Source organism: Pseudomonas sp. Fl5BN2, from assembly GCF_009908205.1.
In the GTDB taxonomy this organism is placed as follows: domain Bacteria; phylum Pseudomonadota; class Gammaproteobacteria; order Pseudomonadales; family Pseudomonadaceae; genus Aquipseudomonas.
Genome location: NZ_JAAARL010000010.1, coordinates 57,672 through 250,648, shown reverse-complemented (window position 1 = coordinate 250,648; position 192,977 = coordinate 57,672). Strand labels below are relative to the sequence as shown.

Below are 192,977 nucleotides of genomic sequence, written 5' to 3'. Positions count from 1 at the left end.
GAACCGGGCACGGGAGGGTGGGCAGCGGCTCTTTGAGGCAGGCAAGGCTTGTGGGATTTGTTGACCTATAGGTCAAGAACTCGCACGTGGCGAATTATGCTTTTGTATACAAAGAAAGCAAATAATGTTTTTGTTTTTGTGTGCGAAAAATCTGAGGCCGCGGCTATATCGCATCCCAGTCTGGTGTCTGGAGGCCGGGAGACATGGCGCGGCTTGATCGGCGCCCACTCAGGTGACGCCGAGAGGGGGGAGGAATCAGTCTTCTGCAGGTTTTCCGGCCAAGGCCTGGTTTACTGCCAGCCAGCCACTGACCGCATTTTCTCCGGCCTCGGCGAAAGCCCGTTGCAGCAATTTGACTTGTTCGCGACGCAGCGACTGCTCAAGGTGCACACCATCGGCAGTCAATTCCAGCAGGCGTTTTCGCTTGTCGCTGGGCGGGGCAATACTGTCCACCAGGTGCATTTCCATGAGTTGGCGCAGGGGCGTGTTCAACGCCTGCTTGCTGACTCCCAGCAGTGTGAGCAGTTCTTTCACACTCAGACCGGGGTAGCGAGCGATGAAAAACACAATGCGTTGGTGCACGCGGCTCAAGCCTCGTCGCTCGAGCATTTCGTCGGCCTTGGCGGTGAAGGCCTGATAGCCAAAGAAGAAGGCTTCCATGGCGGCTTGTTGCGCAGTCTGGCTTTTAAGGTCAAGCATATTGACGTATCTACATAGGTCGGCGTAATTTCGGTCAAGTAGTTTGACGTATTTTCTCCAGCCTTCGCTAGCGGTGATCTCCATGGCCTTCTCTGAACGTGTATCGCGCCTCAAAAGCTCCTTGATCCGTGAAATTCTCGCTGCGGCGCAGCGCCCGGAAGTGATGTCGTTCGCCGGCGGCTTGCCGGCCGAAGTCATGCTGCCCAAGGTGCAGTGGCAAGACATGCCGTTATCCATGGGCCAGTACGGCATGAGTGAAGGCGAGCCGCAGTTGCGCGAAGTCTTGGCGGCAGAGGCGCGTAAGCTCGGGGTGCCCTGCGAGGCGAGCCAGGTGTTGGTGGTCAGTGGTTCCCAGCAGACCCTCGACCTGGCAGCCAAGCTGTACATCGACAAGGGCACTGAGATCCTGCTGGAAGCACCGACTTATTTGGCGGCGCTGCAGATTTTTCAACTGTTCGGTGCCGAATGCTTGACGGTGCCGCTGGAGGCCGACGGCCCGGACCTGCAGCAGATGCGTGCGCGCCTGGAGGAGCACAGTCCGGCTTTCGTCTACCTGATCCCGACATTTCAGAACCCGTCGGCGGTGCGCTACAGCGAGGCCAAGCGTGAGGCCGTGGCAGACTTGCTGGACGAGTTCGGCGTCACCCTGATCGAGGATGAGCCTTATCGCGAGTTGGCCTTCGACGGCGCTAGCGCTACGCCCATTGTCAGCCGGCTAAAAAAGGCCAGTTGGATCTACACGGGCACTGTTTCGAAAACCCTGCTGCCGGGGTTGCGCGTCGGCTACCTGATCGCCAGTCCGGATCTGTTCCCGCACTTGTTGCGCTTGAAACAGTCCGCGGACTTGCACACCAACCGCGTTGGCCAGTGGCAGGCCATGCAATGGATCGGCAGCGAAAAATTCCAGCAGCACCTGGCTGAACTGCGCAGCTTCTATCGCCAGCGCCGTGATGCCTTTCAGCTGGCGCTGCACCAGCATTTCGCCGATCTGGCGGATTGGCAGGTGCCGCAGGGCGGCTTGTTTTTCTGGTTGAGCTTGAAACAGCCCCTGGATACCCGCACTTTGCTGCAGCCGGCGTTGGCGCAAGACGTGACATTCATGCCCGGCGAACCATTCTTTGCTGAACCGGAGCACAATCATGGGCATCTGCGGTTAAATTTCAGCCATATCGATCCGGCGCGGCTGGACGAAGGCCTCAAGCGGCTGGCCGCCGTCGTACGTCAAGCACAGGCTGCACAGGCAGCCTAGGGGGAGGGCCATGTACAAGGTTTATGGCGATTACCGTTCGGGCAACTGCTACAAGATCAAGTTGCTGCTCAATCTTCTGCGGCAGCCCTATGAGTGGCAGGCAGTGGACATTCTCGGGGGGGGATACCCAGACCGAAGCCTTCCTGGCGAAGAACCCCAACGGCAAGATTCCGGTTCTGGAACTGGAAGACGGTACCTGCCTGTGGGAGTCCAACGCGATTCTCAACTTCCTCGCCGACGGCAGTGAGTTCCTTCCCAGCGAACCTCGTTTGCGCACCCAGGTCCTGCAATGGCAGTTCTTCGAGCAGTACAGCCATGAGCCCTACATTGCTGTGGCTCGCTTTATCGAACTGTATGAGGGGCTGCCTGAAGAGCGCCGAGAGGAATACCTCAAACTGCACAAACGCGGTTACAAGGCGTTGGATGTGATGGAGAAGCAATTGAGCCGAACGTCATATCTGGTGGGCGAGCACTATTCGATTGCCGATATCGCGCTTTATGCCTACACCCATGTGGCCCATGAAGGGGGCTTCGATCTGACTCGCTATCCAGCTATCCAGGCCTGGATACAGCGGGTGCAAAGTCATCCGCGACATGTGCCGATGTTCGATTGAACAATGCTGTTGATCCCCGCTGATGCAACCCGTTCGCGGGTCCTGATGTCAGCGGCAAATTCCCGGGGCGGCAACTGCCCCGGGACTGATCGGTTCCGGAAGAGACGTCAGGCAGCCGAGAAGCGTTGGTTCAGGTAGTCGATGATCACCTTGGATTCATACATCCAGGTGGTCTGGCCGTTTTCTTCGATGCGCAGGCACGGCACTTTGATCCTGCCCCCCTGTTCCAGCAGGGTCTGGCGGTCCTGCTCATTGTTCTTGGCGTCGCGCAGGGCTACCGGCACATTCAGGCGATGCAGGGTGCGACGGGTCTTCACGCAGAAGGGACAGGCGTGGAACTGATACAGGGTCAGGCCCTTGGCGGCCTCTTCGACTTGCGCCTGAGCAGCGGCGACACGCTGCTGTTTGCGTGGGCGAGTGATGAAATCGATGAAAATGATGAGTTGGCCCAGGCCGACTCGCAGCGCTTTGACGATCACGGTATTGCCTCTTGCCCATGAATGAAGGGCCGGCAGCTTACCTGATTTTTACCGGGCGAAAAAAACCGGCGATCAACGCCGGTCTTTTCACTCGCAGCCTGTTACTTGATCAGGCTGAGGAACTCGCTGCGGGTTGCGGCATTCTCACGGAATTCACCCAGCATCACCGAAGTGATCATCGACGAATTCTGCTTCTCCACGCCGCGCATCATCATGCACATGTGCTTGGCTTCGATCACCACGGCAACACCCAGGGCGCCAGTCACTTGCTGAACGGCGTCGGCGATCTGCCGGCTGAGGTTTTCCTGGATTTGCAGGCGACGAGCATACATGTCGACGATGCGCGCCACTTTCGACAGCCCCAGGACCTTGCCACTGGGAATGTAGGCGACATGGGCCTTGCCGATGAAAGGCAGCAGGTGGTGTTCGCACAACGAGTAGAGCTCGATGTCCTTGACCAGCACCATTTCGCTGTTGTCAGAGCTGAACAAGGCACCGTTGGTGACTTCTTCCAGGGTTTGGGCATAACCGCGGCAGAGGTACTGCATGGCTTTGGCGGCACGCTTCGGCGTGTCGAGCAGGCCCTCGCGGGAGACGTCCTCGCCCAGTTGGCCGAGGATCGCGGTGTAATTCTGTTCCAGGGACATGAAACTACCTGTGGGATTTTTCGCAAAGGGCAAGGGTACGGTGGCGGACACGGCGCTGCAAGCATGACTCAGCGGCTTTATTCGTCGCGACCTTCCATCATGGTGCGTTTGAGTATCACGTACAGCGCTCCGGTGCCCCCGTGTTTGGCCTGGCAGGAGGTAAAGCCCAGTACCTGTGGGTGCTGGCGCAGCCAGGTGTTGACGTGGCTCTTGATCATTGGCCGCTTGCCGTCCAGGCGCACCGCCTTGCCATGGGTCACGCGCACGCAGCGGATCTCGAATTTGGTGGCTTCGGCGAGAAATGCCCACAGGGTTTCACGGGCTTTTTCCACCGTCATGCCGTGCAGGTCGAGGCTGCCTTCAAAGGGGATCTGGCCGACCTTCAACTTGCGCATCTGGCTTTCCTGGACCCCATCGCGGGCCCACATCAGCTCGTCTTCCGGCCCTACGTCGATGACGAACTGGTCGGACAGTCCGTCCACCGTGGTGGTTTCGCTGCGCACGGTGGCAGCCTGGCGCAACTTGGCGATCTGCGCGCGGTCGGCCTTGGGTTTGCCTGTTTCGGCACGATCGTGCTTGATCGGCTTGACGCCGCGGATCTCGTTTTTGAACAGGGAAAAATCGTCGTCTTGCATGTCAGCCTCCGCGAAGGGCGGCTAGTTTACCCAACTCGGAACACCTTAAGGCGCGCAAATCGCGCCACTGGAATGTCAGTCGTGTTTTTTCATCAGGTGCGGCGCGATGTTCAGCGCCAAGGGCTGGCGCATGCGTCGCCGGCAACGGCGCCACAAACGCACGCCGATATACAGCAGTAACAGACCGCTCAGTAGAATCACTGTCGAGCCTGCCGGGTTGGCGTTGAGTTCCCTCAGTGCCGGAGCGCGCCCCAACAAGCTGGCGGTACCAGCCAGCGCCAGTAGTACACCGAAGGTCGCCAGCAGTGCGGAGAATGCCGCTCCCAGGCGCAGTCGCCAGTTTCGCGGGCTTTTGGGCCGCAATCGGCGTGCGTCAAAACCATCGGATATCTTCATTCCGACCTTCCTCAATGGGTATCGGCCCTTCGACCGGGAGTTGACCGGGTTGTTCCTGAGGCTAAGACAAATGCTGCACAGGCGAGGTGTTTATGGATGAGCGGCCTGCCAGCCGCTCACCGAGGCTGATCAGATCAGGCTTGCAGTCTGGGCAAGGGTGGCGAAGTTGTCGGCCATGATTGCCATTTCAGTCTGCTGAACGTGCTCAGCGCTGAGGATGCCGCCCTTGTAGGGCAGGTCGCGGGTGGCGCAGGCGTCTTCCACCAAGGTGCAACGAAAACCCAGGTTCTTCGCCGCGCGAACGGTGGTGCTGACGCTGGAGTGGCTCATGAAGCCGGCGACGATCAGGTCCAGGGAACCGAGGTCCTGCAGGCGCTTTTCCAGTTCGGTGCCGTGGAAGGCACTGGGCAGCAGCTTGCCGATGATGGTTTCGTCACCCAGGGGCTCAAGGCCGGGGATGAACTCGCCGCGCTCGCCCTGGGGGTCGAACAGCCCGCCCACGGTGCCGAGATGGCGTACATGCACAATGGGACGGCCCGCGGCCCGGGCCGCCGCCAGCAGTTTCCGGATATTGGCCACCGCCGCGTCCATGCCGGACAGGGCCAGTGGCCCGCTGAGGTACTCTCTCTGGGCGTCGATGATCACAAGGGTCGCGTGGCTCAAATTGGCCGCTGCATAACCACGACCGCTGAGTTGAAACATCGTCTTTGGAACGGACATTCTGGGGCTCCTGTGAGTGGGGCTTTTGCGACATTGTCCTCTGGCGGAGCGCTTCTGTGAATCGCTACTAACGTAAGGTGCGTCGTTATTGGTCTACAGCCTTGTCAAGAGGGGCAAGGTCAGAGGACTTCCAGGTTAAAACCGACTGGAAAGACGATTCTGCGGCGGCGGTTTTTCATTCGTCGTCGGCAAGCGCTTTGGCTGTTAGAATTGCCGGTCGTTTTGTCAGGAGTCTGTCCCGTGATCACTTCCCGCCTTCGCACCTTGCGAGACCATATCCGCTGGGCTGTCAGCCGCTTTCATGGGGAGGATCTGTTCTTCGGCCATGGCACTGACAATGCCTGGGACGAGGCTCGCCAATTGGTGCTCGGTGCCTTGCACCTGCCTTGGGAAATTGCCGACAGCTACCTGGACTGTGCGTTGGAAGACGACGAACTGGTCCATGTTCAGCATCTGCTCAAGCGCCGTATCGAAGAGCGCGTCCCCACCGCCTACTTGCTGGGTGAAGCCTGGTTCTGCGACTTGTCGTTCATTGTCGACGAGCGCGTGCTGATTCCTCGTTCGCCGATTGGCGAGCTGATCGAAAAACGCTTCGAGCCCTGGCTGGGCAACGAACCCGCGCGGATTCTCGATCTATGCACGGGTTCCGGCTGCATCGGTATTGCCTGTGCCTTTGAGTTCCGCGAGGCGCAAGTGGTGCTGGCGGACCTGTCCTTCGAAGCCCTGGAGGTGGCCAACCAGAACATCGAGCGCCACGGTGTCGATGAGCGGGTGTTCACCGTGCAGGGCGATGGTTTCGATGGCTTGCCGGGCCAGCGCTTTGACCTGATCGTTTCCAATCCGCCTTATGTCGATGCCGAGGATTTTGCCGACATGCCGGACGAGTACCAGCATGAGCCCGAGCTGGGCCTTGCTTGCGGGGATGACGGTCTGAACCTGGTGCGACGGATGCTGGCCGAAGCCGCTGATCACCTGACCGAGAAGGGCTTGCTGATTGTCGAGGTGGGCAACAGCCAGGTGCACGTCGAGGCCTTGTACCCGGAGGTCGACTTCGCCTGGTTGGACTTCGAGCGCGGTGGTCACGGGGTGTTCATGCTGACTGCCGAGCAGTGCCGCGCACATCAGGCGCTGTTCGCCTCGCGCGCCTGATTGGCTTGCGGGCCCGCATTACGCGGGCCTTGTTCCGTAATGGATGGCGACTCAGCGGTGAGTTGCAATCCAGATCAGCAACCCTGCCTGAAATACCGCAAAGGCCACCAGGCAGGTGATGGTGAAGCGCAAGCCTGTGTCTTCACGCTTGTACTTGGTCACTTTCTCTTCCTGCTTGCGCAGTTTGACTTCCAGCTCTTCGAGGTTTTGCTCGGCCTGCTGGAGCATTTGCGCCGCCTCGAGTATTTCCACGAACTGCAATTTTTCGCTGTTCCACTGGATCAGCAGCTCACCCACCTGAACATCCTTGACGCTGCCCTTAAGGTGCTGGGCGTCGGCATAGACCACGTCGAAGCCCTGGGTACGCAGTACATGATCACGACGCAGGCGGGTGCCTTCATTGAGGGCATCCTTGTTGGCCAGGTCAAAGCCGTCCACCCGGTAATGCGACCACTTCTTTTGTGCCCACTGCGCCGCTTGGGCCAACAGGAAGCGCCCGATACCACGGTTCAGTGGTTCGATCTGCAGGCCCCCTTCAGGTACGAAGTGCACCCGGCGAGTGTCGTGCTCGACCCACACATCAAGGTGATTTTGTTCCTTGCGGACCCTCTGGCCCGGCAGGCTGATGGTCATGCGCAGTAGGCTGTGCTCTTTGTTGTTGCGTTCGGCATAGCCGAACTCGACAAAGCGCAGGGGACGTCCGCCAGTGGCGCGGTCGGTCTGCAAGGGGGCCAGACGCAACATCTTGTGATGCTCTGCCTGAACCTCTGCCCAAGGCAGTGGCGGCGCTTCCGGGGCAGCGGTTTCCTGCTCGGTGGCGGGTGAATTCGGGGTATCAGTCATAACGGCGAGTCCTGTCCAATCGCTGCGCGCCGACAGCAATTGAACGGCCGGCAAAGGCTTATCGGCCGTTTTTTTCAGGACTGGAGGGGGAAAATAGCCTAACGGGTGTGAAGTCCGTCAATAAAACCGATGATCGCGCTGCCCAATTCGGCCGCCAATGGCAATTGCGGGTCCTTGTAAGACGCCAACTGGCGCTTGAGATCGTTGGGCACAATGCGCATCACATGGTTCATGCCGTCGATCAAGGTCAGTTGGGCGTCCGGTTTGGCAGCCTTCAGTACCTTGGCATCGTCAACACTGACCTGGATATCGTTGCTGCCCTGGATGATCAGGGCGGGCATTTTCAGCTGGGCGAAGGCGGCGGCCGGATCCTCGCGAAACAGAGTGATCAGGTAGGGCTGAACGCTGGGGCGGAAGATGACTTGCAGTGCCGGTGGCACATCGGTGTCGACTTTGCCGGCCTTGAGGCTGTCGAGTAATTCATTGCTGCGCACCATCAGCGCCGGAGGTAGGCGATAACTCAGCTGCTGGCGCAGTACCTGATCCACCGGGCGGGCGGTGCCGGAGATGGAAATCACTCCGGCGGCGTCCAGTTGCGGCGCTGCGAGGCTGGCGATCAATGCGCCCTCGCTGTGCCCCAGCACGATCAGTTGGCCCAGGCGCGGGTCAGCCTTGAGCTGCTTGCCCCAGGCGACCGCATCGGCGACATAGGCGTCCAGGGTCAGGTTGCGTTCATCGGGGGTCGCCGCGAGGCTGGCGGCCACGCCCCGTTTGTCGTAGCGCACGCTGGCGATATTGTGCTTGGCCAGCACCCAGGCCAGGCGCTTGAGGCTGTCGTTGCGCCCGCCATCGGGGTTGTTGCCGTCGCGATCGGTGGGGCCGGAGCCGGAAATGATCAGCACCACAGGCACCGGTTGATCGGATTTGGGTAGCAGCATCGAGCCATACAGCTCGCCGTGGCCGGTATCCAGGGTCACAGGGCGTTGCAGGACGGCCGCCTGGACCAGGCCGGTGAACAGGGAAAGGCTCAAGAGAAGAACTCGCAGCATCATCACGCCATCATGGATAAGGTGCCGGTTGGACTCGGCGACGGGCAGAAGGTTCGAGGATGAACTAGTTGGGTAGCCTGCGTATACTGGCGCGCTCAGTATTCCAGATTGAGTTATTTCGGCTGATTTCACGGAGCTCCCTGCATGTCCGGCAATACCTACGGCAAGCTGTTCACTGTCACCACCGCGGGCGAAAGCCATGGTCCGGCGTTGGTCGCGATTGTCGACGGCTGCCCGCCGGGCCTCGAGCTGTCGCAGCAAGACCTGCAGCGTGATCTGGACCGGCGCAAACCCGGCACCAGCCGTCACACCACCCAGCGTCAGGAGCCTGACGAAGTCGAAATCCTTTCAGGGGTGTTCGAAGGCAAGACCACGGGGTGCTCCATTGGCCTGTTGATCCGCAACACTGACCAGAAGTCCAAGGACTACTCGGCGATCAAGGATCTGTTCCGTCCGGCACATGCCGATTACACCTACCACCACAAGTACGGCATCCGCGACTACCGGGGCGGCGGTCGCAGCTCGGCGCGGGAAACCGCCATGCGCGTGGCGGCCGGGGCTATTGCCAAGAAGTACCTGGCCAGCCAGGGCATCGTGATTCGTGGCTACATGAGTCAACTGGGCCCGATCGAGATTCCCTTCAAGACTTGGGACTCGATCGAGGACAACGCGTTCTTCAGCCCTGACCCGGACAAGGTCCCGGAGCTGGAAGCCTATATGGATCAGTTGCGTCGGGATCAGGATTCGGTGGGGGCAAAGATCACCGTGGTCGCCGAAGGCGTGATGCCGGGCCTGGGCGAGCCGATCTTTGACCGCCTGGATGCCGAACTGGCCCATGCGCTGATGAGCATCAACGCGGTCAAGGGCGTGGAGATCGGCGCCGGTTTCGCCAGCGTCGCCCAGCGCGGCACCGAGCATCGTGATGAACTGACCCCGGAAGGGTTCATCAGCAATAACGCTGGTGGCATTCTCGGTGGCATCTCCTCGGGACAGCCGATTGTCGCTCACCTGGCACTCAAGCCAACGTCCAGCATCACCACCCCGGGTCGCTCCATCGACGTTGATGGCAACCCGGTTGACGTCATCACCAAGGGCCGTCACGACCCTTGCGTGGGTATTCGGGCCACGCCGATTGCCGAAGCGATGATGGCCATTGTGCTGATGGATCACCTGCTGCGTCATCGTGGCCAGAATGCCGACGTGCGCGTCAGCACGCCGGTACTGGGCCAGCTGTAATGGCGGTTCCACCAGTCGCCATGGTCTGATGGCCATGGCGGCGCTCCCGTACTGGCGGCTTTCCAGTTTCTACCTGTTCTATTTCGCGCTGCTGGGGTCGACTGCGCCGTTCCTGGCGCTGTACTTCGATCACCTGGGGTTTTCCAGTGCGCGAATCGGCGAACTGGTGGCGATCCCCATGCTCATGCGCTGCGTGGCGCCAAACCTCTGGGGCTGGCTCGGCGACTACACTGGCCGCCGCCTGGCGATCGTGCGTTTTGGCGCGGTCTGCACCCTGATCTGCTTCTGCTTGATCTTCGTCAGCAAGAGCTACGCCTGGCTGGCGATGGTCATGGCCCTGCACGCGTTTTTCTGGCACGCGGTCCTGCCGCAGTTCGAAGTGATCACCCTGGCACATTTGCAGGGGCAGACCTCGCGCTACAGCCAGATCCGCCTCTGGGGCTCCATCGGTTTCATTCTCACGGTGGTGGCACTGGGGCGTCTGTTCGAGTGGTTGAGCCTGGATATCTATCCGGTGGCCCTGGTGATCATCATGGGCGGTATTGTGCTCAGCAGCCTCTGGGTGCCCAATGCCCAGCCTTCGTACCAAGGGCAACGCTTGTTTGGAGAGGGTTTTCTCAAGCAACTGCGCGGTCCCGGTGTGCTGGCTTTCTATCTGTGCGTAGCACTGATGCAGATGAGCCACGGCCCTTATTACACATTCCTGACCTTGCACCTGGAGCACCTGGGGTATACCCGCGGCCTGATCGGCATGCTCTGGGCACTGGGAGTGGTGGCGGAGGTGCTGATGTTCCTCGCCATGAGTCGGATCCTCGCGCGTTTTTCCGTACGCCGGGTGCTGCTGGCGAGTTTTCTGCTGGCGGCACTGCGCTGGCTGCTACTGGGTAGTCTGGCGGAGCATCTCTGGGTGTTGCTATTGGCGCAGGTGCTGCACGCGGCGACCTTTGGCAGTTTTCACGCGGCAGCCATTCATTTCGTGCAACGCAGTTTCGGTGCTCGCCAGCAAGGTCAGGGCCAGGCGCTGTATGCGGCATTGGCGGGCACTGGTGGTGCGCTGGGGGCTCTGTATTCCGGTTACAGCTGGAACGCCCTGGGTGCGACATTGACCTTTAGTATTGCCAGCGTCTCAGCCCTGGCTGCAGCCGTTATCATTGCCACATGTATGCAAGAAGAGAGGCCATGAGCCTGACCAATGAATCGCTTGCCAGGCAGGTCAGCAGCACGGCCTATGGCATTGCCCCCGAGTCACCCAACCACCGTTAAGGCTTGCTTCGATAGAAGTAGCCGTTGCCTGTTGATGTGTATTGCCCGGGTGGCTCGTAAAAGCGCCGAGGGCGGTACTGAAACCGAGGAGTTGCCGTTATGAGCAGCCTGTCCGTCTACCACGTATCCAGTCCGGACCTGCCGAACAAGGTCTTGACCCACTTCGATGATATCGCTGCGACCCTGGCTGAGCAGGGGATCAGCTTTGATCGTTGGCAAGCCACGACCCGGATCGAGCCAGGCGCCAGCCAGGAAGAAGTGATCGTTGCCTATCAGGAGCAGATTGACCGGCTGATGACCGAGCGCGGTTATGTCACGGTCGATGTGGTCAGCCTCAATGCTAGTCATCCGCAGAAGGACCAGTTGCGTGCGCAGTTTCTCGATGAGCACCGCCACGCTGAGGATGAAGTGCGATTCTTCGTCGCCGGCCGTGGTCTTTTTTCCCTGCATATCGATGATTACGTATACGTCGTACTGTGCGAAAGGAATGACCTGATTTCAGTGCCGGCAGGTACTGCCCATTGGTTCGACATGGGCGAAAACCCTTATCTGGTGGCCATCCGCATGTTCAACAATCCCGAGGGCTGGGTTGCTCGCTTGACTGGTGACGACATCGCCAGCCAGTTCCCGCGTCTGGAGGATTGAGCAGGCGCTGCTCACCGGCATTGGCGGTGAGTTGGCGGGGCATCTGAAGGTCCAGAGTCTGCGTGAGGGCGATTCTGGAGTGTCGGAAAGCGTTTTCGGGCCGGGCCAACGCAAGGTTGGATCGGCCCGAGCAGACGAATCGAGGACGGCTTACGCGGAGTGGTAGGTCGGCAAGGCAAAGCGGTTCTGGCTTTGCAGCATTGAAATCTGTGGCAACTCGCTGGCTTGTTCGGCCAAATCACGACGAATCGCACTGATGACCCAGGACAGTTGGTCTGCGGCATGTAGCTGCGCGTAGGAAATCGAGCGCTTGAACTGTTTGCCTTCACCGTTGCGCAGGGTGAGCAGAATGCCACCGTCTGGGCGCGGCTGGGTGATCACTTCGAAGTTGGAGAACAGGGAGGAAAATTTTTCTTGAATCAGGCTCATGTCTATCAGCTCCGTTAGCTCTTGAAGGGCAAGGGTGGAGTGATAGTTGCAGTGATTGTGCCAGTATTGATTTTTAATAAAATCCTTTTAAATCAATAACTTGTTAATTAATAAGATTTTTTGTTTCGTGCAAATTGCATGAATGGCCATCGTGCATCCTGCATTTTGCAGGTTCGCGGCACAGCGCAGGCAATAACCCAGTCGGTGTTCCGACCGCAGGCATCCGGAGAAAATTCAGTCGCTGATAGCGCAGGGGCGGACACGACTGCAAAAAGCGTCAGGGGAGATACAAAAGTTTGCAAAAACTCCGTGTACAGGCCCGCAACGGCTGACGTACTTTTCAGCCAGTCACGCAGCTCCGGCGTTTGGGCAACCTTGCCCGAGGCGCTTCAGGCGGCGTTTCTGCGACATGGAATGGGTTGCGGCACGATCAAGCGATCCTGCCCGACGGATAATAAGAACATAGGACGCCCTTCATGAACGGTCCCTCCGCACGACTGCCGCTGCTCTCGGCATCGCTACGCCTGAATTGCCTCTGTTTCAGCCTGCGGGATATCCGCAGCCCCTGCCTGCCGGTCACCGAGCCTTGGGTCGCCACCCCGGGTTGAGTCTTGTGTCGCCTGTTGCCAATGCCCGGCCTGCCTGGCCCGGGTACAGACCCTTGTCGTCGAACCGGAGCAACCATGAACAAGCACAAGAGCGACATGATCACCTGGGGAATGATGCTGCGTAAGGTGCCGTCCATTGCCAAAGCACTGCCGCGGGTGGTGCGAGGCATGAAGGCGGGAAATATCGAGAAAGCCGACCAGCCCTGTGGCCTGGGCTGGAGCTTCGAGCAGGCGGTACGACGCAATCCCGACGGCCCGGCCCTGCTGTATGGCGACCGGATACTCAGCTACGACCAGGTCAATCAGTGGGCCAACCGCATCGCCGCCTATCTAGAGGGGCAGGGCATCGTTAAAGGCGATGTGCTGGCGATCTTCATCGAGAATCGCCCGGAGTTGCTGGTCACGGTACTCGCGGTGGCCAAGCTCGGCGGGATCTGCGCAATGCTCAATACCGCGCAGACCCAGAGTGTCCTGGTGCACAGCCTGGAGTTGGTGAAACCAGTAGCGATCATGGTTGGCGCTGAATTGCTGGCCGCTTATTCGGCGGTGCGCGACCAGGTGGGTATCGACCCGAGCCGTAACTGGTTCGTGGCTGATCAGGACACCTTTGTTGATCCCGGCCCGACCCCGGACGGGATGGTCAACCTGATGGCTGCGAGTGTCGGCTATCCAGCGGGCAATCTGCCGCAGACCCAGCACATCTTCCTCAATGATCCCTGCTTCTACATATATACGTCCGGTACCACCGGATTGCCCAAGGCGGGGATTTTCAAACATGGACGCTGGATGCGCACCTCTGCCGGTTACGGCACCATCGCCCTGGATATGCAGCCCGGCGATGTAGTCTATTGCACCTTGCCGCTGTACCACGCCACCGGGCTGTGTGTGTGCTGGGGCTCGGCAATTACAGGCGCCTCGGGCTTTGCCATTCGCCGCAAGTTCAGCGCCAGCCAGTTCTGGGAGGACGCACGGCGGTTCAAGGCGACGACAGTGGGGTATGTCGGCGAACTGTGCCGCTACCTGATCGACCAGCCGAGCACGGCACGCGACAGCGATCATGGGGTACTGAAGATGATCGGCAATGGCCTGCGTCCGGGTGTCTGGAGCGAATTCAAGCAGCGTTTCGGCGTCGCTCATATTTGTGAACTTTATGCCGCCAGCGACGGCAATATCGGTTTCAGCAATATCCTCAATTTTGACAACACCGTGGGGTTTTCCCTGATCCCCTGGGCGTTGGTGGAGTACGCCCACGAGACCGGGGCACCACTGCGCAACAGCCAGGGGTTCATGCAGAAAGTGGCCAAGGGCGGGCAGGGCCTGTTGTTGGCGAAAATCGACGACAAGGCGCCCCTGGACGGTTACACCGACCCGGAGAAGAACCTCAAGGTGATCCTCACGGATGTGTTCGAGAAGGGCGACTGCTACTTCAATACCGGTGATCTGCTGCGCGACATCGGTTTTGGCCATGTGCAGTTCGTGGACCGCCTGGGGGACACCTTCCGTTGGAAGGGTGAGAACGTCTCCACTACCGAAGTGGAGAACATTCTCCTGGGGCACCCGCAGATTGCCGAAGTGGTGGCCTATGGCGTCGAGATTCACAACACTAACGGCCGGGCGGGAATGGTGGCGATCACCCCCACCGAGTCCCTGGCAACCCTGGATTTCAGTGCACTGCTGCAGTTTGCCCGGCAGCAACTGCCGGCTTACGCGGTGCCGCTGTTCCTGCGGATCAAGGTGAAAATGGACACCACCGGAACCTTCAAATACCAGAAAAGCCGTCTCAAGGAGCAGGCATTTGACCTTGAGCAGATCGGCGATGACCCGGTCTACGCCTGGTTGCCAGGGGCGCAGACCTATGAGCGACTGACTCCGCAGATTCTTGAGCAAATCCAGGCCGGGCGCCTGCGTTATTGATTCTGTCTATGGCGGCTCTTGGGAAAAAAGGGATGACAGGCTGCGGCCGGCTTGGGGAAACTAGCGGCTTTCCGATTTGATCAACCTGGAGTTTCCGATGACCGACAACAGCCGCCAGATGACTGAAGAAGAGGCCGCCCAGTTTGTCGAGCAGGTATTCAATGTGGCTCGCCAGGGCGATGCACAGATGCTCGACAAGCTGGCGAACAGTGGCCTGCCGGTCAACCTGCGTAACCACAAGGGCGATACGTTGCTGATGCTGGCCGCTTATCACGGGCACGTAGACGCGGTGCAGGTATTGCTCAAATACCAGGCCGACCCCGAAATCCGCAATGACAATGGCCAGAGCCCGATTGCCGGCGCTGCCTTCAAGGGCGACCTGGCAGTGGTCAAAGCCTTGGTGGAGGGCGGCGCGCAGGTGGAAGGCTCGTCCTTCGACGGGCGCACGGCGTTGATGATGGCTGCAATGTTCAACCGCACTGAAATCGTCACTTACCTGATCAGCCAGGGCGCTGACCCCAAGGCCCTTGACGCCAATGGCGTCAGCGCCCTGGAGGCGGCCAAGACCATGGGCGCGGCGGACACCACTGCGCAACTGGAAAAAATCCTGGCCTGAGCCAGCCTGGTTCGAGCGGATGAGGGCACCGTGCCCTCGTCGCAACGATAGGTCTGGCCTGGCACTTTAGGCTATCCTTCGCGCCCTCGAAATTTCCTTGCCTTCAGGATGCGCCCATGAAAACCGCCCTTATCGAACTCATCAGCAAAATCAGCTCCGGGTGCATGGGCGACGCCGAGATTCAGCAGGTCGCCGATGAAGCGGTCCTGGCCTACGCCGATCCCCAGGTGTTCCTGGCGGCCAACCCGGACATCAACTACGACGACAGCTTCCCTATTCCCCTGGGCGAGTGGGTGGTGGTCGGCAGCCTGCCCGAGACGGTGCTGTTTCAGGCCGACACTTATGTCGACCTGTTCGCGCAGATCGTTGCTTCCTTCGGCAAGGAGGTGAGTTTCAATATCAAGCCCAAACAGCTGGCCAAGATCGAAGCACTGACTGCCCTGAACCGCATCCAGATCCAGATGGGCAGCATGAACCCGGAAAATGGCGGTTATGTGCTGATGAATTTCAGCCAGCTGCTGGATGACGAGTTGCAGGTGGTGCTGGTCTACGGCAATGACGTACCGCGGGTGTTGGAGCTGTGTAGCGAGGTCGGGATTGCGGCTGCGCCGGCCTTGGAAGCGCTGAAGGTTGCCGTGCACGTCTGAAATCTGCGCGCTAATAATACGGAACCCTGATTCAGCCCAGCTATCCTAAAGAGGCATACCTCATTTGGGAGCGAGACCATGGGTTCCACCTTCAATAGCCTGATTGGCCTGATCATCCTGGCCCTGGACATCTGGGCAATCATCAACGTGCTCAAAAGTGGCGCCGAAACCGGGATGAAGATCCTCTGGGTGCTGCTGATTATCTTCTTGCCGGTGCTGGGGCTGATTATCTGGGCGATCGCCGGTCCCCGAGGTAATGTGCGGCTCTGAGCCTGGATTCACCGCACCGTGGTTCGTAGGCGGTGAATCTTCTTGGCAATGGCTGATTAGGCAGGGAAAAAAAGGGTCATCAGGCCCTTTTTTGTGTGACTAAACATGCGTTGAACGAAATTTTCACAAACGCTCTAAGACAATTCGCTGGCGCTTTTTCCTCGGTTAATCCTCTGCAATCTCTTGTCCCAGAGCCGCTGGCAGTGGGTTCGGCGGTGCTGCCTACTAATCAATGGCAATGCCTTGAGTGATCGTGCAACATTTGCGCACCGCGTATTTCCCCGTCGCCCTGGCGGCAACAAGAGGGCAGAACGCAGCTGTATCTTTGCAACTTAAACTTCCAATGGGTCCTAAAACCACATGGCAAACTCGGATGCCCTGAGTCAGCAGCGATCCTCGAATCGCCTGCTGCAACCGACCGTTAAATCCCATCTGGCCTACACGCTGTTGTGTGCACTGGTCATGATGGTGATGCTCTCCCTGTTGCGCGTCGCGCTGCTGATCTACAACCGCGAGATGATCCTCGACACCCCGGCCTCGACCTTCCTCGAGGCGTTTGCCAACGGGCTGCGTTTTGACCTGCGGCTGGTGGTCTATCTCAGCGTGCCGCTGCTGCTGGCACTGTTCAGTGCCCGGGCCATGGCGGCTCGTGGGGTACTGCGTTTCTGGCTGACCGTCACTTCCAGCATCGCGCTGTTCCTCGGCCTGATGGAAATGGACTTCTATCGCGAATTCCACCAGCGCCTCAACGGCCTGGTCTTCCAATATGTGAAGGAAGACCCGAAGACCGTGATGAGCATGCTCTGGTACGGCTTCCCGGTGGTTCGCTACCTGTTGGCCTGGGCCGTGGGTACCTGGATCCTGAGCCTGGCATTCAAGGGCGCTGACCGCGCTACCCGGCCACGTGGTCCGTTCAGTGGCGGCAATGTCGGTACCCGTCAGATCGCGCCCTGGTATGCGCGTATCGCGGTGTTCGTGGTGTGCCTGCTGATCTGTGTGGTTGCCGCCCGTGGCACCCTGCGCCAAGGCCCGCCGATGCGTTGGGGTGACGTCTACACCACCGAGTCGAACTTCGCCAACCAGCTGGGCCTCAACGGCACGCTGCAGTTGGCGGCGGCGGCCAAGGATCGTCTGTCCGAAGACCGCACCAATATCTGGAAGGCCACCTTGCCCCAGCCGCTGGCGCAGCAGACCGTGCGCGACATGCTGCTGGTGCCGAGCGACAAGCTGGTGGATGCGGACATCGCGGCCGTGCGCCGCAACTACACGCCGGACGGGGAAAAGACCCTGCCGATCAAGAACGTCGTCGTGATCCTGATGGAAAGCTTCGCCGGGCACTCGGTGGGCGCCCTGGGACGTCCGGGCGAGGTCACACCGTACTTCGACAAACTGTCCAAGGAAGGCCTGCTGTTCGATCGCTTCTTCTCCAACGGCACTCATACCCACCAGGGTATGTTCGCGACCATGGCGTGCTTCCCCAACCTGCCGGGTTTCGAATACCTGATGCAGACGCCGGAAGGCAGCCACAAGCTGTCCGGCCTGCCGCAACTGCTCAGTGCTCGCAAGTACGATGACGTGTATGTCTACAACGGCGATTTCGCCTGGGACAACCAGTCGGGGTTCTTCAGCAACCAGGGCATGACCAACTTCATCGGCCGCAACGACTTCGTCAATCCGGTGTTCTCCGACCCGACCTGGGGCGTGTCCGATCAGGACATGTTCAACCGTGGCCTGGAAGAGTTGAAGGCCCGGGAAGGCAAGGCGCCGTTCTATGCCCTGCTGCAGACCCTGTCCAACCACACCCCGTATGCGCTGCCGACGCCATTGCCGGTGGACAAGGTCACCGATCGCGGCAGTCTCAACGAGCACCTGACCGCTATGCGCTACTCCGACTGGGCCCTGGGCCAGTTCTTCGAGAAAGCGCGCAAGGAGCCTTATTTCAAGGAAACCTTGTTCGTGGTGGTGGGCGACCATGGCTTTGGCAACGAGCAGCAGATCACCGAAATGGATCTGGGGCGCTTCAACGTGCCGATGCTGATGATTGCGCCGGGTATCCAGGAGAAGTTCGGCCAGCGTGACCACACCGTGGGCACCCAGATCGACATCGTGCCGACCATCATGGGGCGTCTCGGTGGCGATGTGCTGCATCAGTGCTGGGGCCGCGACCTGCTCAACCTGCCGGAAGGCGACAAGGGCTTCGGCGTGATCAAGCCTTCGGGCAGCGATCAGACCGTTGCGCTGTTGACTGCGGATCGGGTGCTGGTACTGCCCAAGGAAATGCCGCCAAGGCTGTACAAGTACGAACTGGGCTCGGCGCCGTCTGGCGAACTGATTCCCGACTCCGCGGATGAGGCACAACTCAAGCAGAAGCTGGAGTCTTTCCTGCAGACTGCGACCAAGAGCCTGATCGACAACACCGCCGGAGTGGTCAACGGCAAACCGGATTGATCCGCGCGTCTCCCGCCAATCCCTGTAGAGGGCTGGCGGGTTGACAGGGCTCGACTCGCTGCACATCGAACACCCCTCAATGAGGGGTGTTTTTTTTTGCATCGAATCAAGCAGTGTTCGCAGAGTTGCTTTGTCCACGGATTCCGCGTCGATTTTATAAAGAGATCATCTTTCCTGTTTTAAGGATTTCCTTGTGTTTGTTAGGAAGAATTCCTACATGAAAAGTCGATTTCTTGGTCGGATACGGGAAGTTTCTCGGGTTTTAGGATTCATCTCATATCGGCCATTCCAACAGACTGTAATGATCCCTCCCGCTTCGGCCCAGACAGATACGGATAACGCTCTAGATCAGGCTCGCAGCATCGGTTCTTGAATGGTGCGATCGGCAATGCGCCACGAAGATTGGTAACGGAGGAGATTAGTGAAAAAACTATTTGTGGCGGCGGGTATGGCTTCCGGCCTTTTGATGGCGGCGGGGAGTGCTTGGGCTGATGGCGTCGACGTGAGGTTGGAGTTTACGGGGTTTATCAGCACCGAAACCTGCTCCGTCGAAAACACCGCAAGTGGTACCTACGTTCATAAGGTTGATCTGCCCCCTGTCGGCTCAAGCGTGCTGGCTGAAAAGGGCACTGTTGCGGGATTGACCCCCTTCAAGCTCAAGTTCACCGGTTGCTCCGGCAGTACGGTGGGAGTCTGGTTCAAGCCCGACTTGACCAAAGTGGATGCTCTGAGCGGTGCTTTGATCAACACCTACTCTGGCGTGGAAACCGCTTCAAACGTTCAGGTGCAATTGCTCAACAGCCAGCAGCAGGCTCTCAACCTGAATACCATCACTCCTGACGATATTCAGAAAGTGAATGTTGATAAGGGCAGTAAGGACGCGACGCTGAATTTCTACGCCCAGTACCTAGCCGGTGCTGATAACACCACCGGTGGTCCAGTTGCTGCAAGCGTTGTACTGGACATGGTTTTTGAGTGAGCAAGGACGTCCCGGGGCTTAGGTTTCGGGGCTCCACGTAACGAGTGATGAGAGCCATGCCCCGCCGTTTTTCGTTTCTGCTGTGTTTCTGCTGTTCCCTTGCGTTGCTGCCCCCGATGGCGCAAGCCAACGTGGTAGTGAGTGGAACGCGGATCATCTATCCGGCTCAGGAGCGTGAAGTCAGTCTTGGACTCAGCAATAAGGGTGGGCAACCCGCCTTGGTGCAAGTCTGGATCGACGAAGGCAATCCGGATTCCAAGCCTGATGATGTGGACGTGCCGTTTGTGGTCATGCCGCCAATGGCCCGTATCAACCAGGGAAAGGGGCAGACCCTGCGCATCGCCTACATCCCTCAATCGGGTGTCCCACAGGATCGCGAGTCGGTGTACTGGCTCAACCTGCTGGACGTTCCGCCATTGGCTTCCGGGCCGGTCAGCAACCACATGCAATTGGCGTTTCGTACTCGTTTGAAGTTGTTTTTCCGTCCCGCGCAACTGTCGGGAAGTGTCATGGACGCGGCGGAAAAACTCCGTTGGAGCTTGGTCAAGTCAGGTGCTGAGACCGTACTGAGGGTACGCAATGACTCGGCCTTTCACGTTTCCTTCAATTCGGTGGATGTGAAGCTCAAGAGTGGCCCAAGTCTGAGTGCGCAAAGCCGGATGCTGGCACCGAAATCCTCTGCTGACTTCACGCTAGGGCAAGCACCGTCTCCCCCTGGGGGGCAGGGCAGCGTGGTTTACGAGTGGATTAACGACTACGGAACTGCGGTTCGTCGCGAAACCTCGCTTGAGCCCTAGGAGGCATTCCGGGCGTTTTGTTCTGTATTGGTCAACCTTCTTCGCGCTACTACGGCAGCCGTGATTTCGTCAGCTCTGACGCATGGTGCCTAACGTCTGGAAAGGTGTAGTGAGCACTTTGTCACCCCCACCGTTTTTATCGCTTAGCCGCCTCTTGCGTATGAGGTGCGGCCGTTTTGCTCTGCGTGCGGAAGTCATTTTCGGAGGTGCAACACTGTTGTCTGGACTGCTGAGTGCAGTCAGTGAGGCAGAGGAACTGATCCAGTTCAATCCTGCGTTCTTTGACAATAGTCGGGGACAGTCTGTGGACCTGTCGCAGTTTGAGCGCGGCAACCCCCTGACACCGGGCACTTACCGGCTTGACCTTTACCTGAACCAGAACTGGGTGGGGCGTCAGGAGATCTTGTTCAGGACCTCCACTGACGGTTTGAAGGTACAGCCCTGCCTGCCGCCAGGCGTACTGGAACAGTTGGGGTTGGATTTTTCCAGGCTGCCCTTGGAGCAAGCGGCGCGCGCCTTCTCCTCTGAATGTCTGGGCCCTGATGATCTGCCAGCCCATAGCCGTTTCGATGTGGATATGTCGGCGCTGCGGGTTGATCTGTCCATTTCCCAGCTGTACTTGAGCCAGACCAAGCGTGGTTATGTATCACCCAAGGACTGGGACTCAGGGGTCGATGCCGCTTTTCTCGGTTACAGCAGCAATTTGAACGACAACCGTTCCAGTGGACAGACCAGTCGACAGTTCTATAGCAGTCTCAATGGAGGAATCAATCTGGGGGATTGGCGCCTGCGGCACAACGGTTCCTACACCTACAACGATTCGTCCGCCAGCGGCCGACGCAGCCATTACAGCGCGCTGAGCAGCTATGTACAGCGGGACATGACGGCACTCCAGGCGCAGTTGACCCTGGGGGAGTTCTACACCCCCGGCAACTTCTTCGACAGCATGCCCTACACCGGTGTGCAGTTGAGCAGTGATGAGCGAATGCTGCCCGATTCCATGCGCGGTTTTGCCCCTGTGGTGCGCGGCGTTGCAGATACTACGGCCAAGGTCAGTGTGCGTCAGGGTGAAAGCCTGCTCTACGAAACCACGGTGCCCCCTGGCCCATTTGCGATCGATGACCTGTACCACTCCGGCTATGCCGGTGACCTCAACGTCACCATCACCGAGGCCGATGGTCGGACCAAGAGCTTTATCGTGCCTTACGCGTCAGTGGCGCAGTTGCTGCGCCCCGACAGTTCGCGTTTCAGCCTCAGTGCCGGGCGCTATCGCGATCAGAGTCTCGACACGCCTCCGACCTTCCTTCAGGGCAGTTATCAGCGCGGTCTGTCCAACCTGTTGACAGGTTATGGCGGCGGGATTGTTGCGCAGGATTATCGAGCCTTGTTGGGAGGCGTCGCCTTGAGCACTGCGCTGGGGGCTGTGGCCGCTGACGTGACTCATTCCCAGGCATCGGGCTTGAACGATTCGCTGCCTGACAGTCAGGCGCAGATGAGCGGACAAAGCCTGCGGGTGACTTACAACAAGCTCATTGAAACCACTTCCACCAACTTCAGCGTGGCGGCCTACCGGTTTTCCAGCGAGGGCTATCTGAACTTCGGTGAGTTTGCCCGCCTGCGCAGCACCGAGACACCCAGCCACCTGTTCAAGCAACGCAGCCGGGTGCAATTGAACCTCAACCAACCCCTGGGTGAGCGTCTTGGCTACCTCGCTTTTTCCGGTATGGCACAGAACTACTGGAACCGCGATCAGGGCAGCGACATCACCTATCAAGTGGGCTATTCCAACGGTTTCAACTGGGGCAGTTTCAACCTCAGCGCCAGTCGTACCCGCAGTGGCAGCGGGCGCATGGATAATCAATACCTGCTGAGCTTCAGCGTGCCCCTGGGGCGTACCCGGTACTCGCCTTACCTGAGTTCGTCGATCCGCTACGACGGTAATCGCAACTACGGCATCAACAACTCCCTGAGTGGCAGTGCCGGTGACCAGGGCGAGCTTGGCTACAGCCTGTATGGCTCCCGTGATAGCTACGGGGGGCAGAGCAGCAACAACTACGGCGGCAACCTGCGTTATGACGCAGCCCATGCCAGCTATAACCTCGGGGCCCGCCGCGGGGAAAACTATCGTCAGGCCAACCTCGGCATGCAGGGCACGTTGGTGGCGCATCCAGGCGGGCTGAACGCCACGGCGAACCAGGGTGAAACCATCGCGGTGCTCGAAGCGACGGGTGCCGAAGGCGCCCAGGTGCTCAGCAGTACCAATGCGCGAGTCGCCGATAACGGCTACGCGGTGGTCGCCGGACTGACGCCTTATCGTCGTAACGAAGTGGTCCTGGATCCAAAGGGCACTTCGAGAGATGTGGAACTGGAGATGACCTCGCAACAAGTGGCTCCTCGGGCAGGAGCCGTGGTCATGCTGCGTTATCCGACAGTAGTTGGACGGCCAATCCTACTCAAGCTGGTACGTGACGATAGCGAGAGTATCCCTTTGGGGTCACAAGTCCTCACTGCTACTGGCGAGACATTGACTCAGGTCGGGCAGAGTGGTCGGGCCTTTGTGCGGGGGCTAGAGGGGACGGGGCAGTTGTTGGTCCGATGGGGGCAAGAGAAGAGGCAGAGTTGTATCGCGCCCTACAGCATTGATGCTGGAATCTCCAGCACAGAGGACTACCACCAGCCGTTGAAGTTGGCTTGTCAGGTGTCTGTACAGAGGGAGGCGCTAAGGCAATAACCGTTTCGGCAGGGACGATAGCAGAGCCCTAGGTCATCGTGATGGTGAGCTTTTAGATAAGCATGATTAGTGGGTCAAACCCGGCGTTGTGTCATAGCGCCACCTATAAACCTGATAACCCTGTGCGCAATATGGGGCAGAGAGGCAGTTTATGACTCGGTTGGGACGAGCAGTGGTATTGCCTGCTGCGCTGTTGAGCGCTTGTTCCCTATGGCAAGGTACAGCTTGGGCGGCAATCTGCAGTGGAACAGCTCAGGAAACCCCTTACACGCTCTTGGAGCGCTCGATACCCCGTGATGCTCCTATAGGCACCACTATTTTCAAGGAGGAGATCAACAGGGGGAGCGTCATTGTCACGTGCGGATCCATCACGTCTTTCAATATGAGCATGGAGTTGATGGGCGCGGGCGCGGACACCGGTAACAATGTATTTTCAACCGGTATTCCTGGTGTCGGCGTCCGGGTGTTTTGGTTTAGCCCTCCGGAGGCCAAGTCCCCAGAAGGGACCTATATCGGCAGGAGAAGAATCGAGCCGCTAAGTCGTGGTTTCGAGTTCAACAAGAAGTTTGATGTTCCCCACCATTTCACCTTTGAGCTGATAAAAACCGGACCCATCACCTCCGGTAGTACGAAAAACCTGAAAATGGAGGTCTGGTACTCCGACTTCAGAAGCAACCTGATCAATCTCAGTAACTTTACCCTCACGCAAAAAAACATTGGCTGCCGTCCCGACAGGCCTGTAGACAACATCTTGTTGCCCACGGCCAGACAGCAGTCGTTCAACCAGATTGGCAGTGCTTCGGGTGCCAAGGCCTTCTTGATTGATCTCAAGTGCGACAAGGGGGTGAAGGTCGCTTATCTCATCGATAGTCCACACCGGCAGTCCGATATTTTGCTCAACGGCACAGGCGCCGATATGGCAACGGGTGTGGGCATTCAGTTGTTCAAAGGCGACACCAGCAGCAGCGTCCTGCAGCCGCTCGGGGTCCGTAGCAACCTCACTGCGGTGCCCTCCAATCAGGACGAAGAGCGGGTCGCCATTCCTCTGACCGCTCGCTACGTGCAAACGGATGCGTTGGTAACGGGGGGGTATGTCAAGGCCAATGCCATCGTTACTTTAATTTATGAATAGGCCGCTGGAGTTGTGCAATTGAAAGCGGCCTGTATTCACCCTAGTGGCTGTATCAAGCCATTTAGATTCTGCCAAGCAACAACAGCACCAAAAGCACCACCAAGACCACGCCAATAATCCCCGAAGGGCCATAACCCCAGCTTCTGGAGTGTGGGAAAACCGGCAGGCCGCCAATCAGCAGCAAAATCAGAATCACGATCAGAATGGTGCCCATGGTGGTTTCCTTATTTGAATAGAGTTGAACAACGCAGTTGTTCAAGGACAACTTGGCTTTATCGAGAAAGCCCAAGCGCTTAATAAATCCGACTCGGCGCCTAGCGTAAAAATTCCAAGTTTTTTTAAAGCGTTCCGCTTACGGGATTATTTCCTTTCGGTTGGGCAACGTTGCCCTTCGTTGGCGCGCCAGTGCTCACCCAGGCAGCGGTTTGCCTCGGGCATTCAGCACTCTGATGGTACGTGGGTGGCGCAGGGCCCTTCGCTACACTGCGGCTCATCTTCCCCGGAACAACAAGGCAACTCTTATGCAAAATCGCATGATGATCACTGGCGCCGGCTCCGGCCTGGGTCGCGAAATCGCTTTGCGCTGGGCTCGCGAAGGCTGGCGGCTGGCCTTGTCCGATGTCAGCGAGGCTGGACTGCAGGAAACCTTGAAATTGGTGCGCGCGGCAGGTGGTGACGGTTTTGTGCAGCGTTGCGATGTACGCGATTACAGCCAGTTGACGGCGTTTGCCCAGGCCTGCGAGGTCAAGTTCGGCGGCATCGATATCATCGTCAACAATGCGGGCGTGGCGTCGGGTGGGTTCTTCAGTGAATTGTCCCTGGAGGACTGGGACTGGCAGATCGCAATCAACCTGATGGGCGTGGTCAAGGGCTGCAAGGCTTTCCTGCCGCTGCTGGAGCAGAGCAAGGGCAAGATCATCAACATTGCCTCCATGGCCGCCTTGATGCAGGGCCCGGCCATGAGCAACTACAACGTGGCCAAGGCCGGAGTGGTGGCGCTTTCCGAGAGTCTGCTGATCGAGCTGGCGCAACAGGAAATCGGTGTGCATGTGGTTTGTCCGTCATTCTTCCAGACCAATCTGCTGGACTCTTTTCGCGGGCCGACCCCAGCGATGAAGGCCCAGGTGGGCAAGCTGCTGGAGAGCTCGCCGATTACCGCCGCCGAGATTGCCGATTACATCCATGCCCAGGTCAATGCCGGCCAGTTCATGATCCTGCCCCACGAGCAGGGGCGCATGGCCTGGGCCCTGAAGCAGAAAAACCCTCAGGCTCTGTACGATGAAATGACCTTGATGGCCGACAAGATGCGCGCCAAGGCCAAACCTGTCGCCGGTTAGACTTGCTCGCTAATCAAGGCGTGGTTAGGGTTGCCGCATCTGGCAATCCTGACGAGACCTTGCATGCTCAATTACCTGTGGTTCTTTCTCGCCGCGCTGTTTGAAATCGCCGGCTGTTTTGCTTTCTGGATGTGGTTGCGCCAGGGCAAGAGTGCCCTGTGGGTTGCTCCCGCGCTGATCAGCCTGACCCTGTTCGCCCTGTTGCTGACCAAAGTCGAAGCTACATATGCCGGGCGCGCCTATGCCGCCTACGGAGGCATCTACATCGTTGCGTCTATTGGCTGGCTGGCGGTGGTGGAGCGGGTACGGCCCCTGGGCTCGGATTGGCTGGGGCTGTTGCTGTGTGTGATCGGGGCCAGTGTGATTCTGTTTGGCCCGCGCTTTTCCAATGGTTGAGCATCCCGGCCCAGGCGCCTGAGCCGGGTGGCGGATCAGTCGAACAACTCCTTGGGCACGTCGTGCTTGAGCATCAGTTGGCACTGCTCGCTGTCCGGATCGAAAACGATCACCGCCTGCCCCTTGCTCAGGGCCTGACGGACCCTCAGGACCCGGGTTTCCAGCGGGGTTTCGTCACCGTTGTCGGTGCCCTCGCGGGTGACGAAGTCTTCGATCAGGCGGGTCAGGGTGTCGACTTCAAGTTGGTCGTGGGGAATCAGCATGGGGGCCTCCGGCAAACAATCCAGGATGCTACTGCGCCCGGGGCTGTGCCGCCAGCCACGACGTGCACAAACCCCGAGCCGAGGTTCAGGATTTGTGCCCCAGCAGGCTGTCTACCGAGGGCGCTCGGGTGTCGCTTTCCATCGGTGCATCGTGCTCCAGTTGATGGCTGAAACGGTCCAGGGAACCCTGGGCTGGCTGCGCATCGCTGGGCTGAGGATCTAGGCGCCGAGCAAGCGACCGAGTGTCGCCAGGCTGTCGATGTGGGTGCGTTCGTAGCCGTGGGTGGCGTCGCAACCGAAGGCCAGCAGCCCACTGGGGCCAGGGTCAGGCGGCCGTTGTCCTTCACGGCACGCTCGTTGGCTTCGATGAACACATGTTCTGGCTGCTCCGCTGCGCCGTCAAAATGGTGGCTACCTGGAAACTGACCTGTGCATGACTCGGGTCTTTTAAATCGACAGGTTATAAATCGGCGTGCGGTGCCGGCATCAGAGGCTTGGTTTGTCAGCTTCTCGGGCGACCATCGGCGGCATTCAAGGCTGAACGCCGCCGCTCTGGATCAAGCCTTGCCGCGAATCAGCCGGCGCAGGGCAAAGCGGTTCGGATGGCAGGCTTCGGCCACGCTCCTGGGCAGCGGCAGGGGTTCGTTTTCCAGCCAGGCGGCCAACAGCTCGCCGGACAAGGGGGCGGTGATCAGTCCGCGAGAGCCGTGGCCACTGTTGATGTACAGGCCATCGAGCCAGGGGCAGGGCTGGTCCGGTACCTGGCGCGCATCTTTGCCCAAGGCGGCGTAGGTCTCGGCGAACGCTGCCTGATCGGCCAGGGGGCCGACGATGGGCAGGTAGTCCGGGCTGGTACAGCGAAAGGCCGCACGACCTTGCAGCTGTTCCAGGGGCAGGTGCTCGGCGTTCAGCCGCTGGAGCAGGTCGTTGGAGATTTCCCGCAGCATCTCCAGGTTTCCGGCGTGTTCAGCTGCGGTGGGGGTCAGGTCTTCGCTCTTGAAGTCAAAACTGGCACCCAGGGTGTGTTCTCCCAGTCGCGGCGGGGCGACATAACCTTCGGCGCAGACCACTGTCGCCAGACTCTGGCTTTGCTCTGTCTGTGGCAGGCGAGTGATCTGCCCGCGAATGCGTTTGAGGGGCAGCTCGGCACTGGCCGGGAAGCGCTTGATCTCGGCGGCACCGGCGAGGATCACCACTGCCGCACAGGCCAGCATCTGCTCGCCATCCCAGGCTTGCCACTGTTGCTCGACTCGGCGCAACTCCAGCACGTTCCGGTGCGCCAGGACCCGGATCTGTGGATGGCTGGCCTGCCATTGGCACAGGGCCGGCGGATGCACCCAGCCACCTTCGGGATAGAACAGGCCGCCGTGCTCCAGGCCGATGCCCGCCCGGGCCTGGGCCGCGGGTTGATCCAGCACATGCAACAAGTCGGCAGGGAAGGCCTCGGCCAACTGCGCCTGGCGTTCGGCCTCCTTGGTATTGAACGCCAGTTGCAGCACGCCGCAACCGTCCCAATCCACACCGCGCTGCAGATGCTCCAACTGGCGGCGGGTGTAGCCAAAGCCGCTGAGGATCATCTGCGACAGCGCGGTGCCGTGGGCCGAGAGCTTGAGGTAGAGCACGCCCTGAGGATTGCCCGAGGCTTCCTCGGCCAGTTGCGAGTGACGTTCCAGCAATTGCACCTGCCAACCGCGAGCCGCCAGGCTTGCAGCGCTGGCGCAACCGGCCAGCCCGCCGCCGATCACCAGGGCAGTTTTTGCCTGCAGCGCCGGGCGGGCAAACCAGGGCTTGACCCTGGCCGGGGTCGGGGCCTCTTCGGGCCAGCCGAGAAACTCACCTCGCAGCACTTCCCACTTATGACCGATACCTGGGGTGCGCTTCATCTTGAAGCCCGCCGCGTTCAACAGGCGGCGCACCCAGCCGGTGCTGGTGAAGGTGCTGATGGTGGAACCCGGCGCGGCCAGGCGCGCCAGCTCGGCGAACAGTTCTGGGGTCCACATGTCAGGGTTTTTCGCTGGGGCAAAGCCGTCGAGAAACCAGGCATCGATCTGCGCATCCAGTTGCGGCAACTGCTCCAGTGCGTCGCCGATCAGCAACGTCAGGGTGACCCGGCCGCCTTCCAGGGTGATGCGCTGAAAACCGCCGTGTACGGCCACGTAGTGTTTGAGCAAGTCTTGCACCTGCGCCGTCAGTTCCGGCCACAGCGCCAGGGCACGCTGTAGGTCGGCGTGACTCAGTGGGTACTTTTCGACACTGACGAAATGCAGGCGTGCATCGGCGGGCGCCTGTTGCTGGAACAACTGCCAGGCGCAGAGAAAGTTCAGCCCGGTGCCGAAGCCGGTTTCACCGATGACAAAGCGCCCGCCGGCTGGCAGCGCAGCAAAACGCTCCCGCAGGCGGTTCTGTTCGATGAACACATGGCGGGTTTCATCCAGGCCCGACTCACTGGAAAAATACACGTCATCGAAGACCCGCGAACGCGGGCGTCCTTGGTCGTCCCAGTCGAGCTGGGCGTGGGGCAGTTCAGGTGTCATGTTCGGCTCGTCAACCACAAGGCGGCCATTCTAGCCGATCGCCATGCTGATGCTTGATCCATAGCAAGCCGACATCGGTTGGGGATTTGTTTTCCTAGGTGGAGGTCGATCCGCTAGTCTTGGGAAATTCTTGGAAGGAAGCCACCCATGTTCGAATCCGCTGAAATCGGTCACGCCATCGACAAAGAAACCTACGACGCCGAAGTGCCAGCCTTGCGCGAGGCGCTGCTCGAAGCGCAATTCGAGCTGCGTCAGAAAGCGACGTTTCCAGTGATTGTGCTGATCAACGGTATCGAGGGAGCGGGCAAGGGCGAGACAGTCAAACTGCTCAACGAGTGGATGGACCCGCGACTGATCGAAGTGCGCACCTTTGACCAGCAGACCGATGAGGAGCTGTCGCGACCACCGGCCTGGCGCTACTGGCGGATGCTTCCGGCCAAAGGCCGCATGGGGGTGTTTTTCGGCAACTGGTACAGCCAGATGCTCCAGAGCCGGGTGCATGGCGAGATCAAGGACCCGCGGCTGGATCAGGCGATCAATGGCGCCGAGCGCCTGGAAAAGATGCTCTGTGATGAAGGAGCACTGATCTTCAAGTTCTGGTTTCACCTGTCCAAGAAACAGATGAAGGCCCGTCTCAAGGCCCTGCAAGATGACCCGCTGCACAGTTGGCGCATCAGCCCGCTGGACTGGCAGCAGTCGGAAACCTACGACAAGTTCGTCAAGTACGGCGAGCGCGTGCTGCGCCGCACCAGCCGCGACTACGCCCCCTGGCATGTGATCGAGGGGGTTGACCCGTATTATCGTAGCCTCACCGTGGGACGGATTTTGCTGGAGGGGCTGCAAAATGCCCTGAACCGCCAACCGTTGAGGCCCGCCCAGGTCAATGCAGCGCCGCTGACGGCGGCAGTCGACCAGCGCAGCCTGCTGGACAGCCTGGACATGACCCAGCACCTGGACAAGGACGACTACGAGGAACAACTGATCACCGAGCAGGCGCGCCTGGCTGGCTTGCTGCGGGACAAGCGCATGCGCAAGCACGCCTTGGTGGCGGTCTTCGAAGGCAATGACGCGGCCGGCAAGGGCGGCGCCATCCGCCGGGTCGCCGCGGCGCTGGACCCGCGTCAGTACAGCATCGTGCCGATCGCCGCGCCCACTGAAGAAGAGCGTGCGCAACCTTATCTCTGGCGCTTCTGGCGGCATATTCCGGCGCGGGGCAAGTTCACCATCTTCGACCGGTCCTGGTACGGCCGGGTGTTGGTGGAGCGGATCGAGGGGTTTTGCCAGCCAGCTGACTGGCTGCGGGCCTATAGCGAGATCAACGACTTCGAAGAGCAATTGGCCGACGCCCGGGTGATCGTGCTGAAGTTCTGGTTGGCCATCGACAAGGATACGCAGTTGGAGCGCTTCCAGGCCCGGGAGGCCATTCCCTTCAAGCGCTTCAAGATCACCGAGGACGATTGGCGCAACCGCGACAAGTGGGACGACTACCGGGCTGCCGTCGGTGACATGGTGGATCGCACCAGCACCGAAGTCTCGCCCTGGACCCTGGTAGAGGCCAATGACAAGCGCTGGGCCCGGGTCAAGGTCCTGCGCACCATCAACCGGGCCTTGGAGGCGGCGTTCGAACGTTCCGACAAGCACGATAAAAAAGATAAGAAGTAGGCCGATGGTCACGCATATGCCGAGTGAATGATTGTCGCGGTCTGCGAGCAAGGGCATTTATGCTCGATGCTCCTTCCAGCCGACAACAACAATGAGGTGCGTCATGCGTGAAGTGGTGATCGTCGACAGCGTACGGACTGGCCTGGCCAAGTCCTTTCGGGGCAAGTTCAATCAGACCCGCCCGGATGACATGGCCGCTCACTGCGTCAATGCGCTGCTGAGCCGCAATGGCATTGACCCGGCCAGTGTCGAGGACTGCATCGTCGGCGCCGGGTCCAATGAGGGCGCCCAGGGTTTCAATATCGGTCGCAACGTAGCGGTGCTCTCGGCACTGGGCACCGGCACCGCGGGCATGACTCTCAACCGCTTCTGTTCCTCGGGCCTGCAGGCGATCGCCATTGCCGCCAACCAGATTGCTTCTGGCTGCAGCGACATCATCGTCGCCGGTGGGGTCGAGTCCATCAGCCTGACCATGAAGAGCGTCAATACCGACAACCTGATCAACCCGCTGCTCAAGGAGCAGGTGCCGGGCATCTACTTCCCCATGGGGCAGACCGCCGAGGTCGTCGCTCGGCGTTATGGGGTCAGCCGCGAGGCTCAGGACCGGTATTCCCTGCAAAGCCAGCAGCGTACTGCCCAAGCCCAGGCTGCCGGCCTGTTCAATGACGAGATCGTGCCGATGACGGTCAAGTACAAGGTCGAGGACAAGCAGAGCGGCCAGGTGCAGATACTGGATGGCGTGGTGGATCGTGATGACTGCAACCGCCCCGATACCACCCTGGATAACCTCGCAGCCCTGAAGCCGGTGTTTGCCGACGACGGTTCGGTTACGGCGGGCAACTCCTCGCAGCTGTCCGACGGCGCTTCGATGACCCTGGTGATGAGCCTGGAGCGGGCGCTGGCCCTGGGGCTTAAGCCCAAGGCGTTTTTTCGCGGTTTTACCGTGGCCGGTTGCGAGCCGGACGAGATGGGCATCGGCCCGGTGTTCTCGGTGCCCAAGTTGCTCCAGGCCAAGGGCCTGAGGGTGGATGACATCGACCTCTGGGAACTCAACGAAGCCTTTGCTTCCCAGTGCTTGTACGCCCGTGACCGGCTCGAGATAGATAACGCCAAGTACAACGTCAATGGTGGCTCGATCTCCATTGGTCACCCGTTTGGCATGACCGGATCACGCCAGGTAGGGCATCTGGTGCGTGAGTTACAGCGGCGCAATCTGCGTTACGGCATTGTCACCATGTGTGTGGGCGGAGGCATGGGCGCGACAGGATTGTTTGAGGCGGTGCGCTAGGTTCGTGGAACTGTGCGGCTGAGCCGGCCCCGGACGGGGCCGGTTTGCGTTTTGCGACCTGCACAATCCTGATTGCGCTTCGTCGCCAACTGTCTCTGTGTTGGCCTCAGGCCGGGGCCTAGAATGTGAGTCTCGCTGGTAGGGCTTTGTGGGGTTCGCATGCACGTTTCATCCGGTCGCTGGGTTTATGGCCTGTTCCTCGCCTTACTGACTGCACTGTTGTGGGGCATCCTGCCGATCAAGCTCAAGCAAGTGCTGCTGGTGATGGACCCGGTCACCGTGACTTGGTTTCGCTTGCTGGTGTCCGGCGGTTGCCTGCTGCTCTACCTCACGGCGGTGGGGCGCCTACCGCGCTGGCGCTTGCTTGGTCCACAGGGCGCCTGGCTGGTGCCGATCGCGGTCTGTGGCTTGGTGGGCAACTACGTGTTGTACCTGATGGGCCTGAACCTGCTGAGCCCGGGTACTGCGCAACTGGTGGTGCAGATGGGCCCGATCCTGCTGCTGATCGCCAGTGTGTTTGTATTCAAGGAGCGATTCAGCCTGGGGCAGGGCCTGGGACTGTTGGTGTTGCTGGTCGGTTTCGGATTGTTCTTCAATCAGCGCCTGACCGAATTACTGACTTCACTCAGTGATTACACCGCCGGGGTGTTGACCATCCTGGCCGCCTCTGCGGTCTGGACCTTTTATGCTCTGGGGCAGAAACAACTGCTGAGTGTATGGAACTCGCTGCAGGTGATGATGGTGATCTACCTGTTCTGTGCACTGCTGCTCACCCCGTGGGTCCATCCACTGGAAGCCTTGGAACTGAGTCCCTTGCAGGGCTGGCTGTTGCTGGCTTGCTGCCTGAATACCTTGATCGCCTATGGCGCCTTTGCCGAGGCCCTGGCCCATTGGGAGGCGTCACGAGTCAGTGCGACCCTGGCAATCACCCCTCTGGTGACTTTTGCCGCAGTGGCCTGGGCTGCCTGGCTCTGGCCAGAGTATGTACAAGCTGAAGAGATCAATGGGCTGGGTTATGGCGGGGCGCTGCTGGTGGTATTGGGTTCGGCGCTGACGGCGCTGGGGCCGTCGTTGATGGCCGGCCTCAGGGCTCGACGTCAGCGTATTAGCGTGGGCTGAGCTTCGCTGGCAAGCCAGCGCCTGCAGGCCGGTGGAGCTTTGCCAGGTGCTGGATCATCAGTAGATGAGTTGCCGTCTTAGCTCTGTTTTCCTGCCTCCAGCATGTTTTCCGGTCGGACCCAGGCATCGAACTGTTCATCGGTCAGGTAGCCCAGCTCCAGCGCCGCTTCCCGCAGGGTCAGGTTCTCGGCATAGGCTTTCTTGGCAATCTCGGCGGCTTTGTCATAGCCAATATGGGTGTTGAGTGCCGTTACCAGCATCAGTCCCCGCTCCAGGTGCTCGGCCATTTGCACAGGATCGGGCTCCAGTCCGGCGATGCAATGCTCCTGGAAGTTGCGGCAACCATCGGCCAGCAGGCGGATCGACTGCAGCAGGTTGTGAATGATCACCGGCTTGAACACATTCAACTGCAGATGGCCCTGGCTGGCGGCAAAACCAATTGCTACGTCGTTGCCCATGACCTGGCAAGCCAGCATCGACAAGGCTTCGCACTGGGTCGGGTTGACCTTGCCGGGCATGATTGAGCTGCCTGGCTCGTTGGCCGGCAGCTTGACTTCTGCCAGGCCGGCTCGCGGCCCCGAACCCAGCAGGCGCAGGTCGTTGGCGATTTTCATCAGGCCCACGGCGAGGGTTTTCAGTGCGCCGGAGAGCGTGGTCAGTGGCTCGTGACCGGCGAGGGCGGCGAATTTGTTGGGCGCGGTGACGAAGGGCAAGCCTGAGAGCGCTGCCAGTTCGGCGGCAACGGCTTCACCGAAGCCGTGTGGCGAATTGAGCCCGGTGCCCACGGCGGTACCGCCTTGTGCCAGCTCGCAGACTGCGGGCAAGGCGCTGCGGATGGCCCGCTCGGCGTAGCCCAACTGGGCGATGAAGGCGGAGACTTCCTGGCCAAAGGTGATGGGCGTGGCATCCATCATGTGGGTACGCCCGGTCTTCACCAGCTTCATGTGCCGGGCCGCCAATTCGGACAGGCCGCCGGACAGCTCGATGATCGCCGGCAACAGCTGGAACTGCACCGCCTGGGCTGCGGCGATGTGCATGGCGGTAGGGAAGCAGTCGTTGGAGCTTTGCGAGCGGTTGACGTGATCGTTGGGGTGCACCGGCGCCTTGCCGCCCCGGGGGTTGCCCGCCAACTCGTTGGCGCGCCCGGCGAGTACTTCATTGACGTTCATGTTGCTCTGGGTGCCGCTGCCGGTCTGCCACACCACCAGGGGGAACTGGCCGTCATGCTGGCCTGCCAGTACTTCGTCGGCGGCCTGCTCGATCAGGCGGGCGATGTCGGCGGGTACGTCGCCATTGCGGTCGTTGACCCGGGCGGCGGCTTTCTTGATCAGCGCCAGGGCATGTAGCACCGACAGTGGCATGCGTTCATTGCCGATGGCGAAATTGACCAGAGAGCGTTGGGTTTGTGCACCCCAGTAGGCCTCTTCAGGGACTTCAACCTGGCCCAGGCTGTCAGTTTCGATTCGATTCATCGTGGCAATCCTCCAAGTCTGACTGGCCAGTTTAGGCCGTGATCCGTGGCTCGGGTTCCCTGAAAGGTGTTTTTCCGTCCTGTACTTGAGCAAAACCCAAGGGTGTCCGGGTGTGGGGTTGAGGGACGCGGATTAATAGGCGCAGAATGGTCGCCCTTGGGGTTTTACCTCGCCTGCTAGAAAAGGAAACTCGATGACCCGTTTTCGTGCCATCTGTACCGCGGTTGTTCTGGTCTGTGCCAGCGGCCAAGTTCTTGCCGATACCGCCAGCCACAACGCCAGTGCCGAGTCCTTCCTGACCCTGGCCCATGCGGACAAGCTCGGTACTCCGGTGTACATGCAAGTTCAGCAAATGTTCGCCCAGCGTTTCGAGCAGACCAAAGCCCCGGAATCCAAGCGTGCCCTGCTGGAAACCTACCAGGCCAAGGCCAACGCCGCCCTGGACCAGGCCATTGGCTGGAACAAGTTGAAGCCGGACATGGTCAAGCTCTACACCAGCAACTTCAGCGAATCCGAGCTCAAGGACCTGGTGGCGTTCTATCAGTCGCCACTGGGCAAGAAAGTCCTGGAAAAAATGCCTCAGCTAACCCAGCAATCGGCGCAGATGACCCAGGCCAAGCTGGAAAGCGCAGTACCGGTGGTGAACAAACTGCTGGCTGACATGACGGCCGAACTCGAGCCAAAAGCAGCACCTGCGAAGAAGAAGTAAGCGGAGCCCGCAATGACCATGCAACAACGTATCGAATCGGCGCTGGGTGCATTGCAGCCCGAGCACCTGCAAGTGCTGGATGAAAGCCACATGCACAGCCGTGGCCAGGAAACCCACTATAAAGCGGTGCTGGTCAGCGAGCAGTTTGCCGGCCTCAACAGCGTCAAGCGCCACCAGAAGGTCTACGCCACTCTAGGTGAGCTGATGGGCCAGTTCCATGCGTTGGCGTTGCACACTTACACGCCTGAGGAGTGGTCGAAGATCGGTGTAGCCCCGGCCTCGCCGACCTGCGCTGGTGGCAGTAAGCATTAACCGCGGTTTTTTTGTTAGAATCCGCAACGCGCCGCTCAAGCCGGCGCGTTTTTTTTGCATCCGGTTCACCCTTTGCGAGGGTAGCCACCTGGAGATTACCCATGACACAACCGATTGTCGTGGCGGCACTGTATAAGTTCGTCACCCTCGAAGATTACGTAAACCTGCGCGAACCGCTGTTGCAGGCGATGCTCGACAACGGCATCAAAGGTACCTTGCTGATCGCCGAAGAAGGCATCAACGGCACGGTATCCGGCAGCCGAGAAGGCATCGATGGGCTGCTGGCCTGGCTGAAGAACGACCCGCGCATGCTCGACATCGATCACAAAGAGTCGTACTGCGACGATCAGCCGTTCTACCGCACCAAGGTCAAGCTGAAGAAAGAGATCGTCACCCTGGGCGTACCTGGTGTCGACCCCAACAAGAAGGTCGGGACCTATGTCGAGCCGCAGGACTGGAATGCCCTGATCAACGACCCGGAAGTGCTGTTGATCGATACCCGTAACGACTACGAGGTGTCCATCGGTACCTTCGAAGGTGCGATCGACCCGAAAACCACCAGTTTTCGCGAGTTCCCGGACTACATCAAAGCCCACTTCGACCCAAGCAAGCACAAGAAAGTGGCGATGTTCTGCACCGGCGGTATCCGTTGCGAAAAAGCCTCGAGCTACATGCTCGGCGAGGGGTTCGAAGAGGTCTTCCATCTCAAGGGCGGCATTCTCAAGTACCTTGAGGAAGTGCCGCAGCAAGAGAGCAAATGGCAGGGCGACTGTTTTGTTTTCGATAACCGGGTCACCGTGCGCCACGACCTGAGCGAAGGCGACTACGATCAATGTCATGCCTGCCGTACTCCGGTGAGCGTCGAAGAGCGCGCGTCCGAGCACTATGTGCCGGGTATCAGTTGCCCCCATTGCAGGGACACGCTGAGCGAAAAGACTCGCCGCAGTGCCGTCGACCGGCAGAAACAGATCGAATTGGCCAAGGCTCGCAACATGCCGCACCCGATTGGTTTCAACTACAAGCAATCATCCACCGAGGCCTGAGCCATGTCTGCCCGCCTGCTCTATGTGATGGACCCGATGTGTTCATGGTGCTGGGGCTTCGCGCCCGTGGCCCAGGCCCTGGCAGAGCAGGCGCAGGCTGCCGGCGTTGAATTGCATCTGGTGGTGGGCGGCTTGCGCACGGGGAGTGGTGCGGCCCTGGAACCCAACACCCGGCGCTATATCCTTGAGCATTGGCAGGCCGTGCATCAGGCCACCGGTCAACCATTCACCTTCGACGGCGCCTTGCCCGATGGGTTTGTCTATGACACCGAGCCGGCCTGTCGAGCCATCGTTACTGCTCGTGGTCTGGCATCTGACTGTGCCTGGAAACTGCTGGGACTGATCCAGCGGGCGTTCTATGTCGAAGGCCGTGATGTCACGCTGGCCAGTGTGTTGGTGGAGTTGGCTGAACAAGCCGGGGTGCCGCGCATCGAGTTCGCCGAAGCTTTCGATCGGGCCGAGCAGCACGCCGCCACCGCGGCGGATTTTACCTGGGTCCAGGACCTGGGTATCGCTGGGTTTCCGACCTTGCTGGCGGAGCGCAATGGCCAACTGGCGTTGCTGACCAACGGCTATCAGCCACTCGGTGAGCTGTCACCGTTGCTCGGCCGTTGGCTGGAGCGTGCTGCCTGTGCCTGACCCGGTTGATTCAAATGCTCCTGGCAAACGGGTTGATCGTCTGAGCTGGACAGAAATTCGCCGCCTGGCCCTGCATCACCGGAAGTCACTGTGGATCGCCAACGGCGTAGCCGTGCTGGCTACCCTGTGCAGTGTACCTATCCCGCTGCTGTTGCCCTTGCTGGTGGACGAAGTGTTGCTGGGCCGAGGCGACGCTGCACTGCAAGTGATGAACCGCTTTCTGCCTGAGGGTTGGCACCAGGCCGCCGGCTATATCGGACTGATGCTGCTGCTGACGTTGATCCTGCGAAGCGCAGCCTTGGTGTTCAACGTGATTCAGGCGCGGTTGTTCGCCGGCCTGGCCAAGGACATCGTCTATCGGATCCGAGTGCGCCTGATCGAGCGACTCAAGCGTATCTCCCTGGGTGAGTACGAAAGCCTGGGGGGCGGCACGGTCACCACTCACCTGGTCACTGACCTGGACACGGTGGACAAATTCGTTGGTGAAACCCTGAGCCGCTTCCTGGTCGCCATGCTGACCCTGGTGGGGACCGCGGGCATCCTGATGTGGATGCACTGGAAGCTGGCTTTGCTGATTCTGCTGTTCAACCCCCTGGTGATCTTTGCCACGGTGCAGTTGGGCAAGCGGGTCAAGCACCTGAAGAAGCTGGAAAACGACAGCACTTCGCGGTTTACCCAGGCGTTGACCGAGACCTTGGAGGCGATTCAGGAAGTTCGTGCCGGCAATCGCCAGGGCTACTTTCTTGGGCGCCTGGGACAGCGTGCCGAGGAGGTGCGGGATTACGCAGTGGCCTCGCAGTGGAAAAGCGACGCTTCGGGGCGGGCCAGTGGCTTGCTGTTCCAGTTCGGCATCGATATTTTTCGCGCCGCCGCCATGCTCACGGTGCTGTTCTCCGATCTGTCGATCGGCCAGATGCTCGCCGTGTTCAGTTACCTGTGGTTCATGATCGGTCCGGTGGAGCAGTTGTTGAATCTGCAATACGCCTATTACGCGGCGGGCGGAGCCCTGACTCGGATCAACGAGTTGCTGGCGCGGGCCGATGAGCCGCAATACCCCGGTGGCGTGGATCCCTTCCAGGGGCGAGACACCGTTGGTATCGAAGTGCGTGGGCTGAGCTTCGGTTACGGCGACGAGCGAGTGCTGGACAACATGAACCTGTCCATTGCTCCTGGCGAGAAGGTGGCGATTGTCGGCGCCAGTGGCGGTGGCAAGAGCACCCTGGTGCAGCTGTTGCTGGGGTTGTACACGCCGCAGACCGGGGTGATCCGTTTTGGTGGTGCGACCCAGCAGGAGATCGGCTTGGAAACGGTGCGGGAAAACGTCGCCGTGGTGCTGCAGCATCCGGCACTGTTCAACGACACTGTTCGCGCCAACCTGACCATGGGCCGTGAGCGCGATGATGGCGCTTGCTGGCAGGCCCTGGAAATTGCTCAGTTGGACGCCACGGTCAGGGCGTTGCCTCAGGGCCTGGACACCGTGGTTGGCCGTTCCGGCGTGCGCCTTTCAGGCGGACAGCGCCAGCGCCTGGCCATTGCGCGAATGGTCCTGGCTGAGCCCAAAGTGGTGATCCTCGATGAAGCCACGTCCGCCCTGGATGCGGCCACCGAATACAACCTGCATCAGGCATTGACGCGTTTTCTGCGTGGGCGGACTACGCTGATCATTGCTCATCGCCTGTCGGCGGTAAAACAGGCTGATCGGGTTTTGGTGTTCGATGGTGGACAGATTGCCGAAGATGGCGACCACCAGCAGTTGATTGCCGATGGTGGTCTTTACGCCAAGCTGTACGGGCATTTGCAGCAGGTTCGATAGTCTTGAGTTTTCCTCGGCTTTCTGTGCTTAGTGCTTGAATTTCCTGGTGGAATAACCGCTTCAGCATGAGACGGTGGCAGTTTCCTCCTACGGGGCTGATCCGGCCGGTATTCACCTTGCGCCGGATCTGCGGAAATTAGCCTAATCTGTGCTGTCTGAGGCGGGACTACTGGGTTGTTCATTTGGCAGTGCTGAAGCAAGGACCCTCATGAAGCAAAAGCGGACTTTCGCAACGCCGCGGTTGTTGGGCATCGTCTGGCCCTTTATTGCCGTGGTGTTATTTCAAGCGCTGTTGGGCGGCCTCAGCTTGTATGTCCTGTCGGCAGTACGCGGCTATGTTGCCGGTGAAAGCCTGTGGTCCAAAGGCCAGAAAGACGCCATCTACTACCTCAACCTGTATGCCGACAGTCGCGATGAGGGGGCTTTCCTCAAGTACCAGAACGCAATTGCCGTGCCTCAGGGCGGCCATGAGCTGCGAGTGGCCCTGGATCGTCGGCCACCGGATCTGGACGCTGCGCGCCAGGGCATCCTCAAGGGCGGCAACCACCCGGATGACGTTTCTAGCCTGATCTGGCTGTACCTTAATTTCCGTCATTTCAGCTACCTGGAAAAAGCCATCGACCTCTGGACCGTGGGGGATGGCTACCTGCTGCAACTGGACACCGTGGCTCGGGAGATGCATCAGGGGATCAGTAGCAACAGTGCCAGCGAAGCCGATGTGCAGCGTTGGAAAAACCAGATATTTGCCATCAACGACGGTGTTACTCCGGCCGCCAAGGCGTTCAGCGATGCCTTGGGCGAAGGCTCGCGAGTCATCCTGCGACTATTGCTGGTGACCAACCTGGCCACAGCGCTGATCCTGATTGCCTTGGCCTTGCTGCGTACCCACAAGTTGCTGGCCCAGCGCCATGCCTTTGCCGATGCCTTGCAACTGGAGAAGGAGCGCGCGCAGATCACCTTGCAGTCTATTGGCGACGGGGTGATCACCACCGATGTCGAGGGTGCTATCGCCTACATGAACCCGGCGGCTGAAGAGCTGACTCGCTGGAAGGCCGAGCAGGCCGTGGGGCTGCCCCTGGCGGCTCTGTTCAATCTGTTGGATGAAAACGCCCAGGCCGACGGTTTCACCTTGATTGAGCACATCCTCAGCGGCCAGCTCAGCGGTGGCAGCGAGCACTCCAAGCTGATCCAGCGGTTGGATGGCAGCACGGTGTCGGTGACCTTGGTAGGTGCACCGATCCGCAATGCGGGGAAAGTCAGTGGCACGGTGCTGGTACTGCATGACATGACCCAAGAGCGGCAATACATTGCCAATCTATCCTGGCAGGCGACCCACGATGCCTTGACTGGCCTGGCCAATCGCCGGGAGTTCGAGTTCCGCCTGGAGCAAGCCCTGCACAGTCTGGTGCGCCAGCCAGCCAGGCATGCGTTGATGTTCCTGGACCTGGACCAGTTCAAGCTGGTCAACGACACCTGCGGCCATGCCGCTGGGGACGAGTTGCTGCGGCATATTTGTGCGCTGCTGCAGTCGGGGTTACGTGAAGGCGACACTCTGGCCCGACTGGGGGGGGACGAGTTCGGCATTCTCTTGGAGAACTGCTCGCCGGAGGCGGCTGAGAAGATTGCCGAAGGGCTGCGCCAAACGGTACAGAACCTGCATTTTGTCTGGAAGGGCCGGCCCTTCGTGACCACCGTGAGTATTGGCCTGGTGCATGTCGCCCAGACTCCAACCACCCTCGAGGCTTCGCTGCGAGCGGCGGATATGGCCTGCTACATGGCCAAGGAAAAAGGCCGCAACCGGGTTCAGGTCTATCATGCCGACGACTCCGAGCTTTCCCTGCGGTTTGGCGAGATGGCCTGGGTCCAGCGCCTGCACATGGCCCTCGAGGAAAACCGCTTTTGTCTCTATTCCCAGGAAATTACTGCCTTGGGCCACGTCGAACACGATGGTGGCCATGTCGAGATTCTTCTGCGCCTGCATGACGAGGCCGGCAGGATGATCTTGCCGGACAGCTTCATTCCGGCGGCTGAGCGTTACGGCTTGATGACGTCCCTGGATCGCTGGGTGGTACAAAACGTATTCAAGATTATCGCCCAGTGCATCGAAGAGGGTCGCGAAGGGCCGATGGCGACGTGTGCGATCAACCTCTCAGGCATCACCATTGGCGATGATGAGTTCCTCGGCTTCCTGAGGGAGCAGTTTGTCGCCTATGGCGTGCCGCCAAAGATGATCTGTTTTGAAATTACTGAAACCAGTGCAATCGCCAACTTGGGCAGTGCAATCCGTTTTATAAATGAACTCAAGGGTTTAGGTTGTCGTTTCTCTCTGGATGACTTTTGTGCAGGAATGTCGTCGTTCGCTTATCTCAAACATTTGCCTGTAGACTTCCTCAAGATCGATGGAAGTTTCGTAAAGGATATGCTGGACGACCCGATTAACCGCGCCATGGTCGAGGTGATCAACCACATCGGGCATGTCATGGGTAAGCGCACGATTGCCGAGTTTGTTGAAACGCCGCAGATCGAGCAGGCCTTGCTTGAGATCGGTGTGGATTATGCTCAAGGCTACATTATTGAACGCCCGCAATTGTTCACCTGTGACAGTCTGCAGTGTCGACCCGTGCGACCACAGCCCCTGTTATTCAAGGCGCCCGGCACGTTCCGTTGAAACCTCTTTTGGATCCGTACATCACAATCAAAAGGAGCCCGACAGTGATCGACACATTCAGCCGAACCGGCCCGCTCATGGAAGCTGCCAGTTACCCCGCCTGGACCCAGCAACTGATCCAGGACTGCAGCGAGAGCAAGCGCCGCGTGGTGGAGCATGAGCTGTACCAGCGCATGCGCGATAACAAGCTCAGCGCCAAAGTCATGCGTCAGTACTTGATCGGCGGCTGGCCGGTGGTTGAGCAATTTGCCCTGTACATGGCACAAAACCTGACGAAGACCCGCTTTGCCCGTCATCCCGGCGAGGACATGGCGCGTCGCTGGTTGATGCGCAACATTCGGGTTGAGCTCAATCATGCGGATTACTGGGTGCATTGGAGTCGGGCTCATGGCGTGACCCTGGAAGACCTGCAGGCACAGCAGGTAGCGCCAGAGTTGCACGCACTGAGCCATTGGTGCTGGCACACCAGTTCGGCGGACTCGCTGATCGTGGCCATCGCAGCCACCAATTACGCAATCGAAGGGGCGACGGGCGAATGGTCGGCCCTGGTGTGCTCCAATGGCATTTATGCCGCGTCATTTCCGGAAGAAGACCGCAAGCGCGCCATGAAATGGCTGAAGATGCATGCGCAGTACGATGATGCACATCCCTGGGAAGCGCTGGAAATCATCGTTACCCTGGCCGGGTTGAGCCCGAGCAAGGCCTTGCAGGCCGAATTGCGCCAGGCCATCTGCAAGAGCTATGACTATATGTACCTGTTCCTGGAGCGCTGCATGCAACAGGAAAAGACCACCGTGACCCGCGAGCGCCTGGCGTTGGCTGAGGGATAGGGCTGGGGTTTGCGGGCTGCTCGATTGCCTCAAGCGGTTGACGTTTGTGTCGGTGGGTTGCCCGTGAATGATCTGCTGAGGCGGGGTTCGGTGTCTAACCCGCCATTGCCAGGCGATTGCGCCCCTCGCGCTTGGCTACATACAGTGCGCTGTCGGCGCGACGCAACAGACTCTCCGAAGATTCCCCCGGCAAAAGGGTCGAGCAGCCCAGGCTCACCGTAAGTTCGATCAAGTTGCCATCAGCCCAGTACTCCCGGGCCTGGGTGGCATGCCGCAGGCGTTCGCCAACCATCGCTGCAGCGTCGCGGCCGGTGTTGGAAAGCAGGATCAGGAACTCTTCCCCGCCAAAACGAAACACCATATCGACGTTGCGCAACTGTTCCTTGATCGAGGCGGCAACTGCTTTGAGTACTTCGTCGCCAGCGCTGTGGCCGTGGTTATCGTTGATGCGCTTGAAGTGGTCAATGTCCAGCATCAGTAGCGACAGCGGATGCAGGTGACGCTGGGCCATTTCGATTTCCCGTTCCAGGGTCTGATCCATGGCAATGCGGTTGCCAGTGTCGGTCAGTGGGTCGCGCAGGGCGCTGCGGGTGGCGGCACGGTACAAGAGCGCGTTGCGCATTGGGTACAGCAGGGTTGACAGCAGTGACTCCAGATAACCCTGTTCTGAATCGCTGAAACGTTGGTTGCGACGGAAGACCAGTTCACCCATCGGTTCGCCTTCGTGGCTGAGGCGATAGCTGATGGAGTGGTGTCCGCGTTGACCGAACTCCAGACGCAGATCACTCGGCGCGTGCTTGTAGAGCAGTGCGTCGAGCGGTACCAAGCGCTGAACCTCACGAAAGAACAGGCCGAGGATGCGCTGTGGCTCAAGGCTGGTCTGCAACTGCAGTCCCATCTGCTGGCGCAATTGTCCGAGGCTGACGGGCTGTCTGATCAGTGGCGACTGCTGGCCAAAGCCCAGGCGCTGCAATTTGGCGCTGTCGAAGTCAATTGCGTTGGTCTGGGTCGGTGTTTTCATCTAAGTGTGAGCCCCCTGAGCACGGTGTACGGTCTTACTGCTTGGGTGAGGGCGGCTCAGGGCTGCGCGTCATACTGTTCCATCAGCCCCGTAGGACAATCGCGCACATTTTATGCCGCTTCGCTGATGGCGATAAAGCCCTCGACGCAAGCTGTTTTTCACTGCGCCAATGCACGGTGTATTGAGTGGTGTTAGAGCGAAACTCGTGCCATTCGGTTCAGATAAATAAAATTCGTTCTAATTCAGTGGTTTGGGTTTTTATTCTGAGGGTCAATCAGTTGCGACCGGCATTTGTTTGGCTTGGAAAGCTTGGGGATAAGTTCTTTTTCGGGCATCGCGACGGTATTCCGTCGCGACGAACGGAAGGGGTTACTGCGCGTCGAAGGCCTGGCCATTGATCCCGGTGCTGTCCGGTCCCATCAGATACAGGTAGACCGGCATGATCTCTTCAGGTGTGGGGTTGTTGCTGGGGTTCTCGCCGGGGTAGGCCTGGGCCCGCATACTGGTCCGAGTGGCGCCAGGGTTGATGCTATTGGCGCGGACCGGGGCCACAGTGTCCAGCTCGTCGGCCAGGGTTTGCATCAGCCCCTCGGTGGCGAATTTGGATACACCGTAGGCGCCCCAATAGGCCCGGCCCTTGCGCCCAACGCTGCTGGAAGTGAAAACCACCGAAGCGTCCTGGGATAGCTTGAGCAAGGGCAGCAGGGTGCTGGTCAGCATGAACATGGCGTTGACATTGATTTGCATCACCCGCATAAAGTTCTCCCCTGAGAGCTGCTCCAGCGGTGTGCGCGGACCGATGATCGAGGCGTTGTGCAGCAGGCCGTCGAGGTGGCCGAACTCGGTTTCGATCATCGCTGCCAGTTCGTCGTACTGGTGTGGCAGGGCGGTTTCCAGGTTGAACGGAATCACCGCGGGCTGTGGATGGCCCGCCGCCTCGATGGCATCGTAGACCTCGGTCAGGTTGGCTTCGGTCTTGCCTAGCAGGAGCACCGTGGCGCCATGGGCGGCAAAGGTCTTGGCGGCAGCGGCGCCGATGCCGCGACCGGCTCCGGTGACCAGAATGACCCGATCCTTGAGCAGTTCGGGGCGCGCGGAATAATCAAACATAAAAGGCCTCAATATAAATTGGAACGTCCCCGGCGTTTAGTCGGGAATGCCACTGCTTAGCAGCTGCACAATGCGTTATCCAGAACCTGGCGCAGTTCCAGCGGATGATTGACCACTACGTCGGCACCCCAATGCCGGGGGTTGTCGTCCGGATGGATATAGCCGTAGGTCACGGCGGCGGTCTTGGTTCCGGCGTCCCGACCGGACTCGATATCCCGTAGGTCATCACCGACGAACAGAACGCTGGACGGGTCCAGCTTGAGCATCTGGCACGCCAGGATCAGTGGTTCGGGGTCGGGCTTGCTGTTTTTCACATGGTCGGGGCAGATCAGCAGCGCCGAACGCTCGGCCAGCCCGAGTTGCTGCATGATCGGCTCGGCGAAACGCAGGGGTTTGTTGGTCACCACGCCCCAGATCAGATTGGCCTTTTCGATATCAGCCAGTAGCTCGGCCATGCCGTCGAAAAGCTTGCTGTGCACCGCGCAATGCTTCAGGTAGCGCTCGAGAAACTCCAGGCGCAATGCCTCGAAGCCCGGGGATTCCGGGTCCATGGAAAAGGTCACGGCGACCATGGCTCGGGCGCCGCCGGAGACTTCGTCGCGAATATGCTGGTCGGCGATCGGCGGCAGGCCGCGATCACGTCGCATGCCTTGGCACACGGCGATGAAATCAGGCGCGGTGTCGAGCAGGGTGCCATCCATGTCGAAAAGAACGGCTCTGATAGCCATGTCTCACTCCTCTCGCAGCGTCTGGATCATGTAGTTGACGTCCACGTCCGCAGCCAGCTTGTAGTGTTTGGTCAGTGGGTTGTAGGTCAGGCCGATGATGTCCTTGACGCTCAGGCCGGCGGAACGGCTCCAGGCGCCAAGCTCCGAAGGGCGGATGAACTTCTTGAAGTCATGGGTGCCGCGAGGAAGCAGCTTCATGATGTATTCCGCACCGATAATGGCGAACAGGTAAGCCTTTGGGTTGCGGTTGATGGTGGAGAAGAACACCTGGCCGCCTGGCTTGACCATGCGGAAGCAGGCGCGGATTACCGACGAAGGGTCGGGGACGTGTTCGAGCATTTCCAGGCAAGTGACCACGTCGAACTGTTCGGGCATTTCCTCGGCCAAGGCTTCGGCGGTGATCTGCCGGTATTCGACGTTCACGCCGGATTCCAGTTGGTGCAGCTGTGCCACTGCCAGGGGGGCCTCACCCATGTCGATGCCGGTAACGGTGGCGCCGCGTTGGGCCATGGCCTCGCTGAGGATGCCGCCGCCGCAACCAACGTCGAGCACCTTCTTGCCGGCCAGGCCTACCCGCTCCTCGATCCAGTTGACCCGCAATGGATTGATGTCGTGCAGGGGCTTGAACTCGCTTTCGCGGTCCCACCAGCGATGGGCCAGGGCTTCGAATTTGGCGATTTCAGCGTGGTCGACGTTGCTCATGGGTAATACTCCAAAGCTAAAAAATTCTGTGTACGGCCTCAAGCTTCAGCTCAAGGCCCGGGTTAGTGGGCGTGGCCGCTGATGCGCTGGCCCCAGCGGCGGGCGGTTTCGCCGAGCTGCTGTTCATCCAGGCGAGTCAGACGCCGGTCATCCAGCAGTTGCTTGCCGGCGACCCATAGATGCGTTACGCAGTCGCGGCCGGTGGCGTAGATCAGTTGCGACACCGGGTCGTAAATCGGTTGCTGGGCCAGTCCGGACAAGTCGAAGGCCACCAGGTCCGCAGCCTTGCCGATTTCCAGGGAGCCCACTTGGTTATCCAGACCCATGGCCCGGGCTCCATTGAGGGTAGCCATGCGCAAGGCACGATGAGCGTCCAGGGCTGTTGCCGAGCCGGCCACGGCCTTGGCCAGGAGGGCCGCAGTGCGGGTTTCCCCCAGCAGGTCCAGGTCATTGTTGCTGGCCGCGCCGTCGGTGCCCACGGCGACGTTGACTCCCGCTTGCCAAAGGCGCTCCACCGGGCAGAAGCCGCTGGCCAGTTTCAAGTTGGATTCCGGGCAGTGAATGACGCTGGTGTTGGTTTCTACCAGTAAAGCCAGGTCGTCATCGCTGATTTGGGTCATATGAACGGCCTGGAAGCGCGGCCCCAATAGACCCAGGCGGGCCAGGCGGGCCAGCGGTCGTTCGCCGTGCTGCTCCAGGGACTGCTGCACTTCGAATGCTGTTTCATGCACATGCATGTGAATCGAGGCGTCGAGTTCTTCAGCGATGACGCGAATTTTCTCCAGATTCTCGTCACAGACGGTGTAGGGTGCATGAGGGCCGAAAGTGATCTTGATTCGAGGATGAAGCTTGAGGTCGCCGAACAGCTCCACGCCCTGGCGAATGGCTTCGTCGGCGTCATGCGCGCCGGGAATCGGGAAGTCGAGGATCGGTATGGCGATCTGTGCACGAATGCCGCTGTTGTGGACTCGCTCACTGGCAACCTTCGGAAAGAAGTACATGTCAGCGAAGCAGCTGATGCCACCTTTGATCTGTTCGGCGATGGCAAGGTCGGTGCCATCACGGACGAAGGCTTCATCTACCCACTTGGCCTCGGCGGGCCAGATATGATTTTCCAACCAGTTCATCAGTGGCAGATCATCGGCCAGGCCACGAAACAGGGTCATGGCCGCATGCCCGTGGGCGTTGATCAATCCTGGGCTGAGCAGCATGCCAGGCAATTCGCGGACTTCGCTGGCTGGCTGTTTCAAGGCCTCGGTCCGTGGGCCAATGAACGCGATACGGCCGTCGCGGATGCCCAGGCCATGTTCCTTGAGGACAACGCCGGCCGGCTCCACCGGTACCAACCAGGTCGGTAACAGGAGCAGGTCGAGCGCAGCATCACGGTTTGGCATCGAATATCGGTCCAGGGCGTCATATAAAGGATGGCGAAGTATACCCGAGCGTCTTCGCAGGGGGATCGCTATAATCGGCGGCTTTTGTTCATGAGTACGGGGTGAGGGATGCGCGATCGTCTGTTGGCTGCGGAGAAGGTCAAGGCCATTGATTGGCGGGATAACACTCTGTATCTGCTCGATCAGCGGATTTTACCCTTTGAAGAAACCTGGGTTGCCTACGATGAAGTTGCCGGAGTCGCAGAGGCGATCCGCTCAATGGTGGTGCGCGGTGCCCCGGCCATTGGCATCAGTGCAGCATATGGGCTAGTGCTGGCTGCGCGCGCACGTTTTGCTGCGGGTGGTGACTGGGTTGCGGCCCTGGAGGAGGACTTCGCTTTGCTGGCGGACTCGCGTCCTACTGCGGTCAATCTGTTCTGGGCCTTGAATCGCATGCGCGAGCGCCTGGGGCGGGTCAAGGATAACGCCGACCCGGTGGCGGCCCTTGAGGTTGAGGCGCTGGCAATCCATGAAAGTGACCGTGAAGCCAATCTGACCATGGCTCAGTTGGGTGTGGACCTGATTCGCAGGCACCAAGGCAACCCCCAGGCCCTGTTGACCCATTGCAATACCGGTGCCTTGGCCACCGGCGGTTTTGGCACTGCCCTGGGGGTGATTCGTGCGGCCTGGCTTGAAGGCATGGTGGAACGGGTCTATGTCGACGAAACCCGGCCTTGGTTGCAGGGGGCGCGCTTGACGGCTTGGGAGTTGGCCAATGAGGGCATTGCACTGACCTTGAATGCTGACTCCGCCGCGGCGCATATCATGAAGACCAAAGGGGTGACCTGGGTGATCGTCGGTGCTGATCGGATCACCGCCAATGGTGATGTGGCGAACAAGATCGGGACCTATCAGCTGGCGGTCAATGCCATGCACCACGGCGTGCGCTTCATGGTGGTGGCGTCCAGTTCGACCATCGACCTGAGCCTGGCCAGCGGCGAGGACATTCCTATCGAGGAGCGCGATGGCAAGGAATTGCTGGAGCTCGCTGGCAAGCGCGTGGGGGCCGAAGTCGACGTGTTCAATCCGGTGTTCGATGTCACGCCTGCGGACCTGATCGACGCGATCGTCACTGAAAAGGGCATAGTCGAGCGTCCGGATACGGCAAAAATAGCGCAGTTGATGTGTCGCAAGCGCTTGCATTGAGGTCATCGACGATGGCTTCCAACGAACGCCGCCTGGTCAGTAAAAAACACCGGAATGCGTGCGAATTTGTCCTCTGAGCCTCTCTCGTCCCTTATCAGGCTGTCACCGGTCAACTAACTATGTTCCATGCCCGTCAGAGGGATAGGTGCGTGGCGGCGATTGTGATAACATCCGGCGGTTTCCAAGGCGGTCCGATGCGGCCGTCTTTACTGCGCAAATCCATGGCATAACTTGTTGATTTGTCGTAAGTCGGTGCAGGGCACTAGGCCTGCAGCGGCGAGCTTCGTTCGTCCCATATGGATGTGACGAAGTTTCACCAGAAAAAGGAATCAGGCTTCTCATGGGCGAACTGGCCAAAGAAATCCTCCCGGTCAATATCGAAGACGAGCTGAAACAGTCCTATCTCGACTACGCGATGAGCGTAATCGTCGGGCGGGCACTGCCTGATGCGCGCGATGGCTTGAAGCCCGTGCACCGGCGTGTGCTGTTCGCGATGAGCGAGCTCGGTAATGACTGGAACAAGCCGTACAAGAAATCTGCCCGTGTTGTCGGTGACGTGATCGGTAAGTATCACCCCCACGGTGATACCGCGGTGTACGACACCATCGTTCGTATGGCTCAGCCATTCTCCCTGCGCTACCTGCTGGTAGACGGCCAGGGTAACTTTGGTTCGGTCGACGGCGACAACGCGGCGGCCATGCGATACACCGAAGTACGCATGACCAAGCTGGCGCACGAGCTGCTGGCTGACCTGCACAAAGAAACCGTGGACTGGGTGCCGAACTACGACGGCACCGAGATGATCCCGGCGGTCATGCCGACCAAGATCCCCAACCTGCTGGTCAACGGTTCCAGCGGTATTGCCGTGGGTATGGCGACCAACATTCCGCCGCACAACCTCGGTGAAGTCATCGATGGTTGCCTGGCGCTGATCGACAATCCCGAGCTGACCGTCGATGAGTTGATGCAATACATCCCCGGCCCGGACTTCCCGACCGCGGCAATCATCAATGGTCGTGAAGGCATCATCGAGGCCTATCGTACGGGCCGTGGTCGCATCTACATGCGCGCCCGTTCGATCATCGAAGACATCGACAAAGTCGGTGGCCGCCAGCAGATCGTCATCACCGAGCTGCCGTACCAGCTGAACAAGGCGCGCTTGATCGAGAAGATTGCCGAGCTGGTAAAAGAGAAGAAGCTCGAAGGCATCACTGAGCTGCGCGACGAGTCGGACAAAGACGGTATGCGCGTAGTCATCGAGCTGCGTCGTGGAGAAGTGCCGGAGGTGATCCTCAACAACCTCTATGCCCAGACCCAGCTGCAGGCAGTGTTCGGTATCAACATCGTTGCGTTGATCGACGGTCGTCCACGGATCCTCAATCTCAAGGATCTGCTGGAAGCCTTCGTCCGTCACCGTCGCGAAGTGGTTACCCGTCGTACTGTGTTCGAGCTGCGCAAGGCTCGTGAGCGTGGCCACATTCTCGAAGGCCAGGCCGTTGCGCTGTCCAACATCGATCCGGTTATTGCTCTGATCAAAGCGTCGCCAACACCATCGGAAGCCAAGGAAGCGTTGATCAGCACGCCTTGGGAATCCAGTGCGGTGGTGACCATGGTTGAGCGTGCGGGCGCCGATTCCTGCCGTCCGGAGAACCTCGATCCGCAATACGGCATGCGCGACGGCAAGTACTTCCTGTCGCCAGAGCAGGCGCAAGCCATTCTGGAACTGCGCTTGCACCGCCTGACCGGTCTTGAACACGAAAAACTGCTGGCCGAGTACCAGGAGATTCTCAACCAGATCGGCGAGCTGATCCGTATCCTCAGCAGCGCCACGCGCCTGATGGAAGTGATCCGCGAAGAACTGGAAGTGATCCGCGCCGAATACGGTGATGTGCGTCGCACCGAGATTCTCGATGCCCGTCTCGACTTGACCCTGGGTGACATGATCCCGGAAGAAGAGCGCGTGGTGACCATCTCTCACGGTGGTTATGCCAAGACCCAGCCACTGGCTGCGTACCAGGCTCAGCGTCGTGGCGGTAAAGGCAAGTCGGCTACCGGCGTCAAGGATGAGGACTACATCGCTCACCTGCTAGTAGCTAACAGCCACACCACGCTGCTGCTGTTCTCCAGCAAAGGCAAGGTGTACTGGCTGAAGACCTATGAAATTCCTGAGGCTTCCCGTGCTGCACGTGGTCGTCCACTGGTTAACCTGCTGCCGCTGGATGAGGGTGAATACATCACCACCATGCTGCCGGTCGAGGAATACACCGAAGGTCACTACATCTTCATGGCGACCGCCAACGGCACCGTGAAGAAAACACCGCTGGAATCCTTCAGTCGTCAGCGCAGTGTGGGTCTGATCGCATTGGAGTTGGATGAGGGCGACGTACTGATTTCTGCCGCGATTACCGATGGCGAGCGTGAAGTCATGCTGTTCTCCGATGGTGGCAAGGTCACTCGCTTCAAAGAGTCTGATGTTCGTGCCATGGGTCGTACTGCGCGCGGTGTTCGCGGCATGCGTCTGCCAGAAGGCCAGAAGCTGATCTCCATGCTGATTCCGGAAGAAGGCAGCCAGATCCTTACCGCTTCGGCGCGTGGCTACGGCAAGCGTACGGCGATCACCGAGTTCCCTGAGTACAAGCGTGGTGGTCAGGGCGTTATCGCCATGGTCAGCAACGATCGTAACGGTCGCCTGGTAGGTGCCGTGCAGGTGTTGGATGGTGAGGAAATCATGCTGATTTCCGATCAGGGCACTCTGGTTCGTACCCGTGTCGATGAAGTGTCGAGCCTGGGTCGTAACACTCAGGGCGTAACCCTGATCAAGCTGGCCAGCGATGAAACCCTGGTGGGCCTGGAGCGTGTGCAGGAACCGTCGGAAATCGACGGCGAAGAGTTCGAAGGTGAAGACGGTGCTGAGTTCGACGGGGCCGCGCTGGACGTGGCTGCCGAGCTGGATGAGGCAGTTGATGGCCAACAGGCAGACGCCGCAGGCGAAGAAGAGTCGAAAGACTAAATAAATCGTAGCAGGGCAGAGTGTTTGCTCTGTCCGCTACCGTGAATGCATAGCGAGAGTGGATGTGAGCAAACGAGCCTATAACTTCTGCGCAGGTCCCGCTGCGCTACCTGAAGCTGTCCTGTTGCGTGCCCAGGCCGAATTGCTGGATTGGCATGGCAAGGGCCTGTCGGTCATGGAGATGAGTCATCGCAGTGATGAGTTCGTCTCCATTGCCACCAAGGCCGAGCAGGATCTGCGTGACCTGCTGAATATCCCCTCGAACTATAAAGTGCTGTTTCTGCAAGGCGGCGCCAGCCAGCAGTTTGCCCAGATTCCACTGAACCTGCTGCCGGAAGGCGGCAAGGCCGACTATATCGATACCGGTATCTGGTCGCAGAAAGCCATCGAAGAAGCCTCCCGCTATGGGCAGGTCAATGTGGCCGCTACCTCCAAGCCGTACGACTACTTTGCAATTCCTGGCCAGAACGAATGGCAGTTGTCGAAAGACGCCGCCTACGTGCACTACGCGCCGAACGAAACCATCGGCGGCCTGGAGTTCAACTGGGTTCCGCAAACCGGTGATGTTCCCTTGGTGGCCGACATGTCTTCCGACATTCTGTCGCGCCCTGTGGATATCTCTCGCTTTGGTATGATCTACGCCGGCGCGCAGAAGAACATCGGCCCCAGCGGTATCCTGGTAAACATCATTCGCGAAGACTTGCTGGGACATGCCCGTTCGCTGTGCCCGACCATGCTCGACTACCAGGTCGCGGCAGATAATGGCTCGATGTACAACACCCCGCCGACCCTGGCCTGGTACCTGTCCGGCCTGGTGTTCGAGTGGCTCAAGGAGCAGGGTGGTGTAGAAGCCATCGCCAAGCTCAATGATGTCAAGCAGCGCACCCTGTACGACTTCATCGACGCCAGCGGCCTGTACAGCAACCCGATCAACAAGCCTGACCGCTCGTGGATGAACGTACCGTTCCGTCTGGCGGACGACCGCCTGGACAAGCCGTTCCTGGCCGGTGCTGAGGCTCGTGGTCTGCTGAACCTCAAGGGTCACCGTTCGGTGGGTGGGATGCGTGCCTCTATCTACAACGCCGTGGACATCAATGCAGTCAACGCGCTGGTGGCCTACATGGCAGAGTTCGAGAAGGAACACGGCTGATGTCTGAGCAAGAACTCAAGGCCCTGCGCCTGCGCATTGACGCCCTGGACGAGAAGGTCCTGGAGCTGATCAGTGAGCGTGCGCGGTGCGCCCAGGAAGTCGCCCGGGTCAAGATGGCCACCCTGGCAGAAGGCGAAGTGCCGGTGTTCTATCGTCCGGAGCGTGAAGCCCAAGTGCTCAAGCGCGTGATGGAGCGTAACCAGGGGCCTCTGGGTAATGAAGAGATGGCGCGTTTGTTCCGCGAGATCATGTCTTCGTGCCTGGCTCTGGAGCAGCCGCTGAAAGTGGCTTACCTCGGCCCTGAAGGTACCTTCACCCAGGCTGCGGCCATGAAGCACTTCGGGCATGCGGTGATCAGCAAGCCAATGGCAGCGATCGACGAAGTGTTCCGTGAGGTCGCTGCCGGGGCGGTGAACTTCGGCGTGGTGCCGGTGGAAAACTCCACCGAGGGTGCGGTCAACCACACCCTTGATAGCTTCCTCGAGCACGATATGGTGATCTGTGGCGAAGTTGAGCTGCGGATTCACCACCACCTGTTGGTAGGTGAGAACACCAAGACTGACAGCATCAGTCGTATCTATTCCCACGCTCAGTCCCTGGCCCAGTGCCGCAAGTGGCTGGACGCGCACTACCCGAATGTCGAGCGGGTGGCGGTGTCCAGCAACGCCGAAGCGGCCAAGCGAGTCAAGGGTGAGTGGAATTCGGCAGCCATTGCCGGCGACATGGCTGCGGGCTTGTATGGTCTGACGCGTCTGGCCGAGAAGATCGAGGATCGTCCGGACAACTCCACGCGTTTTTTGATGATCGGTAGCCAGGAAGTGCCGCCAACCGGCGACGACAAGACTTCGATCATTGTCTCCATGAGCAACAAGCCTGGTGCGCTGCATGAGTTGCTGGTGCCGTTCCATGACAATGGCATCGACCTGACGCGAATTGAAACCCGGCCTTCGCGCAGTGGCAAATGGACCTATGTGTTCTTCATCGATTTCGTCGGCCATCACCGTGACCCGTTGGTCAAGAGCGTGCTGGAGAAGATCAGTCAGGAAGCAGTGGCACTCAAGGTGCTGGGTTCCTACCCGAAAGCGGTTCTCTGAGGCTTTAACAATGAGTGGCGACTTCCTCGCACTGGCACAACCAGGCGTGCAACAACTCTCGCCTTACGTTCCGGGCAAGCCCGTGGACGAACTGGCCCGTGAGCTGGACATCGATCCGGCCACTATCGTCAAGCTGGCGAGCAATGAAAACCCGCTGGGCGCCAGCCCCAAGGCTCTGGCGGCGATCCGCGACGAGCTGGCCGAGCTGACCCGTTATCCGGATGGCAACGGTTTTGCCCTCAAGTCCCTGCTGGCCGAGCGCTGCGGCGTGGAAATCAACCAGGTGACCCTGGGCAACGGTTCCAACGACATCCTCGAGCTGGTGGCTCGCGCCTATCTGGCGCCTGGCTTGAATGCGGTGTTCAGCGAGCACGCCTTTGCCGTCTATCCCATCGTTACCCAGGCCGTCGGCGCCCAGGCTCGCGTGGTTCCGGCCAAGAGCTGGGGGCATGACCTGCCGGCCATGCTCAAGGCGATCGATGAGCAGACCCGCGTAGTGTTCATCGCCAACCCGAACAACCCGACCGGTACCTGGTTCGGCGCTGAGGCGCTGGACGAGTTTCTGCAGGATGTGCCGGCCCACGTGCTGGTAGTGCTGGACGAGGCCTATATCGAGTACGCCGAAGGCAGCGACCTGCCGGATGGGCTGGATTTCCTGGCGGCCTACCCGAACCTTCTGGTCTCGCGGACCTTCTCCAAGGCTTATGGCCTGGCGGCCCTGCGGGTCGGCTATGGGCTTTCGACCCCGGTGGTGGCAGATGTGCTGAACCGTGTGCGCCAGCCTTTCAACGTCAACAGCCTGGCTTTGGCAGCGGCCTGTGCCGCGCTGCAGGATGTGGATTATCTGGCAGAGAGCCGTCGTTTGAACGAAGCCGGCATGCAGCAACTGGAAGCGGGTTTGCGTGGCCTGGGCCTGGGCCTGGGCTGGATTCCTTCCAAGGGCAACTTCATTGCCGTGGATCTGGGGCGTGAGGCTGCGCCGGTATTCCAGGGCTTGTTGCGTGAAGGTGTGATCGTGCGTCCGGTGGCCAACTACGGCATGCCGAACCATTTGCGCATTACCATCGGCTTGCCGGCGGAAAACACTCGTTTCCTTGAGGCTTTGGCCAAGGTTCTGGCTCGTGGTTGATGTCATTCCAATGCAATCTGCTGTGCCTATGATCGGTCGCCTGGTGGTGATCGGCCTGGGATTGATTGGCGGCTCCTTCGCCAAGGGTTTGCGTGAAAGTGGCGTGTGCCGCGAAGTGGTTGGTGTCGATCTGGACCCGCAGTCCCGCCAGTTGGCGGTGGAGCTGGGGGTGGTAGATCGCTGTGAAGAGGACCTGGCCCTGGCTTGCCAGGGAGCCGATGTGATCCAGCTGGCGGTGCCGATCCTGGCCATGGAGAAACTGCTGGCCTTGTTGGCTGGCATGGATCTGGGGCAGGCGGTGCTGACCGATGTCGGCAGTGCCAAGGGCAATGTGGTGCGGGCTGCGAAAGAGGCTTTTGGCGGTATGCCTGCGCGTTTTGTTCCGGGGCATCCTATCGCCGGTTCCGAGCAGAGTGGTGTTGAAGCCTCCAATGCGCAGCTGTTCCGTCGGCACAAGGTGATCCTGACGCCTCTGGAGCAGACCGATCCTGCTGCATTGGACCTTGTCGACAAGCTCTGGTGCGAGCTGGGAGCAGATGTCGAGCACATGCAGGTCGAGCGTCACGACGAAGTCCTGGCGGCGACCAGCCACTTGCCGCACCTGCTGGCATTCGGCCTGGTCGATTCCCTGGCCAAGCGCAGTGAAAATCTCGATATCTTTCGTTACGCTGCGGGCGGGTTCCGCGATTTCACGAGAATCGCCGGCAGCGACCCGGTCATGTGGCACGACATCTTCCTCGCCAATCGCGAGGCGGTACTGCGCACACTCGATACATTTCGCAACGACCTCGACGCCTTGCGCGACGCGGTCGATGCAGGGGACGGGCATCAGTTGTTGGGCGTATTCACTCGCGCCCGGGTTGCCCGCGAGCATTTCGGTAAAATCCTGGCCCGCCGGGCCTATGTGGACGCTATGAACTCCAACGATCTGATTTTCCTGGCAAATCCTGGTGGCCGCCTGTCTGGGCGGATTCGTGTACCGGGCGACAAGTCGATTTCCCACCGTTCGATCATGCTTGGCTCCCTGGCTGAAGGCACCACCGAAGTCGAGGGGTTTCTCGAGGGTGAAGATGCTCTGGCGACGCTGCAGGCGTTTCGCGACATGGGGGTGGTCATCGAGGGCCCGCATCACGGGCGTGTGACTATTCATGGTGTTGGTCTGCACGGCCTGAAGCCGGCGCCGGGTCCGATCTATCTGGGTAACTCCGGTACTTCGATGCGCTTGCTCTCCGGTCTGCTGGCTGCGCAGAGTTTCGACAGTACGCTGACGGGGGACCACTCGCTGTCCAAGCGTCCGATGAATCGTGTGGCCAACCCGCTGCGGGAAATGGGCGCGGTGATCGAGACTGCGGCCGAAGGTCGTCCGCCGATGGTGATCCGTGGCGGTCACAAGCTCAAGGGGCTGACTTACACCTTGCCGATGGCCAGCGCCCAGGTTAAGTCTTGCCTGCTGCTGGCTGGCTTGTACGCTGAGGGCAAGACCACTGTCACCGAGCCGGCGCCGACCCGCGACCATACTGAGCGCATGCTGCGTGGTTTCGGCTATTCGGTCAGCGTCGACGGCGCCACCGCCTCGGTTGAGTCGGGCGGCAAGCTCAAGGCGACCCATATTGAAGTGCCGGCGGATATTTCCTCCGCTGCATTCTTCCTGGTGGCGGCTTCGATCGCTGAAGGTTCAGAGTTGGTGCTGGAGCATGTCGGGATCAACCCGACCCGGACCGGCGTGATCGATATCCTGCGTTTGATGGGGGCGGATATTCGTCTGGAAAATCAGCGCGAAGTCGGCGGTGAGCCGGTTGCTGATTTGCACGTGCGTGCCGCCAAGCTCAAGGGTATCGAGATTCCTGAGGAGCTGGTGCCTCTGGCAATCGACGAATTCCCCGTGCTGTTCGTGGCCGCCGCCTGCGCCGAAGGGCGTACTTTGCTGCGTGGCGCGGAAGAGCTGCGGGTCAAGGAGTCTGATCGTATCCAGGTAATGGCTGATGGTTTGCTGACCTTGGGGGTCAAGTGCGAGCCGACTCCAGACGGCATCATCATTGATGGCGGCCAGATTGGTGGTGGTGAGGTTCATGGTCACGGCGATCACCGTATCGCCATGGCATTCAGTGTTGCCTCGCTGCGCGCCAATGCGCCGATTCGTATCCATGACTGTGCGAACGTCGCTACCTCGTTCCCGAACTTCCTCGCGTTGTGCGCGCAGGTGGGGATTCGTGTCGCACAAGAGGCTCAGTCGTGAATATCAAGGCGCCTGTGATCACCATCGATGGGCCAAGTGGTTCGGGCAAAGGCACCATTGCTGGCAAGCTGGCCAAGCATCTGGGTTGGTGCCTGCTGGATTCCGGGGCTCTGTACCGGTTGCTGGCTTTTTCTGCGCGCAATCATGGTGTTGATCTGACTAACGAAGAGTCGCTGAAGCTGCTGGCGGCTCACCTGGATGTGCAGTTCCTTGGTGCCACTGAAAATCATCCGCAACGGATCATTCTGGAAGGCGATGATGTGACTGACGACCTGCGTAATGAGCAGGTTGGCGCCTGGGCTTCCCAGGTAGCGGCTCTGCCGGCTGTGCGTGATGCCTTGTTGCAGCGCCAGCGCGCATTCCAGGAACCGCCGGGCCTGGTTGCGGATGGTCGTGACATGGGGACGGTGGTATTTCCCGATGCGCCATTGAAGATCTTCCTGACTGCCAGCGCCGAAGAGCGTGCCCGGCGGCGCTACTTGCAGTTGAAGGGAAAAGTCGATGGTGTTAGTCTGTCGAGTCTGCTAGATGAGATTCGTGCGCGTGATGAGCGCGATACCCAGCGAGCGGTAGCCCCGCTCAAGCCGGCGGCTGACGCCATACAGCTGGATTCCACGGAGTTGTCCATCGATCAGGTGTTGCAACACATCTTGAGTGAGATCGCCATTCGCGATATTACCGGGTGAATAAGGAGGGTCGCGGGGGACCAGTCATAGTCCTGCGATTTTTCTTTTATATGAACGTAACCCACATCGTCTGGGATGTGGCAGATGGGCGTATTCTTCGCCCTTATCAACAGGAATTAAAATGAGCGAAAGCTTTGCGGAACTCTTTGAAGAAAGCCTAAAAACCCTGAACCTTCAGGCAGGCTCCATCATCACCGGTGTTATCGTCGACATCGACTACCAAGCGCGTTGGGTAACCGTTCACGCTGGTCTGAAGTCTGAAGCACTTATCCCGCTTGAGCAGTTCTACAACGATGCTGGCGAACTGTCCATCAATGTTGGTGATGAAGTTCACGTTGCTCTGGATTCGGTTGAAGACGGCTTTGGTGAAACCAAGCTCTCCCGTGAAAAAGCCAAGCGCGCTGAATGCTGGATCGTTCTGGAAGCAGCCTTCGCAGCTGAAGAAGTGGTTAAGGGCGTTATCAACGGTAAGGTTAAAGGCGGCTTCACTGTCGACGTTAACGGCATCCGTGCGTTCCTGCCAGGTTCTCTGGTTGACGTCCGTCCAGTGCGCGACACCACGCACCTGGAAGGCAAAGAGCTCGAGTTTAAAGTCATCAAACTCGACCAGAAGCGCAACAACGTTGTCGTTTCCCGCCGTAGTGTCCTTGAAGCCGAGAACTCCGCTGAGCGTGAAGCTCTGCTGGAATCCCTGCAGGAAGGTCAGCAAGTCAAAGGTATCGTCAAGAACCTCACCGATTACGGCGCATTCGTCGATCTGGGTGGCGTCGATGGCCTGCTGCACATCACCGACATGGCTTGGAAGCGCATCAAGCATCCTTCCGAAATCGTCAACGTTGGCGACGAGATCGATGTCAAGGTTCTGAAGTACGATCGCGAGCGCAATCGTGTTTCCCTGGGCCTGAAGCAGCTGGGTGAAGATCCATGGGTTGCTATCAAAGCTCGTTACCCAGAAAGCACCCGCGTTACCGCGCGCGTAACCAACCTGACCGACTACGGCTGCTTTGCTGAGCTGGAAGAAGGCGTTGAAGGTCTGGTACACGTTTCGGAAATGGACTGGACCAACAAAAACATCCATCCTTCGAAAGTCGTACAAGTCGGCGACGAAGTGGAAGTTATGGTTCTGGACATCGACGAAGAGCGTCGTCGTATCTCCCTCGGCATCAAGCAGTGCAAGTCCAACCCATGGGAAGACTTCTCTGGCCAGTTCAACAAGGGCGATAAAATCTCCGGCACCATCAAGTCGATCACCGATTTCGGTATCTTCATTGGTCTGGACGGTGGCATCGACGGCCTGGTTCACCTGTCCGACATCTCCTGGAACGAAGTGGGCGAAGAAGCCGTACGTCGTTTCAAGAAGGGCGACGAGCTGGACACCGTTATCCTGTCTGTTGATCCAGAGCGTGAGCGTATCTCCCTGGGTATCAAGCAGCTGGAAAGCGATCCGTTCTCCGAGTACGTACAAGAGAACGATAAAGGCGCAATCGTTAAGGGTGTTGTAAAAGAAGTTGACGCCAAAGGCGCCATCATCACCCTGGCTAACGACATCGAAGCTACTCTGAAAGCCTCCGAAATCAGCCGTGACCGCATCGAAGATGCGCGCAACGTTCTGAAAGAAGGCGAAGAAGTTGAAGCCAAGATCATCAGCGTTGACCGTAAGAGCCGTGTAATCCAGCTCTCGATCAAGTCGAAAGACGTTGAAGACGAGAAAGAAGCTATCCAGAGCCTGCGCGACAAGCCAGCTGCTTCGGATATCGCTGCTGGTCCTACCACTCTGGGCGACCTGCTGCGCGCACAGATGGAAAAACAGAACTAAGTTCTGTTAGACCATAAAAAAGGGCGACTTAGGTCGCCCTTTTTTGTGTCTTGAAATTGTCAGGGATGATACTGGTGTGGAGGGAAACCAACGTCTGCAATGAGTTGTCTCTTTAGTAAGCGAGCCAATTACATATTAAGGTCTAGGCTTTGTTTAACAGGTGCGGTGTTTGAGCAGCAGGGGCTGCCATAAGGAAGAGTATGACCAGGCTAGTTGTAGTTGTTTTGGTTCTTCTCCTGGCTGGGTGTACGACCAACGTAAAGACTCACGTGGTTCGTGGGGTCAGTGGCATAGAGATCGATTGTTCCGGGTTGGGGGCGGGTTGGGATAAATGTTACAAGCGTGCTGAGCGCGAGTGTAAGGCTGCTGGTTATAAGGTCATTACCAAGTCTAGCGATTCCAAGGAAGAGGAGGGTGATTACCCTTTTGGTTGGAATCCGGCCGGTTACTTGACTAGAACGATGCTCGTCATGTGTCGATAAGACGGGTTTGAGCTTTTTGCCGTCGTGCCTCTGGTAATGGAAAAGAGGTTTGTGCTGGCAAGTCGGCACTTGGGCTGTTCAAAACCTTCAGGGCATGCTAAAACCTTTTGAGCACTGACCTAGCTGCTTGAAAAAGAAGGGAAAAATATGACGAAGTCGGAGTTGATCGAACGAATTGTCACCCATCAAGGGCTGCTCTCATCCAAGGATGTCGAGTTGGCCATCAAGACGATGCTTGAGCAAATGTCTCAGTGTCTGGCTACTGGCGATCGGATTGAGATTCGAGGGTTTGGTAGTTTTTCGCTTCACTATCGTGCTCCTCGGGTAGGACGGAACCCAAAGACGGGTCAGTCTGTTAGCCTTGACGGAAAATTCGTTCCTCATTTCAAACCGGGTAAAGAGCTTAGGGATCGCGTTAATGAGGAGGAGGGAAGCGACTTTTGAATTTTGGATGTAGAAAACTATAATGTTTTGATATTTATGAGGATATGGCTTTCGGTATGGTTTTGCTGTGCTCCATTGAGAAAATTTAACGAATCTTCTTTGTGATAAACAATAGGAGATTTTTTGGGTTTTGGGTTTTGGGTTTTTTGGTTGAATGAAGGTCGAGGTCTGATTGACACTCCTTCAGCGGTACGGTGTTCGTGCTGGTCGAGTTACATTTTTTTAATTGTGCCTTTTGGAAGTCTTTTCTCCTCTGTCAACTATTGATGGAGTGGCTTTTATTTTTAGTTTTAGTGTTATGCCGAGTATTACTCGATAGCGAGATGGCTCATCTGAGCTCTACAAGTGCATAATGTCTTTTTGAGTGTTTCAGATACCACTCTGTAGCGCCGGTTTGAGAAGGTTCGCATAGGAAATGGGCAGGATACTTTTGACGGGGGCATCCGGTTTTGTAGGGAGAGCTGTCCATGACTGTTTGTCCAAGACCACAGCTCACGAGTTGGTGGTTGCGGTACGAAAGCATATCTATGGGTTACCAGTAACTACTAGTGTTGCGCAGATTGACCAGATCGACGGTGCCACGGATTGGATGCATATTTTAGTGGGTTGTGATGTTGTAATACATGCAGCCGCCCGTGTGCATGTAATGAATGACTCCTCTGTTGATCCTCTTGCCTCATTTCGAAAAGTTAACGTAGAAGGGACTCTAAATCTAGCGAGGCAAGCTGCGCAAAAAGGTGTACGTCGTTTCGTATTTATCAGCTCCATCAAGGTCAACGGAGAGGAGACATCTCTCGATGTTCCCTACACCGCTGATGCAGCCCCTGCACCGGTGGACCCTTACGGCATCTCCAAGATGGAAGCGGAAAATGGACTGATGATCATTGCCGCTCAAACTGGAATGGAGGTCGTGATCATTCGCCCAACGCTAGTTTACGGTCCTGGCGTGAAGGCCAACTTCTTGAATATGATGCGCTGGTTGCATAAGGGTATACCTTTACCTTTTGGTGCAATACACAATCGCCGTAGTTTAGTGGCGTTGGGTAACTTGGTTGATCTGATAATTGTTTGTATCGCGCACCCTAAAGCAGCAAATCAGAAGTTTTTGGTCAGTGATGGTGACGACCTCTCAACAACAGAGTTGTTGCAGCGAATGGCGCGCGCGCTGCGGAAACCTGCTCGTTTGTTGCCCGTGCCAAGTGTTTTTTTGACGGTTTGTGCATTTTTTTTTGGTAAAAAATCACTCTCCCAGCGATTGTGTGGGTCGCTTCAGGTTGATATTTCCAAGAATCGTGAGTTGTTAAGTTGGACCCCGCCGATCGCGGTCGATGTAGCTTTCGATGCTACAGCCAAATATTTTCTTGATGAGCAGGTCTGATTTTTTGTGCCTCTTGAAGATTGCATCAATAGATTGTTTTTATTGTTTAATGAGATCGATGCCTGTAGTGCTTGCTCTCTCATTCGGTTTTAGGAATTAGAATGTCCATGGCGATCTGGTGGTTGATGCTGGCAGTGGTCGGTATTTCGCTTCTGTTAACTTGGGTTCTGCGTCGTTATGCATTAGCACGCAGTTTGATGGACATCCCCAATAGTCGCAGCTCCCACTCCATACCTACTCCAAGGGGAGGAGGGGTGGCAATTGTCCTAAGCTTTCTTGCAATCGCCCCGATTCTAAGCCTTTTTGTTGATATTCCTTGGCCTTATATCTGGGCTCTGTGGGGGGCTGGAGCGTTAACTGCTGTAGTTGGCTTTCTTGATGATCACGGGCACATTGCTGCGCGCTGGAGGCTGCTTGCTCACTTCATTGCCGCGATTTGGGTACTGGTTTGCCTGAGTGGCTTTCCACCTGTTCGTTTGTTTGAGATTGACTTCAATTTTTCATGGGTGGGGCATATTTTTGCCACTTTCTATCTAGTCTGGATGCTCAATTTATACAACTTCATGGACGGTATTGATGGGTTAGCCAGTGTACAGGCGGTCAGTGCCTGCTTTGGCGCATGTGTCATCTATTGGTTAGCGGGAGACACATCGTTGATTTGGGCTCCACTGCTATTGGCGATGGCAGTGCTGGGTTTCCTCTACTGGAATTTTCCTCCGGCACGTATCTTCATGGGTGACGCGGGAAGTGGGTTTCTCGGGCTTGTGCTGGGAGTGTTCTCAATTCAAGCGGCCTGGACTTCTCCAAGATTTTTTTGGATCTGGCTGATTCTTCTTGGTGTGTTCATTGTTGATGCGACCTTTACTCTGACTCGTAGATTGTTACGAGGGGATAAAGTGTATGAAGCGCACCGCAGTCATGCTTATCAATTTGCGTCTCGTCAGTTTGGTCGGCATTTACCAGTGACCCTTGCAGTGCTGGCGATCAATGCACTTTGGTTGTTTCCCATAGCCATATGCGTTGGGCTGCTCGGCCTGGATGGTACTATTGGTCTAATGCTGGCTTATGTACCTTTGCTTTTCCTTGCTTTCAGGTTTCATGCTGGTGAGTTGGAACAGGCTGGCTAATCTAGCCCAGCGCCAGAAGCGGCCGAGTGGTGTGTAAGAAAGGTTGAGGCTAGGGTTCGAGGTTCGAAAAGGGATTATGGATAAAATACGAACATGCCTGTTGAGGCTTCCACGCAGACAAAAAAGAATTCTGCAGGTGATCACCGATATTTTGCTGGTGTGGGTCGCGTTGTGGATGTCGTTTGTCGTCAGGCTAGGGTTTGATGACCTGAATAACCCCTTCGTTGTGCACTTCTGGCTATTTGCCAGTGCGCCAATTGTTGCTATTCCTCTGTTCATTCGGTTTGGAATGTATCGTGCGGTCATGCGTTACTTTGGCAACGATGCCCTCATTGCCATAGTAAAAGCGGTGACGCTGTCTGCTTTGGTTCTTGCATTGATTGTCTATCTGTATAGCAATCATCAGACCCTAGTGCCTCGCTCAATCGTGTTCAACTACTGGTGGTTGAGCATGGTGCTGATCGGAGGTCTCAGGCTGCTCATGCGGCAGTACTTTCTGGGTGATTGGTTCACCACTGCCCAGCACGTACCGTTTGCCAATCGAGATGATGGTTTGCCTAAAGTCGCCATCTATGGTGCGGGGGCTGCTGGTAATCAGCTGGTTGCAGCATTGCGATTAGGACGCATGATGCGTCCGGTTGCGTTTATCGATGATGACAGCAGTATCGCAGATCGAATGATTGCAGGGATCCAGGTCTACAAACCCAAACATTTGCAGCAGATGATTGACGAAACTGACGCAGAAGAAATTCTTCTTGCGATCCCTTCGTCCACTCGTAGTCGTCGTAGAGAGATATTAGGTTATTTGGAGGGTTTTCCTCTTCATGTCCGAAGCGTTCCAGGCTTTATGGATCTCGCCAGTGGCCGAGTAAAGGTAGATGACATTCAGGAAGTAGATATCGCCGATCTGCTTGGGCGAGATTCCGTGCCTGCTCAAGGAGATCTGCTCGCCCACTGTATTAAAGGTCAAACTGTTCTGGTGACGGGGGCTGGAGGGTCTATTGGTTCTGAGTTGTGTCGGCAAATTCTGAACTTGGGCCCCACTACTTTAATATTACTCGATCATAGTGAGTTCAATCTTTATAGTATCTTGTCCGAGCTTGAGCAGCGACTTTCGAGAGAGTCTCGAGCGGTCAGGCTACTGCCGATTCTAGGTTCGGTGCGTAACTACGATAAACTGTTGTCTGTTATGAATTCCTGGCGTGTTGATACTGTTTATCATGCAGCTGCTTATAAGCACGTGCCTATGGTGGAACATAATATCGCTGAGGGCGTACTTAATAATGTCATGGGTACGCTTAATACTGCGCAAGCTGCATTGCAATCGGGTGTTGCTAACTTTGTGCTGATCTCCACTGATAAGGCTGTTAGACCAACAAATATAATGGGGAGCACCAAGCGTTTGGCAGAGCTCACTCTGCAGGCCTTGAGTAAAGAGTTGGCACCTGTATTTTTCAATGATTCGTCAAGCATATCTCGGGTTAATAAAACCCGGTTTACCATGGTCCGTTTTGGTAATGTATTAGGCTCCTCGGGTTCGGTAATCCCACTGTTCCATAAGCAGATAAAGTCTGGTGGGCCGTTGACCGTCACTCATCCCAAGATTACACGTTACTTTATGACCATTCCGGAAGCCGCACAGTTGGTCATTCAGGCCGGTTCGATGGGCCTGGGCGGTGATGTGTTCGTGCTGGACATGGGGGAGCCGGTAAAAATTATTGAGTTGGCAGAAAAGATGATTCATCTTTCCGGGCTGAGCGTGCGTTCAGAAAAGAACCCTCATGGCGATATATCCATCGAGTTCACTGGCCTGCGGCCTGGTGAAAAGCTTTACGAAGAGTTGCTGATTGGTGACAACGTAGTGGCTACTCGGCATCCCATGATTATGAGTGCTAATGAAGATCATCTGCCCTGGGATACGCTCAAGGAAAAATTGAACGAACTCCTTACGGCGCTTGAGTTGGATGATTATTCGAAGGTTCGTCAATTACTTCGTGAAACGGTAAGTGGCTATACGCCAGACAGCGAAATTGTCGATTGGATCTACCAGCAACGCCGATTGGAACCTTGAATCTACACAACCGGTAACCCTCCTGCCTTTGACTTGCCCCCTGCATCACCTAGGTTTGGAAGGCAGCTTCGGAAAGCTGCTTTCCTTATCGATGTCATGGAGCGTCATTATGCGTAACCCTTATTTTTCCTCACTGATCTTTGCCTTTCTAGCCAGCCTCTCGCTTGCCACCCATGCGGTGCAGGTCACTAAAACAGAGGTAACCCCGCCAGTAGTGGCAGAGCATTCAACTGTTCAAACAAGCAAGGTCAACCTGAATACTGCCGACGTGTCTTCGTTGCAGCGAGAGCTCTTTGGAATTGGCGAGGCTAAGGCCAAGGCAATAATTACCTATCGCGAAGAGAACGGTCCTTTCGCTTCGATCGATGAGTTGTTGGAGGTTAAAGGTATCGGCAAGACTATTCTGGAGCGCAATCGAGACAAGCTGACGGTCAACTGATCTGTGCTCGTCGCGATGAAGGCCGGTCTTTGACCGGCCTTTTATGTTTCGTAACCTTGTAGCCTGAAAGTGAGCGTGTATCGACGAGATAGATTTTTTTCATGAACTCATAAAATATTATTATCGTAATATTTTGTTGCGTCTCTGTTTTTCAAATCAGAGAGCGTCCATTACTTGCATGCACCGTCAGGAGTACAGCTATGAGTCCGATTCGATCACAAGGTACGGCGTTGATAACTGGTGCTTCATCCGGTATCGGTGCGGTTTACGCTGAGCGGTTGGCAGCGCGAGGTTTTGATTTGTTGTTGGTAGCCCGCGATGAAGCACGTTTGCAGACGGCAGCCAAGGTCCTGAGCGATAAGTATCAGGTGCAAGTCGAGGTGCTTAAAGCTGATCTAACGCTCAAGGATGATCTGCTGCAGGTCGAGCAACGCTTGCGCGAGGACTCGAGCATTAGTTTACTGCTGAACAATGCCGGGGTAGCTGCAAACGGACCTTTGGCTGGTGCTGATCTGGATCAGATGGAACGCATGATTCAGCTCAATGTGGTGGCCTTGACCCGTCTGGCTGGAGCGGCCGCCACTAGTTTTTCGGCTGCAGAACGAGGAGCAATCATTAATATTGCTTCGGTTGTAGCCTTGATCCCGGAGCGCTTCAATGCGACTTACAGTGCCACCAAGGCTTATGTGCTCAGCTTGACGCAGTCGCTGCAGGGCGAGTTGAAGGGCTGCGGCGTCCAGGTTCAGGCAGTCCTGCCGGGGATTACTCGTACCGAGATCTGGGAGCGATCAGGCCTGGATGCGACAACTATTCCACCTGAGATGGTGATGGAGGTTGGAGAGATGGTCGATGCTTCTTTAAGTGGCTTTGATCAGGGGGAATTGATCACCCTACCTTCACTGCCCGACGCGGCGGACTGGCAAGCGCTGGTAGCGGCGCGTCTGGCGTTGGGGCCCAACTTGTCGAGGAGTAGCGCTGCTGCACGCTACAAGTAAGGCATGCACTTGGGGCGGGTGCCTTACGCCCGTTCCTGGTCTTTCAAGCCCTCACGAACGACCTCCAGTATCTGCACGCTTAACTCTGGGCTTTCCACGCTGCGCGAGAGCATCAAGGCGCCGACCAGAGTCGACATGATCAACAGGCTGCGCTGACTTTTGTTTTCGCCTTCCAGGGTTGCCGCTACCTGCGTCACTCGGGCGGTGAGGACCGCATCGGTAGTGGGACTGGGTTGGCCTCGTTGACCTAGTTCCGAGCTCATTGTTGGCAGTGGGCAACCTTGATCAGGTGAGCTCTGGTGCCACTCGGAAAGGTAGTTGTCGATAAACGCCACCAAAGGATGCTCTTGTGCAAATAGCTTGGCGCAATGGGTGTCCAGGTCATCGGCCGCCACTGAAAGCGCCTTTTCTACTAACTCCTCCTTGGATTTGAAGTGGGAGTAAAAACCTCCATGAGTCAGGCCCAAGGCTTTCATCAGTGGTTGTAAGCCCGTTGCACCTATTCCATCACGACGAAAACGTTTCGAAGCTTCTTTGATAATGCGTTTATGTGTCTGGGCTTTGTGGTCTGCTGAATAACGCATCTGAGAAACCTCCGCAACTAGACCACTATTTTAACCAATGTTCATTGGGTTACGTCCAACTTCTGAGCGGGCTTTGGAACCTGGTTACAGCTTTCAGACAGGTTTTCATGTCATGAGTGGTCATTTGGAAGCTGGCACGATAAGTGGTTACTGCTTACTCAACAGTTGTTGAACAATCCTCAGGGGCCTCCATGAGCAATGGTTTATCCCTTGCGGATCATATTACGTTGGAGCTGCGTGCTGACATTATCGGTGGCCGGCTATTACCTGGGATGCCTCTGGTAGAGAGTGTGTTGGTCAACACCTATAACGCGTCTCGCAACACCATTCGTGAAGCGTTGCACCGCTTGGGGCAGGAAGGGCTTACTTCCTATGTACGCCATAAAGGTGTGGTAGTTCGTTGTCTTGGCAGTGACGACGTTCGCGATCTGTTCCGAGTGCGCCGCACCTTGGAGTTGCAGGCGATTCTCAATGCAAGACCGCTGCGTGAGTACCAGTCGGACCGCATGCTTGATGCTATCGAGGCGGCCGAGTTGGCCAGAGAGCGTGAAGACTGGCGCGCCGTCGGTACCCATGGGTTGCGCTTTCACCAATATGTAGTGGCGCTGCTGGATTCGCGACTGTTCGATGAGTTCTTCACCAATGTAGTGGCGCAGTTGCGTCTGGTGTTTTGTGTCGCGCCAGATGAAGCGCTGTTCCAGGCTCCCTGGCTGATGCGTGATCGGCAGATCCATGAGTCGCTGGTAGAGGGAGACAAAATCTCCGCTGGCGAGGCCATGGAGCTTTATCTGGACGACTCCGAGCGCTTGTTGTTGAACATACTCAGCCAATCCTTCCGTCACTGAGCGAGGGCGATACCCATGTACAAAGACTATCCAGCGGCTTATCAGGTCAGCAAAGGTTCGGCACTACAGGTGGATACGGCTTTTTATGAACGCATCCGCGCCAACCAGGCACAGCGCATATTGATTGAGCAATTCGAAGTACCGATTCGTACTGGTCGTGCCTGGACGGTGCCGGCGGGGCATGTGTTTCGAGTGACCACTCCGGAGGGGCCGCAGGTGGGAGACTTCAACGTCTGGAATGCCAATGACCCGCGAGAGCGACTGTGGGCCGCTCGTACCCGGCAGTTGCAGGGAGCACATGTCAGTACCTACGATCGGCTCTGGTCGAATCTACCCTTTCTGCGACCGCTGGTGACGATCACTGATGACAGCCTGGCGCATTACGGGATCGACGAGCACGGTGGGCGGTTGCATGATCTTTTGGGCACCCGTTGCGACCCTTATGTGAACCGCATGCTTACGGGCGAGGATTTTCATCATCACTGCCATTCCAACCTGACGCGGGCTGTCCTGCCCCACGGTCTCACCGAATTCGATGTGCACGACGTCTTGAACATTTTCCAGTGCACGGGCCTTAACCATGACGACATGTATTTCATGAAGGCCTGCCCGGCACAGAAGGGAGATTACCTGGAGTTTTTTGCCGAAATCGACCTGCTTTGTGCGTTGTCGACCTGTCCGGGAGGGGATCTGTCCTTGCCAATGTGGGGCCCAGAGGCTCAGGACCCATTAAGCGTGTGCCGCCCGCTGGGCGTAGAGGTCTATCGCCTTGAGGCGTCATTGCTCGAGGGTTGGAGCCCGCCGGAACGGGCAGCCTACAAAGGTCAGCACGGTTTGCACATCGCCAAGGCCGAGTGGGAAAAGTAACGCCTCAAACAGCCCCTTCATCCATGGGTGAAGGGGCTGGAGAGGTTAACGGTCCTGGGTTTCCTTGGCATCCATTTCCGCATTGCGTTCGGCCACGCGCTTACGTTGCTCATCGGTCAGCTCGACCTTGTTGGCTGTGTCGCGCAGCATCATCAAGCCGCCGACGATCGAACCGATAGCAACCACCAGAATCAGCCAGGCATACCAGGGCATAGGGCTCTCCTTAATCGGCAGTTTTCCGAGGGCGGAGGTTCGCCCCCGGCACTGCCTGTAACGCTTTGAGTTAAAGCGCTTCGCACTGGTTCCATTGTATGCCTGATCGGTCTTCTGGGCGCGGTCGCAGCCTAAAGACCGGTGAGCATGGCGTCCGCCGGAGCATTGGCGCGCAATTGCCCGGTGAGCTGGAAGTAGATAAAACCGAGCAGCATGAATCCGAGGAAGATCAAGCCGATCAGGGCGTTGAACCAGGCCATGGCCACCAGGCACACAACTGCCAGTGTCAGTGCGATGGCTGGTACCAGTGGATAGCCAGGGGCGCGGAAGGTGCGCAGCAGATTCGGCTCTGCCTTACGCAGTTTGAACAGGCTGAGCATGCTCATGATGTACATCACGATCGCCCCGAACACGGCCATGGTGATCATCGCTGCGGTGAGGGTCATGCCGCCAAGGTTGATCAGGCCATCGGAGTAGATCGCGGCGATGCCGATCAGGCCGCCGGCGATGATCGCCCGGTGCGGTGTCTGAAAGCGCGACAGCTTGGCCAAGTAGGTCGGCAGGTAACCGGCTCGTGCCAGGGCGAAGAACTGCCGTGAGTAGCCGAGGATGATTCCGTGGAAGCTGGCCACCAGGCCAAACAGACCGATCCACACCAGCATGTGCAGCCAGCCGGAACTGTCACCGACCACGGCTTTCATCGCCTGGGGCAATGGATCGTTGATGTTCGACAGGGTACGCCAGTCGCCCACGCCGCCGGCGAAGAACATTACCCCCATCGCCAGCAGTACCAAGGTCAGGATTCCACTGATGTAGGCTTTGGGGATGGTGCGCTTGGGGTCCTTGGCTTCCTCGGCGGCCATGGCCGCACCTTCGATAGCCAGGAAGAACCAGATGGCGAAGGGGATGGCCGCAAACATCCCGGCAATTGCTGGGGCGCCGAAGGTGTCAGCTCCAGCCCAGCCATTGAGGGCGAAATTGCTGAAACTGAACGCTGGGGCCACAACGCCCATGAACACCAGGAGTTCAGCCACCGCCAATATGCAGACCACCAGTTCGAAGGTGGCCGCCAGCTTCACCCCGAGAATATTCAGGCCCATGAAGACGATGTACGCACCAACCGCAGCATGCTTTGGGTCCAGCGCCGGGAATTGCACATTCAGGTAGGCACCAATGGCCAGGGCGATGGCCGGCGGTGCGAAGACGAATTCGATCAGGGTCGCCAACCCGGCAATCAATCCTCCTTTCTCACCGAAGGCGCGACGACTGTAGGCAAAGGGACCTCCTGCATGAGGAATCGCTGTGGTCAGCTCGGTGAAACTGAATATAAAGCAGGTATACATAGTCGCGACCAGTAATGAGGTCACGAGAAAGCCCAAGGTTCCGGCCACGCCCCAGCCATAGCTCCAGCCGAAATATTCCCCGGAGATCACCAGGCCGACCGCGATGCCCCATAAATGCAGCGTGCCCAAGGTGGGCTTGAGTTGTGTGTTCATTGGTTGCTCCCTGAACGGTTGGAAGTGCTCGGGACTGGCCCGTGCAGTGGCCATGCCAGTCTTGCGGCGACCGTCGTAAAGTCCAGAAAGCTGTCGTATCGAGGATGTTTCCCGGGTTTTTACCGCTGACTGCGTTCAACCTGGTGCATGGCTGCGCCTCCCATTAGGGCAGGGCGGCCGTTCGCATCCCTGGCCCCGTCCTATCGCCGCCCGCGTAAACGCCGCATAAAGCCAGTCTTTACGCTTTCTTTATGAGTCGCCCACCCCGTCGATCTCGTTCCTTTACAGGCACCCTGCGGACAATGTCTGCATTCGCGGCAAGCGCCGTACCTCGGAGACATTCCATGAACATTCTGGACGCGGTGTCGCTGCTGCTAGCAGTGGGCCTGTTCGTTTATCTACTGGTTGCGCTGTTGCGCGCGGATCGGAACTAGGAGCTGCGGCTATGCACAGTTATGACTATTGGCTGATCCTTGCCTTCTTTGCGCTGGTGCTGTTGCCCGCGCCCTGGCTTGGACGTTTCTACTACAAGGTGATGGAAGGTCAGCGCACCTGGCTGAGCCCGATACTGGGGCCAGTGGAGCGCATCTGTTATCGGATTTCCGGTGTCGATCCGCAGGTGGAGCAGAGCTGGCAGAAGTACACCCTGGCTTTGCTGGTCTTCAACCTGGCCGGATTTGTCCTGCTGTTCGCTATCCTCCTTTTTCAAGACCACTTGCCCCTCAACCCGCAGAATCTTCCAGGGCAGGAATGGACCCTGGCGTTCAACACTGCCGTTAGCTTCGTTACCAATACCAACTGGCAGTCCTACAGCGGCGAGGCTTCCCTGAGCTACCTCAGCCAGATGGTTGGGCTGACTGTGCAAAACTTCGTCAGTGCCGCCACCGGCCTGGCTGTGCTGGTTGCCCTGTGCCGGGGTATCGGCCGCCGTTCGGCGCGTACCCTGGGCAACTTCTGGGTCGACATGACCCGCGCCACCCTCTATGGCCTGTTGCCGCTGTGCCTGCTGCTGGCTCTGTTCCTGGTCTGGCAGGGTGTGCCCCAGACCTTTGCCCACTACGTGGATGCGCTGACTGTGCAAGGCAATGACCAGGTGATTCCCCTGGGCCCGGCGGCCAGCCAGATTGCGATCAAGCAACTGGGTACCAACGGTGGTGGTTTCTTCGGCGCTAACTCGGCGCACCCGTTCGAGAACCCGACGGCCTGGAGCAATTTGTTCGAGTTGGTGTCGATCATCCTGATTCCGGTGGCCCTGGTGTTCACCTTCGGTCACTACGTCAAGGACTTGCGCCAGAGCCGCGCGATCATTGCCTGCATGTTTGCCTTGTTCCTGATTGGTGGCGCTACCTCGCTGTGGGCGGAGTACCAGCCGAACCCGGCGCTGCAGAATGCCGCGGTGGAACAGACGGCGCCGCTGGAGGGCAAGGAAACACGCTTCGGTACTACCGCCACGGTGCTCTGGTCGGTCACTACCACCGCAGCTTCCAATGGTTCGGTAAACGGCATGCACGACAGCCTGAACCCTCTGAGCGGCATGGTGGCGCTGATCAATATGATGGTCGGTGAAGTGATCTTCGGGGGGGTTGGCGCTGGCCTCTACGGCATGCTGCTGAACGTGTTGATCGCGGTGTTCCTGGCCGGGTTGATGATCGGCCGCACTCCGGAGTACCTGGGCAAGAAGCTCCAGGCCAAGGAGGTGCAACTGCTGGTGGTGACCCTGATGGTAATGCCGATCGGCGTTCTGGTCCTGGGCGCCCTGGCCGCCAGCTTGCCTGGCCCTGCAGGTGCCATCAGCAACCCGGGACCTCACGGCTTCAGCCAACTGTTGTATGCCTACACCTCGGCCAGTGCCAACAACGGCTCGGCGTTCGGCGGCTTCAGTGCCAACACCCCGTTCCACAACCTGATGCTGGGCCTGGGCATGCTGATTGGACGCTTCGGCTACATTCTGCCGGTGCTGGCCCTGGCTGGCAGCCTGGGGCTGAAGAAGATCGCACCTATCGGCCAGAACAGCTTCCCCACCCACGGTCCGTTGTTCGTGGCTTTGCTGACCGTGACCATTTTGCTGGTGGGTGGCCTGACCTTCCTGCCGACCCTGGCGTTGGGCCCTATTGCCGAACAACTGAGCATGGGCTTCTGAGGACCTGATGATGAATATGCATGTTCCTGCCTCCAACAAGGCCGTTGACGCGGCCACCAAGGGCAAACACACACATGGCGAGGCCTCGAGCACTGCGATCTCGGCCTTGTGGCGCCCGGCGCTGATCCAGGCATTCGTCAAGCTCGACCCGCGCCAGTTGCAGCGCTCGCCGGTGATGCTGGTGGTCGAGTTGACGGCGATCCTGACCACCGTGCTGTGTTTCATTCCGGACCCTGCGGTACCGACTTTCGTCGCTGCACAGATAGCCCTGTGGCTGTGGTTTACCGTGCTCTTCGCCAACTTTGCCGAGGCTCTTGCAGAAGGTCGTGGCAAGGCCCGTGCCGACAGCCTCAAGGCTGGTAGCGAAGGCTTGAGCGCTCGCCGCAGGACCGCCGACGGTAGCTATCAAATGGTGCCTGCGGCCAACCTGCGCAAAGGTGATGTGGTGCGGGTCGAGGCCGGGGAGATGATTCCCGGAGATGGCGAGGTCATCGAAGGCATTGCCGCCGTCAACGAGGCGGCAATCACCGGTGAGTCGGCGCCGGTGATTCGTGAGTCCGGTGGTGATCGCTCGGCGGTCACCGGCAATACCCGTCTGGTCTCCGACTGGTTGTTGGTGCGCATCACCAGTAACCCTGGTGAGTCGACCCTGGATCGCATGATCGCCCTGGTGGAGGGCGCCAAGCGGCAGAAGACGCCGAACGAAGTGGCCCTGGATATCCTGCTGATCGGTCTGACCCTGATCTTCCTGCTGGTAGTGGTAACCCTGCAGCCCTTCGCCCACTTCGCCAACGGCAGCCTGCCGCTGGTGTTCCTGGTGGCGTTGCTGGTGACCCTGATTCCCACCACCATCGGCGGTCTGCTGTCGGCCATCGGGATTGCCGGGATGGATCGCCTGGTGCGCCTGAATGTAATCGCCAAGTCCGGTCGCGCGGTAGAGGCCGCGGGCGACGTGCATGTGCTGCTGCTGGACAAGACCGGCACTATCACGTTCGGCAATCGCCGCTGCAGCGCCATTCATCCGGCCCCGGGTGTCAGCGCCAAGGAACTGGCCGAGGCGGCACTGCTAGCCTCCCTGGCGGACGATACCGCTGAGGGCAAATCCATCGTCGAGTACCTGCGCGAACTTTATCCACAGCCTGAACCGGGCAGTGCGGTGTTGACTGCAGTGCCCTTCAGCGCGGAAACCCGTCTTTCCGGCGTTGACTACCAGGGCCGGATCTATCGCAAGGGCGCGGTGGATTCAGTGCTGAACTTCGTCGGTCTGAAGCGCAGTGACCTGGCACCGGCCCTGTCCCGGGAAATCGACAAGATCGCCCAGAGCGGTGGCACCCCATTATTGGTCTGCGCCGAAGGCCGGATGCTCGGCGCCATTCACCTCAAGGACGTGGTCAAGCCAGGTATCCGCGAGCGTTTTGCCGAGTTGCGCAAACTGGGGATCCGCACCGTCATGGTGACTGGCGACAACCCGCTGACTGCCGCCGCCATTGCTGCCGAAGCCGGGGTCGATGATGTGCTGGCCGAAGCCACACCGGAAAAGAAACTGGCGCGTATCCGTCATGAGCAGAACGACGGACGTCTGGTGGCCATGTGTGGTGATGGCGCCAACGATGCCCCGGCACTGGCCCAGGCCGACGTCGGCATGGCGATGAACGACGGCACCCAGGCGGCTCGCGAGGCGGCCAATATGGTCGACCTGGACAGCGACCCGACCAAGCTGCTGGATGTGGTGCAGATCGGCAAGGAGCTGCTGGTGACCCGCGGTGCCCTGACCACGTTCTCCATCGCCAACGACGTGGCCAAGTATTTCGCCATTCTGCCGGCGCTGTTCGCGGTGATTTATCCACAGCTTGGCGTGCTCAACATCATGCACCTGACCAGCCCGCAGAGCGCGATCCTCTCGGCGATCGTGTTCAACGCCCTGATCATTGTGGTGCTGATCCCCCTGGCTCTGCGCGGGGTCCGGGTCCAGGCGGCGAGCGCCGCCCACTTGCTGCGGCGCAACCTGCTGATCTATGGCGTGGGTGGGATAGTCGTGCCCTTTGTCGGGATCAAGCTGATCGACATGCTGTTGACCGCGCTGCATCTGGTGTAACGCCCCTCTTGCAGGAGCCGGCTCGCCGATGAAGGCGTCCATGCTGGTTCCTGCCGGAATTGAACGAATCGAGGATTGAGAGATGTCTAGCGTATTGCGTCCGGCCTTGAGCCTGATTGTATTGATGACCCTGATCACCGGTGTGGCCTATCCGCTGGTGGTCACCGGAGTGGCCCAGTTGGCGTTTGTGGACCAGGCCAATGGCAGCCTGGTGCGTGATGCCGACGGCAAGGTGCGCGGCTCGGCACTGATCGCCCAGGATTTTGTCGGTGATGCCTGGTTCCATCCGCGCCCATCGGCGGGTGCCTTTGCCACGGTTTCCAGCGCCGCCAGCAACCTGGCGCCGAGCAACCCGGCGCTGGCAACACGGGTGATTGACGATGCCAACAAGCTCCAGGTTCCGGGTCAAGGAGCGGTGCCCCTGGCATTGCTGACCACCTCGGGCAGTGGTCTTGATCCGCACTTGCCACCCGAAGCAATTGACTATCAACTGGCGCGTGTCGCGGCGGCGCGCAATCTGCCGCCAGCCAAGTTGGAGGCACTGGTTCAGGCCCATGTCGAGCGTCCGCTGGTAGGGCCGCCGGTGGTCAACGTACTGTCCCTGAATATGGCCCTGGAGCGTCTGTAGCCGGTGCTGGGTCTGCGAGGCTGCGATAAGGCCAATGCGGCTTTTGCGGCCCTCAAGAATGGCGTTTCCTTCAATGGAACGCATGGCCTGTCGCAGCAGCTAAAGTGCGAATTGAACTGAATATTTTGTTGCAGAGAGATAACCCATGAGTGATTCCGGCCGCGCCGACGCGCTGCTCGCTGATCTGCCTCGGGATGGCCGTGGCCGGCTCAAGGTCTTCCTCGGTGCCGCTCCCGGTGTCGGCAAGACGTACGCCATGCTCCAGGCTGCCCATACGCAATTGCGCCAAGGGGTCAAGGTGCTCGCCGGGGTCGTGGAAACCCATGGCCGTGCTGAGACCGAGGCGCTGCTGGGGGGGCTGCCGCAGCAACCCCTGGTGCGTTCGGAGTACCGCGGGGTGATGCTGGAAGAGATGGACCTGGACGGTCTGCTCAAGGCCAAGCCCAAGTTGGTGCTGGTGGATGAACTGGCTCACAGCAATGCACCGGGCAGCCGGCATGCCAAGCGCTGGCAGGATATTCAGGAGCTGCTGGCGGCGGGAATTGACGTGTTCACCACGGTCAATGTCCAGCACCTGGAGAGCTTCAATGATCAGGTGCGCGGTATCACTGGGGTCCAGGTGCGCGAGACTTTGCCCGATTGGGTGCTGCAGGAAGCCTATGAACTGCTGCTGGTGGACTTGCCACCGCGCGAATTACTGGAGCGGCTGCGCGACGGCAAGGTCTATGTGCCGGAGCAGGCGCGGGCGGCCATCGATGCTTTTTTCACCCAGACCAATCTCACCGCTCTGCGCGAGTTGGCGATGCAGGCCGCTGCGGCCCAGGTGGATAACGATCTGGCCCTGGGCTATCGCCAGTTGGGGCAGGCGGCGCCGGCAGTGCGCGGGCGTTTGCTGGTGGGGATCGATGGCGATGCCCAGGCCGAACGCCTGGTGCGCCATGCCAGCCGAGTGGCACAGCGCCGGCACCTGCCCTGGAGCCTGGTTCACGTAGACAACGGGAGCGTGCGTGATGAGCAGTCGCGCTTGCGCTTGCAGGCGGCCCAGCAACTGGCCGAGCGCCTGGGCGGGGAGGTGGTCCTGCTACGGGCCGGTGAGGTGGCCAAGACCCTGATCCGGCATGCTGCTGAGCGTCGCGCCAGCCTGTTGCTGGTGGGTCAGTCCAGTCGCGGCTGGCGTCGGCGCTGGTTGGGTGGCGGCCTGGCGGCGCGCTTGCTGCGCAATGCCGATGGCTTGGAAATCAACGTCCTGGACAGCGAGCCGCAGCCTCATCAGCCGGGCTTGCGGGCCAAGCGTTCGCTGGTATGGTTCGACTATGCCCTGGCGTTGGTGGCGACGGTGCTGGCCAGTGCCCTGGCTTGGGGCGTGGCCAGTGTCCTGCCGTTGCCGAACATCTCCCTGGTGTTTCTTGCCGCGGTGTTGCTGGTGGCAGTGCGCAGTAGCCTCGGGCCGTCTCTGGTCTGTGCTGCGTTGTCGTTCTTGAGCTATGACTTTCTGTTTATCCCGCCGAGTTTCTCCTTCGCCATTCAGCGCGAAGAAGATGTACTGACTCTGTTGTTCTTCCTGCTTATGGCCGCGCTTACCGGCAATTTGGCCGCGCGTCAGCGTCGGCAGTTGCAGGCCCTGCGCGATACCCAGGAGGAAACCAACGAACTGCTGGACCTGTCGCGCAAGCTCACCGCTGCCACCGACCGCCAAGCAGTGATCAGTGCCGCGGCCCAGCATTTGAATGGTCGTGATGAACTGCGTATTTGCCTGCTCAATCGTGACGCGCAGGGCGGCTGGAAAGTTGAAACCGGCAGCTCGCCGCAGTTTTCCGAGGCCGAGCGTGCCGCCGCCGACTGGGCCTGGCAGCATGATCAGCCTGCGGGGCTTGGCACCGGGACTTTGCCTTTGGGACGTTGGTGGTGGTGGCCTTTGTCGGTAGATGATGGCCCCCTGGGCTTGCTGGGTGTCTGCCCTAGGGAAGGCGAAGAGTTCAGCGGCCAGCGTCGGCGCCTGCTCACCGCACTCAGCCAGCCACTGGCCCAGGCGTTGGCCCGGGCACGTCTGGCCGAAGACCTGGAGGCGGCGCGGCTGCACGGTGAAACTGAGCAATTGCGTAGCGCCTTGCTGGCTTCGGTGTCCCACGACCTGCGCACGCCACTGACTTCGATGCGCGGCAGTATCGACAGCTTGCTGGCGCTGGGGGAGGCGATTCCTCTGGAGGACCGTCGTGAACTGCTCGAAGGCACTCGCGATGAGGCCGAACGCTTGGATCGCTATATCCAGAACCTGCTGGACATGACCCGGCTTGGCCATGGTGCGTTGAAGCTGGCCCGCGACTGGGTCGCGCCGGGGGACATCGTCGGCAGTGCACTGAATCGCCTGCGTGCGGTGCTGGCACCGTTGCAGGTGAGCACCGAGCTACCGCCAAACCTGCCATTGCTTTATGTGCACGCGGCTTTGATCGAGCAGGCCCTGGTCAATGTGCTGGAGAATGCCGCACGTTTCTCACCGCCCCAGGGCCGCCTGCAACTCAAGGTCAGTGCCGATGAGCAGGCGTTGAGCTTTGCCGTCAGCGATGAAGGTCCGGGAATCCCCGAGGACGAACGAGCGAAGATCTTCGACATGTTCTACACCGCTGCCCGTGGCGACCGGGGTGGGCAGGGCACGGGGCTGGGGTTAGCGATCTGTCAGGGCATGGTTGGCGCCCACGGCGGGCATATCAGTGTCGCTGAAGGCATCGGCGGCCACGGTACCTGCATTACTCTGCACTTGCCGCTGCAAACCCAGCCGGAGCTTGAGCATGACCTGTGAAACCCTGTAGAACGCGGTGCTTCCATGCAGTACAAGCGCTACCGGGATCATCGGCGGGCCTTGGGCTACTCTTTTGCCTCTAATTTGTCTTGAATTGAACCCATGAGCCAAACCGCAACCATCCTGGTCATCGACGACGAGCCGCAGATCCGCAAGTTCTTGCGCATCAGCCTGGCGTCCCAGGGATACAAAGTGATTGAAGCCGGTAACGGCGCCGAGGGCCTGGCCCAAGCGGCGTTGAACAAGCCGGACCTGCTGGTACTCGACCTGGGGCTGCCAGACATGGACGGTCAGCAGGTACTGCGCGAGTTTCGCGAGTGGTCGGCGGTGCCGGTGCTGGTGCTTTCGGTGCGTGCCAGCGAGCTGCAGAAGGTCGAAGCCCTGGACGGCGGTGCCAACGACTATGTGACCAAGCCTTTCGGCATCCAGGAGTTCCTGGCGCGTATCCGTGCCCTGTTGCGCCAGGCGCCGGCGGGAGACGTGCAGGAAGCGGCACTGCAAGTGGGGCCGCTGACGGTCGATCTGGCTTACCGTCGGGTGTTGCTGGAGGATGTTGAAGTGGCCCTGACCCGCAAGGAATATGCGGTGCTGGCGCAGTTGGCGCGGCATCCTGGGCGGGTGATCACCCAGCAGCAGTTGCTCAAGGATATCTGGGGACCGACCCACACCGAGGACAGTCACTATCTGCGCATCGTGGTTGGACACTTGCGCCAGAAACTGGCGGACGATCCGACCCAGCCGCGTTTCATCGTCACTGAAGCGGGGGTTGGCTACCGTCTAGTGGGTGGGGATTCCTGAGCCTTCCGGCTCAGGCTTTCAGGGCTGGCTACTGTTCCTGTTCGTAGCGGTCCAGGGTGTCACTGGCGATTTCCCGGCCCAGGGCGATCAACTCCGGTGCCTTGTAGAACTCGAAGAATCGACATACGCGCTTCGGTACGTTGATCAAGATATCCGGCGGATAGCCAGCGATCTTGTACTGCGCCAGGGAGGTCTGCATGACCTCGAAGCTCTGGTTCACCAGGTCCAGTAGCGAGGCTGGGCCGACGTTGTCGATGATGAATGAGCCACTGGCGGACTTGGGGGCGCCGTCGGATTCCGGCGCTGCGGCCGGCTGCTGGGATTCCGGCTCGGCGCCCTCGACCCAGGGATTGATCTCGGCCGCTTCGCTCCTGAAGGCTTCTTGTTCGAGCAGTAACAGTTGCTCGGCCTGTTTGCGCCGGAACGGCAGGTGCGAGCCAAGGGAATTGATCAGGCTGTCGAAGCGGCTTTTGAACGCAGGCGGGCGCTGGATCACCGGCAGTTGGTAATGACGCTGATTGGTCGAGTTGAGGTTGACCGCAATGATCAGGTCGCAATGACTGGAGACCACCGGAACGATTGGCAGCGGGTTGAGCAGGCCGCCGTCCACTAGCATCCGGTTGCCTTGCATCACTGGGGTGAACAGGCTGGGGATGGCGGCGGAAGCCCGCATGGCTTGATGCAGGCAGCCTTCCTGAAACCAGATTTCCTGCTGGTTGGTCAGGTCGGTGGCCACGGCCGTATAGGGAATGCGCAGGTCTTCGATGTTCACTTCGCCGACGATCTTGCGAATTTGCCCGAAGACCTTTTCGCCGCGAATCGCGCCCAGGCGAAAACTCACGTCCACCAGGCGCAGTACATCGAGGTAATCCAGGCTTTCGATCCACTCGCGGTACTCGGCGAGCTTGCCCGCCGAATAGATGCCACCCACCACTGCGCCCATTGAGCAACCGGCGATGCAGGCGATGTCATACCCGCGTCTTTCGATCTCCTCGATGACCCCGATGTGGGCATACCCGCGAGCGCCTCCTGAGCCAAGGACCAATGCGACACGTTTGTTCATGATTCATCCCTTCGCCAAACAGGCTGCAACAATGCACCCATAGCGCCTCGAGGTTCAATTGCTGATGCAGTGCAGGAACTGCCCGGTGGTTTTTCTAGGGCGTATCGGGCCGCGCGGCTATGCTCCTGCGGCTATATTTTCCAAGGGTTGGGTTTGGCACTTTTTGCTGTCGCCACCGTCTTAACCTGTACGACTGTTTCCTATTCTTGAGGTGTCATTGATGAAAGCCTGGATCTGCTTGCCCCTGATTGCATTGGTATTGACCGGTTGCGCGGGCAAGACCGCCTATCGCGACAGTTGTGGCACTCAGTTGGACGCCGCCTGGCATGAACTGGACCTGGCCAAGGCCGAAGGTTTCGCTGGCACCGTGAGTTACTCCAAGGCGTTGTCGCTGCTGACAGGCGCCAAGACCCAGCAGCAATTCGAAGCCTTTGAAGGCTGCACCAACAAGGCCGAGAAGGCGCGCTTCTATATTCGTGAGTCCCGTGCCGGGCGTTGAGCCGCTACAACCGCTACGCTGAAGCGACAATCATCACCGTGGGCCTGAATGACTTGGCGCAATGTCGGTCGCGGTCCAGCGGTGCCATTCTTGGAACTGGATGAGCCGAAACCAGGCTTGTGAGTTTTGTTGGGGAACCCGTGATGTCTGCCTTGGTCGACCGATTGGTGGCTCAGATCCTGAGCCTGGAAGTGAGTTTGTTGGCCTGTCAGGCACGATTGGCCGCCGCCACCGATGCTGAGGCCCTGCATGACTTACGTATCAGTGTGCGGCGCCTGCGCAGCTTGCTGCGTCCGCTGCGCGGGTTGCCCGGCGTCGAGCAGTTGGAGGCCGCCGCCAGTGAAGTGGGGCGCCTGACAACACCGATTCGTGATCGTGAAGTGTTGGCGGCCTATCTGCATCAGCATGGTCAGCATGCCGCCGCCGAGCACCGTACCGCCCAGTTGCTCGATGAATATTCGGCGGTGGCAGCGGGGCCTGAGTTGGCGCAGCTGTTTCTGGTGCTGGATGCATTCCCGCGATTTCTGCGAGCCTCCGGGCGAGAGGGGTTGCTCCGTGGTTTGCGTGGACGGATTGAAAAGCGCCTGGCCAAACAGTGGAAAGTCCTGGGTAAGGCGCTCCTGGACCCCGCCCATGACCGGCATCGCCTGCGGTTGTTGATCAAACGTGTACGTTATGCGGCTGATGCTTATCCCGAGCTGGATCGCTTGCCTGCCAAAGCCATGAAACGCCTCAAGGCCGCACAGGGTGCTCTGGGGGATTGGCATGACTGCTGGCAATGGCTGGCCCAGGCCGAACAGCAGGTGGATCTGCGGCCTTGTGTAGCACTCTGGCGTCGCACCATGCTCAAGGCCGAGGCGCGTGCTGATCAGGTGTTGGACCAGTTGCACGGAGATTGCTTCGGGCGCTGATCGCTGTTCGGCGGCTTATCTGTCCGCTGCTTTGGCCGGAATAGTTGCTGTACGGCTCTGCGACGCTGGTTAAGATTCCTCCGTCTATTTTCCCTTCCCCGAGGTTTTCATGCGTTTCTACGATTTGCTCGAAGCCGTTCGCGGCCAGCCCCAGTCGCTGACCATTCCGGCGGAGTGGGCTCAGGGTCGCGCCAGTTTCGGTGGTTTGGTGGTGGCCCTGCAGTATGAAGCGATGCGGGCCAAGGTTCCGGCGGAGCGGCCGGTACGATCCCTGGCGATTACCTTTGTCGGCCCAGTGGCGCCGGATGTACCGGTCAGTTTTGAAGTGGACGTGCTGCGTGAAGGCAAGGCCGTCAGCCAGGTACTGGGGCGGGTCATGCAGGAAGGTCAGGTGGTGACTCTGGTACAGGGCAGCTTTGGAGCTTCCCGTGAATCTTGCGTAACGGTTGGCGCCGAACCTGCGCCGGAGATGAAGCATTGGGATGATTGCCAGGAGTTGCCTTATATCAAGGGTGTGACACCGGAGTTCATGCGTCATCTGGCGATGCGCTGGAGCATTGGCGGCCTGCCATTCACCGGTAACCGTTCTCGGGACATGGGCGGCTGGGTGCGTTTGCGCGGGGATGTCAAGGAGGAACCGGTGACCGAGGCGCACATTCTGGCGCTGGTGGATGCCTGGCCGCCGGCATTGTTGCCGCACCTGAGCAAGCCGGCGGCCGGCAGCACCCTGACCTGGACCATCGAGTTCGTCCAGCCGCTGCTGCAGGTGAGTACCCTGGACTGGTGCAAGTACCGGGTGGAAGTCGAACATGCCCGAGACGGTTATGGCCACGCCGCTGCGGCGCTGTGGAGCCCCGATGGGCAGTTGATTGCCCTGAGCCGGCAGACGGTGACGATCTTCGCCTGAGCCTTCAGTGCCGGTGGCGTTGCAACCAGGCGCGCCACCAGTAGGCGTTGCACTGCATCTTTACGATCACTGAACGGCTCGGAGGTTTACGCCTCCAGGCTGTGGCCGTGACGCTGCAAGCCCAGAGCCGCCAGGATGCCGACCACGCCGATTGCCAGGCTCAGGAAGCTCAACGAAAACACCCCTGAAGCGACCAGCAGAAAACCGACGATGAACAGCGGCACGGCGATCAGCTGCAGTACCAGGTTGGTCGGATGCTGGTGGCTTTGCGGGTAGACGCGCCATTGCCAGGCAGGAAGGTTGGGGTGACGTTTGCCCATGTTGATCATCCTCTGGTTCATGGAAACTGATGAACCAAGAATAGGGCGCAGGCGGTCTTGCGGCGAATCGAAGCTGGCTATCGGGCTGATAGCCAGCGGGTAGGGGGCAAAGTGCTGGTGCTGAGCCTGTTGGGTGCGCTGCTCAGAGCTTCAACTGGCCGATGGCCTTGCTCAGCTCGCCGGCCAGGGTCGCCAGTTCACCGCTAGTGGTGGCAGAGGCGACGGTCTGTTGCACGGTGTTTTCGGTGACGTCTCGGATGCTCACTACTGCTCGGTTCATTTCTTCCGCCACCTGGCTCTGTTGTTCCGCAGCTACGGCGATCTGGGTGTTGCTTTCACGCATCTGTGCCACCGCGCTGGTAATTTCCGCCAGTGCCGCCCCAGCTTCCTGGGCCTGCTGCACGCAGTCGTCGGCCTTGAACGAGCTTTCCTGCATGAAGTCCACCGCGTCGCGGGTGCCCGCTTGCAGGGCAGATACCATGCTGGTGATTTCATCGGTGGAGGTTTGCACGCGTTTGGCCAGATTGCGTACTTCGTCTGCTACCACGGCAAAGCCGCGACCCATTTCTCCGGCCCGGGCGGCCTCGATGGCCGCGTTGAGCGCAAGCAGGTTGGTCTGTTCGGCGATGCTATGGATCACGTTGACCACACCGTTGATCTTTTGGCTGTCCTCGGCGAGTTTTTGAATCATCTCGGCGGTTTGCTGCACGCCATTGGACAGCCCGGCAATGGACTTCTGCACCCGGCCGACTACTTCGTGCCCGGTGCCAGCCAGCGCGTCGGCGGTTTGCGACAGATCCCGGGTGGCGCCGGCATGCTGGGCGATGTGGTAGACGGTGGCGGACATTTCATTGATAGCAGTGGCGGCCTGATCGGTTTCGCTCTGCTGGCCGAGCATGCCATGACGCACGTCGTTCATGCTCGAGGCCAGGCGGGCAGCGCCCTGGTCCAGCTGCCTGGCGGTGTTGGCCACGGTGTTTACCACTCGTTGATACCCGGCCTGCATGGCGTTGAAGGCGCTGGCCATCTGGCCCACTTCATCCTTGCAGGACAGCGGGACGCGGGCGGACAGGTCGCCAGTCTTTTCTACGTGCAGCATCACATCCTTGAGGGTGTTGAGTTGGCTGAGGAGAAAGCGGATCAGCAACTGCGAAGCACACAGCATGGCGAACATCAGGATGAACACGGCGACTGCATAGTGGGTGAAGCGATCACTGAAGACCTGAACGAGGCTTGGGGCGTGGGCCAGAACCGCGACCTGTTGGCCGTCGGCGCGATGGATGACTTCGGCGCCTAACAGTGGGTTGTCGCCGAACAGTGGCAAGTGATTGAGCTCGACCCAGCCATTGGCGCCGTTCAGCTCGGGCAATGCCTGTTCGTTGATACTGGGAGTCTGCCCCTGGGCGAAGTACAGCAGGTGCTCGTCACTGGGCAGGGGCTGTCCGGCAGGCCAGGATCCGAGCAAGTGGGCCTGGGTCTGGGCAGAGGCCTGTGCTGCCTGGCCGCGAGCCTGTTGCTCCAGTTGCACTGCGTACAGCACTAATAACAAGGTGGTGACGAAGGCGACCGCATTGACTGCCCAGAATTTGTATTTCAGCGAGATGTTGCTAAGCCAGGCACCCATAAGAAGGTCTTCTCTGATTGAGCGGAACAGTATTGGCAAGGTGCCATTATTGTGCCGCCATGCTCTCGGAAAAATCTTGATATGAGTCAAGCAATCTCAGGCAAGTGGAAAAATGCTCTGGCACAGGCGGTGCTGTGGCTTGCCAGGTGTTCTGGCGTCTCTTCGCGGTGCCGTGCCACTTCGCGCAAGACTTCCGTCAGGTAGGCCGGTTCGTTACGGCCGTTTTTCGGTTTCGGCCGCAGGCTGCGTGGCAGCAGGTAGGGGGCGTCGCTTTCCAGCATCAGGCGCCCACGGGGAATATTGCGCACCAGCGGGTGCAAGTGCGTGCCCCGGCGCTCGTCGCAGATCCAGCCGGTGATGCCGATGTGCAGGTCCAGGTCAAGGTAGCGGAAAAGCGCCTGCTGCTCACCGGTAAAGCAATGCACCACGGCTGTCGGCAAGCGGTCGCGAAAATCTCGCAGGATGTCCAGCAGGCGCTGGCTGGCATCACGTTCGTGGAGGAATACTGGCAGTTGCAGTTCGACAGCCAGTGCCAGGTGTTCTTCCAGGACCTTTTCCTGTTGTGGCCGAGGGGAGAAATCTCGATTGAAGTCCAGTCCACATTCGCCCACGGCACGTATCCGGGGTTCGCTGAGCAGGGCGCGCAAACGTCGGACGCTGTCGGCATTCCAGTCGCTGGCGCAGTGAGGGTGCAGGCCTGCCGTGGCGAACAGTCGTTGCCCAGCGGTGTCCAGTTGCTGGCACAACTCCAAGGCCTGTTCACTGCCTTCGACGCTGGTTCCGGTCAGGACCAATTGGCAGACTCCCGCTTCATAAGCACGATCGAGAACGGCTTGGTGTTTTTCGGCAAAAGAGGGATTGGTCAGGTTGACGCCGATATCGATGAGTTGCATGGTGCTATCTCCGCCTGCGGCCGGAAAGCATATCAGAGCTGTAGATTTATAAGAAAAACCAAGAACTACAACGAGTTAAAGCGGTCTTTTGCTGCCGGAAGAACGTGGCGGCCGGGATTTTGCCGTCGCTACGATTGTCTTTCGCACCTTGCCAGCGCTCAAGGCGCTCTGTTTCTGTCGATCAATCCTTCAAAAACGACGAAGGGTTGAACAGCATTCTTTGCGGAGAGCGGATGACCCGACCCTCGATATTGCTTGCGCTGTGCCTGTCGTTGTTGATGCCGTTGCCGGCCGTGGCGCGTTTGGCCGGTCCGCCGGAAACCTTGGCTGCTGCCAAGGTGCGCGATCTGGCGGAAATTCGCAGTAGTCGAGTGTTGCGAGTGCTGGTCAATCAGAGCCGTAATAGCTCTGGTGAAGTCCAGGGCCAGGCCATCGGTGTCGAATACCATCGCCTGCGCTCGTTCGAGCAGTACCTCAATGGGCATGCCCGTGATGGCCAGGAAATCAGTCTCAAGATCATTCCCAAGGCCAAGGATCAATTGCTGGGTGCCTTGCAGCGAGGAGAAGGGGATCTTGTGGCGCCAGGTGAGTTGTTGGAGGCTCAGCCAGGGCATGCGGTCAATTCCAGTGATCCAATTGTCAGCAATGTTCCTTTGATGCTGGTGGGGATCAAGGGTGAGCGTCGCTATACGCGGATCGAGCAGTTGTCCGGCAAGACCCTGACCTTGACCACTGGCAGCGCTGCGGGGGAGGCGGTAAGCCAGATCAATCAGAAGCTGACGCTGCACAAACTCGCGCCGATCAAGGTCGAGTGGGTCGATCCCAGCCTGGCGGTGGAGGATGTGCTGGAAATGGTCCAGGGCGGCATATTCCACCTGACCATTGTCGAGCAGCCGATTGCCGAGCGCTGGAGCAAGATTCTGCCCAGGTTGCGTTTCGACAAGCAGTTGAAGATCAGCGAGCCGGGCGAGGAGCATTGGTTTGTCCGGCGTGATGCATCGATGTTGCGCGCCAGTATCGATCGTTTCCTCAAGACCTATAAGGCACCTGCAGATCAGGATGTCGCATTCCTGCGCATCTATCGACGCCAGTATCAGGTGCATTACCCCTTGGCCCGGGCTGATCGCCAGCGACTGGAGAAACTGCGCCCGGTGTTGCAGAAACATGCGGGGGAGCAGGGCATGGACTGGCTGAACCTTGCGGCCCTGGCGTTCAAGGAGTCGGCCCTGCAGCCTAGTGACAGGAGTGGTGGTGGGCCTACCGGGCTGATGCAGATCACGCCCTCCGCCGCACAACGAGTCGGGGTCAGCAATATTCAGTCCGTGGACAGCAATGTGCAGGCCGGAGCCAAGTACCTGGCGATGATTCGCCGCAAGTTCTTTTCCAGTCCCAAGCTCAACGAACGCGAGCGCATGGCTTTCGTCCTGGCGGCCTACAACATGGGGCCGGAACGGGTTCAGGGGATGCGCAGCGAGGCCCGACGCCGGGGGTTGAATCCCAATCAGTGGTTCTTCCAGGTAGAGCGTATCGCTATGGAGCAGGTGGGCATGGGGGCGGTCAGCTATGTTAATAGTGTCAACAAGTACTATCTGGCCTTTGATCGTGAGCGAGGCTCCTTGGAGCCTCCGGAGCGAAAAGTTGCGTCTCGAAAATAATCGAAAATATTGATTGTTATGTCGGATAATTTCCGCTTTTAACATGATAAAAACTGATTAGTATGGCGGCCAACTTCCCTACCTTACACAGGACTACACAGCATGAGCACACTGATCAAAAACCTGCTGGGCACTCGCGCCGGTTATGGCTTGACCGTTTTGCGAATTTTCGTCGGCATCATCTTCGCGGCCCACGGCTCGCAGAAACTCTTTGGCTGGTTTGGTGGTGGCGGTCTGGCAGGAACGGCTCAGTGGATGGAAAGCATTGGCCTCGCTCCGGGTTATCTGATGGCGCTGCTGGCCGGCGGCACCGAGTTCTTTGCCGGGTTGGCGTTGATCGTTGGACTGTTGGTGCGGCCGGCGGCACTGGGTCTATCGTTTACCTTGCTGGTGGCGATCTTCTCGGTGCATATCAGTCATGGCTTGTTCATGGCCGACAACGGTTATGAATTCGCCCTGGCATTGCTCGGCGGTACAGTGGCGGTTCTGTTTGAAGGTGCAGGCAAGCTGTCACTGGATGCAACGATTGCCAGGTAACTCGGCTGGCTCATTCAACTGGCCGGAGACTTGTCGCCAGCTTTGGATCAACCGTTACGAAGATTTTCCAAGGCCTGCGAATGCAGGCCTTTTTCATTGCTACTGATTCTTGACACTGACCTGTCGGCTTCTCTAGGATGCTGCTTATGCGCCGATTTAAACAGCTACTTGCGGGGCGCCAAGTGAGTCGAAAGATCACTGATAGAAGCTATTTCCAGGCTTCGAAATACCGCTAAAGCGCTGGTTCGGTGTTGCCTCTCACCTGCCCGGCAGAAACTTGAGGTAGAGACACGATACGATGAATGCACCACGCCCCCTTGTACGTCTTGCGCCGATCACGGCGAGTCTATCCCCGCGCAATCCGAAAATACTTCTTGGTGGTAAACACCAACCCACCTTGTTGCGTTATCTCGATGGCTGGCCACGGCGTTCCGCAGGCCCGGCGGCATTTCTGATTCAATTTGTCGAAGATGGCGACTCCCTGGCGCGCTTTGCCAGCGACAGCTTTGATCTGGCGGTCATACCCGCTCCCAGTGCTGAAGCTGCCGCAGAGGTGATTAAACACCTGACTCGTGTTGCCCGACAGGGACTGATTATTCGCCGTTGAATGTGCAGCTAATCCGACGGAGCTGGACAGCATATTGCTGAACTGCGCCGTATTCGGATCAGCTTGGGTTCGTCCAGATACTGGCAACAACGCTCGCAACTGTGGCTGCCACCGCTGTACCTGGGATTACCAGAGCTTGGGATTCAAACAACCGCGTTACGTTTTGCCAGTTCCGCCAGTGCCACCAGGTTGGAAATATTGAAGCGTTTGAGCAGTCGTACCTTATAGGTACTGACAGTCTTGTGGCTGATTAGCAGTGCTTCGGCTATCTGCTGGTTGTTCAGACCGGTAGCCAATAACTTCAAGACCGTTATCTCACGGTCAGTCAGGCGGGAAATCAGTACGCTTTCCTGGCTGGCGGCGTTGGTGTTCTGCTGCAGAATATTGATGGTGTCTTCCGGGAAGTAGCTGTATCCGGACAAGATGGCTTTTACGGCATTGCCCAGTTCGTGAAGGTTCTCGGTCTTGCACAGGAAGCCTGCGGCTCCTGCCTGCAGGCAGCGCAGGGCGAAGTTCTTCGAGTCACTGGAGGTTAGTACCAGGGTCTTGACATGCAGCTCGGCAGACTTGATATGAGCTATGACCGAAAAACCGTCCAGGTTGGGGATTCCCAGATCGAGGATCAGCAGGTCCGGCATGTGCTTGCGCACTAGTTGAACCGCGTCCGCGCCATTGTCAGCCTCGGCGACGATAGTGTGCTGATAGGGTTCCAGCACCGACTTGATGGCCAATCGGATCAGGGGGTGGTCATCGACGATAATGATATTGCCCATTTAATACATTCCCTTTGATTTTTAGAGGTATTGGTAGTGGTTGGCGAACTGTTTGGGGAAGTAGGTTTCAAGTAGCGAGGTTGCACTGATTACAAAAGCCGTGGTTGTAGAGGTGCCTGAGACAGTAAGCATCGACTGTTTGGCTCTATGATTAGCCGACCTCTCTGAAATCTAAATCGGACAAATCTGATAGTGATGTCACATAGAAGGACGGGATATCGTGTGCGCTTGCGCAGCGGCTGGGGCGAAGTGTGACTCGAGCCCCTTGGTCAACGGCCATGGCCGGGCAAGTCTTCGGTTCATTCAAATACAGAGCAGCCTGCACAAGGCTGGAGGGCGATTAGCCATTGAGTACCAAGCTCATTACACAGGATGGTTACGACGCTCTGAAACAGGAGCTGGATTATCTGTGGCGGGAAAAACGCCCGGACATCACGCAGAAGGTCACCTGGGCCGCCTCACTGGGTGATAGAAGTGAAAATGCCGACTATCAGTACAACAAGAAGCTCCTTCGAGAGATCGACCGCCGGGTGCGCTACATACGCAAGCGCCTGGAAGACATGAAAGTCGTGACCTATGCGCCGGAGCAGGAGGGGCGGGTGTTCTTTGGTGCGTGGGTCGAAGTTGAAAATGAAGCTGCCGAGATCAAGCGCTTTCGTGTCGTGGGTTATGACGAGATCTATCAGCGCAAGGATTACATCTCCATCGACTCACCCATGGCCAGGGCGCTGCTGAAGAAAGAAGTGGGCGATGAGGCCATCGTCCATACCCCTGCGGGCGAGACCTTGTGGTGGATCAACCAGATCGACTATGTGAAGTAGGCTCGTCGCTGCGAGTCGACGAGCCTATGGTCTTCAACCTTCGCGCAAGACGCTCAACGGGCTGGCATTCAACGCCCGGCGGGTGCCGAAAACTCCGGCCCCGCCTACCAGCAGTGCGCCAATCAGCGGTAGCAGCAACAGCCAGGGATGTGGCTGCCAGGGTAGATCGAAGGCGAAACGGTAGAGTACCAAGCTGACCAGTTCGCAACCTAAGGCTGCCAATAGGCCGCTGACCGCGCCGAGCAGGCCAAACTCGATTCGCCGCGCCTTGACCAGCAACTGCCGTTCGGCGCCGAGGGCGCGTAATAGCGCACCCTGGCGAATACGCTCGTCAAGGGTGGCCTGCAGTCCGGAAAACAGCACCGCCATCCCCGCTGCCAGTACAAACAGCAATACATACTCCACCGCCAGGGTGACCTGGGCCAGGATGCTGCGCAATTGCTCCAGCAGGGCCTCTACCTGAAGGATGGTGACGGCTGGAAATGCCCTGGACAGCTCGACGATCTGCTGGTCGTGGCCCGGGCTCAGGTAGAAACTGGTCAGGTAGGTTGCAGGCAAGTCCTTCAATGTACCCGGCTGGAAAATCATGAAGAAGTTTGGCTGGAAGTTATCCCAGTTGATACTGCGCAGGCTGGTGACCCGGGCCTCTCGATTGACGCCAGCGACAGTGAAGGTCAGTTGGTCCCCCAGCTTCAGTTTCAGGCTTTGTGCCACTTTGGCCTCGACCGAGACGCCAGGTAAAGCATCATCTGCTTGCGCCGCCCACCAACTTCCTTGGGTGATGCTGTTGCCAGCGGGGAGTTCGGCTGCCCAAGTCAGGCTCAGGTCGCGCTGTACCGCGCGATCACCCTCTGACTCCTTGCTGACAAGCTCCCTGACAGGTTCGCCATTAATGCTCACGAGGCGGCCAGGAACAACCGGGTATAGAGGGGCAGAGGGGGCCGAGAGTTGTACCAGGCGATCGGTGAAAGCCTGTTTGTCAGCCGGCAGAATGTTCAGTGCGAAGTAATTGGGGGCATTTTTCGGCAGTTGGTTCTGCCAGGTGTCCAGCAACTCTCCGCGTAGAAGGGCAATCAACGCCATGGACAGCAGGATCAGGCCAAAGGCCAGGGACTGCCCGGCGGCCGCCAAGGGGTGGCGCAGCAGTTGGCCCAGGCCCAAGCGCCAGGGCAGGGCGGAACGAGCCAACAGGCGACGCAAGCTTTGCAGCACCAGCAACAACAATCCTCCCAGTGCCAGTGCGGCCAACAGGCCGCCTCCGAGCAGGGCGAAGGTCAGTACCAGGTCCAGGCTCAAGCGCCACATGATCAGACCCAGGGCAAACAACGCGGCGCCGTAGATCATCCAGGTGCTGGAAGGGATCGGTAGCAGGTCGCGGCGCAGCACGCGCAACGGCGGGACCCGACCCAGTGCCGCCAGCGGCGGCAAGGCAAAACCGGCCAAGGCTACCAGGCCTGTGCCAATGCCGGCGATTGCAGGGAGCAGCCCGCCTGGTGGTACGTCACTGGGAAGCAGGTCATGCAGCAGATAAAACAGGCCAAGTTGCGCCAGCCATCCCAACAGGGCGCCGCTGAGGCTGGCGAGCAGTCCGAGAAGCCCCAGTTGCACACTGAACAGCAGCATCGTTTCCCGACGAGACAGGCCTAGGCAACGTAGTAGGGCGCTGGCATCGAAGCGCCGGGTGGCGAAACGGTTGGCCGACAAGGCCACGGCAACGCCCGAGAGCAGCACCGCTACCAGGCTGGCCATATTCAGATAGCGCTCGGCCTTGCCCAGTGCTCCCCCGATCTGCTGGTTGCCATCACGTGCATCTTGAAGTCGCTGGTTGGCTGCCAGCCCCGGCTTGATCAATTGGCGATAGGTCTCAAGTGCTGGTGCTGGACCACGCCAGAGCTCCTTATAGCTGACCCGGCTACCCGGCTGGACGACGCCAGTGGCTTGCAGGTCCTCCAGGCTGATCAGTACCCGGGGGGTCAGGCTGTAGAAGTTTCCGGCACGGTCGGGTTCGTAGGTCAGTACCCGGGTAAGGTGCAGGGTCTTCATGCCGACGTCGATGCTGTCGCCGATCTTCAGGTCCAGCGCAGTCAACAGACGAGGTTCGACCCAGGCTTCTCCGGGCTTCGGTCCGCCGCCGAGTACTTCAGTCGCGTAGGGCGCGGCTGCACTCTTGAGTTGTCCGCGCAGAGGGTAAGACGGGTCGACTGCCTTGATGCTTGAGAGCTGGATACTGTTGTCGGTGGCGATAACGCTGGAAAACTCGACAATTCGAGCGTGATCCAGCCCCAGTTCACGCCCGCTACTGAGCTGTTCCGGACGTGCAGGCGAGCTGCCTTCCAGCAGCAGGTCGGCACCGAGAAACTCGGTGGCCCGCAGCAGCATGGCACCGTTCAGGCGCGCGCCGAAATAGCCTATGGCAGTACTCGCCGCAACGGCGACCAGCAAGGCAAAGAACAACACCCGCAACTCTCCGGCGCGGGCATCGCGCAGCAGCTGGCGGAAGGCGAGGCTGAACAGGCGCAACAGCGGCAAACGTGCCATCAAGGCTCCAGAGGGGCGACCAGCAAGCCCGCTTCAAGACGGATCAAGCGCCGGCAGCGATGGGCCAGGCGTTCATCGTGAGTCACCAGCACCAGGGTGGTGCCGCGTTCCTTGTTGAGTTCAAACAACAGGTCGCTGATACGTTCACCGGTATGACTGTCGAGGTTGCCGGTGGGCTCATCGGCAAACAGTACGTCAGGTTCAGCGGCAAAGGCCCGGGCGATAGCCACTCGTTGTTGCTCGCCACCGGAAAGCTGGCGTGGCGAGTGGCTCAGGCGCTGACCGAGGCCGACCCGCTGCAGCAGCTCGGTAGCGCGCTCGCGGGCGTCGCGGCGGCCGTCCAGCTCCAGGGGCAGCATGACGTTTTCCAGGGCGTTGAGGCTGTCGAGCAGTTGGAAGGATTGAAAGACGAATCCCACATGTTCGGCTCTGATACGTGCTCGTTGGTCTTCATCCAGGCCACTCAGGGCTTGTCCGGCGAGGGTGACTTCGCCGCTGCTGGGCAGGTCGAGCCCTGCCAGTAATCCGAGCAGTGTGGATTTTCCGGAACCTGAGGCGCCGACGATGGCCAGACTATCGCCTTGATTCAGTTCCAGGCTGAGTTCGTGGAGGATGGTCAGTTCACCTTCCGCGCTGGGAACCACTTTGCTAAGGTTCCGCGCAGTGAGAATGCTTGCGCCCATGGAGAATCCGATGCGTGTATGGTTTTTGAGTGCCGGCCTGGCCTTGATGTGCATGGCCCAGAACGCAGCGGCGGGTACAGTCCTGATCGTTGGCGATAGTATCAGTGCGGCTTTCGGGCTGGATACCCGCCAAGGCTGGGTTGCCCTGCTGGAGAAGCGGCTCAAGGAGCAGGGTTTCAATGATCAGGTGGTCAACGCTTCGGTCAGTGGTGATACCAGTGCCGGGGGCCAGGCGCGGCTGCCAGCGCTGCTTGCAGAGCATAAACCCCAAGTGGTGATACTTGAGTTGGGGGGCAATGATGGCTTGCGTGGCCAGCCGCCCCAGCAATTGCAACAAAATCTTGCGTCGATGATCGACAGTGCCCAGGCCGGTGGCGCGAAGGTGCTGCTGTTGGGCATGCAGTTGCCGCCCAACTACGGTGTGCGCTATACCCAGGCATTCGCTCAGGTCTATGGCCAGTTGGCCAGTGACAAGAAGGTGGCTCTGGTGCCATTTTTTCTCGACGGGATCGGCGGTCATCCGGAGTTGATGCAGGCAGATGGTCTGCACCCCGCAGCGGCGGCTCAGGGCAAGTTGCTGGAAAATGTCTGGCCGACGCTAAAACCGCTGCTTTGATGCTTTTCTAGTAGCAGTGTTTCGGCTAATGTGGCGCCCCCTATTTGGAGCCCCCAATGCCGCGTCCCGCCTGGTCCCTGTTTGCCTATCAATTGATCGAGCCTGATGAACAGCTCGACCTGTTCGCCTGCCAGGAGGTTCGGGTGCATCTAGTGACGCGTCAGTTGGAGCTGGGAGGTTCCGCCGATCGGACCTTGTGTGGCACGTTGTTGCCTGCCCAGCCTCGTTGGTCGACTGTGGGTCGGACGATTTTCCAGGACCAACGACTCTGCCCGCTGTGCCGGGCGATTCTGGAGTCGCAAAAACGTGGCACGCCGCCGATCTGGCCGGAGTTGCGGTTCGAGCTGTAGACGGTCCGTAGCGGACCGTTTCGACAGGGATTTCATATGTCTATGTTTGTCTCTCCGGCCTGGCTCCCGCAGCCAAGGGGCGGGGTGTACAATCGTGTTCTTTCATTCGTTGTTCATGCGAAGGATTATCCGGATGTTGCCGCGCCTCCCCGTCGTCACCCGCTGCCTGACTCTTGCCGCATTGTGTGTGGCTGGTCCCGTTGCCGCATTGGAATTGCCTCTACCGCCGCCTGGTGAAGACATCGTCGGTCAGGTGCAGGTGATCAAGGCCAAGTATGAAGACACCTTCGCTGACCTCGGCACTACTTATGACCTGGGTTACCTGGAGATGGTGGCGGCCAACCCGGGAGTCGATCCGTGGTTGCCGGGTGCGGGCACCGAAGTGGTCCTGCCCACTCGCTTCATCCTGCCGCCGGGGCCTCGTGAAGGCATCGTGATCAACCTGGCCGAGTATCGCCTGTACTACTACCCGAAGGGCCGGAGCGTGGTTTACACGTTCCCTCTGGGTATCGGTCGTGAGGGTTGGGGCTCGCCGATTGCGCACACCAGCATCACCGCGAAAACCCCGAACCCGACCTGGACTCCGCCAGCGTCGATCAAGGCCGAGCATGCTGCCGATGGCGACCCGTTGCCGAACGTGGTGCCGGCAGGGCCGGACAATCCGCTGGGGCCGTTCAAGTTCACCCTGGGCACTCCGGGGTACCTGATCCACGGTTCGAACAAGAAGTTCGGGATTGGCATGCGTACCAGCCACGGTTGTTTCCGTATGTTCAACAACAATGTGCTGGAAATGGCCGGCATGGTTCCGGTGGGAACTTCCGTACGCATCATCAACGACCCGTACAAGTTCGGTGTCAGTGGCGGCAAAGTCTACCTGGAGGCGCATACTCCATTGGATGACAAGGGCAATCCTTCGGTGGTCGACAAGCACACTGCGGTGATCAATGCCTTGCTCAAACGTGCGGACCTGGCCAATAACCTACGCATGAATTGGGATGTGGTACGTGATGTGGTCGCGGCCGAAGATGGTCTGCCGGTTGAGATCGCTGTGCCAACCACGGCGTCCGCGGCATCGCTGTCCAGTACCCCCTACGATATGCAGCAGTAAGCGATACAACGACAACCCGCGGATACCGGTTGGTATGCGCGGGTTTTTTATTGCCCGTGGAAAATTTCAGGCAATAAAAAAGCCGATCCAAAAAATGGATCGGCTTGATAACAATCCCGAAGGATTATTACTTGCGGCTAGCTTTTTCCAGCATACGCAGAGCGCGCTCGTTAGCTTCGTCAGCAGTCTGTTGTGCTTTTTGAGCAGCAGCCAGAGCTTCATCAGCTTTACGGTAGGCTTCGTCTGCACGAGCCTGAGCACGAGCCGACGAGTCTTCAACAGAAGTCAGGCGAGCTTCGGTTTCTTTGGATACGCTGCTGCAACCGGTAGCCAGAACTGCGGCCAGAGCCAGAGCAGAGAATTTCAGAACGTTGTTCATCGTGTTCCCCTTCAAGGACTTTCTATTAATAGCTATCGCCTCAGAGTGAGGAAACAGCCGGCGTACATACTACCCATTACTTGTAGTAAGTAAACTGACGTAGCGCAAGAAGCAAAAAAAAGTCTAGGCGGTGAATCTTTTTCGAGCAACTTTTTAGCGGCTTGTATAAAAAATATTCAGCGGCAAGGCTCTGGCAGAGGGTCCTGCTTGCGTGCCAGCGCTGGCCTCGGGCTTTTCCAGGCGCAGTTTCTGAGTCTAGGCTAAAGTCGTTCTATATTGTGCCGATGACACTTTTGTTCAGATTTTGTACGGGTGTGGGCCTATCTTTATCCATCTTGCCGGTGACTTTAAGAGGCGAAGCTCGTCTTAAGTTTCAGCATCCGGCGATGTTTAGCTCCTACGCATTCTTACGCTCACCTTGGCGCGGCTTCAGTCGAGGGTTGGGCAAGGTTTTGCGCTGATCTGTGATGAGTGTGGCTTGAGCATTTATGCCAAGGGCGCCTACTATTTTGTAACGTGCTCGTGGTGACAAGAGCGATGGCTTCTACTCGGCGTCCTGCAGGTACGAGGTGGCGTAGTTGTTCCTTCGCCGGAAAAACATCGGTAAGGTAGGGGTCGGCATTCCAGACCCGCAAGGAGTAGTGATGAGCGAGGCGTTGTCCATCCACCATGACCAGGCTGGTCATCAGTTCGAGACCAATGTGGACGGTCATCGTGCCTACCTGACCTATATGGACCTGGGTAAGCAAACCCTGGATATTTATCGCACCTTCGTGCCCAACGCGCTGCGTGGACGCGGTATTGCTGCGGCGTTGACCGAGCAGGCGCTGGAGTACGCCGAGCGCATGGGCTACACGGTGATCCCGTCCTGCTCTTATGTAGAGCGCTACATGGAACGCCATCAGCGTCACGCTGCAAAACTCTGATCGGGGCGACCATGAAAAACGCCGGGCTTGGCCCGGCGTTTTTGTGGCTGTCGAAAAAGATCAGGCGCGATCGCGTTTCGGCAGCACGTCCTTGAGCTTGGCATGCATGCCGCGCAAGGTTTTCTCGGTGCTTTCCCAGTCAATACAGGCGTCGGTAACCGAGACGCCGTATTGCAGTTCCGAAAGGTCCTTCGGAATCGCCTGGCAGCCCCAGTTCAAGTGGCTTTCGACCATCAGGCCAATGATCGATTGGTTGCCTTCGAGGATCTGGTTGGCGACGTTCTCCATGACCAGAGGTTGCAGTGCCGGATCCTTGTTGGAGTTGGCATGGCTGCAGTCGATCATGATGTTCGGCTTGATCTTGGACTTGCTCAGGGCCTGTTCGCAGACGGCGACACTGACCGAGTCATAGTTCGGCTTGCCGTTGCCGCCACGCAGCACCACGTGACCGTAGGCGTTGCCTTTGGTCGTAACGATCGACACACCGCCTTGTGGGTTGATCCCGAGGAAGCGATGCGGGCTGGAAACCGATTGCAAGGCGTTGATCGCCACGGTGAGGCCGCCGTCGGTGCCATTCTTGAAACCTACGGCCGACGACAGGCCGGAAGCCATTTCGCGGTGGGTCTGGGATTCGGTGGTACGCGCACCAATGGCCGACCAACTGATCAGATCCTGCAGGTATTGCGGGGAGATCGGGTCCAGGGCTTCGGTGGCAGTGGGCAAGCCCATTTCGGCCAGGTCCAGCAACAGTTGGCGGCCGATATGCAAACCGTCCTGAATCTTGAAAGAGTCATCCAGGTAAGGGTCGTTGATCAGGCCTTTCCAGCCCACGGTAGTGCGTGGTTTTTCGAAGTACACCCGCATCACCAAGTACAGGGTGTCGGAGACTTCCGCCGCCAGGGCCTTGAGCCGCTCGGCGTACTCGTGGGCTGCCTTGATGTCGTGGATCGAGCAGGGCCCAATGACGATGAACAGACGATGATCAGTGCCGTCGAGGATATTGCGGATAACTTCGCGACCCTTGGTCACGGTGCGCAAGGCAGTGTCGCTCAGCGGGATGTCTCGTTTGAGTTGATCAGGGGTGATCAGGGTCTCGTTGGAGGCGACGTTAAGGTCGTTGATCGGTAAATCAGCCATCGTGTTACTCGTCAGGTCACGGGTGCCGGCCGCCAGCGATCCCCGCGCGGCGGAGCACAGCGGATTTGAGCGCGTCGGGGAGCGGAACCTTAGCGCGTTACCCAGTGACTCTACAATGGGCAGGCGGCGGTTTTATTGGGCTATGGCTGCACAAAAGCCTCGTGCACGCTGTCTTCGGAATAGTCCTCGGCGTGCTGCTCGACCCAATCCAGGGCCAGGGCCTCGATGCATTGCTGTTCGCTCTGAGGCTCATGCAGGCGGCAGTAGCGGGCAATCTGGCACACCTGTTCGCCCATGCGGGCGCCGAACAGCGTTTGTTCATCGACAAAGGCGATGCCAACTAGATAGCCGCGCTTGCGTTTCAGGCACCAGGCGACATAGCCGTTGTAGCGGGCATTTTCCCCCAACGTCGGCATGTGCACCTCCAGCGCAGTGCCACGGCGCCAGGCACGGTGGTAATTGCATGCCATGCCGCCGAGACTGATAGTGTGCAACCGCTGGCGCGAAATACACGCGTGCTTGCGCAGGGTCAGTTCAACCGGAACTTCATCAGGATGAGGCAGAAAACGTCCCATGACCGCAGACTCCAAGTGTCGTCCAATTGACATTGTCTCCACCAGTATAGTGGTCGAATTGGAACTGTCCGACTTCGATGTCGACCAGCAACTACTGGGCCTGGATGGTATTTCCCTCTTGGTTTTCACCAGTCCTGGCTGTTCCGGTTGTCGTTGGGCCCGGGCGCAATTGCCGGAGTTGGCGCTGCCGGTCGACCGTCTGTGCTGGATCGATGCGGGCGACAACGGCGGAGCGGTGGAGCGTTATCAGGTGTTTCACCTCCCGGCCCTGTTCGTGGTACGCGACGGTGAGTTTTATGGGGCCTTGGAGTCCCGTCTGACGTACAAGGAGCTCAGCGAGAGCCTGGGTCAGGCGCTTAATCGATTACCAGAGGAGTTGCCTTGATGGGTGCAGGCCGTAAACCGCGTGTGGGCATTATCGGGACCGGAGCGATCGGAGGTTTCTACGGGGTGATGCTGGCCCGGGCTGGTTTCGACGTGCACTTTCTATTACGCAGCGAGTTCTCGGCGGTGGTCGAGCAAGGGATAAGGGTCAACAGCACCCAGCATGGAGTGCTGAGCCTGAAGCCGGTGCAGGCGTACGCCAGCGCCGAAGAAATGCCCCCTTGTGACTGGCTGCTGGTGGGCGCCAAAGCCACCAGCAACGTCCAGCTGGCACCGTCGATCATCCAGGCGGCGGCACCTGATGCCAAGGTTCTGGTATTGCAAAATGGCCTTGATGTCGAAGATGCGTTGCGCGCTGTGCTGCCCGAGTCGCTGCATCTATTGGGCGGCCTGTGCTTTATCTGCGTGCATCGTGCGGGGCCTGGCCAGATCGAGCATCAGGCCTTGGGAGCTGTGAACCTTGGTTACCACAGCGGTCCGGCAAGTGCTGATCCGGCCTTGAGCCAGACGATTGTCGAGGAGGGCGCCGCTTTGTTTCGTGAAGCTGGGCTCGACTCCCAGGCCATGAGCAACCTGCATCAGGCGCGCTGGCAAAAGCTGGTGTGGAATGTGCCGTACAACGGTTTGTCGGTGTTGCTCAAGGCTAGCACCACGCCGCTGATGGGCGACCCAGCTAGCCGTGAGTTGATTCAGGATCTGATGCAGGAAGTGCTGCAGGGTGCAGCGGCTTGCGGGCATGTCATCCCCGTCGCCTATGCACAGCAGTTGTTCAAATCCACTGAGCACATGCCCGACTACTGGCCGAGCATGTACCATGATTTCCTGCATCAGCGTCCTCTGGAGTTGGCGGCTATCTATGCCGCACCTTTGGCGGCAGCGCGGGCTGCCGGTTGTGAGTTGCCGAAAATCCAGGCGTTGTACCAAGCCTTGAGTTTCATCGACCGACGCCACGCTTGAGCTGGGCTCATCACCTGAAGGGGCGGAACATGGCAAAGGGCTTGGATGACAAACTGGTGGTGGCGATCTCCTCGCGGGCGCTGTTCGACCTGAGTGACAGCCACAAGGTCTATCTGGCCCAAGGCGTCGAGGCCTATCGGCAATACCAGATCGAGCATGAGGAGGAGATCCTCGAGCCGGGCGATGCCTTTCCCCTGGTGAAAAAGCTCCTCAGCCTGAACGCCAGCCTGGGGCATGCGCGGGTTGAAGTGGTGTTGGTCTCGCGTAACAGCGCCGACACCGGCTTGCGGGTATTCAATTCAATCCAGCACTACGGCTTGGCCATTTCCCGGGCCGCGTTCGTTGGCGGTCGCAGTCCTTATCCCTACCTGGCGGCCTTTGGCAGCGACCTGTTTCTTTCGACCCATGCCGAGGATGTGCGCAGTGCGCTGGACGCCGGATTTGCCGCTGCGACCATTCTCTCCGGCGGGGCCCGGCGTGCGGAAAATGGCGAGTTGCGCATTGCCTTCGACGGTGACGCAGTATTGTTTTCCGATGATTCGGAGCGGGTCTATCAGTCCGGTGGCCTGGAGGCGTTTCAGGCCAGCGAGCGGCAGGCGGCTCGGGAGCCCTTGCCAGGAGGGCCGTTCAAGGGGTTCCTGGCTGCACTCAATCTGCTCCAGGGCGAGTTTCCCAACGATACCTGTCCAATCCGTACCGCTTTGGTGACCGCTCGTTCGGCACCGGCTCATGAACGAGTGATCCGCACGTTGCGCGAATGGGACATTCGTCTGGACGAGTCCTTGTTCCTGGGCGGATTGGAAAAAGCCGCTTTTCTCGAAGCGTTCGCCGCCGATGTCTTTTTCGATGATCAGCCCGGTCACTGCGAGTTGGCTCGCGAGGTGGTCGCCACCGGTCATGTACCCCACGGCATCAGTAACGAAGCTCGGACTTGAACCCTCAAGTTCGAGGTTTTGCGCTGAACCTCCCACAGTTCCAGGCACTGCTAAGCTGAATCAATCTCCGCCGTATTGGCAGTTGAGGAGGTCATATGATTCGTTCGATGCTGTATGCCACCGACCTCGGTCTGTATGCACCCTTTGTGATGCAGCATGCGCTGGAGCTGGCTCGAACGTTCAATGCCGACTTACATGTAGTGCACGCTGTAGAGCCCATGGGCCTGTTCGCCGAATCGGTGTTGCAGAGTTACCTGGATGAGCAGTCGCTGAATGAGTTTCATCGCCAGGGCCTGAGTACGGTAATGGCCAATATCGAGCAGCGGGTGCTCGACAGTTTTCGCGAGGAGTTGGGGGAGGGCATGCAGGATCTGGTCTTGATCCAGTCGGTGCGTGTCCTTCAGGGGGATCCGTCACAGGTGATTCTGGATCAGGCGGCGAAACTCTCGGTGGATTTGCTGATCGTGGGAAGTCATAGCCACGGGGTCGGTGCTCAAACTCCTTTGGGGCGTACGGCAACCCGGGTTTTGCAGTTGGCCAAAGTACCGGTTTACCTGGTGCCTCTGGTGCAGCGCCGACGTCAGGGCGATGTCTGAGGACGGAATGGAAAATTTTGAATAAAAGTTCTAGATTTATTCTCCTGACCATTAATATAGTTATATACCGTCGCTGATACCCGTGGCGTCTACCTGCTTTGAGGGATTCATATGAAGCTTCAACAATTGCGCTACATCTGGGAAGTGGCGCACCACGACCTCAACGTTTCCGCTACCGCCCAAAGCCTTTACACCTCGCAACCAGGTATCAGCAAGCAGATCCGTCTGCTCGAGGACGAACTCGGCGTTGAGGTCTTCGCCCGTAGCGGCAAGCACCTGACCCGCGTAACCCCGGCCGGTGAGCGCATCATCACCACCGCCGGCGAGATTCTGCGCAAGGTCGAAAGCATCAAGCAGATTGCCCAGGAGTTCTCCAACGAGAAGAAGGGCACTCTGTCCATCGCGACCACCCATACCCAGGCGCGCTACGCCTTGCCGCCGGTGATCAGTAGCTTTATCAAGCAATACCCCGACGTCGCTCTGCACATGCACCAGGGCTCACCGATGCAGATCGCGGAAATGGCCGCCGACGGCACCGTGGATTTCGCCATCGCCACCGAGGCTCTGGAACTGTTCGGTGATCTGGTGATGATGCCGTGCTACCGCTGGAACCGTTGCGTGGTGGTGCCGCAGGGTCACCCGCTGACCAAACTGCCGAAGTTGACCCTGGAAACCCTGGCCGAGTACCCCATCGTTACCTACGTCTTCGGTTTTACCGGCCGCTCCAAGCTTGACGAGGCCTTCAGCCATCGTGGTCTGACGCCGAAGGTGGTGTTCACCGCCGCCGACGCCGACGTGATCAAGACCTATGTGCGTTTGGGGCTAGGCGTGGGCATCGTGGCCAAGATGGCGGTCGACACCAAGCTCGACAGCGACCTGGTGGTACTGGATGCTAGTGAATTGTTCGAGTCGAGCATCACCAAGATCGGTTTCCGTCGTGGCACCTTCTTGCGTGGCTTCATGTGCGACTTCATCGAGAAGTTTGCTCCGCACCTCACCCGTGAAGTCATGGCCAAGGCAATTCAATGCCACAACAAGCAGGAGCTGGAAGAGCTGTTCGATGGCGTTGAACTACCGGTTCACTGATTTTCAGCCAGCCTAGCGGACCTCGGTGACAGTGAACTGTTGCCGAGTCTCGGCCACCACGATTTCCACCTCATCCTCCTCGAACTTGCCCAGTAGGCTTTTGCCCAGCGGCGAGCGTGGAGTGATGACGGTCACCAACTGCCCCACCACATAGACTTTCAGGCCCGCCCCATCGGGCCCCAGAAACAGCCATTGTTCGTGGCCGTTTTGATCTTCCAGCCCCAACAACGCGCCGACCTGAATTCCGGACTGTGAGTCGTAAGGGCGCAGGGGCAAATTTTGCCAAAGATTCAGCGCCTGACGGATCTCTTCGACCCGCCGGGCTTGGCCGGCCGCCAGGTAGGAGGCTTCCAGGCCCAAGGTGTCGTATTTGTTCTCGGCAATATTCTCTTCATGGGTAGCGGTTTCGTAGGCGGTTTGCGCGGCCCGTGACGCAACCTCCAGATCGTCCCGAAGTTGTTGCAGAATCAGTTGGCAGACAGACTGTTTATTCATGGTCAATTACAGAATTGCAGGACATTGGCCCGACTCTTTTCGCTTGGTGCGGTCTGGTCCTGTTGCAACCAGAACTGGCACTTGGGGTTGGACAAGTTGCGTGGGTTGTTGCGAGCACTATCCAGGGACTGCAGCTCTTCGTTCTTGCGCAGATTCTCCTGATACTGTTCGAACAAGCGGTTCGGTGGCTCAGGTACGACCACCGGTGGTTTCGCCAACTGCTGCACCGCTTGCGCCACGGGCGCCAGTTGTTGGCTGAAGAGAAAATGCGCAGCCAGCCAGCAGGTCAGGGCAATGGCCAGAAACCCCAGCCACAGGCCCAGGGCGATACTGCCGCTGAGGGCCAGAACGTTGAGGCTGATGCGCAGCGGTCGACGGGCGGGTGGGCGATAGGACATGGTTGCCTCCTGGCGGGCAGTGTTGGGCGAGGGCTGATTGTCGCACGAAGATAATCGCGGTTGGCTCTTCTGCGCAGGCGCATTTATGCGGACAATCGGCGCCTTTGCCAATCGGGGACTGGAATGAAAGCCTCCTGGGATATTTTTTGCAGCGTGGTCGACAACTACGGCGACATTGGCGTGACCTGGCGCCTGGCCCGGCAACTGGTTGCCGAGCATCAATGTGTGGTGCGTTTGTGGGTCGATGACTTGCGCGCGTTCGAAAAAATCTGCCCGCAGATTGACGTCGAGCTGGCCCGGCAATACCAGGATGGCGTCGAAGTCAGGCACTGGCCGGCTGCTTGGCAGGCAGAAGCGGCGGCCGATGTGGTGATCGCCGCGTTTGCTTGTCAGTTGCCCCACGCCTATATGGACGCCATGGCCGACCGCGAGCGTGCGCCGCTGTGGCTGAATCTGGACTACCTGAGCGCCGAGGACTGGGTCAGTGGTTGTCACGGCCTGCCTTCGGTGAAGTTTCGTGGGGTGCAGAAGTACTTCTTCTTTCCCGGTTTTCAGGCCGGTACCGGTGGGCTCCTGCGCGAGGCAGGACTGCTGGAACAGCGGCATGACTTCCAGCGCAATCGCCAGGCCCAGCTGGATTTCCTCCAGGGACTGGGCGTTTCGCCCGCCGCTGATGCCCGATTGATATCGCTGTTTGCCTACGAAAATGCGGGCCTTGCCAGTTGGTTGGATGTTTTGGCCGCTGATGCCCAGCCGACCCATCTACTGGTGCCTGAAGGACGGATTCTGGGAGATGTGCAGCGCTGGTTGGGAGCCGAGCCACTGACTGTTGGCAGCCTGCGAGTACGCCAGGCCCTGACCATCCAGGTGCTGCCCTTTGTGCGTCAGGAGGATTACGACCGCTTGCTGTGGTGCTGTGCTTTCAACGCGGTGCGGGGGGAGGACTCCTTTGTGCGGGCGCAATGGGCGGGGCGACCGATGCTCTGGCACATCTACCGGCAGGACGAAGACATCCACCTGGACAAGCTAGAGGCCTTTCTCTCCTTGTACACCCGGGCGCTTTCCCCGGGCGCCAAGGCTGCGGTCCTGGCCTTGTGGCGGGCCTGGAACACTGAGGCACCCATGGCCGATTCCTGGAAAAACCTGCTGCAACACTGGCCGGAAGTCACGAAACACACCGAACAATGGTGTCTGGAACAAGGCTTGCAAGCCGATCTTGCTGCGGCGCTGGTGCAGTTTTACCTAAATTGGAATCAGCACTGAGGGAGCCCCACAAACACTGGGCGGAACCCTCTATGTGCACCAAGAGAGAGACAACACTGTTACAAACCATCCTCGCCTGTCCTTATCTGTATAGGAGGGAGGGGGTCTACTACCTGCGTATGCGGCCTGTAGGGGCTACCACGGGACTCTTTACGGTATCCTTGCGCACCACCGAACGACCACGAGCCACAGAGTTGACCAAAGACATCCTTGCCGCCCTCGCGGTGTTTCACCTTGATAACCCAGAGGCACCATGGGCGGACATCAAGGAGCGCTTAGCCTTCGTGGCTCTTAACGCTCTCTCCCAGGCTCACACAGACGCCTCCCTATCGGCCTATGAGTCGATCTACGGGGACCTTCAGGTAAACATCAGCTTAGCTACGGCCAGCATGGGCATGTCCTTGAATCAGCACAGGGGAGCCGCTGGGGCTCAAAGGATTCTTGAAGCGTCCCTTAAGCGTCTCCGGGGCGACTCAAAGGACCTTGTGGATATCGTGGACAACCTCGAAGGCATCGTAGGGGATGGCCCTGCGCAGTCACTGAGGGCAGCACAAGAGGCGCTCCATTGGGATGACCTATACCCGGTTTACCTGAAGGAGAAGGAGGGGGACGTTAAGCAGTCCACCCTGGATGGCTACGAGAGCAACTACAAGCAGATTAGCGAGGCGTTGGAGGTCACCGGGACCACAGACCTACGGAAGCACACGCGGGCTGACTTGGTGGCTATGCGTGACGAGCTGTTAGAGAGTCGGAAGGCTTCGACAGTGAACAACCTAATAACCCAGTTCACAACGGTCATGACTTGGGCTGTGGATAATGACTATCTCACCAAGGCTTACACTTCAAAGCTCAAGCTCAATAAGGACGCCGAAAGCTCGCGTATCCCGTTCGAGCGCTCCCAGGTGGAAACCTTACTGAGGCACGCCGAGACCCTTCCTGCGGACAGTTGGGAGCGTTGGGGACTGTCTCTGTTGGCTGTCACCGGGGCTCGGGCTCGGGAGATCACACAGCTAACCACCAAGGACATCCCTGAGATTGACGGCCACACATGCGTCAACATCCGTGAGGAGGCCGAGGGGCAATCGGTTAAGAACAAATACAGCGTTCGTGTAGTGCCTCTGGTGGACGGGGTCCTGGGGTTTGACCTCGAAGGGTTCAAGGAGGCTCTACAGGGGCCTAAGCCAGCCCTACCTGTGTACCACGGGGTTAACAATGTCCAGGCACGGAAGCGGCTCGGTGTGATGATCCGCGAGATTCTCCCCAACAAGTCCGAACACCAGACTTTGCACTCCTTACGGCACCATATGGCTTCATCCTTCAAGACTACAGGTGTTCCTGTTGCCTTCGCTCAAGCGCTCCTTGGGCACTCTACGGGGACCTTGGCTTACGATACTTACGGCGGTTCTTCGATCCCTGTAGGCACCCTGGCCGAGGTCTTAGAGGGTGTCTTTAAGGCGTCCTGACGGTATCATCCGGGGCTTCTCAAATAAGGAGCTTCTAATGCGCGGAGCGGTTGTTTACCTGGCTCTACTGTCTGGCCTAATCACGGGCTGTAGTAGCCACTCTTCAAATCTTCAAGTGGGCAACGAGCAGTCTTACGCCAGCATCAAGGACCAACGCGAAGCAGTACGCACGGTCAAGGTGTACGACTCAATCCCTAAGGGTGCCGAAGTGGTAAGCAAGGTGTCAGCCGGTCGGTGTCATAGGAGTTTCGTAGAGCAGGCCCCGGAAGAAGCGACAGTATTAATTGACCTGAAGGTCGCAGCCTACGCACAGGGCGCCGATGGTATTACGGACGTAGCCATATCGAAGGATTCAGGCTTGAACCGTAACTGCTGGTACGTCCTGGGCGGTACAGCCACCGCCTTCACGCTTCCAAAGGAGTGACCCATGGACAAGGCGCTAACAGTCGCCGCGTGGGTCCTCAGTATCGCCGTGCTCTACGGGATCATTAAGCTTGTCCAGGCGTTCCCGAGAGTGACAGCTCTATTAGGATTTTGAAGACATGGTTTCACCCCAACTGATCACCTCTACCTATGAGATCCACCAGATGGTGCCGGTAAGCTCGCGGCCCAGGTCTCACGCTGATCTAATCAGAACGTTCCACGCTGCCTTAGTCGAGCTGTCCGAGGCTGGTGTGATAGCGGACAAGGATGCGTCCGGTACTTGGTTTGCTGGAGAGGCGATAGTAGCCATGAACGGGGTCTACAAGGACGCCTACGGCAGGCCCCAGCTTTGTATCTATTTCGGATCGTGGCTTTGCCTTGCAATGTCCCTCAAGGTTTCCCACGCGGCGACCCGTAAAGCGTTGATGACGACCCTTAAGCAACACCCTATTTACTGATCGATGCTGCACACAGAAGCCCGGTTGAGTCCCTAAAGGATTCGCCGGGCTTTTTCGATTCCGGAGATCTACGCACAAAATGCGTTGACATGTACGCTTTTGGTGAGTACATTGCGCACCACAGGGCAGAACTGCCCAGGACCACGATTAGATATACGCTTTTAATGCGTAGATTGCCGGAGATTCCAGACATGCAAACCCTTCGTAGCTTCACCGTAGCGGACCTCAAAGCAGCCCCTGAGGGAATTACTGCCAGTCATCAAGAACACGCCTTCAAGTTCACTCTCAGCACCAACGGCTTGACGAGCTACACCATGGAAGCACCGGACGGCGACGTGTACAGCGATGACAGCCTGAGTTGGCTAAAGGCAGTCGCCAGGACCTGGGCCGAAGCCTACGGAGAAGAAGAATCGATCTACAAGCGCGGGAGTGAGTTCAAGGTCGGCGACATGATCCACGTAGGCATCGGAAAGCACCGTACAGGCCGCATTACGAGCTTTAAGGAACACCCACGGTTTGCGGAGCTGAATCCAGGCTGGACAGCGCGGGTGGCTATCACCGACAGGGGCTCAATCACGGTTATCGACCAGCAACCTACATTGGTCCCACAAATGCGCTAATGCATTAAATATGCATTGATGCATAGACATGTGAGGGTTGGGCGAATATCCTACGCGCCCCGCAAAAACCCTCACTGATAGAGAGCCCCTGAATATCCATAGGAACACCCTGATGCTCACTGCAGACGACATTCCACGCCTACGGGCTGAGGCCAAGCACTGGCGTGAAAACGCAAAGATTGCTCGTGGGGAGGCTTCCCGGTGCAAAGAGCGCGGGGACTTCGTTGGGAGGCTTAAAGCGGACCTTCGGGTAACTGAGTACGCGCGCGCAGCCCAGGCCCGCGACAAGTTAATTAAGACTCTCAAACAAGCGTAACAACTCAAAGGCAGCTACAGGATTCGTATTGATTCAACTCTGGTTCTTCCTCTTAACGGTGGTCCTCTGGGTCACCGGCTCTTACTACTTCGACATTAGACGGTAATAAACAAATGAAAAACAAACTTAACGTAACTGCGTTTACGTCGGATTCGCTCGCCCTGAAGATCCTTAAGGCAATGGAAGACGCACTAACTTCCGGGGTCTCACAGTATGTAGAAAACCGTAAAGGTTCTCGTTGGCTGCAAGTGGATATCAAACAGGACCCGCAAGATGAGGAAGTTGTCGGCTCGAATAACTTTCAGTTCACCGCATCGAACGGCCAGGAGGTGGGCGAGCTGGCAGCACGGGCTGCGTGGTTCCACTGGGTGCGTCCTCTGGAAATCCGGTTCTCGGCCTTGCTGCGCAGGGTTTACGAGCTGGTAATGCATCCGCTGGTAGCACGCCGGGAGGAGCGCAAACAGCAAGCGGAACAGCGCGCTAATCGTGTGGAAGTTGCAGAGCGCCGGGTTAGGTTGCATGCACGGGCTAAGCAAATGGGCGCAACGCATATTGTCCGTACAGAGGCCGGTAAATATTATTTTGCAAGTTTCAAAAGGGGGCTGTTCGGGTTTGGTAAGACCGTCATTACGGTTTATCCAAAAGACGGCGAGACGGTAACTAAGCGCAACGGTGGGGGCTACCGGAAAACTGCTGAAGCTACTCCGTATCAACTAACCGCCGAAGCGGCTCAATGTGTAACCATCATAGGAGTATTGAAGTAATGACATACGTTCTCTCGAAAGCAATAACCGCAATTCCCAGTATTGATAAGTTCGCCCCGGAGCTGTACGCGCACTTAGATACATTCAAGGAGCTTGCAGAATACGCGGAGGAGGTTAACCCAATCTCCCCGCTGGACTACGGGCGATTCTCTGATTGGGCAGGTGCACTTAGCCAAGTCACACAGCACGCTCCAGGCGTCTACTCGTTTCCGTACCTGTCCGCCAAGTTCTGCAAGGATCTCATGCTTGAACTTGATTGCATGGACTACTCAGTTAACGAAGATGAAGACGAAGCTGCGCAAATCCCTGAGCTGATCTTTTCGCATCACTGCCCGAGTCTGCATGAATGCCTTCGCGCTCTTTGGCATAACGCGGCTATCCCACTCGCTAAGGTTCTTTTCGGCCAAGACCCTGACCAACTTCGCGTTATCCAAGCCGCTAAGTACACAGTAGATAACACCCCTCGCGGCCATTGGCACACCGATAGCGACTCGGACGTAACTATGGTTGTTGCCTTAACTAATGAACATGAAGGCGGCGGGACTGTTGTCCATGTCGGGCCATTTGCTGAGCCCGTTATAGTTCCGCAGTTGCCAGTTGGTCACGCAATGTTCTTTAACGGTAAGGCTATGCGTCATTACGGATTGCCCGTAACAGCAGGGGAAAGAAACCTCCTTGTTCACTGGAGCGAAGTTAAATGAATCTGAAGGAGATCAAGTTCTATGCCCAACACCCCACTAAGGAGGGGCTGATTGAAACAGTCTTCAGGCTCGGCCAAGGCCCTTGCAAACGCTGGGTTGAGAGGTTGTCAGTAGAAATAACTCTTGCTGCTTTAACCATCGTGCAGGAGTCGCACGAGGAAGACTATAGCGCCCTTGAGAACGACTACTACAAGAGGCTTCGGGCCGGTGCTCTTGATACTGAAGTGCGAGCAATGAACGAACACCTCCACAGATTACGAGCGACACGGGAAACCAAGCGCTTTGTCTACAAGCTGGAAGAAATACATGGAAGGATTACCGCAATCGAAGCGTGAAAATTTAAAACCCCTCACTGTTAGTAGAACCCTCCAGGCCCTCCCTTAGAGATCCTCTTTAAGAGTTCTTAGAGATATCTCTAAGGCCCCTCTGCGGCCGCAATTCAATAACTCAACCAATTAATTAGTTAGAGGCCCTTAAAGCTTCTAAGGGATAGTCATGTCCGTAAAAAGCCAAATTGAACCAACTAAGCACGACTTCAGTGATATCAAGAGTGAATCTACCTGGGCCTTCGAGACTCTCTCGGGTATGTACGGTGATGAACTTGCCGCTACTCAGCTTAGTCTTGAGCATGAAGCGTACACCCTTGGCGAGGAGCGTTTCCGTAAGCAACTTGAGAGGCAGATAGAACGGGGGGAGTTCGCAGAGAACGCAACAGCTAAGCCTGTACTTTCCCACTTGGTCCCTAAGTTAATCGCTGCTTATGAAGCCTGGGTTGACCATCAAGTTCATAAGGTCCGCCGTAAGCACGTAGGGCTTTCGTACTTCCAGCAGATGAACGCCGAGGCCGTCGCTGCGATCACTATCAAGATTGTTTTGGGAGACATGGCAAAACCTTCCCCTGTCACTATTCAATCCCTTGCTATCCGTATCGGTCAGTCCCTGGAGGAAGAGGCGCGCTTTGGCCGTATTCGAGTTCAAGAGGCTGCACACTTTCAGAAGCACGTTAAGGCCGCACTCAATAAACGCAACGGACACACTTATAAAGTCAAGTTCTTGGAGCGCGTAGAGAGTCACATGCTCGAAGCTGACCAATTGGCGACTAAGTGGGTCAAGTGGGACACGCTCGATAATGACGTGACTTATCACATGGGGATTCGACTACTCGAACTTCTCATTGAGTCCACACAGTTAGTCGAAGTTAAACGCGAGTTTGCAGGCATCAAGTCCCACGACGGCGAATACGTTTCGTTGCATCCTGAGTGGGCCAAAAAGCTTTGCGACCGTGCGTTTAACCTCGCTGGCATCTCGCCGCAGCATCAACCGATGATCGTCCCGCCCCGTGAGTGGTCAACGATGGTCGGTGGCGGGTATTGGGCGAAAGGTCGCAAGCCTATCCCGTTCATCCGGGTTCGCTCCAAGAAGGCGCTCAACCGTTACCGCGACGTGTACATGCCCGAGGTCTACAAGGCCGTCAACTTGGCCCAACAGACCGCTTGGAGTGTTAACCAGCGGGTCTTGGCCGTGGCTAATGCGCTGATGCAGTGGAAGAACGTCCCTATCGACGGATTCCCACTTACTGAGCGTGAGGAGCTTCCGCCACGTCCCGAAGGCATGGACGAAGACCCTGAGCTGTTGAAGTCTTGGAAACGTGAGGCTTCCGCCATCTATCGCAGGGATAAGGCTCGCATCTCTCGCCGCCTGGGCTATGAGTTTGCCCTTGAGCAAGCCAACAAGTTTGCTGAGTACGAAGCGATTTACTTTCCCTACAACCTTGACTGGCGCGGTCGGGTCTACGCGATTCCCGCATTCAACCCCCAGGGGAACGACATGACCAAGGGGCTCTTGCAGGCAGCCATAGCGGAGCCTGTGGGGGAAGAGGGGGTTGAGTGGTTAATGATCCACGGGGCGAACTGTGCCGGGGTCGATAAGGTTTCTTTCGATCAACGTAAGCAGTGGGTCAGGGAGAACGAAGAGATGATTCTTGCCTGCGCTCGGGACCCTCTGGGATGCACTGACTGGGCCCAGATGGACAGCCCTTTTTGCTTCCTGGCGTTCTGCTTTGAATGGGAAGGGGTGAAACGTGACGGGCCATTGCATGAATCCGCATTGCCGATTGCATTCGATGGTAGCTGTTCGGGGATTCAACACTTCAGCGCGATGCTTCGAGACGAGCGGGGCGGGCGAGCTGTCAACTTGGTTCCTTCCGAGTCCGTACAGGATATCTACAAGCTGGTAGCTGATCGGGTCAACGAGGCCCTGGCGCGGGACCTTGAGGAAGGCTCTGAGGACTCCACGGAAACCGTAACGAACAAGAAGACCGGGGAGATTGTAGAAAAGCGCATCCTCGGGACTAAGGGGATGGCCCGTGGTTGGCTGGGCTATGGGGTTACCCGCTCGGTAACGAAGCGGTCCGTAATGACCCTGGCCTATGGCTCGAAGGCTTTCGGATTCTCTGAGCAACTGATTGGCGACATCATCAACCCAGCGATGGACAGAGGGACCGGTCAAGAGTTCTTCGCGAGCGTTCCGCAGTGCGCCCGGTACATGGCAAACCTCATTTGGGACGCCGTAGGGGTCACCGTAGTGAAGGCTGTGGAGGCCATGAAGTGGTTGCAGGTCGCAGCCAAGCACTTAGCCAAGGAGGTCATTTGCAAGGAGACCGGCGTACAGCTCAAGCCATGCATGCCCGTCTTCTGGGCCACCCCGGACGGTTTCCCAGTGTGGCAAGAGTACATGAAGCAGGAACAGCGCCGGATTGACCTGACGTTCCTGGGCTCTATGCGTCTCCAAACGACGATCAACGTCCGTGACAGCAACGTCATTGACGGCCTTAAGCAGCAATCGGGCATCTCCCCGAACTTCGTACACAGCCAGGATGGGAGCCACCTAAGGAAGACCGTAGTGAAGGCCCACGAAGCCTACGGGGTCAGTTTCTTTAGCCTCATTCATGACAGCTTTGGGACGATCCCAGCGAAGGCCGGGGCGATGTTCCGGGCCGTGCGCGAGACCATGGTGGAGACCTACGCGACTACAAACGTTCTCGCTGACTTCAGGGACCAATTCCTTGACCAGCTCCATGAGACCCAGCTTGAGGATATGCCTGAGGTCCCCGCTCAGGGCTCCTTGGATATCACCCAGATCCTGAAGTCTGACTTCGCTTTTGCCTAACCACCGCAACACCTAAGAGGGCGCCTAAGGGCGCCTTTTTGCTGCCTGAAATTTAAAAACCCTCACTTTTAGAAATACCCAACGAATCCATTTAGGAGATCCACTTTTGAATACCGCAATGACCTTCGAAAAGAACGCCCGTAAGACCCGCCGCGATGCTGAAGAGATGGAAGCGATCCGGGCGAAGAAAGGTAAGCGCAACAAGACCCAGCGCGGCAACCGCCCACTGTGGGAGTCCGCTGAATGAATCCCCTCTTTACCGCTCAGAGCAACTCCCTTTCCTACAGCGTAATCGCCTACCGCCTGGACCATCGGACCTTTTGCATTGAGACCCGCGTAGGCGACTCCGTGAGCCGTAAGGCAATCGATCAGTCTTTCCTGATGGGCCTCAAGTTCCTCTCGGGGTCTTCGGCGCAGCGCCTGGAAGTTATCCGAAAGCAGGAAGAAGAGGCCGTAGGTGAAACCCTTCGCCGCCTCATTAACGACCGTCTTAAAAACCTCAAGGAGGCCTGCTGAATGAGCAAGGTTGAAGCTGTAATTCTGCCGACCAAACCGCACCGTCCAGTGGACTACAACGAAGCGCAACTTCAGGCGGTTCTCGACGGGAGCTATCTGATTGCAGATAAGAAGGAAGACGGGGTCCGTTTGAATTTGTGTGTTCAGCCCTCGCTTGCACTTGAGGCGCCGTCTGGCTTTTGGATTGACTGGCTGTCTCGTGAAGGTAAGCGCTTTCCGGCAATCGCTGAGGGACCGTTAAATCAGGACCCACGCTGGCTGGACTTCTTTGGTACTGACGAAGCCCTGTTCCCCGAGGGGTTCATGCTGGACGCTGAGCTTCTAATTGACGACCTGAAGTGTAAGGACATCGCCGGGACTCTTCGCCGCCAAGAGGAAATTGACCTTAGCCGCTTGAAGGTGGTCGTGTTCGGCATCCTTCCGCTTGAGGCTGTCCGCTCTGGCAAGACCTACGAGGTCCCCCACAGTGTCATGAAGTATCACGTTGAGTACCAAGTGGCTCTCCTACAAAAGCGCTTCCCCGAAATTCAGTGGGAAGTGGTGGAGTCCATCGACGTGTTCAGCCTGGAGGAACTCCACCAGTTCAACGACAAGATCCGTGGCGAGGGTGGCGAGGGTGTTGTAGCCAAGGACCCTAACGGTTTCTACAAGCGGTCGAAGCAAGTCGGCATGTGGAAGGTAGTCCCGAAGGACAACGAAGACGGCAAGGTTGTTGGCTTGGTCTGGGGTACTGAAGGTAAGGCGAACCAGGGCAGGGTGATCGGCTTCGAGGTCCTCCTTGAGTCGGGCCATGTGGTCAACGCCTGCAAGATCAGTCAGGCCCAAATGGAAGAGTTCACCAAGGCTGTATTTAAGGCTACTGATATGAAGGCGCTTACTTGGGTAAATCCTTACGAGGGCTGGACCTGCAAGGTCACCTTTATGGAGCGCTACGAAAACGGCTCGCTCCGTCACCCAAGTTTCGACTCTTTCCGGGGCATCTCGGACCCGCTGATTAAGGAGTAACACATGACCTTTCTGCAATTGTTTTTCCCCATTACCACCATTGCCCTGTCAGTCGCTTGCTTTGCCTGCTGGAAGACCAACGAGCCGTTACGTGCGAAGGCCAGGACGAGGCCCAAAGAGCTGCTAAGGAAGCTGCTAAGGAAGCCGCTGAAGGTCGTGAAAAGGATCGCCGCAACAACTTCCGAAAAGAGCTGTTTAGCGACCTTGAGCAAATCATTGCGACACCTGACATTCTGATCGATCACCGCTATGGCTCGCCCTTCCGTGGCACCGGATATCGCTGGAAGCATCTCGCTGAGTTCATCCAGCGGGTGAAGGGCATGAGGGATCAAAGCGACGCCATTGCGATGCTGGATCGGCGAATCGAAAAGCAGTCTGCGCTTCTGCGGGATATGCAGTTGAATCAGCGGGACATCATGAAGGCCCTACAAATGGGCAATCCGGTGGAGTGACGCTATGAAGACTGCATTAATTATTACCGGGGTAGCTGCTGTTCTTGGTCTTTCAGTCTGGTACGAGGTAACTCTCTGGGCTGAATGCCGGATTGACCATAGTTGGTTCTACTGCCTGCGCGTACTGGGCCACTGATCAATTAAAAACCCTCACTGTTAGCAACTAAAAGACCCATTCACCTAACCAAAGGAGGCCCACTCGTGTCCGAAACTTTCCTGCATCACAACAAAGGCGTTAAGGCCCTGCGTTATTCCGTTCGTGTTAATCGCGAGATTCGCAAGGTTTACCCGGCTCCAGTCAACAAGGTGTTGGTTAACGACACTTCCAAGGAAACCTTCCTGCTGACTAAGGGAGTCTTTTCGGAAGTCCAGAAGTTGGGCCGATTGAAACTGGTCCCTTACCTGGGCAACTGGCCGCGCTGTGCGCTGATCTTTAAGCGCCTGAAGGAAATCGTTAATGACTGAGTATACAGGCGGGTCAGTCAGCTACTACACGGTAGCAATCAACAATCCAACTACGGAAACCAACTCCGCCTATATCGCTGAATGTAACGACATTATCGAAGCGCTCGGAATGAACTACGCCGAGGGCAACGCCTTTAAAGCGATTTGGCGCCGCGCCGCTCAACGAACCCTCGGGAAAGTTAAAGCAGGCGCAAAACCGGACGGTCTTTATGACGCTGAAAAGGTCGAGTTCTTCGGTGCTCGGCTCGTTCAACAGTCCGCACTTCTCAAAGAACAAGGAGCTTCTAACTAATGGAACAAGCAACTAAAGCCTTTAAGGCAACCGTACAGATTGACGATCACGTCGATGAAGTAACCGTTTATGCGGTCAGCCTGGACGCGGCATGGGCTCAGACCGAAACCATGTTCACCAAGGCAAAGGTGACCCGCATTCGCCCGGTGGTGGCTCCCAACACTGACCGCTTCATGGTGACTCAATGAGGCGAGCACACGGTAATGGCCGTGCGAAACCTGACGGCTTTCTTCACCTGAACAACTACAGCCACGTAAATGCATCGGGGCTTGCAGGTGTTCTTTACGACCGCGTTATGACCGACAAACAGCGAGAGCTTGTTGAACTGACCCTGCTGGAACTTTCCCAAGGGGCGGACCTTGCGCACTTCAAACATGACGTTTGGCGCTTCAACAAGAAGTTTCTACACGAACACTTTAAGTCGGTTGTGTACTCGGTCTACCGCTCTATTCGTAAGAGCCCGGCCCAAGAGGTCTCTATGGCTATCAGCCGGGAGCAACTTCAAGAAGGGGCTGTAAGTGTTGCGCGTCCTGGGTTCAACTAATGGACCTGATGCTAATCCCTGTCGCCCTGGTGATTGCCATTCTTTGGCATGAGCTGCGGCAGCGTTAAAACCCCTCACTGTTAGCAATACAACCCGAAAGGAAACTTATCACCTATCTAAAGGAGGATCACTCTTGGCAATTAAGAAAGAATTCATGTTTACCCCACGCGGCACCGCTGAGCCTTACTGCGCAATCCAAAAGCCGGACTATGGCAACCCTGAAAAGGGCTTTGGTAATCCGCGAGGCGTCTACAAGGTAGACCTCACTGTCCCAAGTAAGGACGCTCAAGCGCTGATCAACAAGATCAACAAACTTCACGAGGCGAACTACGCCGAAATCTGCGAGAAGTTCGAAGCGGAACGTCCCGAGCTGGTTAAGAAACTGGCTCGCGGTAAGAAGCTGTTGGAACCCTACGAGGGCAACATGCCGTACTTCATCAACGATGACGGTACGGTGACCTTCAAGTTCAGTTCTTACGCCTCCTACGTGGACAAGAAAACCGAAAAGCTGAAGCCGCTGGTCCTGAAAGTCGTGGACTCCAAGGGCAAGCGCATCAACAACGTTCCGGCAATCTCTGGCGGCTCTGAGCTGAAGGCTCGTTTCTCCATGTTCGCCTATGGCTTCTCGGCGGTCGCTGGTGCGTCCGTCAAGCTTCAGTTGGACTCCGTGATGCTGTTGAAGCTGGTCGAGTTCGGTGGTGGTGATGGTGAATGGGGCGACGAAGCCGAAGAGGGCTATGTGGCCGACGAGAATCGCCAGGAACAAGGCTGGTCTGACGATGATCAGCGCGGCGACGACGATGAGGCAGATGCTGACGACGATAAATACGGCGGCGACTTCTAAGGGTGGCCTTCGGTCGCTACACGGGGCCTCGGAGAACCTCAGCGGTTTTTCGATCCGGCCTCGAAGAAAAGAACAGCGAGCATCTCGACAAGAACAAGGCGGAATACACGTTCGAAGAACACTGGATCAAGTACACGATCCCAGAGCGAACCGCGAAGTATCTGCCTGACTTCATCCTGGCAAACGGGATCATCATCGAATGTAAAGGCATCTGGGAGGTTGAGGACAGGGCTAAGCACCTGCTCCTTCGAGCGCAGTACCCGGACCTTGATATCCGGTTGGTCTTCTCGTCCTCCAAGTCGAAGCTCTACAAGGGGTCGCCTACGTCCTATGGGGCTTGGTGCGACAAACACGGAATCCAATACGCTGACAAGCTGGTGCCCCTGGCATGGCTTAAGGAGAAAAGGAAAGAGATCCCTGCGGGGGTCTTGATAGAAAAGGGGACCAAGTAATGGCGAAAGTCCAATTCAACAAGAGGATCAAGACCGACCTGATTGTTATTCACTGCGCAGCAACCAAACCGACTATGGACATTGGCCTTCGGGAAATCCGGCAATGGCACGTTCAGCAAGGTTGGTTGGATGTCGGCTACCACTTCATCATCCGCCGCGATGGCCGTGTAGAAGTGGGCCGTCCCCGCGATGTCGTAGGGTCCCACGTAAAGGGCCACAACTCCGAATCTCTCGGTATCTGCCTCGTTGGCGGAATCGACGCTTCAGGGAAGCCTGAAGACAACTTCACGGAAGCCCAGTGGCAAGCCCTTGATGGCCTTGTCTGGGAAGCCTCCATGGTCTGGTATCCAGGCGCCCGAATCTGCGGGCACCGAGACCTCGACAGCGGCAAGGCCTGCCCGTCCTTTGACGTAGCTGCATGGCTTAAGTCCCGCATCAAGCAATAACCCCCCCATTCCAGGCGGGCCCGTCAGGGCTCGCTTTGTTCGCAATCTTATTAACTTAGGAGGACCCACTATGGCCGTAACTCGGGCAACCATGCAGGGCGCTTTCGATATCGTGGAGCTGTTCCAGAAGGAAGGCGTCCCCGCAATCATCGCAGGCGGTGCCGCTCGTGACATTTTCTTTGGCGTTCGTCCCAAGGACATCGACGTAATCATTGCTGGGGTCTCTATGGCGACTACTGCCGAGATCCTCGTTAAAGCCGGTTTGGACGCTGTTGGTTTTCACGTCTACAACGGCGCGAAAGCTGACCGTCTGGTTGGCGGCTTCAAGCTTGTAGGCACGGATATCGACATCTGTGTTTATGAGTGTGACGACGTTATGGAAGCGGTCGATTCATTTGACTTCAACCTGAACCAGTTCGTTATCTCTGGGATTCACCACGGCATCGACGCGGCTCATGTTCGATTCGTTGGGGCCCGTCACTGGTCTACGTTGGTCCCTGTTCGCCGGGATTACACCAAGGACCGCCACGACAAGATGCAAGTGAAGTGGCTCGACCTGTCCTGGCGCCGAGCGACTGGCGAACCCCTGGAGGTCCCTGTAGGCGGTCCTGATGGATCGTTCTGACGAGTACCCCGAAAGTGAGCTGTTACATAAGGGGCCTTGTGATCAAGACGACTGTGGTTCTTCGGATGGATGTGCAACTTATTCAGACGGTCATACCTATTGCTTCGTCTGTAATCACCGCACCGGGGCCACTGGTTCTGTATCTGGTGAGCGCTCTAAGACCCTAAGGGCAGACGGGACGCTATCGCTTGCTGACCACCAAGGCCGTTATGCCGACCTCCCTAAGCGCTTCCTGCAAGCTGCCATCTGCAAGCAGTACGGCTACTGGGTCGGAAAGCGGGGTGGTAAATGGGTCCAGGTGGCCGACTACCGGGACGAACACGGGAACCTTGTAGGTCAGAAGGTCCGCGACGAGGACAAGAACTTTTCGTCCACCGGCAAGCATGGTGTTGACTGCCTTTTTGGCAAACATCTCTGGTCAAGCGGTCGCAAAATCGTGGTGACCGAAGGTGAGATTGATTGCCTCTCGGTGGCCCAGTTGCAGGGCGGCAAGTACCCGGTGGTTTCTATCCCGACCGGAGCCGCAGCGGCCCGTAAGTCCTGCGCCCGTAACTACGAGTACTTCGATACGTTCGATGAAATCGTGCTGATGTTCGATATGGACGAGCCAGGGCGGAAGGCTGCTATGGAGGCTGCTGAGGTCCTCCCTGCGGGCAAGGTGAAGATTGCTGTGTTGCCCCTCAAGGATGCCAATGAGTGTATCCAGCAGGGCCAAGCCAAGGCAGTTACGGACGCCATCTGGAACGCTGCCCCATTCGTGCCTGACGGTGTGGTCTCCGCAAAGGCCCTCAAAGATCGCATCAAGAACAAGCAAGAAATCCCGCAGATTCCTCTGATGGGACCTGCTGAGTTGCGCCGTAAGACCAAGAACGCCCGAGCGGGTGAGTTGCTCATGGTCACGTCCGGCTCGGGTATGGGCAAGTCCACCTTCGTCCGCCAGAACGTTTACAACTGGTTCCATAACTCCGGTCTTGAGACTGGTGTCGCGATGCTCGAAGAGTCCGTAGAGGAAACCGTAGAGGACCTCGTGGGCCTCCACATGCGCAGACGCTACAGACAGAACCCAGACGGGACGACTGAAGAAGAGTTTGACGCGGCCTTTGACACGATCTTTGAGAACGACAAGCTGTTTCTTTATGACTCCTTCGCGGAGTCGGTAGAGGACCGCCTGTTATCAAAGCTGCATTACATGGTGAAGGGGCAGGGCTGCAAGGTCATTGTCCTTGACCATATTTCGATTGTTGTGTCTGGCATGGACGACAACAGCGACGAGCGGAAGACCATCGACCGCTTAATGACCAAGCTGAAAACCTTCGCGAAAACCAACGACATCCTAATGGTCGTTATCTGCCACCTGAAGAACCCCGAGAAGGGGAAGGCCCACGAAGAAGGCCGACAGGTATCTATTACGGACCTGCGTGGCTCCGGCTCCTTACGCCAACTCTCCGACACCATCATTGCCTTGGAAAGGAACCAGCAAGGGGATAACCCGAACGTGGTGACTATCCGAGTCCTGAAGTGCCGGTTCACTGGGGAGACCGGAGTGGCCGGTTACCTGATCTACAACCGCGAAACCGGCTGGCTCGACGAGACCCCGGATGGTTGGACCCCTGAGGGTCTTACCGACACTGACACAGCATGGGAAGGCCAAGCCGAGTCCCATTCCGACTACTGAAAAGGAGACCCCTTATGACCCTCGTGAAACTGTACAAGCTGGCCTTGAAGAAACTGCATATCGCCCTCGTCAAGGCTTCCGGCAAGAAGGCGCACAGCGCTGAGAAATACACCACCTACGCGAAAGCCGCTACTCAAAAAGCCGCCAATGAGCGGGCAGAAGCCCAGGACCTGAAGGCCCAGGCCGAGAAGCTCAAATCACTGCTGTAAGCGTTATCCAAGGGGCTCCGAAAGGGGCCCTTTCAGTAACCCTTAAAGCAACCCAACAGGAGAACCTAATGAACTCTTCCGAAATCCGTAAACACCTCAAGAAAGGGGAGCTTGCTGTGGCCCTGCTGGAGTCGCTCGGATACGTCTACGAGGATTCCGCCCCCTCTAAGCCCCCTCGCTGGTCAGGCGAAGACACCGTAAAGGGTCGCTACGACGACTTGCTGTCTGAAATCGCGAAGCACCTACCAAAGCCAGAGCCTGTAAAGGTCGAGGTCCCTGTAGATCCTGACATCCGTGTAGGGGACCGTTTCGTAATCAACACGCTCCCCAAGGGGCACCACCTGCGCAGCGCCTGGCCGCCATTCGGCTGCCTTTTCACCGTGGATAACGTCCAGTGGATTGCAGCGGGCACGCCTGCATCGCAGAAGCTCGACGGCTTCCACGGCTTCGCGGTGAATTTCCGCTACTTCAACGGGCTCAAGCCGGTCGGTCTGTGGCTCCCCTTGAGCTGCATCCGAATCACTGAAAAGACAACTCGAAAGGAGGGCCCACCGACGAATGCTGACTTCTGACATCGAAACGGACGCCCTTCTTGAGGACGTCTCCAAGTTTCACTGTGGTGTTACACAAGATTATTTTACGGGTGAAGTTTTCGAGTACGGACCCGACCGATTCAAAGAGTACATACAGCAACTCGAAGCTGAAGCAGCAAAGCCTGACGGTCTAATCGTCTTCCACAACGGTATCAAGTACGACATCCCCGCCCTGGACAAGCTGAAGCGCAAATACTTCGGCAAGCGCTTAAACATCCCCCGTAAGCGCGTCATGGACACCCTTGTCCTCTCCCGATTGATCTACGCAAACATCCGAGACACCGACGCGGGCTTACTGCGAACGGGCCGCCTTCCTGGTAGTCGTTTCGGCTCTCACGCTCTTGAAGCCTGGGGTTACCGCCTTGGAGAGATGAAGGGCGAATACAAAAACGACTTCATAGCTCAGTGCAACGCTGACGGAACCACCTATGTGAAAGGCATGGAGTGGGCCGAGTGGTCTCCAGCCATGCAGGCCTATTGCGTTCAGGACGTTGTGGTTACCTCCAAGCTCGTCACAAAGCTGATGTCCGATCCCTACTACTTCCCTGGTGGCCTCGCTCCTAACGGCGAACACTGGATGAACTCAATCCGGGCCGTACACCTTGAGCATGAAGTGGCCTGGACGTTGGCCCAGATGGAGCGCAACGGTTTTCCCTTCGACCAAGAAGGAGCCGAACGACTTTATGCGGATCTTGCGGGCCAGCGTTCCGACCTCCTTGTGAAGCTCATAAAGACCTTCGGAAGTTGGTACGAACCAAAGGGCGGCACTGAGCAATTCCGACATCCAGTGACACAGAGACCCATTGAGTTCTGGTCGGATGGCCGTGTGATGCCTCGGGTGAAATATCCCAAGGTCGGAGGGATCTACACCAAGGACGGGAAGCGCAAGGACAAGCGCGAAACCTTCGAGGGGGCTCCCTATACCCCTGTCGAGTTCGTCACCTTCAACCCAGCGTCGGGCAAGCACCTGATTAGGGTCTTGAAGATCGCCGGTTGGGAGCCCACAGAGTTCACCGAAAAGGGCGCCCCGAAGGTTGATGATGAAACCCTTGAGGGGGTTCGAGTTGCTGACCCAGATGCCCAGGCATGCATTGCCCTGGTGCGTGACTATCTGATGATTCAGAAGCGCATCGGGATGCTTGCCGAAGGGGATAACGCTTGGTTGCGCCTCGTGGGTTCCGATGGGTTCATGCACGGCTCTATCAACCCTAACGGGGCGGTGACCGGGCGAGCAACCCACAGCTATCCCAACATGGGCCAAGTGCCGTCCGCAAGCTCCCCTTATGGCCCTGAGTGTCGTTCGCTCTTCGGGGCAATCTTGGCGAGGCACCTACCGGGCTGGGAGAACTGCGTACAGGTTGGGGTTGATGCTTCCGGCCTTGAGCTTCGTTGTCTTGGGCACTTTGGGGCCCGCTTCGACGATGGGGCTTATGCCGATACGGTCCTGAATGGTGACGTTCACTGGGCTAACGGTTTGGCCGCGGGGATCATTCCTGCGGGGACCATTCGCGATAAGCACAGCGAGCAACACGAAGCATGGCGAGGGAACGCTAAGACGTTCATCTATGCGTTCCTGTATGGAGCTGGTGACGCCAAGATCGGCTCTATAGTCGGTGGCGGTGCGAAGCGCGGTAAGGAGCTGAAGAAAGCCTTCCTTGAAGGCACCCCAGTTATTGCTGACCTTCGTTCGGCTCTCGAAGACTCGCTTATTGCTGATCAGAAGTGGAACCCTGCGCTCCGTAAGTTCGATATCAAATGGCGCCGCCGCTGGATCAAAGGCCTTGACGGTCGAAAGATACACGTTCGATCCCCGCACAGCGCTCTAAACACACTCCTTCAGTCAGCCGGTGCGCTGGTCTGCAAGGCGTGGGTGGTGGAGGTTGAGCGCATCCTGATGGAAGAACACGGCCTGATCCATGGTTGGGACGGTGACTTCTGTTTCATGGCCTGGGTCCACGACGAACTTCAAATTGCAGCACGTACCCCAGAGATCGCTCAGATCATCCTCGGGGTGTCCAAACAGGCAATCAAAAACGTAGGCGAAGCGTTCGAGTTCCGGTGTCCCCTCGATACAGACGGGAAGATCGGACCGACTTGGCGCGAGTGCCACTAACAACCCAACAAGGGCCCTTCGGGGCCTTTCTTGTTTCTATGGAGGAACCTATGGCCGTAACTTTGAACTTTCAACACACCTTCAGTACCCGCGTGGTCTATTCGAGCGCGGAAATTAAAGAGATGCGCGGCGTTCTGGCACTTGGTATCGCAGCCGCTCGCCTTCAGGAAAACAGCAACGATCCTAAGAAAGCTGCACATGCCCGTGCTGGTGTTGCCTTCATGACCCGAGTCATTGAAATGAGTGACGAGGATCTTGTACGCGCGCGTATCCGTGAGTCCTTTAAGCAAGGCGTTGCGGAAGAATTGCGGAAGGACCTCAAGGACCTCAACGTAACCCGTATGGGCCCCATTCAGACCGTTAAGGTCAGCAAGTAATGGGCGATTACATTCTGATGTTGTACGCCATCAAGAAGGAGGCCCGGACCTTCCAGTCAGACTTCTACCGACGACATGCCGCACTGGTCTCTGAGGCTGCCAGCCGGGGTCATATCTCGTGCATCTCCACCAGCGGCAAGAACATGGGCTACTGGTCCCTGACGACTGCCGGTCAGATGTTCCTGGCGGACTTCGGGGGTGCGGTATGAGCGAGAACTACGACGCTCAAGGTTGGGCACTCGCTTCCGCGTATGAGCGGATTGAAGCCCTTACTTCTCAACTGAAAGATGCCAATCGGAAGCTCAAACTCTTTGAAAGCGTAGGTTGCCAGTGTAATCAACACAATATTTGCGTGCTGTGCATTGCCAAGATGCCTGCTAAGGAGGACTGGTGATGACTGCCCGTATCGGCGTGGCCCTGGACATGGACTTTCTGATCTTCTCAGCGATGTCCGCAAGTGAGCATGAAGTGGACTGGGGGGATGATGTCTGGTCCCTTGAATGCGACCACAAAAAGGCTCGTAGCATCCTGGCAGGGACCGTAAAGGGCATCCTTGCAGACGTAGAGCGAGAGCTGAAGAAAGGCAACAAGAAGCCCTTCGAGCTGGTCCCGCTGTGCATCGTTTCCGGTGACAACAACTGGCGCAAGGAGGTCCTTGAGACCTACAAGGCGAACCGTAAAGGTAAGCGCAAGCCAGTAGGCTACCCGGCGTTTGTCGAGGCTTGTATGCAGTACTACGGCCCCGAGCGGTCCTTTAAGTGGGACGGTGTGGAAGGGGACGATGTTTGCGGAATCCTCTCGACTAAACCCGAGCTTGCTAACTGCACTCGTGTCGTTACGGTCAGTACCGACAAGGACTTCAAGACGGTGCCCGGTATGTTCTTGCATCTGACTACCGGAAAGTTTCACCGCATCTCTGAGGCCGAGGCCAACGACTGGCACATGTACCAGACCCTAATGGGCGACACCACGGACGGGTACAACGGAATCCCAGGCATGGGCCCCGAAAGTGCCCGAGCGTTTCTTGATGACCCTCAGTTCTTCTATCCGGCAACAAAGGTGATGAAGAGCGGCCCACGCAAGGGCAAAGAGGTCGAGTATTGGGCAAGTGTCCCGCAGGCCGAAGCTTACCTTCACGCTCCTTTCCCTGATGAGGTGACTCTGTGGCGGTGCATGGTCTCCCTTGCGAAGTCCAAAGGAATGACAGAGGCCGAGTTGCTGGTACAGGCCCAGGTCGCACGAATCCTGCGTGCTTCTGACTGGGACTTTGAGAATCAGCGACCGATTCTGTGGACCCCGTAAAACCCCTCACTATTACGAACAGGGGTCCTCCCTGATCTATCTCTAAGGAGGCTACTTGCTCCAGATAATCCAAGAAGTTCTGAATGATCCCGAGAACATCCCAGACATTCCGAACGCATCCGCAAACTATCTCATGGTGCGGTGCAACTACTCCTATCTTCAGCGCTCGGGGGCCATAGATGACCTACGCCGAGCCGGATATTCAGAGCAGTACATTTTAGGCTTCGTGGACGGCCTTGGCGCTGTACCGGAGCTGTGCGAACTGATGATGAATCAGCGCAACGCGCCCAACGAGGAGGACAACGACTAAGGAGGTTCAATGTGTTTTAAATCCAAGGTCAAGACCCCCAAGCAGGACCCTAACGCCATCGTAGCCCCCGCCCCTGTGGCCCTTGAGGAACCTAAAGGAGTCGAGTTCGGCTCAGAGGTCAGCAAGGACGATGGTGGTGAGGCTGATGGCCGGGACCGCTTGAAGGTCGAGAAAGAGGCTACGGACTCCGGCGACGGTTCCACTACGGCGGTCGTAAAGGCCCCAGCTTCGACCACTAAGAAAACGGGTAACGCTGCGGTTAAGCGAGCCCTCCAATCACGCAAATCTTAAGGAGGTCCGTTATGGGTTTAGGCAAAAGCCTTAAGAAGGCATTTAAGAAACTGTCCAAGATCGCCAGCAATCCGCTCGGTGGTGGTGACGATGAAAAGAAAGCGGCAGAAGTGGCAGCCCCTGAGGCAGCCCCGGCTCCTGCTGCGGTTGTAGAGGCCCCTAAGGCTGACGATCAACCCACTGATGACACGGACACTGAAGCCGCAAAACGAGCCGCTAAGGCGAAAGGTAAACGAGGGCTGTCCGTAGCCCGCAGCTCGGGGACCGGTCTGAACATCTAAGGAGGTCTTTATGGCCTCTACGGCTCGAACTGGTCTCGGGGAGGAAAGCGCAAAGTCAGCCTACAACAGGCTCAAAAACGATAGACAACCCTACGAGACACGCGCAGAGAATTGCGCAAAAGTAACAATCCCCTCGCTCTATCCAAAGTCCTCTGACAACTCTTCAACGAACTACACAACGCCTTGGCAGGCAGTGGGGGCCCGTGGCCTGAACAACCTGTCGGCAAAGGTGATGCTCGCCCTTTTCCCGCTGCAAAGCTGGATGAAGCTGAAGGTGTCTGAGTGGCAAGCAAAGCAACTGGTCACAGACCCACAACAACTGGCTGTCGTTGAGCAGGGGCTGGGGATGGTTGAGCGGATCATGCTTAGCTATATGGAATCCAACAGCTACCGGGTGACGCTCTTTGAGCTGATCCGACAGCTTGCCCTGGCTGGCAACGGCTGCCTGTACCTTCCACCTCCTGATGCTTCCGATACGGGGTATAACCCCATGAAGCTCTACCCGTTAGCGGCCTATGTGGTCCAGCGGGACGCCTTCGGCAACGTGCTGCAAATCATCACCTTGGATAAGGTCGCCTATGCGGCTTTGCCCGAGGATGTCCGCAACAGTCTCTCAGCGAAAGGCGAGACGAAGCCAGAAGAAGAGATTGAGGTTTACACCCACATTTACCTCGACGAAGAGTCGGGGGACTACCTCAGCTATCAGGAGGTGGACGGTGAGGAAGTGGACGGCACCGATGGGCAGTATCCCCGCGAGGCGTGCCCCTGGATTCCTGTCCGGTGGACCAAACGGGACGGAGAACACTACGGGCGTTCCCACTGTGAAGAGTATTTAGGCGACCTCACGTCCTTAGAGAACCTTCACGAAGCAATGATTAAGTTCTCCATGATCGCCTCGAAGGTGGTCGGCCTGGTTAACCCTAACGGGATGACTCAGGTCCGCCGCCTGACCAAGGCGCAGACAGGGGACTTCGTAGCGGGACGGAAGCAAGACATTGAGTTCTTGCAGCTTGAAAAGACGGCTGACTTCTCCGTGGCTAAGTCCGTAGCGGACGCCATTGAGGGTCGCTTAGCTTATGTCTTCATGCTCAACTCAGCGGTTCAGCGCTCCGGCGAACGAGTGACAGCAGAGGAGATTCGCTACGTTGCAAGCGAACTTGAGGACACCTTAGGGGGCGTCTATTCGATCCTCTCCCAGGAACTCCAGCTTCCAATCGTTCGCATCCTCCTGAATCAACTTCAGGCAACCGCTCAGATTCCAGACATGCCCAAGGAGGCCGTTGAGCCCACTGTAAGCACCGGCTTGGAAGCCCTGGGCCGTGGTCAGGATCTCGACAAGCTGACCCAGTTCTTCAATGGGCTCCAGGCGATTGCCCCTCTGATGCAAGACCCTGACATCAACATGAGCAACCTTAAGATCCGTTTGGCAAACGCCATTGGTATGGATACAGCGGGGCTCCTGCTTACGGATGCCGACAAGGCTAAACGTCAAGCTGAAGCCATGGTTGCCCAGGGCGGTCAACAAGCCGCCGCAGGTATGGGCGCAGGTCTTGCCGCTCAAGCTACAGCGTCCCCTGAGAACTTAGAGAACGCTATGGACGCAACAGGTGTCGAGATGGCCCCGGTAGCTGCTTAGTTTAAAACCCTCACTATTGCGAATAGATAACTTCAGGCTCGGCTAATTGCTGATGTCTGCGGTTCTATTCGCATTCCTAAAATTAATACAAGGAGAATTATATGCGTCTTAACATGCTGTCGGCTGCTATCGGTCACCATGTACTTCAGTCGGCTGATGTTTATGCAAGCTTCGGTGTGAATAACGCTGTAATTAGCTCTCACGATATTTCGGAGCATGAGCAAAACATGCTTGGCCTGGATGTTTCAGCCCGAGACGGGGACGACTCCCTTGATATCGCAAAGCCAGACAACTCTGAAAGCCTCGAAGAGGAACAAGAGGAAGAGCAAGAAGAGTCCGAAGAGGAGCAAGAAGAGGAAGAGGGCGGCGACCCTTCGGAACCCGACTTTGTGCCCCTTGGTGAGCCCTCAGAGGAGCTGAACAAGGCTTCGGAGCAGCTCGACGAATACGCCGCAGGCTTCGACCAGATGCGCGCACAGGCCGTTAAGGCGGGCCTCCCTGAGGATGTGGCCGACCGCATCGAATCCGAATACGAGGAGAACGGGAAGCTATCCGAAGATTCGTATGTACAGCTTGAAAAGGCCGGTTATTCCCGTGGCTTCGTCAACAGCTTCATGCAGGGTCAAGAGGCCCTGGCCGAGGCTTTCGTGGGCAAGATCATGGACTACGCCGGTGGCCGTGACCAATTCAACCGGGTGTGTAAGCACCTCCAGGCCAACAGCCCAGATGCCCATAAGATGCTTGCCGCAGCGATTGAGCGCCAGGACCTCGAAGCAATCCGTACCACTATCAACCTCGGCATGGCGAGTCAGGCTAAGAAGTTCGGCAAGACCCCAGCGCGGACTATCAATCGGCGCGCCGCAGCACCAACTAACCGAACTCCAGAGGGCCAAGAGGGTTACACCTCGCAGGCCGAGATGATCAAGGATATGAGTTCCACTCAATATCGTGAAGATCCAGTGTTCCGGGCGAAAGTTGAAGCCCGTGTAGCGGCTGCAAGTTGGTGATTTAAAACCCCTCACTATTAGCAACAGGACTTACTAAGTGGCTTCTTTCGAGGCCGGTCCTGTTGCGCCTTAACGAATTCCAAAAGAGGAAACAAAACGAACTAACAGAAGGAGAGATTAATGGCTAATGCAAAAGGTGGTCAACAAATCGGCGCTAACCAAGGTAAGGGCCAATCGCCAGCGGATAAGTTGGCGCTGTTCCTGAAAGTGTTTGGCGGTGAAGTTCTGACCGCATTTATGCGCCGCGCTGTAACCATGGATAAGCACATGGTGCGAACCATTCAAAACGGCAAATCGGCTTCGTTCCCGGTAATGGGCCGCACTGGCGGTTACTACTTGGCCCCTGGTGAGAGCCTGGACGACAAACGCGGGGATATCAAACACTCCGAAAAGGTTATCCAGATTGACGGCCTGCTGGCTTCCGATGTCCTGATCTACGACATCGAGGACGCTATGAACCATTACGACGTTCGGGCGGAATACTCGGCGCAGCTCGGTGAGGCCCTGGCAATTGCCGCTGACGGTGCGGTTCTGGCCGAGATGGCAACTCTGTGCAACATGCCAGACGCTGCTAACGAGAACATCTCCGGTCTGGGCTCGGCCTCTGTGCTGTATGTCGGTAAGGCCGCAGACCTGTCGGACCCTGCAAAGCTCGGCCTCGCGATCCTGGCTCAACTGACCATCGCACGAGCGAAGCTGACCAAGAACTACGTCCCAGCGGCTGACCGCAAGTTCTACACCACCCCGGAAAACTACTCGGCCATCCTCGCCGCTCTGTTGCCAAACGCTGCGAACTTCGCCGCGCTGACCGATCCTGAGACCGGCAACATCCGCAACGTGATGGGCTTCGAGGTTATCGAGGTGCCACACCTGACCGCTGGCGGTGCTGGTGATGACGCTGCGGGCACCAACCGCAAGCATGCCTTCCCAGAGACCGCAACCGGTGACGTGAAAGTGGCCCTGGATAACGTTGTGGGTCTGTTCAACCACCGTTCGGCTGTTGGCACCGTGAAGCTGCGTGACATGGCACTTGAGCGCGCTCGTCGCTCCGAATACCAGGCAGACCAGATCATCGGTCGTTATGCCATGGGTCACGGTGGCCTGCGTCCAGAAGCTGCCGGTGCGCTGGTCTTCGGCACTGCACCAGTGGTTAAGAAAACCGCGTAACACCCAAGAACACACAACCCTCAGGGTCCTTAACGGGGCGCTGAGGGTTTTTTTTATCTCGAATTTAGGAGGACTCAATGGCGCGCTCTATCGAAGCAACGCTTGAATCTGACGAGGAGTTAGGGGCAGTCAACGACATGCTTGCAGCAATCGGGGAGAGCCCCGTTAGCTCCCTCGAAGGTGACCCAAACGCGGACGTGGCGAACTGCCGTCGCATCCTGGCAAAGATCAACCGAGAGGTCCAGGCAAAGGGCTGGACGTTCAACATTGAGGAGGGCGCAACGCTTCTCCCTGATCAGTTCTCGGGCCTTATCACGTACCTATCCGACTACCTGAAGATAACCACGTCTGGGGGCTCTCTGTACGTGAACCGGGGAGGGTTCCTTTATGACCGGCAAGCTCGAACAGACGTATTCAGAGCCCCGGTAACCGTCGATCTCATTCGCCTACGCGACTACAACGAGATGCCCGAGTGCTTCCGCTCCTACATCGTTGCGAAGGCTGCCCGCAAGTTCAACATGAGCTTCTTCGGGGCCGGGGAAATCGAAGGGTCACTTGCAGAAGAGGAGGCCACGCACTGGGCCAGCGTTCAGGAGTACGAACTGGACTACGGCAATTTCAACATGCTTGACGGTGACGCCTTCGTGGGCGGTCAGATCGGTCGAGGCTAATAGGGAGGGCTCTATGGGTCTCGTTTCGCAAAGCATTAAGAACCTCAAAGGAGGTATTTCACAGCAGCCCGACATTCTACGCTTCAGTAATCAGGGTGAGTATCAAGAGAACGGATGGTCTTCGGAGACTGAAGGGCTCCAGAAGCGTCCCCCGACCACTTTTATAAAGCGTCTTGGAAACATTGGCCTTTACGGAGCAAAGCCTTTAATCCACTTGGTGAACCGAGATAAGGCCGAGCAGTACTACATGGTTTTCACAGGGACTGAAGTCAAGGTCGTGGACCTCCAGGGCCGGACGTATCAGGTTCGTAATTACAACGGCTATGCCAACTGCAACAACCCTCGCGATGACCTCAGGTTGATAACCGTCGCTGACTATACGTTTGTGGCGAACCGCACCCGTAAGGTCGAGATGAATTCAACCGTCACCCAAGCGGGCTACCCGGCGCTGTCCTCGCGGGCAATCGTTAACGTCCGGGGTGGTCAGTACGGAAGGACCCTGACGGTTACTGTTAACGCTGAGGTGGTCGCTACGGTTCAGATGCCTACGGGGGCCAGTGTGGCGGACGTAACCCAGACGGACGCTCAGGTAATCGCTAACAACATAGCCTCACAGATCAACGCCAAGCCGAACTGGAAGGCAGAGGCGGGGCCCGGTTGGGTCCTGATCGAACCAAAGGTTCCCACAGTAGCTATTGAAAAGATCGTGACGGCGGACGGGTACGCTAATCAGCTTCTTTCCGCGTTCATCTATCAGGTCCAGACCTTCAACAAGCTGCCTCTACAGTGCAAGGATGGTTACCTTGTCGAGATCACCGGGGAGGCTACTCGCTCGGGTGACAACTACTGGGTCCGCTACGATGCCAAAGGGCAGGTTTGGAAGGAGACGGTTAAGCCTGGGATTATTGAGGGCTTCAAAGCGGAGACCATGCCTCATGGCCTTGTGCGGGCCGCCGATGGGCAATTCGACTGGCAGCCGCTCCCATGGGTCGGGAGAACCTCAGGGGATGATACGACTAACCCCATGAGTTCCTTTGTCGATAGCACGATCAATGACGTTTTCTTTTTCCGTAACCGGCTTGGGTTCCTTTCCGGTGAAAACGTGATCATGTCGAGGACCTCAAAATACTTCCACTTCTTCCCGGCCTCGGTGAGCGTCCTTAGTGATGATGACCCGATTGACGTAGCGGTATCCCACAACCGCATCTCTATTCTGAAGTACGCCGTCCCCTTTTCTGAACAGCTCCTGCTGTGGTCGGATCAAGCTCAGTTCGTACTGACTTCGCAAGGGATCATGTCGTCCAAAACGATCCAGTTGGACCTCACAACGGAATTCGATGTTAGCGATGGGGCCCGTCCCTGGGGTATCGGGCGCGGTGTTTACTTTGCGTCTCCCCGAGCGTCCTTCACGTCCATTAAGCGGTACTACGCGGTTCAAGATGTCAGCTCAGTGAAGTCCGCTGAGGACGTGTCGGCGCATATTCCAAGCTACGTACCGAACACGGTCTTCAATATCCACGGATCAGGTACGGAGAACTTTATTTCCGTCCTGTCTGACTCGGATGAACGCAAGGTCTTTCTGTACAAGTTCCTGTATCTGCGCGAAGAGCTGGTTCAACAGGCTTGGTCCTTCTGGACCTTTGGGGAGGACGTTCGGGTACTGGCTTCTGCGTCTATCGGGTCCTACATGTACCTAATCCTTGAGAGGGCCTTAGGGGTGACCTTGGAGCGTGTCGAGTTCACGAGTAACACCGTGGACTTCGTACAGGAACCTTACAGGGGTTACATGGACATGAAGAAGGTCGCAAAGGTCGCTGAGTACAACGAGGACCTTAACGAGTCGTACCTGAACCTTCAGGACCTCTATGGGGGCTTTCCGCACCTGACAACTGCGTTCTATACCCTGGACCAGAAAGGCGTATTGGAGCGCCACGAACCTAAGGGGGCCTGGAGTGTTGACCCTCGGCTAATCCTTGTCGGAGACCGCAGAGGCCAGACTTTCATTGTCGGCCAGGAGTACGCCTTTCAGTACGAGTTCAGTAAGTTCCTCATCAAGCAAACTGCTGACGATGGCACAAGCGCAACAGAGGACATTGGGCGGTTGCAGCTCCGGCGTGCCTGGGTCAACTACGAGTCTTCGGGTTTCTTCCAGGTCAACGTCAATAACGGGTCTTCTGAGTACATTTACCAGATGGCGGGGGGACGGTTGGGCACAGAAATCGCGCTCGGCTCGCTTGTACTCGGTACTGGTCAATTCAAATTTCCGGTGACAGGGAACGCCAGGATGCAGCGGGTCATTCTCTACAGTGCAGCCCCGGTGCCTCTAAACATCATTGGCGCAGGCTGGGAGGGTAACTACACCCGCCGTTCCGCAGGCGTGTAGGGACTTAAAAGCCCTCACTATTACTGACAATAGGGAGGCCCAACGCATGTACAAAGTAAAGGCAACAAAAGGTGATCTATGGGCGGCGGCTAACGACCTATCCCGTGGTGACCTCACAGAATTCCACTCGCTTCAATCAGGCCGAAACCCCCTCGACGTGATCCCTAAATACCTCGACGAAACGACCCACGCGATTAAGTGCGGGTCTCTCGTCCTGGCGGTTGGGGGGCATGCGCGGGGGAACATCTGGTTTGTTACTACGAACGTTGTAGAGATGCTCTCTAAAGGGGAGCGGTTCCGGTTCTACAAGATCCTCAAGGACCACCTACGAGGCATCAAAGAAGCCGCTCCAGAGGTACAACTCGGCAATATCGTGTCGGCTGATAACCACGCCCATATCCGCCTCTTAAATGCACTCGGTGCGACTTTTGCACGGGGCGTCGTTATGAGTCCAGCGGGGTTTCAATTCCGCCAATTCTGGATATAGGGAGGTAATCAATGTGTGAACCCGTTTCTATCGGTTTGGCGGTCGTTGCAGTTGCAGGGGCCGCTATGGGGGCATCTGAGCAAGCAAAGGCCAAAGGCGCGGCAACCGATGCTCAGCGAAAGAACCAGCAAGAAATCATCAAGGCAGCAAACGCCGCAGACGCGGATTCAAAGCTTGAGACCGTGGATAAGGCCGACGAGGCCCGCCGTCAGTTGACCGAAGTGAACCTTCAAGCGCTGCGCAACAAGGGGACCATTAACGCCGCAATTGGCGAGGCGGGTTTCTCTGGGAACTCAGCAGATCGACTGCGCCGCTCGGTGGACAACGAAGCTTCAGCCGAGAAAATGAACATCCTCGACAACTACGAGCGCGACTATGCGGCCCTCTTTCAGAACCGTATCGGCGCCGCTGAGAACGCTCGTTCCGCTGTCCGTGGTGGAGGTGGTCAGGGGATGAAGATCAACAACGTAGCCAACGCGCTAAACATTGCTTCGGCTGGGTTTGGTGGGTACGCCGCAGGGGAAAGCTACTCGGCTTCTAAGGCAGCTAAGGGGGCAGGTACTGCAAAAGGAGGTTAATCGATGGCACAGAATGAAATCGCCCAGGCATTAGCCCAGGCACAGCAAACGACAGCAAGGCGTAAGGGGTTTCAACCAGGGCGTGGTGGTCTTGGCTTGAAGCCAGGTGTGATTCAAAGCGACTTCCAAGGTTCCGGTTTTGGCAACGCCATGGCCGAGTTTGTGAAAAGCTCCGGGGATGCCTATGGCGCCTATGAGAAAAGCGCTCAGCTAAAGGCCGACGAGCGTTCAAACGAGATCATCCGAAAGCTGACCCCCGAGCAACGGCGGGCGGCAATTGCAGACGGGACGCTTCTTTACAAGGACGACCCCTACGCTATGGACCAGCTGAGGCTGAAGTCTGGCCGTAATGCGGCTTACGAGGTCGATAACGAGATACAGCAAGAAATCCAGAAGGGAAGCTTCCGCACTCGCCAGCAGCTCGAAGAGTACCGCGCCACTCGCATGGAGATGCGCTCTAAGAGCTATGCCGAAGATGCCGGAATTGACCCTAACGACACGCTGTATCAGAAGGGTTTTAACTCGGACATTGTGCAGCGCAACGCGGCCCTTTACGACCTACACGGTCAATGGCTCTCAAAGAACTTTGAGGCCCAGGCAATCGTTGAGACCCAGGCGGACATGGCTCCGATTCTGGACGACCCTAAGGCACTCGGTAATCCGCAGTCGGCTGACTACTTCACCGGGTACATAAACACCGGCCTTGAGTCAGGTCTGTTCCCCAGCGATGGGCATGCCGTTAGGGCGCTCCAACAGATCACTTCTACAGCGGTCAATAGAGAGGGCGGTACGACCCTGTTAGACGCTATCGGTGACAAGACGATAAACGTCTACGGTGCGCAGCATCGGGTTAAGGACCTTCTCGGTCCAGAGGTCTACGAGAACCTTAGGGTTCGGGCTATGGAGGCGTCCTACACGCGGGACTCCAAGCGGAATGAGGGTTTCCAGCTCGGCCTGCAGAACGCTATCAATCAGGTCGATCCGGCTGCGGGCTGGCAGATGCTGAACAAGCTTGAGCAGGCTAACGACTGGGTTCAAGCAGGGCCCGAGATGACGCCGCAAAGGCAGGCGCTGATAACCGCAAAGGCTCAGCTCTCCAATAAGGTCGCCTTGGCATCCCAGCAGGGTCTACAGAAGCTTCAGCAAGCCGCACAGGCGGATAACAGACAGCTTGTGATTGACGATGCCTACACCCGTCGAATCAACAAGGAAAACGTCGCCGTAGATCCTCGCTTTCTCCCAGTTAACGAAGTTACGGGTGAGTTCAAGTCGAGCGATATGGCGGCCTATGCAGCCAAGAAGCTGAACCAGATCGACGCTCTTCAGATTCCTGACCAGATGAAAGATCAGATGAAAGCGGCCTTACTTCGGGCGGACTACGACAAGGGACCCTTTCAGGCTGCCTTTGGCGCGCTCATTACGGACGCCTCTCGTGAATGGCAAGGGGCCTTGTTGCAGCCCGAGACGCCCCAGGAGATGCCACGCCTGAGAGAGCTTCAGCGAGCTTATCAGGAGGACCCCGCGACCATCTCTCAGTTGTTCCCAGAGCAAGCGGGGCTATTGGAGAAGTTGCGCTACGCCGCAGAGTCTGGCCTTGAGCCGTCCGTACTGATCGACGCAGAGAAGTCCAAGAAAGGCCTGAGCCCCGATGAAACTAAATACCGAAACGAGCAATGGGCAGCCATTAAGAACGACAGCGGGGCCAAGGAATTGAAGTTCCTCCCAGGGTCGTTTGAGACCCAGGCCCGTGCAGTGTTTGACGCCGTTGTTCAGCGTTCCGGTGATTCCAATGAAGCCTCCCGAGCTGTGAGCGAGTACCTCAAGAAAACCACAGTGTCCTTCGTCGAGGACAACGGTTTCACCAGCTCGGACAGCTTCCACGGGATGGTATCCAAGCGGGACCTAATGACCGACCCAAACGACGTGGCGAGCTGGGAGACCGGCAAAGCCATCATTGACGAAACCTTGCAGACACTGCGCAAGGACTCCGACTGGTCAGCAGGCGGTTTAACCGTAGAAAGCAACGGCGGAAACCTGACTATCTCGAACCTTACGGGCCGTCGCTTGAGGATCTCGAAGGAAGCCTTGCAGAACATCGCACGAGACCGCGCAGCGGTTGCCCAGCACGAGAAACTCGAAGCGGGGATTAAGTCCGCCGAGAAGACTCAAGAACTCCACGAGCGCTGGATTCTGGGAGGTGGCCGCAAACAGTAAGTAACTAAAGGAGACCTATGAACATTAAAGAAGAATATGCCCAGGTACTGGCAAACGGCACCCCTTATGATGGTCTGATCCGCCAAGAGGCAGACCGCCAAGGCGTCCCCTATGAGTACGCCCATAAGCTGATCTTCAACGAGTCCCGGTTTCAGCCCCGAGCCAAGAGTAAAACCGGCCCGCTGGGCCTCGGTCAGTTCACAGAGGCGACTGGTAAGGCTTACGGCCTTATGACCCCTGAGGACCGTATGGACCCTAATAAGGCAGTCCCTGCGGTGCTTCGGGCTATCAAGGACCTGTCCAGCGCTTACGGCGGGGACCTTCTCAAAGCTGGCCTTGCCTACAACCAGGGGAACGGGCGTTTAGGTCGTCCACAGCTCGAAGCCCTGGACCGTGGGGACTTCTCCAAGATCTCCCCCGAGGGTCAGAACTACATGCGCAACTTGCTGGACGTGTCCGGCGATAGCCCTTCGCGCAAATACTTCGATGCCTTGGAGGTGACCGACCCAGGTATTCACCCAAAGGCTAAGGCTGTGTCCTTTGAGGAGGCCACCAGAGGAACCACAGCCACCAATCCGATACACGTAGGGGAGGGCTTGCCGGGCCTCGGCGCAATGGGCCTCAAGGGTGGCGAAGCTCCCCAGACTCAACAGGACTTCATTACCCTCTCTAACCGTATCGGCAAGCCCGAGCGCGGTATCTTTGATGGCACCTGGGAGGCCACCAAGGCATCCGTCGCAACCTCTCCAGTGCCCTCCATCGCTCGCTATGTGACTCAAGAAGACGTTGATCCGCTTGAGTGGGTCAAACCACAGGATACGTCCTCATGGGGGCGCGAGGACTTCGAGAACATCGCCAAGGAAGGTGTTGACCCTCAGTATTTCAGCTTCATCGTTGACTACTCCAAGGGCAAGCGCGAGAACCTCCCCCAGGCTATCGCTATGGCTCTCGAAAACATGGCATACGACCGCCGTATCTCCCAGACAGGGGCCGGTGCGCAAATCGTTGGTGGGTTGATCTCCGCAGGCGTGGACCCTATGACCTATGCGCCCATTCCTGGGACTGGTGGGGCTCGCTTGGTCTCTCGCGCTGCACAAGGGGCAATGTACGGTGCTGCTGGTGCTGTGGCCTCTGAGGGGCTCCGTGAGATGGCTACGGGAATCGACGGGCACTATTCAACGGCAATCGTTGGAGGCGCTCTGTTCGGCGCTGGGGCATCTGCATTGTTCGATCGGGCAGCAGCAAGGGCGGTGCCTCAACGGGTAGACATGGACGACGCACAGCTGGCAAAGATTCTTGAGCTTCACGGAGAATCGGCCTTGCCTAATGAGTTGATCCCACTTCACCCGGATATGATGCCGGACGGGAACGACTACTTCCCGACAGCTACCCGCCTGGAGGCCCGAGAGACTGCCAGACAGACAGGTCAAGAAGACCCGAGCCGTTTCCCTTGGCAGCCTGGGGAGGAGCCCCAAGAAGCCTTTGGGGTCCCCTACGTCGATCATCCGAACGAGCCGGGAGCTGTACGCCTTCAAGACGGTTCGATCCTTTCGGCCAACAACCCGTTAAACCCCAGGACCCTTCAAGAGGCCGCTCAGTACATGCCCAGCGAGCGAGCCGCTAAGGGGGTCTCTATGGGTGGGTTTACTGAGATCGGCTACACGCTGTTGCGCTCTGAGAATGAAGCTGTTCGGGACATTGGCGGGCAGTTGTTTCGATCCCCAACAGGGACCCAATCAGGTTCTAACGGGAGGTTTGGGGCCACCGCTTCGGACATCATTGAGCGCATCCAGGGCGGAGACCATCTGACCTACAACAAGATGTCGGAACAGCTCTTAGAGGCCATCAAAGACCCTCAGTACGCTATGGGGTCAGGCGGCCGGCAGGCAGCTATGGACTTGGTACAGCGCCGGGTAGCTGAAGCCATCGAAGACCAGACAGGCCGCAAGTGGTCTCAGCTCAGCCGCAAGGAGCAGACCTACGGGGAAACAGTACGGGGGCACTACGACAGAAAGGCGGACATGCTGGAGTTCCCGAGCCAGTTCGGCAACCACAGGGCAACCGCGATTCTCCCAGAGACCCGGCACGCGGGCTCGTATATCCCTAACGTCTACTCGACTGCCTCTAAGGCTCTGCATATTCAGCGCTTCGGTGACGAAGAGGGGCTTCAGACTGCAATCAAGGATAGCTGGCTGGCTTCCTACCAAAGCCGCCCTCATGTGAAGACCCGAGTGGACCGGTTCCTTACGGAGCAAGCCGCCAGGGAAGGGCGCACTTTGGACGCCGCACAGTTGGAAGCAGCAGTTCACAAGTACGCCACTGACAAAGCCTATGGCATTGCGAAGACTGACGACCTAATGAGTCCGAACCTCTACGACAACGCGGATGGCCTGACAGGTGCGGAGAACAACAACTTCCTTGAAGGCCGTCACCTGTTTGATTCTGACCTGTCCATTACGATGGCCGACGGTGCAGACTTTGCGGTCAATGACCTGCGGGAGTTTGATCTTTCCAGACTGACCCCCAGCTATGACCGGCGCGTTAATGGTGATATCGGGATCATGGGGGCAACCGGCCAGACCACCGAGGCGCTCAAAGAGCAAATCCGAGCGATCAACACCAAGAGCCCCTTGGAGCGCAAAGCTCTGGAGGATTCCCTAAACATCCTCACAGGTCGGGCGCGGCGAGATCCTGAGGGGGCCTTGGCGACAGCTTCACGGGCCCTCACGGACATGAGCTTCTTCGCAAAGAACGCCTACATGGGCGTGCAGTCAATCACAGAGGTTGCCGGGATGGTCACTAAGGGGCATACCCGAATGCTCCTCAATGGCGTGCCGCTCCTCCGTGACATCGTGAACTATGGGTCGGCTATTAAGCCTAAGGATCTCGCTGAGCTGCATTCGTTGGTGTTTGGCCGTGAACTGGACAACTCCATACGGCCACGGCGGACTGACATCGTGGACCGCTTGAGGGATCAGGCTCAGGCATCCCCAGCGACTGCCCAGGTAGTGGGAACGCTCAAGTACGTAACAGGTGAGCTGTCGGCGCGATCTCCGTTCACCAAGTTCCTAACGGAGTCTTCGAACTACATCATGGATGCGGGCCGCTCGGGTGTCCTCTCTGACCTCGCGAATCACGTACTGACCGGAAAGCCTTCTCGGCTCTTTGAGACTGAGCGTCTTCGCTCCATGTCGATCACCCCCGAGCAGTTCGAGGGGATCAAGGCTGTTGTCTCCCAGCACATCACCAAGAAGCGGGGAGGGGGCTACAAGATCACCGATAAGGAAGCCTTCCAGCGTGACCCTCGGGTCATGGACTTGTGGCGCATGGGTGACAAGATTGCTGATGAAGCCATTCTTCGACCACATAAGTTCTCTTCGGTTGATACGGAGTCCTACGGTGCAGGCGTCAAGCTCGCTATGCAGTTCAAGAACTTCACCATGCGCTCGGTTAACTCCAGGCTGGTCCGAGGGTTCCATGATGCGACGAAGAACGGGCGAGCCATTGACCAGACTATGCAGGCCGTTCTGTCCTCAGGACTGGCTCTGTCCATGTACGCGGCGATGAAGTACACCCAGGCGGCGGGGATGCCCAAGGACCAGCGCGAGAAGTTCCTAAAGGCATCTCTTGATGAAAAGATGCTTGCCTATGCCGCGTTGTCCCGTAGCTCTCACATTGGCGCCCCGTTGGGCCTGCTGAACATCGTAGCGGCTCCTTTCGGGTTCGATCAGGGGGCTATGGTGCGCTCGTCGATCTTGCCCCGTGGGCCCAAGGAGAAGCCCCAGGACGGAGCCATGAAGTACGCTGCTACCAAGTCAGACGACTTTACGGGGTTCCTTGGCCGTGTTGCCGAGCAGGTGCCCGCAATGGGCGTCTTAGCGAGCGGCTATCAGGTTGGCTACAACGCTTTCGGGGCTGCTGGTACAGATTCCCGTAGAGCTGACCAGGAGTACATGACCGGGGTCTTTAACGGGCTCCGTGGGCTTGTGCCTAACGATCCGATCTCTCAGAAGCTCCTGTTGATGATCATGGAATCTCAGGGCGTAGAGATTCGCTAAAGACAAAAACACTCACTATTAGGACCCGGCTTGCATAGCGGGTCTTTCTTTTGCCTATTGAAAAGGAGGACTTAATGGCCGCTCCAAAGACGGTCCTAACGTACCCGCTTGATGGTACGAACCGGGACTTCCCAATCCCCTTTGAGTATCTCGCTCGGAAGTTCGTTGTGGTTACCCTCGTTGGTGCTACTCGAAAAGTCTTGGCAGTTACTACGGATTACCGCTTTACCACTCGCTCCAACCTCACGACTTCTAAAGCCTGGGGGCCGGGTGACGGCTTCGAGACCATCGAACTTCGCCGGGTGACTTCAGCTACTGACCGTCTGGTTGACTTCTCGGACGGTTCTATCTTGCGGGCCTACGACTTGAACACCTCGCAGGTACAGTCTCTGCATATTGCCGAGGAGGCACGGGACCTAACCGCAGACACCATCGCAGTTAACAATGACGGTGACCTTGATGCACGAGGCCGACGCATTGTGAATCTTGCCGACGCCACACAGCCAGACCACGCGGTAACCCTGCGACAAGAACAGGCTTGGGCAGCTTCGACACTGGGAAACGCAAACCTTGCTGTGGAGCGTGCTGCCAATGCGAAGCTAAGCGCTGAGTATGCGTATGACCGCGCTAACGCTGCCGCTAAGTCTGAAACGAACTCCAAGGCGTCTGAGGACTCCGCTAAGGCGTCCGCTAAGGTCGCAACTGACGAGATTGCTAAGATCAACAATCAAGTTGAGGTTGCGAAAGGCCACGCTGAGCGCTCAGAAGAACGAGCCGCCAATGCGAAGTTGAGTGCTGAGTATGCGTATGACCGCGCCAACGCCTCTGAGCGGTATGCTGACGCATCTATCAAAGCTAAGGATTTGTCTGAAGCTGCGGCAGTAAGGGCCGACTCTGCTGCGTTGCAACTCGGTATGTCTACCTGGGGCTACCGGCCTGTGCCGTTTAAGGGGTTCGCCTTGGATGATGGGCAGGAGCTTGAGCGCGCTCTTTACCCTGACTTTGTTAAGGCACTGGACTCTGGGGCCCTTCCCTGGACCACGGAAGCGGACTGGCAGGCAAACCCCTATCGGCGGGCTTGTTTCGTACCAGAGTCCAGCCCCGGAAAGTTCCGCATGCGCGACCTGAACGGGACAAGTGTTGGTTCTATCGGGGCAGTGTTCCTTCGAGGGCATCGAGGGGGCCCAGGTGACAACGGGGTCTTCCGAGACCAGATGCAGGACTTCAGAATAACCATGTCAAACGGAGGTGCTGGTGGCTCGGTCATTGCGTCACGGTCCAGCGCTGCCTATGAAGCGAACGGCAACACCATGACCTATGAAAACCTGTTCTCGAAGGTTGCAGGAACAGCTGGTATTCCGCGCTTCGGTCAAGAGACGTACCCGACCCACGCCACCGGGGCCTGGATGACGCGGCTATACGGAAAGATCGGGCCGCTTGGGGCCGCTGAGGCGTCCTCACTGGCTACTGCCTACGCATCTATGGCGTCCCGCTTAGGTGTCGTCGAGGGTCGCATTGCCCAGGTTCGGGCGTGGGAGTCGCCTACGGCTTTGGGGCTCGCTGCTGGTCAAGTCCGAACAGTCGTCCACAACATGGGAATCGCCGCGCAAAACTTCACCTTTTGGGGAATCTTGAAGGCGGCCCAAAACGGCTACCCTGTTGGTACTAACTTCCGCCTTGATCTCAACTGCGAAGTTAACTATGCGAAGGGGCTAACAGTATTCAATAGCTATGGTGACTCTTTCCAAATCAAAGTGAGCACGGCCAACGCCTGCGGAATCCACGACTACAACACCGGAGCCTCTGCCTGGCTTGCTTGGTCAAATATTGACGCATTCGTCAGGGTTTCAGCGCTGTAAGGGAGGGCGTTAATGATCGAATTGAATTTTAATGAGGGAGTGGTGCGCGCTACTCCCGTAGTTGCAGCGGCTGGTGCTGACGTAGCAAGTCGCTTTGCCGGACTAACAATGTCCGACTGGTTCTATATGGCTGCAATTATCTACACGCTGACTCAGTGTGTGGTGCTTGTAATGAAGACCGTAAAGGAGGTCAAGAAGAAGGAGAAAGAATAATGAGTGCAGATACACTTGAGCTGTTGCTTGAAGCAATCGACACCGAGAAAGCCCGCTACATGCTCGCGGATCTTCGCAATGAAGATAAGCGGTGCCCGCAGCTTTACAACGCCATTGAGAAGCTCTTAGAGCGCCACAAGTTCACCATCCAAAGACTGAAGCCCGATGCGTCCCTTTTGGGCGACTTGGCGGAATCGCTGGATGCTGTCCGTGACCTCTCAGACGATGAACTCTACGGCACCACGCACTAACCCTTAGGAGTCCTTAATGAGCCCACTTACCAAGACACTCTTGGGGCTTGTGTGTGCCTGTCTGGTGGTCTTTGGGATTTATTCCAAAGGCTACCACGACGCCGAATTAAAGGCATCCCACGAGAAGGCCCAGGAGCTTTTAGACCTGAACACTAAACAGGAGGAAGAGCGTGCAGCAACTCAAAAGGCCCTCAACGAAGTCTCGAAGAACTGGCAGGCATACAGCGCTGAAAGTAAGGCGATGTCTCAACGCACTATTGATAAGTTGCGTAATGATGGTATCGGCCTGTCAGTCCAACTTGCCGACGCCACCGTCTGCAACGTCACAGGTAGTTGTAGACCCGTCCCTAATGGCCGAGCCGAATTACACCAAGACACTTCTCGATTTCTTGTCGAGCAAGCCCAACGCGCCGACGAGCAAGTAAAGGCGCTTCAACAAATTGTAAGGAGATTACAAGAGGAGAAATAGCAAGGAGGGAAATTGAATCAATCTGAAAAAGACATAGCGTTAATGAAAAGGTCCTTTGTGGCCTTTCTTTTTGTCCTCTGGGCAGCCCTAAACTTACCCAAGCCGACTAAGTGTCAGATAGACATGGCTCGGGTTCTTTCAGGTGGTAAGAACAAGCGTTTCATTCTTCAAGCCTTTCGGGGCATTGGCAAAAGTTTCATCACTTGCGCCTTTGTTGTTTGGAAGCTGTGGAACAACCCGGACCTTAAGTTCTTGATTGTGTCGGCATCCAAAGAGCGCGCCGACGCGAACAGCATCTTCATTAAACGAATAATCGACCTCTTACCCTTCCTACATCACTTGAAGCCAACCGCGAAGCAGCGGGACAGCTCTCTAAGTTTTGACGTAGGCCCAGCGAAGCCTGACCACTCGCCATCTGTGAAGTCGGTCGGTATTACGGGCCAGCTCACAGGCTCCCGTGCTGACATCCTAATTGCGGATGACGTGGAGGTCCCAGGCAACAGCGCAACACAGGCAGCCCGCGAGGCCCTGGCGACGCTCGTTCAAGAGTTCGATGCGATCCTAAAGCCGCTTCCTGGGTCGCAGATTATCTACCTCGGGACTCCTCAAACCGAGATGACGCTTTATCGGTCCCTCGAAGACAAAGGCTATGTGACAACCATCTGGCCAGCGCGGTATCCCCGAGACCTTAAGGACTTAGAGAGCTACGCGCACGGAGACGGTAGCCGCTTGGCTCCTATGCTCCTGGCCGAGCTGAACGCAGACGGTACGCTGTTCTGGGCACCTACGGACCCCGTTCGATTCGATGACACGGACCTTCGAGAGCGTGAGCTTTCGTATGGCAAGGGCGGTTTTGCCCTTCAGTTCATGCTCAACCCGAACCTAAGCGATGCCGAAAAGTACCCGCTTAAGCTGCGTGACTTCATCGTGGGGCTGTTCTCTATGGAGACTGCACCAACCACGTTCCAATGGCTCCCGAACGCTAACAATGAGGTCAAAGGGGTTCCCAACGTTGGCCTTAAGGGCGACAGGTTCCACCGCTACGAATCTGCGGGAGCCTCTACGGCTGCCTACAGCGCCAAGATTCTTGTCATTGACCCAAGCGGTCGCGGTAAGGACGAAACGGGTTACTGCGTGCTGTACATGCTCAACGGCTATATCTACCTGATGGACTGGGGAGGTTTCCGTGGGGGCTACGACGACAAGACCCTTCAGGCACTCGCTGACATCGGCAAGCGGTACAAGGTCAATGAAGTGATCATTGAAGGCAACTTTGGTGACGGGATGTATGTCAAGCTCTTCAGCCCTGTAATGACCCGTACGCACCGTTGCGCTGTGACTGAGGTCAAGTCGAAGGGACAGAAGGAATTGAGGATTTGTGACGTATTAGAGCCAGTTTTGGGCAGTCACAAGCTTTGTGTGCATGAGTCTGTCATTGAGAAGGACTACCAGACTGCTCTGAATCCTGATGGCACCACAGACGTTAAATACTGTGGCTTCTATCAGCTGACACGCATCACGAAGGAGCGGGGCTCGTTGCTGCATGACGACCGCCTTGATGCTCTGGCGATTGGCGTTCAGTTCTTCACTGAGGCAATGGAAAAGGATTCTGAGGTTGGCGCTCAGGAGATGGTTGAAGAGTTCCTTGAGGCGCACATGGAGAACCCATTACACGGCTTTGAGTCAGCCATGCAGTTGACTATAGGCGGTGACATCACGATGTCCTGGGAAGACGTGGAGGGCTCCGGCTCCTTCATAGACTGGGGCAGGTAAACCTTGAAGGGTCCGAAAGGGCCCTTTATTTCGTCTGTTGGTTACTTTCTGATCACCCTGGAGACCTTGCAGGCCGGGGCCTCTAAAAGCCCTCACTATTAGGATAGGGGCGTAAAGATACTCCTATAAACACTCACTAAAAGACCACTGAGAGAAGGTGATTAATGCTGATAAGCATCACCTCCCAAAGAGGCACATATATAGGAGCATCTTGGAATGAAGGTAGAAAGACTTAAGGCCGTTTGGCCAACCCTTCGGCTCCTGCTGACCCACCGTGTCACCTATCGATTTCTTGGTTTATTGGCTGTTTCTCTCGGAGCTGTTCAGGCTGGTCCACTTGTCGGAACCTTTGGGGATGTCGTCTGTGTTCTACTTGGTGGCTGTGACGGGTGACTTATGTGGGATTCTTGCAGGAATCTTAAGGAGGCGTAGTGAAGCTAAGTAATGAAGAGCAATATTTCTTCCACTGCATGTACTTTAACGACTTCGAGGCCGCGCTTGACTCCCTAAGGCTGATAAAACGCTACCGGAGAGTAGATACTAAAGCGGCCTTGTTGCGTGATCTGACGGTAGCCTACATCCGCCCCTTCTCGAAGAACAAAGGGCGAGGTGGGTCAAAGAGCGAGTTGGACATGAAGGTGGTGCCTGCCCATCTGCGCGGCCTCCACAAGAAGCTTTATGAGCTACGCAACCAGCAATTTGCACATACAGACCTTAATTACTACAACCCCAAGTCAATCACATACGGAGACACGAGTGGGGGATTGGTCTATGCCGGTTTCAGCTATGAAGGGCTGTTGGAAAAGCTTCCAGAAATCAAAGAGCTTGTGGAAGCAGTAAAGAGAGTGGTTGATGCGCGGATACAAGAGTACGAATCAGCGGGCTTTGACCTAAAGCACACCGCAGCTATTAAGGTTGATCCAGTCAAGGCAGCGCTGTTGGGGCTTCTTTGAGAAAATGGCACAAAAATCTGAATGACCACCTCAACCCTTGCGCCCGCCCAGGTCCCCCCCCCGTGCCCCTCGCGCACCCGCCTGAGCCTTATCGCACGCATGCGCGCCTCTGGATGTCATGTCGCAGGGCAGCACCAAGGGAACCCCAAGGATGCTACAAGCGCGGCCCAAGGCTGTTACAAGGGACTTTACCGGGCCCAGTGATGCCGATAGGATGGCCTCCCAGCTCTTTCATTGCCCAGTTTTACCTAAATTGGATATGATACGCGGCCTAGATTTTTGTAAATCCCATCCAAATTCGGATATTCGCAATGAAAACTGGTAAAGAACTCAAACCCGGTACCGTGATCCGTATCGACAACGATCCTTGGCTGGTTCAGAAAGCTGAATTCACCAAGTCCGGTCGTAACAGCGCGATCATGAAGACCAAGCTGAAGAACCTGCTGACCGGTTACAAGACCGAAACCGTTTACGGTGCGGACGACAAGCTGGACGACGTGATCCTGGATCGCAAAGAAGCGACCCTGTCGTTCATCAGCGGTGACACCTACACGTTCATGGACACCACTGACTACACCATGTACGAGCTGAACGCCGAAGACATCGAAGCGGTTCTGCCGTTCATCGAAGAAGGCATGACCGACGTTTGCGAAGCTGTGTTCTTCGACGATCGTCTGGTTTCCGTTGATCTGCCGACCACTATCGTGCGCCAGATTGACTACACCGAAGGTTCCGCTCGCGGTGACACTTCGGGCAAGGTGATGAAGCCTGCCAAACTGAAAAACGGTACCGAGCTGAGCGTTGCAGATTTCATCGAAATCGGCGACTGGATCGAGATCGATACCCGCGAAGGCGGTTCCTACAAAGGCCGCGCCAAGGTTTAAACCTGGCTCGACTTTGCAGATGAAAAAGCCCGACCTTGAGTCGGGCTTTTTTATGCCTGGGATTTACTGTTTCAGACGCTGACGTGCAGGCGCACATCGACATTGCCGCGGGTGGCATTGGAGTAGGGGCAGACCTGATGCGCGGCGTCCACCAGGCTTTGTGCCTCGTCCAGTGCCAGGCCCGGCAGGCTGACATGCAGGTCGATGTCCAGACCAAAACCGCCCGGGATCTGGCCGATACCGACATGGGCAGTGATCGATGTGTCGTCCGGAATCGAGCGTTTGCTCTGGCTGGCAACGAACTTCAGGGCGCCGATAAAGCAGGCTGAGTAGCCGGCGGCGAACAATTGTTCCGGGTTGGTTGCTTGTCCACCGGCACCACCCAGTTCTTTGGGTGTAGCCAGCTTGACGTCGAGAATGTTGTCGTTGGAAACCGCGCGACCATCACGGCCACCGGTGGCGGTTGCAACTGCGGTGTAGAGGGTTTGCATGGTGGGAAGCCTCGTTTCAGATTTATTTTGCGCTAATTATTTGCGCGCCAAGTAAGTGCGAAATAAATGTATCGCGCAATTATTTAGCGCGCAATATAAAAATCTCAAAGAGACTTGCAGCGCATGCAAAATCAGATTCAGGCCTTTGATTTCAAATAAGATATTTTTTTGTGCTGAAGACGGTTGCCGCTCCTCACTGGAGCGGATTGCTCACCGATACCTCAGAGGTTCTTCTGCAAATGCCCTCGCAGCACCTGCAAGTCTGCTTGCAGCTGTTGCAATTGCTCTACAGACCGACCGCTGGCGCCAAGGATGCATTGTGGAATATCCCGGGCCTGATCCCGCAGTGCGCGACCTTGTTCAGTCAGCTCGATAATCACTACACGTTCATCTTCACGGCTGCGAGTACGGCTGAGCAGGCCCTCGGCTTCCAGGCGCTTGAGCAAGGGGGTCAGGGAGCCAGGATCGGTCAACAGACGCTGGCTGATCTCACCGACTGTCAGCCCGTCCTGCTCCCAGAGCACCAGCATCGCCAGGTACTGCGGGTAGGTCAGTCGCAGTTTTTGCAGCAGCGGCTTGTAGACCTTGGTCATCAGTAGCGAGGTCGAATGCAGGGCGAAACACACCTGGTTGTCCAGCAGCAACTGATCGCAAGGGGCCTGGGGGGTATGGTCGGTAGTCATCTGGGCAGCCTTGATCGTTAATGGTCCTGAATCTAGCGGGCGAGTCTTTAATGCGCCAGACAATTTTCGTCGTCAGTCAGTTCATCGCGCTCTGCAGCGCCAGGTCCCAGGGTGGAACCGGGCTGAAGCGGGTCTTCAGGTATTCCAGCAACAGGCGGCTGCGAGCATTGGGGTGCTGTTCCATGCGCAAGGCATAGATACCGGCGGTTTCCGGCTTGGGCAGCCCAGCGTCGCAGAACAGTGGCACCAGTTCCCCGCGTAACAGATATTCGCTCACCAGCCAGGTGGGAAGATGGGCAATGCCGAGCCCGGCCAGGGCGCCGGAGAGCAGGGCCTCGGCATTGTTGGCGCTGAGGCGGATGCGTTGTGGGCGATAGCTGTGTACCTGGCCGTCGAGTTCGAAACGCCAGGCGAACAGCGGCGCCAGGCCATCCCAGTCAAGGCCGTCGTGCTCAATGAGTTCTGCGGGGTGGGTCGGGGTGCCACGGCTTTTCAGATAGGCCGGGCTGGCGCAGGCGATCCGCACGATGCTGGCCAGGGAGGTGGCGACCATTCGCGTGTCCACCCTTTGCCCGGCTCGTAATACCAGATCAACCTTGCCGAGGTGGGAGCCTTGCATGTCGACGAAACTGTCGATCAAGTGCAGTTGCACATCCAGGCCCGGGTAGAGCCCTAGGAAATCGGCAATGGCCGGCGCCAGATGACGCCGACCGAAGGCTGCCGGCGCATCGATGCGGATCAGGCCTTCCGGCGCATGGCTCAAGGAGACGGCCTCGGCGCGGGCCAGTTGCAGCTCGGCGACGATGCGCCGGGCTCGCTCGGCAAACGCTTGGCCGGCAGCTGTGGCCACCACGGCATGCGTGGTACGCATGAACAGAGTTGTGCCCACGGCGCTTTCCAGGCTGTCGATGCGCCGGGCCACAGCCGAAGGGGTCAACGGATGGCGGCGGGCTGCCGCGGAGAAACTGCCGGACTCCAGCACGTCCAGAAACAGCCCGAGTTGTTCGGTGAGGGTGTTGGGATTCATGGTCAACATCGCTTATGCGAAAACGGCAAAGCCATTGTGCGTTGCTATGCGTTTCCGTGCCAGGGCGGACTGCGTAGCATGCAAGGCTTGAGGTGAGGAGAGCGGCGTTGATCGAGTTAGTGATGTATCTGTTGTTGGGCGCGGCCCTGGGAACGGTGGGCGGTCTGTTCGGCATTGGCGGCGGCCTGATCGCGATTCCCGTGCTCGGTGTGCTGTTCGGCCTGGACCAGCAGATTGCCCAGGGCACGGCGCTGGTAATGGTGGTGCCGAATGTGATGTTGGCGCTGAGGCGTTATCACCAGCGCAACCGTATCGAGTTGCGCCACGCGGTGCCACTGGCACTGATGGGCTTCAGTTTTGCCTGGCTGGGTTCGATCTGGGCTGTTGGAATTGATGCGCAGAAAATGCGTATTGGTTTTGTCGCTTTTCTCCTGGTCCTGTCCACCTACAACCTGTTGCGCATGTTCATGGCCAGTGCCCCGGCCAGTGACCAGATGCGTTACTCCTGGCCTTGGCTGGGCGTCCTCGGTGCGGCGTCCGGGACCATGGGCGGACTCTTCGGGGTCGGTGGCGCGGTGGTGGCGACGCCGGTGCTGACCAGCATCTTCGGTACCACCCAGGTGGTGGCGCAAGGTCTGTCCCTGGCGTTGGCGTTGCCCAGTACCGGTGTGACCCTGGTGACCTATGGTTTTCACCATCAGGTGGACTGGATGATTGGCCTGCCCTTGGCGGTGGGTGGCCTGTTTAGCATCAGTTGGGGGGTTAAGGTCGCTCATGCCTTGCCTGAGCGACTGTTACGCGGTTTGTTCTGTGGGTTCCTGGTGGTATGTGCGGCAATGCTGGCCTTTAAAGTTTGAAACCTTCGACAATGTGTTCGGCCAGGCACTCGGTGATCGGGGAGGGGGTATTGAGATTGCGCAACAGCATGATGCTGGCCTCTGGCAGCTCAGGCAGCCCTTCGTTCTCGCCGAGGATGCGCATGTCTGGCGTAATCAGGCTTTCCAGTTGCGCGGTGACCGCCAGTCCGGCGCTGACCACCGCCATGATCGCCGACAGGCTCGAACTGTTGTAGGCAATCCGATAATCGAGGCCGGCGGCGTCCAGGGCATTGCAGGCCCAGAGCCGGCAGAAGCAGTCGCTGTTGAACATCGCCAGGGGCAGGGGCGTTTGCTCATGGGCACTGAAGCACTGGGCCTGGGCCCAGACAAAGCGCTCCTTGCGCAGTAACTGGCCGATTTCGTTGCCCGGTTCGCGGGTGACGATGGACAGGTCCAGGTCCTGGCGTTGCAGCAACTGCTTGGACGATTCGCAATGCACTTCGATCTGGATCAGTGGGTAGCTCTGGGCGAAGCGCGACAGAATCCCCGGTAGAAAGCGCATCACGTAGTCATCTGGCGTGCCGATACGTACCAACCCCACCATGTGCGGTTCGCGCAGGGTATTGAACACCTCGCTGTGCAGTTTCAGGATGCGCCGGGCATAGCCCAGCAGCACCTGGCCCTCGGCAGTCAGCTTGACCTGGCGCCCATCGCGCTGGAATAACCGGCGTTGCAGCACATCCTCTTCGAGGCGCTTCATCTGCATGCTCACCGCCGACTGGGTGCGATTGACCCGTTCCCCGGCCCGAGTGAATCCGCCTTCATCGGCGATGGCGACGAAGGTGCGTAGCACTTCGGTGTCGATACTGGGGAACTGGGACAATTCATCAATCTCCGAGATGTACTGCATAAGAAACATTCGTTGGATTGATCTTATTCCCGGGAACACACTTTCGTCATCCCCACTGGAGGGCAAGATGATGAAAGGTCAAAAAGGTTATGTGCTGGTCCACAAGCTGTCATTTCAGGCGTTGTCGCTACGTACGCTCTGGCACAGGGTGATCCGTTGGCATGCGTTGGGTCGGGAGCGCCGGATGCTTGCCGGGCTGAGCGATGAAGCGTTGAAGGACCTGGGGCTCACTCGGGCAGATGTCGAGCACGAGCGGGTCCGGCCGTTCTGGGATGACCCGATGCACAAATAAGCAGCGGACAGCTACACAAGTCGGTTCTTGGTGCGTTAGCGTGCGGGCAGACAAGGAGAACCACATGCCCGCAGAACGCTGTTTCTCTCTCAAGCAGGCTCGACGACTGGCATTGGCCGCCCAAGGGTTTGGCGGGCGCCCGCCGCCGGCGTCGATCAAGGCCGCTCGGCTCAATCAGCAGATAGAGCGTCTGGGGCTGCTGCAGATCGATTCGGTTAACGCCTTGGTACGCGCCCATTACCTGCCGCTGTTTTCCCGTCTTGGCAGTTATCCACAGCAACTGCTCGACCAGGCGGCCTGGAGTCAGGGGCGGCAACGTACCTTGTTCGAGTACTGGGGGCATGAAGCGTCGTTGTTACCGATGTCCATGTACCCGTTGATGCGCTGGCGGATGCAGCGGGCGCGGCAGGGGCAGGGCATCTATTCCCAATTGGCGCGCTTTGGCCAGGAACAGCGAGTCACTGTTCGCCGAGTGCTGGCGGCGGTTGAGGAGCAAGGCGCCTTGGGGGCCGGCAGCCTGTCCACTCGTGAGCAGCGGGCGGGGCCCTGGTGGGACTGGAGCAATGAAAAACATGCGCTGGAATGGCTGTTCGCCGCCGGTGAAGTAACAGTGGCAGGGCGTCGCGGGTTCGAGCGTCTGTACGATTTGCCGGAGCGGGTGATTCCGTCGGCGATCCTTGGGCAACCCTTGCTGGACGAAGCCCAGGCTCAGCGCCGACTGTTGGTGCAGGGAGCGACGGCATTGGGCGTGGCCACGGAAAAGGATCTGCGCGATTACTTTCGTTTCGAGCCCGGCGACAGCCGTGCGCGTCTGGCCGAGTTGCTGGAGTCCGGCGAGTTGCTGGCCTGCGAGGTACAGGGTTGGCGGCAGACGGCCTATTGCCTGCCTGAGGTCAAGGTGCCGCGCAAGGTCGAGGCCAGTGCGCTGTTATCGCCTTTCGATTCGCTGATCTGGGAGCGCAGTCGCACTGAGCGACTGTTCGATTTTCGCTATCGGCTGGAGATCTACACGCCCCGGCACAAGCGGATCTATGGCTACTACGTGCTGCCGTTCCTGCACAACGAGAGTATCGTCGCCCGGGTCGATCTGCGGGCGGAACGGGCGCAAGGGCGCCTGGCGGTGCACGCGGTACATGAGGAAGAGCCGGGCCTGGACGAGCAGGGGATCCAGGCACTGGCGGTGCAATTGCAGCAGATGGCCGACTGGCTGGGGCTGGCGCAGATCCAGCTCAATTGCCAGCGCGACGGGGCTCGGCGCTTGCGTCAGGTACTGCGGTAAAAGTTGCGCCGGCCAGGCCGCTCCTAGACCCGTCCTGTAGGAGCGGCCTGGCCCGCGAAAGCAATCTTCAGCGTTTGACCTGCTTCAAGGTCTCGGCAATCAGAAACGCCAGTTCCAGTGACTGATCGGCGTTCATCCGAGGGTCGCAATGGGTGTGATAGCGGTCCGACAAACCGTCTTCGGTAATCGGTCGCGCGCCACCGATGCATTCGGTGACATTCTGCCCAGTCATCTCGATATGGATGCCGCCGGCATAGCTGCCTTCCGCCTGGTGTACCTGGAAGAACTGTTTCACTTCGGTGAGGATCTGCGCGAAATCCCGGGTCTTGTAGCCGCTGCTGGCCTTGATGGTGTTGCCGTGCATCGGGTCCGAGCTCCACAGCACTTGCTTGCCTTCGCTTTCCACTGCGCGAATCAGCTGGGGCAGGTGATCGCCGACCTTGTTTGCGCCCATGCGAACGATCAGGTTGAGGCGGCCGGGATCGTTGTCCGGGTTGAGGATATCGATCAGGCGGATCAGCTCCTCGGTGTTCATGCTTGGTCCGACCTTGACCCCGATCGGGTTGTTCACCCCGCGCAGGAACTCCACATGGGCGCCATCCAGTTGCCGGGTGCGGTCGCCAATCCACAGCATGTGCGCGGAGCAATCGTAGTAGTCGTTGGTCAAGCTATCGCGGCGCACGAAGGCTTCTTCGTAGTTCAGCAGCAGCGCTTCGTGGGCGGTGAAGAAGCTGGTTTCGCGCAGTTGCGGCGAGCTGTCCATGCCGCAGGCGCGCATGAAGGCCAGGGTTTCATCAATGCGATCCGCCAATTGGCTGTATTTCTCGGCCAGGGCCGAGTTGGCGATGAAGTCCAGGTTCCACTTGTGCACTTGGTGCAGGTCGGCGAAGCCGCCTTGGGCGAAGGCCCGCAGCAGATTGAGGGTGGCAGTGGCCTGGTGGTAGGACTGCAACAGGCGGTCCGGGTCTGGCACCCGACTTTTTTCATCGAAGCCGATGCCGTTGACGATGTCGCCGCGATAGGCCGGCAGGGTCACGCCATTGATGGTCTCGTCGTTGGCCGAGCGTGGCTTGGCGAACTGGCCGGCCATGCGACCAACCTTGACCACCGGGCAACCGGCGGCAAAGGTCATGACAATGGCCATCTGCAGCAGCACTTTGAAGGTGTCGCGGATCTTCGCTGCGGAGAATTCGGCGAAGCTTTCGGCGCAGTCGCCACCCTGCAGCAGGAAGGCCCGACCCTGGGTGACCTCGGCAAACTGACGGCGCAACTCGCGGGCTTCACCGGCAAACACCAGGGGAGGATAACTGGCCAGGGTTTGCTCGACCTGCAGCAGATGCGCAGCGTCGGGGTAGTGGGGTTGCTGCTGGATCGGCAAGGCGCGCCAGCTATCGGGGCTCCAGGGTTGGCTCATCGCGGACTCGAGTGCTTTACGGTGGGAGGGGCATGTTAGCAGCAAATTAGTACGTGACCTGCTCCTCTCGCTTGGCCGACAATCGCGCCTTTCCCGCTCGCTGCCGAGCGGTTGGTTTTTCGCGCCGGCAAGAATTCAGGCCCGCGCGACTAGGAGATGAAATGACTGAGGAGCGCGTCGAGCGTGTGCTCGCCGAAGTTCACGACGAGTTCGGCATGATCCGCGTGCTGGAAGTGGCGGATTACCGCTTTCTCGAATTTGGCGACGCCATCGAGCAAAGCTGTGTGTTCACGGCCGATCCCAGTTGGCTGGAATACGACTACACCCGGGCCATGCTGATCGGTGCCCTGTGCCATGAGGCTCCGGAGAGCGCGCTGTTTCTCGGGCTGGGGGCTGGCACCCTGACCCAGGCTTGCCTGAAGTTCCTGCCTCTGGAAGATGTCGAGGCCATTGAACTGCGTCCCGACGTGCCGCGCCTGGCTATCGAATACCTGGGGCTGGACGATGATCCGCGCCTCTATATAAGAGTCGGTGATGCGCTGGAATTGCTGGACAGTGCCGAATCTGCCGACCTGATCTTCGTCGACCTGTATACCGATGTCGGCCCGGGTGTCGGGCATCTGGCCTGGGGCTTCCTGGAGAACTGCCAGAAACGCCTCAATCCGGGCGGCTGGCTGGTGATCAACCAATGGGCCACCGATGACGGCAGGCCTCTGGGGGCCGCCTTGTTGCGTGGGCTGTATCACCGGCACTACTGGGAGCTGCCGGTGAAGGAGGGCAACGTGATTCTGATTGTGCCGTCCGACCTGGATCAGGAACTGGACATGGCAGCGCTGACTGCTCGGGCCGAAGCCCTGGCGCCACGCCTGGGCTACTCACTGCAGGCTCTGATCAAGGCCATTCGCCCCGCCACCTGAGACAACAGTTGCAGGGGGCCGGCTTACCGGCGAAGGTCGCCGCCGGCCATGGCCTTCAACAGCCCTTGAAGACCCCAGGGCGTTTCTCGATCATCGCCCGTACACCTTCCTTGGCGTCCTCGCTGTTCATCAGCTTGTGCACCAACGGCGGTAAGCCCTGAGCGGCCGCCGTCTCGCCTTCAAGGCGCGCCTGGCGCGCCGACATCAGCGTCGCTTGCACTCCCAGCGGCGCCTGCCGGGCAATCCGTTCGGCAAGCTCGATGGCCCGGGGCAGCAGGTCCTCGCTGGCCATGACTTCCTGCACCAGCCCCAGCCGCAGTGCCTCGTGAGCATCGAATTCATCACCGGTCAGCAACCAGCGCATGGCGTTGCCCCAGCCGGCCAGTTGGTGCAGGCGCAGGGTCGCGCCGCCGAAGGGAAAGATGCCGCGCTGCACCTCCATCTGGGCAAAGCGGGTGTTGCTGGCGCAAAGGTTGATATCGGCGGCCAGCATTAACTCGATGCCGATGGTCAGGCAGTAACCCTGCACGGCGACGATCACGGGCTTGCTCACCCGTGGTCCGGCGAACACCCCCCAGGGATCGCAGCCACCGGGCGGTGCCTGCCAGCCTTGAGCCAGGGCGGCGCCGACATTGGCCAGATCCAGCCCGGCGCTGAAGTGTTCACCGTGGCCGAACACCACTGCGATTCGCGCGTCGGTGCTGGCTTCGAACTCGCCATAGGCCAGGCTCAGCTGATTGAGCAGCTCAAGGTCGAAGGCATTGCGCTTAGCGACCCGGTCCAGGCCGATAAGGAACAGATGGCCGCGTTGCTCGCGGCTGACACGGCTGGCGCTGGGCTGATTCATGAAGGCGCTCCTTGGATGGCAAAAGGGACGTTTGAGAGAGCAGTTTCAAGCACAAAGGTGAACCGTTTAAGCGTTCCGACCAACAGCGGCAGGCCTGAGCAAAATAGTCCGTCGTCCGAGTCTGCGCAAAGCCCATGACAATCGGCTGTTCAGCGGTATTTTCCGATAAATAAAACTCCCTTTTTTGAGTTATTCCGGTATAGTACGCGCCGGCCTTTAGCCAGGCCACGTTATAGGTGATGCAATTCCCCGAAGTCAGCTTCGGCTGCTTGTCCGCTGCGCGGACTATCCTTGACGATCCATTCATTCAATCGTTTTCGCAAATCCCCGCCGACAAAGCTGCCAGGGCGACTCTTGAGTCTTACACGGCATGCGCAGCTTTGGAGCATGGGTCTTTGCGGATGCACTTAGAGGCAGACCCATGACCCAGGAAATCGGCGGCTTCGCCGCTCTTGAACTTCATCCCAATATTGTCGCTGCAGTAGTCGCTACCGGCTATGAAGAGCCTTCGGCTATTCAGCAGCAGTCGATCCCGATCATCCTTGCCGGTCACGATATGATTGGTCAGGCGCAAACCGGTACCGGTAAAACCGCTGCCTTTGCCCTGCCTATCCTGCACCGCATTGATCCGTCCAAGCGCGAGCCGCAAGCTCTGATCCTGGCCCCAACCCGTGAGTTGGCGCTGCAAGTTGCAACCGCTTTCGAAACCTACGCCAAGCAAATGCCGGGCGTGACTGTTGTGGCTGTCTACGGCGGCGCGCCGATGGGCCCACAATTGAAAGCAATCCGTAATGGCGCACAAATTGTTGTCGCCACTCCGGGCCGTCTGTGCGACCACCTGCGTCGCGACGAAAAAGTACTGGCCACCGTGAACCACCTGGTTCTCGACGAAGCCGACGAGATGCTCAAGCTGGGCTTCATGGACGACCTGGAAGTGATCTTCAAGGCCATGCCGGAAACCCGCCAGACCGTACTGTTCTCGGCCACCTTGCCGCAATCGATCCGTGCCATCGCTGAGCGCCACTTGCGCGATCCGAAGCACGTCAAGATCCAAAGCAAGACCCAGACCGTTACCGCGATCGAACAGGCTCACCTGTTGGTTCACGCTGACCAGAAGACCTCTGCTGTTCTGAGCCTGCTGGAAGTTGAAGATTTCGACGCCCTGATCATGTTCGTGCGCACCAAGCAAGCGACCCTGGATCTGGCCAGTGCCCTGGAAGCCAAAGGCTACAAAGCCGCTGCGCTGAACGGTGACATTGCTCAGAACCAACGTGAGCGCGTGATCGACTCCCTCAAGGATGGCCGCCTGGACATCGTTGTGGCGACCGACGTTGCTGCTCGTGGTCTGGACGTACCGCGCATCACCCACGTATTCAACGTGGACATGCCGTACGACCCGGAATCCTACGTGCACCGTATCGGCCGTACTGGCCGTGCCGGTCGCGAAGGTCGTGCGCTGTTGCTGGTGACTCCACGTGAGCGCCGCATGCTGCAAGTGATCGAGCGTGTAACCGGTCAGAAGGTTGCCGAAGTTCGCCTGCCGGACGCCCAAGCTGTTCTCGATGCGCGCATCAAGAAGCTGACCAACAGCCTGTCGCCGCTGGTGGCTGACGCTGAAGCGACCCACGGTGAACTGCTGGATCGCCTGACTGCTGACATCGGTTGCAGCCCGCGTGCCCTGGCCGCAGCTCTGCTGCGCAAGGCTACCAACGGTCAAGCACTGAACCTGGCTGCTATCGAGAAGGAGCGTCCACTGGTGCCGAACAATGCACCGCGTGGCGATCGTCCAGAGCGTTCCGGTGATCGTCCTGATCGTGGTGACCGTGAGCGTCGCGCTCCGGTTCCATTGGCTGAAGGCCGTGCTCGCTGCCGTACCGCGCTGGGCGCGCGTGATGGTATCGCCGCCAAGAACCTGCTGGGCGCTATCCTCAACGAGGGTGGCCTGGCACGTGAAGCGATCGGTCGCATCCAGGTACGTGACAGCTTCTCGCTGGTAGAGCTGCCGGAAGATGGTCTGGAGAAGCTCCTGACCAAGCTGAAGGACACTCGTGTTGCCGGTAAGCAGCTGAAGCTGCGTCGCTATCGCGAAGATTGATCCGCTCTCGGGCTGATTGATCGAACATAAAAATCCCCGACTGGTTCGGGGATTTTTTTTGCCTGTCATTTGCCCTGCCGCCCTGTTCGCCGCAAGCCGGCTCCTGCGTGAGGATCTTGCAGGCGCCGGCGTCTCGGCGAATCATCATCCAAACCGGTAGATATCCATCCCCAGGGCGCCCATGGTGAAGCCCTGGTGGGCAACACTGAAGTCGCCACCCGCCCCGCGGGCGAAATACAGCGGCAGCAGGTGTTCATCGCTGGGGTGACTGCGTACGGCATGGGGGGCCAGTTGCCGATAGTCATGCAAGGCCGCCTCATCGTTGGCAGTCAGTTTCTCGATCATCCAGTCACGAAAAGCCTTGGCCCAGGGTTCGATGCTTTCCGGGCCGGCACGCCAGTCCAGCTCCCGCAGGTTGTGGGTGATGCTGCCGGAACCGATCAGCAATACGCCTTGCTCCCGCAAGCTGGCCAGGGCATGACCGACGCGGGTCTGCAGGGCCGGCCCTTGACGACTGGGCAGCGATAGCTGAACCACGGGAATGTCTGCTTGTGGGTAGATCAATGACAGCGGCACCCAGGTGCCGTGGTCAAACGGACGCTGGCTGTCTAGCTGCGCCGGCAAGCCATCAGCCTTGAGCAGCTCCAGCACGTGCGCCGCCAGTTCGGGATCTCCCGGCGCCGGGTATTGCACGGCAAACAGCGCGGCGGGGAAGCCGCCGAAGTCGTGCCAGGTTTCCGGGTGCGGATGGGAGCTGATCCGCAGATCCGCGCTTTCCCAGTGCGCCGATACCACCAGAATAGCCTTGGGTCGTGGCAGCTCTGCTGCCAGGCGAGCGAGCGCGGGGCCACTGGCGCCGGGTTCCAGGGCCAGCATGGGAGAACCATGGGAGATGAACAGGCTGGGGAGCATGAAGGAGGTCCTGAAGGTTAAGATGCGCCATCTTCAATCAGATCATTGATCTAAATCTAATATAAGTTTTAGGGCTTTTTGATCGAATTATAAGGACTTGGCATGCAAGCGGACTTTTGGCAAAGGCGTTGGGAAAGCGATCAGATCGGCTTTCACCTGGCAGAGGTCAACCCGTATCTGCAGCAGTATTGGCCGGCCCTGGGCCTGCCTGCGCAGACCCGGGTGCTGGTGCCGTTGTGTGGTAAGAGCCTGGACCTGATCTGGCTCGCCGACCAGGGGTATCAGGTGCTGGGCGTCGAACTGACGGAGAAGGCCGTGGAGGACTTCTTTCGTGAGCACAACCTGCAACCGCAGGTCAGCCAGCAGGGGGCTTTCAAGGTCTATGCTCAGGGGTCGCTCCAGCTCTGGTGCGGCGATTTCTTTGCCCTGACAGCCGAGGACATCACTGGTTGCGCAGCCTGGTATGACCGTGCCGCGATGATCGCCTTGCCGCCCGAGATGCGCCAGCGCTACACCGCTCACTTGAATGACCTACTGCCTGATGGCAGCAAGGGGTTGTTGATTACCCTGGATTATGACCAGTCCCAGTTGGACGGGCCGCCGTTTGCCGTGCTTGATGATGAGGTCAGATTGCGGCTGAGCGGTGCCTGGCACCTGGATGTGGAAATGGAGCGCGACATCCTCGGCGAAAGCTGGAAGTTTCTTCAGGCTGGAGTCACCCGGCTGGTGGAGAGGGTCTATCGCTTGGACAAGCAGGGCGGGTGCTGACCCGGTTTTTTCTGCGTTCATGCAAAAGGGCGACTCGCGTCGCCCTCTTGGGTGTTTCCGTGTAGCTGATCAGCCGCGACGACGCAGGGCGTCGATGCGCTCTTCCAGCGGCGGGTGGCTCATGAACATGCGAGCCAGGCCCTGTTTGATGCCACCGTTGATGCCGAAGGCGTTCAGGGTGTCAGGCATGTGCACCGGCAGGCCTTGTTCCGAACGCAGGCGCCGCAGGGCGCTGATCATTGCGTTGGTACCGGCCAGACGGGCGCCGGCTTCGTCGGCGCGGAATTCGCGCTTGCGCGAGAACCACATGACGATGGCGCTGGCGAGGATGCCCAGGACCAGTTCGGCGAAGATGGTCGCCACGTAGTAGGCCATGCCCTGGCCTTCTTCGTTCTTGAAGATCACTTTGTCGACGAAGTTGCCGATGATCCGCGCGAAGAACATCACGAAGGTGTTCACCACACCCTGGATCAGCGCCAGGGTCACCATGTCGCCGTTGGCGACGTGGCCGATCTCGTGGGCCAGCACCGCTTTCACTTCATCCGGCGAGAAGCGCTCCAACAGGCCCTGGCTGACGGCTACCAGGGCATCGTTCTTGTTCCAGCCGGTGGCGAAGGCGTTGGCCTCGTAGGCCGGGAAAATGCCCACTTCGGGCATCTTGATACCGGCTTCGCGGGACAGTTGCTCAACGGTCTGCAACAACCATTGTTCATGGCGGGTGCGCGGTTGAGTGATGATCTGCGTGCTGGTGCTCATCTTCGCCATCCACTTGGAGATGAACAGCGAGAACAGCGAACCGGCAAAACCAAAGACCGCACAGAAAATCAGCAGCTGATTGAGGTTCAGATCAACCCCATTGGCCGCCATGAACCCGTTGAAGCCGAAAAGGCTCAGGGTGATGCTGGCAATCAGCACGACCGCAAGGTTAGTGGCCAAAAACAGCAGGATTCGCATCATGGTTGTAGAAATCTCCTCAAGCTAAATATGTAGCGTACTGCGGGCTATATAAGGTGCGGCAACGGCCTATTCAATACGGCTTCTATTTCAAACTGTGTCGCACAGGCCGAGTCTAGACGCTTGCGTTGCAACTCTATGAGCCATCGCCCGGCGCTGCGACCACCCGGTCGGGTTGTAAGCCTTGTGACAGTGGGTGTGACGGAAAGTGCAAGCTTATAGAAGGGGGATGGAGCAGGGCAGTGAAGATGTGTTGCTGAATTAATCGCAGTGCGATCGGAAAAGGATCGCACTGCGTTTTAGGGTTTACTGGCGGTAGGACTTGAGGAAGTTTCCAATTCGACCAATGGCCTGCTCCAGGTCATCCACCCGTGGCAGCGTCACCACGCGGAAGTGGTCCGGCCATGGCCAGTTGAAGGCCGTGCCTTGTACCACCAGGAGTTTTTCCGAGAGCAGCAGGTCGAGGACGAACTTCTCGTCGTTGTGGATCGGGCAGACTTTCGGATCGATCCGCGGGAAGGCATACAGCGCGCCCATGGGTTTTACGCAGCTGACTCCGGGAATGTCATTGAGCAACTCCCAGGTCCGGTTGCGTTGTTCCAGCAGGCGACCCTGCGGCAGCACCAGGTCATTGATGCTCTGGTAGCCACCCAGTGCGGTCTGGATCGCATGCTGGCTCGGCACGTTGGCGCACAAACGCATGTTGGCCAGCATGTCGATGCCTTCGATATAGCTCAGGGCATGCTGCTTGGGACCGGAGATGGCCACCCAGCCGGAGCGGAAACCGGCTACGCGATAGGACTTGGACAGGCCGTTGAAGGTCAGGCACAGCAGGTCCGGGGCCAGGGATGCGGTGCAGATGTGCACGGCGTCATCGTAGAGGATCTTGTCGTAGATCTCGTCCGAGAACACCACCAGGTTGTGCTGGCGAGCCAGTTCCAGCATGCCCAGCAGGACTTCCTTGGGGTACACCGCGCCGGTCGGGTTGTTCGGGTTGATGATTACCAGGGCCTTGGTGTTCGGGGTGATCTTGGCCTTGATATCAGCGAGGTCCGGCCACCAGTAGGCCTGCTCGTCGCACAGGTAGTGCACCGGGTTGCCGCCGGCCAGGCTGACCGCAGCGGTCCACAGCGGGTAGTCCGGAGCCGGGACCAGCACTTCATCGCCGTTATTGAGCAGGGCCTGCATGGCCATCACGATCAGTTCGGAAACACCGTTGCCCAGGTAGATGTCTTCAATGCCGATGCCTTCCACCTGCTTTTGCTGGTAGTACTGCATCACCGCCTTGCGCGCACTGAACAAACCCTTGGAGTCGCTGTAGCCCTGGGCAGTGGGCAGGTTGCGGATCACGTCCTGGAGAATTTCGTCCGGCGCTTCGAAACCAAAGGGTGCCGGATTGCCGATGTTCAGCTTGAGGATGCGATGGCCTTCCTCTTCCAGGCGTTTGGCGTGCTTGAGCACTGGGCCGCGAATGTCATAACAGACGTTGGCGAGCTTGTTCGATTTGCTGACCTGCATGGCGATGTGTTCCCGAGAATGAACGATCCAGGCGGAGGATGAACTACCGTACTGGGAATCCTGCCGTGTCATGCCGGGCTGTAACCCGCACCGGCTGCGGCAAAATCCGTTTGAATGGGTGTAACGCGGCTGCCAGACTGGCGTCTGACGAGGCGCAATCATACGTGCCGCCCGATCCGTGGAAAAGATCCAGATCGGGCTTTTTCCGTTGCAGAGGATGGACCATGGAAAAGCTGGAGAAAACCCTGGAAGAATGGCGGGCGATGCTCGATCCCGAGCAGTACAACGTCTGCCGGCTCAAGGGCACCGAACGGCCCTTCTCGGGCAAGTACAACGGGACCAAGACCGATGGGGTCTATCACTGCATCTGCTGCAATGAGCCGCTGTTCGACGCCAAGGCCAAATTCGATTCCGGTTGTGGCTGGCCGAGCTTCTACGAGCCCATCGCCGACAGCGCGATGATCGAGATCCGTGACGCGAGCCACGGCATGATCCGCACCGAAGTGGTCTGTTCAAAGTGCGACGCTCATCTGGGTCATGTGTTCCCGGACGGTCCGCCGCCCACCGGTCTGCGCTACTGCATCAACTCGGTGTGCCTGGATCTGGTGCCGCGCTAGGCATCAGGACGATTCTTCGGAGTCGTCTTTCCATTGATTAAATTGCACGCGATTTAGTTGCGCGCTATTTTTATCGCTTCTTACTCATGAATGGAGTGACTGCCATGACCGACGCGCTGTTGACGATTCCCTGCACCACCATCAAGGGTGAGCAGAAGACCCTGGCGGATTTTGCTGGCAAGGCCGTGCTGGTGGTCAATACCGCCAGCAAGTGTGGCTTCACTCCCCAGTACAAGGGACTGGAAGAGCTGTGGCAGGCCTACAAGGACCAGGGCCTGGTGGTGCTGGGGTTCCCGTGCAACCAGTTCGGCAAGCAGGAGCCAGGCAGCGAAGGGGCGATTTCCGAGTTCTGCGAGCTGAATTACGGCGTGAGCTTTCCGCTGTTCAAGAAGATCGAGGTCAATGGCGCCGACGCCCACCCGCTGTTCGTCCAGTTGAAGAAGCGCGCGCCCGGAGTTCTGGGTTCCCAGGGCATCAAGTGGAACTTCACCAAGTTCCTGATCGGCCAGGACGGCAAGCTGGTCAAGCGTTTCGCCCCGGTGACCAAACCCCAGGACCTGAGCCGTGAGATTGAAGCCATGCTCAAATGAATGATCTGTCCGTGGATTCACTGCGGCTCGACAGCCAGCTGTGCTTCAAGCTGTACGCCGCCTCGCGGGCCGTGGTCCGAGGCTACAAGCCGATGCTCGACCGTCTGGGCCTGACCTACCCGCAGTACCTGGTGATGCTGGTGCTGTGGGAGTGGCAGGCCGCATCACCCCCCTTGCCCACGGTGAAGGCCCTGGGAGAGCGCCTGTCTCTGGACTCCGGCACCTTGACGCCGCTGCTCAAGCGCCTGGAGCAGTTGCAGTTGGTGCAACGTCGACGTTCCGCGCGCGACGAGCGCGAAGTGCACTTGAGCTTGAGTGACGCGGGTTTGGCTCTGCGCGACCAGGTAGCACCGCTCAAGGCGGTGCTGCTGTGCGAAAGCGGGGTCGATCTCAACAGCCTGGAACCATTGCACGACAGCCTTGATCAACTGCTGCGTCAGATCAGAGCTTTGTCGTAGTCGGTACCCAGAGATCCAGCAAGGCAATCAGTTCTTCACGGCGAAACGGTTTGGCCAGGTAGTCGCTCATGCCGGCGGCACGACAACGCTCGCGCTCCTCGGGCATCGCGTTGGCGGTCAGGGCGATGATCGGCAGGTCCGGCCAGCGGCCGCTGCGGCGAATCTGCCGGCTGGCCTCGTAGCCGTCCATGACCGGCATGTTGCAGTCCATCAACACCAGATCGAAGTGATTGTGCTCCAACTGGTTGAGGGCTTCGGCGCCGTGGGCAGCTACGGTCACTGTGCAACCGAGCTTGCTCAGCATGCCTTTGGCCACCAGTTGATTCACCGGGTTGTCTTCCACCAGCAGTATATTGGCTCGCCGGACCTGCACTGGCATTTCCAGTTGGGCGTCGTTGAGAGTAATGGTTTCCGTCAGCAGCGCACGGCGCAGGGTTTGATACAGGGCATTGCGCGCCAGCGGGCGGGCCTGTTGTTGCAGCGGTGCCAGGGCACTGGCCTCTTCGCTGGGCAGGAAGCTGCCATAGGCGGTCACCAGCAGGATCGGTGCGGTAATGGCCGGGCGCAGGCCAAACAGGCATTCGGGACAGTCGGTGATCAGCAGGTCGGGGTTCACTCCGGCCAGGGAGTCCTCGATATCGAAGCGCTGATAGTCGAGCCCCCAGGTCGGTAGCAGGGAGCCCAGCAGTTCAGCCAGGCCGCTACCGGCGTCGGTGATGCCGATTATCTTGCCGGACAGCGCGGGCGGAGCGCTGCTCGGGGTGTGGCAAGGCAGCGGCAGGTCCGCGCAGAACCGACTGCCAAAGCCGACTTCCGAACTGATGCTCAAACGCCCGTTCATCGCTTCGCACAGGTTGTTGGTCAGTGCCAGTCCCAGGCCGGTACCGCCGTACTGGCGGGTAATACCGGCGCCTGCCTGGGTATAGGGCTGGAAGATCTTCACCTGGGCCTCTTGGGCGATGCCAATGCCGGTGTCGCAGATCTCGATGCGGACCCCATCGCCCAAGCTGCTCAGGCGCACATCGACCCGACCGAAGCGGGTGAACTTGAGGGCGTTGGACAACAGGTTGCTGACAATCTGCCGCACTCGGGTCGGGTCTCCCAGCACCAATGCTGGAAAGTCCGGGGCGATCAGGCAGGCCAGTTCGACGCTGGCCGCGGCGTTCTGCGACAGCAGGTTGGCGGTGTCTTCCACCAGCACCCCAAGGTCGAAGGGAATGCGCTCCAGTTCCAGTTGCCCAGCGTCGAACTTGGACATGTCGAGAACATCGTTGAGCAGTTCCACCAGGACCTTGCCGGAGTCGTGAGCGATGGATAGCTGTTGGCGTTGCTCGGGGTTCAGCGGGCTGTCCAGGGACAGGGCGATCATGCCCAGCAAGCCGTTGAGTGGCGTGCGGATCTCGTGGCTCATGTTGGCCAGGAACGCGGCGCGAGCCTGGGCCATGTCCAGGGCGGTGCGGCGTGCGGCTTCCAGTTCCTCGTTGGACTGGCTGAGCCGGGCGTTGCTGGCCTTGAGTTCGGTGGTGCGCGCCGAGACGATGTTCTCCAGTTGCCCGAGGTATTCGGTCAGGCGGTTCTCGGCGTTGCGCCGTTGCTGAATCTCGGTGGCCATGATCTCGAATTGCTGGTTGGCGACCTTGACCAGTACCCCGACTTCGTCGTTCTCGTGGCCGGGAGGGAAGTCCAGCTTGGCCTGTTTCGGACTGCGCGGATCCCGGCTGCTGAGTTCACGGATAACCCCTACCAAAGGCTTGGTCAGCATGACGTAGAACAGCGCCAGGAGAATCCCGGTAAGGATCAGGCTGCGGGCGAAACCGTTGATCAGGGTGACTTCGGCGCGACGCAGAAAGCGGCTGCCGAACGCGTAGGTGTCCACGTCCAGGTGCAGGGTGCCGAGGGATTCCTCAGGCAGGTGGCTGAGGTACAGGCGGTCCTCGAACTGCCGGTCGGCGCCGAACAGGAAGTCGCTGACGGCCCGGTAGCGGCTTTGTTGCGCAGGGCGTTCGACGTTGGCCAGCAGGGTATTGTTGTTATCGATCAGTTGCGCGCGAATGATCGCCGGGGAGCGCAGCAGGCCCAGGGTCAGTTCCTGGGCCAGTTCGGAATCGATGTTGTAGGCAATGCGCGAGGCCGGGTTGTGACTGATTTCCAGCAGCGAGTGGATTTCACGATTGATGGAGGCGTCTTCGCTGGCATAATCGATGCCGATTTGCAGCAGACTGAGCGCGGTCCCCAGAATGAAACCCACCAGTACGGTGAGCCGGGCCTGTTTATAGGACAGGCGGTTGGTGAACTTGATATCCATGGGGGGCTGAACCACTTTCGTTTCCCTTCGCTGCGCAAGCATAGCTGATCATCTTTGGTTGCCGGCTTGACCTGGCAGCAGCTGATAAGGCGATAGACCCCTGGATCAGGACTGCGTTTCGTCTGTGTGCCGCATCATTACCTTGAACGTGCCTGAGGAAAAGTCGTGGATGCCCGATTGAATGCATTTCTTGAACGTGCCGATGCGGTCCTGGCCCGGATCGAACCGCTGTTGCCCGCCCTTCGCCAAGCCATCGACTGGAACCACTGTCTGGCGGCCCGCTGGCAGCGCGAGGGGCGCAGCGGCTTCCTGCTGCCCCTGGAAGTCAGCCTGGACATGCGCTTGAGCGACCTGATCGGGGTTGACAAGCAGCGCGAGCAATTGGCACGTAACACCCAGCAGTTCCTCGACGGCCTGCCCGCCAACCATGCCTTGCTCTGGGGATCGCGTGGCACCGGTAAATCCTCCCTGGTGCGGGCCTTGCTGGCCGAACATGCCAAGGGTGGCCTGCGCCTGATCGAGATCGAGCGTGATCACCTGGCGGACCTGCCGCGGGTGGTGGAGCAACTGGTCAAGCTGCCCCAGCGTTTCGTACTGTTTTGCGACGATCTGTCCTTCGAGTCCGGCGAGGGCGATTACCGGGTGCTCAAGAGCGTACTTGACGGTTCCCTGGAACAGGCTCCGGAGAATGTCCTGCTGTACGCCACATCGAACCGCCGGCACCTGGTGCCGGAAAAGGAAAGCGACAACGAGAACTGGAAACGCGTCGATGGCGAGTTGCATCCCAGCGAGGCCGTGGAAGACAAGATCGCGCTGTCGGACCGCTTTGGCCTGTGGCTGTCGTTCTATCCGTTCACCCAGGAACACTTTCTCGATGTGGTGGAGCATTGGATCGGCGAGCTGGCGAGCAAGGCCGGCTTGAGTTGGCAGCGTGACGACGCCCTGGACATCCTGGCAGTGCGCTGGGCCACGGGTCGGGGTAACCGTAATGGCCGTTGTGCCTACCAATTTGCCCGCTACTGGGTGGGCTTGCAGTTGTTGGAGCAAAAAGCATGATTGATTTGCAAAGCACCGGCCAAGGCCTGGATGGCTACGGGCTGTTGTGTGCCCAGCTGGAGTCGCTGTTGGCCGATGAGCGCGATTTCATCGCCAACGCGGCGCAGTTCTCGGCGTTCCTGTTCAGCCAGCTGGACGACCTGAACTGGGCGGGGTTCTACCTCAATCGCAACCAGGAGCTGGTGCTCGGCCCGTTCCAGGGGCAGATCGCCTGCGTACGAATTCCCTTCGGCCGTGGCGTCTGCGGCACCGCAGCGGCGACTCTGCAGACTCAGCGAGTGGAAGATGTGCACGCCTTTGCCGGGCACATTGCCTGTGACAGCGCCTCCAACAGCGAGTTGGTGGTGCCGCTGGTCAAGGATGGCCGGCTGATCGGCGTACTCGACCTGGACAGCCCCAAACTCGCGCGCTTTGGCGTTGAGGACCAGGCTGGTATCGAGCGTCTGGCGGCAATCTTCCTGCGCTTGAGCGACTGCTGACCTTTCAGGCACGCAACCCGGCCTTGTCCAGCAAGGTCGCTTGATCCACCGGGTCGATCTGCTGCGGGGTCAGGAAGCGTTCGGCGTACTGCTGGTAGATCCGTTGCTGGATAAACAGCTCGAACAGCTCCGGATCGATATGTGCATCACGGCACATCATGGCCATGATGTTCAGCGCTTCGCTCAAGGTCTTGCCCTTCTTGTAGGGGCGGTCAGCAGCGGTCAGGGCCTCGAAGATGTCGGCAATGGCCATCATCCGCGCCGGCAAGCTCATCTGTTCGCGCTTGAGCTGTTTCGGGTAGCCGCTGCCGTCCATTTTCTCGTGATGGCCGCCGGCGATCTCCGCTACGTTCTGCAAGTGGCTGGGGAACGGCAGGTGTTCGAGCATGATGATGGTCTGCACGATGTGGTGGTTGATCACATAGCGCTCTTCGGCGGTGAGCGTGCCTCGGGGAATGCTCAGGTTGTACAGCTCGCCTCGGTTGTACTTGTGCACGGGTACCTGGAGCTTGAAGCCCCAGGGGTTGTCCGTGGCAAAGATTTCCGCAGTCTTGCGCTCCAGCAGATGTTCGGGTTTGTCGGCCAGGAGCTGCTCCATGACTGGCAGGCTGGGTGCCGGCAGGCGTTCCTGACGCTGGTTTTCCTCCCAGGACACCCCCAGGCGATCGTCCAGGGTCCGGCTCCAGGTGCGCAGGGCGATCTTCTGCAGCCGCTGTTGATCGGCCTCGGCCATGAATTCCACTCCCAGGTTACAGCGGGCGACAAAGGCAAAATCCTCATCCAGGGCCTGCAGGCAGGTCTCGCGTTCGGCTGCCAGGAGGGTTTCCTCGGCGCCTTGGGACAGGGCCCGCCAGTAGTCGATCCAGGTATCGCGCTTGAGCACTTCGAAGCGGGTGCGGATCTCGTGGATCCGGTCGTTGAGAGTTTCCAGCTTGGTGGCCTTGTCCACCACGTATTCAGGCGTCGTGACTTTGCCGCAATCATGCAGCCAGGCGGCGATGTGCAAGGCTTCCCACTCGTCTTCGCTGGGTTGGTAGGCGGCAAACCTCGGGTCCTGGCTGGCCGCGGCGGCCTCGGCCAGCATCAGGGTCAGGGCCGGTACCCGCTGGCAGTGGCCGCCGGTGTAGGGACTCTTGGCGTCGATGGCTCCAGCCAGTAACTGAATGAACGAGTCCAGCAACTGCTTTTGCTTGTTCTGCAGGCGCTGGCTTTCGATGCACAGCGCGGCCGTGGCGGACACCGCCTGGATAAAGGCGATGCGGTCTGCGCTGAGTTTGTCCAGATCCGCTTCGGCGCCACTGTCCACCAGAAATAGCAGGAGCATTCCGACAGTCTCGTTATGCCGGTTGCGTAGGCGGATTCCCAGCAGATGCGCACTGGGGCTGTCGAGCGCCAATAGCACAGGTTGCAGATTCCCCGCCTGTTCGAAGCCCAGGGTAGTGACCACGTTGTCGCTGCTGGCCAGTTGTTGCAGCCAGTCAGGGGTTTCTGGGTCGCTCAGGTCCTGGGTAGAGATGTTGAACAGCGGCAGGTCCTGGGGTTGGCCGTCAATGATCAGGCCGTGGGGTTCCAGGCGCGAGCCCTTGCTTTCACAGAGGTAGATCAGGCCGGCCTGGGCCTGGGCGATTTTCACCGTCTCGAACAGCACCCGTTGCAGCAGTGGATCAAAACGGGTTTCGGCAGACAGGCTGGCGTTGATTTCAAAAAAACTGGCCAGGGTGTCTTTCATCAGGGCCATGGAAACGCTCAGTTGATCCACCTCCAGCACTGGCGAACGACGTGACACCGGGTAGTCGAAGTCGAAACTGCGGATGGCGTCGGCCTCTCGCACCAGGGTGCGCAGCGGCCGCACCAGAATGCGCGAGATCAACCAGCCCAGGGGCAGGCACAGCAGCAAGGTGCTGAGGGTGATCAGTGCGCCTTGCCAGCGCAGGCGATAGGCATCGGCCAGCAGTTCGTCCTCGGGCACCAGCAATGCCAGTTGCAGCCCGCCGGGGCCACCCTCGGCGATATGGCTGCTGGCGACTATCCAGTTGCGTCCCAGCACCTGCAAGTGGCCGTCGGCGGTCTGGCCGTGCAACAGGGCACTCAATGCCGGGTTCAGATCGTCGCCCCGGATCAGGCGTGCAGTGCGTTGTTCCAGCAATAGCTTGTGGCTGTCGGGATAGGCCACGACGTTGCCCAGGTCATCCAGCAGAGCGACTTCGGTGGCAGGGGTGACCCGGTGTTTGGCCAGGGTCGAGGACAGCTGTTCCAGGGTCAGGTCGGCGGCTATCACTGCCATCTTGCCGCTGCGCCGGGCCAGGGTGGTGCCGACATTGAGGGTGGAATAAAACACGTAGGGGCGGGTAGTGATCTGGTCGGCGCCCCCCCGAGCGTTGGAGAACCAGTCGCGGGTTCGCGGATCGTAGCGCTCGTCGGGATGCTCCAGGCGATCGATCAGTGACAACTCGGCGTCATAGAACAGCGATTGTGAGTGGAGCTTGCCCGTGCTGGCATCGCGCTCGATGCTCCAGACTTCGTAGGCGCTGTTCTCCGGGGCCTGGCGCTTGTCCCTGAGCGCGGCGTTACGCAATGGCCGCACCATGAAGAAGTCACCATTGGCATACCCCAGGTACAACGAGGCCAGGTCCGGGTTGTCCATCAGTGCCTGGCTGAAGGGCCTGAGCAGGGCCAGGCGTTGTACCAGATCCGGCGCCTGGGCCGCTGGAGCAACCGCCAGCAGGCTGAGCAGGTGGCGCATGGGCTCGTAGGTGGACCTCAGGTCGCTGCGCACATCCTGTTCAATACGCTGGAAAAGTTTTTCGCTGCTGCCAAGGATGATGCGCGTGGTCTGCTGGTAGTGGTAGATGCCCAGCACCACACCAGTCAGGAGCAGCAGCAGGGTAAACATCGCACTGATATGGATATGCAGCGGAAAGCGACGTTGTACGGGCGCTGGCGTGCTTGGCATTCCAATTCTCTCCAAAGACACATGGGCATGGCTCAGGCCCCAAGCATAGTTTAAGGCAGGCAGTTCCTACCTTGGCCTTGCCGGGATCGAGGCATTGAGGACCTCGTTGGCACGGGTTGCGTGGATGTGACTGACGGCGGGGGCAATACTGGCCTTTTGATATTTTCCTGACAAGAGGGTAAGTCGTCCCGGATCCGTGAGACTGAGCAATACCGGGTTGAGTGGCCAAGGAGGGCTATTCAGGATGATTGAGGTGGCGATGCAGGGATTGGACAAACCGTACCAGCGCTAGATCCAGGGTCTGCACGGCGGCGCTGATCAGCTCGATTCCGACGTCGTCCAGGCTTGCCTGTTCCAGGGTTTCGCAGGCGGCATGCAAGGCGTCGGCGCCCACCATCAACGCTGATCCCTTGATCTTGTGGGCCAGTGTCACCAGGGCCATGGGATCGCTGGTGGGGATCAGTCCCAGCAAGTGGCGATCTTCGGTGCAGCACCGGACCAGCTCATTGAGCATGCGTTGGGCGAACAGCGGCTCGCCACGGGTCAAGGTAACCAGGGTCGCGATGCTGAAGCTGTCTGCCCTGGGCAGCGGCTTGAGCGTAGACAGTTTGTGGCTCAGCAGATTCAGGCCCAGGGGTTTGCACAGGCAATCGTGCATGCCGGCGTTCAGGCCCCGCTGGAGAGCCTGAGGTGCGTGGTCGGCGCTGTAACCGAACAGAGTGACGGCAGGCCGTAGTTCGAACTGTTCGCTCTGGCGGATGGCCTTGGCCAGTTGATAGCCATCCATTACGGGCATATTGCAGTCGACGATCAGCAGGTCGAAATCACCTTCGCGCCATAACTCGTAGGCCTGCAGCCCGTCCTCGGCGCAGGTGACCCGGTGCCCGAGATACTCCAACTGCTCCCGCAACAGCATCAGGCTGGCGGAGTGATCGTCTGCCAGTAGTACATCCAGAGGCAGGTGAGTCACTTGCGGCATGGGTTCTTCTTCCGCCGAGACGAGAGCCATCTGGCCGGCCAGGGTCAGCCTGACCCGCGCTTCGCTGCCAGGGCCGGCGCGGCCATGCAGGCTCAGGCTGCCGCCCATTTTCTGGCACAGCTGGTGGCTGATGGGCAGTCCCAGCCCGGCACTGTCCCTGGGCGACTGGCTGCCTGGGTCAGCCTGGGCAAAGGGTTGTAACAGGCGTTGGCGCTCTTGCTCGGGGATGCCGATACCGCTGTCCAGCACCTGCAATTGCAGGTCGAAGTAATCCGCACGCGCCGCCGGCTGCAGCTGCAGCCTGATCTCAATCGCACCCTGGTGGGTGAACTTGATCGAGTTGCTCAGCAGATTGCCCAGCACTTGCTTGAAACGCAGGGCGTCGATCAGCACCCGGGGTTCAGGGATCGGTGCATTGAACTCAAGGTTCAGGTTGAGATGCTTCTTTTGGGCCAGGGCCTGGAACACCCCGACCACCGCATCGACGCTGTCCCGCAAGCTGACCCATGCCGGGGTCAGTTGCAGGTGTCCGGAGTCGATTCGGCTGATGTCCAATAGGTCCCCAAGCAATTCCCGCAGGTCGTTGGCGGCGTTCAGGGCCAATTGCAGTGAGGCGTGATTTTGGCTATTGGCCGCAGTGCGTTGCAGCACCAGTTCCAGCAGGCCGATGAAGGCATTCAGCGGTGTACGAATTTCGTGGCCGAGGTGACCGAGGAACTGGCCTTTGAGTTGATTGGCCTGTTCGGCCTGCTGTTTGCCGGCATCAAGGGTCGCGACCGTCTGCCCAAGTGCCTGTAGCGCCTTTCGACGTTGGTGCAGCTGTCGGTACAGCCAGGCGATCTGCACAGCGCCGAGCAACAGGGCAATGACGCACAAAGGGTGTAGCAGGGCGTTGGTCATCGTCGGTGCTTCCGGCAGGGCAACGGTATGGCGTGCGTGCGCTTCATATCAACTCATTGCGCTTGGCCATATCCACCAGTTTACTCATCGAGGTGGTTGCCATTTTTTGCATGATGCGTTTCTTGTAAGTGCTGACGGTTTTATTGCTGAGAAACATGCCGCTGGCAATTTTATTATTGGTCTGGCCCATGGCAAAAAGTTGCAGGACCATCAATTCGCGATCATTTAACGAATTGAATTGTGCCAACTCTAAAGTTAAGCCATGACCCGTTCGATCGACTTGCAGCGCCTGGCTGGGAAAGTAGTTGTAGCCACTGCAGATCGCCTTGATGGCGCTGAGCAGTTCACTCAGGTCCTTTTGTTTGCAGACATAGCCGCTGGCTCCGGCGCGCATGCAGCGATTGGCGAACAAGGCCGCGGACTGGGCTGTAAGAACCAGGGTGTGCGGGGGTCTTGGCATGTTACTGAAGCGTTCCAGAAGCTCCAGTCCGTCGAGCTTGGGGATACAGATGTCGAGGATGATCAGGTCCGGTTCGCATTCTCTGACCATTTGCAGCGCATCGACTCCGTTATCGGTTTCACCGACGATTTTATATTCTTCATGTTCCAGCAGAATACGAATGGCCAGGCGTATGACGGGATGATCATCGACGATAAGTACTGAGCCCATACTGGTTTCCTGCCAATAAATAGAAGGCCCAGACAGTAGCTCAGCCGATGGGGAAGATATAATTGCCAAAGTGCTGAAAGTCCCAATCTAAGACAGGTCTTACAACGAATAAGGGGAGGGATTACAGTCAGTTGGCAGTTAAGGGAAGTAGAAGAGGGCGGGGCGGCTATCCGGCCGCGGTCAGGAGTCGTCAGAACAGTTGGCGCAGGCCACTCAAGGCCGCCCTCCGAACAGGAGGGCGGCCCAGGCCTCATGGTGTTTGCTGGTCGATGCCGGCTTGCAGCAGTTGACTGTCACTATGGCCGCCGACACGCAGCGGGCCCAGGTTGAACAACTGGTCCTTTTGAGTGGCGTCGTCCTGTTTGCGGGTCAGTTCGGTACCGCTGGCCAGCGCTACGTTGACCGGGGATTTCGACAGGTTGACCCCGGCGTCGACGCGATAGTCCGAACCGGCCAGGGCCGTGCTGCTGACCTTGGAACCGCCCAGTTCGACATGGCCCTCGCTGGCACCGATGCGTGCACCGGTGAGCTGGGTTGCGCCGTTCACCCGCAGGTTGACTCCTTGTTGACCACTGATGCCCGAGGCTTGCTCCACGCTGTTCTTGCCCGCGTGGCTGAAGCTCAGGTTCAAGGTCGGGGTGTATGAGGTCTTGCCGCTCTTGTCGCCGAACAGCACGCCTTCGGCAGTGTTGGCCACCTGGCTGCCGGTGCTGTTCTTCTCGCTGACCGAGTAGCTGTCGCTGGTTTTTGGCCAGAAGCGCTCCTTCAGGCTGGAGAAACGATTACCCACGGCGTCGGCTTTATCGGCCAGGTAGTTCTTGGCCTTGTCCACGCCATTGCCGAAGGCGCCACGGGGCTCCGGATTGACATCGTAGCTGCCGCTGCGGCTGAGTTTCTCACCCAGACGCTCCTTGGCGTCGCTGGCCTTGGCAACCACTGTGTCCTTGGCCGAGCTGAGTTTGTCCACGCCCTTGTCGACGGCGTTTTCCAGCTTCTCGCGGTGCTTGTCGAAGCCTTTCTCGGCCTTGGCCTGCAAGCTGTCCTTGAGCGGGCCGGTAGGTTTGCTCAGCTTGCTCACCAGGCCCGGCTGGTTTTTTGCCACGTCCAGTTTGGCGTCGATATTGACCTGGGTGCTGCGCGACTGGTCCTGACGGCTTTCGACATTGAGGTCGCCGCCGATCACCCCGTCGACTCGCTGAGCGTCGATGCGGGCACCGGCCAGATGCACGTCACCGGCACTGTTGAAGGTCACCTGATCGGCTTTGATCAGACTGTTGTGCTGGGTGGTGCTCTGACGCTGGTCGACGTCGATCTTGACCCGGGCATTGATCCCGCGGTCGATCTTCGGCGAGTCGTGTTCACCGGCATCGGCCAGGGTGGTCTTGCCCAGGTTTGCCCCTGCGCCCAAGTTCAGGCCCCAGTTGTTGTGGGCCAGGGTGGACTGCGCCGACTCCTGATAGATGCCGCCCTGGGCTGCATCCAGGACCACCTTGGCGGCGTCGATCCGCGTGCCCTGCAAGTGAATCGCACTGTCGCCGCTGGCGGCGCTGCCCAGGAGGACCGTGCCCTGGCTATAGAGTTGGCCGCCGTGCTGGCTCTGGTCATTTTCAGAGACCCGGCCAATGTTGAAGTTGGCGCTGAAGTTGGCGCTCTTGCCACTGCTTTGTTCGCTGCTGGTTTTGCCGCCACCTGCCGTGAGGCCACCGCCCAGGTTGCTGCCCTGGCTGCTGTGGGTGTCGACTGCGGCCTGCAAGTCGAGCTTGCCACCGGCGTTCAGACTGATATCGCCGGTGGGGCGCGCGGCGTTGCCGATCTGTGTGCCCTGCAGCGTCATGCCGGCGCCGCTGTGCAACTGAATCGGTCCCTGGCCCTGGATACTGGCAACTCGCGCTTGGCTGTCCTGCTGGTCCAGGGTCTTGTGATCCAGTTGCAGCCCGGCGCCGAGGTTGAAGTTGGTACCGCTGCTGCCTGGCATCGTGCCCAGGCTCAGCGAGGCATCGCCACGCAAGCTGGAGTTGCTGCTGCTTTGGCGGTCATTGGCCTGGTTCAGCGCCAGCTCACCACCGGTCTTTATGTTCACCCCGGCTTGGCCGCCATTGAACTGGCTGCCTTCGAAGCGCCCGTCGCCCGCGAGCTTGATGTCCACGCCTTGGCTGCCAGCGTAGCTGCCCACCTGGGCTTTTTCGCTGCTGCTGGTGACGGTGCTGCTGCCGCCAGCACCGCTGCCGCGGATATTCAGGTCCTCACCGGTATTGGTGTAGACCCGTACGCCGGCCTTGGCGTCCACGGCCTGTTCGCTGCTGCTGTGGGTATTGCTGGCGGCACTGGCCAGCAGGCTGTCGGCGCTGATCTTCACGGCGCCGTCGGTGGCGCTGTACTGGGTGCCTTGATCACGCAGTTGTCCGTCGACCTTGACGTCGACCTGGCCGCCGCTCAACTGGCTGACCACGGCATTGCTGGTGCTTTCGCTGCGCTGGCGGTTCTGGTGGCTGACATCCACATCGATCCCGATGTTGGGTTGTTCCAGGGCATCAAGCACTCCGGGCTGGTGGAACTTGCGCTGTGCCACGCCCTGGATGGCTTTCTCGATCGGCCGGGTGACACCCTTGTATTCGACATTGGCGCCGACATCCACCGCCCAGTTGTTCTCCTGGTGCTGGCTGCTTTCGCTGTTGTGCGCGGCCTTGTTATCGATCTCGGCGGCGTTGACTTGCAGCGCGCCACCGGCCTTGACCTGGGCACCTTCAGTGCTCAGACGGTTGCCGGCATTGATGGTCAGGTTGCCACTGGCGGCGACGCTGCTGGTCTGGGCGGTGGTCTTGCTGCTGCTGTCCTGGCTGCTGTTGTGAGCCACTTCCACGCCATTGCCGGCCCGGTCCAGGCCGCCGGTGTAGTAGAAGCCGCCGCCGGTGGTGGTGCTGTCGCTGCGTTTCTCTTGGGTGTTGTCCGAAGCCAGCAACTGCACATTCTTCCCGCTCAGGCTGACATCGCCAGCCGTTGCCGCCAGGTTGCTGCCCTCGACACGCAGATCGGCGCCGGCGCTGACCGCCAGGGTGCCGCCGCTGAGGCTGGAGGCCTGCTGTCGGGTGCTGTCAGTGCTCTCGTTGCGCTGTTCATCCTGGTAGCGCACGCCGGCCCGGTACTGAGTGGTGCCCGGGGCATTTTCCTTGGCGTAAGCGTCGAAGCCGCGGGTTTGGGTGCTGGTGTTGCTGTGTTGGGTATCTTCGGCTGCCGCGACTTTGACGGTGCCGTCGGCGCTGGCGTCGAGGTGGCCCTTGGCAGTGACCTGGGAGCCGCTGATGGTCAGGTCCTCGGCACTGTGCAACTTGAGGTTGCTGTCCGAGCGCAGTTGGCTGCTGACGGTGCTGCTGCCCTTGTTCTGCTGGCGGCTCTCGTCCTTGGCGATGCCGAAGAACTTGCTGTCTTTGCTGTGGTTGTTGCTGTGGGAGGTGTCTTGCACGCCATCGATGGTCAGTGAGCCCTTGTCGCTGACGACGCTGGCCTCGGTACCGCCGCGGACCTGGCTGCCGCTGACGCGGACGCTGTCGGCGCGGACGATCAGCTTGCCGTCGGCATTGACCTTGCTGCCTTGGTTTTCGATCTTGCCCTGGTCGCCGTCGGCGTTCTTGCCGAAGAAACCACCACCCACCAGGTCGCCGGAGTAACGCTGGTTGCTCTGGCTCTGTTGACGGCTGGCGCTGTTGATGTCGACGTCCTTCGCGGCCAGCTCAATGTCGCCTTTGCTGTGCAGATCGGCACCTTGCAGTTGCAGCGTTTGCTCACTGCTCAGTTTCAGCTGACTGCCGGCCTTGAGTTGGCTGGTGACGCTGCGTTGCTCACTGCTGGCGGTGTCCCAGTTCTCCTTCCACAGGTGCTTGCGATGCTGGCCCTGGTCGCGCTGGGTGTGGGTTTCGGTGGCTGCCGTCAGCCGCAGATCGCCGCCGCTGTTGGCTTTCAGGCGATTACCGGCTTCGACGCTGCTGCCCTGGATTTCTGTATGGGCACCGGAATTCAGCTCAGCATCGTGTTGTGCCACCACCTTGTTTCCGTGCTGGCGGGTGTCGCTGTCGGTCTCGGTGCGGTCGTAGGTTTCCCAGGTAATGCCGATAGTGCTTTTGTCCCACTGTTGGCGTTTTTCCTGGAGCTTGCGGCTTTCGATGCTGCTCAGGGTCAGGTTGCGCCCAGCATCGAGCTTGACGTTGCGGCCGCTGACATCGGTAGCTGCCAGGGTCAGATCCTTGGCTCCGTGCAGCTCGATATCGCCCTGGCTGCGAACGCCGGCGCGGATGGCGTCGAGGCTGTTGTCCACAGCCTGGCCGCGGATGTCGAGGTCGCCGGCGGAACTCAGCTTGACCCCGTCACGACCGTCCACCTGGACCGCGCCGACGCGCACTCCGGCGCCTTCGGCGGTGCTGACGATGTTGATCCGTCCGGCTTGCATTGCGCCGAACAGACTGGCGTCGATGCGTTGCTCCTGGGTGCGACTGCTCGGATCGACATTCAGGACCTTGCCGCTGGGGTAGTCCAGCTGGTTACGGCCGACGGTCACATTCAACTGGTCGCGGGCCTTGAGCTCGCCCTTGCTGTCGATACGTGGCGCGATCAGGTTGATTGAACCTTCGGCATTACGCAGTCCACCGGCGTGGATATTCAACTGGCCCTGGGCGCCCTGGGTGTTGAGTCCTTGCAACTTGCCGTCCTGGAGTTCCGGGCGACCGACCACCAGGCTGGCGTTCGGGGTGTTGATGAAGCTGCCGCCGTTGACCGAGATACCGTTGGGGTTGGCCAGCACGAAGTCGGCGGCACGGCCGAAGATTTCCTGGGCACCGTTGAGTTGCGAGGCGTTTTGGCTGATCACCTCGTTGAGAATCACGCTGGCCGCCTGGCCCTGGAACTGCGCGTTGGCCGCCAGTTGCCCGGCCAGTTGCGACTGCCCGGCCTGCAAGGCATTGTTCAGTACCACACCCTGCTGCCCGACGTTGTAGTCGATGAATTGGTTATGGGACAGGCCGCCGGCATTGGGCGCGACGATATTGACGATGGGCACGCCGCCCTGGTTTTGCAGGATCGGGGTGCCGCCGGGGCCTTCCACCACGGTGATCCCGCCGGCAAGCGCCAGGGGCAGATGGGACGCCAGCAGCAGGCCGGCGATGGTCCAGCGCAATGTACCCTGGGGTGAAAGGTGAAACCTATGAGTGTTGTCAGGCATGAGAACCTCGTTCTAAGTGGGTGAGCCGAGCGTTGCTTTATCGGGTGCAACGGCGCGTGGTGCTCAGGTTCGTCGGTTGATTCAGGCTAAGCAGCGGTGGGTCAAATCTGCAGGCTGATCCTGGCCAGCCAGACTTCCGGTTCCGGGCGAAAGTGTTCCGGGGTGTTCAGGCTGCGTTGGTAGTCGAGGTCGAGCTGGAGGTTTTTCCAGGCCAGGTTGATTCCGGCGCTGGCGCCGCTCAGGTGTTGGCTTTGGGCTCCGTGCTTGGCCTTGATCCAGCCGTTGTCCAGGCCCAGGCGTGGGGTGATCTTCACTGGCAAATCGTTGCTCAGCGGCAGGCGCAGGGTGTTGCGCCAGACCCCGCCGATGGCGCCGGAGGCACTGTTTACGCGGTAGCCGCGAACCGCCGAATCGTCGGTGCCCAACAGCTGTTCGATAGCCGGCAACGGGTCCGGGCTGTACTGCAGGGACAACTGGCTCTGCCACTGCCAGCGCTGTGCGCCCCACTGGCCATTGCGCCACTGGCTGAGACCCGCGCGGTACTTGCGAAATTGCGCCTGGGGCAGGTTGCGCTGCACCTGCTGCGAATCACGGTCGGCACCGAACCAGGTCAGGCCCTGGGCGTAATTGACATCCAGGTTCCATACCGCGCTGTTGAGCCAGAACAGGTTGAGCCCGGCCTCGGCCACGGTCAGGGTAGGGCTCTGGATCTGCAGGTGGGCTTTTTGCAGGTAGCTGTCGACGTCCTTGTAGGCCAGTTGCAGGTTGGCGCTGAGCTGGTGGCTCTGATCGCGCCACAGCACCCGGTCGGCGCGGCCGCTGACCATGTCGGTACGGCCGCTGTTGTACAGGGTGGTGCGAGCCAGCTTGAGCGGCGCGCGGTATTCGACGTGGCTGGCGAACAGGCTGTAGGTCCAGTAACCGTAGGGCACCGAATAGAACAGGCTGCTGCTGCGGCTGTAGCGCGGGCCGTGGTTGAGGGTGTCGCTGTAGTTCAGGTTCAGCGCGTCGTTGATTTGCAGTGGGCTGTCGAAGTTGAGGTTGACCGATTGCCGATCACGGCCGGTGCCGGCGCTGCCGAGGTTATCCACGCCGAGCCCAAGCCCCCAACGGGCAGCGCTGCTGCGCGAACGCAGAATGATCCGCGAGGCTCCAGGTTCGCTGCCGGGAGCGATGTCGGCGGTCAGGTCCAGGGAGCGCAGGCGGTTCAACTGGTCCAGGCCCTGTTCCAGGTCCCGCAGGTTCAGGGGCTCGCCGAGCATGCCCGGGAACGCTCCGCGCAAGGAGACTGGCAGGCTCTGGTCAGCCAGCTCGATGGCTTCGACGTAGCCTTCCTCTATCAGGATATCCAGGCTGTGTCCGGCCACCGGGGTGCTGGCCAGGTACGGGCGGCTGGCGATGTAGCCGGCTTCGACATAGAAACGGGTGATGGCCGCCAGCAGTTGGTTGATCTGATTGACCCCCATGCAGGGTGCCACGTATGGCTTGATGTAGTCGTTGAGCCGGGTTTTGCTGAACAGGCTGACGCCGCCAATGCGGGTGCCGCTGAAGGGCCAGCAACGCGTATCGCTAGTGGTTTGTTCCGGCAGGCTCGGGGTGGCAGGGGTGCTGCTGAAACTGCCACGCTGCATCTGCCGCTGGCGCTGTTCCAGTTGCAGTTGTTGCAGGTCTCGTTGCTGTTGCTGCTGCAGGCGCAGAGCTTCCTGTCCTGGTTGCAGGTCGTCGCCCAAGGCTGACGGCAAGTAGGTCAGGCCAAGCAGCAGTCCCAGGCACCAGCCGCTGGTGTGGGTGAGAAGGGAGCGGTCAGTGCGTAATGAATAGGGCACTTGGCATCCTTACTGTAAAAAAGACCAAGTGACGAACAACCAGGAGGCCGGTCATGGGGCTCAAGTAGTACGTCGCTTTTAGTTCTGCTCTGTGAACATGAGGTGCCGTCGATATGTATATCGATGGGTCAGTGTTCAAGTGCGCGAGAGTGACAGTTCCTGAGTAAGTGCCGGGTAAGTCAGTGCAAATTCAGGTATGACAAAAGGGTTGAGTGGGTTGAGTTGGAAACGTTACAGCGCAGAGCAAAATTAATTTCCGGAGGGGGCGGCTAGCGGGGAAATATCCTGTTGAAATCGAGACTATCTGAAACTAAAAACTCAATTTGTACGTAAATTGTAAATGCATAGAAGGCTAACAAAGTTTGAGCGGTGTCCTTGATTGGCAAGGGGTGTAGCGAGGAGTGTGGATTTTTGAAAGGTAGGATGTTTGGTTGAATGATCAATGAGGTGTTTAATTCTGTGATTGCATGCAGTTATTTCGAACCAGAGTTATTTTGAGTTTTGCTAGTTGGTTTCATTAACTGAGTGGTTGCTCTATTTCTTGATTATCTAGTTTGATCATTGTTGATAAGGGTTTTCCTTAGATACGTAATGCCGAACTATTTCTATGTTTTTCTCAGTGTTTTCCCAGTGAAGGCCCACTCGTCATTAGTTTGAAGGCGGGTGCGTCGACTGCTGGGGGTAGGGGAATCCCTTAGTGCTGGATTGGATGTCGCAGGACATATCAAGCGCCTGGCGCAGTGGTCAGGCGCTTGAGTTCCAAGGGTTACTGCGGGCTTGAGCGCCCGGTCATTTCCCGGGCCATTTCGCTGGCGTAGCTGTCGGTCATGCCGGCGATGAAGTCGATCATCCGCAGGAACGAGGTGTGCAGCGGCCAGTGTGGATCTGGTGCGTTGTTGCCCAGCAGATCGAGAATCCGTCGGTTCTTGAACGACGGGGTTTTGCCGCCATGCTGTTCCAGCGCTGCGCCGCAGAAGGAGTTCAGCAGGATCTCCAGGGTGGTGTAGGCGCCGATCTCGTGCAGGGTCTTGCGTTTGTCCTGGAAGATTTTCTTGCGCGCAATGTCCTTGGCGTTGAGCACGCAACGCTTGGCCGGGCCGTGCATATGCTCCACCAGGTCGCCATGCAGGGTGCCGGCCAGCAGGGCGTCCTGCTGTTCGACGAAGGCCCGGGCGGCGGCGTTGGTCAGGTGTTCGATGGCCTTGCCCCGGAGGATCGCCAAGCGTCGCCGACGAGAATCCCCCGGGCCCAGCTGGCGATAGGTTTCCGGCAGGTCGTCGCCCACCAGTCCCAGCAGCAGCGCCTCGACTTCGGCGTACTCCAGCAGCTCCATTTCCAGGCCGTCTTCAAGGTCGATCAGGGCGTAGCAGATGTCGTCCGCAGCCTCCATCAGGTACACCAGCGGGTGCCGCGCCCAGCGCTGTTCCTCCAGTTGTGGCAGGCCCAGCTTGTGGGCGATCTGTTCCAGCAGTGGCAGTTCGCTCTGGTAGCAGCCGAACTTGTGCTTCTTGTAGCCCAGGGAGTCGGCATGGCGCGCGGTCCAGGGGTATTTCAGGTAGGTACCCAGGGTGGCGTAGGTCAGCCGGGTACCTCCGTCGAACTGATGATATTCAAGCTGGGTCAAGACCCGGAAACCCTGGGCATTGCCTTCGAAATTGAGGAAGTCCTGGCGTTCTGCCTCGCTCATTGCATCCAGCCAGCCACGCCCGGCGGCCTGCTGGAACCAGTGGCGGATGGCGTCCTCACCGGAGTGACCGAAAGGCGGGTTGCCAATGTCGTGGGCCAGGCAGGCAGATTGCACCACCATCCCCAGATCGCTGGGCTCGCACCAGTCGGGCAGGGCGCCGCGCAGGGTCTCGCCGACGCGCATGCCCAGTGAGCGACCGACGCAGCTGACTTCCAGGGAGTGGGTCAGGCGGGTGTGGATATGGTCGTTGCTGGACACCGGGTGCACCTGGGTCTTGCGCCCCAGGCGGCGGAAGGCGCCGGAAAATATGATGCGGTCATGGTCTTTGTGGAAAGGGCTACGGCCAAGTTCTTCCGGGCTGTGCACTGGCTTTCCGAGGCGTTCGCGGTTGAGCAGGGTCTGCCAATCCAAGGCGGGGTCTCTCCGAAAAAAAACTGAGGCGCCCAGCTTCCGGGTTCCCGGGCGTGGCCGCAAGAGGGGCGTTGCCCGCGCTGGTGCATCCACTTGGCCGGCGCCTTCGCTGGCAAGCCAGCTCCTACACGGAAATGGCCTGGCCTGCGCCTCACCTGCAGGAGCCGGCTTGCCGGCGAAAAGACCCGATGGTCGTGCATCCATCTGGCGAACGCCTTCGCTGGCAAGCCAGCTCCTACACGGAAATGGCCTGGCCTGCGCCTCACCGGTAGGAGCCGGCTTGCCGGCGAAAAGACCCGATGGTCATGCATCCATCTGGCGAACACCTTCGCTGGCAAGCCAGCTCCTACACGGAAATGGCCTGGCCCGCGCCTCACCGGTAGGAGCCGGCTTGCCGGCGAAAGGGCCCGATGGTGTGCATCCATCTGGCGAACGCCTTCGCTGGCAAGCCAGCTCCTACACGGAGATGGCCTGCGCCTCACCGGTAGGAGCCGGCTTGCCGGCGAAAAGACCCGATGGTCGTGCATCCATCTGGCGAACACCTTCGCTGGCAAGCCAGCTCCTACATGGAAATGGCCTGGCCTGCGCCTCACCGGTAGGAGCCGGCTTGCCGGCGAAAGGGCCCGATGGTCGTGCATCCTTCACGTCGCGGCGTTCGCCGGCAGATGGGGTGGGGTTACAGGCCGGCAGCGTCGATATCGATCAGCAGCAGGCGCTGGCCGTTGTCGAAAAACTGGCCAGCCGTCAGGCAGTACTGGTTGCTGGTGGCGTCGCGGTAGGTGTTGGATAGGGTCAGGCGGCGCTCTTCCCAGCCTTCGGCCAGCAGGTGATAGAAGTACGGGCGCCAGGACCAGTTGTGGCCCACATAGCTACTGTCGGCCTGCCAGTGGTTGTGGCGCCATTCCAGGTTGGGCGTCAGTTGGGTGCCATGGCGGTCGCACTGGTAGAAGCGCAGCAGCCAGGGAAAGGCCTCCACTGCGGGCAGTTGGCTGATGGGAGCGCGGGCTTGCGCCCAGGCCTGCAGCAGGTTCATCAGCTCTGCCAGTTGCTGGCGCATGCGCATCAGGCGGTTGCGTTCGGCCAGCTTGTGGCGCACATAACGCTCCCGCAAGCGGGCGAAGGGCTGGACAAAGGCATCGCTGGCAAACAGCTGTTCCTCGGCCCGGGCAAACAGGAAGCCCTGCACGTAGCGGGAGCCGCACTCCAGGGCAAAATCCAGTTCGGCCTCGGTCTCCACGCCCTCGGCGATGATCCAGCAGCCGGTTTTTTCCGCCATCTGCGCCAGGGCCTTGACCACATCGCTGCTGGGCCCGCCGCGGGCGGCGGCCTGGAACAGGCGCATGTCGAGCTTGAGGATGTCCGGTTGCAGCGCCAGTACCCGGTCCAGTTGCGAGTAGCCGGCACCGAAGTCGTCGATGGCGATTCGTGCCCCGGCCTGGCGGTAGCGCGCCACCACCTCCGTCAGGCGCTGGCTGTTGCCCCCCAGCTCGGTGATCTCGAAGACGATGCGTCGAGGATCGACATCGTTTTGCTGCAACTGCCTGAGGCTGGGCAAAGGCTGCCCGGGCCGCAACCGACTGATCCAGCGTGGGGAAATGTTCAGGCTCAGGAACCAGTCCGCCGGGGCTTCGTGGAGGCGGCGCAAAGCATCGTCACGGACCAGGCGATCAAGACGGCGCAAGGCGCTGGAAGGGGTACGGGGATCGGCGAACAGTGGCCCCACCGACGCCAGTTGCCCATTGCCCTGGCGCAGGCGGCCCAGGGCTTCGACCCCAGCGATGCGCCCGGTGGCGGTATCGATGAATGGCTGGAAGCAGGCGAGCGGTTGCCCGTCGATCACAGGGCCTCCTTATCAGAGTCTTGTTGGTAGGGAGCTGTGGCTGTCGGTTGGACAGACAGGAGTCCAGGCTGCGTGGACACTGCGGCGTTCGGCAATACGGCGTTTTCACACACCCTTGGTCGGCCCCTTGGTAAAGGGGCCGATCCGGGTTGCTTAGCAAGAATGCAGCCAGATCAGCCGATGCCGGTTGCAGGCCGGTTGCGGCCGCTCGCTCAGGGTTTGCGCGAGGCGCCTTGCAGCGCCAGCTTGATCAGTGGCAGCAGGCTGGTGCCCAGGCGAACCAGGCGCGTGAGGCTGCTGACGCCACCGCTCTTGGCGCCCTTACCGGTGAGGAACCCCAACAGGGTCACCACCGCCACGCCCCAGAGTGGGGCGTGCTTGATGCCAAACCCTTCCTGCCAGCTTTGCCCCAGGCCGCGGACCCGTTGCAGGGGCTGCAGCAATTGCTGGGATTCGTGGCGGATTTCCTGGCGGTGCATTTCCATGCGCAGGCGGATCAGTACCTTGCGCATTTCCCGGCGTGAAGTGTTCTGCGGAATCTCGGGCAGCTTCATGGCAGCAGGCGCTCCCGATCATTGGCCAACTCTTCGAGAGTGGCGTGGAAGGGTGAGGACTCATCGAAGATCGCGGCCTTGAGGCGCAGGCCGCAGAAAATCGCGGCCAGGGTGTAGAACAGGCACAGGCCAATGATCCCGGCCAGGCGATAGCTGTCCCACAGCAGGATCAGCACCAGTGTCGACAGCCCCACCAGCAACAGCAGGGCAAACACCAGGGCCAGCCCGGCAAACAACAGCAGGCTCACGGTGCGCGCCTTTTGCTCCTGCAACTCGATGCCGAACAGTTCGACGTGGCTGTGCAACAGCCCCAGGACCGCAGCCCCAAGGCGCCGTGAGGAAGCGCTCGGGCCGTTGCCGGACGCAGCGGATTCGCCGATAGCCATATCAGCGCCGCGTCGCCAGCAGGCCGATCAGGAAGCCGACCCCGGCAGCGATCCCGACCGATTGCCAGGGGTTGGTCTGCACATAGTCTTCAGCTGCGGTGACCGCCGCCTGGCCGCGCTGGCGCAGGGATTCCTCGGTCAGTTGCAGGGTTTCCCGGGCCTTGAGCAGGCTGTCGTGGATCTGTTCGCGCAGCTCGTCGGCTTGGTCGCCGGCCAGGGTCGCGGTGTGTTCCAGCAGACGCTCCGTGTCACTGACCAGTGCCTGAAAATCCGCCATCAGTACTTCTTGAGCCGTCTTTGCCGTTTTGCTGGCCATGCTTGTTTCTCCGTTGGTTGCTTGTGTGAGCTATGAGTGTGAGGCCCCAGTGAAGGTTCACTGTAATTGCCTGGTACAGCTTTTGCTTTGTCCTGGTGCGCCGGGCTTGACGCCTGCGCCGAAAACGAGCGAGGGAGGCGGTGCGAACCGCGTAAACCCTGGCCAAATAAATCACCACCTCAGGTTATTCACTTCAGTGCTGTTTCGCGCCCAAGGCCTGGCGCGCCAAAACGGTTCACCGATTGCGCTCGATGGGGCGCCTCGGAGCCAACTTGGTGCAGGGCTTGCGGTGCATCACGCATTGAAACAGATGGCCAATGCCGGATCTGCCAACCTCATGGAAAATCTGCAAAGCGCTGTGGACACCCTGGTCCACGGCTCCAACACCTTGTTCATCCTGATCGGTGCGGTCATGGTCCTGGCCATGCACGCCGGTTTTGCCTTCCTCGAAGTGGGCACGGTCCGGCAGAAGAATCAGGTCAACGCGCTGTCGAAAATCCTCAGCGACTTCGCGGTCTCGACCCTGGCCTATTTCTTTATAGGCTATTGGATCTCGTACGGCGTGAGCTTCCTGCAGCCGGCGGCGGTGATCAGTGCCGATCATGGCTACGGCTTGGTGAAGCTCTTCTTTCTGCTGACCTTCGCCGCGGCCATCCCGGCGATTATCTCCGGTGGTATCGCCGAACGCGCGCGTTTTGTTCCGCAGTTGTGCGCCACGGTGCTGATCGTGGCCTTCATCTACCCGTTCTTCGAGGGCCTGGTATGGAACGGCAACTTCGGTGTGCAGGCCTGGTTGCAGCAGCGCTTTGGCGCCGGCTTCCATGATTTCGCCGGGTCCGTGGTGGTGCATGCCATGGGCGGCTGGCTGGCGCTGGCGGCAGTGCTGTTGCTGGGGCCGCGCAACGGTCGTTATCGCGACGGCAAGCTGGTGGCCTTTGCGCCGTCGAGCATTCCGTTCCTGGCCCTGGGTTCGTGGATCCTGATTGTCGGCTGGTTCGGTTTCAACGTAATGAGCGCCCAGACCCTGCAAGGCGTGAGTGGGTTGGTGGCGGTGAACTCCTTGATGGCCATGGTCGGGGGCACGGTGGCGGCGCTGATCGTCGGTCGCAATGACCCGGGTTTCTTGCATAACGGGCCGCTGGCCGGGTTGGTGGCGGTGTGCGCTGGCTCGGACCTGATGCATCCGGTGGGCGCCCTGCTGACCGGGGCGATTGCCGGGGCCTTGTTCGTCTGGTGCTTCATCGCTGCGCAGAGCCAATGGAAGATCGATGACGTACTGGGGGTCTGGCCACTGCATGGCCTGTGTGGCGTGTGGGGGGGCATTGCCTGCGGGATTTTCGGCCAGAGCGCCCTGGGTGGGTTGGGCGGTATCAGCCTGATCAGTCAACTGCTTGGCACCGGGCTTGGGGTAGCGGTGGCGCTGTTGGGGGGCTTTGCCGTGTATGGCGCGATCAAGGCCACTTGCGGGCTGCGCCTGACTCAGGAACAGGAGTATTACGGCGCCGATCTGTCGCTGCACAAGATCGGCGCGGTGAGCCAGGACTGACACCACTCCGACCGGTTTCAAGGCCCTGACAGTTGGTTGTTCAGGGCCTCTGCGGAGCGCGTTCAACCGCCTTGCAGACGCGCTTCGCAGGCTTCGATCGCCGCTTGCTGGCCACAGACCAGCACCCGGTCGCCAGGCTGCAGGCGTGGGCCCGGATTGAGCGGCAGGTCGTTGCCGTCACGCTGCACCCCACGGACATCGACCCCTAGCTCTTCCAGTCCCAGCTCTTGCAGCAACAGATTGCAGGCGTGGGCATCGGCGTCGAGTTTCACCGCGTGCATCTGCACGGCAGGCGGTTCGTGATTGTCCTGGGTGCTGCTTTGGGTGCCGTGGTAGAAACCGTGCAGCAGGCGATAGCGGCTGTGGCGCACTTCATCCACCGTGCGCTGTACCCGCTGCTCCGGCAGGCCGAGCATGATCAGCGCATGGGACGCCAGCATCAGGCTCGACTCCAGCAGCTCCGGCACGACTTCATTGGCCCCGGCGGCCTTGAGCTCGGTCAGTTGGCTGTCATCCCGGGTGCGGACCAGGATCGGCACTGTCTTGTCCAGGCTGCGCGCGGCCTTGAGCACACTCAGGGCAATGTCGGTTTTATCCACGGCAATCACCAGCAGCCGCGCCCGCCCGATGCCCACCGCCGTCAGCAGATCAGCGCGCCGGCAATCACCGTAGTGCACGCAACTTTCTGCTGCCGAGGCTTCCTCGACCCGCACTGGATCATCATCCAGGGCGATGTAGCGCAATTGCTCGTGGCGCAGAAAACGCCCGATGGACTGGCCGACCCGGCCATAACCACAGATCAGCACATGGCCCTGCAGGGTGGCGTTCTGTGCGCTGATCTCCTCCAGTTGCGCGGCTTGGTTGGGCTTGCGGTGCAGCCTGGCGGTAATCAGTGGCGCGGCGCGCAGCAACAGCGGGGTCAACAGCATGGAACAGAAGGTGGCGGCCAGCAGCAGGCTGCTGATCTCTGGCGGGATCATTTGGCTGAGCTGCATCTGCGCCATCAGGGCGAAGCAGAATTCACCGCCCTGGGCCAGGGCCAGGCCGCTGCGCCAGGCCGTCTCGCCGTCGCTGCCGCGCAGTTTGAGCAAGACAGCCACCACCGAGCCCTTGATCAGCAGCAGGGCCAGGGTCAGGCCGAGAATCAGCGGGGCATGATCGATGAACAACTGCAGGTCGATGAGCATGCCGATGCTGACGAAGAACAGCCCGAGGAGGATGTCGCGGAACGGACGTATATCGGCCTCGATCTGGTGCCGGTAATGACTTTCTCCCAGCAGCATGCCGGCGAGGAAGGCGCCCAGAGCCGGTGACAGGCCCAGCAGGTGGGTGAGCCAGGCGGTCAGCAAGACAATCACCAGGGCCAGCAGCACGAACAGTTCCGCGGAGTGCGAGGCGGCAACTTCATGGAACAGCCGGGGTAGCAGCCAGCGACTGGCCAGCAGCAGGCCGAAGAACAACACCAGGGTCTTGCCCAGGGTCACGGGCAGGGCCCAGTACCAGGCCTGGTCGCTGCTGCCGGCGAAGACCGGGACCAGGGTCAGCAACAGCACCGCCACGATGTCCTGGAACAGCAGCACGCCGATGGCGTTCTGCCCATGGCTGCTGAAGATCTCGCCGAGGCTGGTCAGCTCCTTGCTGACGATAGCGGTGGACGACAGGGCGAGGCCCGTACCGAGCATCAGCGCAGGAATCAGCGGCATGCCGAACAAGGCCAGGAGTGCGCCGAGGATCAGGCCGCTACAGAGAACCTGCAGGCTGCCCAGGCCAAACACCACGCGGCGCAGGGCCAGCATCTTCGACAGGGAAAACTCCAGGCCCAGGGAGAACAGCAAGAAAACCACCCCCAGCTCAGCCAGATCCGGCAGATCCTCACTGTCGTTGACCCAGTCCAGGGCGGTGGGGCCCACCATCAGCCCGACGGACAGGTAGCCCAGCACCGGCGGCAGGCTCAGGCGCCGGAACAGCGCGATGACCACCAGTGACGAGGCGAGAATGATCAGTAGATTGGCAAACAACGGGCATCTCCGGACAAGGGGCAGGCTGGGTAAAGCCTGGAGGCAAAAAGGCCGCGAGGATCACCCGCGCGGCTGAGAACCTTCCTGACTCATGTCATTCTTTGTCGAGAATGTCTCATATTCACGAGCCTTCGCTATGCTCAGAAACTGTCGATAAACGCGTTGCCCGGGTTGTGGGGTTATCCACAGGACCCAGCCAGTGAGTAGCCGGAGAGGTATATGGAGCGTCTGTATTCACTGCAAGGGTTGCGTGGGGCCGCGGTGTTGGGGGTGGTGCTGTTCCACATGATGTCGGTGGAAATCAAATACTCCGGTGGCGACATCCTATTGCCGATTTTCCTCAATTTCTTCCAGCTCGGGGTCGACCTGTTCTTTGTCATCAGCGGCTTTGTGATGGTCATTGTCAGTCGTGGACGCTTTCAGAAAAGCGTCGAGACCCAGCGCTTCCTGTTCAATCGGTTGTCGCGGATCTATCCGACTTACTGGTTGTATTTCTTCATCACCCTCGGGGTGTACCTGTGGCAGCCGGGACTGGTGAACACCTCCCATGGCGGCTCGAACCTGTGGATGTCGTTCCTGCTGTTGCCCAATGATCGGGTATTGCTGGTGATGGTGGCCTGGTCGCTGCTGTTCGAGTTGTGGTTCTACCTGATGTTCACGCTGTTCCTGTTTTTCAAGGAGAAGCGCCTGCCGCTGATTTTGCTGCTGTGGGCGTTGGCGCTGGTGGTTTTCAACCTGTTGCAGGACTGGCAGGACTATTCCCCGGCCCTGAAGATCATCCTCCATCCCTATGCTCTAGAGTTCATCGCCGGCAGCGCCCTGGCGCTGTTCTTCTATGGGCCCTATAGCGCCAAGGTGCCCACCGTGCTGGTCTGGGGGGCTCTGGCGGCGTCGCTGTTGGTAGGTTTTCCGCTGATCTATACCTATCAATTGTTCTTTACCGAAGGCTTGCCGAGGATGCTGGCGGTGGGGCTGACATTCGGTACCCTGACCTTGTCCCTGGCCTTGTTGGAGCGTCGGCAACTGATCCGGATGCCGGCCTTTCTTACTGCTACTGGTGATATGTCCTACACCATCTACCTGTCTCATCTGCTGGTGCTGGGGGTGGTGGGGCGGGCCTGGCTGGTGATCGGTGCCTGGCCCTCAAGTTATGTGGATAACCTGGTGTTCATCGTTCTGATGATGGCCGCGGTAGTCTGCTATGGCTGGGTGGGGTATCACTTTTACGAGAAGCCGATCCTCGATCGCGCCACGGCCTACTGCAAGCGCCGTTTCCGTTCTGCCCCCAGCCACAAACATTGCGATCCGGCGTAGTTGCCTGTGTCCTTACTGCTTATTCGGGTAGTCATCGATGTCGAAAGTCCTCAACGGAAACCTTGACGCCATGAAAGTCCTGCTGGCGGTGATGGTGGTGGCGCTGCACTGCAAGCTGCTGGGCGGCAACTACACCTGGGCGGGCTACTTGTTGTGCAACGGCCTGTTCCGGGTGGCTGTGCCGACGTTTTTCATCATCAATGGTTATTACCTGTACCAGACCCTGAGCGGCGGCCACTCCTTTGCCCAGTGGTTCAAGCGGGTCCTGCTGATCTACTTGTTCTGGATGCTGGTCTACAGCCCGCAGTATGTTGATCCGGCGACCATTGCCAGCATTGGCGGGGTGCTGGGGGTGTTGAAGAGTCTGCTGATCGGTTATTTCCACCTGTGGTACCTGATGGGCATGCTCGGCGGCGGGGTGATGTTGCTGGTGCTGCGTCACTGGCGCTCGAGCGTCCTGATCGGTCTACCCCTGGTGGCGTTTCTGATCGGCCTGGGCCTGCAATACGCACGGGTCTATTTCGAGTTGCCCAATGGGTTTCTCCAGCATTTCAATCAGAACGACTATACGGCGCGCAATTTCCTGTTCATGGGCTTTCCGTTCATGGCCATTGGTTTCCTCTGTGCCCGGCATCAAATCGCGCAGCGCGTCGGTCGGCGCGGTATCTGGTGCTGGTTGTTGCTCGGGCTGGGGTTGACCCTGGCCGAGGCCGGGCTGAATTTCGCCTTGCGCGCTGACGTCGAGCAGAATTTCGATTTCCTCGCGTCGTTGTTGGTGATCACACCTGCGCTGTTCCTGTTGCCGATGGTTTACCCCCGGGCATCCGAGAGTAATTTTGCGGCGAAGCTGTCTTCGGCGGTGTATTACGTGCACCCCTGGTTCATTCTTGGCGCCTTGTCTCTGGGGATGTCCTACGGCAATTCGATGGCGGGGCTGGTGCTAGCGCTGGCCTTTGGAGTGGCACCGTTGTTGATTCTGGCCAGTCGCCGGGTCCGGTTCATTCTTTGATCGTGCCTTGGTCGACGGCTTTTTCTCCTGGGCCTAGAATAACCACCTGTTCCTCAATGGTTACTTCGTCATGCCCCCTGAATGCCAATTGTTCGGCACCCTTGGTTGCCACCTGTGCGAACTGGCCGAGGCCGAGTTGATGCCGCTGGTGGAGCACGGCCTGATGGTCGAGCTGGTGGACATCGCCGACACACCGGAATTGTTCGAAACCTATGGTCTGCGCATCCCGGTGTTGCGCCGCGCAGACAATGGCGCCGAACTGGACTGGCCCTTCGACGCCGAGCAGGTGGTGGCGTTTCTGCGCTGACGCCTGGTCCGATACAGGATTACTTCCGCCTGTCGCTCGCGGTTGGAATTCATTGGCGAGATCCGTCGATTCGGTTACTGTATGCATATACAGCTATCGAGGAGTCTCGCCATGTCTCTCACTTTCCTCACCGGTACCGAACGCTCCAAGCCGTCGCCAGCCCGTTTCCTGGGGCTGGGAGACAGTGACTGCGCCTCCTGGGCCAACGAGCCCAGCGGCAGCGGGTTTTCCCTCGATCGGACCCTGGGGCTTGGTGCTCCACAGATCCACGGTTTGCTGGTCGATGATGACAACCTGCTGGGGTTCGGCATCTACCCTGGAGACCGCCTGATTGTCGATCGCTCGGCCACGCCGGTGGTTGACCAGTACCTTGTAGTACGCCCTCAAGGCAGCCTGGAATACTCGCTGCGCCTGCTGGCGCCCGACCCCCGTGGCGGCTTGCTGCTCAAGGCGGCGCGCCCTTCAATCTCTTCCATCGTTCTGGATGACCTGGGGTCTATGGAGATCTGGGGCGTGGTGTTGTGGGTGGTCAGTTATGTGGGGCGCAAGCAACCCTGATGGATGTGGCGGACGCTTCAAACCGATAAAGGAATAGAGATGGTCAATGTCGAACAACTGAAAAACAGCGTGAACAACATGTCCAGTGATGTAGTCCGTGAGGCGGTGCTTGAGTTGCGCCTGGATGGATTGGTCACCGAGGGCAAGACACCCTTCAACAAGCTGCACTTCAATACCTGCTTCGCCGAGATCGAGGCTCTGTTCCAGCGCGCGGGTTACCACCGGCAACTGGATGTGGTGGGTTACCAGGGGTTGCTTTACGCACTTTATGACCCGGGGCGCTGGGAGGCGGTGGATGTGCTGCGCTGGCTCAAGGAGTTCACCGAGGCGGCGGCCCAGGCCAAGCAGTCTTGCGCTTGATGTCGAGGAAACTGTTCCCTAGGCTCCTGGAGATTGCTGTTGGATAATGCCGCCTTGCATTGATCCCTCGAGTTTCTGTATGTCTTCTGCGAGTTTTTCAGCTGCACAGCATCAGGCCAGCACCTTGTACCTGCCCCCCGGTTCCTGGTCGACGGTACTGGAATGTCTGTGTGATCACTTCAAGGCCATCAGCCGTGAGCAATGGCTGGACCGTATTGCCCGTGGCCGGGTGCTGGACGGGCAGGGCCAGCCCATCAGCCTGGAGTTGGCCTACCGCGAAGGCCTGCGGATTCATTACTTTCGCGAGGTGCCGGACGAGAAGGTGATCCCGGTGCAGGAGACGATCCTGTATGCCGACGAGCATCTAGTGGTCGCAGACAAACCGCACTTTCTTCCCGTCACTCCGGCCGGCGAGTATGTCGAGCAGACCTTGCTACGACGGCTGATCCGCCGCCTGGATAACCCACATCTGGTGCCCTTGCATCGTATCGACCGGCATACGGCGGGGCTGGTGCTGTTTTCCGCTGATCCCGGTAGCCGCTCGGCCTATCAGGCGTTGTTCCCTACCCGGAAGATAGAAAAACGCTACGAGGCCATTGCCCGGGCCTTGCCGAACCTGGACTTTCCTCGGGTCCACAAGAGCAGGCTGGTGGACGGTGAACCCTTCTTTCGCATGCAAGAGGGGGAGGGGCCGAGCAATACCGAAACCGCCATCGAGGTCAGGGAAAAACACGCTGACCTGTGGCGCTACGCCTTGTATCCGGTAACGGGCAAGAAGCATCAATTGCGGGTGCACATGAGTGCTCTGGGAGCGGCAATCTGCAATGACCCGTTCTACCCCGAGGTGCTCAAAGACGCCGAGGACGATTATGCCAACCCGCTGAAATTACTGGCTCAGGGCCTGCGTTTCATCGATCCGCTGACCGGGGAGGAGCGCGAGTTCGAAAGCGGCATCAGTTTGCAATGGTGAAGTTCCACGGGGCAGAAACGATAAAACCCGCACCAGGCGGGTTTTATTGCTTTCAGATCGACAACCGTCAGGCTTACAGCTCTTTGACGGTACGGATCTGATCCTTGTTGATGCGAGTCTGCTTGCCGTCCAACTGCTCAAACTCGTAGAAGCCGGAGTCCTTGTCGTATTTAGGGGTGTCGACGGCCTGGATTTCGCGACCGTCATTCAAGGTGATCACTGTTGGCGAGGCGCAACCGGCGAGAGTGGCCAGGCCCAGTGCGAGCATGAGAGTGGCGAGGGTCCGTTGAGTCATTGTGTGTCTCCGAAATGAGTACTTTGAGTGCTGGTCTTCAGACGTATACAACGTCTGCAAGTTCCTTGGCCAGGGACATTCTGCCACGTTGCCAGACAGATCGCAGGCGTTCGAGACGGCAGATGGAATCTTCGTGCAGCATGGCCTCAGTCTGCATTCGTTGGCGTGTGAGGCGCTATCACAAGCCGTGTCGGGGATGGCCGGCTCCGCAGCGGCGGCGGATGAGAGCGCTGTGATATAACACCGGGCTGTTCCTCCTACCACGGACCGAGCCTATGAAAGCCAAGGCTGATGTGCCTTTTGCCCCATTGAACATCGCGGTGTTGACTGTCAGCGATACCCGCACTCTGGAAACCGACACTTCTGGACAAGTCTTCGTCGAGCGCCTGAGCGCCGTAGGTCACCGTCTGGCAGCACGAGTCCTGCTCAAGGACGATCTGTACAAGATCCGCGCCCAGGTTGCCACCTGGATTGCTGATGACGTGGTGCAGGTGGTGTTGATCACCGGTGGCACCGGTTTCACGGGGCGTGACAGTACTCCGGAAGCGGTGACTTGCCTGCTGGATAAACAGGTCGACGGCTTCGGCGAGCTATTCCGGCAGATTTCAGTCGCGGACATTGGCACCTCCACTGTGCAGTCCCGTGCTTTGGCAGGGTTGGCCAACGGCACCCTGGTGTGCTGCCTGCCAGGCTCCACCAATGCGGTGCGCACCGGCTGGGACGGAATCCTCGCCGAGCAACTGGATTCGCGGCATCGCCCGTGCAACTTTGTGCCTCATCTGAAACAGGCGGCACCCTGTGAATCCCGTGGGTAAGCCGGGCAAGCATGGCGCCTTGATGCCGGTGGAGGAGGCTCTGGAGCGTTTGCTGGCGATGGCTGCAGCGGCGCCTATTGTCGAGCGTGAGCGATTGCCGTTGGCGGCCACTGACGGCCGGGTGTTGGCCGAGGCGCTGATCTCCAACCTGGACCTGCCACCCTGGCCCAACAGTGCCATGGATGGATATGCCTTGCGCCTGGAGGACTGGAAGGGTGAACCGCTGCCAGTCAGCCAGCGGATCTTTGCCGGACAGGTCCCCGAACCATTGCAGGCGGGAACCTGTGCGCGGATTTTTACCGGCGCTCCGGTACCGGCGGGCGCGGACTGCGTCGAGATG

Annotated in this window: 187 protein-coding genes and 3 pseudogenes (1 of these 190 only partly in view); 134 read left to right on the top strand and 56 right to left on the bottom strand. The window is 58.6% G+C overall.

Annotation, left to right across the window (positions count from 1 at the left end; translation table 11 throughout):
- Window positions 1–255 precede the first annotated feature (255 nt).
- A complete protein-coding gene (locus GV819_RS16490) occupies window positions 256–699 on the bottom strand; it encodes a MarR family transcriptional regulator (protein ID WP_161757121.1) in 444 nt (147 codons plus the stop codon).
- Window positions 700–781: 82 nt separating this feature from the next.
- Between GV819_RS16490 and GV819_RS16485 the strand changes: the two genes are divergently transcribed.
- On the top strand, window positions 782–1,948 hold the full coding sequence (locus GV819_RS16485) for a PLP-dependent aminotransferase family protein (protein ID WP_161757113.1): 1,167 nt from the start codon (window positions 782–784) through the stop codon (window positions 1,946–1,948).
- Window positions 1,949–1,958: 10 nt separating this feature from the next.
- A pseudogene (locus GV819_RS16480) lies at window positions 1,959–2,562 on the top strand (glutathione S-transferase family protein).
- 107 nt (window positions 2,563–2,669) lie between these two features.
- Here the strand turns inward: GV819_RS16480 and GV819_RS16475 are convergent.
- The 5 genes from GV819_RS16475 to GV819_RS16455 all read right to left on the bottom strand — a co-directional run bounded on the left by GV819_RS16475 (window position 2,670) and on the right by GV819_RS16455 (window position 5,439).
- Window positions 2,670–3,041, bottom strand: coding sequence for a glutathione S-transferase N-terminal domain-containing protein (locus GV819_RS16475; protein WP_161757112.1), 372 nt, complete (start codon window positions 3,039–3,041; stop codon window positions 2,670–2,672).
- 101 nt (window positions 3,042–3,142) lie between these two features.
- Window positions 3,143–3,688, bottom strand: coding sequence for a GTP cyclohydrolase I FolE (folE, locus tag GV819_RS16470; protein WP_011062625.1), 546 nt, complete (start codon window positions 3,686–3,688; stop codon window positions 3,143–3,145).
- Between the two features lie 77 nt (window positions 3,689–3,765).
- Window positions 3,766–4,323: a Smr/MutS family protein gene (locus tag GV819_RS16465; protein WP_161757111.1), complete on the bottom strand. Its 558-nt coding sequence runs from the start codon at window positions 4,321–4,323 to the stop codon at window positions 3,766–3,768.
- Between the two features lie 75 nt (window positions 4,324–4,398).
- Window positions 4,399–4,719 carry a hypothetical protein gene (locus tag GV819_RS16460; RefSeq protein WP_161757110.1) on the bottom strand — a complete coding sequence of 107 codons (321 nt, stop codon included), beginning with the start codon at window positions 4,717–4,719 and terminating at the stop codon, window positions 4,399–4,401.
- A 129-nt stretch (window positions 4,720–4,848) separates the two neighbouring features.
- Window positions 4,849–5,439 carry a cysteine hydrolase family protein gene (locus tag GV819_RS16455; protein ID WP_161757109.1) on the bottom strand — a complete coding sequence of 197 codons (591 nt, stop codon included), beginning with the start codon at window positions 5,437–5,439 and terminating at the stop codon, window positions 4,849–4,851.
- Window positions 5,440–5,679: 240 nt separating this feature from the next.
- Between GV819_RS16455 and prmB the strand changes: the two genes are divergently transcribed.
- Entirely contained in the window at window positions 5,680–6,588 is a 909-nt protein-coding gene (gene prmB / locus GV819_RS16450; RefSeq protein ID WP_161757108.1) for a 50S ribosomal protein L3 N(5)-glutamine methyltransferase, read from the top strand.
- Window positions 6,589–6,639: 51 nt separating this feature from the next.
- Here prmB and GV819_RS16445 read toward each other — a convergent pair whose 3' ends face one another.
- Together GV819_RS16445 and GV819_RS16440 are read right to left on the bottom strand one after the other, a co-directional pair.
- Window positions 6,640–7,431 (bottom strand): hypothetical protein, encoded by a 792-nt coding sequence (locus tag GV819_RS16445; RefSeq protein ID WP_161757107.1) that lies wholly within the window; start codon window positions 7,429–7,431, stop codon window positions 6,640–6,642.
- Between the two features lie 98 nt (window positions 7,432–7,529).
- Window positions 7,530–8,483, bottom strand: coding sequence for an alpha/beta hydrolase (locus GV819_RS16440; protein ID WP_161757106.1), 954 nt, complete (start codon window positions 8,481–8,483; stop codon window positions 7,530–7,532).
- 141 nt (window positions 8,484–8,624) lie between these two features.
- Between GV819_RS16440 and aroC the strand changes: the two genes are divergently transcribed.
- The 3 genes from aroC to GV819_RS16425 all read left to right on the top strand — a co-directional run bounded on the left by aroC (window position 8,625) and on the right by GV819_RS16425 (window position 11,624).
- Complete coding sequence (gene aroC / locus GV819_RS16435) at window positions 8,625–9,716, top strand: chorismate synthase (protein ID WP_161757105.1); 1,092 nt, start codon at window positions 8,625–8,627, stop codon at window positions 9,714–9,716.
- 34 nt (window positions 9,717–9,750) lie between these two features.
- Window positions 9,751–10,899, top strand: coding sequence for an MFS transporter (locus GV819_RS16430; protein WP_161757104.1), 1,149 nt, complete (start codon window positions 9,751–9,753; stop codon window positions 10,897–10,899).
- 179 nt (window positions 10,900–11,078) lie between these two features.
- Entirely contained in the window at window positions 11,079–11,624 is a 546-nt protein-coding gene (locus GV819_RS16425; protein WP_161757103.1) for a 1,2-dihydroxy-3-keto-5-methylthiopentene dioxygenase, read from the top strand.
- 150 nt (window positions 11,625–11,774) lie between these two features.
- On the opposite strand, the gene GV819_RS16420 is transcribed toward GV819_RS16425, so the two are convergent.
- Window positions 11,775–12,053 carry a DUF3509 domain-containing protein gene (locus tag GV819_RS16420; protein WP_161757102.1) on the bottom strand — a complete coding sequence of 93 codons (279 nt, stop codon included), beginning with the start codon at window positions 12,051–12,053 and terminating at the stop codon, window positions 11,775–11,777.
- Between the two features lie 476 nt (window positions 12,054–12,529).
- Between GV819_RS16420 and GV819_RS33230 the strand changes: the two genes are divergently transcribed.
- The 10 genes from GV819_RS33230 (at window position 12,530) to GV819_RS16375 (ending at window position 24,195) form a co-directional block, all read left to right on the top strand.
- Window positions 12,530–12,661: a hypothetical protein gene (locus GV819_RS33230; protein WP_256667514.1), complete on the top strand. Its 132-nt coding sequence runs from the start codon at window positions 12,530–12,532 to the stop codon at window positions 12,659–12,661.
- A gap of 75 nt (window positions 12,662–12,736) precedes the next feature.
- Window positions 12,737–14,575 carry a long-chain-acyl-CoA synthetase gene (locus GV819_RS16415; RefSeq protein ID WP_161757101.1) on the top strand — a complete coding sequence of 613 codons (1,839 nt, stop codon included), beginning with the start codon at window positions 12,737–12,739 and terminating at the stop codon, window positions 14,573–14,575.
- Window positions 14,576–14,672: 97 nt separating this feature from the next.
- On the top strand, window positions 14,673–15,191 hold the full coding sequence (locus GV819_RS16410) for an ankyrin repeat domain-containing protein (protein ID WP_161757100.1): 519 nt from the start codon (window positions 14,673–14,675) through the stop codon (window positions 15,189–15,191).
- Window positions 15,192–15,307: 116 nt separating this feature from the next.
- Entirely contained in the window at window positions 15,308–15,838 is a 531-nt protein-coding gene (locus GV819_RS16405) for a hypothetical protein (RefSeq protein ID WP_161757099.1), read from the top strand.
- A gap of 78 nt (window positions 15,839–15,916) precedes the next feature.
- Window positions 15,917–16,108: a PLDc N-terminal domain-containing protein gene (locus GV819_RS16400; protein ID WP_161757098.1), complete on the top strand. Its 192-nt coding sequence runs from the start codon at window positions 15,917–15,919 to the stop codon at window positions 16,106–16,108.
- Between the two features lie 360 nt (window positions 16,109–16,468).
- Window positions 16,469–18,556: an LTA synthase family protein gene (locus GV819_RS16395; RefSeq protein WP_161757097.1), complete on the top strand. Its 2,088-nt coding sequence runs from the start codon at window positions 16,469–16,471 to the stop codon at window positions 18,554–18,556.
- Between the two features lie 421 nt (window positions 18,557–18,977).
- On the top strand, window positions 18,978–19,535 hold the full coding sequence (locus GV819_RS16390) for a fimbrial protein (RefSeq protein ID WP_161757096.1): 558 nt from the start codon (window positions 18,978–18,980) through the stop codon (window positions 19,533–19,535).
- A gap of 56 nt (window positions 19,536–19,591) precedes the next feature.
- Window positions 19,592–20,332, top strand: a complete 741-nt coding sequence (locus GV819_RS16385; protein ID WP_161757095.1) for a fimbrial biogenesis chaperone — start codon at window positions 19,592–19,594, stop codon at window positions 20,330–20,332.
- A 304-nt stretch (window positions 20,333–20,636) separates the two neighbouring features.
- Window positions 20,637–23,063 carry a fimbria/pilus outer membrane usher protein gene (locus GV819_RS16380; RefSeq protein ID WP_434738433.1) on the top strand — a complete coding sequence of 809 codons (2,427 nt, stop codon included), beginning with the start codon at window positions 20,637–20,639 and terminating at the stop codon, window positions 23,061–23,063.
- A gap of 151 nt (window positions 23,064–23,214) precedes the next feature.
- On the top strand, window positions 23,215–24,195 hold the full coding sequence (locus tag GV819_RS16375) for a fimbrial protein (protein ID WP_161757093.1): 981 nt from the start codon (window positions 23,215–23,217) through the stop codon (window positions 24,193–24,195).
- A gap of 61 nt (window positions 24,196–24,256) precedes the next feature.
- Here GV819_RS16375 and GV819_RS16370 read toward each other — a convergent pair whose 3' ends face one another.
- Window positions 24,257–24,409, bottom strand: coding sequence for a DUF3309 family protein (locus tag GV819_RS16370; RefSeq protein ID WP_007945780.1), 153 nt, complete (start codon window positions 24,407–24,409; stop codon window positions 24,257–24,259).
- 307 nt (window positions 24,410–24,716) lie between these two features.
- On the opposite strand from GV819_RS16370, the gene GV819_RS16365 reads away from it, so the two are divergent.
- Window positions 24,717–25,532 carry an SDR family oxidoreductase gene (locus GV819_RS16365; protein ID WP_161757092.1) on the top strand — a complete coding sequence of 272 codons (816 nt, stop codon included), beginning with the start codon at window positions 24,717–24,719 and terminating at the stop codon, window positions 25,530–25,532.
- A gap of 63 nt (window positions 25,533–25,595) precedes the next feature.
- Window positions 25,596–25,928, top strand: a complete 333-nt coding sequence (locus tag GV819_RS16360) for a YnfA family protein (protein ID WP_161757091.1) — start codon at window positions 25,596–25,598, stop codon at window positions 25,926–25,928.
- A 35-nt stretch (window positions 25,929–25,963) separates the two neighbouring features.
- On the opposite strand, the gene GV819_RS16355 is transcribed toward GV819_RS16360, so the two are convergent.
- The 3 genes and pseudogenes from GV819_RS16355 to mnmC form a co-directional block, all read right to left on the bottom strand.
- Window positions 25,964–26,191 carry a YheU family protein gene (locus tag GV819_RS16355; RefSeq protein ID WP_025127101.1) on the bottom strand — a complete coding sequence of 76 codons (228 nt, stop codon included), beginning with the start codon at window positions 26,189–26,191 and terminating at the stop codon, window positions 25,964–25,966.
- Window positions 26,192–26,276: 85 nt separating this feature from the next.
- Window positions 26,277–26,506 (bottom strand): annotated as a pseudogene (locus tag GV819_RS16350) (osmoprotectant NAGGN system M42 family peptidase); the annotation flags it as partial.
- A gap of 242 nt (window positions 26,507–26,748) precedes the next feature.
- Complete coding sequence (gene mnmC, locus GV819_RS16345; protein ID WP_161757090.1) at window positions 26,749–28,725, bottom strand: bifunctional tRNA (5-methylaminomethyl-2-thiouridine)(34)-methyltransferase MnmD/FAD-dependent 5-carboxymethylaminomethyl-2-thiouridine(34) oxidoreductase MnmC; 1,977 nt, start codon at window positions 28,723–28,725, stop codon at window positions 26,749–26,751.
- Between the two features lie 147 nt (window positions 28,726–28,872).
- On the opposite strand from mnmC, the gene pap reads away from it, so the two are divergent.
- The 3 genes from pap to GV819_RS16330 all read left to right on the top strand — a co-directional run bounded on the left by pap (window position 28,873) and on the right by GV819_RS16330 (window position 32,794).
- Complete coding sequence (gene pap / locus GV819_RS16340; RefSeq protein WP_161757089.1) at window positions 28,873–30,387, top strand: polyphosphate:AMP phosphotransferase; 1,515 nt, start codon at window positions 28,873–28,875, stop codon at window positions 30,385–30,387.
- Between the two features lie 103 nt (window positions 30,388–30,490).
- Entirely contained in the window at window positions 30,491–31,675 is a 1,185-nt protein-coding gene (locus tag GV819_RS16335) for a thiolase family protein (protein ID WP_161757088.1), read from the top strand.
- A 159-nt stretch (window positions 31,676–31,834) separates the two neighbouring features.
- Window positions 31,835–32,794 carry a DMT family transporter gene (locus tag GV819_RS16330; RefSeq protein ID WP_161757087.1) on the top strand — a complete coding sequence of 320 codons (960 nt, stop codon included), beginning with the start codon at window positions 31,835–31,837 and terminating at the stop codon, window positions 32,792–32,794.
- A 77-nt stretch (window positions 32,795–32,871) separates the two neighbouring features.
- Here the strand turns inward: GV819_RS16330 and GV819_RS16325 are convergent, their stop codons facing one another.
- The gene (locus tag GV819_RS16325) at window positions 32,872–34,266 is read right to left on the bottom strand and encodes a class II fumarate hydratase (RefSeq protein ID WP_161757086.1); all 1,395 of its coding nucleotides are present in this window, start codon (window positions 34,264–34,266) and stop codon (window positions 32,872–32,874) included.
- Between the two features lie 193 nt (window positions 34,267–34,459).
- Between GV819_RS16325 and GV819_RS16320 the strand changes: the two genes are divergently transcribed.
- From GV819_RS16320 to GV819_RS16290, 7 genes are all read left to right on the top strand, one after another.
- Window positions 34,460–34,975, top strand: coding sequence for a DUF2059 domain-containing protein (locus tag GV819_RS16320; RefSeq protein WP_161757085.1), 516 nt, complete (start codon window positions 34,460–34,462; stop codon window positions 34,973–34,975).
- A gap of 12 nt (window positions 34,976–34,987) precedes the next feature.
- Window positions 34,988–35,287 (top strand): BolA family protein, encoded by a 300-nt coding sequence (locus tag GV819_RS16315; RefSeq protein WP_161757084.1) that lies wholly within the window; start codon window positions 34,988–34,990, stop codon window positions 35,285–35,287.
- 101 nt (window positions 35,288–35,388) lie between these two features.
- A complete protein-coding gene (locus GV819_RS16310) occupies window positions 35,389–36,330 on the top strand; it encodes a rhodanese-related sulfurtransferase (RefSeq protein ID WP_161757083.1) in 942 nt (313 codons plus the stop codon).
- Between the two features lie 36 nt (window positions 36,331–36,366).
- Window positions 36,367–36,969: a DsbA family protein gene (locus tag GV819_RS16305; RefSeq protein ID WP_178126018.1), complete on the top strand. Its 603-nt coding sequence runs from the start codon at window positions 36,367–36,369 to the stop codon at window positions 36,967–36,969.
- Window positions 36,962–38,782 carry an ABC transporter ATP-binding protein gene (locus GV819_RS16300; RefSeq protein WP_372242126.1) on the top strand — a complete coding sequence of 607 codons (1,821 nt, stop codon included), beginning with the start codon at window positions 36,962–36,964 and terminating at the stop codon, window positions 38,780–38,782. The genes GV819_RS16305 and GV819_RS16300 overlap by 8 nt, the downstream gene beginning before the upstream one ends.
- A gap of 208 nt (window positions 38,783–38,990) precedes the next feature.
- Window positions 38,991–41,450 carry an EAL domain-containing protein gene (locus GV819_RS16295; protein ID WP_161757080.1) on the top strand — a complete coding sequence of 820 codons (2,460 nt, stop codon included), beginning with the start codon at window positions 38,991–38,993 and terminating at the stop codon, window positions 41,448–41,450.
- A 77-nt stretch (window positions 41,451–41,527) separates the two neighbouring features.
- Window positions 41,528–42,280 (top strand): TenA family transcriptional regulator, encoded by a 753-nt coding sequence (locus tag GV819_RS16290; RefSeq protein ID WP_178125128.1) that lies wholly within the window; start codon window positions 41,528–41,530, stop codon window positions 42,278–42,280.
- Between the two features lie 94 nt (window positions 42,281–42,374).
- On the opposite strand, the gene GV819_RS16285 is transcribed toward GV819_RS16290, so the two are convergent.
- The 5 genes from GV819_RS16285 to GV819_RS16265 form a co-directional block, all read right to left on the bottom strand.
- A complete protein-coding gene (locus GV819_RS16285; protein ID WP_161757078.1) occupies window positions 42,375–43,301 on the bottom strand; it encodes a GGDEF domain-containing protein in 927 nt (308 codons plus the stop codon).
- A gap of 369 nt (window positions 43,302–43,670) precedes the next feature.
- Window positions 43,671–44,411: a YciK family oxidoreductase gene (locus GV819_RS16280; protein ID WP_161757077.1), complete on the bottom strand. Its 741-nt coding sequence runs from the start codon at window positions 44,409–44,411 to the stop codon at window positions 43,671–43,673.
- A gap of 56 nt (window positions 44,412–44,467) precedes the next feature.
- Window positions 44,468–45,139: an N-acetylmuramic acid 6-phosphate phosphatase MupP gene (gene mupP, locus GV819_RS16275; RefSeq protein WP_161757076.1), complete on the bottom strand. Its 672-nt coding sequence runs from the start codon at window positions 45,137–45,139 to the stop codon at window positions 44,468–44,470.
- 3 nt (window positions 45,140–45,142) lie between these two features.
- Entirely contained in the window at window positions 45,143–45,841 is a 699-nt protein-coding gene (gene ubiG, locus GV819_RS16270) for a bifunctional 2-polyprenyl-6-hydroxyphenol methylase/3-demethylubiquinol 3-O-methyltransferase UbiG (RefSeq protein WP_161757075.1), read from the bottom strand.
- A gap of 62 nt (window positions 45,842–45,903) precedes the next feature.
- Window positions 45,904–47,235, bottom strand: coding sequence for a TRZ/ATZ family hydrolase (locus GV819_RS16265; RefSeq protein ID WP_161757074.1), 1,332 nt, complete (start codon window positions 47,233–47,235; stop codon window positions 45,904–45,906).
- A 108-nt stretch (window positions 47,236–47,343) separates the two neighbouring features.
- Between GV819_RS16265 and mtnA the strand changes: the two genes are divergently transcribed.
- The 15 genes from mtnA to GV819_RS16195 all read left to right on the top strand — a co-directional run bounded on the left by mtnA (window position 47,344) and on the right by GV819_RS16195 (window position 66,477).
- Window positions 47,344–48,420 (top strand): S-methyl-5-thioribose-1-phosphate isomerase, encoded by a 1,077-nt coding sequence (gene mtnA / locus GV819_RS16260; RefSeq protein ID WP_161757073.1) that lies wholly within the window; start codon window positions 47,344–47,346, stop codon window positions 48,418–48,420.
- Window positions 48,421–48,760: 340 nt separating this feature from the next.
- Complete coding sequence (gyrA, locus tag GV819_RS16255; protein ID WP_161757072.1) at window positions 48,761–51,430, top strand: DNA gyrase subunit A; 2,670 nt, start codon at window positions 48,761–48,763, stop codon at window positions 51,428–51,430.
- 64 nt (window positions 51,431–51,494) lie between these two features.
- Complete coding sequence (serC, locus tag GV819_RS16250; protein WP_161757071.1) at window positions 51,495–52,580, top strand: 3-phosphoserine/phosphohydroxythreonine transaminase; 1,086 nt, start codon at window positions 51,495–51,497, stop codon at window positions 52,578–52,580.
- Window positions 52,580–53,674 (top strand): prephenate dehydratase, encoded by a 1,095-nt coding sequence (pheA, locus tag GV819_RS16245; RefSeq protein WP_161757070.1) that lies wholly within the window; start codon window positions 52,580–52,582, stop codon window positions 53,672–53,674. Before serC ends, pheA begins: the two co-directional genes overlap by 1 nt.
- Window positions 53,675–53,684: 10 nt before the next feature.
- Complete coding sequence (hisC, locus tag GV819_RS16240) at window positions 53,685–54,803, top strand: histidinol-phosphate transaminase (RefSeq protein ID WP_161757069.1); 1,119 nt, start codon at window positions 53,685–53,687, stop codon at window positions 54,801–54,803.
- A 28-nt stretch (window positions 54,804–54,831) separates the two neighbouring features.
- The gene (locus tag GV819_RS16235) at window positions 54,832–57,039 is read left to right on the top strand and encodes a bifunctional prephenate dehydrogenase/3-phosphoshikimate 1-carboxyvinyltransferase (protein ID WP_161757120.1); all 2,208 of its coding nucleotides are present in this window, start codon (window positions 54,832–54,834) and stop codon (window positions 57,037–57,039) included.
- Complete coding sequence (gene cmk / locus GV819_RS16230; RefSeq protein WP_161757068.1) at window positions 57,036–57,725, top strand: (d)CMP kinase; 690 nt, start codon at window positions 57,036–57,038, stop codon at window positions 57,723–57,725. The genes GV819_RS16235 and cmk overlap by 4 nt, the downstream gene beginning before the upstream one ends.
- Before the next feature lie 121 nt (window positions 57,726–57,846).
- Entirely contained in the window at window positions 57,847–59,541 is a 1,695-nt protein-coding gene (gene rpsA / locus GV819_RS16225) for a 30S ribosomal protein S1 (RefSeq protein ID WP_007931318.1), read from the top strand.
- A gap of 200 nt (window positions 59,542–59,741) precedes the next feature.
- Entirely contained in the window at window positions 59,742–60,023 is a 282-nt protein-coding gene (locus tag GV819_RS33225) for a hypothetical protein (RefSeq protein WP_256667513.1), read from the top strand.
- A gap of 147 nt (window positions 60,024–60,170) precedes the next feature.
- On the top strand, window positions 60,171–60,467 hold the full coding sequence (gene ihfB / locus GV819_RS16220; protein ID WP_161757067.1) for an integration host factor subunit beta: 297 nt from the start codon (window positions 60,171–60,173) through the stop codon (window positions 60,465–60,467).
- 415 nt (window positions 60,468–60,882) lie between these two features.
- Window positions 60,883–61,845: a UDP-glucose 4-epimerase family protein gene (locus tag GV819_RS16215; RefSeq protein WP_161757066.1), complete on the top strand. Its 963-nt coding sequence runs from the start codon at window positions 60,883–60,885 to the stop codon at window positions 61,843–61,845.
- Window positions 61,846–61,952: 107 nt separating this feature from the next.
- Window positions 61,953–62,972, top strand: a complete 1,020-nt coding sequence (locus GV819_RS16210; protein ID WP_161757119.1) for an MraY family glycosyltransferase — start codon at window positions 61,953–61,955, stop codon at window positions 62,970–62,972.
- A 76-nt stretch (window positions 62,973–63,048) separates the two neighbouring features.
- The gene (locus GV819_RS16205) at window positions 63,049–65,043 is read left to right on the top strand and encodes a nucleoside-diphosphate sugar epimerase/dehydratase (protein WP_161757065.1); all 1,995 of its coding nucleotides are present in this window, start codon (window positions 63,049–63,051) and stop codon (window positions 65,041–65,043) included.
- A 109-nt stretch (window positions 65,044–65,152) separates the two neighbouring features.
- Window positions 65,153–65,482, top strand: coding sequence for a ComEA family DNA-binding protein (locus GV819_RS16200; RefSeq protein WP_161757064.1), 330 nt, complete (start codon window positions 65,153–65,155; stop codon window positions 65,480–65,482).
- 200 nt (window positions 65,483–65,682) lie between these two features.
- Window positions 65,683–66,477 (top strand): SDR family NAD(P)-dependent oxidoreductase, encoded by a 795-nt coding sequence (locus tag GV819_RS16195; RefSeq protein WP_161757063.1) that lies wholly within the window; start codon window positions 65,683–65,685, stop codon window positions 66,475–66,477.
- 23 nt (window positions 66,478–66,500) lie between these two features.
- Here GV819_RS16195 and GV819_RS16190 read toward each other — a convergent pair whose 3' ends face one another.
- On the bottom strand, window positions 66,501–67,061 hold the full coding sequence (locus GV819_RS16190; RefSeq protein ID WP_161757062.1) for a TetR/AcrR family transcriptional regulator: 561 nt from the start codon (window positions 67,059–67,061) through the stop codon (window positions 66,501–66,503).
- A gap of 191 nt (window positions 67,062–67,252) precedes the next feature.
- On the opposite strand from GV819_RS16190, the gene GV819_RS16185 reads away from it, so the two are divergent.
- Complete coding sequence (locus tag GV819_RS16185; protein WP_161757061.1) at window positions 67,253–67,906, top strand: GntR family transcriptional regulator; 654 nt, start codon at window positions 67,253–67,255, stop codon at window positions 67,904–67,906.
- 15 nt (window positions 67,907–67,921) lie between these two features.
- The gene (locus GV819_RS16180; RefSeq protein WP_161757060.1) at window positions 67,922–68,773 is read left to right on the top strand and encodes an urea carboxylase-associated family protein; all 852 of its coding nucleotides are present in this window, start codon (window positions 67,922–67,924) and stop codon (window positions 68,771–68,773) included.
- 45 nt (window positions 68,774–68,818) lie between these two features.
- Here the strand turns inward: GV819_RS16180 and GV819_RS16175 are convergent, their stop codons facing one another.
- Both GV819_RS16175 and eat read right to left on the bottom strand, forming a co-directional pair.
- Window positions 68,819–68,986 (bottom strand): DUF2897 family protein, encoded by a 168-nt coding sequence (locus GV819_RS16175; protein ID WP_161757059.1) that lies wholly within the window; start codon window positions 68,984–68,986, stop codon window positions 68,819–68,821.
- A gap of 131 nt (window positions 68,987–69,117) precedes the next feature.
- On the bottom strand, window positions 69,118–70,482 hold the full coding sequence (gene eat, locus GV819_RS16170; protein ID WP_161757058.1) for an ethanolamine permease: 1,365 nt from the start codon (window positions 70,480–70,482) through the stop codon (window positions 69,118–69,120).
- Window positions 70,483–70,826: 344 nt separating this feature from the next.
- Here eat and kdpF point away from each other — a divergent pair, with 344 nt between their 5' ends.
- The 6 genes from kdpF to GV819_RS16140 all read left to right on the top strand — a co-directional run bounded on the left by kdpF (window position 70,827) and on the right by GV819_RS16140 (window position 78,940).
- The gene (gene kdpF / locus GV819_RS16165; RefSeq protein WP_016964080.1) at window positions 70,827–70,916 is read left to right on the top strand and encodes a K(+)-transporting ATPase subunit F; all 90 of its coding nucleotides are present in this window, start codon (window positions 70,827–70,829) and stop codon (window positions 70,914–70,916) included.
- Between the two features lie 11 nt (window positions 70,917–70,927).
- A complete protein-coding gene (gene kdpA / locus GV819_RS16160; RefSeq protein ID WP_161757057.1) occupies window positions 70,928–72,622 on the top strand; it encodes a potassium-transporting ATPase subunit KdpA in 1,695 nt (564 codons plus the stop codon).
- 10 nt (window positions 72,623–72,632) lie between these two features.
- The gene (gene kdpB, locus GV819_RS16155) at window positions 72,633–74,717 is read left to right on the top strand and encodes a potassium-transporting ATPase subunit KdpB (RefSeq protein WP_161757056.1); all 2,085 of its coding nucleotides are present in this window, start codon (window positions 72,633–72,635) and stop codon (window positions 74,715–74,717) included.
- A gap of 82 nt (window positions 74,718–74,799) precedes the next feature.
- The gene (kdpC, locus tag GV819_RS16150; protein ID WP_161757055.1) at window positions 74,800–75,345 is read left to right on the top strand and encodes a potassium-transporting ATPase subunit KdpC; all 546 of its coding nucleotides are present in this window, start codon (window positions 74,800–74,802) and stop codon (window positions 75,343–75,345) included.
- Window positions 75,346–75,490: 145 nt separating this feature from the next.
- Entirely contained in the window at window positions 75,491–78,142 is a 2,652-nt protein-coding gene (locus GV819_RS16145; protein WP_161757054.1) for a sensor histidine kinase, read from the top strand.
- A gap of 102 nt (window positions 78,143–78,244) precedes the next feature.
- Window positions 78,245–78,940 carry a response regulator gene (locus GV819_RS16140; RefSeq protein ID WP_161757053.1) on the top strand — a complete coding sequence of 232 codons (696 nt, stop codon included), beginning with the start codon at window positions 78,245–78,247 and terminating at the stop codon, window positions 78,938–78,940.
- A gap of 28 nt (window positions 78,941–78,968) precedes the next feature.
- On the opposite strand, the gene GV819_RS16135 is transcribed toward GV819_RS16140, so the two are convergent.
- Window positions 78,969–80,003 carry a patatin-like phospholipase family protein gene (locus GV819_RS16135; RefSeq protein WP_161757052.1) on the bottom strand — a complete coding sequence of 345 codons (1,035 nt, stop codon included), beginning with the start codon at window positions 80,001–80,003 and terminating at the stop codon, window positions 78,969–78,971.
- Between the two features lie 220 nt (window positions 80,004–80,223).
- On the opposite strand from GV819_RS16135, the gene GV819_RS16130 reads away from it, so the two are divergent.
- From GV819_RS16130 to GV819_RS16120, 3 genes are all read left to right on the top strand, one after another.
- Window positions 80,224–80,502: a hypothetical protein gene (locus GV819_RS16130; protein ID WP_011062563.1), complete on the top strand. Its 279-nt coding sequence runs from the start codon at window positions 80,224–80,226 to the stop codon at window positions 80,500–80,502.
- A 143-nt stretch (window positions 80,503–80,645) separates the two neighbouring features.
- Entirely contained in the window at window positions 80,646–81,413 is a 768-nt protein-coding gene (locus GV819_RS16125; RefSeq protein WP_161757051.1) for a CHAD domain-containing protein, read from the top strand.
- 109 nt (window positions 81,414–81,522) lie between these two features.
- Complete coding sequence (locus GV819_RS16120; protein WP_161757050.1) at window positions 81,523–82,320, top strand: acyl-CoA thioesterase; 798 nt, start codon at window positions 81,523–81,525, stop codon at window positions 82,318–82,320.
- A 4-nt stretch (window positions 82,321–82,324) separates the two neighbouring features.
- Here the strand turns inward: GV819_RS16120 and GV819_RS16115 are convergent.
- The 3 genes and pseudogenes from GV819_RS16115 to GV819_RS16105 all read right to left on the bottom strand — a co-directional run bounded on the left by GV819_RS16115 (window position 82,325) and on the right by GV819_RS16105 (window position 85,157).
- Window positions 82,325–82,640 (bottom strand): annotated as a pseudogene (locus GV819_RS16115) (terminase).
- A gap of 142 nt (window positions 82,641–82,782) precedes the next feature.
- Window positions 82,783–84,264 (bottom strand): methyl-accepting chemotaxis protein, encoded by a 1,482-nt coding sequence (locus GV819_RS16110; protein WP_161757049.1) that lies wholly within the window; start codon window positions 84,262–84,264, stop codon window positions 82,783–82,785.
- 86 nt (window positions 84,265–84,350) lie between these two features.
- The gene (locus tag GV819_RS16105) at window positions 84,351–85,157 is read right to left on the bottom strand and encodes a TatD family hydrolase (RefSeq protein WP_161757048.1); all 807 of its coding nucleotides are present in this window, start codon (window positions 85,155–85,157) and stop codon (window positions 84,351–84,353) included.
- A gap of 233 nt (window positions 85,158–85,390) precedes the next feature.
- On the opposite strand from GV819_RS16105, the gene GV819_RS16100 reads away from it, so the two are divergent.
- The 3 genes from GV819_RS16100 (at window position 85,391) to GV819_RS16090 (ending at window position 87,956) form a co-directional block, all read left to right on the top strand.
- Window positions 85,391–86,812, top strand: coding sequence for a transglycosylase SLT domain-containing protein (locus tag GV819_RS16100; RefSeq protein ID WP_161757047.1), 1,422 nt, complete (start codon window positions 85,391–85,393; stop codon window positions 86,810–86,812).
- Between the two features lie 102 nt (window positions 86,813–86,914).
- On the top strand, window positions 86,915–87,349 hold the full coding sequence (locus tag GV819_RS16095; RefSeq protein ID WP_161757046.1) for a DoxX family protein: 435 nt from the start codon (window positions 86,915–86,917) through the stop codon (window positions 87,347–87,349).
- Window positions 87,350–87,647: 298 nt separating this feature from the next.
- Window positions 87,648–87,956: a class I SAM-dependent methyltransferase gene (locus tag GV819_RS16090; protein WP_161757045.1), complete on the top strand. Its 309-nt coding sequence runs from the start codon at window positions 87,648–87,650 to the stop codon at window positions 87,954–87,956.
- 143 nt (window positions 87,957–88,099) lie between these two features.
- Here GV819_RS16090 and GV819_RS16085 read toward each other — a convergent pair whose 3' ends face one another.
- Window positions 88,100–88,729 (bottom strand): response regulator transcription factor, encoded by a 630-nt coding sequence (locus GV819_RS16085; protein WP_161757044.1) that lies wholly within the window; start codon window positions 88,727–88,729, stop codon window positions 88,100–88,102.
- 347 nt (window positions 88,730–89,076) lie between these two features.
- On the opposite strand from GV819_RS16085, the gene greB reads away from it, so the two are divergent.
- Window positions 89,077–89,550 carry a transcription elongation factor GreB gene (gene greB, locus GV819_RS16080; RefSeq protein WP_161757043.1) on the top strand — a complete coding sequence of 158 codons (474 nt, stop codon included), beginning with the start codon at window positions 89,077–89,079 and terminating at the stop codon, window positions 89,548–89,550.
- Between the two features lie 33 nt (window positions 89,551–89,583).
- Here the strand turns inward: greB and GV819_RS16075 are convergent, their stop codons facing one another.
- Together GV819_RS16075 and GV819_RS16070 are read right to left on the bottom strand one after the other, a co-directional pair.
- Entirely contained in the window at window positions 89,584–92,088 is a 2,505-nt protein-coding gene (locus tag GV819_RS16075; protein ID WP_161757042.1) for an ABC transporter permease, read from the bottom strand.
- Complete coding sequence (locus GV819_RS16070) at window positions 92,088–92,771, bottom strand: ABC transporter ATP-binding protein (RefSeq protein ID WP_161757041.1); 684 nt, start codon at window positions 92,769–92,771, stop codon at window positions 92,088–92,090. Before GV819_RS16070 ends, GV819_RS16075 begins: the two co-directional genes overlap by 1 nt.
- 10 nt (window positions 92,772–92,781) lie before the next feature.
- Between GV819_RS16070 and GV819_RS16065 the strand changes: the two genes are divergently transcribed.
- The 3 genes from GV819_RS16065 (at window position 92,782) to GV819_RS16055 (ending at window position 94,845) form a co-directional block, all read left to right on the top strand.
- Window positions 92,782–93,387, top strand: a complete 606-nt coding sequence (locus GV819_RS16065) for an arylesterase (RefSeq protein ID WP_178124961.1) — start codon at window positions 92,782–92,784, stop codon at window positions 93,385–93,387.
- Window positions 93,388–93,443: 56 nt separating this feature from the next.
- On the top strand, window positions 93,444–93,737 hold the full coding sequence (locus GV819_RS16060; RefSeq protein ID WP_161757039.1) for a hypothetical protein: 294 nt from the start codon (window positions 93,444–93,446) through the stop codon (window positions 93,735–93,737).
- Between the two features lie 133 nt (window positions 93,738–93,870).
- Window positions 93,871–94,845: a L,D-transpeptidase family protein gene (locus GV819_RS16055; RefSeq protein WP_161757038.1), complete on the top strand. Its 975-nt coding sequence runs from the start codon at window positions 93,871–93,873 to the stop codon at window positions 94,843–94,845.
- A gap of 127 nt (window positions 94,846–94,972) precedes the next feature.
- Here GV819_RS16055 and GV819_RS16050 read toward each other — a convergent pair whose 3' ends face one another.
- Window positions 94,973–95,224 carry an Lpp/OprI family alanine-zipper lipoprotein gene (locus tag GV819_RS16050; protein WP_161757037.1) on the bottom strand — a complete coding sequence of 84 codons (252 nt, stop codon included), beginning with the start codon at window positions 95,222–95,224 and terminating at the stop codon, window positions 94,973–94,975.
- Window positions 95,225–95,868: 644 nt separating this feature from the next.
- On the opposite strand from GV819_RS16050, the gene GV819_RS16045 reads away from it, so the two are divergent.
- Window positions 95,869–96,150 carry a GNAT family N-acetyltransferase gene (locus tag GV819_RS16045; protein WP_011062548.1) on the top strand — a complete coding sequence of 94 codons (282 nt, stop codon included), beginning with the start codon at window positions 95,869–95,871 and terminating at the stop codon, window positions 96,148–96,150.
- 60 nt (window positions 96,151–96,210) lie between these two features.
- Here the strand turns inward: GV819_RS16045 and GV819_RS16040 are convergent, their stop codons facing one another.
- Window positions 96,211–97,287 carry a 3-deoxy-7-phosphoheptulonate synthase gene (locus GV819_RS16040; RefSeq protein ID WP_161757036.1) on the bottom strand — a complete coding sequence of 359 codons (1,077 nt, stop codon included), beginning with the start codon at window positions 97,285–97,287 and terminating at the stop codon, window positions 96,211–96,213.
- Between the two features lie 140 nt (window positions 97,288–97,427).
- A complete protein-coding gene (locus GV819_RS16035) occupies window positions 97,428–97,862 on the bottom strand; it encodes a PilZ domain-containing protein (RefSeq protein WP_161757035.1) in 435 nt (144 codons plus the stop codon).
- Here GV819_RS16035 and GV819_RS16030 point away from each other — a divergent pair.
- The 5 genes from GV819_RS16030 to cysB all read left to right on the top strand — a co-directional run bounded on the left by GV819_RS16030 (window position 97,861) and on the right by cysB (window position 101,820).
- Complete coding sequence (locus tag GV819_RS16030; protein ID WP_161757034.1) at window positions 97,861–98,247, top strand: thioredoxin family protein; 387 nt, start codon at window positions 97,861–97,863, stop codon at window positions 98,245–98,247. The two genes, GV819_RS16035 and GV819_RS16030, sit on opposite strands and share 2 nt — an antisense overlap.
- Window positions 98,247–99,203 (top strand): putative 2-dehydropantoate 2-reductase, encoded by a 957-nt coding sequence (locus tag GV819_RS16025; protein ID WP_161757033.1) that lies wholly within the window; start codon window positions 98,247–98,249, stop codon window positions 99,201–99,203. The genes GV819_RS16030 and GV819_RS16025 overlap by 1 nt, the downstream gene beginning before the upstream one ends.
- 29 nt (window positions 99,204–99,232) lie before the next feature.
- Entirely contained in the window at window positions 99,233–100,138 is a 906-nt protein-coding gene (locus GV819_RS16020) for a 5'-nucleotidase (RefSeq protein WP_161757032.1), read from the top strand.
- 95 nt (window positions 100,139–100,233) lie between these two features.
- Window positions 100,234–100,734 carry a universal stress protein gene (locus tag GV819_RS16015; RefSeq protein ID WP_161757031.1) on the top strand — a complete coding sequence of 167 codons (501 nt, stop codon included), beginning with the start codon at window positions 100,234–100,236 and terminating at the stop codon, window positions 100,732–100,734.
- A gap of 111 nt (window positions 100,735–100,845) precedes the next feature.
- The gene (cysB, locus tag GV819_RS16010) at window positions 100,846–101,820 is read left to right on the top strand and encodes an HTH-type transcriptional regulator CysB (RefSeq protein WP_007931387.1); all 975 of its coding nucleotides are present in this window, start codon (window positions 100,846–100,848) and stop codon (window positions 101,818–101,820) included.
- A gap of 12 nt (window positions 101,821–101,832) precedes the next feature.
- Here cysB and GV819_RS16005 read toward each other — a convergent pair whose 3' ends face one another.
- A complete protein-coding gene (locus GV819_RS16005) occupies window positions 101,833–102,315 on the bottom strand; it encodes a GreA/GreB family elongation factor (protein ID WP_161757030.1) in 483 nt (160 codons plus the stop codon).
- Window positions 102,316–102,317: 2 nt separating this feature from the next.
- Window positions 102,318–102,713, bottom strand: coding sequence for a hypothetical protein (locus GV819_RS16000; RefSeq protein ID WP_161757029.1), 396 nt, complete (start codon window positions 102,711–102,713; stop codon window positions 102,318–102,320).
- Window positions 102,714–102,836: 123 nt separating this feature from the next.
- Here GV819_RS16000 and earP point away from each other — a divergent pair, with 123 nt between their 5' ends.
- The 47 genes from earP to GV819_RS15770 all read left to right on the top strand — a co-directional run bounded on the left by earP (window position 102,837) and on the right by GV819_RS15770 (window position 145,284).
- Window positions 102,837–103,976, top strand: coding sequence for an elongation factor P maturation arginine rhamnosyltransferase EarP (gene earP, locus GV819_RS15995; protein ID WP_161757028.1), 1,140 nt, complete (start codon window positions 102,837–102,839; stop codon window positions 103,974–103,976).
- 194 nt (window positions 103,977–104,170) lie between these two features.
- The gene (locus GV819_RS15990; protein ID WP_161757027.1) at window positions 104,171–105,439 is read left to right on the top strand and encodes a tyrosine-type recombinase/integrase; all 1,269 of its coding nucleotides are present in this window, start codon (window positions 104,171–104,173) and stop codon (window positions 105,437–105,439) included.
- Window positions 105,440–106,511: 1,072 nt separating this feature from the next.
- A complete protein-coding gene (locus tag GV819_RS15985; RefSeq protein ID WP_161757026.1) occupies window positions 106,512–106,940 on the top strand; it encodes a hypothetical protein in 429 nt (142 codons plus the stop codon).
- 429 nt (window positions 106,941–107,369) lie between these two features.
- Entirely contained in the window at window positions 107,370–108,020 is a 651-nt protein-coding gene (locus tag GV819_RS15980; protein ID WP_161757025.1) for a hypothetical protein, read from the top strand.
- Complete coding sequence (locus GV819_RS15975) at window positions 108,020–108,721, top strand: hypothetical protein (protein WP_161757024.1); 702 nt, start codon at window positions 108,020–108,022, stop codon at window positions 108,719–108,721. Before GV819_RS15980 ends, GV819_RS15975 begins: the two co-directional genes overlap by 1 nt.
- On the top strand, window positions 108,718–109,056 hold the full coding sequence (locus tag GV819_RS15970) for a hypothetical protein (protein WP_161757023.1): 339 nt from the start codon (window positions 108,718–108,720) through the stop codon (window positions 109,054–109,056). The genes GV819_RS15975 and GV819_RS15970 overlap by 4 nt, the downstream gene beginning before the upstream one ends.
- Window positions 109,057–109,216: 160 nt before the next feature.
- Entirely contained in the window at window positions 109,217–111,889 is a 2,673-nt protein-coding gene (locus GV819_RS15965; RefSeq protein WP_161757022.1) for a DNA-directed RNA polymerase, read from the top strand.
- Window positions 111,890–111,995: 106 nt separating this feature from the next.
- A complete protein-coding gene (locus tag GV819_RS15960; RefSeq protein ID WP_161757021.1) occupies window positions 111,996–112,136 on the top strand; it encodes a hypothetical protein in 141 nt (46 codons plus the stop codon).
- Entirely contained in the window at window positions 112,133–112,405 is a 273-nt protein-coding gene (locus GV819_RS15955) for a hypothetical protein (RefSeq protein ID WP_161757020.1), read from the top strand. Before GV819_RS15960 ends, GV819_RS15955 begins: the two co-directional genes overlap by 4 nt.
- Window positions 112,406–113,410, top strand: coding sequence for a hypothetical protein (locus GV819_RS15950; protein WP_161757019.1), 1,005 nt, complete (start codon window positions 112,406–112,408; stop codon window positions 113,408–113,410). It abuts the gene before it with no gap.
- 56 nt (window positions 113,411–113,466) lie between these two features.
- Window positions 113,467–113,862, top strand: a complete 396-nt coding sequence (locus GV819_RS15945; RefSeq protein ID WP_161757018.1) for a hypothetical protein — start codon at window positions 113,467–113,469, stop codon at window positions 113,860–113,862.
- Window positions 113,863–114,063: 201 nt separating this feature from the next.
- The gene (locus GV819_RS15940; RefSeq protein ID WP_161757017.1) at window positions 114,064–114,327 is read left to right on the top strand and encodes a hypothetical protein; all 264 of its coding nucleotides are present in this window, start codon (window positions 114,064–114,066) and stop codon (window positions 114,325–114,327) included.
- The gene (locus tag GV819_RS15935; protein ID WP_161757016.1) at window positions 114,320–114,619 is read left to right on the top strand and encodes a hypothetical protein; all 300 of its coding nucleotides are present in this window, start codon (window positions 114,320–114,322) and stop codon (window positions 114,617–114,619) included. Before GV819_RS15940 ends, GV819_RS15935 begins: the two co-directional genes overlap by 8 nt.
- On the top strand, window positions 114,619–114,807 hold the full coding sequence (locus GV819_RS15930; RefSeq protein ID WP_161757015.1) for a host cell RNA polymerase inhibitor: 189 nt from the start codon (window positions 114,619–114,621) through the stop codon (window positions 114,805–114,807). The genes GV819_RS15935 and GV819_RS15930 overlap by 1 nt, the downstream gene beginning before the upstream one ends.
- Window positions 114,804–115,163, top strand: a complete 360-nt coding sequence (locus GV819_RS15925) for a hypothetical protein (RefSeq protein WP_161757014.1) — start codon at window positions 114,804–114,806, stop codon at window positions 115,161–115,163. The genes GV819_RS15930 and GV819_RS15925 overlap by 4 nt, the downstream gene beginning before the upstream one ends.
- A 133-nt stretch (window positions 115,164–115,296) precedes the next feature.
- Window positions 115,297–116,007 (top strand): DUF2815 family protein, encoded by a 711-nt coding sequence (locus tag GV819_RS15920; protein WP_218579758.1) that lies wholly within the window; start codon window positions 115,297–115,299, stop codon window positions 116,005–116,007.
- Window positions 116,008–116,009: 2 nt separating this feature from the next.
- On the top strand, window positions 116,010–116,459 hold the full coding sequence (locus tag GV819_RS15915) for an endonuclease I (RefSeq protein ID WP_161757013.1): 450 nt from the start codon (window positions 116,010–116,012) through the stop codon (window positions 116,457–116,459).
- Entirely contained in the window at window positions 116,459–116,905 is a 447-nt protein-coding gene (locus GV819_RS15910; protein WP_161757012.1) for a peptidoglycan recognition protein family protein, read from the top strand. Before GV819_RS15915 ends, GV819_RS15910 begins: the two co-directional genes overlap by 1 nt.
- A 70-nt stretch (window positions 116,906–116,975) precedes the next feature.
- Window positions 116,976–117,530 carry a hypothetical protein gene (locus tag GV819_RS15905; RefSeq protein ID WP_161757011.1) on the top strand — a complete coding sequence of 185 codons (555 nt, stop codon included), beginning with the start codon at window positions 116,976–116,978 and terminating at the stop codon, window positions 117,528–117,530.
- Entirely contained in the window at window positions 117,517–119,205 is a 1,689-nt protein-coding gene (locus tag GV819_RS15900; protein WP_161757010.1) for a DnaB-like helicase C-terminal domain-containing protein, read from the top strand. The genes GV819_RS15905 and GV819_RS15900 overlap by 14 nt, the downstream gene beginning before the upstream one ends.
- A gap of 14 nt (window positions 119,206–119,219) precedes the next feature.
- A complete protein-coding gene (locus GV819_RS15895; protein WP_161757009.1) occupies window positions 119,220–119,414 on the top strand; it encodes a hypothetical protein in 195 nt (64 codons plus the stop codon).
- A gap of 68 nt (window positions 119,415–119,482) precedes the next feature.
- The gene (locus GV819_RS15890) at window positions 119,483–119,986 is read left to right on the top strand and encodes a hypothetical protein (RefSeq protein WP_161757008.1); all 504 of its coding nucleotides are present in this window, start codon (window positions 119,483–119,485) and stop codon (window positions 119,984–119,986) included.
- Window positions 119,973–122,120: a DNA polymerase gene (locus tag GV819_RS15885; protein WP_161757007.1), complete on the top strand. Its 2,148-nt coding sequence runs from the start codon at window positions 119,973–119,975 to the stop codon at window positions 122,118–122,120. Before GV819_RS15890 ends, GV819_RS15885 begins: the two co-directional genes overlap by 14 nt.
- Window positions 122,121–122,170: 50 nt before the next feature.
- A complete protein-coding gene (locus tag GV819_RS15880) occupies window positions 122,171–122,497 on the top strand; it encodes a hypothetical protein (RefSeq protein ID WP_161757006.1) in 327 nt (108 codons plus the stop codon).
- A complete protein-coding gene (locus GV819_RS15875; RefSeq protein WP_161757005.1) occupies window positions 122,497–122,706 on the top strand; it encodes a hypothetical protein in 210 nt (69 codons plus the stop codon). Before GV819_RS15880 ends, GV819_RS15875 begins: the two co-directional genes overlap by 1 nt.
- Complete coding sequence (locus GV819_RS15870) at window positions 122,703–122,891, top strand: hypothetical protein (protein WP_161757004.1); 189 nt, start codon at window positions 122,703–122,705, stop codon at window positions 122,889–122,891. Before GV819_RS15875 ends, GV819_RS15870 begins: the two co-directional genes overlap by 4 nt.
- Window positions 122,891–123,799: a hypothetical protein gene (locus tag GV819_RS15865; protein WP_178126012.1), complete on the top strand. Its 909-nt coding sequence runs from the start codon at window positions 122,891–122,893 to the stop codon at window positions 123,797–123,799. The genes GV819_RS15870 and GV819_RS15865 overlap by 1 nt, the downstream gene beginning before the upstream one ends.
- 55 nt (window positions 123,800–123,854) lie before the next feature.
- Window positions 123,855–124,109 (top strand): phage protein, encoded by a 255-nt coding sequence (locus GV819_RS15860; RefSeq protein WP_161757002.1) that lies wholly within the window; start codon window positions 123,855–123,857, stop codon window positions 124,107–124,109.
- Between the two features lie 9 nt (window positions 124,110–124,118).
- Window positions 124,119–124,400: a DUF5476 domain-containing protein gene (locus GV819_RS33545; protein WP_161757001.1), complete on the top strand. Its 282-nt coding sequence runs from the start codon at window positions 124,119–124,121 to the stop codon at window positions 124,398–124,400.
- A gap of 11 nt (window positions 124,401–124,411) precedes the next feature.
- Window positions 124,412–124,681, top strand: a complete 270-nt coding sequence (locus tag GV819_RS15850) for a hypothetical protein (RefSeq protein ID WP_161757000.1) — start codon at window positions 124,412–124,414, stop codon at window positions 124,679–124,681.
- Window positions 124,682–124,691: 10 nt separating this feature from the next.
- On the top strand, window positions 124,692–126,317 hold the full coding sequence (locus GV819_RS15845) for a portal protein (protein WP_161756999.1): 1,626 nt from the start codon (window positions 124,692–124,694) through the stop codon (window positions 126,315–126,317).
- Between the two features lie 101 nt (window positions 126,318–126,418).
- A complete protein-coding gene (locus tag GV819_RS15840) occupies window positions 126,419–127,324 on the top strand; it encodes a capsid assembly protein (protein WP_218579757.1) in 906 nt (301 codons plus the stop codon).
- 120 nt (window positions 127,325–127,444) lie between these two features.
- A complete protein-coding gene (locus tag GV819_RS15835; protein WP_161756998.1) occupies window positions 127,445–128,491 on the top strand; it encodes a phage capsid protein in 1,047 nt (348 codons plus the stop codon).
- Window positions 128,492–128,568: 77 nt separating this feature from the next.
- Complete coding sequence (locus tag GV819_RS15830; protein WP_161756997.1) at window positions 128,569–129,162, top strand: phage tail protein; 594 nt, start codon at window positions 128,569–128,571, stop codon at window positions 129,160–129,162.
- A 13-nt stretch (window positions 129,163–129,175) separates the two neighbouring features.
- Window positions 129,176–131,545, top strand: a complete 2,370-nt coding sequence (locus GV819_RS15825; protein ID WP_161756996.1) for a hypothetical protein — start codon at window positions 129,176–129,178, stop codon at window positions 131,543–131,545.
- A 46-nt stretch (window positions 131,546–131,591) separates the two neighbouring features.
- The gene (locus GV819_RS15820; RefSeq protein ID WP_161756995.1) at window positions 131,592–132,032 is read left to right on the top strand and encodes a phage protein Gp13 family protein; all 441 of its coding nucleotides are present in this window, start codon (window positions 131,592–131,594) and stop codon (window positions 132,030–132,032) included.
- An 11-nt stretch (window positions 132,033–132,043) separates the two neighbouring features.
- Window positions 132,044–132,610: a virion core protein, T7 gp14 family gene (locus GV819_RS15815; protein ID WP_161756994.1), complete on the top strand. Its 567-nt coding sequence runs from the start codon at window positions 132,044–132,046 to the stop codon at window positions 132,608–132,610.
- A gap of 3 nt (window positions 132,611–132,613) precedes the next feature.
- On the top strand, window positions 132,614–134,824 hold the full coding sequence (locus tag GV819_RS15810; RefSeq protein ID WP_161756993.1) for a hypothetical protein: 2,211 nt from the start codon (window positions 132,614–132,616) through the stop codon (window positions 134,822–134,824).
- Between the two features lie 17 nt (window positions 134,825–134,841).
- Entirely contained in the window at window positions 134,842–138,882 is a 4,041-nt protein-coding gene (locus GV819_RS15805; RefSeq protein WP_161756992.1) for a transglycosylase SLT domain-containing protein, read from the top strand.
- 74 nt (window positions 138,883–138,956) lie between these two features.
- Window positions 138,957–140,741: a phage tail fiber domain-containing protein gene (locus tag GV819_RS15800; RefSeq protein ID WP_161756991.1), complete on the top strand. Its 1,785-nt coding sequence runs from the start codon at window positions 138,957–138,959 to the stop codon at window positions 140,739–140,741.
- A 12-nt stretch (window positions 140,742–140,753) separates the two neighbouring features.
- Entirely contained in the window at window positions 140,754–140,954 is a 201-nt protein-coding gene (locus GV819_RS15795; RefSeq protein WP_161756990.1) for a type II holin, read from the top strand.
- The gene (locus GV819_RS15790; RefSeq protein WP_161756989.1) at window positions 140,954–141,205 is read left to right on the top strand and encodes a DNA packaging protein; all 252 of its coding nucleotides are present in this window, start codon (window positions 140,954–140,956) and stop codon (window positions 141,203–141,205) included. The genes GV819_RS15795 and GV819_RS15790 overlap by 1 nt, the downstream gene beginning before the upstream one ends.
- Before the next feature lie 16 nt (window positions 141,206–141,221).
- Window positions 141,222–141,674: a hypothetical protein gene (locus GV819_RS33785; protein WP_161756988.1), complete on the top strand. Its 453-nt coding sequence runs from the start codon at window positions 141,222–141,224 to the stop codon at window positions 141,672–141,674.
- 12 nt (window positions 141,675–141,686) lie between these two features.
- Window positions 141,687–143,447, top strand: coding sequence for a phage terminase large subunit (terL, locus tag GV819_RS15780; protein WP_256667512.1), 1,761 nt, complete (start codon window positions 141,687–141,689; stop codon window positions 143,445–143,447).
- A 216-nt stretch (window positions 143,448–143,663) separates the two neighbouring features.
- Complete coding sequence (locus GV819_RS33535) at window positions 143,664–143,840, top strand: gp19.5 family protein (RefSeq protein ID WP_368668900.1); 177 nt, start codon at window positions 143,664–143,666, stop codon at window positions 143,838–143,840.
- 38 nt (window positions 143,841–143,878) lie between these two features.
- The gene (locus GV819_RS15775) at window positions 143,879–144,400 is read left to right on the top strand and encodes a hypothetical protein (protein WP_161756987.1); all 522 of its coding nucleotides are present in this window, start codon (window positions 143,879–143,881) and stop codon (window positions 144,398–144,400) included.
- A gap of 311 nt (window positions 144,401–144,711) precedes the next feature.
- Window positions 144,712–145,284: an elongation factor P gene (locus GV819_RS15770; RefSeq protein ID WP_161756986.1), complete on the top strand. Its 573-nt coding sequence runs from the start codon at window positions 144,712–144,714 to the stop codon at window positions 145,282–145,284.
- 71 nt (window positions 145,285–145,355) lie between these two features.
- On the opposite strand, the gene GV819_RS15765 is transcribed toward GV819_RS15770, so the two are convergent.
- The 3 genes from GV819_RS15765 to GV819_RS15755 all read right to left on the bottom strand — a co-directional run bounded on the left by GV819_RS15765 (window position 145,356) and on the right by GV819_RS15755 (window position 147,485).
- Entirely contained in the window at window positions 145,356–145,775 is a 420-nt protein-coding gene (locus tag GV819_RS15765; RefSeq protein WP_161756985.1) for an organic hydroperoxide resistance protein, read from the bottom strand.
- Between the two features lie 221 nt (window positions 145,776–145,996).
- Window positions 145,997–146,458, bottom strand: coding sequence for a MarR family winged helix-turn-helix transcriptional regulator (locus GV819_RS15760; protein ID WP_161756984.1), 462 nt, complete (start codon window positions 146,456–146,458; stop codon window positions 145,997–145,999).
- 76 nt (window positions 146,459–146,534) lie between these two features.
- On the bottom strand, window positions 146,535–147,485 hold the full coding sequence (locus GV819_RS15755; RefSeq protein WP_161756983.1) for a LysR family transcriptional regulator: 951 nt from the start codon (window positions 147,483–147,485) through the stop codon (window positions 146,535–146,537).
- Between the two features lie 107 nt (window positions 147,486–147,592).
- Between GV819_RS15755 and GV819_RS15750 the strand changes: the two genes are divergently transcribed.
- The gene (locus GV819_RS15750; RefSeq protein WP_161756982.1) at window positions 147,593–148,342 is read left to right on the top strand and encodes a sulfite exporter TauE/SafE family protein; all 750 of its coding nucleotides are present in this window, start codon (window positions 147,593–147,595) and stop codon (window positions 148,340–148,342) included.
- Here the strand turns inward: GV819_RS15750 and GV819_RS15745 are convergent.
- Entirely contained in the window at window positions 148,332–149,186 is an 855-nt protein-coding gene (locus GV819_RS15745; protein ID WP_178126017.1) for a LysR substrate-binding domain-containing protein, read from the bottom strand. The two genes, GV819_RS15750 and GV819_RS15745, sit on opposite strands and share 11 nt — an antisense overlap.
- Window positions 149,187–149,283: 97 nt before the next feature.
- Here GV819_RS15745 and GV819_RS15740 point away from each other — a divergent pair, with 97 nt between their 5' ends.
- Both GV819_RS15740 and GV819_RS15735 read left to right on the top strand, forming a co-directional pair.
- Window positions 149,284–149,505, top strand: a complete 222-nt coding sequence (locus tag GV819_RS15740) for a DUF1127 domain-containing protein (RefSeq protein WP_161757115.1) — start codon at window positions 149,284–149,286, stop codon at window positions 149,503–149,505.
- A gap of 64 nt (window positions 149,506–149,569) precedes the next feature.
- Complete coding sequence (locus tag GV819_RS15735) at window positions 149,570–150,784, top strand: winged helix-turn-helix domain-containing protein (protein ID WP_161756980.1); 1,215 nt, start codon at window positions 149,570–149,572, stop codon at window positions 150,782–150,784.
- A 67-nt stretch (window positions 150,785–150,851) separates the two neighbouring features.
- Here the strand turns inward: GV819_RS15735 and GV819_RS15730 are convergent, their stop codons facing one another.
- A complete protein-coding gene (locus GV819_RS15730; protein ID WP_161756979.1) occupies window positions 150,852–152,198 on the bottom strand; it encodes a class II 3-deoxy-7-phosphoheptulonate synthase in 1,347 nt (448 codons plus the stop codon).
- A gap of 161 nt (window positions 152,199–152,359) precedes the next feature.
- On the opposite strand from GV819_RS15730, the gene GV819_RS15725 reads away from it, so the two are divergent.
- Window positions 152,360–153,115 carry a spermidine synthase gene (locus tag GV819_RS15725; protein ID WP_161756978.1) on the top strand — a complete coding sequence of 252 codons (756 nt, stop codon included), beginning with the start codon at window positions 152,360–152,362 and terminating at the stop codon, window positions 153,113–153,115.
- 55 nt (window positions 153,116–153,170) lie between these two features.
- On the opposite strand, the gene GV819_RS15720 is transcribed toward GV819_RS15725, so the two are convergent.
- Window positions 153,171–153,962, bottom strand: coding sequence for a crotonase/enoyl-CoA hydratase family protein (locus GV819_RS15720; RefSeq protein WP_161756977.1), 792 nt, complete (start codon window positions 153,960–153,962; stop codon window positions 153,171–153,173).
- Window positions 153,963–154,383: 421 nt separating this feature from the next.
- On the opposite strand from GV819_RS15720, the gene GV819_RS15710 reads away from it, so the two are divergent.
- Window positions 154,384–156,057 (top strand): DEAD/DEAH box helicase, encoded by a 1,674-nt coding sequence (locus GV819_RS15710; RefSeq protein WP_161756976.1) that lies wholly within the window; start codon window positions 154,384–154,386, stop codon window positions 156,055–156,057.
- 144 nt (window positions 156,058–156,201) lie between these two features.
- Here the strand turns inward: GV819_RS15710 and GV819_RS15705 are convergent, their stop codons facing one another.
- A complete protein-coding gene (locus tag GV819_RS15705; protein ID WP_161756975.1) occupies window positions 156,202–156,969 on the bottom strand; it encodes a DODA-type extradiol aromatic ring-opening family dioxygenase in 768 nt (255 codons plus the stop codon).
- 102 nt (window positions 156,970–157,071) lie between these two features.
- On the opposite strand from GV819_RS15705, the gene GV819_RS15700 reads away from it, so the two are divergent.
- Complete coding sequence (locus GV819_RS15700; protein WP_161756974.1) at window positions 157,072–157,737, top strand: thiopurine S-methyltransferase; 666 nt, start codon at window positions 157,072–157,074, stop codon at window positions 157,735–157,737.
- A gap of 69 nt (window positions 157,738–157,806) precedes the next feature.
- Here GV819_RS15700 and htpX read toward each other — a convergent pair whose 3' ends face one another.
- Together htpX and GV819_RS15690 are read right to left on the bottom strand one after the other, a co-directional pair.
- On the bottom strand, window positions 157,807–158,694 hold the full coding sequence (gene htpX, locus GV819_RS15695) for a protease HtpX (protein WP_161756973.1): 888 nt from the start codon (window positions 158,692–158,694) through the stop codon (window positions 157,807–157,809).
- A gap of 303 nt (window positions 158,695–158,997) precedes the next feature.
- Window positions 158,998–160,209 (bottom strand): pyridoxal phosphate-dependent aminotransferase, encoded by a 1,212-nt coding sequence (locus tag GV819_RS15690; RefSeq protein ID WP_161756972.1) that lies wholly within the window; start codon window positions 160,207–160,209, stop codon window positions 158,998–159,000.
- A 224-nt stretch (window positions 160,210–160,433) separates the two neighbouring features.
- Here GV819_RS15690 and msrB point away from each other — a divergent pair, with 224 nt between their 5' ends.
- The 3 genes from msrB (at window position 160,434) to GV819_RS15675 (ending at window position 161,874) form a co-directional block, all read left to right on the top strand.
- On the top strand, window positions 160,434–160,826 hold the full coding sequence (gene msrB / locus GV819_RS15685) for a peptide-methionine (R)-S-oxide reductase MsrB (RefSeq protein WP_161756971.1): 393 nt from the start codon (window positions 160,434–160,436) through the stop codon (window positions 160,824–160,826).
- Between the two features lie 104 nt (window positions 160,827–160,930).
- On the top strand, window positions 160,931–161,416 hold the full coding sequence (locus GV819_RS15680) for a glutathione peroxidase (protein WP_161756970.1): 486 nt from the start codon (window positions 160,931–160,933) through the stop codon (window positions 161,414–161,416).
- Window positions 161,413–161,874, top strand: coding sequence for a MarR family winged helix-turn-helix transcriptional regulator (locus GV819_RS15675; RefSeq protein WP_161756969.1), 462 nt, complete (start codon window positions 161,413–161,415; stop codon window positions 161,872–161,874). The genes GV819_RS15680 and GV819_RS15675 overlap by 4 nt, the downstream gene beginning before the upstream one ends.
- Here the strand turns inward: GV819_RS15675 and GV819_RS15670 are convergent.
- The gene (locus GV819_RS15670) at window positions 161,858–164,179 is read right to left on the bottom strand and encodes a hybrid sensor histidine kinase/response regulator (RefSeq protein WP_161756968.1); all 2,322 of its coding nucleotides are present in this window, start codon (window positions 164,177–164,179) and stop codon (window positions 161,858–161,860) included. The two genes, GV819_RS15675 and GV819_RS15670, sit on opposite strands and share 17 nt — an antisense overlap.
- Window positions 164,180–164,344: 165 nt before the next feature.
- Here GV819_RS15670 and GV819_RS15665 point away from each other — a divergent pair, with 165 nt between their 5' ends.
- On the top strand, window positions 164,345–165,235 hold the full coding sequence (locus tag GV819_RS15665) for an ATP-binding protein (protein ID WP_161756967.1): 891 nt from the start codon (window positions 164,345–164,347) through the stop codon (window positions 165,233–165,235).
- Complete coding sequence (locus GV819_RS15660; protein ID WP_161756966.1) at window positions 165,232–165,714, top strand: GAF domain-containing protein; 483 nt, start codon at window positions 165,232–165,234, stop codon at window positions 165,712–165,714. The genes GV819_RS15665 and GV819_RS15660 overlap by 4 nt, the downstream gene beginning before the upstream one ends.
- A gap of 4 nt (window positions 165,715–165,718) precedes the next feature.
- Here the strand turns inward: GV819_RS15660 and GV819_RS15655 are convergent, their stop codons facing one another.
- From GV819_RS15655 to GV819_RS15610, 10 genes are all read right to left on the bottom strand, one after another.
- A complete protein-coding gene (locus GV819_RS15655; protein ID WP_161756965.1) occupies window positions 165,719–168,667 on the bottom strand; it encodes an HD domain-containing phosphohydrolase in 2,949 nt (982 codons plus the stop codon).
- A 235-nt stretch (window positions 168,668–168,902) separates the two neighbouring features.
- Window positions 168,903–170,546, bottom strand: a complete 1,644-nt coding sequence (locus GV819_RS15650; RefSeq protein WP_161756964.1) for a response regulator — start codon at window positions 170,544–170,546, stop codon at window positions 168,903–168,905.
- 43 nt (window positions 170,547–170,589) lie between these two features.
- Window positions 170,590–171,216 carry a response regulator transcription factor gene (locus tag GV819_RS15645; protein WP_161756963.1) on the bottom strand — a complete coding sequence of 209 codons (627 nt, stop codon included), beginning with the start codon at window positions 171,214–171,216 and terminating at the stop codon, window positions 170,590–170,592.
- Window positions 171,217–171,466: 250 nt separating this feature from the next.
- Window positions 171,467–176,425 carry a hemagglutinin repeat-containing protein gene (locus tag GV819_RS15640; RefSeq protein ID WP_161756962.1) on the bottom strand — a complete coding sequence of 1,653 codons (4,959 nt, stop codon included), beginning with the start codon at window positions 176,423–176,425 and terminating at the stop codon, window positions 171,467–171,469.
- Window positions 176,426–176,526: 101 nt separating this feature from the next.
- Entirely contained in the window at window positions 176,527–178,251 is a 1,725-nt protein-coding gene (locus tag GV819_RS15635) for a ShlB/FhaC/HecB family hemolysin secretion/activation protein (RefSeq protein ID WP_161756961.1), read from the bottom strand.
- Between the two features lie 766 nt (window positions 178,252–179,017).
- The gene (locus tag GV819_RS15630) at window positions 179,018–180,349 is read right to left on the bottom strand and encodes a deoxyguanosinetriphosphate triphosphohydrolase (protein WP_161756960.1); all 1,332 of its coding nucleotides are present in this window, start codon (window positions 180,347–180,349) and stop codon (window positions 179,018–179,020) included.
- A gap of 676 nt (window positions 180,350–181,025) precedes the next feature.
- On the bottom strand, window positions 181,026–182,189 hold the full coding sequence (locus GV819_RS15625; protein WP_161756959.1) for an EAL domain-containing protein: 1,164 nt from the start codon (window positions 182,187–182,189) through the stop codon (window positions 181,026–181,028).
- A 212-nt stretch (window positions 182,190–182,401) separates the two neighbouring features.
- Window positions 182,402–182,743, bottom strand: coding sequence for a hypothetical protein (locus GV819_RS15620; RefSeq protein ID WP_161756958.1), 342 nt, complete (start codon window positions 182,741–182,743; stop codon window positions 182,402–182,404).
- Window positions 182,740–183,129, bottom strand: a complete 390-nt coding sequence (locus GV819_RS15615) for a phage holin family protein (RefSeq protein WP_161756957.1) — start codon at window positions 183,127–183,129, stop codon at window positions 182,740–182,742. Before GV819_RS15615 ends, GV819_RS15620 begins: the two co-directional genes overlap by 4 nt.
- 1 nt (window position 183,130) lies before the next feature.
- Complete coding sequence (locus tag GV819_RS15610) at window positions 183,131–183,445, bottom strand: DUF883 family protein (RefSeq protein ID WP_161756956.1); 315 nt, start codon at window positions 183,443–183,445, stop codon at window positions 183,131–183,133.
- 337 nt (window positions 183,446–183,782) lie between these two features.
- Here GV819_RS15610 and GV819_RS15605 point away from each other — a divergent pair, with 337 nt between their 5' ends.
- Window positions 183,783–184,991 carry an ammonium transporter gene (locus GV819_RS15605; RefSeq protein WP_161756955.1) on the top strand — a complete coding sequence of 403 codons (1,209 nt, stop codon included), beginning with the start codon at window positions 183,783–183,785 and terminating at the stop codon, window positions 184,989–184,991.
- A gap of 62 nt (window positions 184,992–185,053) precedes the next feature.
- Here the strand turns inward: GV819_RS15605 and GV819_RS15600 are convergent, their stop codons facing one another.
- Window positions 185,054–187,009 (bottom strand): cation:proton antiporter, encoded by a 1,956-nt coding sequence (locus tag GV819_RS15600; RefSeq protein ID WP_161756954.1) that lies wholly within the window; start codon window positions 187,007–187,009, stop codon window positions 185,054–185,056.
- 219 nt (window positions 187,010–187,228) lie between these two features.
- Here GV819_RS15600 and GV819_RS15595 point away from each other — a divergent pair, with 219 nt between their 5' ends.
- The 6 genes from GV819_RS15595 (at window position 187,229) to GV819_RS15570 (ending at window position 191,527) form a co-directional block, all read left to right on the top strand.
- Window positions 187,229–188,323: an acyltransferase family protein gene (locus tag GV819_RS15595; protein ID WP_161756953.1), complete on the top strand. Its 1,095-nt coding sequence runs from the start codon at window positions 187,229–187,231 to the stop codon at window positions 188,321–188,323.
- Between the two features lie 37 nt (window positions 188,324–188,360).
- Window positions 188,361–189,332: an acyltransferase family protein gene (locus GV819_RS15590; RefSeq protein ID WP_161756952.1), complete on the top strand. Its 972-nt coding sequence runs from the start codon at window positions 188,361–188,363 to the stop codon at window positions 189,330–189,332.
- A gap of 70 nt (window positions 189,333–189,402) precedes the next feature.
- The gene (locus GV819_RS15585) at window positions 189,403–189,639 is read left to right on the top strand and encodes a glutaredoxin family protein (RefSeq protein ID WP_161756951.1); all 237 of its coding nucleotides are present in this window, start codon (window positions 189,403–189,405) and stop codon (window positions 189,637–189,639) included.
- A 111-nt stretch (window positions 189,640–189,750) separates the two neighbouring features.
- Window positions 189,751–190,197: a S24 family peptidase gene (locus tag GV819_RS15580; protein ID WP_161756950.1), complete on the top strand. Its 447-nt coding sequence runs from the start codon at window positions 189,751–189,753 to the stop codon at window positions 190,195–190,197.
- 39 nt (window positions 190,198–190,236) lie between these two features.
- Window positions 190,237–190,557, top strand: a complete 321-nt coding sequence (locus GV819_RS15575; RefSeq protein ID WP_161756949.1) for a transcriptional regulator — start codon at window positions 190,237–190,239, stop codon at window positions 190,555–190,557.
- Between the two features lie 79 nt (window positions 190,558–190,636).
- On the top strand, window positions 190,637–191,527 hold the full coding sequence (locus tag GV819_RS15570) for a pseudouridine synthase (RefSeq protein WP_161756948.1): 891 nt from the start codon (window positions 190,637–190,639) through the stop codon (window positions 191,525–191,527).
- 73 nt (window positions 191,528–191,600) lie between these two features.
- Here GV819_RS15570 and GV819_RS15565 read toward each other — a convergent pair whose 3' ends face one another.
- Complete coding sequence (locus tag GV819_RS15565) at window positions 191,601–191,822, bottom strand: YgdI/YgdR family lipoprotein (RefSeq protein WP_161756947.1); 222 nt, start codon at window positions 191,820–191,822, stop codon at window positions 191,601–191,603.
- A gap of 275 nt (window positions 191,823–192,097) precedes the next feature.
- Here GV819_RS15565 and moaB point away from each other — a divergent pair, with 275 nt between their 5' ends.
- Window positions 192,098–192,637: a molybdenum cofactor biosynthesis protein B gene (gene moaB / locus GV819_RS15560; RefSeq protein WP_161756946.1), complete on the top strand. Its 540-nt coding sequence runs from the start codon at window positions 192,098–192,100 to the stop codon at window positions 192,635–192,637.
- A gap of 22 nt (window positions 192,638–192,659) precedes the next feature.
- On the top strand, window positions 192,660–192,977 hold the 5' portion of the coding sequence (locus GV819_RS15555; RefSeq protein WP_178126015.1) for a molybdopterin molybdotransferase MoeA. It continues 870 nt past the right edge of the window; the window shows 318 of its 1,188 coding nt (coding positions 1–318); its start codon is at window positions 192,660–192,662; the stop codon falls past the right edge of the window.

What these genes read in the sequence shown, in the direction of transcription:
- GV819_RS16125 (WP_161757051.1), top strand. Translation starts at nt 80,646, where the DNA reads ATGTCTGCCTTGGTCGACCGATTGGTGGCTCAGATCCTGAGCCTGGAA.
- GV819_RS15795 (WP_161756990.1), top strand. Translation starts at nt 140,754, where the DNA reads ATGATCGAATTGAATTTTAATGAGGGAGTGGTGCGCGCTACTCCCGTA.
- GV819_RS15615 (WP_161756957.1), bottom strand. Translation starts at nt 183,129, where the DNA reads ATGGCTATCGGCGAATCCGCTGCGTCCGGCAACGGCCCGAGCGCTTCC.
- GV819_RS16070 (WP_161757041.1), bottom strand. Translation starts at nt 92,771, where the DNA reads ATGGGCGCAAGCATTCTCACTGCGCGGAACCTTAGCAAAGTGGTTCCC.
- GV819_RS16110 (WP_161757049.1), bottom strand. Translation starts at nt 84,264, where the DNA reads ATGGGTGCCTGGCTTAGCAACATCTCGCTGAAATACAAATTCTGGGCA.
- GV819_RS16045 (WP_011062548.1), top strand. Translation starts at nt 95,869, where the DNA reads ATGAGCGAGGCGTTGTCCATCCACCATGACCAGGCTGGTCATCAGTTC.
- rpsA (WP_007931318.1), top strand. Translation starts at nt 57,847, where the DNA reads ATGAGCGAAAGCTTTGCGGAACTCTTTGAAGAAAGCCTAAAAACCCTG.
- hisC (WP_161757069.1), top strand. Translation starts at nt 53,685, where the DNA reads ATGAGTGGCGACTTCCTCGCACTGGCACAACCAGGCGTGCAACAACTC.
- GV819_RS16370 (WP_007945780.1), bottom strand. Translation starts at nt 24,409, where the DNA reads ATGGGCACCATTCTGATCGTGATTCTGATTTTGCTGCTGATTGGCGGC.
- moaB (WP_161756946.1), top strand. Translation starts at nt 192,098, where the DNA reads ATGAAAGCCAAGGCTGATGTGCCTTTTGCCCCATTGAACATCGCGGTG.
- GV819_RS16280 (WP_161757077.1), bottom strand. Translation starts at nt 44,411, where the DNA reads ATGTTTGATTATTCCGCGCGCCCCGAACTGCTCAAGGATCGGGTCATT.
- GV819_RS15935 (WP_161757016.1), top strand. Translation starts at nt 114,320, where the DNA reads ATGACTGAGTATACAGGCGGGTCAGTCAGCTACTACACGGTAGCAATC.
- GV819_RS15580 (WP_161756950.1), top strand. Translation starts at nt 189,751, where the DNA reads ATGTCTCTCACTTTCCTCACCGGTACCGAACGCTCCAAGCCGTCGCCA.
- kdpB (WP_161757056.1), top strand. Translation starts at nt 72,633, where the DNA reads ATGAATATGCATGTTCCTGCCTCCAACAAGGCCGTTGACGCGGCCACC.
- GV819_RS15805 (WP_161756992.1), top strand. Translation starts at nt 134,842, where the DNA reads ATGAACATTAAAGAAGAATATGCCCAGGTACTGGCAAACGGCACCCCT.
- GV819_RS15585 (WP_161756951.1), top strand. Translation starts at nt 189,403, where the DNA reads ATGCCCCCTGAATGCCAATTGTTCGGCACCCTTGGTTGCCACCTGTGC.
- GV819_RS16355 (WP_025127101.1), bottom strand. Translation starts at nt 26,191, where the DNA reads ATGCTGATTCCCCACGACCAACTTGAAGTCGACACCCTGACCCGCCTG.
- GV819_RS16000 (WP_161757029.1), bottom strand. Translation starts at nt 102,713, where the DNA reads ATGTCCTATCGCCCACCCGCCCGTCGACCGCTGCGCATCAGCCTCAAC.
- GV819_RS15970 (WP_161757023.1), top strand. Translation starts at nt 108,718, where the DNA reads ATGAATCTGAAGGAGATCAAGTTCTATGCCCAACACCCCACTAAGGAG.
- GV819_RS16120 (WP_161757050.1), top strand. Translation starts at nt 81,523, where the DNA reads ATGCGTTTCTACGATTTGCTCGAAGCCGTTCGCGGCCAGCCCCAGTCG.
- GV819_RS15835 (WP_161756998.1), top strand. Translation starts at nt 127,445, where the DNA reads ATGGCTAATGCAAAAGGTGGTCAACAAATCGGCGCTAACCAAGGTAAG.
- GV819_RS16085 (WP_161757044.1), bottom strand. Translation starts at nt 88,729, where the DNA reads ATGGGCAATATCATTATCGTCGATGACCACCCCCTGATCCGATTGGCC.
- GV819_RS16195 (WP_161757063.1), top strand. Translation starts at nt 65,683, where the DNA reads ATGAGTCCGATTCGATCACAAGGTACGGCGTTGATAACTGGTGCTTCA.
- GV819_RS15845 (WP_161756999.1), top strand. Translation starts at nt 124,692, where the DNA reads ATGGCCTCTACGGCTCGAACTGGTCTCGGGGAGGAAAGCGCAAAGTCA.
- GV819_RS16455 (WP_161757109.1), bottom strand. Translation starts at nt 5,439, where the DNA reads ATGTCCGTTCCAAAGACGATGTTTCAACTCAGCGGTCGTGGTTATGCA.
- GV819_RS15725 (WP_161756978.1), top strand. Translation starts at nt 152,360, where the DNA reads ATGACTGAGGAGCGCGTCGAGCGTGTGCTCGCCGAAGTTCACGACGAG.
- GV819_RS16295 (WP_161757080.1), top strand. Translation starts at nt 38,991, where the DNA reads ATGAAGCAAAAGCGGACTTTCGCAACGCCGCGGTTGTTGGGCATCGTC.
- GV819_RS15640 (WP_161756962.1), bottom strand. Translation starts at nt 176,425, where the DNA reads ATGCCTGACAACACTCATAGGTTTCACCTTTCACCCCAGGGTACATTG.
- GV819_RS15605 (WP_161756955.1), top strand. Translation starts at nt 183,783, where the DNA reads ATGGAAAATCTGCAAAGCGCTGTGGACACCCTGGTCCACGGCTCCAAC.
- GV819_RS15770 (WP_161756986.1), top strand. Translation starts at nt 144,712, where the DNA reads ATGAAAACTGGTAAAGAACTCAAACCCGGTACCGTGATCCGTATCGAC.
- GV819_RS16025 (WP_161757033.1), top strand. Translation starts at nt 98,247, where the DNA reads ATGGGTGCAGGCCGTAAACCGCGTGTGGGCATTATCGGGACCGGAGCG.
- GV819_RS16320 (WP_161757085.1), top strand. Translation starts at nt 34,460, where the DNA reads ATGACCCGTTTTCGTGCCATCTGTACCGCGGTTGTTCTGGTCTGTGCC.
- GV819_RS16015 (WP_161757031.1), top strand. Translation starts at nt 100,234, where the DNA reads ATGATTCGTTCGATGCTGTATGCCACCGACCTCGGTCTGTATGCACCC.
- GV819_RS15655 (WP_161756965.1), bottom strand. Translation starts at nt 168,667, where the DNA reads ATGCCAAGCACGCCAGCGCCCGTACAACGTCGCTTTCCGCTGCATATC.
- GV819_RS16365 (WP_161757092.1), top strand. Translation starts at nt 24,717, where the DNA reads ATGCAAAATCGCATGATGATCACTGGCGCCGGCTCCGGCCTGGGTCGC.
- GV819_RS15755 (WP_161756983.1), bottom strand. Translation starts at nt 147,485, where the DNA reads ATGAATCCCAACACCCTCACCGAACAACTCGGGCTGTTTCTGGACGTG.
- GV819_RS15650 (WP_161756964.1), bottom strand. Translation starts at nt 170,546, where the DNA reads ATGACCAACGCCCTGCTACACCCTTTGTGCGTCATTGCCCTGTTGCTC.
- GV819_RS15950 (WP_161757019.1), top strand. Translation starts at nt 112,406, where the DNA reads ATGAGCAAGGTTGAAGCTGTAATTCTGCCGACCAAACCGCACCGTCCA.
- GV819_RS16315 (WP_161757084.1), top strand. Translation starts at nt 34,988, where the DNA reads ATGACCATGCAACAACGTATCGAATCGGCGCTGGGTGCATTGCAGCCC.
- GV819_RS15760 (WP_161756984.1), bottom strand. Translation starts at nt 146,458, where the DNA reads ATGACTACCGACCATACCCCCCAGGCCCCTTGCGATCAGTTGCTGCTG.
- GV819_RS15820 (WP_161756995.1), top strand. Translation starts at nt 131,592, where the DNA reads ATGTACAAAGTAAAGGCAACAAAAGGTGATCTATGGGCGGCGGCTAAC.
- GV819_RS16205 (WP_161757065.1), top strand. Translation starts at nt 63,049, where the DNA reads ATGGATAAAATACGAACATGCCTGTTGAGGCTTCCACGCAGACAAAAA.
- GV819_RS15890 (WP_161757008.1), top strand. Translation starts at nt 119,483, where the DNA reads ATGAACTCTTCCGAAATCCGTAAACACCTCAAGAAAGGGGAGCTTGCT.
- GV819_RS33545 (WP_161757001.1), top strand. Translation starts at nt 124,119, where the DNA reads ATGTGTTTTAAATCCAAGGTCAAGACCCCCAAGCAGGACCCTAACGCC.
- GV819_RS16035 (WP_161757035.1), bottom strand. Translation starts at nt 97,862, where the DNA reads ATGGGACGTTTTCTGCCTCATCCTGATGAAGTTCCGGTTGAACTGACC.
- GV819_RS16135 (WP_161757052.1), bottom strand. Translation starts at nt 80,003, where the DNA reads ATGAACAAACGTGTCGCATTGGTCCTTGGCTCAGGAGGCGCTCGCGGG.
- GV819_RS15720 (WP_161756977.1), bottom strand. Translation starts at nt 153,962, where the DNA reads ATGAATCAGCCCAGCGCCAGCCGTGTCAGCCGCGAGCAACGCGGCCAT.
- gyrA (WP_161757072.1), top strand. Translation starts at nt 48,761, where the DNA reads ATGGGCGAACTGGCCAAAGAAATCCTCCCGGTCAATATCGAAGACGAG.
- GV819_RS15925 (WP_161757014.1), top strand. Translation starts at nt 114,804, where the DNA reads ATGAGGCGAGCACACGGTAATGGCCGTGCGAAACCTGACGGCTTTCTT.
- GV819_RS15705 (WP_161756975.1), bottom strand. Translation starts at nt 156,969, where the DNA reads ATGCTCCCCAGCCTGTTCATCTCCCATGGTTCTCCCATGCTGGCCCTG.
- GV819_RS16235 (WP_161757120.1), top strand. Translation starts at nt 54,832, where the DNA reads ATGATCGGTCGCCTGGTGGTGATCGGCCTGGGATTGATTGGCGGCTCC.
- GV819_RS16405 (WP_161757099.1), top strand. Translation starts at nt 15,308, where the DNA reads ATGAAAACCGCCCTTATCGAACTCATCAGCAAAATCAGCTCCGGGTGC.
- GV819_RS16465 (WP_161757111.1), bottom strand. Translation starts at nt 4,323, where the DNA reads ATGCAAGACGACGATTTTTCCCTGTTCAAAAACGAGATCCGCGGCGTC.
- GV819_RS15815 (WP_161756994.1), top strand. Translation starts at nt 132,044, where the DNA reads ATGTGTGAACCCGTTTCTATCGGTTTGGCGGTCGTTGCAGTTGCAGGG.
- pheA (WP_161757070.1), top strand. Translation starts at nt 52,580, where the DNA reads ATGTCTGAGCAAGAACTCAAGGCCCTGCGCCTGCGCATTGACGCCCTG.
- GV819_RS16425 (WP_161757103.1), top strand. Translation starts at nt 11,079, where the DNA reads ATGAGCAGCCTGTCCGTCTACCACGTATCCAGTCCGGACCTGCCGAAC.
- GV819_RS16030 (WP_161757034.1), top strand. Translation starts at nt 97,861, where the DNA reads ATGACCGCAGACTCCAAGTGTCGTCCAATTGACATTGTCTCCACCAGT.
- GV819_RS16420 (WP_161757102.1), bottom strand. Translation starts at nt 12,053, where the DNA reads ATGAGCCTGATTCAAGAAAAATTTTCCTCCCTGTTCTCCAACTTCGAA.
- GV819_RS15670 (WP_161756968.1), bottom strand. Translation starts at nt 164,179, where the DNA reads ATGGATATCAAGTTCACCAACCGCCTGTCCTATAAACAGGCCCGGCTC.
- GV819_RS15980 (WP_161757025.1), top strand. Translation starts at nt 107,370, where the DNA reads ATGAAAAACAAACTTAACGTAACTGCGTTTACGTCGGATTCGCTCGCC.
- GV819_RS16200 (WP_161757064.1), top strand. Translation starts at nt 65,153, where the DNA reads ATGCGTAACCCTTATTTTTCCTCACTGATCTTTGCCTTTCTAGCCAGC.
- GV819_RS16375 (WP_161757093.1), top strand. Translation starts at nt 23,215, where the DNA reads ATGACTCGGTTGGGACGAGCAGTGGTATTGCCTGCTGCGCTGTTGAGC.
- GV819_RS33535 (WP_368668900.1), top strand. Translation starts at nt 143,664, where the DNA reads ATGAAGGTAGAAAGACTTAAGGCCGTTTGGCCAACCCTTCGGCTCCTG.
- GV819_RS15905 (WP_161757011.1), top strand. Translation starts at nt 116,976, where the DNA reads ATGGCCGTAACTCGGGCAACCATGCAGGGCGCTTTCGATATCGTGGAG.
- GV819_RS16005 (WP_161757030.1), bottom strand. Translation starts at nt 102,315, where the DNA reads ATGAATAAACAGTCTGTCTGCCAACTGATTCTGCAACAACTTCGGGAC.
- GV819_RS16020 (WP_161757032.1), top strand. Translation starts at nt 99,233, where the DNA reads ATGGCAAAGGGCTTGGATGACAAACTGGTGGTGGCGATCTCCTCGCGG.
- GV819_RS16310 (WP_161757083.1), top strand. Translation starts at nt 35,389, where the DNA reads ATGACACAACCGATTGTCGTGGCGGCACTGTATAAGTTCGTCACCCTC.
- GV819_RS15765 (WP_161756985.1), bottom strand. Translation starts at nt 145,775, where the DNA reads ATGCAAACCCTCTACACCGCAGTTGCAACCGCCACCGGTGGCCGTGAT.
- mtnA (WP_161757073.1), top strand. Translation starts at nt 47,344, where the DNA reads ATGCGCGATCGTCTGTTGGCTGCGGAGAAGGTCAAGGCCATTGATTGG.
- GV819_RS15690 (WP_161756972.1), bottom strand. Translation starts at nt 160,209, where the DNA reads ATGCAGGTCAGCAAATCGAACAAGCTCGCCAACGTCTGTTATGACATT.
- GV819_RS16100 (WP_161757047.1), top strand. Translation starts at nt 85,391, where the DNA reads ATGACCCGACCCTCGATATTGCTTGCGCTGTGCCTGTCGTTGTTGATG.
- GV819_RS15660 (WP_161756966.1), top strand. Translation starts at nt 165,232, where the DNA reads ATGATTGATTTGCAAAGCACCGGCCAAGGCCTGGATGGCTACGGGCTG.
- GV819_RS16265 (WP_161757074.1), bottom strand. Translation starts at nt 47,235, where the DNA reads ATGCCAAACCGTGATGCTGCGCTCGACCTGCTCCTGTTACCGACCTGG.
- GV819_RS16360 (WP_161757091.1), top strand. Translation starts at nt 25,596, where the DNA reads ATGCTCAATTACCTGTGGTTCTTTCTCGCCGCGCTGTTTGAAATCGCC.
- GV819_RS15675 (WP_161756969.1), top strand. Translation starts at nt 161,413, where the DNA reads ATGAATGATCTGTCCGTGGATTCACTGCGGCTCGACAGCCAGCTGTGC.
- folE (WP_011062625.1), bottom strand. Translation starts at nt 3,688, where the DNA reads ATGTCCCTGGAACAGAATTACACCGCGATCCTCGGCCAACTGGGCGAG.
- GV819_RS15900 (WP_161757010.1), top strand. Translation starts at nt 117,517, where the DNA reads ATGGATCGTTCTGACGAGTACCCCGAAAGTGAGCTGTTACATAAGGGG.
- GV819_RS16175 (WP_161757059.1), bottom strand. Translation starts at nt 68,986, where the DNA reads ATGCCCTGGTATGCCTGGCTGATTCTGGTGGTTGCTATCGGTTCGATC.
- GV819_RS16430 (WP_161757104.1), top strand. Translation starts at nt 9,751, where the DNA reads ATGGCGGCGCTCCCGTACTGGCGGCTTTCCAGTTTCTACCTGTTCTAT.
- kdpC (WP_161757055.1), top strand. Translation starts at nt 74,800, where the DNA reads ATGTCTAGCGTATTGCGTCCGGCCTTGAGCCTGATTGTATTGATGACC.
- GV819_RS15975 (WP_161757024.1), top strand. Translation starts at nt 108,020, where the DNA reads ATGACATACGTTCTCTCGAAAGCAATAACCGCAATTCCCAGTATTGAT.
- GV819_RS15955 (WP_161757020.1), top strand. Translation starts at nt 112,133, where the DNA reads ATGAATCCCCTCTTTACCGCTCAGAGCAACTCCCTTTCCTACAGCGTA.
- GV819_RS16095 (WP_161757046.1), top strand. Translation starts at nt 86,915, where the DNA reads ATGAGCACACTGATCAAAAACCTGCTGGGCACTCGCGCCGGTTATGGC.
- GV819_RS16485 (WP_161757113.1), top strand. Translation starts at nt 782, where the DNA reads ATGGCCTTCTCTGAACGTGTATCGCGCCTCAAAAGCTCCTTGATCCGT.
- mupP (WP_161757076.1), bottom strand. Translation starts at nt 45,139, where the DNA reads ATGGCTATCAGAGCCGTTCTTTTCGACATGGATGGCACCCTGCTCGAC.
- GV819_RS16445 (WP_161757107.1), bottom strand. Translation starts at nt 7,431, where the DNA reads ATGACTGATACCCCGAATTCACCCGCCACCGAGCAGGAAACCGCTGCC.
- ihfB (WP_161757067.1), top strand. Translation starts at nt 60,171, where the DNA reads ATGACGAAGTCGGAGTTGATCGAACGAATTGTCACCCATCAAGGGCTG.
- GV819_RS15590 (WP_161756952.1), top strand. Translation starts at nt 188,361, where the DNA reads ATGTCGAAAGTCCTCAACGGAAACCTTGACGCCATGAAAGTCCTGCTG.
- GV819_RS15830 (WP_161756997.1), top strand. Translation starts at nt 128,569, where the DNA reads ATGGCGCGCTCTATCGAAGCAACGCTTGAATCTGACGAGGAGTTAGGG.
- GV819_RS16185 (WP_161757061.1), top strand. Translation starts at nt 67,253, where the DNA reads ATGAGCAATGGTTTATCCCTTGCGGATCATATTACGTTGGAGCTGCGT.
- aroC (WP_161757105.1), top strand. Translation starts at nt 8,625, where the DNA reads ATGTCCGGCAATACCTACGGCAAGCTGTTCACTGTCACCACCGCGGGC.
- GV819_RS15930 (WP_161757015.1), top strand. Translation starts at nt 114,619, where the DNA reads ATGGAACAAGCAACTAAAGCCTTTAAGGCAACCGTACAGATTGACGAT.
- GV819_RS15865 (WP_178126012.1), top strand. Translation starts at nt 122,891, where the DNA reads ATGACTGCCCGTATCGGCGTGGCCCTGGACATGGACTTTCTGATCTTC.
- earP (WP_161757028.1), top strand. Translation starts at nt 102,837, where the DNA reads ATGAAAGCCTCCTGGGATATTTTTTGCAGCGTGGTCGACAACTACGGC.
- eat (WP_161757058.1), bottom strand. Translation starts at nt 70,482, where the DNA reads ATGAACACACAACTCAAGCCCACCTTGGGCACGCTGCATTTATGGGGC.
- GV819_RS16385 (WP_161757095.1), top strand. Translation starts at nt 19,592, where the DNA reads ATGCCCCGCCGTTTTTCGTTTCTGCTGTGTTTCTGCTGTTCCCTTGCG.
- GV819_RS15790 (WP_161756989.1), top strand. Translation starts at nt 140,954, where the DNA reads ATGAGTGCAGATACACTTGAGCTGTTGCTTGAAGCAATCGACACCGAG.
- GV819_RS15735 (WP_161756980.1), top strand. Translation starts at nt 149,570, where the DNA reads ATGCCCGCAGAACGCTGTTTCTCTCTCAAGCAGGCTCGACGACTGGCA.
- GV819_RS15885 (WP_161757007.1), top strand. Translation starts at nt 119,973, where the DNA reads ATGCTGACTTCTGACATCGAAACGGACGCCCTTCTTGAGGACGTCTCC.
- GV819_RS15610 (WP_161756956.1), bottom strand. Translation starts at nt 183,445, where the DNA reads ATGGCCAGCAAAACGGCAAAGACGGCTCAAGAAGTACTGATGGCGGAT.
- GV819_RS16210 (WP_161757119.1), top strand. Translation starts at nt 61,953, where the DNA reads ATGGCGATCTGGTGGTTGATGCTGGCAGTGGTCGGTATTTCGCTTCTG.
- GV819_RS15985 (WP_161757026.1), top strand. Translation starts at nt 106,512, where the DNA reads ATGCAAACCCTTCGTAGCTTCACCGTAGCGGACCTCAAAGCAGCCCCT.
- GV819_RS15965 (WP_161757022.1), top strand. Translation starts at nt 109,217, where the DNA reads ATGTCCGTAAAAAGCCAAATTGAACCAACTAAGCACGACTTCAGTGAT.
- GV819_RS16065 (WP_178124961.1), top strand. Translation starts at nt 92,782, where the DNA reads ATGCGTGTATGGTTTTTGAGTGCCGGCCTGGCCTTGATGTGCATGGCC.
- GV819_RS15810 (WP_161756993.1), top strand. Translation starts at nt 132,614, where the DNA reads ATGGCACAGAATGAAATCGCCCAGGCATTAGCCCAGGCACAGCAAACG.
- GV819_RS15825 (WP_161756996.1), top strand. Translation starts at nt 129,176, where the DNA reads ATGGGTCTCGTTTCGCAAAGCATTAAGAACCTCAAAGGAGGTATTTCA.
- GV819_RS16335 (WP_161757088.1), top strand. Translation starts at nt 30,491, where the DNA reads ATGCGTGAAGTGGTGATCGTCGACAGCGTACGGACTGGCCTGGCCAAG.
- GV819_RS16325 (WP_161757086.1), bottom strand. Translation starts at nt 34,266, where the DNA reads ATGAATCGAATCGAAACTGACAGCCTGGGCCAGGTTGAAGTCCCTGAA.
- GV819_RS16180 (WP_161757060.1), top strand. Translation starts at nt 67,922, where the DNA reads ATGTACAAAGACTATCCAGCGGCTTATCAGGTCAGCAAAGGTTCGGCA.
- mnmC (WP_161757090.1), bottom strand. Translation starts at nt 28,725, where the DNA reads ATGACACCTGAACTGCCCCACGCCCAGCTCGACTGGGACGACCAAGGA.
- GV819_RS16105 (WP_161757048.1), bottom strand. Translation starts at nt 85,157, where the DNA reads ATGCAACTCATCGATATCGGCGTCAACCTGACCAATCCCTCTTTTGCC.
- GV819_RS16050 (WP_161757037.1), bottom strand. Translation starts at nt 95,224, where the DNA reads ATGAACAACGTTCTGAAATTCTCTGCTCTGGCTCTGGCCGCAGTTCTG.
- GV819_RS16330 (WP_161757087.1), top strand. Translation starts at nt 31,835, where the DNA reads ATGCACGTTTCATCCGGTCGCTGGGTTTATGGCCTGTTCCTCGCCTTA.
- GV819_RS15730 (WP_161756979.1), bottom strand. Translation starts at nt 152,198, where the DNA reads ATGAGCCAACCCTGGAGCCCCGATAGCTGGCGCGCCTTGCCGATCCAG.
- GV819_RS16075 (WP_161757042.1), bottom strand. Translation starts at nt 92,088, where the DNA reads ATGGCACGTTTGCCGCTGTTGCGCCTGTTCAGCCTCGCCTTCCGCCAG.
- GV819_RS16490 (WP_161757121.1), bottom strand. Translation starts at nt 699, where the DNA reads ATGCTTGACCTTAAAAGCCAGACTGCGCAACAAGCCGCCATGGAAGCC.
- GV819_RS16305 (WP_178126018.1), top strand. Translation starts at nt 36,367, where the DNA reads ATGTGTTCATGGTGCTGGGGCTTCGCGCCCGTGGCCCAGGCCCTGGCA.
- GV819_RS16400 (WP_161757098.1), top strand. Translation starts at nt 15,917, where the DNA reads ATGGGTTCCACCTTCAATAGCCTGATTGGCCTGATCATCCTGGCCCTG.
- GV819_RS15880 (WP_161757006.1), top strand. Translation starts at nt 122,171, where the DNA reads ATGGCCGTAACTTTGAACTTTCAACACACCTTCAGTACCCGCGTGGTC.
- GV819_RS15620 (WP_161756958.1), bottom strand. Translation starts at nt 182,743, where the DNA reads ATGAAGCTGCCCGAGATTCCGCAGAACACTTCACGCCGGGAAATGCGC.
- GV819_RS15645 (WP_161756963.1), bottom strand. Translation starts at nt 171,216, where the DNA reads ATGGGCTCAGTACTTATCGTCGATGATCATCCCGTCATACGCCTGGCC.
- GV819_RS15680 (WP_161756970.1), top strand. Translation starts at nt 160,931, where the DNA reads ATGACCGACGCGCTGTTGACGATTCCCTGCACCACCATCAAGGGTGAG.
- GV819_RS16440 (WP_161757106.1), bottom strand. Translation starts at nt 8,483, where the DNA reads ATGATGCTGCGAGTTCTTCTCTTGAGCCTTTCCCTGTTCACCGGCCTG.
- GV819_RS15800 (WP_161756991.1), top strand. Translation starts at nt 138,957, where the DNA reads ATGGCCGCTCCAAAGACGGTCCTAACGTACCCGCTTGATGGTACGAAC.
- GV819_RS16460 (WP_161757110.1), bottom strand. Translation starts at nt 4,719, where the DNA reads ATGAAGATATCCGATGGTTTTGACGCACGCCGATTGCGGCCCAAAAGC.
- GV819_RS33225 (WP_256667513.1), top strand. Translation starts at nt 59,742, where the DNA reads ATGACCAGGCTAGTTGTAGTTGTTTTGGTTCTTCTCCTGGCTGGGTGT.
- GV819_RS33230 (WP_256667514.1), top strand. Translation starts at nt 12,530, where the DNA reads ATGAACGGTCCCTCCGCACGACTGCCGCTGCTCTCGGCATCGCTACGC.
- GV819_RS15895 (WP_161757009.1), top strand. Translation starts at nt 119,220, where the DNA reads ATGACCCTCGTGAAACTGTACAAGCTGGCCTTGAAGAAACTGCATATC.
- GV819_RS15910 (WP_161757012.1), top strand. Translation starts at nt 116,459, where the DNA reads ATGGCGAAAGTCCAATTCAACAAGAGGATCAAGACCGACCTGATTGTT.
- GV819_RS15840 (WP_218579757.1), top strand. Translation starts at nt 126,419, where the DNA reads ATGCGTCTTAACATGCTGTCGGCTGCTATCGGTCACCATGTACTTCAG.
- GV819_RS16040 (WP_161757036.1), bottom strand. Translation starts at nt 97,287, where the DNA reads ATGGCTGATTTACCGATCAACGACCTTAACGTCGCCTCCAACGAGACC.
- GV819_RS16410 (WP_161757100.1), top strand. Translation starts at nt 14,673, where the DNA reads ATGACCGACAACAGCCGCCAGATGACTGAAGAAGAGGCCGCCCAGTTT.
- msrB (WP_161756971.1), top strand. Translation starts at nt 160,434, where the DNA reads ATGGAAAAGCTGGAGAAAACCCTGGAAGAATGGCGGGCGATGCTCGAT.
- GV819_RS15740 (WP_161757115.1), top strand. Translation starts at nt 149,284, where the DNA reads ATGAAAGGTCAAAAAGGTTATGTGCTGGTCCACAAGCTGTCATTTCAG.
- GV819_RS15575 (WP_161756949.1), top strand. Translation starts at nt 190,237, where the DNA reads ATGGTCAATGTCGAACAACTGAAAAACAGCGTGAACAACATGTCCAGT.
- GV819_RS16060 (WP_161757039.1), top strand. Translation starts at nt 93,444, where the DNA reads ATGCCGCGTCCCGCCTGGTCCCTGTTTGCCTATCAATTGATCGAGCCT.
- GV819_RS16395 (WP_161757097.1), top strand. Translation starts at nt 16,469, where the DNA reads ATGGCAAACTCGGATGCCCTGAGTCAGCAGCGATCCTCGAATCGCCTG.
- pap (WP_161757089.1), top strand. Translation starts at nt 28,873, where the DNA reads ATGTTCGAATCCGCTGAAATCGGTCACGCCATCGACAAAGAAACCTAC.
- GV819_RS16290 (WP_178125128.1), top strand. Translation starts at nt 41,528, where the DNA reads ATGGAAGCTGCCAGTTACCCCGCCTGGACCCAGCAACTGATCCAGGAC.
- GV819_RS15700 (WP_161756974.1), top strand. Translation starts at nt 157,072, where the DNA reads ATGCAAGCGGACTTTTGGCAAAGGCGTTGGGAAAGCGATCAGATCGGC.
- GV819_RS16145 (WP_161757054.1), top strand. Translation starts at nt 75,491, where the DNA reads ATGAGTGATTCCGGCCGCGCCGACGCGCTGCTCGCTGATCTGCCTCGG.
- GV819_RS16215 (WP_161757066.1), top strand. Translation starts at nt 60,883, where the DNA reads ATGGGCAGGATACTTTTGACGGGGGCATCCGGTTTTGTAGGGAGAGCT.
- kdpA (WP_161757057.1), top strand. Translation starts at nt 70,928, where the DNA reads ATGCACAGTTATGACTATTGGCTGATCCTTGCCTTCTTTGCGCTGGTG.
- GV819_RS16285 (WP_161757078.1), bottom strand. Translation starts at nt 43,301, where the DNA reads ATGAAAACACCGACCCAGACCAACGCAATTGACTTCGACAGCGCCAAA.
- GV819_RS16140 (WP_161757053.1), top strand. Translation starts at nt 78,245, where the DNA reads ATGAGCCAAACCGCAACCATCCTGGTCATCGACGACGAGCCGCAGATC.
- GV819_RS15565 (WP_161756947.1), bottom strand. Translation starts at nt 191,822, where the DNA reads ATGACTCAACGGACCCTCGCCACTCTCATGCTCGCACTGGGCCTGGCC.
- GV819_RS33785 (WP_161756988.1), top strand. Translation starts at nt 141,222, where the DNA reads ATGAGCCCACTTACCAAGACACTCTTGGGGCTTGTGTGTGCCTGTCTG.
- GV819_RS16190 (WP_161757062.1), bottom strand. Translation starts at nt 67,061, where the DNA reads ATGCGTTATTCAGCAGACCACAAAGCCCAGACACATAAACGCATTATC.
- kdpF (WP_016964080.1), top strand. Translation starts at nt 70,827, where the DNA reads ATGAACATTCTGGACGCGGTGTCGCTGCTGCTAGCAGTGGGCCTGTTC.
- GV819_RS16055 (WP_161757038.1), top strand. Translation starts at nt 93,871, where the DNA reads ATGTTGCCGCGCCTCCCCGTCGTCACCCGCTGCCTGACTCTTGCCGCA.
- htpX (WP_161756973.1), bottom strand. Translation starts at nt 158,694, where the DNA reads ATGATGCGAATCCTGCTGTTTTTGGCCACTAACCTTGCGGTCGTGCTG.
- GV819_RS15870 (WP_161757004.1), top strand. Translation starts at nt 122,703, where the DNA reads ATGAGCGAGAACTACGACGCTCAAGGTTGGGCACTCGCTTCCGCGTAT.
- GV819_RS15595 (WP_161756953.1), top strand. Translation starts at nt 187,229, where the DNA reads ATGGAGCGTCTGTATTCACTGCAAGGGTTGCGTGGGGCCGCGGTGTTG.
- GV819_RS16415 (WP_161757101.1), top strand. Translation starts at nt 12,737, where the DNA reads ATGAACAAGCACAAGAGCGACATGATCACCTGGGGAATGATGCTGCGT.
- GV819_RS15875 (WP_161757005.1), top strand. Translation starts at nt 122,497, where the DNA reads ATGGGCGATTACATTCTGATGTTGTACGCCATCAAGAAGGAGGCCCGG.
- GV819_RS16090 (WP_161757045.1), top strand. Translation starts at nt 87,648, where the DNA reads ATGAATGCACCACGCCCCCTTGTACGTCTTGCGCCGATCACGGCGAGT.
- cysB (WP_007931387.1), top strand. Translation starts at nt 100,846, where the DNA reads ATGAAGCTTCAACAATTGCGCTACATCTGGGAAGTGGCGCACCACGAC.
- ubiG (WP_161757075.1), bottom strand. Translation starts at nt 45,841, where the DNA reads ATGAGCAACGTCGACCACGCTGAAATCGCCAAATTCGAAGCCCTGGCC.
- GV819_RS15570 (WP_161756948.1), top strand. Translation starts at nt 190,637, where the DNA reads ATGTCTTCTGCGAGTTTTTCAGCTGCACAGCATCAGGCCAGCACCTTG.
- GV819_RS15850 (WP_161757000.1), top strand. Translation starts at nt 124,412, where the DNA reads ATGGGTTTAGGCAAAAGCCTTAAGAAGGCATTTAAGAAACTGTCCAAG.
- GV819_RS15710 (WP_161756976.1), top strand. Translation starts at nt 154,384, where the DNA reads ATGACCCAGGAAATCGGCGGCTTCGCCGCTCTTGAACTTCATCCCAAT.
- GV819_RS16130 (WP_011062563.1), top strand. Translation starts at nt 80,224, where the DNA reads ATGAAAGCCTGGATCTGCTTGCCCCTGATTGCATTGGTATTGACCGGT.